The organism is Schaalia georgiae DSM 6843, assembly GCF_000429245.1.
GTDB lineage: Bacteria > Actinomycetota > Actinomycetes > Actinomycetales > Actinomycetaceae > Pauljensenia > Pauljensenia georgiae.
In genome coordinates this window covers 155,311-385,996 of record NZ_KE386870.1, presented here as the reverse complement: position 1 = coordinate 385,996, position 230,686 = coordinate 155,311, and the positions used below count along the sequence as shown (strand labels likewise).

Sequence of the window (230,686 nt, the reverse complement as noted above, 5' to 3'; positions counted from 1 at the left end):
CGCGACGGGCGGGGCCGCCCACGACGATGCGGTGACCGCGCCCCTGCGCAAGTGCGGTGTCCTCACCGCAGCCGGGCTGGCGCCGCCCGCCGACTCGATCACCGCGGGGCTGGCGGGGGCGCGGCGGCGCGTCTACATGGCGACCATGAACGCCACCGACGGCAGGCAGTGCGACGCATACATCGCCCCCGGCGCCGTGACCATGGTGGACTACGGCACCAACGAGTACACCATGTGCGGACTCGACCACTGTGAACTGCCCATCGCCCTCCTCGCGTACACGGCGCTCAAAGCCCGGCCGGTGGAGCGCGAGGACCTGGGCCCCCTGCGCGCCCCCATCGAGTTCCTCGACTACCTCGACGCGGGCAAGCCGCACATGATCGCCCGCGTCCTGCGGCGCACCGGCATGGAGTACGCGCGCGAGCGCGGCGGGGGGATCCTGGGGACCCGCCACTCCACCCTGAGCCGCGCGATGGTCGAGGGCACGTGGGCGATCACCGTGGGCTTCCTCCACGAGATGGTGGACGGGCAGTGGCGGCAGACCGACAGCGTCCTCACCCTGGCCTCGCCGCACACCCTCTACGAGATCGTGCGCGACCAGGACGGGCGCCGGCCCTTCACCCGCTTCGACCCCATCACGGGAAGACTGGTCTGGATGGGCCTGGGCCAGTGGCTCGCCCCCGTCGGATGACGCGCGGCAGGCCCGCCGGCGCTACCGGTACTGCCCCGCCGCCGCCAGGACCAGGGCGAGTGCCACCGCCCCCGCCGTCGACGAGCGCAGCACAGTGGGCCCCACGCCCACCAGCACCGCCCCGGCGCCAGCCAGGGCCTCCGACTCCCCCGGGCTGATCCCGCCCTCGGGGCCGACGACCACCGCCACCCGCCCGGGCAACCGACCGCCGGGCGAGTCCGCGCACAGGCCTTCCAGCGCCGATCCGATCCCCTCACAGGCCTCCTCGTGGCAGACCAGCACCGCCCCGCCCGCCTCGACGAGGCGGCCCACCCATCCGAGCAGGCCGCGCGTGTCCATGGGCTCGCCGACCTCGGGGACGAAGGCGCGGCGCGCCTGCTTGGCGGCCGCCCTGGCCACCCCCTGCCATTTCGCGCGCCCCTTGAGGGCCCTGGGGCCGCTCCACCGCACGACCGCCCGCTCCGACGCCCACGGCACGACTGCGCTGACGCCGATCTGCGTGCACACGTCGATGGCCTGCTCGTCGTGGCCGCCCTTGGCGAGCGCCTGGACGAGGACGGTCCGCACGGCGGGCCCCGCCTCGTCGACCGCGCGCGCGACCACCAGGTCGAGCCCCGTTTTCGAGGCGCCGACGACCTCGCAGACCAACCGCCTGCCGCGCCCGTCGACCACGTCGATCCACTCCCCCGCCCCGATGCGGCGCACCTGGGCGGCGTGGCGGCCCTCGTCGCCGTCCAGGCGGGCCCGTGCCCCCGCCTCCAGTCCAGCGGGGTCGGCGGACAGGCCGTCGGAGAGGAAAACCGGCCGGGTCACGAGGCGCCGAAGGTGTCGCGCAGCTTGTCGAAGAACGACGTGTGCTGGCGGTGGGGCTCGACCCGCACCTCGCCGCGCGCGTCGGCCAGTTCCTCCAGCAGGCGCCGCGACTTGGAGTCGAGGCGCTTGGGGATCTCGACATCGACGTGGACGTGCAGGGCGCCGCGGCCCGCGCGCTGCAGTCGCCCGACCCCCAGGTCCTGCAGGACGATGTCGTCGCCCGGCTGGGTGCCCGCCTTGATGGTGACCCCCTTCACCCCGTCGAGTGTGGCCAGTTCGAACTCGGTGCCCAGGGCGGCGGTCGTCATCGGGATGGTGATCCACGTGTGCAGGTCGTCGCCACGCCGTTCGAACACCGGGTGCTTCTTCTCGTGGATCGCCAGGTACAGGTCGCCCCGTGGGCCGCCGCCGACCCCGACCTCGGACTCGCCCGAGACGCGCACCTGCATGCCCTCGCTGGCGCCCGCCGGGATGTTCACGGTGATCGTCCTTTGCGTGGGCACGCGCCCCTGGCCCGCGCAGTTGTGGCACGGCGAGGAGATGACATCGCCGTAGCCCTGGCAGGTGGGGCACGGGCTCTGCATCTGCATGCGCCCCAGGATGGAGTTCTGGACACGGGTGACGAACCCGGATCCGTGGCAGGAGCCGCACTGGGTGGGCGACGTGCCCGGCTCGCACATGGAGCCCCCGCACACGTCGCAGACCGCGTAGGTGGAGTACTCGACCTCCTTCTTCGCCCCGAAGGCCGCCTCCTCCAGCGTGATATCGACGTGGACCTGGCGGTCCCGGCCCGCGCGCACCCGCGACTGCGGGGTCGAGGCGCCGCCGAAGGCGCTGGAGAACCCGCCGCCGAACATCGACGAGAACGCCTCGGCGAAGGCGGACCCGAAATCGGCGCCGCCGCCCCCTGCGCCGCGCAGGGCGTCGGGCCCGCCGACGTCGTACATCTTGCGCTTGTCCGGGTCGGAAAGGGTCTCGTAGGCGACGGAGAGCTCCTTGAATGCCTCCTCGGAGTCGGGCCCGGCGTAGTCGGGGTGCAGCTGGCGCGCCAGTTTCCTGTACGCCTTCTTGATCTCCTCCGGGCTCGCGTCGCGCTGAACGCCCAGGACCTCGTAGTAGTCTCTCACCGGCTCACTCATTTCCTATTGATGTGGTGGTCTTCAGTCCCCGCGCGCCTCATGTGGCCAAGAAGCGCGAGAGGTAGGCTGCGACGGCGCGCACCGACGACATGGTCCGCGCGTAGTCCATGCGGGTGGGCCCCACGATCCCGAGGTGGGCGACGCCCTCCCCGGCGGTCTCCCCCGCGCGGTAGGTGCCCGTCACCACCGAGGCCTCGCTCAGCCCCTCGTGCGGGTTCTCAGCGCCGATGGTGACGTGGACGCCGCCGTCGGACTCGGCCTGGGCGAAGAGGCGCATGAGGACCATCTGCTCCTCCAGGGCGTCCAGGATGGGCGTGATGTCGTGGAAGTCGACGGCACCGCGCGCCAGGTTCGACACGCCGGATATGACGATCCTCGCCGACTCCTCGGGGGCCAGGAGCTCGGCGACCACGTCGGCCAGCACCCCGACCAGCGCACTGATCTCCGGGGGCGCGGCGGCCACCGCCTCGTCGCGCCCCGCATCGACGTCCCGCGAGGTCGCGGCGCCCATGTGGGCGCGCAGCAGCAGCCTCGCCGAGGCCACGTCGTCCCCGCTGACGGGGGCGGCCAGGGACAGGGAGCGCTCCACGACCTCGCCCTCGCCGGTGATGACGACCACGAGCAGGCGGGAGGGCGCCAGGTCGACGACCTCGAGGTGGCGCAGGGTGCGCACCGAGGTCGCCGGGTACTGGACGAGGGCGACCTGGCGGGTGAACTGGGCGAGCAGGCGAACAGTGCGCTCGACCACGTCATCGATGTCGGCGCTGTCGGACAGGAAACTCTCCACGGCCCGCCGCTCGGGGGCGGTCATCGGCTTGAGGGTGGCCAGGCGGTCCACGAACACCCGGTAGCCCCTGTCCGTGGGAACCCGTCCGGCGCTCGTGTGCGGCTGGTAGATGAGGCCCGCGTCCTCCAGGACCGCCATGTCGTTGCGGATCGTGGCGGAGGAGACGCCGAGGTCGTGGGACTGGGCGATGGCCTTGGAGCCGACGGGCTCGCGGGTGGCCACGTACTGCGTGACGATGGCGCGCAGCACGTCGAGGCGCCGGTCGTCCGCTGAGCTCCGGCTCATGGCGCTCCCTCCCCGCACTGTATTGGCACTCCGTGTCCCTGAGTGCCAATGCTACTCCCCGCCCCACTCCTGGGCACGCCCAGAGGGGCCGCTGCGCCGACAGCGAAGCCGGGCGCCCTCCCCGGCGTCCCGGTGGCCGCCCGCGCCCGTCGCGCCCTCGGGGCGGCGCCCAACACGTCGGGGAGACCGTATCGGCCGCCGCGCCCAGTGGGGCGTCAGTGGGTCCGGGAAAGCCACTCCCGCCTCGTCGCACCAGTGGGGTCCCCGGCTGCCACGACGCCCAGGTTGCCGGGAAGGCCGCTCCCGCCTCGGCGCACCAGTGGGGCGTCAGTGCGCCCAGGGGACTGTCACGAAGTCGATGAGTTCCTCGACGCGGCCAAGCAGCGCGGGCTCGAGGTCGCGGTAGTTGCGCACGGTGGACAGGATCCTGCGCCACCCCGCTGCGATGTCGGCCCGCGTGGCGTGCGGCCACCCCAGGTACTCGAGAGTCCCGTGCTTGATGTCGGTGCCCCTGGGGATCTGGGGCCACGCCTCCAGGCCGACGCGCCCGGGTTTGACGGCCTGCCAGATGTCGACGAAGGGGTGGCCGAGGACCAGCACCGACTCCCCCCACCGCTCCTGGACGGCGCGCGCGATGCGGGTCTCCTTCGACCCGGCCACCATGTGGTCCAGGAGGATCCCCGCGCGGGCGGTGTCGGTGGGGCCGAACTCCTCCAGAACCTCCTCCAGGTTGTCGGCGCCGTCGAGCAGTTGCACGACGATCCCCGCCTCCGCCAGGTCGTCGCCCCACACGTGCTGCACCAGTTCGGCGTCGTGCTTGCCCTCCACCCAGATGCGCGAGGCCTTGGCGACCCTGGGCGCGGACTTTGGGGCGGCAATGGACCCCGAGTTCGTCACCCTCCGCCCCCCGGGGGTGGTCAGCCCAGCCCGGAACCCCGCCTCCGCGGCGGCCCCGGCCGCCCGCGACGGGCCGTGGGCGGATGGAGGCAGGGGCGCGAGCGCGATGATCGGCTCCCCCTCCAGCCAGAAGCCGCCCCCGAGCGGGAAGGAACGGCGTCTGCCCCTGCGGTCCTCCAGTTCCACCAGGTGGACGCCGCCGGACTTCTCCACGCGGGTCACCGCCCCCACCCATCCGCTGCCCACGTCCTCCAGGACCATGCCGACCTCGACGTGGACCTTCCGGGACCTGGGGTTGGGTGCGCCGGGGGCGTCGCGGTGCGGGTCGTGGGCGAGGACGTCGGCGCCGTAGGGATCGATGGGGGTGAAAGCCACGCCCCCCACCCTACATTCCTGAAACGGGCTCCGCGGGGGCGGGCCAGGCGCCCTGCGCGATGCTGGTGATGAAGACGGCTGCCGCGACGGCCAGGCCCCACGAAACGAGGGAACCGATGAGGAACTCCTCCGCCTTCTCGCCGGTGTCGTCCTTGGAGACCTCCGGGAAGCGGATCACGCCCTTGGCTGCGATGATGGCGGCGATAGCGGCCTCGGGCCCCGAGGCCGCCATGAGCACGATGAGCAGGCGCTCCAGCGGCCCGATCCACCGCCCGCCTGACAGGCCGCGGCGGGCCGCGGGCGCACTGGCTCCCCCGTCCGCTTCCAGCACGTCGGCGGGTCCCGTGCCGCACACTCCACCGGGCTGGGCGCCACGGTGGGCGCGCAGTGGCTCCCCGCCCCCGCCCCTCGCGCACTGGAGGACGGCGGCCACCAGCCGGTTCGCGGGCACCGTCAGCAGGAACACCGCCGCGAAGGACGCCTCCAGGGGGCGGGCGGCATCCTGGGCGAACAGGGTGGATTCGTCGGAGAACAGGGGCATTATGCCCGCCTCCGTGGGCGTCAGGACCGCTATGACGGCGACTGCGACGGCCCACCGCACGACGATCCCCGCGGCCCGGGCGTCCGCCTCGGCCCACACGAACCAGGCCGCGCCGAATAGGGCGGGCAGGGCGCAGGCGAGCGCGGACAAGCCCAGGACGAGCGCCGCGTGCACGACGACGGCGGTGATGAGGACGGCGAACGCGGCGGCGCGCCACAGCCTCCGGGTGGTCACTAGGGCGGCCGCCTCGGCGGCCGCTATCGACAGGATGAGGGTCTCATACATGGTTGGCCTCCTGGATGAGTGCCGTCGATTGGAGCACGCCCGCTCCGGCGCCCCGGGCGAAGTCGGAGACGGCCTGTTGGGAGATCTTCTCGGCCCGGGCGATGGCGACCTGGGACTCCCCCATGGCCAGTGCCCCGGCGATACGGCGCTGGCGGGCGCTGAGGCGCCAGACGGCGTGGTCGCGCAGGGTGAGCAGGGCGTTGACGACGGCGTCCGCCGGCGCGCCCTCGGGGTCCGAGGCGTACCAGGTGCGCTGGAAGGGGCTGGCGCCATCCTGGTGGGCGTGGGCGCGGTCGATGGCGGCCCGGGCGGCCCACCAGGCGGAACCGTCCTGCAAGTAGTGGCCGTGCTCGTCGGCGCCCAGCGCGTCGAGCACCAGGATCTGGCCCTCGCCGATGCCGAAGCGCAGCGAAAGGCCGTCGGGCACCAGCAGGAGGACGCGGGCCGTGTAGACCAGGGCGTCAGCGAGGGTGCGCGTGGCGAGCTGGAACTCGTCGCCGATGGTGGCCCCGGGCTCTTGGAGGAGGTCGAGGCCCTGCGCGGCGCGGGCGAGGGTGGCCTCGAGGGCGCGTTGGGCGCTCGGCCTGTCGCTGAGGGCGCGCGAGCCGACGATGTCGGCGATGAGGGCGCATTGCGGGGTCATGGGTCCACACTATTACTTGTATCCACCCGATTACAAGCAGAATCGCGGAGCGGGTGGGCCCAGCGCGGGCGGGCGCCTCACGGCAGGGCGCGCACCCAGGCCCTCTCCTCGGGCGTGGTCCTGCGGCTCTCGAGGATCTTCCTCAGGGCGCGCCGCCGCACCGGGTCGGGCAGGCGCCCGGGCTCCGCCACGTAGGGGACGGCGTCCTCGCGGTGCGCTTCGAAGGCCGTCGCGAAGTACCAGGCGCACGCCATCTGCACGTAGTAGTCGTCCCAGTCGATGTCCGCCACCCAGTCGAGGTGGTCGGCGGCGTAGGCGCTGGTGCGCAACGCGCCCATCAGGACGCACACGCCCACGCGCACGGTGTACGCGTGGTCGGACCCGGCCCACCGGCGCGCGGCCGCGACGACGGCACCGGGGTGGGCGCCCATGCACGCCGGCTTCACGCTGTCGGCGACCATCCAGTTGTCGACGAGGGGCAGGAACTCCTCCATCTTCCGCTGCCACTGCGCGGGGTCGGCCTCGGTGTTGAGGCAGAGCATGTGCACGATATCGAGTTCGACGTAGGCGTGGGGGGCGCTGCGGAAGAACTCGTCGCTCCTGCCGGCGCGGCGCAGCGCCTGGGCCGCGCGCCGCATCTGCGCCATGGGCACACCCAGGAAGCGCTCGGCGTCCACGGTCGGGGTCAGCCGCGCGTTGAAAGCGGCGAGCTTGTCCGTGCGGGCCCCCTCCAGGGAACGCAGGACATCATCGGTGGCGCTCATGGCCCCAGTCTAGGCCGCCCGGGGCGGATCCGACAGGGCTCGTCCCTCGCTCTTCCCTGTGTCGCACACAAGGGCGGGAATTAGACAACACCGGACCGCACACAAGGGCTTGATTCCGCCCTTGTGTGCGGTGGGTGTTGCGTAAATCAGGGTCCTTGTGTGCGTAACCGGGAGGGGAGCCGGTCCGGAGTCCGGCCCTATTGCGGGCGGCAGCGCGCCCCAGGTGCGGGCACACCCTCAGTACCCCATGAGCTCGCGGGTCACATGGTCGGCGAGCAGCCGCCCCCGCAGGGTGAGCACGGCGCGTCCGGCGCGGGCCCGAGCAGCGTTGATGAGGCCGTCGGCGACGAGCCCCGCGACGCGCTCCCGCCCGGGCGCGCCCCCGGAGCCCGCGGGGGTGTCCGCGAGCGCCACGCCCTCGCCGGTGCGCACGGCCAGCATCACCCGTTCGAGGTCCCGCGTGGGCGCGTCCAGGGCCTCGCCGGAGTGGGCGGGCGAGAGCTCCCGGGCAAGGCGCGAGGCGTAGGCCGCGGGGTGCTTGACGTTCCACCACCTGAGGGCGCCGATGTGCGAGTGCGCGCCGGGGCCCAGCCCCCACCAGTCCCAGTCCCGCCAGTACGCCAGGTTGTGGCGCGAGGCGCGGGCGAGCGCCGTGGGCGCCAGGCCTCCCCGGTCCAGGGCCCCCGCCTCGTCGGGCCCGACGAGGGCGAAGTTGGAGATCTCGTACCAGCGGTAGCCCGCCGCGGACAGGACCGCGTCGGCCTCCTCGTACTTCGTGGCCTCGTCGTCGGGGTCGGGGGCGGGTAGTTCGCCGCGCGCCACCTGGGCGCCCATCCGCGTCCCCTCCTCGACGACCAGGGCGTAGGCGCTGATGTGGTCGGGGCGCATCCGGGTGGCGGCCAGCAGGGAGGCGCGCCAGTCGTCCAGGGTCTCGCCCGGGCACCCGTAGATGAGGTCCACGGACACGTCGAGCCCCGCCTCGCGGGCCCATGCCACGGCCTCGGGGACGCGCTCGGGGGCGTGGGTGCGGTCGAGGGCCGCCAGGACGCGGGGCACGGCGGACTGCATGCCGAAGGAGACGCGCGTGAAGCCCGCGTCCGCGAGCCCGGCCAGCCCATGGGCGCTGACGGTGTCGGGGTTGGCCTCGAGTGTGACCTCGGCGCCCGGGGCGATGCCGATGCGCTCGCGCAGGCCGTCGAGGGCTCGGGCCAGTTCGTCCGGGGCCAGCATCGTGGGGGTGCCTCCCCCGAAGAACACCGTGGAGGCGGGGCGGGGGCCGATCCCCGCGTCGTCGAGGACGCGGGCGGCCAGGGCGGCCTCGGCCAGGACGGAGCCGGCGTAGGTGTCCAGGTCGGCTCCCGCGCCGAATTGGGCGGTGTAGGTGTTGAAGTCGCAGTACCCGCAGCGCACCCGGCAGAAGGGGACGTGCACGTAGAGGGAGAGGGGGCGCCCGGCGTCCTTCTCGACGAGGCGGGGGTCGAGCGCGCCGTCTGCGGGCCATGGGGCGCCGTCGGGCAGGGCGGGGCTCATGGGTGCTCCTCCGCGCGGGCCTCAGGCGCGCGGGACGCGCACGCCCACGATGTCGTGCGCCCTCCTGCCCGCGTCCAGGCCGCGCGTCTCGAAGTGGGTGATGATCCGTCCCTCGTAGCGGGGCGCGAAACCGCCGCGGTCCGGGCGGGGGTCGGCCGGGTCGGGGCGCTCGCCGGCGTGGGGGTTTTCCAGCAGAGGGCACGCCTCGACGACATCGCGCATCTGCCAGGCGTAGTCGTCCCAGTCGGTGGCCATGCGCCATGCGCCCCCGTCCTCCAGCAGACGCGCCACCTCCAGGGCGAAGGCGTCGCTCACGAGGCGGCGCTTGCGGTGGCGGGCCTTGCGCCACGGGTCCGGGAAGAAGGTCCACACTTCGCGCGCGGTGGCCTCGCCCAGCAGGTGCGGCAGGGCCTGGGCGGCGTCCGCCTCCAGGACCCGGATGTTCTCGACGCCCGCGCCCGCGGCCTTCGACAGCAGTTTCGCGATGCCGGGGACCCACACCTCCAGGGCGAGGTAGTCCCGGTCGGGGTGGGCGGCGGCCGCGGCGACCAGTTGCTCGCCTGTGCCCGATCCGATCTCGATGGTCAGGGGCGCGCGGCGCCCGAAGACCTCCACGGGGTCCAGGGCGAAGTCCTCCGCGACCGTCGTGCGGCCCACGCCGCGCCTGGGCTCGATGACGTAGCGGGGGGCCACAGCCTCCCACGTGCGCCGCAGGTTCGGGGGGAGTTCCCGCGACCGCCTCGTGAAGGACTTGGTGCGCGCCATGAAGACCCCGCCCTCCTGGCCGGGGCGGCGGCGCGGGGAGGCCCCGGGGGCAGGGGCACGCGGGACGCCGGGGACCGGCCCGACGGCCCCGGAGGCGCGGGAGTGCGGGGCCCCGGCGCTCACTTCTTCCCCGTGGGCACGTCGGAGGTGAGGGCGGCGATGAACGCTTCCTGGGGGACGTCGACGCGGCCGATGGACTTCATGCGCTTCTTGCCCTCCTTCTGCTTCTCCAGCAGCTTGCGCTTACGCGTGATGTCGCCGCCGTAGCACTTGGCCAGCATGTCCTTGCGCAGCGCCTTGATGGTCTCGCGGGCGATGACCCGGGCCCCCACGGCCGCCTGGACGGGGATCTCGAACTGCTGGCGGGGGATGAGTTCTTTGAGGCGCTTCGTCATGCGCTGCCCGTAGGCGTAAGCGCCGTCACGGTGGACGATGGCGCTGAAGGCGTCCACGCGGTCGCCGTTGAGCAGGATATCGACCTTGACCAGGTCGGCCACCTGCGATCCCGACTCCTGGTAGTCCAGGGACGCGTAGCCCCGGGTGCGGGACTTGAGCTGGTCGAAGAAGTCGAAGACGATCTCGGCCAGGGGGAGGCGGTAGTGCAGTTCGACGCGCTCCTCGCTCAGGTAGTCCATGCCCTTCATGGTGCCGCGGCGGTCCTGGCACAGTTCCATGACGGTGCCGGTGAACTCCGTGGGTGTCAGGATGGTCGCGGTGACGACCGGCTCGTGGACCTCGGAGATCTTGCCCTCGGGGAACTCCGAGGGGTTGTCGACACAGACCTCGGTGCCGTCCTCGGCGACCACCGTGTAGACGACGTTGGGGGCCGTGGCGATCAGGTCGAGGCCGAACTCGCGCTCGAGGCGCTCGCGAATGATCTCCAGGTGCAGCAAGCCCAGGAAGCCGCAGCGGAACCCGAATCCGAGGGCGGCGGAGGACTCCGGTTCGAAGGTGAGGGCGGCGTCGTTGAGCTGGAGGCGCTCCAGGGCGTCGCGCAGGTCCGGGAAGTCCGAACCGTCCACCGGGTAGATGCCGGAGAACACCATGGGGTTGGGGTCGCGGTAGCCGTCGAGCGCCTGCTGGGCGCCTTTGACGGCCGAGGTGACGGTGTCCCCCACCCGGGACTGGCGCACGTCCTTCACGCCGGTGATGAGGTAGCCGACCTCGCCCGCGCCGATGCCTTCGCAGGGCGTGGGCTCGGGCGAGATGACGCCGATCTCCAGCAGTTCGTGGGTGGCGCCCGTCGACATCATGCGCACGCGCTGGCGGGTCCCCAGGGAGCCGTCGACGACGCGCACGTAGGTGACGACGCCCCTGTACGTGTCGTACACGGAGTCGAAGATCATGGCCCGCGTCGGTGCATCGGGGTCGCCCACGGGGGCGGGGACGACCTCGACGATGCGGTCGAGCAGTGCTTCCACGCCCTCACCGGTCTTGCCCGACACCAGCAGCACCTCGTCCTGGTCGACGCCGATGAGTTGGGCGACCTCGTGGGCGTACTTCTCGGGCTGGGCGCCGGGCAGGTCGATCTTGTTGAGGACGGGGATGATGGCGAGGTCGTTCTCCAGGGCCAGGTAGAGGTTCGCCAGGGTCTGGGCCTCGATGCCCTGGGCCGCGTCGATGAGCAGGACGGCGCCCTCGCACGCCGCCAGGGAGCGAGACACCTCGTAGGTGAAGTCCACGTGGCCGGGCGTGTCGATCATGTTGAGCGCGTAGGGCTGGTCGTCCACCGCCCACGGCATGCGCACAGCCTGGGACTTGATGGTGATGCCCCGTTCGCGCTCGATGTCCATCCGGTCCAGGTACTGGTCGCGCATCTCGCGTTGGGCGACGACCCCGGTGAGCTGCAGCATGCGGTCGGCCAGGGTCGACTTCCCGTGGTCGATGTGCGCGATGATGCAGAAGTTGCGGATGCGGCTGGCATCGGTGCGGGCGGGGCGGATGAGGGCCTCGAGGGCGGGCGTGGGGATGGGCACGTGTACCTCCGTCAGAATCTCCTCCTCATGGTCGCATCTGCCCCCCGGATCCGCTAATCGGAGGACTGCCGGGTCGCGCACACGCCGCGGCGCGCCCCGCAGGGCACGAAGCGCGGCCGTCCAGCCCCCGAGCGGGCGGAGGGCGCCTGGGCACCACACCACGGGCGGCAGCCCGGAGCCTGCCCACCACGTCGGCCGCGTTCATCAGCCCAGTCCCAGCGGGGCGGCAACCCACTACCAGCGGACTCCAGTGCCCGGCGGCTGCGCCGACGGCGGCCCTATCGGCGGGCGGCGCGGCGGCAGTCATCGACGAACGCCTCGACCGAGGCGCGCTCGTCCGGGCCCCATTCGGCGGGCAGTGCCGACGCCGCCGTCTCGGCCCAACGCAGGGCCTCGTCCCACTTCTCCATCGCGTACTGCGCGCCCGCCAGGGTCAGACGGCACTCGGCGGTGAAGGCGTCGTCCTCGCCCAAGTGGGTGCGGGCGTCCTTGGCCAGGACCATCCACAATCCGATGGCGCGCTCGCGCTCGCCCGCCAGCCACCAGTTCCGGGCGATGGCGTCGCGCACCCGCAGTATCCGCCAGTCGCCGCTGGCCCACATGCCCGCCATCACGTCGATGTTCGCCTCGTAAAGGCGGGTCGACTCCTCGAAGCAGCCGTCGGCGCTCAGGGCCTCGGCCAGGTTGTCGCGGGCAGTGAGCAGCAGGACGTCATCGGGGGAGGCCGCGGCCTCCATGTCGGCGAGCACGCCGCGGTACACGCGGGCCGCGCGGTCCCACCTGCCCGCGCTCTTGTGCGGCATGGCCGAGTTGTTGCGGGCGGCGAAAGCGAGTTCGCTGTCGCGCCCGAGGACGCGCTCGATGTCGGCGATCAAAGCGGGGAACCGGTCCGACGCCGCGTCGGAGAAGCCGAGGACGCACATCCAGTACGCCTCGGAGTTGCGCAGCACCAGCACGGCGGGGTCGTCGGCCCCCAGCTCCGCGGCGCCGAGGGCGATCCCGGCGCTGGCGAGGCGTTTGCACTCCGTGTAGTCGCCGTACTCCGCGCACCAGTCGATTCGGGTCTTGTACGCGGCCAGGCGCACCCCCATGGGGAGCCCGGCGTTGTGCATGAGCGCGCCGCACGCCGCCACCGCGCGCTCGTAGCCCTCGGTCGCGTCCTGGAAACTGACGGGGGTGGTCATCGGATCCTCCTTCTGCCCGGCTTCCGCGTTCCCCGCGCCGTGCGGGCCGGGCCGGTGCTCCCAGGATCCGCGCGCACCACTCCCCCAGTCACCTCGCGCGCCCGCGCCTGTGGAAGGGGGAACGGCGTGCGGCCCGCCTGTGGACGGGAGCGGGTCGCACCCCCTGTGGACGGGGGCGACCATGACCACTTCGATCGCGGTGACCGCTTCGGCGCGCCCCTCTGTGGACTAGGGGCGGCCACTAGAGGGAAGCGCTGTACGCACCCCCCTGTGGACCGCCGCCGTCCAGCTCCGGGCGAGGGCGGCGAGGCGGGGGCACACGGCCCGCGGACCGCCGACCTCCTGCCCACCGGCACGCGGCCCGCCGCCCACCGGGCGCCGGTAGGATGGGCCCCATGGCCCCACCCCTCGAATCCGTCGTCCAAGCGGCGGTCTCATTGATCACAGGACTGTTCCGGAGCGGCCCCAGTGCTCAGGGAGCCCCCTCTGCCCCGGAGTCAGCCGAGTCGGCGCCCGGGCGCGCCCCTTCCACCCCCGCCGCATCCGGGCGTCCCTCCGGGTCGAGCCACAGGCCGCGCACTGGGGCCGGCCCGCGCCAGGAGACAGGGGCCGGCCCAGGCGGATCCCACCGCACCGGATCCGGGGCCCACGACGCCTCCGGTCAGCCCCGGCCCTCCACCTCGATCCGCGAGGCGCCCGTCGCCGACGCCCTCGCCCACGCCTCGTACACCCCCGTCATGGACGGGGACGCCGATCCCGGGGAAGTGGTGTGGACGTGGGTCCCCTACCAGGAGGACGCCAGCGTCGGCAAGGACAGGCCCGTCGTCGTCATCGGTTCGGACGGCCCCGGGGTGTATGTGGTGCAGTTGACGTCGAAGGACCACGCCCTGGATGCCGAGCAGGAGGCGCGCAATGGCAGGTTCTGGCTGGACATCGGCTCTGGGGCCTGGGATCCCAAGGGTCGCCCCTCCCAAGTCCGCCTCGACCGCGCCCTATGGGTCCTGTCTACGGACGTGCGCCGGGAGGGCGCGGTCCTGCCCCGCGCCACGTGGCAGCGCATCGTCGACGCCATCGACCGCCACCACCGCGCCCACTGACCGGGCGGCGGGGTGGGCGCCAGGCGGCTTGCCGGGAGCCAGCCGACTGTCCGGGCGCCGAGCGGCTGTGCCGGCCCGGCCCCAAGGCCCCGCCGCAGCGCGCCCTCCGGTCCCGCTGACGGCCCGGTCCGCGTCCTTCCGGGAGCCCCGGTTGGACCCCGTGCCGGATGCGCAGTCCGTCGTGGTCTCAGCAACCGCGGGGGGTGTGGGGGCATTCACTGGTCGGCAACAGCACATGATTGCGAGGCGGAACGGCGGGCTGGTAGACTTGACCGTTGGACTCCCGGCCTGGTCGGGCAGGGGGTCTGGTTGGAGCCGTTTGCGGGTGCCCCACGCCCCAGTCCCGGCTCCGGCACAGCCCTCACCGACCCTGACAGACGAAGAAACCAAGGAGTAATCCGACTGTGGCAAACATCAAGTCCCAGATCAAGCGGATCCGCACCAACGAGAAGCGCCGCCTGCGCAATCAAGCCGTGAAGTCCGAGCTCAAGACCCTGGTGCGCCGCACCCGCGAGGCCGTCGAGGCGGGCGACCAGGAGAAGGCCGTCGCCGCCCTGCGCGTCGCCTCCCGCAAACTCGATGTCGCCGTGTCCAAGGGCGTCATCCACAAGAACCAGGCCGCGAACCGCAAGTCGAAGCTGGCGCGCCGCGTCGCCTCGCTGAACAAGTGAGTCCGCGCCCCTGAAGCGCTCCTGCGGGCCGCACCCCTGATCCGGGTGCGGCCCGCTCGCGTGCGCGCTCCCTCCTGAACCCGTCGTAGGGCGACCGCGCCACCGCGGCAAGAGAACCCGCTCCGCCCTCGGACGATCGATCCGTTCGAGGGGCGCCCCATCACCGTCAACGGCCGCGCCGAGTGGCTGTCCCTGCGCGGCCAGGACCGCAGCAAACCCGTGCTGCTGTTCCTGTCCGGCGGTCCCAGGGGCTCGCAACTGGTGACCGCGCGCCACTGCTTCGCCGACCTGGAGCGCGACTACGTGGTCGTCACCTGGGAGCAGCCGGGGGCGGCGAAAGCCAACGGCGCGATCAGTCCGGACGACATCACCCTGGACACCTACCTCTCCGACGGCGCGGCCGTCACCGAAGTGCTCAGGGAAGAGTTCGGCCAGGACCGCATCTACCTCATGGGCGAGTCCTGGGGCTCGGCACTGGGGCTCATGCTGGCGCGCGAGCACCCGGAGCACTACCGGGCCTTCATCGGCACCGGGCAGATGGTCGACTTCCTGGAGACCGACCGGATCGACTACCAGACCGCCCTCGACGACGCCCGGGCGAGTGGGAACCAGAAGCTCGTCAGCCAACTCGAGGAACAGGGGCCGCCCCCCTACGAGTCGGGAACCGCGTTGAAAACAGCCGCCTTCCTCTCCCCCTTGAACGGCCTGTCGGCGCGCTCGGGCCAACTCCACAGCGCGGTCTTCTCGACAATGGAGGGAGTCTACGGCGTCGAGCACCCGGCCCACAACCCCTGGCAGACGGAGACCGGGCTCTTCAACGACGAGGTGCGCCGGGTGTTCGCCGAAGCGGACTGAGTCGGGCCCGCTCCGCGCGCCCGGGCGCGCGAAGTACGGCGGACGGCACCCGCGCGCGGGACGGGGGTGGCGCCGTCCAGGCGCACCCGAGGACAGGAGCGGGGCGGGGCGCCGCCCGGGGGGCGGACGCAGCCGCGCGGGCCGGAGCGTAGGATGTGCACGTCGTCGTGGCCCCGTCCCCGCTAAGGAGAGCAGCATGGCGGATACCGCAGACAGCGCACCGGGCACTCCCCCCGCGCCCGGGGACGCGTCCACGCCCACCGAACCCACCGCCCCCGGGGAGGCGAGCGCCGAGGCCGAACGCCGCGCGCACGACCAATCCCGCGCGCACGAGGAGGAGCCCGCCCCCACCAGCGGCCCGCTCGGCGCTGGAGCCGCAAACCCGCTGGGCGGGATCGAAATCGGCGTCGAGCACCCGGTGTCCCTCTCCTACGCCCACGCCGTCGCCGGCGCCCGGCCCGAACTGGTCGTCCACGTGGGGCGCGCGCCCGCCGAGGCGGGGGCACCGCCGCTGCGGCTGTCCCTGGACTTCTCGATCGAGTGCGACGGGGTGGTCCTGGCCGTGCCCGCCCCGCTGGTGGACGTCGAGGCGGACACCGAGCCCGTGTCATTGAGCACGCCCATCGCGCTGGAGCGCACCGAACTGCTGCGGATGGCCGAGCAGCGCTCCACCGTCCTCGTCGTGGCGATGCGCGCGGGCGACTGGTCCCGCGAGGAGCAGATGAGCGGCCCGGAGGTCCTGGCGGCGCGCCAGTGGATCGTGGGGCAGGACCAGGCGTGGGCGGCCATGACGCTGTCGACCTTCGTCCAACCGCAGCACCCCCGCCTGTCCGACCTCGAGCGCGAGGCGGCCACGCTCCTGGACCAGTGGACGGGATCCGCCTCCCTCGACGGCTACCAGGGCGGGCCCGAGAGGGTCGACACCGCGGTCGACGCGCTGTGCCACGCCTTCGCCGCGCGTTCCATCGCCTACGCGCCGCCCCAGGGCAACTGGTCGGAGAGGGGCCACCGCCTCCGCGACGCGGAGGACGTGCTCCAGGGGCGCCTCGCCTCGCACCTGGACGCCGCCCTGGTCCTGGCGTCCGCCCTCGAGCACCTGCGCGTCGAGCCCCTCGTCGTGGTGTGCGGGGCGACCGCCGTCCTGGGGTACTGGAAGTCGGAGCGCCACTCGGCGGAGAACGTGGCGATGCCGGGGTGGCAGCTGGTCAACCAGATCGACCGGGGCCTGATCGGCCTCGTCGACACCGGTTCCCTGGTGGAGTCGCCTCCGCCGCCCCTGCGGGAAGTGGCGGCGCGTGCCCGCAGGATCCTGCGGGCGGACGGCTCGGGCGCCAGGTTCGTCGTGTCCGTCCGCCAGGCGCGCCTGGAGGGCGCGCGCCCCCAGCCGGTCCGCTCGGTCGGCCAGGACGGCGCCGTCGTCGAGATCGCCGCACCCATCGTCGAGCGGTCGAACACGATCACCCTGGAGAACCTGCCGGAACAGGGCGGGGCCCGGCCCTCCCTGCCCGCCGCCCCTCCCCGCGTCGAGGGGTGGAAGGCGGCCCTGCTGGACCTGAGCGCGCGCAACCGCCTCATCCACTGCCCCGACTCCGCCATCGCCTCGCACAGGCTGGTCGAGTTGGCGGTCCCCGAAGCGGTCATGGGAGCGGTCGAGGACCTCATCGCCTCGGGGAGCGCCATCACCCTGGAGGGCGCGGGCGAGAGGGCGGCCGCGTGCCGCCGCACGGGCAGAGCGTTCCACGAGGAACTCGACCCGCCGCTCCTGGCCCCCGGGATCGCCGACCACAGGCGCGTGCAGGTCGATGTCTCCAACGACGCGTACTTCTCGGCGCTGCGGGCGCTGCGCTCCCAGGCGCGCACCCTGGTCCAGGAGACCGGCACGAACAACCTGTACCTGGCGCTGGGCTCGCTGGTGTGGACGACGCGCGGAACCACCGTGCGCTCCCCGCTGGTGTTCGTCCCGGTGGAGCTGTCGACCCGGTCGGCCCGCAGCCCCTACACGCTGCGCATCGACCCGGCGGGGGCGCCCACCCCGAACTATTCGCTCGTCGAGCGGCTCCGCCTCGACCTGGGGCTGACGGTGCCGGGGCTGCGCGAGCCCACCGCCGACGACGCGGGCATCGACGTGCCCGCCCTGTTCGACGCCGTGCGCGCCGCCCTGGCCGAGGCCAGCCTCCCCTTCCACGTGGAGGCCACCACGTACCTGGGGATCTTCAACTTCGGGAACTTCCGCCTGTGGAAGGACCTGGAGGAGTCGTGGGAGCTGCTGGCCCGCAACCCACTGGTCCACCACCTCATACACTCCCCCGATGCGGCCTTCGCCGACCCCCGGGCAGACGTGGCGCCCCCTCCCGCAGAGGAGGTCCTCCCCACTCTGCCCATCCCCGCCGACGCCTCCCAGGTGGGCGTCGTCGCCCGCGCCCTCGCGGGCCACACCCTGGTCGTCGAGGGGCCTCCGGGCACGGGCAAGTCACAGACCATCGCGAACCTCATCATGCGCCTGCTCGCCGAGGGCAGGAAAGTCATGTTCGTCGCCGAGAAGCAGGCGGCCCTCGACGTCGTCTACCGCAGGATAGCGGCCGAGGGGTTCGGCCCCCTCGTGCTCAACCTCCACGACCGCAAGCAGAAACCCGCGCTCGTGCGGCGCAGGATCCTCGACGCCTCGGAGTTGGAGCCGCACCCCGACTCCGTGCGCATCGACTCGGTGCGCCACCGGGTGGAGGCGGGCCGGGAGGCCCTCGAGGTCTACGCGCGCGCCCTCCACGGCACAACGGCCTCGGGCATGTCGGCCTACGAGGCGCGGGCCTCGCTGGTGGCGTACGGCGATGCCCGCCCCTCGCTGGCGATCACGGGGCCGCAACTGGCCGCCCTCGACGACGCGGGGGCCGCGGAACTGCGGGACGAGGCGGTCCCCCGCCTGCGCGACTGCCTCCTGGGCCTGGACGGGGACCAGGGGCGCGCCTCGGCCTTCCTCAGCGCTCCCGTGGACGACGCCTGCATCGACGCGGTCGCGGACGCGATCGGGGAACTGCACGAAGTGGCGGACGCGGACGACGACGGGCTCCTGGCGGCCCTCGCCGCGCTCGACGAGGGGGAGGCGGAGGTCGTCGCGAGCGTCCTCGGGGCCACTGCCTACCCCCTGCCCGCGCTCTCGCGCCTGGCGGATCCGGCATGGCGGGCCGCCGCGCGCTCACTGCGCGACCGCCTGGCCGCGCCCCCGGACTCCCCCGCCCTCGACTACTTCCAGCCGGCCGCCCTCGAAGCCGACCTGGCCCCCGTGCGCGACGCCGTCAGCGACGCCACGCACGCCCTGCTGCGCCGCAGGACGAAGACCGGCCGCGCTTTCGGGCCCCTCGCCCAGTACCGGATCACCAGCACTCCCCTGCCCCGGTCGCCGCGCGCCGCGCTGGGCCTCATTGACGACTTGGCGGCCTGCGCCGCCCAGGACCGTGAGCTGCGGGAGCTGTGGCGCCGGGTCCTGCCCGAGGCGGCGGGGCTCCACGTGGGCACGTGGTCGGCGATGCGAGGGGAGGACCGCAGCGCGGCACTGCGCGAAGTCGAGTTCCTCATCGGGCTCGAGGGGGCGTTCGACGGGCCGCCCGGCACCGCACTGTCCCGCGCGTGCGGGATCGCGCTGGCGGCGGCGGGCGGGGGCGACGGGGAACGGGAGCGGGTCCGCCAGCGGGTGGTCCGGGTGCGCGGCTGCCTCGGGCGCATCGCCGCCCAGCCCGTCCTCCGCTCGCTGCCCATCGACCGCCTCGTCGCCCTGTCCGGCGCGCTTGCGCGCATGGGCCGCGCCGACCGGTGCGCCGACCTGCGCGCCCACAGCGCTTTGGAGCGGGCGCTGGAGCCGCTGGTGCGCCTCGGGCTGGTGGACGCGGCCGCGCAGGTGCGCGAGCGGCAGATCGGGCCCTTCGAGTTGGCGACGGCACTCGAGGTCGGCCTGGCCCGCGCCACCATCGACCAGCGCCTGCGCCACGGTCCCCTGCGCGCCTTCACCCGGGCCGTCCACGAGCACAGCGCCGACGCCTACGCCGCCGACCTGGCTTCACTGCGGGCCCTGCTGCCCCAGGGCCTCATCGCCCGCGCCCTCGCCTCCCACCGCGAGCGCCTGGAGGGGCAGGGCACCCGCCTGGACGACCTCAAGCGCGAGTTGGCGCGGCGCGTGCGCGCCCGCGGGATCCGGGACTTGGTCGGCGAGTACGGGGACCTCATCACGGGCATCACCCCGTGCGTGCTCGTCTCCCCGGACTCCGTGGCGCGTTTCTTCCCCGCCGAGCGCCAGGACTTCGATGTCGTGGTCTTCGACGAGGCGTCGCAGATCACCGTGGCCTCCGCCGTCGGCGCGATGGGGCGGGGGCGCAGCGCGATCGTGTGCGGCGACTCGAACCAGATGCCCCCCACGTCCTTCGCGAAGCTGTCGCGCGAGGCGGAGGACGCGGGCGGTTTCCCCGACGAGGAGTCGATCCTCACCGAGTGCGTCTCCGCGCACGTCCCGCGCGCCTGGCTGTCGTGGCACTACCGCAGTCAGGACGAGGCCCTCATCGCCTTCTCGAACCGCCAGTACTACGGGGGCAGGCTCTCGTCCTTCCCCAGCCCCCGCCCGCCCGCCTCCGCGCCCGGGCGGGGAGGCGGGGTGTCGATGCGCCTGGTGGAGGGGCGTTTCATCCGTTCCGTCCCCCGCGGGGGCGACCGCAGGACCCTGCGCACCAATCCCGAGGAGGCGGCGGCCATCGTCGCCGAGGTGCGGGCGCGCTTCGCCGCCGAGGCCTCCCCGTCCATCGGGGTGGTCACCTTCAACCTCCCCCAGCGGGACCTCGTGGAGACCAGGCTCCGCGACCTCGACGACCCGCGCATCACCGCGTCCCTGGACGCCGACGACGGCCTTTTCGTGAAGAACCTGGAGAACGTGCAGGGCGATGAGCGGGACACGATCCTCTTCTCCGTCGCCTTCGCCCACGACGAGTCGGGGCGCATCCCCCTGAACTTCGGGCCCCTCAACCTGCCCGGCGGGGAGCGGCGCCTCAACGTGGCGGTCACGCGGGCCAGGCGCGAGGTCGTCGTCTTCGCGTCCTTCGAGCCCGACGAGCTCGAGGTGGAGCGCTCCCAGTCGCGCGGTTTGAGGGACCTCAAGGAGTACCTGCGCCTGGCGCGCCTGGGGCCCGACGAGTACGCGCGCCGCTCCCCGCGCCTGCCCGAGCCCGACGACCACCGCGAGCAGATCGCCGCCCGGCTGCGCGGGGCGGGCGCGGTCGTGAGCACCGACGTGGGACTGTCGGACTTCCGCATCGACCTGGTGCTCTCCCCCGGGCACGACCCGGGCGCTCCGTCATTGGCGGTCCTCCTCGACGGGAGGGGGTGGGCGGCGCGCGGCACCGTCTACGACCGCGATGTCCTGCCCCGCTCGGTCCTTTCGGGCCTGATGGGATGGCCCGGGGTGGAGCGCGTGTGGCTGCCCGACTGGGTGGCGGATCCGCAGGGCGTCGTGGACCGGCTCATGGGCCGCCTGGAGGAGGCGTGGGCGCGGGCCGAGGGTGGGCGCCGGCCCGTTTCCCCGGACGGCAGTCCGGCCGGGTAGCCGGGGGTGCGCCTCGGGTTGCGCGGGCGGTCCCAGCGCGCCGGACGGCGGCCCTGCCCGGCAGTGCGGGGCTGTGGATGGCGGTATCCCTGGGACGGATCTTTCCCTGGACGCGAGAACCGGGGCCGGGGCGATGCCCGGCCCCCGCCTCGTAGCCGCCTACTCGAGTTCGAAGGCCCCCGTGTACAGCTGGTAGTACACGCCGCGCTGCTCGAGCAGCTGGTCGTGGGTGCCGCGCTCGATGATGCGCCCGTGGTCCAGGACCATGATCGCGTCGGCGTTGCGCACCGTGGAGAGGCGGTGGGCGATGACGAACACGGTGCGCCCCTCCATGAGGTTGTCCATGCCCTCCTGGACGAGGGCCTCGGTTCGCGTGTCGATCGAGGAGGTGGCCTCGTCGAGGATCATGGCCGGAGGGTCTGCCACGGCGGCGCGCGCGATCGACAGGAGCTGGGCCTGCCCCTGCGAGAGGCTGGCGCCGTTGCCGGTGAGCATCGTGTCGTAGCCGTCGGGCAGGCGCCGGATGAAGGAGTCCGCGTTCGCCAGTTCCGCGGCGGCGACGCACTCCTCGTCGGTGGCGTCCAGGCGCCCGTAGCGGATGTTGTCCATGACGGTGCCGGTGAAGAGCCTCACGTCCTGCAGGACGACTCCCAGGGAGCGGCGCAGGTCCGGCTTGTGGATCTTCGTGATGTTGATGCCGTCGTAGCGGATCTTGCCGTCGTCGATGTCGTAGAAGCGGTTGATGAGGTTCGTGATCGTAGTCTTGCCCGCGCCTGTGGCGCCCACGAACGCGATCTTCTGGCCGGGTTTGGCCCACAGGGATATGCCGGTGAGGACTTGTTTCTCCCCGTCGTAGGAGAAGTCCACGCCCTCCATGACCAATTCGCCGCGCAGCGGCGTGTAGGTGACGGTGCCCTCCGCCTGGTGGGGGTGCTCCCACGCCCACAGCTGGGTGCGCTCGCGCGTGGGCTCGATGCTCCCGTCCTGGCCGACTCGGGCGCGCACGAGGCGCACGTAGCCGTCGTCCGCCTCGCTCTGCTGGTCGATGAGCGCGAACACGCGCGAGGCGCCCGCCACGCCCAGTGCGATCATCGGCACCTGCATGGCGGCCTGCTGGATCGTCTGGGACAGGAAGCGCACCATGCCCAGGAAGGACACGACGACGCCGACGGTGATGACGCCCATGCCCGCGAAGCCGATGTTCGGCACGGACCGCAGGACCATGACGCCGCCGACCAGGGCGACCAGGACGTAGAGCAGGTTCCCCACGTTTCCCAGGGCCGGCATGAGGACGTTGCCGTAGCGGTTCGCCTTCTCCGAGTCGGTGAAGAGTTTCTCGTTGTACTCCAGGAAGTCGCGTTTGGCGGCCTCCTCGTGGTTGAAGACCTGGACGACCTTCTGCCCGTCCATCATCTCCTCCACGAAGCCCTCCTCGGCGGCCAGGGACGCCTGCTGGCGGACCATGTACCGTGCCGAGGCCCCGCCCAGTTTCCTCGTGAGCGCCACCATGACCCCGGCGACCACGGCGACCAGGGCGGTGAGCCACACCGAGTAGCTGAGCATTGTGACGGCGACGACGGCGATGGTGAGGGCCGACTGGATGAGGGTGGGGATCGCCTGGCCGATGAGCTGGCGGATCGCGTCGGTGTCGTTCGTGTAGGTCGACATGATCGCGCCGTGCGGGTGCGTGTCGAAGAAGCGCAGCGGCAGCGTTTCCATGCGGTCGAACATGTCGTCGCGCATGTGCTTGAGCGCGCCCTGGGTGATGACCGCCATGATCCTCGTGTAGAGGAAGGACGCGAGCACACCCGTGGCGAAGATCGCCCCCATTGTGAGGATGAGGCGCACGAGGGTCTCCCACACGGCGTCTATGCCCTGGGCCGTGCCCGGCGTGATCACCGTGTCGACGATCTGCTGCAGGAAGATCGAGCCGACCGACGAGGCGACCGACGCCACGACGATGCAGACGGCCACGATGATGAGGCGGACCCGGTAGAGGCCGAAGAGGTATGAGGTGAGGCGGCGGAAGGGGCGGTCGATGCCCTCGAGCTTCTCCGCGTTCGGGTCGGTGCGCGCCATGTCACGCCACCCCGCTTTCCGTGGTCTGGTTCTGGGATTCGTAGATCTCGCGGTACTCCCCGCCCGCCGTCATGAGCTCGTCGTGGGTGCCGCGCTCCTTGATGCGCCCGTCGTCCATCACGATGATCTGGTCGGCGTCGCGCACCGAGGACAGGCGCTGGGCGATGATGATCGTCGTCGTGCCGGGAAGCTCCGTGGCGAAGGCCCGTCGGATGAGGGCGTCGGTGCGCGTGTCCACGGCCGAGGTCGAGTCGTCCAGGATGAGGATGCGGGGGCGTTTGAGCAGCGCGCGGGCGATGCACAAGCGCTGCTTCTGGCCGCCCGAGACGTTGGTGCCGCCCCTCTCGATCAGCGTGTCGTAGCCGTCGGGGAACGCGCGGACGAACTCGTCGGCCTGGGCGAGCTCGCAGGCGCGCACCAGCTCCTCGTCGGTGGCGGTGGGGTCCCCCCACCTGAGGTTCTCCTTGATGGTCCCGGAGAACAGGACGTTCTTCTGCAGGACTACGGAGACGGCGTCGCGCAGGGACTCCAGGTCGTACTCGCGCACATCTCGCCCGCCAACTCGCACGGTCCCGCCAGTGGCGTCGTACAGGCGCGGGATCAGCTGGACGAGGGTGGTCTTCGAGGCGCCCGTCCCGCCGACGACGCCCAGGGTCGAACCGGAGGGGACGACCAGGTCGATGCCGCGCAACGCGTCCTCCTCGGCGTCGTCGGAGTACTTGAAAGACACTCCCTCGAAACGCACCTCGCCGTTGGCGACCTCGCGCGCACCGCCTTCGGGGGAGGCCAGCGACGCGGAGTGGGCGAGCACCTCGGCGATGCGGTTCGCCGACTCGGCGGCCATCGTCGTCATCACGAAGATGAAGGCGAGCATGAGCATGGCCGTGAGGATCTGGATGCCGTAGGTGATGAGCGCGGACAACTGGCCGGTGGTGAGTTCCGTGCCGCCGGAGGCCACGATCATGCGAGCGCCGATGAAGTCGACCATCATGATGGCGGCGAAGATGAAGAACATCATCACGGGGTTGTTGAGGGCGAGGATCTTCTCGGCCTTGGTGAAGTCGGCGCGCAGGTCCTGGGAGGCGGTGGCGAAGCGCTCGCGCTCGTGGTCCTCGGTGACGAAGGACTTGACGACGCGGATGGCCGAGACGTTCTCCTGCACCGAGTTGTTCAGGGCGTCGTACTTCTTGAAGACGCGGCGGAATATCGGGAAGACCACCGCGATGATGAGGACCAGGATCGCCACCAGGAAGGGCAGCATCCCCAGGAAGACCAGCGACATGCGCCACGAGATGCGCAGCGTCATGATGACGGCGAAGACCACCATGAGGGGCACGCGCACGGCGACGCGGATCAACATGCCGAAGGCGTTCTGCACGTTGGTCACGTCCGTGGTCATGCGCGTGACCAGGGAGGAGGTGGAGAAGGCGTCGATGTCCTTGAAGGAGAAGCCCTGGACCCGGAAGAACAGGTCCTGGCGCAGGTTCTTGGCCAGGCCGGCCGCCGCGGTCGCGGAGAAGCGGGCCGCCAGGACGCCGCACGCCAGCGACGCCATCGCCATGACGACCAACACCAGGCCGATGCGCAGCACCGGCCCCAGATCCTCGCCGCCGAGGCGGTCCACCAGGGTCGCCATGATCAGTGGCAGCAGGCACTCGAGCGCGACCTCCCCGACTATGAACAGCGGGGTGAGCACGGAGGCGCGCCTGTACTCGCGCAGCCTCCCCGTGAGAATGCGGATGGTTTTCATCTATCGTCCCCTTCCGTGCGCGGCCCTGCGGCGCGCGGTCTTTTCCGTTGTCGTCTTCCCGGCTCCGTGCGCTCCCGGCCCCTCGGCGCGCAGTCGTTCCCGTTGTCGTCGTGTTGTGGCGCCGAACCGCCCCCGGCTGCCCCGCGGGGCTGGACCGGGGGCGCGGGCTCCGTCCGCTCCCGGCGCCCTGTGGGCGGCGCCGGGCAGGCCCGGCGCGGCGCTGCCCGTTCCCTGTCAGCGCCCGCGGAGGCGGCAGATGGTGATGACTGCCTTCTCCACCGCCCTCTGCGGGTCGCGCGAGGCGCCCTTCGTCTCCTCGTCGGCGGTGGCGATGGCCTCGAAGGCGCCCGCCAGGGAGTGGTCGGACCATCCGCGCAGGTCCCTGCGCGCCCGGTCGATCTGCCACGGCGCCATCTTCAGGGCGGCAGCGCTCCCCCCTATGGATGCCTTCGCCATCGCGCGGAACTTCATCGCGAGTGCGGCGACCAGCAGTTGCGGCGCCACCCCCGTAACGAAAGCGTGGCGCGTGAGCGTGAGCGCTTTGGCAGCCTCTCCGGCGACTGCCGCGTCGGCCACGTCGTACCCGCTCGCCTCCACGCGGCCCGCCTGGTAGCGGTGCACGTCCTCGACGGTGACGCGCCCGGGCACGTCGGACAGCAGCTGGGCGAGCGCCCCCGCCATGGCGCGCGGGTCGGATCCGAGGGCGTCGACGAGGGCGCGCATCGCCGCGGGGTCCATCTGGCGGCCTGCGGCGCGCACGTCCGCTTGGACGAGGGCCAGTTTGTCGCGGTCGTTCTTCAGCGGTTCGGCAGGGATCACGGGCCATTTGGCGCGCGCAACCGCCTCGACGACCTTCTTGCCCCGGGCGCCGCCCCCGGGGTGGACGAGGAACATCCACACGTCGGGCGCGGGCGAGGCGGCGTAGGCCACGAGGTCCGTGGCGAGCGCGTCGCTCATGGTCTCCAGGTCGCGGATGATGATCATCCTGGACTCGCCGAAGAGCGAGGGCGAGGCGATGAGGTCGAGCTGCCCGGGCCGGTAGGTGGCGGCGACCAGGTCAGTGCGCTCGACATCCGGGGCCGCTTGGTGGGCGAGTGCCCGCAGGCGGTCCAGAGCGCGGTCGATCAGAAGCCCCTCGGTGCCCTTGATGAGGACCACGGGCGCCAGGGAGATCTCGGTCGGGGCGCTCGTCCGCCTGGGGCGCTGGGCCATGCGTTCCTCCTCCGCCTGCGCGAACGGGTGTCACTGGCAGAAGCCTACGCCCAGGCGCATCGCGCCGCGTGCGGTGCGGACCCGCGTGTGACTCTTCACCCACCGGCGTGGCCGTCGCCCGAGCGCGGGTCGATGGACGCGGTGGAAGAGCTTGCGGGCAAGGAGCAGGGGGCCGCCGCGTAGGCGCGGGCCGGCGCTGATCGTGGCCGCGGGCGCCGGGCAGTCCTACGGAGCCGCCTCCCGAGCGCGGGCCGGCGGGTCAGCGCCGCGCCCCCCGTCGGAGCGCGCGGGCCCTCGCCGCCGCGTAGGCGCCCACCCCCACCAGGTACGCGCCGATGACCACGGGCACGGGGACCTCCAGACGGGCCCCGGGAAGGTCCGCGCACACCTGGGCGACCCAGGCTATCCACCCGGTCGCCCAGCTGGACGCCCAGGCGCACCACGCGGCGCCCGCCTGCCAGTAGGGGCCCAGGAGCGCCGCGGAGAGCGCGGCCACGGTGGCTGGGGCCACGGCGGGTTCGGCGAGGGTGTTGGCGAGCACCGCCCATGTGGGGACTGAGGGGTCCAGGGTGAGCAGCACCGGCATGACGAAGACCTGGCAGGCGGCGGGGACCGCCACGGCGCCCACCAGGCGGCGCAGCGCCCTTCCCAGCGCCGTGTCCCCGCGGAGTCTGCGCGCCGACCACCGCACGGCCGCGGCCGCTGGCCCGATGATCGCGAGCGCCGCCAGAACGGACAGGGCGAAACCGTAGGAGCGTGACGCCCACGGGTCGATGATGACGGTCGCGGTGACGACGGCGCACAGGGCGGCGCACGCCTGCCCGGGCCTGGCGGCGATCAGGGCGAGCGCCGAGACCGCGGCCGTGGCCACGGAGCGGACGACGGAGGGCTCGGGCCCCACCAGCAGGAGGATGAGCGCCAGAACGGCCGCGGTGCTGAGCGCGCGGGGGACCCGCCTGCCCGGAACGGCCAGCGAGACCACGGCGAGCACGATGACGATGTGGGAGCCGGACACGGCGGTGAGGTGGGTGAGGGAGGTCGCCCTCATGGCGTCCTCCAGGCCGGCCGGCAGGGCGCGGTCGTCCCCGATGGCCATGCCGGGCACGAGGGCGCGGGCCTGGGGGCTCATGGCCGAGCAGGTCCGCACCAGGTGGCGGCGCACGTTCCTCGCCCACGCCCATACTCCTCCGGGGCGGTGGACCGCACTCACGCGCTTGACGCGCAGAACCCCGGCGTTCGGGGCCTCCGAGTAGGAGGAGGGGTCGATGGTGCCGACGACGTCGAGTTCGTCGCCCCTGGCCGCGTCCGCGATGCCCGGGCCCCGTAGGAGCGCGTAGGCGCCCGAGGGCGCGCCGCCGACGGCGAGGAGCCGGGCCCGGGCGGTCGCCTCCGCGTGGGAGAACCGCGAGGGCCCGGGGTCCTGGACGAGGCGGACGCGGGCTGCGACCGCCATGCGCCCGCCCTCGGGGGCGCGGGCCGGGTCGGCGTTGTACGAGTCGGCGGCTGCCCATCCCGTGGCGAGGGCGCCCAGTGCCGCCGCGCATACGATGGCGGCGCCGAGGCGCGCGGATCCCGGTGCTGTCAGGGCGTGCTTCGGCTGGTGGGCGCTAGGCCGGGTGAGGACGCAGGCCGCAGCGGTGCCCACCAGTGCGCAGGCGATGAGGAGGCGGTGGGAGCCCGGGGGCACGGCGCTGGTAGTGGTCGCCCACCAGCTGGCCGCCCACGCGGCGATAGCGCAGGGCAGCAGGCGCAGGTCGACCATGACGGGCGCGCGCCTGGGTTCTGCGCGGGCGGGGGCGGCGCGCTCCTCGTGATGGGGCTCCCGGGCCGGCTCGTGGGCGCCGGCTCGTCCGCGACCGGGCGCGGCGCTCACGGACAGGCCCCCGACCGGATCTTCTCGAGCAGGGCCGGGCCTATGCCGGGGACGTCGTCGAGTTCGTCGACGCTGGTGATCGTTCCGTGCGCTGCGCGGTACTGGGCGATGCGCGAGGCCATGGCGGGGCCGACCCCGTCGAGTTCCTGCAGTTCCTGCTCCGAGGCGGCGTTGAGGTTGACGCATTGGGCGCCCTCGGGGGCCCGCGCCCCCGGGGGCGCGGGGGCGGCGCCTTGGGCGGGGACGACGATGTGCTCGCCGTCGGCGATGACGCGCGCGAGGTTGAGTGATTCCAGGTCGGCGTCCTCGCCGGGGCCGCCCGCTGCTTCGATGGCCTCCCCGACGCGGGATCCTGCGGGCATCGTGAGGACTCCGGGCGAGGCGACCCGGCCGGTGACGTAGACGACGACCTGGGTGGCGCCCGCCGCCTGGGAACCGCGGCTCGACCGGGCGCCTGCGCCGCGCGTGCCGCTGGGCCGGGTCCCAGCGGGTGCGGGCGCAGCGCCCTGGGCCGTGTTGGTACGGCTGTCTTCGGCAGGGGCGCCGGCGGACTGGGCGGGGCCGGATGACTGCGCTGGGGCGTCCGGGGTCGGCGTGCCGCTGGGCCCCAGTCTCCACAGGGCGCACAGGGAGACGACGATGATCGTGACGATGACGGCGCAGGTGGAGGCGCCCGATGGGGCCAGGCGCGCCTTGCGTCCGGGGTCGTCGGCGTCGGTCGGGTCCTCTTCGACGGCGCTCGTGTAGACGGCGCGTGTGAGCGCCCGCAAGCGCCTGCGGGCCAGCCATTCGTGCACGGGTGTTCTCATGCGGTCACGGTACGGCGGCCCCCGGTCCGACGGGTAATGCGCCCCCGCCTCCTGTGGATAGCGCCCGGGCGCCGCCCCGCCCTGTGGACGGGCCCCGCCTGGGGCCGTGGCTTGTGGGAGCGCGCGGTAGCGGCGCCCGCGCACACGACTGCGGGCCAGCAGCCACAACCGGGCGCCACAATCTAAGATGGAGCGGAGAACCGCCCGGCCCGACGATGGGAGAACCCGATGAGCGAGAGCATCGCCGACCTGAAAGCACAGCTCGCCGCCGCTGAGGCCGCCGCGAAGGAGGCTGAGGCCCAGGCCGCCCGCGCCAGGGCGGAGGCGCTGCGGGCGCAGCTGGAGGCGGCCGGAGCCCCACAGGGCAGCGCCCCGGGCACGCGGGCGCCCGCCCCCTCGGACGGAGGCGGTCCAGCCGCACCGCCCACCGAGGCCGGCGCTCCGACCGTCCTGGAGAGCACCTCACCCGCGCCCGTGGAGAACGCCGCCCCCGCGGCGGGTTCCTTCGCGGCCATGATCCAAGGCGCTTACTCGTGGGATGCCCCCACGATCACCATCGGCACCCTCATCGACGGCGGCGCGCGGGTCCCGGGCACCACCGCGAAGATGCCCACCGCCATGTTCAACCGCCACCTCCTGGTCGCCGGTGCGACGGGCACGGGCAAAACCCGCACCCTGCAGCTCCTGGCGGAGGGACTGTCGGCGGCGGGCTCGTCGGTGCTCCTGTGCGATGTCAAGGGCGACCTGACTGGCCTGGCCGAGGCGGGAGCCAGCTCGGACAAGCTCTTGTCCCGTACGGCGGCGAACGGGCAGGAGTGGGCGCCCGCAGCCTTCCCCGTCGAGCTGCTGAGCCTGGGCGGCGCGGACTCGCAGTTCCCGGGCGTGCCCGTGCGCGCCCAGGTCTCCGACTTCGGCCCGATCCTGCTGGCGCGGGCCCTGTCCCTCAACACGACGCAGGAGCAGGCCCTCCAGCTGATCTTCGCCTGGGCAGACTCCCAGGGCCTGGAGCTGGTGGACCTGCCCGACCTGCGTTCCGTCATCTCCTTCCTGACCAGCGAGGACGGCAAGGACGAGCTGGCAGGGATCGGCGGCGTCTCCAAGGCGACGGCCGGGGTCGTCCTGCGCGCCCTGACCGCGCTCGAGTCCCAGGGCGGCGGCCAGTTCTTCGGCGCGCCCGGCTTCGACACGGCCGACCTGATCCGTTCTGATTCGAGCGGGAGGGGCATAATTTCACTGCTGGGCGTGGGAGACATTTCCTCTCGCCCCGCCCTGGTCAGTGCAGTCATCATGTTCCTGCTGGCCAACCTGTTCTCGACCCTGCCCGAGGTGGGCGACGCCGAACGCCCCAAGCTCGTGTTCTTCTTCGACGAGGCCCACCTGCTCTTCGCCGACGCGACGAAGGAGTTCGAGCGCCAGGTCGTCCAGACAGTGCGCCTCATCCGCTCCAAGGGCGTGGGCGTGGTCTTCGTGACGCAGACGCCCAAGGACATCCCCTCCGACGTCCTGGCCCAGCTGGGGTCCCGCATCCAGCACGGGCTGCGCGCCTCCACGCCGGACGACTTCAAGAAGCTCAAGGCCACGGTTCAGACGTTCCCCAAGACGGGCCTCGAGCTCGACGAGGTGCTCACCACGCTGGGAACGGGCGAGGCCGTGGTGACGGTCCTGGATCCGAAGGGCAATCCGACGCCGGTGACGCCCGTCGGCATCTGGGCGCCCGCCTCGGTGATGGGCCCCGCCTCGGACGACACGGTGGCCCGCGTCAACCAGTCCAGCATCATCATGGGCCGCTACCGCGACGCGGTGAACCCCGATTCGGCCGAGGAGAAGCTCGAGCGTCGCGCCGAGGAGGCCGTGGCAGCCCGCGAGGAGGCCATCGCCCAGGAGGCGGCCGCCAAGGAGGCGGAGAGGGCAGCCCGGGAGGCGGAGAAGGCAGCAGCCAAGGAACAGGCCGCCCGCGAAAAGGAAATGGAGAAGCTGCGTCGCCAGGTGGAGAAGCAGCAGGAGAAGGAGGAGGCGGCCCGCCAGCGCGCGGCCGAGCGGCGCACGCGGGAGGTCGAGTCGGTCCTGGGCTCCGTTCTGCGCACCGCGGGCCGGGAGATCACGCGCTCCATCTTCGGCACGCGCAAGCGGTAGGTCCCAGGGCCCGGCGTGCCCTGGGACCGTGCCGGCTACCGCGCCGTGCAGATCGGCAGGGAGGCGCCGTCGCCCTGGGCGATGGCGTGGACGGCGTCGGCGGCCTCGCCCAGTGTGGCGACCCGCACGACGCGCAGCCCGTCGGGGATGTTCCCGACGACCTCGTTGCAGTTCGCGGCGGGGGCGAAGAACCATTGGGCGCCGTCCTCCTTCGCGCCCCACATCTTCTGCTGGATCCCCCCGATGGCGCCCACGCGCCCGTCGTAGTTCATGGTCCCTGTCCCGGCGATGACCGCTCCGCCCGTCATATCGCCGGGCGTGAGGCGGTCGATGATGCCCAGCGAGAACATCATCCCCGCCGACGGACCGCCCACGTTCTCCAAGTTGAAGGAGATGTCGAGGGGCAACTGCGCGTCGATTCTGAGGTAGACCCCCAGTTTGGAGCCCTCGGACCCCTCCTCCCCCGCGACGGTCGTCACGGGGATCTCGAGGGCGTCCCCGTCGCGCTGGACGGACAGCCGCACTGTGTCGCCCACGGGGACGCGGGACATGATGGCGAATGGCGCGGAAGCGCTGTCCACCGGGTGGACGGCCCCGTCGACGGTGGTGATCGCGGTCAAAACGTCGCCCTGGGCGACCTTGTCCGCCGCGTCCGTCCCCTCGACGCCCCCCGCGATGGTGACCGAGGCGGGGACCCGCCATCCCAGGTACTCCAGGGCGGCGACCTGCGAGGTGGACTGCGAGGACTGCATCTGGGCCTGGTTGGCGTTGTCGACTTGCTCCTGGGTGGCCGTGGGCGGGTAGACGGAGTCGTAGTCGAGGATCCGCGAGCGCGAGTCGAAAGTGGCGCCGACGAGTTGGAGGAAGTTGAGGCGCCGCCCGGGGCCGCCGCTCTCGGCGACCGTCACCATCCGCAGTTGCCCGGGCCCGCCGTCCCCGGACGGGGCCTTGGCCGCGTAGGAGGAGGACTGGGGGGCGTCGACCGCCACGTCCGCGCCGCTGGTGGGGTCCGTCCCGGAGATCGAGATCATGGGGATGCCGCTGTCGGAGCCGAGGACGTTGAAGGTCGGGCCCGGGCTCTCCACGACATAGGGAACGGGGACCCACGACAGGCCGACGACCATGAGGGCGAGCGCCGCCCCGGAGGCGGCGAGCCTCGCCCACAGGGGGACCTCCCGGCGGCGGCCGGCCAGCCGGGCCCCGTTGGCGCCGACGTGCTCCGCGTGGGAGCGCTGGGCAGGGGCTGCGGGATCGGCGTCCTGGGCGGAAGGTGCGGTGTCCTTGTTCTCGTTCACCTGGACATTGTGGCGCACCACTGGCCCCACCGCACCTGTTCGGCGCCCGCAGCGCCCGTTCCCCTTATGCTTTCAGCGCACACCCAGGCGGCTTCCAGCGCCCCGCCATATTGAGCCACTAGGCTGGCGTCATGAGTGACGAGTCCGATGGCACCCCTTTCGACGACTTCCTCCGCAACCTCCTCGGCGACGAGGCGGGCGAGGAGGCCGCCCGCGCAATGCGGGCACAGGGGTTCGACCCCTCTTCGATGCCCGCCGAGTACTCCGACCCCGCCCACCTGGAACAGGTGCTCAACCAGTTCCGCTTCATCATGAGCACGACGAGCGGCCCGGTCAACTGGGGCCTGGTCGAGGGCGCGGCGAAACAGCAGGCGTTCACCGCGGGGGATCCCCACCCCTGTGCGTCGGAGGCGGCGGCGACGAAGCAGGCGATGACGGTGGCGGATCTGTGGCTCGACACCGTCACCGACTTCTCCGCCGGCCCCGCCGAGCGCCAGGCGTGGAGCCGCGCGCAGTGGATCGACGCGACACTGCCGATGTGGAAGCGGATCTGCGAGCCCGTCGCGGCCAACGTCTCGCGGGCCCTGTCGGCGGCGCTCGCCGACCAGATGGGCGACGGGGGCGATCTGCCCGCGGGCGTCGCCGCCATGCTGGGGCAGACCCAGGAGATGATGCCCAAGCTGTCCGCCATGATGTTCGCCTCGCAGATCGGGCGCGCCCTCAGCGCCCTGGCGCAGGAGGCGATCGGCTCCTACGACGTGGGCATCCCCCTCGCCCCCGCCGGCACGACGGCGCTGCTGCCCCACAACATCGCCGCGTTCAGCGAGGGGCTCGACATCGACTTCACCGAGGTGCGCCAGTTCATGGCCGTGCGCGAGGCGGCCCACCGCCGCCTCTTCGCCTCGGTCTCGTGGCTGTCGGGCGACCTATTGCGCGCGGTCGAGGCGTACAGCGCGGAGATCGCCATCGACCCCACCGCCATCGCGCAGGCGGCCAGCAGCGTCGACCCCTCGGATCCCGAGTCGATCGAACGCGCACTCTCGGGCGGGGTGTTCGCCATCTCCGTCACCGAGGCCCAGCACAGGGCGCTGACGCGCCTGGAGACCCTGCTCGCACTCATAGAGGGGTGGGTGGAGGTCGTCACGGCCGCCGCGACGGCCCCCTACCTGCCCCACTCCGACCAGTTGCGGGAGATGATGCGCAGGCGGCGGGCCTCAGGCAGTCCCGCCGAGGAGGTGCTGGGCCGCCTCATCGGCCTGAAGATGCGCCCCAGGCGCGCCCGGGGCGCCGCGTCGATCTTCTCACTGGTCGCCGCCGACGGCACCGCCACGGCCCGCGACGCGCTGTGGTCGCACCCCGACATGGTGCCAACCATGAACGAGCTCGACTCCCCCGACACCTTCCTCACGATCCGCCAGGCCGCCCTGGAGCAGGACGCCGACATCGACGCCGCCCTCAACTCCCTGCTCGATGGGACGATGGGCTGGGCGGAGGGGCTGTCCCCCCAGGACGACCCGGAGGCGGAGACACTGCGCGAGGCGGGCTTCGCGCCGCAAAGGACGGACGCCGGCAACGACGAGGCCCCACGATCGCCCGGCTCCCCCGAGGACGGCGGCGCGGATCCGTCAGCGCCGGAGGCGTCCAGCGGCGAAGAGCAGGACGGCACAGGACCCGACTCCCTCGGACAGTAGGCCACAGGCGGACGCCCCACCTGGCGCGGCGGGACAGAATCGAAGCCGCAGCTGCTCCGCGCCGGCTCTATCCACAGATTTCCCATTTTCCAGCAGAACCCCCACCGACTGATACATAATGATTTAAATCATGTGAATCGGGAGGAACGGTTATGAAACTGAGAAAAGGAACTGCGGTCCTCTGGCACGGGCAGAACGCTGTTCAGATCGGATCCGACCACTACCACCACACTGTCATCGAGGGCGTCGACGACGCCGAGCGCGCCTGGCTGCTGCGGGCGGCCCTCCCCGAAGGCGGGGGCAGGCGGTCGGGGGCACACCCCGCGGGCCCGCCTGCCCGCCATTCGCTGATCGAATCCGCGCTGCGCCGCAACCGGTTCCTCGACGAGGGCCCCACTCCCCCACTCGTCGTCGGGGCCGTGGGCCTGACCCCCGCCACCATTGTCGCGCTGGGGGCGCTGGCCGACGGTTTCGCACTCGAGTGCTCCATAGAGGACTCCGGCCTCATCGACGAGGACTTCCAGCGGTTCTTCCCCTCGATGGCACTGGGAACCCTCCGCGCCCCCTCGGCACGCAAGCTCCTCGCCGACCGGATCCCCCTGGCCCGCCTCCACTGCCAGTCCCAGCCCCACATCGCGATCGTCAGCGGCGACCGGATGATCGACCCCACGCGCACCGAGGCGCTCACAGCCGTGGACACCCCCCACCTGCTGGTCACCAGGGGCGAGACGGGGTACGAGGTGGGCCCGCTGGTCCTGCCCGGCGCGACCCCGTGCCACCACTGCGTCGAATCTGCACGTATCGCCGACGACCCCTTCCGCCTGGCCCACCTGCGCCACGGCTGCGGCCAGCCGCTGGGGGCGCTCACCGCCTCGGCCCACCTGGCGGCGGGCCTGCTGATCGCGCGCCTCGTCCGCGCCCTGTGCACGGGCGCGTTCGATTTCGCCGACCTGCCCGCGATCCACATCGTCGATCCCGACGGCGGCACAGCCGTGCGCGAACAGGCGCGGCCCGACCCCTCGTGCGCCTGCGGCATCGGGACCATGCCGCCCCCGGGCGAGTCCCCTACGGCTCCGGGGGAGCAACCTCCTCCCCCCGCACCAGGGCCAGTACCGGGGCGGCGAAGCGCTCGACCTTGACGTCGCCGATCCCCTTGATGACCCGCAGCTGGGCGACGGTCTTGGGCCTGGTCACCGCGATGTCGCGCAGCGTCTGGTCGGTGAGCACAGCGAAGGCGGGGACCGAGGCCGCCTGCGCCACCCCCAGGCGCCACGCCTTGAGCCTGGCGAAGAGGTCGAGCGCCTCCTCGCCCGCCTCCGCCTCGAAGCGCTCCCTGCGCTCGCGGGCGCTCTCTTTGGCCGCCTGGCGCTTCGGCTTGCCCACACTCCTGTCCGTCGGCCACACGCCGTCGAGCAGCCGGGAGCGGTGGCGCTTGCCGCGCCCGCCCGTGGCGCGCATCCGCGCCCATGACACCTCCAGCACGTCGCGCGCCCGGGTGAGTGCCACGTACAGCAGGCGTCGCTCCTCCTCGCGGGCTGCGGGCGTGGAGGCGTAAGAGATCGGGAGCAGTCCCTCGGCGACGCCCGCGACGAACACCGCGTCCCATTCGAGGCCCTTCGCGGTGTGGATGGTCGCCACTTCCACGCCCGTTTTGTCGGGCTCGACCTGGTACTGGGCGCGCTCGTCGAGCTCGGAGAGGAACCCCGCCAGGTCGGAGGCGTTCGTGTCATCCGCCCACGCCACGATCGCGGCCATGTCCGCCCACCGCTCGCGGGCGCTGCCGCCGACGGGGGCCTCCTCGCTCCAGCCGACGCCGCCCAGGGCGTCCCTGACCGCCGCGCCGACGCCCCCCGCACCAGCGCCGTCCCCTTCCTGCGCCGCGGCCGCCGTGCGCAGCGCCGATAGGGCCCGGCGCACGTCCTCGCGGCGGAAGAACGGCGTCGAGTTCGTCATCGCGACCGGGATGCCGCGCGCGCCAAGCGCCTCCTCGAACACCTGGGACTGCCCGTTCGTGCGCAGCAGCACCGCTATCGAGTGCGCGGGCGTCCCGCCCGCCATGAGCTCTGTGATCCGCTGGGCGATGCCCTCGGCCTCGGCGACGTCGTCGTCGTAGGTCCGGTAGGCGACGGGCCCCCCGCCCTGACGCTGGCTCACCAGACGCACCGTGCCCTCGCGCTGGGCCGCCCTGGCGAGAACGCGGTTCGCGGCCTCGACGATCGCGGGCGTCGACCGGTAGTCGCGGGTGAGCTCGACCACTCGGGCGCCCGGGTGCTTGCGCGCGAAGCCAGTCAGGTACTCCGGGCTGGCCCCCGTGAAGGAGTAGATGGTCTGGGCCACGTCGCCCACCACGCACACGTCGTGGCGCCCGCCCAGCCACAGGTCGAGCAGGCGGGACTGCAGGAGGTTCACGTCCTGGAACTCATCGACCACGAAGTTGCGGTACTGGCCGCGAACGAGGCGCGCGATGTCGGGGCGCTCCTGCAGGATGCCGCACATGTAGACCAGCACGTCCTCGAAGTCCACCACCCCCCTCTCGGACTTCGCGTCCTCGTAGGCGTCGAGCAGGCGCGCCGCCTCCGCCCCCGTCAGGTCGGCGGGCGCCTGGCGGCCAGTGCGGCGCAGGTGCGCCTCGTAGCGGTCCGGCCCCACCATCGACACCTTCGCCCACTCGATCTCCGCGGCGAGGTCGCGCACCGTCGTCCTGTCCACCGTGATGCCCAGCCTCGCGCAAGCGCTCGACACCAGGGACGCCTTGTGCGGGACCACGTCGGGCATGGGGCCGCCGACGACCGTCGGCCAGAAGTGCCGCAGTTGGCGCAGCGCCGCCGAGTGGAAGGTCCGCGCCTGCGCCCTCGGGACGCCGAGGGCGGCCAGCCGGTGGCGCATCTCGTAGGCCGCGCGCTTCGTGAAGGTCACGGCGAGCACGTTCGACGGGTCGAAGGCCCCGACGGCGGCACCGTAAGCGATCCGGTACGTGATCGCACGGGTCTTGCCCGTGCCCGCGCCCGCCAGGACCGCCAGCGGGCCCGCGACCTGCGTGGCCACCGCGCGCTGGTCGGGGTCGAGTGCGTCGAGGAGTTCGTTCGGGCTCAGGCTCATAGTCCGAATCATCCCATCTCCGCCGCGCATGTGCGTGCTGCCCACCCCGCCAGGAGGGCGAGGAGCGGGAGCGGCGGCCGCGGCCAGGGCCGGTTCCGCCTGCGCCCCTCAGGCGCGCCGGAAACGGGGCGACGTCCACCAGCCACCGCGGCCAGGGCCGGTGCGCCCGCGCCCCTCAGGCGCGCGCCGGGAGTGGGAGCTCCCCTCCGTACCACTGGCGGAGCATCGCGTAGGCGATCGACGACCCGCGCGGCACCAGCAGGCGCCCCAACCCCATCGCGTCGGCCAGCTCCTGCCGGCTGTAGAAGCCCGCCCACTCGATCTCGGCGCCGTCGGGCGCGGGCGCGGGCGCCTCCTCGCGGGTGCGCGCGACGTAGCCCATCATCTGGGAACGGGGGAAGGGCCACGGCTGCGTGCCCACGTAACGGGGATCCTCGATGCCGATGGCGACCTCCTCGCCGACCTCGCGGGCAACCGCGCGGTCGGGGCTCTCCCCGGCCTCGACGAAACCCGCGATCACGGAGACGCGGCCCGGCTCCCACGCCGCGTTGTGGGCGAGCAGGGTCCTCCCCCGGTGGTCGTCGACGCGCACGATGACCGCCGGGTCCTGGCGCGGGTACTCCAGGCGCCCGCAAGCCTCGCAGCGCGCCGCCCACCCGCCGCACTGCGGCTCGAGCGCGCCCGCGCACCGCCCGCAGTAGCGGTAGTCGCGGTGCCACGCCGCCAGGGCGACGCCACTGAGTGCCAGCGCCGCGTCGTCGCCGCCCATCAGGTGGCCCACGGAACGCAGGTGCCGCCACCGGCCCCCCGCGCCGTCCCCTCCGCGTTCGACCTCGATCGCGACCACCACCCGGCCGCCCACGGCTCCGATGAACGAGGCCCGGGCGCCGCCGCGCACGAGCGCCGATGCGCGGCCGGGGGCCATGCGCGCCAGGCGCACCCGCCCGGAGTCCCCCTCCTGCGCCCCATCGACCATGACGTGGCCGCTCGGGGCGACCCCGATGGCAGCGACGGCGCCGACACCGTCGGGCAGTGGCGCGCCCGAGAGGATCCGGTCCGGGGCGAGGGAGTCGCGCAGGCCCACGCAGGGGTCGACGCGACCCCGAACGAGTGGGAGGTCGAGTGCCATGACCCCACCGTACCGCGCTGGGCTAGGCTGGTGCCCATGAGCACACGAGCGACGCGCGCCGATGGGCGCGCCCCCGACCAGCTGCGCCCCGTCTCCATCACCCGCGGGTGGTCGGGAACGGGCGAGGGCAGCGTCCTCATCGAGTTCGGCGCGACGAGGGTCCTGTGCGTCGCCTCCTTCACCACGGGGGTGCCCCGGTGGAAGCGCGACTCCGGCGAGGGCTGGGTCACCGCCGAGTACGCGATGCTGCCGCGCGCCACCGACCAGCGCTCGCCCCGCGAGTCCGTCAAGGGCAAGGTCGGCGGGCGGACCCAGGAGATCTCCCGCCTCATCGGGCGCAGCCTGCGCGGCGTCGTCGACACGCGCGCCCTCGGCGAGAACACGATCACCCTCGACTGCGACGTGCTGCGCGCCGACGGCGGGACCCGCACCGCCTCCGTCACCGGCGCTTACATCGCCCTGGCCGACGCGGTCGCGTGGGCGAAGCGGAACGGCGCCGTCTCCCCTGGCGCGAAGGTCCTCACGGACTCCGTGTCCGCGATCTCCGTGGGGATCGTCGACGGCGAGCCCGTCCTCGACCTGCCCTACGCCGAGGACGTGCGCGCCCACACGGACATGAACGTCGTCCAGAGTGGTGACGGGCGCTTCATCGAGGTCCAGGGGACCGCGGAGCACGCCCCCTTCTCCCGCGCCGAGCTCGGCGCCCTGCTGGACCTGGCGGCCCTGGGCAACACCCGCCTGGCCGGGGCCCAGCGCGCCGCGCTGTCCGGCGCGCCCGGCGAGCGCGTCGAGGTGGCGCCGTGAGCGCGCCGCGCCTCGTCTTCGCGACGGGCAACGCCCACAAGATCAGCGAGTTGGAGGCCATACTCGCGCCCGCGTGGGAGGGGTTCGACAGCGGGACGATCGCCCGGATGAGCGACTTCGACGCGGATGCGCCCGTGGAGGACGGCGCGTCCTTCGAGGAGAACGCGCTCATCAAGGCCAGGCACTTGGCGGCGTTCACAGGACTGGCGGCGCTCGCCGACGACTCCGGCCTCACGGTGGACGTCATGGGGGGCGCGCCCGGGATCTTCTCCGCCAGGTGGTGCGGCCGCCACGGCGACGACGCCGCGAACCTCGATCTGCTGCTCGCCCAGCTCGCCGATGTCCCCGACGCCCTGCGCTCGGCCGCCTTCGTGTCCGCCGCCGTGCTCGTGCTGCCGGACGGGCGCGAGTTCGTGGAGCGGGGACAGGTCCGCGGGCGCCTTCTGCGCGAGCGGCGGGGCGGGGGCGGATTCGGCTACGACCCGGTCTTCGTGCCCGACGGGCACGCCCTGACGACGGCGCAGATGAGCGCGGAGCAGAAGAACGCCATCAGCCACCGCGGCCAGGCGTTCCGCGCCCTGGCCCCCGCGATCATCGACTACCTGCGGTCCTGAAGCCGGAGCCACGGGAGCGGTCGTGCCCCGCTGACCGTCTGGAGGCCGGTCGCGCCCGGCGGTGTTCAGGGCACCGGGCCGCAGGGGGAGCCACGGGGGCGGTCGCCCCGCCCCGGTCCCCGGATTGTCTGATGACTGAATGCCGAAAGGAGTATGATAGGTCACGTCTTCTTGACCGCAACCGCGCGCGCCACGCGCAGATTCCGAAGGTGAACCCATGAGAATTGGTATTTTCAACGACGAGGACCAGATCGCCTCGCAGGCCGCAGACCGCATCGTCGAGGTCTACCGGGCAAAACCGGATTTCGTGCTCGGCCTGGCCACCGGGTCCTCTCCCCTCAAGCTCTACGCCGAGCTCGTCCGCCGCCACCAGGCCGGTGAGATCTCCTTCAAGCGCGTCCGCTCCTACAACCTCGACGAGTACGTGGGCCTGCCCCGCGACCACTACGAGGGCTACGCGAACTTCATCCGCCGCAACCTGGTCGGCCTCGTCGATATGCCCGAGGGCGCGGCGCACGGCCCCGACGGCTGGTGCGACGACCTCGAAGCCGGTGCGCGCGCCTACGACGAGGCGATCAAGGCAGACGGCGGCATCGACATCCAGGTCCTCGGCATCGGCTCCGACGGGCACATCGGCTTCAACGAGCCCGGGGGCTCCCTGGTGTCGAGGACGCACGTCGGCGTCCTCACCGAGCAGACGCGCCGCGACAACGCCCGTTTCTTCGACGGCGACATCGACGCGGTTCCCACCCACTGCGTCACCCAGGGCCTGGGGACCATCATGGACTCGCGCGCCCACGTCTTCATCGCCACCGGCGAAGGCAAGGCCGACGCGGTCAAGGCCATGATCGAAGGGGGCGTCACCCAGCGCTGGCCCGCCTCCATCCTGCAGCACCACCCCGACGTCACCGTCCTGCTCGACGAGGCCGCCGCCTCGAAGCTCGAGCTCGCCGACTTCTACAAGGAGGTCTGGGACAAGGAGCGCGCCGGGCGCTGACCGCGGCGGCAGTGGCGGACGGCGCGCCGACGGCCGGTCCCACGTGCGCGCCGGGCGCATGCACGGCTAGCAGGCACGAGGGGTCGCCGATCCCACTGGCGCGCCGTCCCCGCGCGACCTGACGGGGCGCGGGGACGGGTCCTACAATGGGCCCATGCGCGACGCTCTTGACGAACCCACTGGGCCGGGCGGGCCCTCCACCCAGTCCTCGACCGGCCTGCTCGAACGCACCGAGGTCGAGCAGGAGAAGTCCCCCGGCGATGGCGACCGCTTCGCCCATTTCGTCCGGCGCGACAAAGCGAACTCCTCGATGGTCACGGGCCAGCCCGTCGTCGCCCTGTGCGGCAAGGTGTGGATCCCCACTCGTGACGCCTCGAAGTACCCCGTGTGCCCCACATGCAAGGAGTTGCGCGACTCGATGGGCAAGAGCGGGCGCAACTGGCCCTTCTCCGACGGCGGGAAGCCAGGGTCCGGCGAGTGAGCCCGGCACTGACACGGCGCGCGCCGAACGGTCGGCTGCGGGCCTGGCAGTCGCGCGCCCTCGAGGCCTACACGAGCCGCTCCCCGCGCGACTTCCTGGCCGTGGCCACCCCCGGCGCCGGCAAGACCACCTTCGCCCTCACACTGGCCACCGAGCTCATCGCCCAGGGGGTCGTCGACAAACTCACCGTCGTGTGCCCCACCGAGCACCTCAAAGGCCAGTGGGCGGACAACGCGGCGCGCTTCGGCATCCACATCGACCCCGATTTCACGAACTCGCAGGGAGTGGCGGGCTCGCACTTCGACGGCGTCGCCGTCACCTACGCCCAGGTCGGCTCGAACCCGGCCGTCCACGCTGCCCGCACGCGCGCCCACCGCACGCTCGTGGTCCTCGACGAGATCCACCACGCCGGCGACGCCCTGTCGTGGGGAGACGGCGTGCGCGAGGCTTTCACGGACGCCACGCGCCGCCTCGCCCTGACCGGCACGCCCTTCCGCTCAGACACCTCCCCCATCCCCTTCGTCACCTACGCCGAGGACGCCGAGGGGATCCGCCGCTCCCGGGCCGACTACACCTACGGGTACGGGGACGCCCTGCGCGACGGGGTCGTGCGCCCGGTCCTCTTCATGTCCTACTCCGGGCAGATGGCGTGGCGCACCAACGCGGGCGACGAGGTGAGCGCCCGCCTGGGCGAGCCCCTGACCAAGGACATGATGAAGCAGGCGTGGCGCACCGCCCTGGACCCCAAGGGCGAGTGGATCCCGGCGGTCCTGCGCGCCGCCGATCAGCGCTTAGACGAGGTGCGCCGCGCCGTCCCGGACGCCGGTGGCCTCGTCATCGCCTCGAACCAGGACCAGGCGCGCGCTTACGCGCGCCACCTGAGGCTCGTCACGGGCAGGGCCCCCACCCTGGTCCTGTCCGATGACGCGGACGCCTCGGACCGCATCTCCGCCTTCTCCGACTCCACGGACAAGTGGATGGTCGCTGTGCGCATGGTCTCCGAGGGGGTCGACGTGCCCCGGCTGGCCGTCGGCGTTTACGCGACCAACGCCTCGACCCCGCTGTTCTTCGCGCAGGCCATCGGCCGTTTCGTGCGCGCCCGTAGGAGAGGTGAAACCGCCACAGTGTTCATCCCCTCCGTGGTCCCCCTCCTGGAGCTCGCCGGCGGCATGGAGGTCGAGAGGGACCATGCGCTGGACCGCCCCGAGCGCTCCGGCCCCTCAGAGGACGACATGTGGAGCCCGGAGGAGGCCCTGGTCGCCAAGGCGAACCAGGCGGAGAAGGCGTCCTCGGACCTGCTCGGCCAGTTCGAGGTCCTCGGTGCGGACGCGGAGTTCGACAGTGTCCTCTTCGACGGCTCCGCCTGGGGCGCGGGCGCGGAGGTCGGCTCCGAGGAGGAGCAGGAGTACCTGGGGATCCCCGGCCTGCTCGACGCCGACCAGGTGGCCACGCTGCTGCGCGCGCGCCAGGCCGACCAGATCGCCTCCCAGAAGAGGAGCCGCGACGCAGCGCGCCAGCGCGCCGACAACGCCGGGGTGCCCGCCCACAAGCGGCGCGCCGCCAAACGCAAAGAGCTCCAGCACCTGGTCTCCACATGGGCGCGCCGCTCCGGCGACACCCATGCCGTCATCCACTCACAGCTCCGCCAGCGCTGCGGCGGCCCCGAGGTGGCGCAGGCGAGCACCGAGCAGATCGAAGCCCGCATCGCGCTGCTGCGCGAGTGGTTCGTCGGGCGGCGGTGACCCCTGGTCCGGCACGGCCGGACCGGCCGCCCGCCCCGACGGTGCTGGAACGGGGTGGGGCACCCGCCCCACCCCGTTCCAGCCGTATCAGCGGCAGCTCACTTGGCGACGGCCTTCTTCAGGGTGGAGCCGGCGGAGAGCTTCACACCGAAGCCCGCGGGGATCTTGATCTCCTCGCCGGTGCGGGGGTTGCGGCCGGTGCGCGCGGCGCGCTCGACGCGCTCGACCGACAGCAGACCGGTGACCTTGACGGGCTCACCCTTGGACAGGGACTCGACGAGAACGTCCTGGAAAGCGCCCAGTGCGGCGTCGGCCTGGACCTTGGTCAGGTTGGCGCGTTCGGCAATCTGAGCAACGAGCTCGGTACGGTTGACGGACATGGAGGAACCTCATTCCTTTTCGTTCTTGGTTACCACTTTCGTGGTCACGAGGAAAACACTACGAAATCTGCGCGGGATTTGTCGTCTATACGGCGGTATTTCGCGGAAATCACCCCGATTCCCGGCAATTTATGAGAAAAATCGCCCGATTTTGAGGCACAGGACACTGAATCGGGCGGATTCTGTTGGTGCGGGACACACCGAAACAGGGCACCACTGGGATATTGGCCGGTAACCCAGGAGGTGCGGTCCCCGCAGCGACCGACCGGGGATGTGTCCGCCCTCGCGCGCTGCGGGCCGGGACCTGCCCACTGCCCCGCGTCCCCCTGGCCCCGCGAACAACGTCACACCCTCATGCGCCTAGCCCCGGCGGTCCGCCACACTCCCCCGCTCCACCAGACGAGTCGGCACCACGACCGCACCGGGAGCCGCCTCCCCCGCGATCGCACCACATACCGCCCGCACCGCGCAACGGCCCAGTTCCTCGAAGTCCTGGCGCACCGTGGTCAGCCCCGGCCCGTAGAAGGCCGCGGCCGGCTCGTCGTCGAAACCCACCACCGAGACGTCGTCCGGCACCCGCGCCCCCGCCTCGTCCAACGCCCGCAACAGGCCCAGTGCAATCGCGTCGTTCGCGGCGAACACAGCATCAGGCAGCCCCTGCGCGGCCAGGCGCCTGCCGGCCTCGTAACCGCCCGCGCACTCCCAGGAGGACTCCAGGGGCTCGCGCTGCGCCAGTCGGCGCGCCTCCATCTCCGCGCGCCACCCCGCTTCGCGGGCCTTCGCCTCGTACCAGTCCCCCGGCCCCGAGATGTGGACGATGTCGTGGTGCCCCCGCTCGGCCAGATACCGTACCGCTAGGCGTGCGCCGCCCACCTGGTCGGCGCGCACGAAGCGCAGCCGGGGGGAGGCGCATTGGACGGCGCTGATCGCGACAACCGGGACGGGAGCGCTCATGGCGCCCACGGCCTCCGCCAGACCGGCCATAGGGGCGACGACCACGACCGCCTCCGCCGCCAGCCCCAGGAAGTGGTCGATAGCGCCCGCCAGGGACACGGCCGAGTAGTCGGACAGAGCGGTCACGCCCGTGAAGAATCCCGCCTCCCGCGCAGCGGTCTCCAGGGACACCAGGAGCGACGCGGGACCGTAGTGCGCGGAGGCCGTCGTGATGATGCCGACAATGGAACTGCGGCAGGTGACCAGTGCGCGCGCCACTGAGTTGCGCCGGTACCCGAGTTGCTCGATAGCGGCCAGCACCCGCGACCGCGTCTCCTCGGCGACGTGGCCCGTGTCATTGACCACCCGCGAGACCGTCTGATGCGACACGCCCGCCAACCTGGCAACGTCCATCATCGCGGGCTGTCGGCCGCCGCGCGCAGTTCCCATTCCCGACCTCCCTCCATTGGTTCCCCACCCACCATAGCCCCGCGGCCCCGCTCCCGCCCCGCGCCCCGCCGGATCCGCGCCCCGAAGCGCCCTGCCCGCGCGGCATCGCCTCCATCTTCCAGTCCGCGGGGATCGGCAAGCGCATCGGCGTGCGGCTGCCCCTCGTCCAGGGCTCCGCCTCCACCGACGACGACGCGGCCCAGGCCAGTGCGCCGCGTGGAGCGAGGGCTTCGAACAGTTCGCCTGAACCCCGGATGCGCTGCGGGGGCCAACCCATCGGTCGGCCCCCGCAGCATCCCATCAACACAATGCGCTAGCTCTCAAACAACTCCTCGTGAATCACTCGCGGGGCGTGGCCCCCGCTTCCTTCGTCGTGCCTCCAGCGTAGGGGGCGGAGCTTGGCGGAGGAATGGAATCCCCTCGGAGTTCCCTGGGAATCGCGCACGGATTCAGACGATGACGGCCGTGCCCGTCGCGATGGCGGCGAGCATCCCGTTGTCCGCGCCGGCCGTGAAGTAGTCGACGTGGACGCCGACAACGGCGTTGGCGCCCATCTGCTCAGCGCGCCCGCACATCTCGCCGACCGCCGTGCGCGCCGCCTCCTGCAGCTCATTCTCATACGAGCTCGCCCGGCCGCCGAACATGTTGGACAGGCTCGCACCGATGTCCTTGAACATGTTCACGCCCGCGATCGTCTCGCCCGAGACCATTCCGAGGTACTGCTGGATCGGGTGCCCCTCCAAGGTGGGGGTCGTGATGACCAACATACGCGTTCCTTTCTTCGATTCATGTGCGGCAGATCCAAGAGTAGCGAGCGGCGCAGTGCGGGGGAAGGGAAACCGAGCGGGAACATGAACGCCACAGTCCTCGCCCTCCGCACTTCGGCCCGGACCGTCCAAGTGGACGGGGAGTATTCACGAACGCCTCAGCCCCCATTCTCCGCCCCTTCCCCACCGCCCCGCGCTTCAGCCGCCTGCTCGCCGATGCCGCTCCGCCCGGGCCGGGGCGCTGCCGCCTGTGAGCCGGAGGATCCAAACCCACCCACACGCCTAAAACGGAGGAGCACGTTCGCAGAACCCTGGTCCCCCGGTTCTCACCGGGGTCAGGTCGAGATGCGCAACCGTACGAACGCGCATGGAACTGCGTTGTTCGTGGACCAGCGCCGGAGAAGGCCGTCCCCCGGTTGCTCTTTGGGAAAGGTCTTCCGCGACGCCCATGTCCTACCCATTAGTCGAACAACGGGTCCATACGCGGACGATGGTGGATGCCATTCACTTTCAAGACCTCGTAAGCACGGCGCACACGACGCTCGCGGAAAATAGTGACCTGGACGATCGCATCGATCTCGTCCCCATCCTCGAATCGCACTGCATTGAGAGCGATTCGATCAGCGAACTCGTCATCAAGCATCGGGGCAGCGAACGTGTAGGTGGGGCCCGTGTCGGGGATGGCCTCGAACCGCCATCGCTTGCCATCGAAGGAGACGGACAGGAGGCGCAGGCGCATCTCTTCCGTCCAAGTCTGATCCGTATCCTTGTCAAGCCTAGCGAACCATTGGCGATCGCCGCAGTCGAGGGAGACCAGATCACGGCCCCCGGCAATGATGTTGACATTGTCAACCCCCCGGGTGAAGGTGGGCTGAATGAAGTCCCGGACGCCGTTGCGGAAGTTATTGTTCACAGTGAGGTTGATGACCTGGGTAGGTCGGTTGACAACCTCTCCGTCGTCGAGGGTCAAGTCCTCGTGGGTGGGCGACACCTCCTCGCGTTCGACGATACGGCGCCCGCGCAAGTATTTGCCAAGGCCCACAGCCCCGGCGACCACGATCGACACGGCCGCTAATGCCCCACCTGTGATGTTGACGGCGCGCTCCACGGCTAGTCCCACGTCTCCCGCGAGCCATGAGAAGGCAACCTGGGGGAGCGTGAGCCGCACGCCCACAGACACACCAGTGGTGAACGAACCGCGGTCCTGGTAAACGACGCGCACGTCGGGGATATCCGCATGCGGATCGAGGACTCGCACAGCCTCCCCAACCATGACGGAGTAGCCGATGATCGCTCGCCCATATTCGCCCATCGCGATGGTGCCGTCATCAACTCCCTCACCGTGGAACGTAAAGGCACCTTGTTCCCTGTAGTACCTCCGTATCATGCCTGGAGTCTCCCACAGGGGTTCCTCATCTGGAAATGGTTCACGCCGCTGTTTGGGTGTCATGCAAGCCACTGTACACAGTGACCGACCCATGTAACAGCCCTTTCCCGACTCTATTTTCAGTCCTGGGACTCCTGGCCCGTGCTTCCACCATGGATCGCGCGATCACACCGCAGGTGCCCCAGACGTGTTTACAGCGTTTCAACGATCCAGAGCGGGTGGCCGAAAGCCAGCGAGGCCAACGGGACCCTGCATCGGCCAGCAACGGCCTACAATGTCTGGGGCGACGAAGGACTTGACCGCCGGGTCGTCGTCTCCCGCGAGAAGCTGCCCGTTTGCCTTGCGGACACCATACCGCCATACCGCGAACGGGGCGCCTGGTAATAGTTCACCCGAATGCCCTGGTCCGCCTCTCGGTTCGTGGCCATCCGCCCGCGCAAGCGGAATACACCAAGTCCTCGTCGATGCCACTACCCTTCCCCGACCGCTGCTGCCCTGGCCAGCCAGGCGCTCGGATTGCTGCGGCGCACGAAGGTCTGCCCGGCGCTGTGGCGGTGCCCGTCGGCTCTGGTGTATCGCGCTTAGAATTGGTCGCCGATGACATTTCTGATCGTTCCGAAGACCCGGTATGTTGGCATTGCCCCTCCTCGTGTTTGTGACACTGCATCTAATGCCACTGGCAGCGCCGCCTCCCCCATGCCGCTACTAACACCATACAATGTGCGGTAACCTACACCATGCCGCCCACCCCGTACCACCCGGGAACCCAGTCCAGACAAGGGAAAACCCCGGGATTCCAGGGGAATCCCGGGGGTCAGCGGAACCTAGGGGCAAGTGTTGAGCTCATCACTGCACATGGCCGCCTACTACTGGTGTGGTATTAGCTGCTTAAGTGACTACGTCCAGTGGAGTGGAGTAATCGTTTTGTGTCCTTCGGGCGGGGTTATGCAGTGAGTGTGAGTGTGGTGTTCTCCTGGGGGATGGGTTGTGATGAGAGTCAGGAATTCATGAGGAAGCCCGGGCCAAGGTAGCGGCGGCCTTGGGGCCATTCGTCGGTTAATTCGGCCAGGACGGCTCGGACGAGGCGAATGACAGCTTACCGGTTGAGGACAACGCCCACGGAATCAGTGCGGCGCCGGATTTCGCGGTTGAGGTGCTCGTTGGGGTTGTTGGACCAAATCTGGGTCCACACCCCGGTGGACAATGATGTGAACACTAAGAGGTCGGCCCTGGCCTGGTCGAGGTGTTTGAACACGGTGGGAAGTTTGCCACCGACGTAGTCCAAGAACTGGTCGAACTGGGCATTCACGGAGGTGGCGTTGGGCTGGTCGTACACCAAGTGGAGCATCGCTTTGACTGCGGACCACAGGGCTTTGGGGGTCACGAACATGAGGGTTGGCGACGTAGTAGGCGTTGGCACCGCCACCAGGAGAGCCTGTCATTTTTCTGTGTGTGCGGGTTAGAGGCAGGAGGTCCAGTCGGATTAGGTGGTAGTGAGTTCGTGCTGGGGCTCGTTCTGCGGCTGGTGGTTCAGCCTTACTTAAAAAAACACAAAACGATTACACCACTCCACTGGATTTGACTCCACGCTAGGTGTCAAGTAACTATCTCTGACGGGCGGTTGAAACTCTCGCGTATCCGATTTTCATTGGAGGTCACCTCAGTATCGCTTCTAGATATGTCAGGGACTTATCGGAACTGTAAAGTAGTTGACTTACGTAGGAGGCCATATATTCCCACGCAGGAGAACCGTCGGAATCGACTGGGAGCCTAACCGTGAGCGCGTTAGCATCAGGTTGCCGAAACTGCTCTTTGTAGACATAAAGGCGACTAGTTACAACATTGATAACACATGAAATAAAAAGCTTGTGTTCATCCGAGAGTTGATCATTGACAAAAAAATACACATTGTCATCACCCGTGCAGTATCCACTCTGAAAAAAGCAGTTACCAAACATATCCACGGTGATTGCATTGTGATAGAGTGTGCGATCCGTATCGATGTATTGAGCAACTCCACGATTAACTTTTCCCGCGGTTATGAACGGAATCTCTCCATCAATTCGACAACTCTTATTAAGCCGTTCGCCATGGAAATTTTTAAATCCAAGTTCTTGAAGGCCAAACTCTCTCCAGGTTGAAGAATTGATGCGACATGGCGGAGTTGAACTAATCGCAAGAAGTGATACCAACCTGCCCCTTTCTTTGGCAATCTGCTGTTCCATTTCAGACTGCATATAGTCCCAGTCAGGATTTCCATCAGATGTGGAAGGAAGAAAAACCGTTTCTTGCGCAAATGCTTCGCCAGTACGTTTCCACTGGAAGTTATACCCGTATCGCTCAATGCTCTTGTTCAAGCACGCAACAAGGAAGAGACCGGTATACACGTTGAGACGATTGTGGTAGCCCAGTTGTAAATCACTACTTCCAACGAACGGCGTAGCCTGGTATGTATTGCGGCCAATCCCACCGTTACCATTTACAATCATTGCAATACAGTTACCGTCGCTTGTGAGGGAGCCGTCAGCGTCTTCAATGCTCCTGACATACCCATTGTTTGCAAAACTCGCTGCAATGTAGGGAACATCCCCGTCCATAAAGCTGCCTACACCACTGCCCTTACCACGCTCAATGCGCGTGAAGAGCTCACTGACCACGAACTCGCTCCAGGACGACGAATCAATGGAAGTCATTTCTTAATCTCCATCCTGAATACAGCATCATCCTCCGTAATATCAGCGATATATGCGGTAATAACTCCGAGGCGTTCGCGAGTCGCAGCAGCGTCGACACCGCGTTGGAACATTAAATATTCCATGGCCGTCCGAGCAAAATCCCCCTCCGTGATTTCAAACTGCTTGACCGGAACTTGCCAGCTCATACACTCGTCGGTACTGTGCCATTGACCCGTCCCAAAGCGACTATCATCATGCTTAGAGATAGCATCTACCCAATAGTCCTCAAGCTCGGGCCACCTGTTGTGCACATCATGTCGCCCCTTGTTTTTCACAGTGACGAGACCGTCTTCTGCAATATTGACGGCGAAAAACTCTTTGTTATCCTGGGGCACGCCAGCCCGGAAAATGAATATTGAGGTCGTGATTCCAATGCCGAAAAACAGGTTCTCAGGCATCTTCACGACTGTGATAAGCCGATGATGACGCAAGATACGAGCCATCTGACGTTTAGGGGTCTTTTCTAGCTTCTTGTCCGGCAGGACGAAGCCACACAAGACATCACTATTAACACTGTTGAGGACGTTTTCTACGATCTTCATGCACCCGAACTTGTTCTCATAGGGCGGATTCATGAGCACCTTCGTCGCCCCCGTCTCCTGCATCCATTCGCTCGCCGTTTCGGTGCGAGCGTCCATGTGAGCGAGGTTGGTCTTCCCGTCTTTGTGAATGAGCATGTTTGCACAGGCAAGCGCATAGATCTCGCGGTCAAACTCAATGCCGTAGAGCTGCTCACGCTTGATCTGCCTGGCCTTGCGTGTGCCAACGCCACCTGCCTCACGGATCATGTTACTCATGGATTTCACCAAGAACGATCCGGAGCCCGCACAGGCATCGAGAACATAATCGTTCTTGCTCACCTCTAGAAGGCGGTACATGAAGCCTGTGACGTGATCAGGGGTGAAGACTTGGCCGGACTCACTCTTCTTCTTATAGCGATTGAACTCGTTGAAGAAGATCGCCATGACATCTTCTCCATCCCACGCAGACGAGTTGATGAGGCCGGAGATCTCGGTGATCCAATCAATGAAGTCACCGATGAGGTTCGTCAGGCGCTGTACAGCACGTGGGTCATCATCATCAGTCGAGACGTTCATTTTGATCTCGGAGTACACGTCTGCAAGGAGCTGAAGCTTGGAGTTTTGCTCCTTGTCGAAGCGAATGGCCTTGTTCAGAGCGCTCAAAATTCCATTATGGAAATCAGCGTAGTCCATTCCTCGAACGAGGATAGCGTCATATCGACGAGCCACGAGGGCACACGCCGTGAAGATCATGCGATGATAGAGGTTCTTGATACCGAAGTCGCCATGCAAGGAGTTGTTGATTCGCATGGTAAGCTCGTAGATACGCTCTTTGTCGATGGGCTGATCCATGAGTCGATCAATATAGTACTGAGCGGGCTGCAGTTCATCAGACACATCGAGAGACTGACCGTTGAGATATGCCCGGACTTGCTCGCCGTCATACACGATGCCGACCACAAGGTCGTATCGAGCACGAATAACATCGCTATAGCGTTCAACCTGAGCCTTCAGTGCGGGAGAATCGATGGGCATAATGCCGCGAGCCTTGGTTTCCAGCACAATTGCAGGAAGTCCTCGGTCATGGGGCAGATACCACCCATCGGGCTTGAGGGAGGCTCCTTCGCCAGTGAAACCGAGCTGTTTCAGTGTGGTGACCTGCCCGACTCCCGCCTTCACAATAGAGGTGTCAATACTACTGAAACCAAGCACACTTCCAGCGTACTCACGCACCTCATCTTCCGTGGTGGGGTATGCGCCCATCGCAGGTTCCTTTCTCCACTCAAACAGTGTCCGTCATCAATCCATCTCGGACACTGGACGAGGTAGGGGGCGAGGTGGGCTCTGCGGAGCCTGCTCAGTGTTCCATAATCGGTGTCCGCTGTCTCAAGTGTACCAAATTGTACTGATAGACGATAGCGGACACGCACGAGCGTGTGAGGCATAGGATAAAGAAGACCCCGATCACCACATGGGTGACCGGGGTCAGGTTGAGGGGCAAGAGGTCAGCGAAGACGAAGACCGTCGGGACTAGTCGGGACCATCAACCCATCCCGCTGGGTTGGATATCTTCACAAATAGACGAAGATAAACACCTCACCGCCTGAAGCCTCGAACACCTCGTAGTCAAATCTCGCATCATGCTCGTAGGAGGTCTCATCGAAGTATCTAATTGCCTCGTCAGGCCAGCCCTGCTGAGGGGCTCGACTTCTTCAGCAAGATTATCACGGAATGAAGGCCAACAACCTCGGCACCGATCCTTGGAGGAGAAGAAGTCAGGCAATCCATCAGCACCTTCAACATGGACACCATTCCCAGCCCGCGCGAGAAGATGTTCCCAAAGCGAAAGCGATTCTCTCACCTCAGTGAAGAGCTCGATCCAGAGGGCTACGTCGGATGGAGACATCGCGACAACTCCCCTGAGGAACCCCTTAAGGTCAAAGCACCACAGCCCTTCATGAGAGGTGGGGCGATCATGCAGATCTTTTGGTGCGATATCATTCACAACATAAGCGTAGACCCGGCGGTCAACGAGATCACCTGCGTTGTAGCAAGCGAGGCACTCGATCCATACAGCAAGTTTGAACACTCATTATGAACCTCCGAGCAGGTGGAGGCTGGGGCAGGCAGCCAAGTCTCAGTAATGGCACACAGGAACACCCCAACCTCCAAGCCGTAGCTCGGGGTCGCGCTGCGCCCCATATGCTCACACCAAACACACCTGCGGAACGGACGAGAGTTCTGAGCGAGCTCCTCCGCTAGGCGAGCTCGCTGCGCAAACAACACCATCCAGCGCCCCGTCGGAGCGACGGGGGTATCCATCGGATCACTGAAGACCGCTCACTCGGCGTAGGGCTCGACAGGAAAGAGGGTGAACACGGCGCATATGCCACCAATAATGCACCACTTTTGAGACCTGGAGCACTGCGGTTGGGTCTCGTGCATACTACAAATCTCAGGTAGTGTGCACAGGTTTCCACTGGCTCACCAGGGAACACGCCACAGATGAACACCATGTACACTCTTTTGACTATTACACGCGAGGGAGTAAATATAGATTCGCCTATACACACGTTTAGAAGAGTATGCGAATTTTAGTGTGCATGGTGTGCACGGGTTCCTTTTTTGCTGGTGTGCGAGGCTAAACCCATGCACACTTAATTATCTCGTAGTGTGCACGACGTTCTAACGGAAGCCGTTTTTCTGGTAAACGGGCTCTTCGCATTTGAGGGTGTAGAGGTGGTGCGGAGGGGCGGCGTATCGTGGCCTGGTGAGGGTCGAGGCCTTTCGATGATGGAGATTCCTACGCCACTCATCTGAAAGACCTCAACAGTCTGATACTATCTTTGATCGCCCTGACCTGAGCGCGTTCACTCGCCTTGACAGCCTCGGGTTGGAAGTGTGGTGCCAGTGTGTGAGGGAGGATCGGACCGTGTTGGCGTACCGGGTCGTGGATGAGGATCCGTGGTGCCGACGGTGCGGGTGTGAGGGCGTCGCACGCGACACGGTGATCAGGCGTTTGGCCCACGAGCCCTACGGGTGGCGCCCCACCATCTTGCATGTGAGCGTGCGCCGCTACCGATGCCGGGCATGCTCGCATGTGTGGCGTCAAGACACGGGTAGACCAGCCGATCCACATGCCAAGCTCTCGCATGCGGCGGTGCGCTGGGCGCTGGCGGGCTTGGTCATCCACCATCTGACGGTGGCGCGCATCGCCGATGCACAGGCTGTGCCATGGAATACCGCCAACACCACTCTTGAGCGAAGGCCTGCGCGTGCTCATTGCCGACGCGTCGCGTTTTGAGGGGGTGCGTGTGATCGGCGTTGATAAACACGCGTGGCGGCGCACTCCCCACGACGACAAGGTGCGTCACCGTCATCTTGGACTTCACGCCCGCCCAAGACCGCAGTGGTCCCTCGCGTCTGCTGGACATGGTCCCGGACCGATTCCGAGCAGGTCTTCAAGGACCTGGCTCGCCACCCGCCCCCAAGCCTGGCGCGAAGGAATCGAGATCGTCGCGATGGACGGATTCACCGGATTCAAGAGCGCGGCCGCGTCACTGATCCCCTGTACAAGGCGCGGCGTGTCCTGCACACCAGATCGAGCCTGCTCACCCCTCGCCAGCAGCACCAGGTTCTTGATCTGTTCGCCAGTGATGAGCACGTCGCAGTCGAAGTCACTTGGAGCGTCTACCAGAACATCATCGACGCCTACAGCCAGTCCGACAGGCGCGCCGGCAAGGCTCTCATGCAAACCGAAATCACCACCCTCACCTCCAGCCGTGTCCCCACCCCCTCACCGAGATCATCAGGCTGGGAAGAACGCTCAAACGCGGAGCCCGCGACATCCTGGCCTACTTCGTCCCCCCCCCACACCTCCAACGGCCCCACCGAAGCCATCAAACGGCCGCCTCGAACACCTACGCGGCTCCGCCCTCGGATTGCGCAACCTCACCCACTACGTCACCCGAGCACTACTCGAAACCGGCGGATTCAGACCCCAACTACACCCCAAACTATGAAGAGCGATTATTCCCTCCAGCTCTCGGCCAACATCAGGCGAAGCCAGCGCTACAACGCTGAGCGAGCACTGAACAACTGACACAAGCTCTTCGGCTTCACTGTGAACAGCGAGAAGCACCACGTTCCGGACCCCGAGACGGCTGCGATCGTCACCCAGATCTTTGACGACTACACCCACGGCGTCTTGATGCAGAAAATCGCCGACCGGCGCAATGCCTCCGGGAATCCGTACGACGCGCGGCTACGGGTTCACGCCCAAGAACCTCAACAAACTCTTCAAGAACCGTGCCTGCATCGGCGAGTATGCCTTCGGTGAGCACGTCATCGAAAACGGGATGCCCCTACCAGCGGACCGATGGGCGCGGGGACGAGATTCGCAAGGCACTGGAAGCCCGACGCACAGACGTGGAAAAGAAGCTCGCAAACCTCGTCAAGGCAATTTCGCAAGGCAACTTCAATGAGACCCCCGCTGAGGCCATGCATGCGTTGGAGGAGCAAAAGCGTGAGCTTGATACCGCTATCCAGGCCGAACACGTGAAGACCACGCTGCTTGAGGACGAAGCGAGCACCGGCGCATTCTGCAAGCGCTTTGCTGAGGCAACCATCGACACGGCGGAGACTCGCGCGACCAGCTGTTCGAACACTTCATGAACAAGGTCCACCACATCGGGTGCAACCAGATCATCATCGCGTCCTACTACCATGACAGCGCTCAGCCCATCGAGTTCGAGAACCGCGAAGCAACGCTCCACAGTGGAGACAGCGCGGGGGAAGTGCGAATCTACGCTCGAAAGCGAGAGTTCGACACTTCCCCCTCAGGTGGAGATGGGGGGAATCGAACCCCCGTCCAGTGGCAGGCCCCGAGTTCTTCTCCGAGCGCAGTCTGCGGATTATTTCTCGGCCCCCGGCGTCATGCAGACCTGCTACCGGATGGGCTCAGTTGATTGAGTGTCGGAGGCGCCCCACCAACATGGGCGCCCCCCAGTGGCTCCCTGAACGACGCCAGACACTGGGCTGGGAGCACCACCCGGGCTGACGGACTAAAGGTTCACGCGGCGAAATCAGGCGGCGAGAACGTAGTCGGTGCGGTTCTGTTCGGCACCTATTGGTTCGCACGCAGCGTTAACGAGTTGAGCGCGCGTTCTCGGCTCGCTTCTCCTCGATCGACTACCACTGTCGAAACCGATCATCCCCTTTTGAGTTCTCACTCCCGGGCACCACCGTTGCCGACGATACCCAGCCCATATTGTATTCCCGCTCGGGGCCGCCCGCAACACCACTGCGATGCGCGACCCGGTCTCAGATCAGTTTCGTCGACTCCAGTTCCCCGACGAGCGCCCGGTTCTTCGACACGAGGAGGGGCCGCAGCGCCAGCCCGCCGAACGCGCAAACGGGGATGAACGCCGCGAGCACCCACATGGCGTCCGCGTACTCGGTGCCGGAGTACCCGGCGATGGCCGCACGCAGCGCGGTGATCGCGTGCGTGGCCGGCAAGAAGGGCGAAACCGCTGAGAAGAACGGCGGGAGGAGGACGAGGGGGAATGCTCCCCCGGCACCGGAGATCTGCAGGACCAGTAGGAGGACACCGATAGCCTTCCCGGCGTTCCCGAAAGTCGCGACCAACGTGTAGAGCATGAAGGAGAACACGACGGCGGTCAACCACCCGACGCACATGAAGAGCCACGGGTGCGTGTGCTGGACCTTGAGGAAGACGATGTCGCCCCCGAAGACGAGTGTGGCTTGGAGGAGGGCGATCGTGCCGAACACCAGGTACCTGCCGATGAATCCCGACGCCAGCGGCACGTGGTGGGAGGTGAAGTAGCGGCGCAGGGGGTCGTCCTCGTTCAGTCCGTCGGCCGCGTTGTCATCGGTGACGTCGGAGCGCATGGCGATGACCATGAGGACAGAGCCGACCCACAGGGCGAGCACCGAGTACAGGGGGGCCATCTGGGAGCCGAAGTTGTCCACTGGGAAGACGCGATTCGTTTCAATGCCCACGGGGGCGGCCAAGGCGACCGCGAGCGCTTTCGGATCCGATCCGATGATGGCGCGCATCCGTGCGATGTCGCCGCTGGTGAGGGCTTCGGCGAGGGAGTCGTGCATGCTGGTGAGCTTTCCCTCAGCCTCGCGCAGCGACTCCGCTGCCTCCCTGAATGCGTCGCGCAGGCGCGTCAGTCCCGAGCGCGCTCCGCCGGTCCCGTCGTTGACGCCGTTCGCCGCACTGGTCAGGGCCTCGCGCACGTTCTCGAGGGACCCGGCCCCCGCTTCGAGCGAGGACGCCAGCGAGTCGAGTTGTGGTTTGAGGGTGTTGTCGTAGTCGCTGCGCACGGTGGACACGGCGCTCTGCGCGTCGGCGATGAGCTGGGTGACGGTCGCGTGGTTGGTCTGGACCGAGGTGTTCTTGCCCTCGAGGGCAGTCGCGGCGGAGCGCAGCCCCTCGGCCAGGCCGTTGAGCCGATCGACCGCGCTCTGGAGCCGGTCCAACTGCTCGGATGGGACAGGAGAACCCGTCAGGCCCGCCAGGGCGCTCTTGATACTCGCGTACTGCGCGGCCTGGCCCTCGAACACGCCGGCCTGTGAGCGCAGCGACGCCACGGCCGAGGCGGAGGCGCCGTCGGCCTGGGAGTACACGCCCTCGATCGACTCCGACAGCGCGGACAGGGAGGATTGCGAGGAGGAGAGCGCTCCAGCAACGGAGGCGGTCGCCGTTTGGACCGCGCCGGCGAGCCCGGTGCTCCCGGACGCGAGTCCGCTCGCACCGGATTGGGCGGCTGCGCCTGCGCCCGAGGCGTTCGACACGAGCGCCGAGGTCGAGTCGAGCAGTGTGAGCGAGGCGTCCACGAGGGCCGCGTAGGCCTCGGCGCTGTTGGCCGCGGCGGCGAGGCGGGAGGCGACGGTCTGGATCCGCGTGTCGAGCGCGCCGAGGGCGCGCGTGTTCGACGGGTCCTCCATTGCGCTCGCGATGGAGGTGGCGGTGTCGAGCGCGATCTCGGCGAGCGTCTGGGCGAACACCTGGTTGACTTGGGCGGAGAGGTGCTCGGCGCCCTGGCCCGCGATCTTGGGGACGAGCCCGTTCTTCTTCTCGTTGATGTAGTAGGTCAGGGGCGCCGAGCGCGCGTCAGGCGAGGAGAAGAACGTCATCATGTCCTTCGAGAAGTCGGCGGGGATCACGACAGCCGCGTAGTACTGGCCCGATCGGGTCTTCTCCACGGCGCCCTCCTCCGACTCGATTGCCCAGTCGAAGTCTTCGTTCGTGCGCAGGGCGCCGACGACCTGGTCGCCGATGTTGACGGTCAGGGGGACCAGGTCGGACTTGTACCCCTGGTCGGTGTTCGCTATCGCTATGGTGAGGTTCTTCGTGTTCGAGAAGGGGTCCCACGAGGCCGCCACGTTGAACCATGTGAAGAGTGCGGGGATCGCGGTCAGGCCGAGGACGACGACGAGGCTGATGACGCTCCTGCGGGCCCGGCGCAGGTCCGCCCTGTAGACTGCCCAGATCGTTCTCATTCGCCACCCCGTGCCCCGGCGCCGTCGGCCCCCGCGCCCTCGTCGGCCCCCGCATCCTCGTCGGCGTGTTCTGTGTCCGTCCCGTGGGGCGGTTCTTCCTCCCCAGCCTCGGACCGGCCAGTGTCGAAGACCGACGCGAGGGAGGCGGTGACCGCGGCGGCGCCCGCCATGACGCGCGCACGCGCCCCCGCTGCCCGGCGGCGCAGCAGGGAGCGCACGTCGGACTCCCCCATCGTGGAGAGCAGCCTCTGGCGGTCCAGCGCTTCGCGCAGGTACTCGACCCCGACTAGGAAGAGGATCACGACGAGGAGCCACACGATCCAGGCCCCGAGCACGATGGGGACTTCGGCCGCATTGGTGACCGAAAGCACTGCCAGGACCGCGGGGACGACGATCCCCGCGGCCAGGCCGCCGCGTTTGATCGCGGGGTACCGGCGTTCGAAGCGCTCGATCCTGCGCGCGACGCCGCGCTGGTACCCCTCGTGATCGGCCAGCACCGAGATGATCTGCGTAAGGCGGTAGCGGCTGGAGGGGACGCGGGTCGCCTCCGCGACGAACAGGCCCGACTGGGACAGCTCGCGCGTCATCATGGCGTTGAGGTTGACCAGGTGGGGGCGCAGCGCCAGGCCGATGGCGAAGGCGATGAGCGTGTGCGCGCCCAGGACGCCGATGTCGAGGGCGTAGTGGTTGCCGTAGAAGCCCCCCACCGTCTCGCGCAGCGCGTTGATCCCGTAGGTGAAGGGCAGGGCGGGGTGGAGGGCGCGGAAGAACGACGGCATCATCTCGATGGGGTACAGCCCGGCTGCACCGGGGATCTGCACGACGACGATAATGACGCACAGCCCCTTGCCTATGTGCTGCAAGCACGTGGCGAGCATGTAGATGATCGACAGGAACGCCAGGGAGACCAAGACGGCCGTGCCCATGAAGGCCGCCCTCGACGCGGTCTGCACGCCGATGACGAGGTCGCCGGCGGACACGACGAGCGCCTGCGCCACAGCGAAGACCGCCAGCAGCATCCACCTGCCCAAGTACTTCTGCGCGGATGTCAGCGGACCGGTCCCCTCCTCGTCGACCTCGAGTTTGAAAAGGATGACCAGCGAGAACGCGCCGACCCACAGGGCCAGGTTCGTGAACAGCGGCGCCATCGCCGAACCATACGCGGCGACCGGGAAGACGGCCTCGGTCTGGATCGATGTCGGCGATGCCACGAACGCGGCGATCGCCTCCGGGCTCACGCCGAGGGAAGCGGCGAGGGCCGTCAAGGAGTTCGACGAGGCGATCGACTGGATGTCCGTGGACGCCGACGACAGGTCCGACTCGATGGCCCCGAGGTTCGCAGCGGACTGGGAGGACGCGGCGGAGGCGCCGTCGAGCAGGGAGTCCATCTGGTCGAGCAGGCCGGACACCTGGGCCCTCAGGGACCGCGCCGTGGCCAGCGCGGCGCGCAGCTGGGCCGAGGAGGCCGCCATCTGGTCCAGGGCGGACGAGATCGCTGGCACCTGGCCGTCCAGGGCAGCGCGCCCTGATGAGACAGCGTCCGAGACCGCGCAGGCCGCCGAACTCATGGAGTCCAGCGCCGTCGCCACCGCCGTCGAGGTCCCCGAGATGGAGCTGTTCAGCGCCGTCAGGTCCGTGATGGCGCTTCCAACCGCCGTGTTCTGCGCGGACAGCGATCCCAGGACGCTGGCGACGGCGGGGTCGGAGGCGATGGGGAGCCCCTGCAGGTCGGCCAGGAGCTGCCCGTTCGCCGTGTTGATGGACGAGGCTTCGCCCAGCAGGCCGCCGACCGCGCCCGCGGCGCCCTGGAGGCCGCCGTCCAGGGCCCCTCCTGCGCTGGCCGCCCCCGCTGCCGCCTGGGACGCCTGGGAGGCCAGGCCCTCGAGGCTGGAGGACAGCCCGGAGGAGAAGGACGACAGGGAGGCGCGCGCGTCGGAGAGCAGGTGGTCCGCCGTGCCCAGCGACGCTTCCGCCGACGAGGCTGCCCCGTCGATCCCACTGAGGGCTGTGCGCGCGGACGACACCGACGCCTTCGCCCCCTCGATCTGCGGGCCCAGCCCCTCCAGGGAGGCACGTGCGCCGCCGAGCCCCGACGCCGCGCGGCCCATCGCGCCGACGAGTTCGGACTGGCCCGTCTCAAGCGCGGAAGTGAGGGAGGCACCGACCCCGGAGACGCGCTCGGAGAGGGTCCTGGCGACGGTCGCGACGAAAGCGGAGTTGATCTGGTTGTCCAGGGCACTCGCCCCGGCCTGGGTGATCTTCGGGGCGACCGCGTTGTTCTTCTCGTTCACGTAGTACGCGATGCTGGGCCTGGTGAAGGTGCCGTCGACCACGCCCGTGAGGCTCTTCGAGAAGTCCGCGGGGATGACGAAGGCCGCGTAGGAGTCCCCGCGCTCGACCTCGGCGCGCGCCTGGTCGGCCGACACGAAGTGCCAGCCGAGTTGGTCGTTGTCCTCGAGGCGCTCTTGGAGCATGGCCCCCACGTTGACGAAGCCGATGGGTTCCCTGGCCCACCCCTCGTCCTCGTTCGCGACGGCGACGCGGATCCTCGACGTCTGGCTGTAGGGATCCCAGAAACCGACGATGTTGAACCACGCGTACAGGGCGGGCACGAACGCCAGCCCGATGATGACGATCCAGGCGGCCGGAACGCTCACCAGCCGGAGAAGATCACGACGAAATATCCTGACGGACCCCCGCACGCAATCGCCTTCTTTCCCTTACCTGCGGGCCTGCTTCACGTAGCTGCGCATCGCGCGCTCGGCCTCGCGCTGGTCCTGCTTCTCGCGCAGCGCCTGGCGTTTGTCCCACTCCTGCTTGCCCTTGGCCAGGGCGATCTCCACCTTGGCGCGCCCGCCCACGAAGTACAGCTCCAGCGGGACGATCGTGTAGCCCTTGGCGGCCACGCGGTCGGCCATGCGGTCGATCTCGGCGCGGTGGAGCAGGAGCTTGCGCTTGCGCGTGGGCGCGTGGTTGGTCCACGAGCCCTGGGCGTACAGGGGGATGTTCGCGCCGTACAGCCACGCCTCGCCGCCGCTGACCTCGACCCAGGAGTCGACCAGTGAGGCCCGGCCCATGCGCAGGGCCTTGACCTCGGTGCCCATGAGCGACAGTCCCGCCTCCCATGTGTCCTCGATGAGGTAGTCGTGGCGGGCGCGCTTGTTGCGCGCGACCGTTTTCTTCGCGTCCGAGGCGGCTTTGCGCCGTTCCCCCTCGGTGGCTTTCGGCTTCTTCCATTCCTTGGGCACGACTGCCTCCCTCCGACGATGGTTCTCCTTGGGCCTCAAGGGAAGGCCCCCGCAGCAAAAAACACTACGGGGGCCAATCCTAACGCGGATCAGAGGTAATCCATGGGTTCAACGTAGCTTCCGTTCTGAAGAACACCGAAATGCAGGTGGCAGCCGGTGGCGTACCCGGTCGAGCCGACCTCGCCCAGGGCGTCGCCCGCGTTCACGTACTGCCCGGGCGAGACGTACTGGGCCTGCATGTGCAGGTACTCCGTGATCACCGAGTTGCCGCCCACCATGCCGTGGTTGATGTCCACGTAGTTGCCCGCCGACACGTCCGAGGACACGGCGTTGACGTAGCCCGACGCGACCGCGCGGATGACGGTGCCGCAGTCGGCGGCCATGTCGGTTCCCGAATGCCCCTTCATAATGCCCAGCACCGGGTGGTAGCGCATCCCGAACGGACTGGTCACGACGATCGGAATATCCAGGGGGCTGCGGAAGCCGGAGGACGACGTGTAGGTGACGCCCGAGGCGCGGTTCGCCTCGTCGATCTGGGACAGTTCGGCGCTGCGCGCCTGGTAGTCGGCCTCCGCCTGGGCCAGTGACGCCTCAACCTCGCCCTTGCGCGAATCCCACTCGGCCTGCTTGGCTTGCGCGTCGGCCCTGAGGGTGTTGAGCTCGGCCAGCGTCGAATCGGCCTCCTCCTTGGCGGAGCGCGCGTCCTCCTCGGCCTGCCTGGACTGCTCCTCCAAGGAGCCGATGCGGTTCGTGATCGCGTCCTGCCTGGCCTGCTGGGTGCGCTGGGAGGACTGGACGTCCAGGGCGGCGTTCACCGTCTGCGTCTCGGCGCGCAGCGCGGCGTCCGCGGCCGAGGCGCGCTGCTCGATCGAGGCGGATCCCTCGGCGGTGAGCGCCAGCGTTACCGCCGACGCGCCCCCCTCCCGGTACTTGCGGCGCACCAGTTCTCCGATCGCGGCCGACGCCTGGGACTGGTCCCGTGTGGCCTGGCTGATCTCCGAGTCGATGGCCGCCTTCTCGGATTTCGCGGCCCGCAGCTGCCCCTCCAGGACAGCGTGTTCGCGCACGGCCGTGTCGTAGCGCGTCCCCGCCTCGTCGGCCTTGGTCTGCGCTTCGGGGATCTGCCCGTTGAGGGACTGCAAGTCGACGAAGACCTGCGCCAGGTTCGCGTCGATGCCCTCCAGCTGGGCCCGCAGCTCGTTCATACTGGCCTCGGCCGCCTCCTTCGCAGCCGCCGCGGCGTCGCGGTCGTCATCGGCGACCGTCGTGGGCGCGACCATCGCCCCCAGGGCCAGCGCCACCGCGAGGGCCCCGCACGCCCGGGCGAACCGCGCCCTGCTCTGATTCCTGCCCTTACCCATCGCTCATGCCCTCGTGTACTTGGCCAGGGAGAACGCCGAGGCGATGATCGCCAGCAGGACTGCCGCCGCTATGAGGATCGGCGACATGATCCCCACGTGGGCCATCCCGATGAAGTTCGTCCACTTGAAGGAGGGCGCCAACCACCCTTGGACGATGAAGTGCACGCCCGCGAAGAGGGTCCCGATGGCGAGTCCGGCGCCCACCAGGGCCGCCAGCGCGCCCTCGATCATGAACGGGGCCTGGATGAACAGGTTCGACGCGCCCACGTAGCGCATGATCTGTGTCTCCTGCTCACGGCTCATCGCGCTCAGGCGGATCGTCGTGGAGATCAGCAGGACTGCGGCGACCACCATGATGCCGCCCAGGCCCAGGGCGGCCGTGCGTGCGGCGCCGAGCACTTTGAACAGGGGTTCGACGATCTCGCGCTGGTCGCGCACCTCGGAGACCCCGGGCGTTCCCGAGAACTCCTCCTTGATGACCGAGTACTGCTCGGGGTTGACCAGCTTGATGCGGAAGGAGACCTGCAGCATGTCCGGGGTGGTCCACTGCCCCAGGTTCGAATCGCCGTTGAGCTTGACGAAGTTCTCGTACGCCTCCTCCTTCGACTCCTCGTAGTACTGCTGCACGTACTGGCTCATCTCCTGGGAGTCCAGGCGCGCGCGGACCGCCGCGATCTGCTCCTCGGTGGCCTCGGCGCCGTTGCAGTTCTCCGACCGGTCGTCGATGGCGCACATGTAGACCGAGACCTCGATCTTGTCGTACCAGTCCGTGCGCATCTTGGACACCTGCATCTGCGACAGCCCCGCGATCCCCACGAAGAGCAGGGACACGTAGGTCACCAGGATGACGGCGACGCTCATCGCGCGGTTGCGCGACAGGCCCTTGCCGACCTCGGAGAAAATAAAACGCAGTTTCATGCTCTACCCCTGTTCGCCTCTACCGCGCGGCCCCGTAGACGCCGCGCGACTGGTCGCGCACCACCTCGCCCTGCTTGAGCTCGATGACGCGTTTGCGCATCTGGTTGACGATGTCCGCGTCGTGCGTGGCCATCACGACCGTGGTCCCCGTGCGGTTGATCCGGTCGAGCAGGCGCATGATGCCCAGCGAGGTCTCGGGATCGAGGTTGCCCGTCGGCTCGTCCGCCAGCAGCACCTCCGGGCGGTTCACCATCGCCCGCGCGATCGCCACGCGCTGCTCCTCGCCGCCCGACAGCTCGTGCGGGAGGCGTTGCTCCTTCCCGGACAGGCCCACCAGCTCCAGCGCGTCCGGCACGGCGGACTCGATGGCGTGCTTGGGCTTGCCGATCACCTGCATGGCCAGGGCGACGTTCTCGTACACCGTCTTCGAGGGCAGCAGGCGGAAGTCCTGGAAGACCGTGCCGATCTGGCGGCGCAGCTTCGGGACGGCCCAGGTCGACAGGCGCGAGACATCCTTGCCCAGGACCCACACCTTCCCGGATGTGGCCTTCATCTCGCGCATGACCAGCTGGAGGAAGGTCGATTTGCCCGAGCCGGACTTGCCGACGAGGAACACGAACTCCTCCCGTTCCACTTCCAGGGACACGTGGTCGAGCGCGGGCTGGGCACCAGGTGTGTACACCATGGTGACATCATCAAAACGAATCATGGGGCCGTCCGATCAGAATCAACAGTCACGACCAGCCTAGGCACCGGCCCCCTATCCCCGTCCCGCGACACGCCCTAGGTGTCGAAGCCCTCAGCGATCGCCGCTCTGCTCGTTCTTCCGCCAGCGGATGCCGGCGTTGATGAACCCGTCGATGTCCCCGTCGAAGACGGCCTGCGGGTTGCCCGACTCGAACTCGGTGCGCAGGTCCTTGACCATCTGGTACGGCTGTAGGACGTAGGAGCGCATCTGGTCGCCCCACGAGGCCTTCACGTCGCCCGCCAGTTCCTTCTTCTTGGCCTGCTCCTCCTCGTGGCGCAGCACGAGCAGCCTGGACTGCAGGACGCGCAGTGCGGCCGCGCGGTTCTGGATCTGCGACTTCTCGTCCTGCATGGACACGACGATCCCCGTGGGGATGTGGGTCATGCGCACGGCGGAGTCCGTCGTGTTCACCGACTGGCCGCCCGGGCCCGAGGAGCGGAAGACGTCGACCTTGAGTTCGGACTCGGGGATCTCGATGTGGTCGGTCGATTCGATGAGCGGGATGACCTCGACGGCCGCGAACGAGGTCTGGCGCCTGCCCTGGTTGTCGAAGGGGCTGATGCGCACCAGGCGGTGGGTGCCCGCCTCCACGGAGAGGGTCCCGTAGGCGTAGGGCGCCTGGACCTCGAAGGTGGCGGACTTCAGGCCCGCCTCCTCCGCGTAGGAGGTGTCCATCACCTTGGTGGGGTAGCCGTGGCGCTCCGCCCAGCGCAGGTACATGCGCAGCAGGATCTCCGCGAAGTCCGCGGCGTCGACGCCGCCTGCGCCGCTGCGGATCGTGATGACCGCGTTGCGCTCGTCGTACTCGCCGTCAAGCAGCGTGCGGATCTCGAGGTCCGACACGTCCTTCTTGAGGGCCTCCAGGTCCGCCGCGGCCTCGGCGAGGATCTCCTCGGCCTCGTCGGGGTCCTCCCCAGCCATCTCCACCATCGCCTCGAGGTCGTCGATGCGCTCGCCCATGCGCACCACCCGGTCGAGCTCGCTCTGGCGGTGGCTGAGCGCGCTGGTCACCTCTTGGGCGCGAGCCGGGTCGTCCCACAGGTCGGGGGCGGCCGCCTTCTCGTTGAGCTCGGCGATCTGGGCGCGCAGGCGCTCGGGCCGCACCACCGCCAGGACGTTGTCCATGGTGAGGCGCAGGGACTGGATCTCTTCAGTGAATTCAATGGCCACGACGCCAGATTAGCCGATCCGCGCCCCCGCCACCCACGCGCGCCCCGCGGCGCAGCCGGGTCCCAGCCGGGCTCCCCCCGGTTACGCACACAAGGACCCCGATTTACGAAACACGGGTCGCACACAAGGGCTTGATTCCGCCCTTGTGTGCGGCGCCGTGTTGCCTAATTCCCTCCCTTGTGTGCGGCATCGGGAGGGAACGGGCGTTAAGCGGAGGACCGCCCCGGGCGTCAGGCGCTCGCGGTCTCCCCCGACTCCAGCAGCCATGCCTTCTCCGCCTCGATCCCGATGCGCACCACCTGCCCCTCCGCGAGGATCTCATCCTCGCGGGGATCCGACACGACGCAGACCAGGGAACCGGACTCCGTCTCGATCTCGTACTCGACGGTCTCCCCGTAGAAGATGCTCGTGACGATCTGCCCGAGGTCGCCCGTGAGCGCCTGGGGATCCTCGTCGAGCGGGGACAGCCTCAACGACTCGGGGCGCACCAACAGGACCACGTCGCCGCCGGAGCGCGCCGCCGCGAGCGCGTCGGCCTGGGCCCGCACCACCAACTCGCCGCCGAGAGCGCGCACCCGCACCCGGTCGTCCTCGGCGTCCAGCACCTGCGCCGGCAGGAAGTTCGCGCGCCCCACGAAGTCGGCGACGAACACGGAGGCGGGGTGGAGGTAGATCTCCGCGGGAGTGTCCACCTGCTCGATGCGCCCCGCGTTCATCACGACGATGCGGTCAGACATCGCCATCGCCTCGGACTGGTCGTGGGTGACGTAGACGGAGGAGATGCCCAGGCGCTTCTGCATCCTCCGGATCTCCACGCGCATCTTCACCCTCAGCTTCGCGTCGAGGTTCGACAGCGGCTCGTCGAAGAGGAGGACCTTGGGCCGCACCACCATCGCGCGGGCGAGCGCCACGCGCTGCTGCTGGCCGCCCGACAACTGCGAGGGCGCGCGGCCCGCCATCGCGGTGAGGTTCATCGCCGCCAGGGCGACATCGACCGCCTCGTCCACCTGCGCGTCGGGCATTTTGCGCAGTTTGAGGCCGTAGGCGACGTTCTCGAGCACCGACAGGTGGGGGAATAGCGCGTAGGACTGGAACACCATCGACATGGGCCGCTTGTTCGGGGGGACGGACACCATGTTCTCGCCGTCCAGCAGCACCTCCCCGCTGGTGGCGTCCTCGAATCCTGCGATCATGCGCAGCGTCGTCGTCTTGCCGCAGCCGGAGGGGCCCAACAGGGTGATGAACTCCCCGGGGAGTATGTCGAGATCGACGTGGTCGACGGCTGTCACCGCCGAGTCCCCCTGTCCGAAGGTCTTCGTCAGGGACACCAGGGAAAGGCTGCCCTGGGCCTCGTCGGCCGGGGCGCCGTCACCGGCGGCGCTCTCCAGGGAGGATTGGGTGGTGGACATTGTCTTCTCCTTGTTCTCCGGGCTCACAGGCCCGCGCGGCTCTGCGCGGCCACTGACTTGTCGCGCACCAGCAGGTTGGTGAGGCCGATCACGGCCATGACGATGACGATGAGGATCGTGCAGAACGCGAACGCGTTGCCGAAACGCCCCGCGTCGACCTCGGCGAGGATCTGGGAGGTCATGATCTTCGTCTTCGGCGTGGTGATGAAGACGATCGGGGACAGCGTCGTCATCGACCGGGCGAAGGCGTAGGTCAGGCCTGCGATGAAAGCGGGGCGGATCAGGGGCAGCGTGACTTTCACGAATGTCTGCAGGCCCGAGGCCCCCAGCGAGGTCGACGCCTCGTCGATGCTCTTGTCGATCTGCTGCAGGCTGGCGATGCCCGAGCGCTGGCCCGACGGCATCGAGCGGGCGACGTAGACGAGGATGATCGCCAGCGCCCCGCCGAAGACCGCGCCGCCCCCGGCCAGGGCGGGCAGGAGCATCACGTGCCCGACGATGACGGGCTTGTTGTAGGTGATGAGGTAGCCGATGCCCAGCACCGTGCCCGGGACCGACAGGCCCAGCATCCCCAGGAAGTCCATGAGGCCCGCGCTGGCGCGCAGCCTCACGACCACCAGCCACGCGACCACCATGCCCAGCAGGCCGGCGATCGGCGTGGCGATGAGCGCGAGGACAGTGGTGTCGATCATCGCGTCGTTGCCGATCCCGGAGAGCACGTACTGGAAGTTGCGCAGGGTGAAGGTGTTGTCCACCCCGAGGATGTTGACGAAGGCCCCGATGACGACCGTCGCGTAGACGACGACCACGAAGGCCGCGAGCAGGGCCGTCACGGCGCCCAGGGGGATGCGCGCGACGTTGGCCCGCACCATCCGCACACGCCCGGTGGGCTTGCCCGTCACGGTCACCGCGGACGAGCGCCCCGCCCAGTAGCGCTGGAGCAGGAAGACCAGCAGTGCCGGGACCAGCAGGACCAGCGAGTAGGCGCTGCCGGCAGCGGTGTTGAACTCGCCGTTGATCGCGATGTAGGCCCGCGAGGCGAGGACCGTGAAGTCGCCGCCGATGACGAGGGGGTTGGCCAGGTCCGCGATCGCCTCGACGAAGAGGAGCAGGAAGGACGCGGCGAAACCGGGGATCAGCATCGGCATGGTCACCGTGCGGAACACCCTCCACGGGGAGGCGCCGAGGGAGGCAGCGGCCTCCTCCATGGCCGGGTCGAGGTTGCGCAGCATCCCGAGCATGTTCATGTAGGCGACGGGGAAGAAGGACAGGGTGAGCACCAGCGTCAGGCCGGACAGGCCGTAGATGTCCCACCGCTGGCCGAAGATCTGGCTCGAGATGATCCCGTTGCGCCCGAAGAGGGTGATCGACGATGTCGCCACCGCGAAGGGCGGGGACACGATGGGGACCAGGCAGATGAGGTGGAGGAGTTTCTTGCCCGGCATGTCCACGCGCGCCTGGACGTAAGCCATGAAGAAGCCGGCGAGGGTGCCGGCCAGACCGACGACGCACCCGAGGACGATGGTGTTGACGATGATCGTGCGGTTCGTCGTCGATGACACGATCGAACTCAGGACTTCCATCCCATCCTTCGAGAAGGCGCGGGAGAGGACCGTTGCCAGGGGGGCGAGCACGAGGAGGACGAGGACCAGGGCGATGACGCCGACGATGGCGACCGTCACCGGGTCCTGTCGCACCCTGGTGCGCGCGGCGCGCGCCGGGCGCGCGGGCGCGGGGGCTTGTGGGGGCATGGTTGTTCCATTCGTGCGGGCCAGGTCCCATGCGGAGCCTGCCGCGGGTCGGGGCTGCGGTCGGGTTGGGCGGGGGCCGCCCCCGCCCTGCGCTGAGGGCGGGGGCGCGGGATCATCACTCGCGCGGCTGCGCGGCGATCTCCTCGTCGAACCTGGCGGTGAGGGCCGGCTTGGCGGCGGACGCAGCAGCGAAGTCGTAGTCGATGAGGGAGACCTCGTCGAGCTTGACCATCTTGTCGTTGGCCTCGGCCTTCGGGTTGGTGAGGACCTGGTTGGATCCGACGGTCTGGCCGATGTTCTGGGCCTCGGGGGAGATCGCCCAGTCGATGTACTTCTTGGCGGCCGCGGAGTGCTTCGAGTTGGCCACCAGGGCCACTCCGCCGATCTCGTAGCCGGTCCCCTCCTTGGGGAAGGAGACGACGAGGTCCTTCATGCCCTCGTCGCGGTACTTCACGCAGTCGTGGGAGAAGACCAGGCCGACGCCCACCTCTCCGCGGCCTGCGATCTGGCCGGGGGCAGTGCCGGACTTGGTGTACTGCAGGACGTTGTTGTGCATCTGCTTCATGTAGTCCAGGGCGCCGTCCTCGCCGCCGCGCAGGACGGTCTGGGTCCACAGCGTCGTGAACGCGGTGCCCGAGGTGGAGGGGTGCGCGGTGGAGATCTGCCCTTTGAGGGCGGGGTCGAGCAGGTCGTCCCAGGAGTCGGGCACCTCGACGCCGAGGTTGTCCAGGACTGCCTTGTTCGAGCAGAATCCGAGGACGCCGACGTAGACACCCGTCCAGTTGTGGTCGGGATCCTTGTACTTGGCGGGGATCTCGGCGGCGGACGGCGAGTCGTAGGCCTCGATGAGCCCCTTCTCGACGGCGGCCCCGTAGCCGTCGACGGGCCCGCCGTGCCAGACGTCGAACTCGGGGTTGTCCTTGGCGGAGTCGAGGCGGGCCACGGCCTCGCCCGACGACAGGCGCACGTAGGTGGCGGTGATGCCGGTGGACGCGGTGAAGGACTCGGTCCACTTCTGGCACAGGTCCTCCATCGCGCCGCACGCGATGGTGATCGACTCCGAGCCGGCGGCCGACTGGATCTGCTCATCGGTTACCACGCAGGCGCTGAGCGCGAGCATTCCGACTGCTGCGACCCCCGCGAGCGGGGCGAGGCGTCTATTCGTCATGGGGACTCTCCTTTGAATCGGACGGGGCGGTGCTGGGACGGGGCGGCCCGCTGCCTGCCCCAATGATCCCGCCGCGCGCCCCTGCCCCGTGACACGGCTCGGTAACGCACGGTAACGCCGCGGTTACCCGGGGGCGACGGCGGGCATCATGTACCCCACCCCCCGCACCGAGCGCACGTAGTGGGCGCCCTGGGGCCCCAGCGCCTGGCGGACCCTGTACGCCGTCGTCTTGATCATGTCCTTGCCGCCGCTGGTCTCGTGGGTGGACCACACGAGGTTGAGCAGCTCCTTGTAGGTGACGGCCTCCCCCACACGGGCGGCGAGGACCCCGAGGAACCGCTCCTCCGTGGCGGGCATGCCGATCCGGCGCCCCGACAGGAACACCCTGTGGGCGGCGGCATCGACCTCGAGGGCGCCGTTGCGCACCACGGCGCTCCCCCCTCCCCGCCACCGGCGCACCAGGGCGAGGGCGCGGAGCGTGAACTCCCGGGGGCTGAAGGGCTTGGTCACGTAGTCGTCGGCGCCGGTCTCCAATCCGCGCACGCGGTCGGTCTCCTCCGACAGGGCGGTGATCATCATAATGGGCACGTCGGAGACCGCCCGTATCCTCTCGGCGATCGTCAGCCCCGACACGACGGGGATCATGAGGTCCAGGACGACCAAGTCGAAACTGCCCGACTTGAAGAGCTCCCACGCCTTGGCGCCGTTGCCCGCGGTGATGACCTCGAATCCGGCGGTCTCCAGCGCGAAGCGCATGATCATGAGGATCTGCGGTTCGTCGTCGACGACGAGGGCGCGCGGCGCCTCCCCCTGCGCGCCCATCACGCGGCCCCCTGTGCGGGCGCGGGCCACTGCCTGCGCGGGAGGGTGAGGTAGAACGTCGTGCCCCTGGTCGCGATCGTGTCGACGAGCACGCGGCCGCCGTGCAGCTCGACGATCTTCTGGGTGATCATCATTCCCAGGCCCGTTCCGGGCCGAACGCTGCCCCCTGTGGCGAAGGGGACGAAGAGGCGCTCGCGCTCCTCCGCGCTCATCCCAGCCCCGTTGTCGCTGACGCTGATGGTGACATCGTCCTCGGAGTCCGCGACGGCGACCAGGATCGACGCGCCCTCCCCGGCGTGGCGGCCGGCATTGTTGACGACGTTGGCGATGGCCTGGCCCATCAGCCGCGGATCGACGCGCATGTGGATGGGCGCGCCGTGGTTGTCCAGGCGGATGTTCGCACTGTGGAAGCGGCGCATCTGGGCGACGTTGTCCCGCACGAGGCCGCGGATCTCGACGCGCCTGGGCCTGAGGGTGAACAGCTCGGACTCCATGCGGATCTCCGCCAGTAGGTCGTCCGCCATCTCGATGACCTGGTTGGAGTTCTCCGCGATGGTCTTCGCGAAGCGGTGCTGCACGGGGGTCAGGGGCCCTGCGCTCCCGTCGAGGAGGAGTTCGGCGGCCCCCCTGACGACGGTGAGCGGGGTGCGGAGCTCGTGGAATAGCACGCCCGGTCGGCGCACCCGCTCCTCGTGCACCGCGCGCACAGCGGCGAGCTCGGCGCGCGCCCGCTGGGCGCCGCGCCACTGCCGCGCCGCGAGGACCGCGCACACGGCTGCCGCGAGCACGGCGGCGGTCAGGGCCCACTCCATCGTCCACCTCCTCGCTGCCCCAACGCTACCGCATGCCCTGGGCAGTGGCGAAAGGCGAGCGGCGCGGGGGAGGGCCCCTCCCCCGCGCCCGAGTCCCGTCAGATCACCCCGAGGGAGACCATCGCGTCAGCGACCTTGCGGAAGCCCGCCAGGTTCGCGCCCGCCACGTAGTCGCCGGGGACGCCGTACTCCTCGGCGGTGGCCACGGTGTGGGTGTGGATATCGACCATGATCTGGTGGAGCTTCGCATCGGTCTCGGCGAAGGGCCACTGGGTGCGCCCGGAGTTCTGCTGCATCTCCAGGCCCGAGGTGGCCACGCCGCCCGCGTTGGAGGCCTTGCCGGGGGCGTAGGCCACGCCCGCTGCCTGCAGTGCCTCGATCGCCTCGGGGGTGGTGGGCATGTTCGCTCCCTCGGCGACCAGCTGCACCCCGTTCTTGATGAGCGACTGTGCGCCAGACAGGGGGAGCTCGTTCTGGGTGGCGCACGGCAGGGCCACGTCGCAGGGGACGTCCCAGATCGCGCCCGAGGGCACGAAAGTGGCGCCGGGCCGCTCGGCCGCGTAGTCGGACACGCGCCCGCGGCGCACCTCCTTGACATCCTTCAGCAAGGAGACGTCGATGCCCGCCTCGTCCAGGACGTAGCCCGAGGAGTCGGAGACGGCGACGACCGTGGCGCCCAGCTGCTGGGCCTTCTCAGTGGCGTAGATCGCGACGTTCCCGGAGCCGGAGACGACGACGCGCTTGCCGTCGAAACTCGCGCCCTTGGCGGACAGCATCTCGGCCGCGAAGTACACGAGGCCGTAGCCGGTGGCCTCGGTGCGCACGTAGGAGCCGCCCCAGGTCAGCCCCTTGCCGGTCAGGACTCCGGCGTCGAAGCGGTTCTTGAGGCGCTTGTACTGGCCGAACATGTAGCCGATCTCACGGCCGCCAACGCCGATGTCGCCCGCGGGAACGTCCGTGTCGGGGCCGATGTGGCGGGACAGCTCAGTCATGAAGGACTGGCAGAAGCGCATGACCTCGGCATCGGACTTGCCCTTGGGGTCGAAGTCCGATCCCCCCTTGCCCCCGCCCATGGGCAGGCCGGTGAGGGCGTTCTTGAAGATCTGCTCGAAGCCCAGGAACTTGATGATCGAGAGGTTCACGGAGGGGTGGAAGCGCAGGCCGCCCTTGTAGGGGCCCAGCGCCGAGTTGTACTCGACGCGGAAGCCGCGGTTGACGCGCACGCGCCCGGCGTCGTCGGTCCACGGGACCCGGAAGAGCAGTTGGCGCTCGGGCTCGACGACGCGGTCGATGACCGACAGGTCGGCGTACTCGGGGTGGCGCTCGGCCAGCGGGGCGATCGTCAGGAGGACCTCGTAGACGGCCTGGTGGAACTCCGCCTGGGCGGGGTCACGGTCCAGGACTGCCTGGAAGACGGTCTGCAAACTGGGGCTGAGTCGCGAAGGATCAAATGTGCTCATGCGTCATAGTTTAAGTACTCTTTACCTCCGTTTGAAGACCGGCGTTCACATTGTGACCATCGAGGGCGCCGCCGCCCGACAGCGCGCTCGCGTCCGCAGGACCGCCCCTCGGGCGGGTGCTCGGACCGCCGAACGGCCGAACGGCGATTTCGTCCGGGACCGCCCCTCATGCACGCGGGCGCTCGACGGCACGGCTGCTGCGGGGCCCGCCTCCGACGATCACCCCTCGTGCACACGGGCGCTCGACGAGCGGACCAGGACGGGGGCGGCTCCCGTGGCCAGGAAGGGCGGCAGGAACGCCACGGTCGCCCGCGCGCGCACGCTGATGCGCAGATCCCCGTCCACCAGGGACGCCGATTCGATCCGCACTCCCTCTCCGACGGCGCACGTGGTGCCGCCCATCTGCGCGAGGGCGCGCTCGGCCGCCGCTGTCGCGTCCGGAAGGCTCGCGGGAACGCCGTCCGCGTCAGCGCCCGCCCCGTCCGCCCCGGAGCCCCCGGCGTAGACGCTGGCGCCGTCGATGGCGCCGGCCGCCGAGGCCGCGACACGGTCCGCGCACGCCAGGAGCCTGCGGTCCTGCACCGCAACGCCCGTGACCGCTATGGACACCAGCAGGAACACGCACACGAAAGCACAGGCCGCACAGGTGAGCAATCCCACCCTCCCTTCCTCGGGATCGAGGACGGGGACAGCGCGCACGGGCGCCCTACCCATCGACATCCACCTCCTGAACGGGGCTCACCGCACTCGACTGGACGGGGATCCCCGAAGCGCCGAGCCACCGGGGCACCAGGGGCAGGGGGACCACAGTCGACACCGTCACGGATGCCTGGCCGCCCGGCGAGGCGCACGCGTCGCACGACGCCTCCACCACCGGCTGGCCGGCGACCCCGAAATCGGCGAAGGCCAGGCCGACCTGGGCCTGCGCCCGCTCCTCCCCGTCGTCGGGGTGGGAGGCGATGATCCGCACCGCCTCGCGCGCTCCGGCGTCGGTGGCGAAGACCGCGGCCTGCACCCACGACGCGGCCACGATGATGTAGACGACGGGGACCACCAGCACCGCGAAGAACCCGATGAACTCCACCACGGCGTCCCCGCGCTCCCCGTCGACCCGGCCCCTATCCGCCCCCATCGCCGCCCTCCTCCACCAGCGACGTGCCGCGCACGCTCATCCACCTCGGTCCCATCCCCAGCAGGAGCGGCAGGCGGGCGCGCACGGTGACGACGAGGACCCCGCGCCCGTCGACCTCCTCGTAGGAGGTGGTGACCTCGCTGTCCCGGGCACCGCCGGCGATGGTGGCGAGCACCTCGTTCGTGCGGGCCACCGCCTCGGCGGCGTCCCCGCCGAGCAGCCCGCCCCGCCTGGCCCCCTCCGAGGCCGCCGAGACCGTCAGGCTCCGCACGTGCAGGGCGAAGGCCAGTTGCACGAGCGCCAGGACGACGAGCACGACCAGGGTCTGGACGAGGACCGTCGAGGCGACCTCAGACCCCTCCTCGCCGCCGGCGGCCTCAGATGCCCGCGATCGAATCCATCGCACGGTTGAAGATCTCCACGAGCCGGTCCGAGGCCACGCCCCAGATGAGGACGACGAGGGCGGCCGTCATGAGGGTGATGAGCACCCACCCGGGCACGTCCCCCCGTTCGCGGCCGTCATCGGAGCGCCGCAGCGCGGCGCGCACGCGGTTCAGCAGGGTTCTCATAGTGTTTCCTCTCACTGGTGGTGGTGCGGTTACGGGGTGATGTCCAGGGCCATGAGTCCCGGGTAGAGGGCGAAGAGGACTGTGACGGGCAGGATGAGGAAGACCACGGGGAAGAGCATGGCGATCTCCCTCTTGCCGCCCTCCTCCATGAGGCGCTGGCGCGAGGCCTCGCGGATGTCGCGCGCCTGGTCGTGGAGCACCGCCGCCAGGGGGCTGCCGCGTTCGATGGCGGTGGACAGCGTCTGGCACAGCCGCGACAGGGCCGGGGAGTCGTTGCGGGCCGCCAAGTCCGTCAGCGCCCGTGCGGACGGGGCGCCCAAGCGGATGTCGGCCACAGCGCGGGCGAGCTCGTCACCCAGATCCGAGTGGGACAGGGAGGCGACGCGGTCGAGGGCGGCGGGCACCGACTCCCCCGCCCCCACCGCCAGAGCGAGCAGCTCCGAGGCGTCGGGGACCGCCGCTTCCACGCGCCGCTGGCGACTGCCCGCGCGCGCCGTGAGCAACCGGTCCCATGCGCTCATGCCCACGGCACACCCCAGGAGGGCGACGACGACGATCCCCGCGACGCCCCTACCGCCGCGCCCCGCCATCGCCGGTGAGGCGGCCAGGGCGCCCGCGCACAGCCCCGCGACCCCCGCTCCGGCCTGGGCCGCCCGGAAGCCCACGGCGTCCGTGGGCGATCCCGCCAGCTCCAGGCGCCGCTCCACGGACCGCGTGGTCGACCCCAGCGAGTCGAGCAGCCGCGAGCCCCACAGGCGCACCAGGCCGGCCCATGTGGGGCCCCGCGGCGCGGGGGCGGGCGACCCCTGGGCGACGCGGGCACTGAAATCGGGGAACTGGTCGCGGGCGCACACCGCCACGAGGACCAGGCCCGCTCCGAGCAGCAGGCCTGCCGCGACAGGGGCCAGATGGGACGAGAGGGCGAACAGTGCCACGGCCGCTCCTACCTCATGGTCCTGGGATCGGTGGACAGGCGCGAGAGCACCCGCATGAGGGCGTAGGCCGCGACGCAGCACGCGCCCCCGAGGGCCAGGACCGCCATGCCCTGGGGCGTGTTCCACACGCGGGCGCTGCGGGCGCCCTGGGAGATGAGCAGCAGCACCACCCACGGGGCAGCGACCCCCAGGCGGGCCGCGCCCACCGTCCACGACTGGCGCGCCTCCAACTCGCCGCGCACGCGCGCGTCCTCGCGCAGCAGCACTGCGAGGTCGGTGAGCAGGCGCGCCAGGTCCGCGCCGCCGACGCTGCGCGCCAGGCGCAGGGCCTCCACGATCCGATCGGCCACCGGGTCGGCGAGCCGGTCCTTGAGCCGGTCGAGCGCCACGTCGAAGCGCCCGTGCGCCCTGTAGTCCTGCCCGAAGGCCTCGAAGGCGCCGCGCAGGGCGGGCGGCCCGCCCGAACCCAGGTCGGCCAGCAGCGTGGGCAGGGCGGCGCCCGCGCGCACGCCCGACACCAGGGAGTCCACGACCTCGGGCCACGCCTCGCGCGCCTCGCGGGCGCGCCGGTGGGAGCGCGAGGACACCCAGGCCGCCGGCAGCGGCGCGGCGACTGCTCCCATGGCCAGGCCCACCGCCCACGTCTCGGTCACCACGAAGGAGGCGACGAGGGCCAACAGCGCGCACGCGAGGCAGACGAGGACCAGCCTCGGCCCGTTCATGCCCGGAAGACCGGCCCGGCGCACCATGTCGCCCCAGCGCCTGGCCCACGCGGGCGCCGTCAAGCGCACCGGGGGCGCCCCGACTGCGGCGGACAGGCACAGGAGTGCTCCGATCCCCCCGATGAGCCCCGGGACGACCGGGCTCATGGCCGCCCCCAGGACAGCAGGTCCGACAGGGAGTACCCGGCGGCGGCGAAGCGCTCGTGCATGTCCAGGCCGCCGCTGCCGCGCTCGAGGCGCGCGCCGTCGTACTCCCACAGCACGGCCGTCTCGATGCGGGTGCCCTCGACCCGCCCAGGCACGGCGAGCACCTCCGACAGGTAGCGAAGGCCGTCGGGGGCGCGGTGGACGTGGCACACCAGGTCGACGCTGGCGGCCAGGGTGGGGACCACGAAGCCCGAGGTCACGTTCTCCCCCGCCAGCAGCGGCAGCACCGCCAGCTTGTCCAGCGCCTCGCGGGCGGAGTTCGCGTGCACGGTCGCCATGCCCGGCACGCCCGCGTTGAGGGCGACCAGCAGGTCGAGGGCCTCGGCACCGCGCACCTCGCCGACGACGAGGCACTCGGGGCGCATGCGCAACGACTCGCGCACGAGGTCGCGCAGCGCGATCTCCCCGCGCCCCTCGACACTGGGCGGGCGCGTCTGCATGGCGACGTGGTCCCAGTTCGCCAGCGACAGCTCGAAGACCTCCTCGCAGGTGACGACCCGCCGCGAGCGCGGCAGCTCCCCCGCCAGCGCGCGCAGCAGCGTCGTCTTGCCCGCCTGCGTCCCCCCGGACACGACCACGGACAGCCCCACGGCGACCGCGGCGCGCAGGAAGGCGGCGACGGGGGCCGGCACCATGCCGGCATCGACCAGGTCCGCCAGGGTCCGCGCCCTCTGGACGTGCTTGCGGATGTTCACCGACCACGACTGCGATGTGACGGGCGGGATCACGACGTGGAGGCGCTCGCCCGTGTCCAGGGTCGCGTCGACGAAGGGGTGGGACAGGTCGAGGCGCCGCCCCGAATGGGCGAGCATGCGCTCGACGAGGTCGCGGACCTGTTCTTCGCGCAGGATCAGGGTGGTGAGCTCGGACACCCCCGCGCGCGCTGCGAAGACCCGCGAGGCGGAGTTGATCCACACCTCCTCCACCTCCGGGTCGTCGAGGAGGTCCTGGATGGGGCCGAGCCCGCAGATCTCGGCCATGAGGGCCCGGACCAACTGATCGCGCTCCTGGGGGGACAGGGGGTGGGCGAGCGCCTCAACCGCCTCGTCGATGGTCCTGGCGACGCGCCCCGCCTCGCGCGCCGGGTTGATCGCGCGCGCGGCCAGGCGCTCGCGCACCCACGCCGCGTGCTCTTCGACCAGGGCATCGTCCATCGCCACCTCCACGTGACATGTGTCTCAAACCCGTTTACAGAGAAACTAACAGAGTTTTCAAACAAGGATCAAGACCCTCCGGCCAACTGTGGATAACTTGAGCGCCATTCCCCCATACACGCGCTAGGCGCGGTACCTTGGGATAGTGACTATGACACCGCTCAAACTTGCCGCCCTGGCCACCGTCGCCGTCCCAGGGCTACAGGTGACGGGACTGCGCGCCGATTCCTACAGCGACGAGGTGCGCTCCGTCGCCAATATCGTGGACGCCTCCGGCAACAGGTGGACCGTCACATGCTCCAACGAGACGATCGCCGGTCCCGCCGCCGAGGCCGAGGCCGCGATCCTCCAGCGCCTGGCCACCACCCACGATGTGAGCCGCATCCCCTTCGACGTCCCGCGCATCAAGGGGACGACCCGCACCCGCGACGGGAACCGCGTCTACGTCCACCAAGACCTCGGAGGCAGGCCGTTGGAGGACTCGGATCTGGCTGACGACCCTCTGCTGCCCGCCTCGCTCGGGCGCGCCCTCGCCGCGCTGCACAACCTGCCCGAGCGCGTCTACACCGACGTCTCCGTGCCCTCGCACAGCGCCATCGAGTGCCGGGCCAGTCTGCTCTCCATGCTCGACGAGACGCCCGCCCGGGCCGCTGTTCCCGTGAACCTGCGGATGAGGTGGCAGGGCGCCCTCGACGACCTGTCCCTGTGGCGGTTCCCGCCCGCGCCCATCCACGGGGACCTGCAGGGCAATGCCGTCTACGTCTCAAGGGGATCCGTCGTCGGCATCGCGGGTTTCACCTCCGCGTGCGTCGGCGACCCCGCAGTCGATATCGCGTGGGTGCAGGCCGTCGCCTCGGACGCGTTCCTGGAGAAGTTCCGCGAGGCGTACTCGCGCGAGCGGGAGGCCACGGACCTCCACCTGTTCACCCGCGCGCAGCTCATGAGCGAGCTCGCCTTGGTGCGGTGGCTGCTCCACGGGGCCCACACCGACGATCCCTCGGTGGTCGAGGAGGCGCGCGCCATGCTCGCCGACCTGTCCTCGGACCTGGGGGAGCTGAGGTTGGTCGAGTCACGCCCCCACTCCAGCGCCGACGACCTGCTCTCCGACACGCCCATCGCCTCCGCGACGCCGCGGCGCGCCCCGGAGCACGAGGAACAGACAGGAGCAGGGCACCGCGGGACCGGGCACGAGGAACAGACAGGAGCAGGGCACCGCGGGACCGGGCACGAGGAACAACAGGCAGGAGCAGGGCACCGCGGAGCGCGCGGCGACCAATCCCCCGCCCGCGCCGGGGACAGGCCCGGAAGGCGGCGCGCCAACAGGGACGGGGCCGACCGCGCGCCTGAGCCCCGGCGCACGCGGATCGCGGCGCCCCCCGCGCCCGCTGAGCGCCGCCGGGCGGGCTCGCCAGCCCACGCCGCACGCCCCGGGGAGGCCGAGGAGCGCACGCCCCCAATGCCCTCGCGCCTGGCGCGAAGGCTCCAGCGCGGCGAGGCGGACCCCCACGCGGCCACCGAGCGCCTCACCCTGGGACCCGACGGGCAGCCCCGGCGCTGAGGACGGAGACCCCCCGCACCTCCAGCGTGCGGGGGGAGCCGGGAACCCGGCTCACAGGTCCTTCGCGGCCTCCAGTTCGGCGACGCGGGCATCCAGGTCCTCCACCTGCGCCCTCAGGATCGCGGCCTCCTCCGTGAGGCGCCGTTTGTCCTCGTCGGCTCGCGACAGATCCACCGAGTAGCGCAGCGCGAGGAGCAGCAGGACGACTCCCGCCAGGAAGAAACCGAGGTTGAGGGGCACCACCACGCCCAACGAGTGGGCCATCCACTTGAGCACTGGTGGGAACAGCGAGAACAGGGCCGTGAAGAACGCGATGACGAACCACCACAGGCCGTAGCGCTCCTTCATCCCGGAGTTCCGCATCTTGAGGAAGACGGTGATCAGGATGATGACGGCGAAGACGAGTCCGAGGATGTACGTGGGGCTCATGCGCCCTCCTTCACGCCCTGGGCGCCCGTCGTCGGGGCGGGCGCACCCTTCTTCTTCCTCGGAGCGGGCCTGGAGAGGGCGACCACCAGGGCCACCATCGCCCTGACGAGGAACTTCGCGGATTTCACGGGGTTGTGCGACGGCTCCCCGCCTGCGCGCGGGCGCATCTCGACGCCCACTTGCCGCACGGTGAGGTCCGAGCGCGCGGCGATGACGAGCGCCTCGATCGTGTCGCCCAGGTACTCGGCGGGGTAGTTGTGGATGAACAGGGCCAGCGCGCGGGGCCCGTAGAGCTTGAAGCCGCTGGTCGTGTCCTTCAGGGGCGTGCGGCACACGCGCGACAGCATGGCCGACAGCATCCCCATCGCCCACTTGCGGGGGCCCCGCACCGAGTAGTCGCCCTTGCCGGAGAAGCGGGCGCCGATGACGACGTCCGCCCCCTCCTCGTCGGCGCGGTCGATGAGGGCCTGGATGTCCTTCGGGTCGTGCTGCCCGTCGGCGTCGAGCTGGCAGGCGTGGGTGTACCCGGTGCGCACCGCGTACTGGAAGCCGGCGCGCATGGCGCCGCCCACCCCCAGATTGAGCGGCAGGTCGAGGACCCGCACTCCCCGGGTGCGCGCGATGGCCGCTGTGGAGTCCGTGGAGCCGTCGGAGACGACGAGGACGTCGGCGCCGGCGGGCTTGTGCTCGAGCACGTCGTCGAGGACCATGCCGAGCACTTCCTCCTCGTTCCACGCCGGGATGATGATGAGAAGACGGTCGGGCATCGCGGGCATCACTCGGCGTCGCGCGCCAGCAGGTCCAGCAGGTACTGGCCGTATCCGGACTTCACCAGGGGCTCGGCGCGCTGGCGCAGGCCCTCGTCGTCGATGAAGCCCATGCGCCAGGCCACTTCCTCGGGGGCGCCGATCTTCATGCCCTGGCGGGCCTCGACCGTGCGCACGAATGACGTGGCGTCGGCGAGGGAGTCGAAGGTCCCGGTGTCCAGCCACGCGGTGCCGCGGGGCAGCACCTCGACCTTGAGCTTCCCGGCCCGCAGGTAGGCGCGGTTGACGTCGGTGATCTCGTACTCGCCACGGGCGCTGGGCTCCAGGTCGCGGGCGATCGCGACCACGTCGTTGTCGTAGAAGTACAGGCCCGGGACCGCGTAGTTCGACTTCGGCCTGGCGGGCTTCTCCTCGATGGACAAGGCGGTGAAGTCCGCGTCGAACTCGACGACGCCGTAGGCCCTGGGGTTGGACACGTGGTAGGCGAAGACCGCTCCTCCGTCGGGATCGACGTGCCTGCGCAGCTGCGTGCCCATCCCGGGGCCGTAGAAGATGTTGTCGCCCAGGACCAGGGCGGCCGGGTCGGAGCCGATGTGGTCGGCGCCCAGGACGAACGCCTGGGCGAGGCCGTTGGGCTCGCGCTGGACCGTGTACGTGATGTTGACGCCCAGCTGCGAGCCATCGCCGAGCAGGCGGTGGAACGACGGGGCGTCATGGGGCGTGGTGATGACCAGGACGTCCTGGATGCCCGCCAGCATCAGCGTTGACAGCGGGTAGTAGATCATCGGCTTGTCGTAGACCGGGACCAGCTGTTTGGACGTTCCCAGGGTGATGGGGTTCAGCCGGGTGCCCGAACCGCCGGCAAGGATGATGCCTTTCATGGTTTCCTCCGCTTGTGCTTCACCCGCACCAGGGCGGGCATCACTCCAATTATGCCCGTAAACGCCCGGCGCGGCACGCACCCCGGCCCATCATGGCCTACCGCACGTCCCCTCCGGCGGGCCAGTGGCGCGCCCGGGCGGGCGCGTCCGATAGGATTTGAGGTGTCCGAAGCGCCGTCGAAGGAAGAGGAACACGCATGGTGCCCACCGCTAAGCCCCTGGGGATCGAGACCACTCCCATCCCGGGGTTCCTCCGCATCGACCTCACGGTCCACGGGGACAACCGCGGCTGGTTCAAGGAGAACTGGCAGAGGGAGAAGATGGTGGGGCTGGGGCTGCCCGACTTCCGACCCGTGCAGAACAACATCTCCTTCAACGACGAGGTGGGCGTCACCCGCGGCATCCACGCCGAGCCGTGGGACAAGTTCGTCTCCGTCGCCACGGGGCGCGTCTTCGGCGCATGGGTGGACCTGCGCGAGGGCCCTTCCTTCGGCACCGTGTACACGACCATCATCGACCCGGGCACCGCGGTGTTCGTCCCCAAGGGCGTGGGCAACGCCTACCAGACCCTGGAGCCCGCCACCGCGTACACGTACCTGGTCAACGCACACTGGTCCCCCGACGCGCGCTACACGTTCCTCAACCTCGCCGACGAGACGGTGGCGGTGCCCTGGCCGATCCCGCTTGAGCGGGCGGTCCTGTCGGACAAGGACCGCGCCCACCCGCGCCTGGCCGATGTCACCCCCTTCCCCGCCCCCTGCGGCCCCAGGGTGCTGGTGACCGGGGCGAACGGGCAGCTGGGCCGCGAGCTCATGCGCCAGTTGCCCGCTGCGGGCTTCGAGGCGACGGGCGTGGACCTGCCCGAGGTCTCCATCGCCGACGCCGACCAGATGGAGCGCTTCGACTGGTCCCCCTTCGACGTGGTCGTCAACGCGGCCGCGTGGACCGACGTCGACGGCGCCGAGACCCCCGACGGCAGGCGCGCCTCGTGGCTGGCCAACGCCACCGGGCCGGCGAACCTGGCGCGCGCGTGCGCCTCCCACGGCCTCACCCTGGTCCACATCTCCTCCGAGTACGTTTTCGACGGGTCGGCCGCGGTGCACCTGGAGGACGAGGCGCCCTCGCCCCTGGGTGTGTACGGCCAGTCCAAGGCCGGCGGGGACGCCGCCGTGCTCGCGGCCCCGGAGCACTACCTGGTGCGCACCGCCTGGGTGGTGGGCGACGGGAAGAACTTCATCCGCACGATGGCGTCCCTGGCGCGTTCCGGGGTGCGGCCCCAGGTGGTCGACGACCAGGTCGGGCGCCTCACCTTCACGACGGACCTGGCCGCGGGCATCATCCACCTCTTGTCCACCCGGGCCCCCCACGGCACCTACAACCTCACGGGCGAGGGCCCGGTCATGAGCTGGGCGGACGTGGCCACCCGCGTGTACGAGCTGCTGGGGCACGACGCCTCCGAGGTCACCCGAGTGTCCACCGAGCAGTACTACGCGGACAAGGGAGGGGCGCCGCGCCCCCTCAGCTCCGTCCTGGACCTGGCGAAGATCGAGGGGGTGGGCTTCACGCCCGGGGACTCCTCCGCCCGCATCGACGCCTACGTGGCGTCCCTGGCCTAGCAGCCCGCCTTTAGCGCGATGGCCCCGCCCCCCGATGGGGGCGGGGCCATCGCGCGCACGGGGCCTTTCGCGGCCTCAGCGGCGGAAGTCGGTCCTACTCGACCCGCCAGGCGCGGACGAAGAAGACGCCTGTGAGCACGGCGACCAATGCGCCGCCGGCCGCGAGCGTCACGGCCGCTCCGGAGCCAGCGGTTCTGCCCGGTGCCGCGGCGGCCATTTCGGGTTTTTTCGCTATTCTCATTCCATTCTCCATGCTCGAACGACAGTACGTCCGACGGCAATGCTACCAGCGCGCCGCCTGTGGCGGGGCCGTCGGGCGCGAGCATCCGCGCAGGGCCGCCGGCCACCGCCTGGATGGCGCGGATCCGCGGCGCCCGCAGTGGGCGATCCCATGATGCGCTCCGTTGGCCGCCGCAGCGGAGCGGGGGCGCAGCCTGGCGCGCGCCAGGCTGCGCCCCCTCCCGTAATCGGGCCGGACGGAGGGGTCAGCCGAAGTAGGACTTCATCATCGCGAGGATGTCGTACCCGTAGTTGCGCGCGGTGGCCCACCCCGTTCCATTGGGGTTCTCCTGCGCGCCGAGGTACTCGACGTAGGGGGCAGAGCCCTTCGGCACGTAGGAGAAACGGGGGTCGACGAGCGGGTTCGCCAGGGACGCGGCCGTAGCGCCCGTGTCCGCGTAGGCGCGCAGGTGCTGGACCTGGGCGCGCAGGCCCGTGCGCACGTCGGGGAACGAGGCCCCGCCCGCGCCGCCGCCGACCGCCCCGATCCCGGCGAAGTTGAACTGGTCGACGGACACATCACCGCCGAAGCCCAGCCAGCCCGTCTCCTTCATGGCCTGGGTGAAGACGAGCTCCGGGGAGACGCCCTCGGCGACCGCCTCGTCGTAGGCGATGGCCGCGAAGTCGTTGATAGTCGGGGCACCGCCCGCAGCGAGAGAGGCCGGGTAGTCGTACCCGGAGTCGTCGAATGCGGCGACCATCGAGGCGATGACTGCCGCCCGCTGGGCCGTGGGCACGGCCATGACGGGGCGCATGTCCGAGGCGGTCGTCCCGCCCGAGGCGTATCCGAGCCATTCGCCCGAGGCGGCGAAGACCGACTCCCTGCCGTCGACGACGACCGTGCCAGTGGCCATCGCGCCGGAGCCGGGGTTCAGGTAGTACCAGGAGCCGCCCTTGCTCAGCCACCCTGTGGTCATGGAGCCGGAGGACCCCAGGTGGAACCACCTGCCGCCGTCCTCGACCCACCCGGTGCGCATCGCGCCCGAGACGGGGTCCAGGTAGTACCAGGAGCCGCTGATCGCGGCCCACCCGGTGGCCATCGCGCCGGAAGCGGGGTCGAGGTAGTACCAGGAGCCGCCCTCGCTCAGCCACCCTGTGGTCATGGAGCCGGAGGACCCCAGGTGGAACCACCTGCCGCCGTCCTCGACCCACCCGGTGCGCATCGCGCCCGAGACGGGGTCCAGGTAGTACCAGGACCAGCCGTCCGGGATCCACCCCGTGTCCATGCGCCCGGAGGCGCCCAAGTGGTACCAGGCGCCGCCGTCCTCCGCCCACCCGGTCGCCATCGCGCCGCTGGAGCCCAGGTAGTACCAGGCGCCGTCGATCTGCCGCCACCCGGTCTGCATGGCGGTGGAGCCGTCGAAGTAGTACCAGCGCCAGCCGATGACCTGCCAGCCGGTGACGGTGTAGCCCTCGGAGTCGCCCCAGTACCACACGCCCCCCACGGAGAACCAGCCGGTGAGGTATTTGCCGTCGGCTCCGAAGCGCCATCTGCCGCCTTCGTTGTGCCAGGTGCCCTTGGAGAGCCCTAGCGCCTGGGCTATGCCCGCGGCGTCGGCCATGGCGAGGGACTGGACGAATCCAGGCTCGCGCAGCCGCGCGGCGTCGGAGGCGGAGGTGAGGAAGGCGTGCTCGACGATGATGCCCGTGAGGTTGGACAGGCGCGCGTGCCTGCTGATCGCGTAGTAGTCGCCGGTGGAGCCGTCCGGGTAGTCGTAGTAGGGGTTGTCGCGGGTCTTGGTGCCGCGGTCGGCCAGGCCCAGCGACGTGAGCTGGTTCTGGATCGCGGTGGCCAGGGCGGCCCCCTGGGTGTGGGTGGAGTAGTTGTAGGAGCTGGCGTTGGGGTACCAGACCTCGGCGCCGTTGGCCCCGGCCGATCCGGAGTTGAAGTGGAGGGAGACCAGGGCGCTGGCCCCCGCGGCCACGGAGGATGCGACGCGCGCACTGAGGTCCTGGCTGATGTTCTCCGAGGGCCGTGAATCGTCCTCGCGGGTCATGTGGACCCTCACGCCCTGGTAGGTCTCGAGTTCCGCTTTGAGGGCGCGGCCGACGGCGAGCGTGAGGTCCTTCTCAACGAGCCCGTTGGCGCTGGCGCCCGGGTCGGATCCGCCGTGCCCGGGGTCGAGGGCGATGACGATGCCGTCCGCGGCGCCCGCCTGGGGCGCCAATGGCGCGATCATGGCGCCGACGGCGAGCGCGAGGCCTATCGCGAGGGTTTTCCACAGGGGGCGCATATCAATCCTTCATGTTGTGTGTGGGCATTTTGTGATAATAGATTCTCGTGCGACACATGTAAACATGATGCTGGATACACTTACAGACAAGTATCAACTGGAAGGGCCGTCGATCCCCAGTGCCGCGAGCGCCGCGAGCTTGGAGCTGCGGACGGCCGAACGGTGCTGGCGGACCCACCGCCACAGGCGCAAACGGTCCCAGCCCCCTTCCGCCGCCCTTTCCGCGACGGCCACCATCGCCCCCGCCACCGCGGCCGCGTCAAGGCGCACCGCGGCCCCCAGGTCGGCCGATGCGACGTCCTGTGCCGCCTCGCCCTCCCCCGCGTAGACCACGGGGGTCCCCGCGGCCAGCGATGACAGGATCTTCGTCGGGTACGCGTAGGAGTAGCCGCCCGGACGCAGGGACGCCAACGACGCCGTCGCCGCCGCGAGCCAGGCGTGCGCCTCGTCGGCGCTGACCGGCGCGTGGAAGGACACCCCCTCGACGCCGCGCGCCCTCTCGCGCAGGGCCTCCCACCCGCTCCCCTGCCCCAGGAAGACGAGGCGGGCCCCCGGCAGGCGCGGCCCCGCCAGGCGCAGGGCGTCGACGAAGACCTCGGGCGCCAGCCACGGCGCCACCGTGCCCGCGTAGACGAACACTGGGCCCTGCCCGCCGGGGAAGCCCTCGGGGAGGGGGCCGGGGAAGGGCGGGCGCGAGCAGTCCACCCCGTTGGGGACCACGGCGACGCCTTCCGCGCCCAGGCGCCGCGCGCACTCCGCCACCCCCGCCGACACTGCGATCACGCGCTCCGCCCCGCCCAGGGCGAAGCGCTCCAGTGCCCGCGCCCCGACCACGACGGGGCGGGGCGCGCCCCCGGCCGCGGCCGCGTCGGAGACGATGTCGGCGGCGTAGTACACGTATGGGACCCCCCTGGCGGCGCAGGCCAAGCGCACGGCGGACCCGGTGGTGGGCGGCGGTTCGCACACGACCAGGGCCGGCCTCGGGCACGCGAGCAGGCGCCCCACCAGGGGGGCATCGAAGGACAGGTAGGGGACGTAGCCGCGCACCGCTCCCGTCGCGTCGCGCAGCACGGGGGCGCGGCGGACCCGGACACGCCCCCCGGGCGCCGGTGAGGGGCGGCGGGGCCGCGGCGCCCCCTCCCCGGCGCCCGGGGCGATGCGGCTGGTCAGGACGAGCACGTCGCTGCCCCCTTCGGCCAGGGCGGCGGCGAAGGCGCTCAGGCGCAGGGCGGCGGCAGTGGGCTCGGGGGCGAAGGTGCGGGTGGCGACCACCACGGGCGCACCCGGGACCCGCCAGGGCCGGAAGGCCCCCCAGCGCCAGCGGCCCCTCACCGCGCCCCCCCGCCGCCGATAGTGATCCGCGGGACGCCGCGCCACAGGGCGGGGTCGGTGATGCCCCTGCCGTCCACGAGCAGGCGCGCACCGGGCGCGTCGGCGGGCTCCAGGCGCGCGTACTCGGGGTGGTCGGCCTGGACGATGACCACGTCAGCGCCCTCCCCCAGGTGGAAGGGATCCCAACCGAATCCGGCCAGCTCCTCGTCGGTGTACAGGGGGTCGTGGACGAGGACCGCGGCGCCGGCTCCGCGCAGTGCCTCCACCGTGGGGAAGACGCCGGAGAAGGCGGTCTCCTTCACCCCGCCCCTGTAGGAGGCGCCCAGGACGGCGACGCGCATGCCCTCCAGGCCGCCCAGCACCTCCGCCGCGCGGGAGACCGCGTAGGCGGGCATCGCCGCATTGGCCTCCCTGGCTGCGCGCACGACCGTGGCGCCGGGGTCGGTGGACAGGTACAGGCGCGGGTAGACGGGGATGCAGTGCCCGCCCACCGCGATGCCGGGGCTGTGGATGTGGGAGTAGGGCTGGGAGTTGCACGCCTCGATGACCCGCCCTATGTCGAAGCCCGCCCGGTCGGCGTAGACGGCGAACTGGTTGGCCAGGCCGATATTGACATCGCGGTAGGTGGTCTCGGCGAGCTTGGCCATCTCGGCGGCCTCGGCGCTGCCCATGTCCCACACGCCGTTGGGGCGGGGCAGGTCGTCGCGCTCGTCGAAGTCGAGGACGGCCTCGTAGAAGGCGATTCCAGCCCGGGTGCCGGCCTCGTCCAGGCCGCCCACGAGCTTGGGGTAGCGGCGCAGGTCGGCGAAGACCCGGCCGGTGAGAACCCTCTCGGGACTGAAGACGAGGTGGAAGCCATCGCCCTCGCGCAGGCCGCTGATCCGCTCGATCATGGGTTTGAAGCGGCCCCGCAGGGCGCCTACCGGCAGTGTGGTCTCGTAGGAGACGAGGGTCCCGGGATCCAGGTGCTCGGCCAGGGAGCGGGTGGCGGCGTCCATGAGCGAGAAGTCAGGCTCCCAGGTGGCGTCATCGACGAAGAGGGGCACGACAACGACGACGGCGCCGGCCCCGGGCACCGCCTCCCCGTAGCAGGTCGTCGCGCGCAGCCGCCCGCCGCCCACCGCCTCGCGCAGGCGCGCGCCCAGGTGCGCCTCCCCGGGGAAGGGCTCGGCGCCGGCGTTGACGGCAGCCACGACGGCGGGGTCGGTGTCCACGCCCACAACACTGTGCCCTTTTCCCGCGTAATGGACAGCCAGGGGCAGGCCGATCTTTCCGAGTGCGACGACAGCGATGCGCATGGGGCTCCTCCGTTGACAACGCCGAACAGTCTAGTGTCAAGATCGTCCGGAATATAATCACGCGCGCGCGGAAGGGCCCCGGCCTGAGAGTATTGAGAGCAAGCGGCAGTCAGGCGCGAGGAGAGCACAGCGCGACACGAGCGCGATTTAGTTGCTTTTCCAGTAACCGCTGGTACTCTGTGGCGAGTCTCATTCACACACACTGAAAGACGGACACGTGCATACCTATATCAAACGCCCTGTGCGCGCGCTCGGAGTAGCGCTCGCACTCGCCCTCGCCTTCCCCGGGGTGGCGCTCGCCGCCTCTGCCACCAGGGCCGTCGTCCAGGACGAGGGACCCTCCGGATACCGCCTCGTGTGGCATGACGAGTTCGACGGCGACCGCCTCGACTCCTCGAACTGGGACTACCAGCTCGGCGGCTGGGGCGACAACACGCAGCAGGTGTACAGGCGCGAGAACGTGAGCGTCCACGGCGGATCCCTCCACCTGACCGGCAAGTACTCGCCGGGCACCCCCACCCGGGACGGGGGAACGCAGACCACTTCCTCCCGGGACTTCACCAGCGGGTTCGTGCAGTCCAAGAACCTCCGCGCCTTCACCTACGGGTACTTCGTCGCCCGCGTCAAGCTCCCCAAGTCCCGTTCCTCGTGGTCCGCGTTCTGGCTCTCCCCCCAGAACGGCGCCTACGGCGGATGGCCGCGCAGCGGCGAGATCGACGTCTTCGAGTCCAAGGGCAGCCTGCCCGGGTTCGTCCAGTCCAACGCCCACTGGTTCTCCGAGGCGAGCGCCAACCCCCGCCGCCAGCAGCGCCCCAACAACAGCACGCGCAACACAACCGTGAACACCCAGGACGGGTTCCACACCTACGCGTTGCAATGGGAGCCCACGAAGCTCACCTTCTTCCTCGACGGCGCCAAGACCCATGAGATCACCGGGCCGTTCACAGGAATGGAGCACCACGGGGCGGGGGCGCCCTTCGACAGCGCCTTCTTCCTGCGCCTCAACCACGCGATCGGCGGCAAGTTCCTGGGCGACACCCCCTACCAGGACGCGCACACGGCGCGCGCCGACTACGAGGGCGACGGGGCCGACATGGAAGTGGACTACGTGCGCGTGTTCCAACGCGCCACTGACACGCTGCCCCCCGGCGGCGGCTCCTCCTCCGGCGGCAAATGGGTGGGCGATGCGAGGGGCTGGTGGTGGCGCCGCGCGGACGGCACCTTCCCCTCCTCCACCTCTATGACGATCAACGGGCGCATTTACCGCTTCGATTCTTCCGGGTACATGCGCACCGGATGGGTGCTCGACAATGGCTACTGGTACTACCACGACGCCTCCGGCGCCCAGCGCACCGGATGGATCAACACCGGCGGCCACTGGTACCACCTCGGCTCCGGCGGCGCCATGGAGATCGGATGGGTCCAGGTCGGGGGCTCCTGGTACTACCTCGGCGCCTCGGGGGCCATGACCACGGGATGGCAGAAGATCGAGGGCTCCTGGTACTACATGGACTCCAATGGGGTGATGCTCACGGGAACCCACTGGATCGACGGCGCCTGGCGCACCTTCAACAGCTCGGGCGTGTGGATCGGTTGACCCGGCCCCCGGGGTCCCCCGCGTAGGATCGTGCCCATGACCGCGCGCGAAGGACTCAACCTCCTCGTCTACCCGTCCCCCCTGGAGTCCGCAGGGCGTCTGGCCAAACTGGCGCTCTCCCTCCAGGGATCCGGGATGTTCGGGATGACCGAGGTCGTGGGTATCGCCCTCCCGGGAGCCCCGCAGGAGGAGGGCCTCGCCCCCGGCGCGCTGCTGAGGCGCGTGCCGGGGGCGTCCCTGCGCTCCCCCATGGGGGCGCTGCGGATCCTCGTCGCGTGGCAGTGGCGCGTCTACCGGCGCTACAGGAGGGCGCACGTGACGGCCATCGCCGCCCAGAACCTCTTCATGCTGCCGATGTGCCACCGCCTCGCGCGGCGCACCGGCGCGGTCCTGGCCTACAACTGCCACGAGCTGGAGACCGAGACCATCGCCTCACGCGGCCTGCGCCGGCGGATCCAGCGCGCGATCGAGCGCCGCTACATCCGCCGGGCCGACGTGGTCTCAGTGGTCAACGACTCCATCGCGCGGTGGTACCGGGAGGCTTACCCGGGGCTGCGGGTCGAGGTCGTTACGAACGCCCCCCTTCCCAGCACCGGGCGCATGGACCTGCGCGATCGCCTGGGGATCCCCGACGCCGCACTCCTCTACGTCCATGCCGGGTTCTTGGCCCCCGGGCGCAATATCGAGGCGATCCTGGCGGCCTTCGAGCGCGTGCCGGGGGCGCACGTCGTCTTCCTCGGCGACGGGGCACTCGGCCCGCAGGTGCGCCTCGCTGCCGAGCGCTGCCCGAACATCCACTGGCTGCCGCCGGTGCCGCCCGACCAGGTCGTGGCGCACATGCGGGGCGCCGACGCGGCCCTGTGCCTCATCGAGTACTCCTGCCTGTCCCACCGCCTGTCGACGCCGAACAAGATGATGGAGGGCTTCGCGGCGGGAATCCCCGTGCTGTGCTCGGACCTTCCCGAGGCGCGCCGCCTCCTGGGCCCGCAGGCCGGGACGTGGATCCTCGCCGACCCGCGCGCAGGCCTCGAGCCCGCGCTGCGGCGCATAAGCAAGGCCGATGTCGAAGCCTTCGAGGCCCCCGGGATCCCCGGCTGGGACGAGGGCGCCGACCGGCTGGTCGCGGCCTACGGGCGGGCCATCGCCGGCCGGAGGAACCGAGGGGGGACGCCGTGCGCGTGATGTCCGTCGTGGGAGCCCGCCCCCAGTTCGTCAAACTCGCCCCCATCGACTGGGCGCTGCGCGAGGCGGGGATCGACCACGTCATCGTCCACACCGGGCAGCACTACGACCCGCTGCTCTCCGACGTGTTCTTCTCCGACCTGCGCATCAGCCCACCCGACGAGCACCTGGGCGTGGGCTCGGGCACCCACGGCGTCCAAACGGGCCGGATGCTGGCCGCGATGGACCCCGTCCTGGCCCGCCACCGCCCCGACTGGGCGCTCGTGTACGGGGACACGAACTCGACGCTCGCCGCCGCCCTGGCCGCTGTGAAACTCCACGTCCCCACGGCGCACCTGGAGGCCGGCCTGCGGTCCTTCAACCGGTCGATGCCCGAGGAGGTCAACCGGGTCCTCACCGACCACGCCGCCGACCTGCTGCTGGCGCCGACAGCCGCCGCCGCCGCGCACTTGGAGGCGGAGGGGCTGGGGGGCCGCTCCGTCGTGGTCGGCGATGTCATGGCCGATGTCCTGGCGCGCGTGCGCGACGAGGTCGCCGGACAGGGCCCCTCCGCTGTCGAGCGCTCACTCAGCCTCACGGCCGGCTCCTACTCCCTGGCCACCATCCACCGCCCCTCCAACACCGATGACCCCGCACGCCTCGACGCCCTCCTCACGTCACTGGGGAGGGTGGGCCACCCGGTCGTCCTCCTCGCCCACCCGCGCCTCGTCGCGGCGTGCAAGAGGGCGGGCATCGCCATCGCCCGGGGCGGCCTTGCCCCGCACCCTCCCCTGCCCTACCCGGAGCTGGTGGGCGCCATGATGGGCGCGCGCGGCGTCATCACCGACTCCGGCGGCTTGCAGAAGGAAGCCTTCTTGCTGCGCGTGCCCGCCACGACCGTGCGCGCGGAAACCGAGTGGGTCGAAACGGTGGAACTGGGGTGGAACATCCTCGTGGGCACCGGCGACGACCTGGTCCGGGCCGCATCCCGGCCCCGGCCCGCCGACACCGACGCCGCCCCTTACGGCGACGGGCGCGCAGCGCCCCGCGTCGCCCGCCTCCTGGCCGAGCGCGCCCGCTAGGCGGTGCCACGTGAGCCGTCGGACCCGCTGCCCTTCAAGGCATCCGCCGTCCCTCTATCCGCTGGGCGGTGTCGCGTGAGCCGTCGGACCCGCCGCGTTCTCGGAGGATCCGCCGAGCGGGTCCACAGTCTTCGCAGCGGGTCCACAGTCCAACCAGCCGCGACCGCCGCCTTCCCAGAGGACCGGCGGAATGGGTCCGCGTTCTTCGCAACGGGCCCGCCGCCTTCCTGGCCGTGTTCCCCGTCCCACCCCGCGCGCCCGCCGCACGCCATCAATGCCACCAGACCCCCATTGCACTGCCCCACCGTCCTCCCGTCAGGGTTCTGTATCGGAGAACATCTTGGTCAATGCCTCGCGCAGACTATTCCGCAGGCGACGCCGCGTTCTCAAAGGGAAGTCGCGCCCGCGGGGCGGGCACTCGGCCGGTATCTAGAAGGTACGCCACGTTTTCAAAGGGAAAGCTCGCCCGTGGATCGGACGCGGGTGCTGTTTTGCAAGCGAAGTGGAGTTTTCAAAGGGATACCGTCACTTTGCAAGCGTTATAACACTTGCAAAGTGTGGTATCGCTGTACAAGTGGAGGTATCTCTATGAAAGCGGCCCCCGCCGCTCCACCCCTGCGCGATGCGCCCAGGTGCGGTGGCCGAACCGCGCCCACCAGGCTGTGCCTCATGAGTCGCCGGACCCTGATGATCAATACAATGAGGTACGTCTCAAGGGTAAAAGCGCTTGCGCGCTTCCCCGGCCGCTTCACGCACGACTCCGGGGCACCGTCACGAGGCGCAATCCGAGCGCACCACGTCATGCGCGACTAGTCACATAATCGGAGAGCAGAATGGATTTCATCGAAACACTGTCTGAAAGCGGTTGGGCGCAATCGCCATCGATTCGCGACGCCCTCGTCGAGCGCGGACTCCCCATTCCGGACCGCGACTACCTCTCCACCGCATTCGACGAATCGGTGTGGCAGGACGCCCGCGCTTCCTGCGGGTGGCTCAGCGAGCACTTCGCCAAGGCGCGCTATTCCAACAGCACCGTCTACGGACCGCTTCTCGTGCCGAATCCAGAGCGGTTCGATGTCCGCACAGCGCTGCCCATCCACGTGCGCGAAAGCCAGCACGAGATCACGAAGCCGGATTTCATTGACGAGCATTTGCCCTATGGGGCGGACCACGCCTGTCCGGAATCGGACTGGACGTTGTTCGCCGCGCTTGTCTCTGAAGCGGGTATCGCCATGGGCAGCTACAACGAGGTCACGGCGGCGCCTGCCGGCGTCTATTCGGTCGGCGGTTACGACACCCGTCTCCTGATGACGCGCCAGCTATGGTGCTCTTTAGTCTTGCAGAGCCCTCTGCCGCCCGATTCAGAACTGCGCTCCCGCTGGACGTTCTGCCTGTTCGCCGGAGAAGAGACGGTCGATGAGCGCGTCGTGTCGGGGACCGTTCTCCACGGTCAGGTGCGCCAGCGGCTCGGAAAGGCGACCCGCGGCAGCGCCCCGGCGCGCGTCCGGCCAGCCCTCCGCATCGGCTGTTCCTCGCACTAGCGGGCGCTGGCGGCGGCGCGCCCGGCGGCCTGGGAGGCGGACGGACCGAGCTGGCCCCTTGTAGGGGGCGGAGTGGCCGCCCGGTTACGGGAGCGCCTGGTCGCCCCGGCCCACCCCTCGTAGCGGGCGGTGACCACGATCCTGACTGGCAGGTTCCACGGTGGCCGACTCAGCCCGCCTTCTCGTAGCGGGTGGGGATCGCAGTCTCGCCCTCGGAGAGGCGCCACGCCTGGTAGGGCAACTCGTTGCGCGAGCGGATGTGGCGCTCCTGGGCGCGCGCGAGCGCCTCGCTCCCCCACATGCGCGGGTCGATCCTGCCGTCGACGACCAGGGGGATCTGCAGCGGTCGGGCCCCCCGCGCCTGGAGCGCGTCGGCGGCCCCGTCGAGGGGGACGCCGACCAGCAGGAGCTCCTCTGCGGCGTACCCCTCCTCGCCTACGACACGCCCGGCTGCCTTCATGCCCCCGACCGTGGACTTCGACTCGGACTTCTTGGCGACGGGCCTCATGCCACCGCCCGAGTCCTCGCGCGCGACCACCTTGTACACGAGCGCGGCCGTGGGCACGCCCGAGCCCGTCACCAGCCGGGTCCCCACCCCGTAGGAGTCCACAGGGGCGGCGCCCAGTGCCGCGATCGCGTACTCGTCCAGGTCCGAGGTCACCGTGATCTTCGTAGACGTCGCCCCCATCGCGTCGAGCTGGCCGCGCACTTTGAACGCCTGCGCCACCAGGTCGCCCGAGTCCAGGCGCACCGCTCCGAGTTCGCCGCCCGCCGCGCGGGCCGCCTCGACCGCGTTGACGACGCCCTGGGCGACGTCGTAGGTGTCGACGAGCAACGTGGTGCCCGGGCCGAGGTTGGCGACCTGGGAGTCGAAGGCCGCGCGCTCGTCGTCGTGCAGCAGTGTGAAGGCGTGCGCGGCGGTCCCGATCGCTCGGATCCCGTAACGCTTGGCGGCCTCGAGGTCGGAGGTCCCCTGGAACCCCCCGATGACGGCGGCGCGGGCCGCTGAGACGGCGGCGCGCTCGTGGGCACGTCGCGCCCCCATGTCCATGCAGGGCCGCCCGTGGGCGGCGATCGTCATGCGCGAGGCCGCCGAGGCGACGGCGCAATCGTGGTTGAGTATCGACAGGAGGAGCGTCTCCAGCACGGTGCACTCCGCGAAAGTGCCCTGGACGGTGAGCAGGGGCGAGCCCGGGAAGTAGCACTCGCCCTCGGCGTAGCCCCAGATCGTTCCCGAGAAGCAGAAGTCCGCGAGATAGTCCAGCGCGCGCTCGGAGACGATCCCATTGTCGCGCATCCACTCGATCTGCTCTGAGTCGAAGGTGAAGCGCTGCAGTGCCTCGAGGATGCGGCCAGTGCCCGCCACGACGCCGAACCTCCGCGTCGCGGGGAGCCTGCGCCCGAAGACCTCGAACACGCACCGCCGCTGGGCCGTACCATCGTGGAGCGCCGCGTCGAGCATGGTGAGCTCGTACATATCTGTGAGGAAAGAGGATGACGGAGAGGCTGCCATGTGACGAGGATACCGTGTTCGGCTGGTCACGAGTGGGGCGAAAACGGTATTCAAGACGCGCCGGGGACAATAGGCTTGGGACATGGCCACCACTGCACCCCGCACAGACGCGCGCCCGCGGGCGCGCGCCGAGGCGTGGGCGCGCGCCTACGAGATCCCCCTATGGCGAGCAATCGTCTGGGACGATCCCGTCAACCTCATGGGGTACGTGACGGCGGTCCTCCAACGGCACTTCGGATACTCCCGCGCCAGGGCCCACGAGCTCATGATGCGCGTCCACACGACGGGCAGGGCCGTCGTCAACTCCGGGCCGCGCGAGCGGATCGAGGCGGATGTCGTGGCACTGCACACGTACGGCCTGCGCGCCACGATGGAGCCCGCGCCAGCGGGCGCCCAAGCGCACTGAGGGCGCCGAGATGGGCCCCTTCACACGCGACGGCGCGTACTACTCGGCGCGCATCGACCGGCGCTCGCTCCTGCTGCTGCGCCAACTCGTCTCCGAGATCCTGGTGGTCCTCGACGATCCCAGCGACGCCGAGGGGATGTCGATCATGGTGTCGGCGTCGACCGGCCCCGAGGACAAGCGCGACGCCCCCGTGGAGCGCTCGCTGGAGTTCCTGCTGCCGCCGATGAGCGCGGACGCGCAGACCGCCCAGTCGTTGCGCGCCTTGACCGAGGACATCGTGCGTTCGGACAAGTCCCGCCGGCTGCGCGCCTTCTGGCGGATCCTCGACGGGGCCGCTCCGGTGCGCGGGCACCCCCGGGCCTCCGACTCCGACGAGGCCGACCTGCGCGTCAGGGCCGCCGACGCTTGGCAGTGCCTGGGCGCCCTCAACGACATCCGCCTGGGACTTGCGGGGGAGCTGGGGATGGCGACCACCTCGGACGCGGAGGCGGTGGAGGCCCTGGCCATGAGCGAGCCCACGGGCGAGCACACGCAAAGCGTCGCCATAATCTATATGCTCGTTACCTGGTGGCAGGATTCACTCCTGACGGCCATGCAAGAGCACCACGAGGACTGAGGGTCACATACATGAACAACGCCCCGATCGGTATTTTCGACTCGGGCCTGGGGGGCCTGACCGTCGCGCGCGCGGTCATCGACAAGCTCCCGGACGAAGAGGTCGTGTACCTGGGCGACACCCGTCACACGCCCTACGGCCCCCGGCCGGTCGCGCAGGTGCGCACCTACACCCTCGCATGCCTCGACCAGTTGGCCTCCATGGGCGTCAAAGCGCTCATCATCGCCTGCAACACCGCGACGGCCGCCGCCCTGGCGGATGCCCGGGAGCGCTACTGGGTGGACGCCGGCATCCCGGTCGTCGAGGTCATCACGCCCGCCGCGCGCCAGGCCGTGACGGCGACCAGGAACGGGCGCGTCGGCGTGATCGGGACCCGGGCGACGATCCAGTCCGAGGCATACTCCCACGTCCTCGCCGCGGTCCCCGGATTGAGCCTCACCCAGCGCGAGTGCCCGCGTTTCGTGGAGTTCGTCGAGGCGGGGATCACCACCGGCGCAGAGCTCGAGGCTGTGGCCACGCAGTACCTGGCCCCCCTCAAGGAGGCGGGCGTGGACACCCTGGTCCTCGGCTGCACGCACTACCCTCTGCTCACGGGCGTGATAGGGCGCGTCATGGGAGAGGAAGTCGCCCTGGTGACCTCCTCCGAGGCGACTGCGAACGTCACTTACAACGAACTCGTCGATCGGGATCTGCTCCACGAGCCCCGCGGCGGCGTCTCGCCGTGCCACCAGTTCTACTCGACCGGCGGGAGCGGGGACTTCGGGCGCCTCGCGCGGCGTTTCCTGGGCCCCGAGGTGTCGGCGGTCCGCACGATGGCCGTCGAGGGCGCAGAGCTATGAGGCTCACGGTCGTCGGCGCGACAGGGTCGATGTCGGGCCCGGCCTCCCCTGCCTCGTGCTATCTGGTCCAGGCCGAGGGGCGGTGCCCCGTATCCGGCCTGCTCAGAACCTTCTCCGTGCTACTCGACCTGGGGCCGGGGTCTTTCGGCGCCCTATGGCGGTACATGGACCCGTGCGACATCGACGCCCTGTTCCTGTCCCACTGCCACGCGGACCACATGGGCGACATCATCTCCTTGCAGGTGCACCGCAAGTGGGGGCCGGCCAGGGACCTGGCGCCCCTGCTGCTCCTGGGGCCCGACGGCACCCTGGGCCGTGTGCGCCAGATCGAGGGCGCGGTGGGGCTGGAGGACTACTCCGGCGAGTTCGCCTTCGCGAGGGTCGATTCCGCGACCGTGGTCCGCGTGGGGCCGCTGTTGCTGCGCGCGTTCCCCGGCCGGCACTCCATCGAGGCTTACGGCGTTCGGGTGGAGGGGCCCAGCGAGGCCGACCCCGACCGGACGGTCTCCCTGTTCTACACGGGGGACACCGACGAGTGCCCCTCCATCGTCGAGGGCGCGCGGGGCGCTGACCTACTGCTGTCCGAGGTCGGTTTCACGTCCGCAGACCGGGTGCGGGGCATCCACATGGACGGCCTGCGCGCCGGGCGGGTGGCCGCCGAGGCGGGGGCGGGCATCCTGGTCGCGACACACATCCAGCCGTGGACCAGCCACGAGCTGGTGCGCGCTGAGTTGACGCGCACTTGGGACGGGCCTTTGAGTTTCGCGCGCGGGGGCGCCGTTTACGAGCTGTAGGGCGCTCCCTACTCGGTGACGGTGGAATCGTGGTGGCGCGTCCACTCCAGCAGGTGCGCCGCGACGCGGGCGGGCGCTCCCGCCTCGTCCCACCCGTGGTTCTTACGGCGCAGAAGGATCTGACGTGTGCCCAGGGTCGGCAGAGGTGTGACGCGCATCCCCTCGAAGTTCGCCCCCGACAGGGCCATCGCGGGCAGGACGGTGGAGCCCACCCTGGCTCGCACGAGAGCGCGGGCGACGTCATAGGTCGTGTACGTGTGCGGGGCCCAGTGCGTCGCGGGCAGCGACTTCGTGATGCGGCGCATGACATGGTCGCCCGTGGATCCGGGGGTGGTGCGCAGCCACGTGAGCTCGCCCAAATCCGCGATGGAGCCGATGGCGGGGGCCGAATCGGGTGTGACCAGCACCCACGGCTCGTCGATGAAGGGGGTGTCCGTGTAGCCGCGCGGCGCGATCCCGGGTTCCTCGTCGCGCTCGATCACCAGCAGGTCGAAGGCCCCCGTGCGCAGACGCGCCATCCCGGGCTGCTCGTCGGTCTCCTCGATGCGCAGATCCACGCCCGGCAGGTTCTCGTCGAGGGTGGCCAGCGCCGGGATCAACGTGGAGCGGATCACCGTGAGGAACGCCCCAATAGTGGCAGTCCCCGTGACCTGGCCCGTCAGGGGCCGCAACGCCTTGAGCGTCTCGGCGATCTCGGTGCTGATGCGCTCCCCGCTGTCGGCCACGATCCTGCCCGCGGGGGTGAGGACCGCGCCCGCAGTCGTGCGCTCGACCAGTTTGAGGCCGACCTCGTCCTCGAGCTTCTGGATCTGCTGGGACACGGCCGAGGGCGAGACCATGAGGATGTCCGCGGCGGCGACGATGCCCCCTTCACGCCCGACGGCCATGAGAAAGGGGAGCCTGCGGGGGTCGATGTCCATATCCATCCTCCTTTAAGTGATCCTTCATGATCACTATAGAACTATTCAATTGCACTTGATTGGTTAACGGGGCACCATTGTCGGCATGGCAATCCCCTCTCTCGCGATCACAGTTCTCGGCTGGCTCGGCGCCGCCGCTTCAGTAGTGGCCTACTACCTGGTGTCCTCCAAGCGCTTCGCCCCCGACTCGTTGCGCTACCACTCCCTCAACGTCACCTCGTGCATGCTGCTCGCCACCGCGTGCGCCTCGACGGGGGCATGGCCGTCGTTCCTGACGAACACGATCTTCATCGCCGTTGGCGCGCACATGATCTGGCACGTGCGCGACCGCCTCAAGAGCCGGGCCCTGCGGATCGTCCGGGCGTGCAGCCCGAGGCGGGCACTGCGGGCCCTCCGCCCCGCACGGGCACACTGACCCGTTGGGACGCGGCGGGCGAACCGACCCATTGGGACTCAGGACGCGGGGCGCGGGCATTGCCCGCGCCCCGCGGGTTCACAGTCGGCAGTCCCCGGTGGCCCGCACCCGCTACCCCGGCCGATGGACGAAGACCCCGGACACCCCGCCTCCACCGGCCGACCCCGCGCAGCGGATCGAAAGCTCCGCACACACACCGCCGATTCCCCTCCAACGGTTGTTCATTGAATCGTCAAGACTCAGTCAGTGAGCAGAGCTTGAACACGCGTGAAGGAAGTGTCGATTGATTAGCGGGGAAACCAATGCCACTATTGTTGTGTCAGACGACTGACTGATCGTGCGGAACTCGACGAGGAGTAACACCATGTTCCACCGCATCCCCGAGCTGTTCTCCACCTTCCTCCAGCGGCACCGTTGGCGCTGCCAGCAACAACGCAACGACCTGCAGTTCTGCCTGGACCGGCCGATCTTCGGCGCACTCACCGCCAGGTGAGGGGCGGCAACTCCCTGCACGCGACGAGGACCGCCCCCGGCCACCTGGGGGCGGTCCTCCGTTCCCCGCTCCGGACCCCTCCGCTCTCCCGCCCGCCGCGGGACCTTTCGCGGCACACGCCACATCTCGCTGCGCGCTCGCTGGCGCACCCCCGCCGCGGAGTCTTTCGCGGCACACACTGTTTCCCGGGCGGACACACCCGGCGCACCCCCACAATAGGAGGAGGAAGAGTGCCTATCGTCACAGCCTCTGCGGCTTTCGACGTTCCCGTGGACCGGGTGTGGGGGCTCGTCACCGGAATGGACCCGTCGTGGCGCTCCGACCTGTCCTCGATCGAAGTCATCGACGACCTCCGTTTCATTGAGGAGACCACCGAGGGCTACCGGACCTCGTTCACCACGACCGCCCGCATAGAGAACGAGCGCTGGGAGTTCGACCTGGTCAACCGCCTTATCGAGGGCCATTGGACGGGCCTGTTCAAACAGGAGGGCACCGGCACCGCCGTGGTCTTCACCGAGAACGTCCGCGGCCGCCGCCTGTTCGTGCGGCCCTTCGTGCGGAAGTACCTGTACCACCAACAGGCCACCTACATCGAGGATCTCAACCGCGCGCTGGCTGCGCAGGAGTGAACGGGGGCGCGCTGGCCGGCCGGCGCCCGCCCCAGAGCCGACCGGGGAGGTCCGGGAGACTGCCTACTGCGCGCCCTCGACGATGTCGAGGACCGTCCTGGCCTCGCGGGCCGTGTACTGCCCCGGGGCGCTCGCCCCGCCAACGGAGGCGAAGGTGGCGGCGCCCCCCAGGGCGGCCCCCGCGAACCTGGTCGGCCCGCCGAGGCGCCCCATCGCGATGGCGATGACCGGTCGGTCGTAGGCCTCGCGCGCCCACGCCCCCGCCGTCAGCACACGGGCCACGTCGCCCCCGCTGCGGGGCGCGCACGCGATCTTCAGCACGTCCGCCCCCGCGTGGTTCATGGCCGCGAGGACCCCGGCCAGTTCCTCATCGGTCGGAGTGCCCCCGAAGTCGTGGTGGGAGGCGATGACCCGCGCGCCCGCCCGTTGCGCCTCCCGGACCAGGTCCGGGGCGCCCTCGCGTCCGATCTCGACATCGACGGCGTCGGCCATCCCGGCCAACGAGGCGACGAGCGCGCAGTACTCCGAGTCGTCGAGGTGGGCGGCGCCCCCCTCCGAGGAGGTGCGGACCGTCGCGATGAGGGGCAGGGCGCTCGCTTCGAGCAGTGCCCCGGCCGTCGCGGCGAGCTCGCCTACCAGATCGGAGGCCGCCGCGAAGGAACTGCCCGCCAGGGCGCGGATCATCGAGTCGGCGCGCCACTCCACGAGGTCGACGGGCTCGTCGCCCACGGCGGCGGCCTCGTCGAGCAGACCGTCCCTGGAGCCGCTGGTGAGGGGCGCGATAACGCGGGTGCGCATACCCAGCTCGACCCGCCCGCGCGGCGGGCGTCCGATGTCCACGGTCCCACGGGCGCGCGAGCGCGCTCCACCTGTGCTCATTGCCGCCTCCTCCATCGCACTCGCCACTAGTACCCGATCTCCGCCAGGTGGAGGCGTCCGCGTTCCGAATCCGTGAGGTAGGGGTGGTCGAGCCACCCGTCGGGCAGGTGCGGGGGCTTCTCCCCTCCTGCGCGCCCCCTCGGGCCGCGCGCTGCCTCGGGGAAGGGCTGGTCGGGGTCGAGGCCTGCGAGCAGGTCGTGCAGCTCCTGCAGCGTGGAGACCATGGACAGGGCGTGGCGCTGGGCGCCGCCGACCGCGAATCCGCGCAGGTACCATCCCACGTGCTTGCGCATCTCCCGCATCGCGCGCGCCTCGTCCCCCTGATCGGCGACCACCCACGCGGCATGCCGCTCGATCACGGCGGCCACCTCGGCCAGGGCGGGGCCAGTCGGGACGGGGGCGCCGTGGTAGGCGGCCACGATGTCGTGGAACAGCCAGGGCCGCCCCTGCGCGCCGCGCCCGACGCACACCCCGTCGCAGCCGGTCTGCTCCATCATCGCCGTGGCGTCCCGCGCCTCGAAAACGTCCCCGTTGCCGAGAACGGGGATGGTGAGCGCTTCCTTGAGGCGCGCGATCTCATCCCAGTGGGCGCGGCCCGCGTAGTGCTGGGCCTGGGTGCGCGCGTGGAGTGTGAGCGCCGAGGCCCCGAGGCGCTGGGCGGCCAGTCCCGCGTCCATCGCCGTCTCGTGGGCGGAGTCGATGCCGATGCGGATCTTCACAGTGACGGGGACCCAGCGGTCCGTGGCGGCTCCCGCGTCCTCGGCCGCGCGCACGACAGCTGCGACCAGGTCCTCGAAGAGATCCCTCTTCCACGGCAGGGCCGCTCCCCCGCCCTTGCGGGTGACCTTGGGCACCGGGCACCCGAAGTTCAGGTCGATGTGGTCGGCGAGGTCCCTTTCGACGAGGAGGCGCGCCGCCGCGCCCATGACAGCGGGGTCGACGCCGTACAGCTGGATGGAGCGCACCCGCTCGACGGGGTCGGGACGCACCATCTCGAGCGTGCGCGCCCCTTCCTCGACCAGGGCGCGGCTGGTCACCATCTCCGTGACGTACAGGCCCGCGGGCGCGTCCACCCGTGGGACGGCGGGGCGCCCGGCACCCGCCCCGTCCGCAGTGCCCGCGCAGTCGTTGGTCCCAGCCGCCACAGCGGCGCCCGCCTCGTACCGGGCCACGGCGCCGTCGGCGCAGCCGCTGCCCGGCCGGGCCGGATCCACGGGGCGCAGCGCCTGTGGCAGCCCCGCCTCGCCGAAGAAGCGGCACAGGCGCCGGAAGGGCGCGTCGGTGACCCCCGCCATCGGGGCGAGGACGACCGGGGTCCACAGGCGCAGCGGCCCGATCTGGAGGGGGGCCGGGCCGTGCGCGCGGGGAGAGCCCCCCACCTCAGCAGCCGAGCCGCTCGACGAGGTAGGACTTCACCTGGTCGAGGGGGATGCGCACCTGCTCCATCGAGTCCCGCTCGCGCACGGTGACCGCGTGGTCCTCGACCGAGTCGAAGTCGTAGGTGATGCAGTAGGGCGTGCCGATCTCGTCCTGGCGGCGGTAGCGGCGTCCGACCGCCCCCGCGTCGTCGTAGTCGACGTTCCACAGGCCGCGCAGCCCGTCGGCCAGCTCGGAGGCGGGGCCGGTCAGCTCGGGCTTGCGGGACAAGGGCAGCACAGCGGCCTTGACGGGCGCCAGGCGCGGGTCCAGTTTGAGGACGACGCGCTTGTCGACCCCGCCCTTGGCGTTAGGGGCCTCGTCCTCGTGGTACGCCTCAATGAGGAAGGCCATGAGGGAGCGGGTCAGGCCTGCGCTGGGCTCGATGACGTAGGGGGTCCACCGCTCCTTCGAGGCGGGGTCGAAGTAGTCGAGCTTGGCGCCCGAGGCCTGCGAGTGAACGGTGAGGTCGTAGTCGGTGCGGTTGGCGATGCCCTCGAGCTCGCCCCACTCGCCGCCCGCGAAGCCGAAACGGTACTCGAGGTCGACGGTGCGCTTGGAGTAGTGGGAGAGCTTCTCGGCCGGGTGCTCGTACTCGCGCAGGTTCTCGGGATCGATGCCCAGGCCCACGTACCAGGCCTTGCGGTAGTCGATCCAGTACTGGTGCCACTCCTCGTCGGTGCCCGGCTCGCAGAAGAACTCCAGTTCCATCTGCTCGAACTCGCGAGTGCGGAAGATGAAGTTCCCGGGCGTGATCTCGTTGCGGAAGGACTTGCCGATCTGCCCGATGCCGAAGGGCGGCTTCTTGCGCGCCGCCGTCATGACGTTGGCGAAGTTGATGAAGATCCCCTGGGCGGTCTCGGGGCGCAGGTAGTGCAGGCCCGCCTCGTCGTCGACGGGGCCCAGGAAGGTCTTGAGCAGGCCGGAGAACGCCCTCGGCTCGGTCCACTGGCCGCGGACGCCGCAGTTGGGGCACGGCACGTCGGCCAGGGCGATCTGGGACTCCGCGACGCCCTTCTTCTCCGCCAGCTCCTCGACGAGCTGGTCCTCGCGGGCGCGCTTGTGGCAGTTGAGGCACTCGATGAGCGGGTCGGTGAAGGCCTTGACATGACCGGAGGCGACCCAGGTCTCGCGGGGCAGGATCACGGAGGAGTCCAGGCCGACCACGTCCGCGCGGCGGCGAACCATGTAGTCCCACCACTGCCGCTTGATGTTCTCCTTGAGTTCGACCCCGAGCGGGCCGTAGTCCCACGCGGAACGGGTGCCGCCGTAGATCTCGCCGCAGGGGAAGACGAATCCGCGGCGCTTGGCGAGGCTGATGACGTTGTCGAGGCGAGAGGCCACTGCTACTCCTTGGGTGCGGGCGCGCCTGGCTGGCGCACCGAAGTCGATACTATCCGACGCCGGGCGCTTCGTGCGCGCGGCTTCCCGGTCGGGGCGGCCCCGCGCCGTCCGCGTCGCCCGGAGCACGGCTCCCGGGCACGGTTCCCGGGTTGCGCGCCTTCGCACCCCATGTGCGCGCGGCCCCGCTCCCCTCCCCCGCCCCTGGCGCCCGGAGGGGCGGGGAAGGGGCAGGGGCGGGGAGCTGGGCGCGCCGATCACCGGGGGCGGCTGGGCCCGCCGGGGTCAGGCCATGCGGCGGATGTGGCCGGATGCGGTCAGCGGCCAGCCGGCGGCGCAGACCACCAGGGGGAGGAGGCCGAGCAGCCAGTAGGCGGGGTGCATCGGGCCGAGGAGGCCGACCTTGTGGACGGTGGTGAGGACGAACCACGTGATCGGCGCGAGGACTGCGCAGATGCCCAGTGGGATCGCGCCCATGAGTGCGAAGGAGCGCTTCCACAACGTCCCGACGCAGCGCCCGGTGCCCCCGATGAAGCGCCCGGCGCCATCGCAGGCGATCCACGCGACAATGATGAACAGCCACGAGTCGATGCCCATCGGGTAGGTGGCCGTACCCGTGAAATACAGGAGGGGCTGGGCCGCGAGCAGCAACCACCAGAAGATGGATCCCAGGATGATGAACAGGACGGTGGTGACGTAGGTCGATGCTGTGAGCGCGGGGCGGGCGGCGCCGCTGAGGGAGGAGGCGCGCATTCCGATGGTGGCGTTGACCACTGCGTTGATGAAGATGAAGACGCCCGTCACGAAGGCGGAGTTCGTCTGGGCCTGGTAGATCTGCTCGCTGGACTCACCGAGCGACAGGTAGAGGATGCCGGTGACCAGGCCGTTGACGAGGAATTGCCCGACGAGGACCAGCAGGTACAGCACCACAGTGGGCCGCCAGTCGATCAGGCCCAGGCGCAGGGCGGAGGGGGAGGATTTGACGAGGTCGGGGGTTTGGGTGCTCATTGGTCGTTCTCCTGGATGAGGTAGGCGAAGGCGTCCTGGAAGGAGCAGGGCGAGGGGGTGAGGGAGTGGGAGGCGAGCTCACGGTCGGTGACGCCGCGCCCGCGCAGGTCCACGACGATCTCGCGCGCGGATCCGAGCGTGCGGGACGTGATGACGGGAATGCCGGGGTGGTCGGCCAGGAAGCGCTCGACATCGGTGGCGTTGCCTGCGATGGCGCAGATGCGGGAGGTGAACTCGTCCACGCCCTCGTGGGCGATGACCCTGCCGCCCTTCAGCGCGATGACCTCTTCGGCGACGTTCTCCAGTTCGGAGACCATGTGCGAGGAGACGAGGAACACGCGCCGCGGGCGGCGCCCCTCCATGCAGTCCGCCGCCAGGGCGAGCAGTTCCTCGTAGAAGGCGTAGCGGGTGGGCACGTCCAGGGGCGCCTGGATCTCGTCGAGGACGGTGATGGGGGCGCCCGAGGCCAGCGCGATGGCGCCGGTGAGGATCGCCGCCTGCCCGGAGGAGAGTTTGCGCAGGCTCTTGCGGCGCCCCAGCTGGAACCCGAAGCGGGACGTGTAGCGGTCGAAGAGCCCCTGGTCCCAGGTGGGCCGCAAGCGCGCGTAGTCGACCAGGACTGCGCCCGAGGAATTGTCGAAGTCCCGGTTGGAGGAGGCCATGATGGAGTAGCCGAGCAGATCGTCGGGGACGAGCGCGGTTCCGTTGACGGACACGGTCCCGTTGGTGGAGGGCAGCAGGCCCGACAGGATCTGCATGAGGGTGGTCTTGCCCGAACCGTTGGGGCCGACCAGGGCGGTGACGGTCGAGTCGCCGAAGCCGAGGGAGATGTCGGACAGCGCCTGTTCGGCTTCCCCGGGGTAGGTGTGGGCGATGGAATTGAAGGTGATCATGAGTCTTCCTTGGTGTGGGAGCCTGCGTCGTAGGCGCGGACGTTGGTGGCGATGGTGTCGAGATCGAGGCCGAGGGCGAGTCCGGCCTCGACTGCGGGGTAGAGGGTTTCGTCGACGTAGGTCCTGCGCCCTTCCTCGACGAGCGAGGCGTGGGCCCCCTCGGCGACGAACATCCCGATCCCGCGCCGTTTCTCGACGAGCCCTTCGTCGACGAGGATGGCGAACGCCTTCCCGGCCGTCGCGGGGTTGATGCGGTAGGTCGTCGCGTACTCGGTAGTCGATGTGAGCTGGTCCCCGTCGCGCAGGGCGCCGCGGAGGATCTGGTCGCGGATGTTATCGGCGATCTGGACGTAGATCGGGATACCCGAGGTGAACATTGGGGGCATGGGCACCTCCTCACTTCCTGTTCAGTGGTTCATTACATGACTAATTAACCACTGAACTAGTGGAGCCGTCAAGTCGTTTGGACAACATGAGCCACGGATCACATCACAAGCGCAGCAGAGCGCGCATCGGCAGCGGGGAACCGCCAGCCGCGCGGGAACCCCCGCGTCCACCACCGGCCCCCGAACACAGAAAAGCCCCGGCCCCGTCCCACTGGAATGGAGGACGAGGCCGGGGCATCGCAGCGCGGCAACCGGGCGCGGTCCGCACGGGGCGGGGCGCCAGGAGCGGCCACAGCGGCAGAGCACCGGGCGGGACCGCCCGCGCGGTGAGCGCGCCGCCGACGCGCCCGGCGCTCTTGAGCGCCTACTCCTTGACGGCGCCCGCGGTCAGGCCGGAGACGATGTACTTCTGCAGGTACTGGAAGAGCAGGATCACCGGGATCGCCGCGATGACCGCGCCCGCGGCGAAGATGCCCCACGGAGCGGTCCGCGAGTCCGAGGCCCACATGTACATGCCGACGGCCAGGGTGAACTCGGATGGCTGCTGCAAGACGACCTTGGCGATCACGAAGTCGCCGAGCGAGGAGATGAAGCTCAGCAGGCCCACGACCGCCAGGACCGGGCGCACCAGCGGCATGATGATCGTCCAGAAGGTCTGGGCGTGGGTGGCCCCGTCGATCATCGCCGCTTCGTCCAGGGAGCGCGGGATCGAGTTGAAGAAGCCGTAGAGCAGGAAGGTGTTCGATCCCAGAGCCCCGCCCAGGTAGACGCAGATGAGGCCCAGCTTGGAGTTGAGGCCCAGGATGGGGAAAATGTCCTGGAGCCCCAGCAGCAGCAGGAATAGGGCCACGAAGGCCAGCATCTGGGGGAACATCTGCACCAGCAGCAGGAACGTCAGCGTGCCGCGCCGCCCGCGGAAGCGGAAGCGGCTGAAGGCGTAGGCGGCGGTGGCGCCCATGAGGACCGTGCCGACCGCGGTCACCGACGAGACGATGAGCGAGTTGAGGATCCACGCCCAGTACTGCGCGTACTTGCCGGTGCCCAGGGCCATGTAGTTCTCCGGGGAAACGGAGGAGAACAGGCGGTTCGACCCGGTCAGCGTCGCCCCCGGGTTGAGGGAGACGGATAGGACGTAGAGCAGCGGGATCAGGCAGTAGATGATCGTGAGGATGGCCACGATGTGCCGCCAGCCGAGCTCCTTCCACCAGCGCGCGCCCTTGAGGTGGGAGTTGTCCTTGGGCTTCGCGTTCTTCTTCGACGCGGTCACTGTTGCGGCGCTCATCACAGCTCCTCGAGGGTCTTGGTCTGACGGAAGCCCAGCCAGGCGATCACGCCGACGATGATGAAGATGACGATGGACATGGCCGAGGCGAGGCCGTAGTTGGGCACCCCGGACTCGATGGCGATCTTGTACACCATGGAGATGAGGATGTCGGTCTCGCCGACGGGTACCGACAGGCCCGGGTAGTTGGGCCCGCCCTCCGTGAGCATGTAGATCAACGAGAAGTTGTTGAAGTTGAACGCGAAGGAGGCGATCAGCAGGGGCACTGTGGACTGGAGGACCAGGGGCAGTTTGATGGACCACACGGTGCGCAGTCCGGAGGCGCCGTCGATCTTGGCGGCCTCCTCCACGTCGCCGGGCAGGGACTGCAGGGCGCCGAGGCACACGAGGAACATGTAGGGGAAGCCGAGCCACAGGTTGACGCCCAGGATGGACAGCTTGGCCAGCCACCCGTTGGTGAGCCACGGGATCTCCGCCCCGCCGAAGAACACCTGGTTGATGAACCCGAACTTCGAGTTGAGCATGCCCTGCCACACCAGGGTGGCCAGGAATGCGGGGAAGGCGTAGGGCAGGATCATCAGGGACTGGTAGATCTTGCGCCCCTTGAGGCGCTTGTCGGCGAAGACCAGGGCCAGGACGAGGCCAAGGGCGAAGGTCGTCAGGACCGACAGGGCGGCGAAGGCGAAGGACCACAGCAGCGCTTTGAAGAAGGGGCCGGCCAGGTCCGAGCTGGTCACCATGTTCGTGTAGTTGCCCGTGCCGACGAAGACCCGCCAACCGGGATCCAGGGATTCCCCGGCGGCGGACTTGAAGTTGCCCGCCTTGTTGTCCGCGGTGTAGACGGTGCCCGTGGACGTGTCGGTGATGGTGTCGGCGTCCGCGTCGTAGGAGAACGAGGACTTGGCCAGGTAGGCGCTGGTGCCGTCGTCCGTCTTGTAGAAGCCGTCGTTGGGATCGTCGGAGACGGGGACGGACAGGCCCGTGACCTCGCTCTGCCGCTTGAGCAGATCCGCGACGGTGAGGACCTTGTGGCCGTCGACCTTGATCGTGGACCCCGCGATCTGGGCGTCCACGTCGTGCAGGGGCGTGTCGGCGTTGCCGATCTGGAAGGTGCCGGTCGCGGGGTTCTGGACGACGAGGCCCAGGCCCGCCCCGTCCTCGACGACCGCGGCGGGGGTGTTGGAGGCGCCTGGGACGCGCTGTTCGGAGTTGCGCAGGATCGCGGAGACCGCGTCCTCCTTGGTGGAGTTGTGCCCTTGGCCGTAGTTGGTGAAGGACACGTAGGCGGTGTAGCCCATGACGAAGACCTGGTAGACGAGCAGGAAGACCATGCCCGGGACGAGGTACTTGGCGGGGACCATCCGCTTGGAGAAGTAGATCCAGTTGATGACGGCCAGCAGGACGGCCATGATGGCGATGATGCCCCATGATCGGACCGCGTAGGCGGTGAAGATGCCGTAGAGCCCGAGGGCGTCGATGAGCATCATGAGGACGAGTTTGACGATGAAGCCGGGCTTCATGACGTCGCGGGCGTGGGAGGGCGAGTATCCCTGTTTCGTGGTGGTGGCGTTGGGCTCAGCCATAGTTGTCTCCGGGAGCAGCTGCGGGCGGGAGGGGCGGAGCGGACGGGGTCGCCTTATTGGGACGGCCCTGTCCGGCGAGGCGGTGGTGGGCGCCCCCGGGGACTCGGCGTCCCCAGGGGCGCTCCATCTCACTTCTTGGTGATGGCGTTCTGGATGTTGGTGACCATCGCGGACCAGGCGTCGGTCGGCGCCTGCGCTCCGGAGACGATGGCGGCCTCAGTGTCGCCCCAGAACTCCCACACCGAGCGCATCTCGGGGATGGAGGGCGCCAGGGCGCCCTTCTGCGCGATGTCGGCGAACGCCTTGATGTCCTGGTCGCTCGAGGCGTCGGCGACCTCGGGCATCGCCGAGGCGCGCCCGCCGAGCTCCTGCATCTTCTTCTGGCCCGCTTCGGTGGCCAGGTAGTTGAAGAACTGCTTGGTCAGCAGGGTGTTGGCGGACTTGGCGGACTGGTAGAACATCTGGACGCCGACGAAGGGCTGGGCGTCCTGGCTGCCGGCCTTGGGGACGGGCAGGACGGACACGTCCATGCCGGCCTCGCGGAAGGCGGCCACGTTCCACGGGCCGGTGACCGTGTAGGCGGCCTTGCCGTCGAGGAAGGCCTGCTTGGCGATGTCGGCGGTGATGGTGGTGTCGAGGACCTTGGCGTCCGCCTGCTCCTTCAGCCAGTTGGCGAAGTCCGTGCCGCCCTGCTCGCCGAGGGCGAGGTCGGAGGTGTACTCGCCGTTGGCGTCCGTCTTGAAGACCGGGGCGCCGAAGGAGGTCTGGAAGCCGTAGAAGTGGTAGGGGTCGCCGTGGTCGCCCATCGGGATGATGAAGGGGTACTGGGCGCCGGCGGCCTGGCCGGAGGTGAGGGTGTCGGCGAAGGTCGCGGGGGTGTCGGTCGTGAGCTTGTTGTTGCGCACGAGGGCCACGGACTCGACGGCGTAGGGCACGCCGTAGGTCTGCCCGTTGTAGGTGACGGCCTTGACGGCGACATCGGAGAACTTGGACTTGTCGCCGAGGTCGACGGGGGCGACGACGCCGTTGGAGACAAGAGAGCCGAGCTTGTCATGGGCCATGACGATCAGGTCGGGGCCATTGCCGGTGGGGACCTGGGTGGTGAACTCGGTGTCCATGTCGGACTCGGACTTCTGGACCACGCTGACCTTCACTCCGGAAGAGGCGGTGAAGTCCTTGGCGAGCTCCTCGACCTGGGAGTAGCGGGTGTCGTCCGCCCAGATCGTGATCGTGCCGGAGGCGTCCGCGCCTCCGGCGGACTGGTTGCCTGTCGTGCCGGAGTTCCCGCCGCAGGCGGCCAGGGAGGCCGCGATTGCGAGGATTCCGAGCCCTGCGATGCCACGTCGCATGTCAACTCCTGTAGTTGTCGTGCCGACCGCCTCCGTCAGCGGTCCGCTACCTCCGTACTGTAAGAGCACGGTATCGTTTCTGCAACAATTTTTCGGTTACATTAGCGTCACATTTTCAGCAAGAACGGGATGCTGTTACATTGGTGTTGCAGGCTTCACAGGACGGCGATGGAATGGAGGGGCTTCGATGACGAAGAAACGCACGAGCATGGCCGACATCGCAACTCATGCGGGCGTCTCCACGGCCACCGTCTCACGCGTGTTCAACGGCGTGGGCCAGGTCTCGGCACCCACCCGCATCAAGGTCCTCACCGCCATCGACGAGCTGGGCTACGACCGCCCGGCCTCCTCCGCCCCGCCCTCGTCCCCCGGGATCGGCGTCGTCGTCCCGGAACTGACCAACCCCGTCTTCTCCGCCTTCGCGCACTGCCTGCAAGTCGAGATCGCCCACGCCGGGGGCATCGCCATGATCCGCTCGCAGACCCCCGGCGCCACCTCCGAGGCCGAGCACATCTCCTCGCTGCTGGCGCACGGGGTGGACGGCCTCGTCTTCGTCTCCGGCCGCCACGCGGACCACCTCGGCGACGTGTCCCCCTACCTGGACCTCGCCGGGCGCAAAGTGCCCTTCGTGACGATCAACGGCGCCCGGCCCGAGATCCCCGCCCCCGACTTCTCCACGGGTGACGCGCTGGGGATCCGGGCTGCCCTGGCCCACCTGCGCGAGCTGGGGCACACGCGGATCGCACTGCTCGGCGGACGCACGCACGTCGTGCCCGCCCGGCGCAAGGCACGGGCGTTCCGCACGGCCATGGCCGTGGACTTCGGCCAGGACGACCCCGTCGTCGTCGAGACCTTCTACACTTTCGAGGCCGCGGCGGCCGCGACCCCGGACCTCATCGCGCAGGACGTGAGCGCGATCGTGACAGGATCGGACCTACAGGCGCTCGGCGCGATCAGCGCGCTGCGCGCCCACGGCCTGCGCACCCCCGAGGACGTGTCCGTGATCGGCTTCGACGACTCCTTCCTCATCCCGCACCTGGACCCGCCGCTCACCACGGTGCGCCAGCCCGTGACCGCCATCGTGTCCTCCGCCGTGCGCGCGCTCTTCGAGGCGCTGGCCAACCGCGAACCGCAGTCCCACGCCGATTTCACATTCACACCGGACCTCGTCGTCCGCTCCTCGACCGGGCGCGCGGCCTAGGGCGTGGGCACAGGATGTGGGGCGCGCTTCGTTCCGCGCACTCACCTTGACACTGCGCCAACGGCTTGACGAAAATGATTCTCATGAACAAACGAGCTCTCCTCACACTGTGCGCGGCCGTTTCCGCGTTCACCCTCGCCGCCTGCTCCGGCGGCACCGGGACCACGGGCTCCTCCGGGCAGTCCGACTCCCAGGGGCTGCGGGTCATGGCCTCCTTCTACCCCCTCAAGTACCTCACCGAGCAGGTCGGGGGCACCCATGTCACCGTCACATCCCTGACCCCCGACGGCGCCGAGCCCCACGACCTCGATCTCTCCCCCGCCATGGTGGACTCCATCGGACGCGCCGACGCCGTCGTCTACCTCAAGGGCTTCCAGACCGCCGTCGACGAGGCGGTGGAGCAGCAATCCCCGAAGACCGCCATCGACCTCGCGGACACCGTCTCCCTCGTCGACGCCGGGGAGGGGTCGAACCACCCCGCCGACGAGGACGAGGAGGAGGGCGAGTCCGGGCACGAGGGCCACTCCCACGAGGGCCATGAGGAGGGGCACTCCCACGAGGGCCACGAGCACCACCACGACATGGCGAAGGACCCCCACTTCTGGCTCGACCCCCAGCGCATGGCCGACGCCGCGTCCTTCATCGGCGAGCAGCTGGCCGCAGCGGACCCGGCCAACGCCAGCGACTACAGGGCCAACGCCTCCACCACCGCCGACTCCATGCGCAAGCTCTCCGAGACCCTGAGCAACCGCACGGCCTCGTGCCAGTCGAAGACCTTCGTCACCGCGCACACCGCCTTCGGGTACCTGGCCGACCGGGCCGGCCTGACCCAGGTGGGCATCTCCGGCCTCGACCCCGACTCCTCGCCCTCGGCGGCGCGCCTGCAGGAGATCGCCGAGGTCGTCAAGTCCCAGGGCGTGACCACCATCTTCACCGAGTCCCTCATCGACCCGAAGATCGCCCAGACGCTGGCCGACGACCTCGGCATCGGCACCGCCGTCCTGGACCCCATCGAATCGCAGGTCGATGCGTCCAAGGACTACACCGCGGTCATGAACGAGAACATCGACGCGCTGGCGAAAGCCCTCAATTGCCAGTAGACGCCTCCCCGTCCGGGGCCCACGGCGCGGGTGCCGCCACCACGGCGGCACCCGCTGTCGTCCGCGTTTCCAACCTCCACGTCGCGTGGGACATGGACCTGGTGCTCCACGGCGTCGACTTCGCCATCCGGGCGGGCCAGGCCGTCGCCCTCACCGGCGCGAACGGCTCCGGCAAGTCCACGACCCTGCGCGCCCTGCTGGGCACCGCCCCCATCACGCGCGGCGACGTCGAGCTCTTCGGAGCCTCCGTCGCCCGACCCTCCACGGTCGATTGGAAGCGCGTCGGGTACGTGCCCCAGCGGGTCTCCAGCGGCGGAGGCGTTTCCGCCTCCGCCATCGAGGTCGTCCGCTCGGGCCTGCTGGGCCCGCGCCGCTGGTGGGCCGCGCCCGGGGACTCCCGGGCCGCCATGGGGGCCCTGGAGCGGGTCGGCCTCGCCCACCGCGCCTCCTCCCCCATGGGCATCCTCTCCGGGGGCCAGCAGCAGCGAGTCCTCATCGCCCGCGCCCTGGTGCGCCGCCCCGACCTGCTCGTCATGGACGAGCCGATGGCGGGGATCGACGCGGCGTCGCGCGCCCGCCTCGCCGAACTGGTCGCCGAGGCGAAGCAGGAGGGGACCACCGTCCTCGTCGTCCTCCACGAGCTCGGCGAGCTCGGACCCCTCTTGGACCGGGAGCTCCACGTCGCCGGCGGGCACATCTCCTACGACGGCCCGCCCCACCTCGACGGCGCCGACGAGGGGCGTCACGGCCACTGCCACGCGCCCCTCCCCCGCCCGTCCTCCCCCGGGCCCGTCGTCGACGACATCGTGGGAGGCCGCCGATGAACAGCTTCTGGGACGGCCTCGCCACACTCGTGTCCTCCCCGATGATGCAGCGCTCCCTGCTGGCGGCGCTGCTGGTCGGCCTCACCGCCCCCGTCATCGGAACCTACCTGGTCCACCGGCGCCTCGCCATGCTCGGCGACGGCATCGGGCACGTCTCGCTGACCGGAGTCGCCCTGGGGTGGCTGGTGGGCGCCGCCGCCAACGCCTCGCCCGTCGACCGCTGGGCCGTGCCCGGAGCCATCATCGTGTCCCTGCTGGGCGCCGTCACCATCGAGGCCGTGCGCCAGAGCGGACGGACCTCCGGAGACGTGGCCCTCGCGATGCTCTTCTACGGGGGGATCGCAGGGGGCGTCCTGTTCATCGGCATCGCCGGGGGCACCTCCGCCCAACTCAACTCCTACCTATTCGGCTCCATCTCCACAGTCCGCTGGTCCGACATCACCACCATCTCCGTGCTCTCCGCGGCGATCCTGGCCCTGGGCGTCGGATTGGCGCCCGCCCTGTTCTCCGTGACCAACGACGAGGAGTTCGCCCGCTCCACCGGCCTGCCGGTGCGCTCCCTGTCCATGCTGATCGCAGTCCTGTCCGCCCTGACCGTCGCCGTGGCCATGCGGGTCGTCGGGTCCTTGCTGGTGAGCGCCCTCATGGTGGTCCCCGTCGCCATCGCGCAACTGGCGGCAACCTCCTTCCGCTCCACCATGGCCCTGTCCATGGGGCTCGGCGTCGCCATATGCGTGAGCGGACTGACCCTGACGTACTTCGTCGACCTCTCCCCCGGCGCCACCATCGTGGTCATCGCGATCGGACTGTACGCGCTCGGCTTCGCGCTGCGGAGTATCGTCGACGCTGTGCGGCGGGCACGGCGGATCGCCCGTTCGCGGGCCACGGACAACCACCCCGACCGCAGCGCGTGAGGAGGCGACATGCAGCGGATGACGAAGCAGCGCCGGGCGGTCCTCGACGAACTCGTGCGCGTCCAGGACTTCCGCAGCGCCCAGCAGATCTTCGAGGACCTGCACACCCGGGGCGAGCGCGTGGGCCTCGCCACCGTCTACCGCTCCCTCCAGGGGCTCGCCGACGAGCACCGGGTCGACGTGCTGCGCTCGGCCGACGGCGAAGCGCTCTACCGCGCGTGCGACTCCGACGGGCACCACCACCACCTCGTGTGCCGCCGTTGCGGCGCCGCCGAGGAGATCGCGCAGACGCATATCGAGGCGTGGGTGTCCGCCGTCGCCGCCGAGCACGGTTTCACAGATGTCGTCCACTCCCTGGAGTTGTTCGGACTGTGCCGCTCGTGCCAGCGGGCGCGCGACTGAGGACTTTTTCTGACACCCGTGGCCGACCTGCGGCGCCCCCGTTAGGATCATCCCGGTACTGAAAGGGGGCCGCATAGTGGTCATGGCTGGTCTGGCCAGTTTCGCGCCGTCGTTCGCGCGCGAAGGAATCGGGTTGTTCCTGTTCCTCTTCGCAGTGGTGCTCCTACGCGCCCAGGCCACCTACTGGCTGGGGCGCCTGGCCGCCAGGGGCGCCTCGTCGGCCACTGGGGCCGAGGGCTGGCGGGGCCGGGTGGGCCGGTGGTTCGACGGCCCCGTGCCCCGCAAGGGCGCGACCCTGCTGGACCGCTGGGGCATGGTCATCATCCCCCTGTGCTTCCTCACCGTCGGGGTCCAGACCGCCGTCAACGCCGCCGCCGGGCTGGTGCGCATGCGCTGGGGCGTGTACACCCTCGCAATGATCCCCGGGTGCGTCCTGTGGGCGCTGCTCTACGGCTTCGGCATCTACGCGGTGTGGACGGCTCTCACCGCCTCCGTGTGGAGCGCCGCCGCCGTCGTGGTCCTGGCCTGCGCGGGCGCCTGCGTCCTCGTGGTGCGCAAGCGGCGCGCCAAGTAGGGCGGCCGGGCCGCGCGACGATAGCGCTCTGGCGGGCGCGGCGGCGGTGACAGCCGAAGGACTGCGTGTGCGCCAGTCGGCGGGCCGGCCCCCGGGGCAACCGCAGGTTCGCGGGGCCGACAGTGGTGCAGCCGCCGCCCGCCGGCTCAGCTGCCGCGCACGCGGTCCACGGCCCCGCCGAAGCGCCGCTCCCTGCCCGCGTAGGCCAGCAGGCAGTCCCACAGCTCGCCGCGGTCGAAGGCCGGCCAGGGGGTGTCCACGAACATCATCTCCGCGTAGGCCAACTGCCACAGCAGGTAGTTGGAGACCCGCTGCTCCCCCGAGGTGCGGATCATGAGGTCCACGTCGGGCACGTCCGGCAGGTAGAGGTGGCGCGCGAAGGACCTCTCGGTCACGCCCTTGGGCGAGAGCCTGCCCGAGGCGGCCTCCTGGGCGATGGCGCGCGCGGCGTCGGCGATCTCGGCGCGCCCCCCGTAGTTCACGCACATGACCAGGTCGAGGGCCGTGTTGTGCGCTGTCGCGCGGTCGGCCTTCTCCAGGGCGCGGATCACAGACTTCCACAGTCGGGGCCGGCGCCCGCTCCACCTCACGTGGACGCCCCACTCGCGCAACTGCCCGGTGCGCCGCTCCAGCACGTCGCTGGCGTAGTTCATGATGAAAGAGACCTCGGCCGGCGAGCGCTTCCAGTTCTCCGTGGAGAACGTGTAGACGCTGAGGTAGCGCACCCCCGCGTCGATGGCCCCGGCGATGGTGTCCATGAGGGCGTACTCCCCCGCCCTGTGCCCCTCGATGCGGGGCAGGCCGCGGCTGTTCGCCCACCTGCCGTTGCCGTCCATGACCAGGGCGACGTGCGCGGGCACCTCGCCCTTGGCGAAGACGGGCGCGGCCGCCTCCCACTGGCCCGGTCCCGCCAGCGGCGCCCAGGGGTCTGCGGGCGCCCGGTCCATGGGCGTGGGACGGGGCCCGGGCCTCTGGGGGGCAGTGGGCTCGCTCATGAGGGGCTCCTTTCGAGGACCTGGAGCGAACGGAGCCTGCGCTCCAGGTGCCACTGGGTGTAGGAGGAGACGAGGCCGGCGGCCTCGGGGCGCGCGTAGGCGGCGGCGCGACCGGCGCCCGCCCAGTCCCCCGACAGCAGGTCGCCCATGAGCGCCATCGCGTCGGGCGAGGGGGAGGCGGCGCCCGGGGGCCTGCACGCCGCGCACACGGCACCGCCCTCGGCGATGGAGAACGCGCTGTGGGGCCCGGCCGCACCGCAGCTCGCGCAGTCGTAGCACGAGGGCGCCCACCCGGCCAGGGCGAGGGCGCGCAGCAAGTAGCTGGTTCGGATGAGGGTGGGGTCGTGGCGGCGCTTCGCCAGCGCGTGGAGCGCGCCGAGCAGCAGCAGGTACTGGGAGTGCCCCGCCGCGTCAGAGTCCGCCGTGAGGCGCTCGGCCGCCTCGACGATCACCGTGCCCGCCACGTAGAGGTCGTAGTCCGCTGCGATGGCGTCCCCGTGCAGGACCAGGGACTCCACCTGCGTGATCGTGTCGAGGCTGCGCCCCCGGTGGGCCTGGACGTCGACGACGCTGAAGGGCTCCAGGCGCGCCCCGAACTTCGACGAGGTGCGCCGCACGCCCTTGGCGACGGCGCGCACCTGCCCGTGCTCGGCGGTCAGCAGCGTGATGATGCGGTCGGCCTCGCCGAGCTTGTGGGTACGGAGGACGATGGCCTCGTCGCGGTAGGACTTGAGCACCCCGCCATTGTGGCACCTGCGGGCGCCCGGTGCCTCGGCTGCGCCCGCCTCAGGCCCAGTCCGGCAGGACGCGCACGCCGCCCTTGTCGGCGGAGGCGGCCAGCATTCCGTAGACGCGCAGGGCGTCGGAGACCTGGCGGGGGCGCGGCTTCGACGGCTTCCACGGGGCGGGGCCCTTCTCGGCGCGGCGGCGCTCCAACTCCCCGTCGGGGACGTTGACGCGCAGCAGGCGCCGGTTCACGTCGATCTCGATCTCGTCGCCGGTGCGCACCAGCCCGATGGCGCCGCCTGCGGCCGCCTCGGGCGCGATGTGCCCGATGGAGATGCCGGAGGTGCCCCCCGAGAAGCGGCCATCGGTGATGAGCGCGCACTCCTTCCCCAGGCCCAGGCCCTTGAGGTAGGACGTGGGGTAGAGCATCTCCTGCATGCCGGGGCCGCCCTTGGGGCCCTCGTACTGGATGACGACGACGTCCCCGGGATGGACCCTCTTGGCCAGGATGGACTCGACGGCCTCCTCCTGGGACTCGACCACGAAGGCGCGCCCGACGAAGTGGAAGAGCTCCTCGTCGATGCCCGCGCTCTTGATGACGGCGCCGTCCTCGGCGATATTGCCCTTGAGGACGGCCAGGCCCCCGTCCTTCGTGTAGGCGTGCTCCACGGAGCGGATGCACCCGCCCACGGCGTCCGTTTCCAACGACTCGAAGAGGTTGGCCGTGGAGAAGGCGCGTGTCGTGCGAACACCCCCGGGGGCGGCCAGGTAACGGCGCTCCGCCTCGTGGGAGGCGGTGCCGGAGCGGACGTCCCACTGCCCCAGCCACTGGTCGAGGGAGTCGGAGTGCACCGCGTGGACATCGCGGTTGAGCAGCCCCGCGCGGTCCAGCTCGCCCAGCAGCGCGGGGATCCCCCCGGCGCGGTGGACGTGCTCGATGTGGTAGGTCGTGGAGTTGGGGGCGACCTTGCACAGGCAGGGAACGCGGCGCGAGATGGCGTCGATGTCGTCCAGGGTGAAGTCGACGCGCGCCTCGTGGGCGATGGCGAGGATGTGCAGGACGGTGTTGGTGGATCCCCCCATGGCCACGTCCAGGCTCATGGCGTTCTCGAAAGCGCTCTTCGTGGCGATCGAGCGGGGCAGCACGGAGTCGTCGTCGCCGTCGTAGTAGCGCCGGCACATGTCCACGATGCGGGCGCCGGCCTCGACGAAGAGCTTCTTGCGCTCGACCTGGGTGGCCAGGGTGGTGCCGTTGCCCGGCAGGGCCAGGCCGATGGCCTCGTTGAGGCAGTTCATGGAGTTCGCGGTGAACATGCCGGCGCAGGAGCCGCAGGTGGGGCAGGCGTTGGCCTCGACCTGGGCGAGTTCGAGGTCGCTCACGGAGTCGTCCACGGCCATGACCATCGCGTCGATGAGGTCGAGGCGGTGCTCGACGACGCCGTCGACCTGGGCGCCGGACTCCATGGGGCCGCCGGAGACGAAGATCGTGGGGATGTTCAGGCGCATGGCGGCCAGCAGCATCCCGGGGGTGATCTTGTCGCAGTTGGAGATGCACACGAGGGCGTCGGCGCGGTGGGCGCCCACCATGTACTCGACGGAGTCGGCGATGATCTCGCGGCTGGGCAGGGAGTAGAGCATCCCGTCGTGGCCCATGGCGATGCCGTCGTCCACGGCGATGGTGTTGAACTCCTTGGCGACACCGCCGGCCTCGTGGACCGCGCCCGCCACCAGGGACCCCATGTCCTTGAGGTGGACGTGCCCGGGGACGAACTGGGTGAAGGAGTTGGCGATAGCGATGATCGGTTTGCCGAAATCGTCGTCCCCCATGCCCGTGGCGCGCCAGAGGGCGCGGGCCCCGGCCATATTGCGCCCCTGGGTGGAGGTCGCGGAGCGGAGTGGGCGGCTCATCATCTGGCCTTTCTAGTCTCGATACGCGGACAAGATTAGGAGCACCAGGGCCCCGGTGCGCGGCAGCGTGCGCTCTGTGGACGGCACCAGGGGCCGCTGCGCCGCCGTTCTACGCGGTTTCCGCGCCCCCGCAGCCGGCGTGTGAGGTTGGACCACTGGGTGGACACCGCGCACCCAGCGCCGGGAAAACGCAACACCTGACGCAAGTAATACGCGTGGCCGCCCGCGGGGCGACACCCAGACGCATTCTGGACCACCCCCGCCCGGCGCAAGACGCTTCACACAGTTGTGAAAGCGACGCTCCCCCCGCCCTCTGGCCGCCGAACCCGAAGGGGGCGCTTGCCCCAGCTGTGAAAGCGGTACTCCCACACCCGTGGTTCGGTGGAGCTCCAGGCGTGCGGTTCAGCGGTACTCCAGGCACGTGGTTCGCTGGTGCTCCACACCCGCGGTTCGGTGGTGTTTTCCGCGCCCATGACCGATCCCTATTGGGGTAGGCAACAACCAGGCTCTTCACGGGCTTCGCCGGGGCACAACCACCCATTGGGGGAGGCAATTTGCCTACCAACCGGCCCTACGGCGGCACGTTCTTCGAGCACAACCACCCATTGGGGGAGGCAATTTGCCTACATCTCCACCTTCACCACCACGGAAGAGGGAAGGGAACCACCCATTGGGAGAAGCAAGTTGCCTACCCCAATGCACAGTTTCCTACCCCAATGCCCGGGCCTGGGCCGGCCGGGGAGCCCCACGGGTTATCACATTGGCTCAGTGCTCGGACCGGGCCGCCACCGCCTCCCGCGTGCCGCCTAGGGTTGGGGCACTCGATGAAAGGACTGTGGAATGACGATCCGCACCACCCACGTTGGCTCACTGCCCCGCAGCCAGCGCCTCCTCGACGCCAACCGGGAGCACCGCGCGGGGGCGCTGGCCGACGCCGACTTCTCGGCCCTGCTGCAAGAGGAGGTCGACGCCGTCGTGGCCCGCCAGGCGGGCATCGGCATCGACGTCGTCAACGACGGCGAGTACGGGCACGCCATGCTCGACACCGTGGACTACGGCGCATGGTGGACGTACTCGTTCTCACGCTTCGGGGGCCTGTCCTTCGAGGACGTGTCGCGCTTCGACGTGAGGCCGCCCGCCGGGCGCGACGGCCGTTTGTCCTTCTCGTCCTTCGCCGAGCGCCGCGACTGGGTGCGCTTCGCCGACGCCTACGCCGACCCGGACTCGGGGATCCACATCGCCAACCGCAACCCCGTGGCGTTCCCGACGATCACCGGCGCCCTCACCTACATCGGGGAGCAGGCCGTCGAACGCGACATCGCGGGCGTCTCCCACGCCCTCGAGGCGGCGGGCAAGCCCCTGTCGGACGGGTTCGTCGCCGCGATCTCCCCGGGGTCTGCCGCGCGCGTGGCCAACGCCTTCTACGAGGACGACGAGGCGGTCGTGTGGGCGTGCGCCGACGTGCTGCGCGAGGAGTACAAGCGGATCACGGACGCGGGCCTGGCCGTGCAGATCGACGCCCCCGACATCGCCGAGGGCTGGGACCAGATGAACCCCGAGCCCAGCGTCGCTGACTACCGGGCGTTCTGCCGTGTGCGCATCGACGCCCTCAACCACGCGCTGCGGGGCATCGACCCGTCCCTGGTGCGCTTCCACGTGTGCTGGGGCTCGTGGCACGGCCCCCACACCACGGACATCCCCTTCAAGGACATCGTGGACCTGGCGCTGGCCGTCGACGCCAACGGCCTCAGCTTCGAGGCGGCCAACGCCCGCCACGCCCACGAGTGGACGATCTGGCGCGACACGCCCCTGCCCGACGGCAAGTACCTGGTCCCCGGGGTCGTCTCCCACTCGACGAACGTCGTCGAGCACCCGGAGCTGGTCGCCCAGCGGATCCGCCAGTTCGCCGACATCGTCGGGGACTCCCGCGTGGTGGCCTCCACGGACTGCGGCCTGGGCGGGCGCGTCTACCCGTCGATCGCGTGGGCGAAGCTGGAGTCCCTGGCCGAGGGGGCGCGCCTGGCCTCCCGGTGAGGCCCTCGCAGGTTCACAGCAACCATCGCGAACTCCCAGGGTTTTCCCAGGGGACGCTGAAGCGGCGCACAGTTCGCGCCGTGAGAATTGAAGTGTTTCGCAGCCCCCTTCACCGGTGGCCGCGCCCCGCGGATGGGGATCGCACGTCCGCTGGGCGCACCGGTGGAGGGGGCTGCGAACGTCCGGGGCAGTGCCGCGATGAAGCCTTCCCCTCACCTGTCGCCCATTGTCATTCGAGGGGGATATCGGATAACCTCGAAGGAGGCTGGTCGCCGCCGCTGCGATCACATGAGCCTCGAAGGAGACGCCATGAGGGCCATCGTCACCACTGGATCACTGGCACCGGGCGGGCGCAGCAGTGGGCCGCCCATTGGCCGGAGCACGGGCGCGGCGCGGAGGGCGTCCGGCGCGCTCACGCTCCTCACTCTGGTGTGCGCCCTGTGCGCCTGCGGCGGCCAGGCCCGCACCACCGTGCAGTCGGGCCCGGGGTGGGACGCGGAGTTCGAGCAGGCCCGCGCGGAGTACCAGGGCAACGACTTCGTCTTGAGGATCCTGGAGGACAACACCATCACCGAGGAGGAGATGCGCGCCGTCGAGGACGCCAATATCCGGTGCCTGGAGGACCACGGGGTCGTGGGAGCGCGCTACGAGAATGGAACCCTCACCGTATCTGGGACCTCGGACGACCCCAATGAGTACGAGACAGAGGTCCACGAGTGCGCGGACACCAGCGGTGAACGCTTCGTCCAGGCGACCTACCACGCCATGAAAGTCAACCCCACGAACGCGAGGTGGGCGGACCTGGTCGCCGCCTGCCTGGTGAGGAAGGGAGTGGTGGACCCCTCCTTCTCTGGCGACGACTGGGAGCGCGCCGAGCAGAACGCCATGGAGTCGAGCAGGCCCATCGAGGAGGTGATCGAATACACGAGCACCGAAGACGCACTTGGCCTAGCGATCAGGGAGTGCTCAGAAGATCCGAACCAGTAGGTTCCGCGGCGCAGGCCCTCGTCCCCCAGCCCCGCGCCCACCTGCGTCAGCGGTTCCCCACCAAAACGGGCACGGATCCCGTACCCGAGCGGCGCCGGGGAGCCCCGGCCGGAATGGGCGCGCGGCACAGCCCGGTGTCCGGCCCACTCCCCCAACCAACCCCACCACCCACCGCCAGGAGGACAGATGAGGAAACCCCAGGGCCGCACCCTCCGCCTGCTGGGAATGGGCGTCTTCACGGCCGCCCTGGCATTCGCCCTGGGCACCACGGTGGGCGTCCTCGTGGCGCGGCCCCCCACTCCCGAGGCCCTGAAGCCCGCCCAAGCCCCCACCTCGGCGCCCGTCTCCCAGCGCGAGTTCGCCGACGAGCGCTCCGTCACCCTCACAATCAGCGCCACGGGGGAGCGCGCCCTGCGTTCCCCAGCCCAGGGCCGCCTCACCTCGCTGAGCATCAGCGCCGGGACGCCCGTGGAGTCCGGCCAGGTCGTCTGCGCCATCGACGGACAGCCCATCGCGGCCCTGGCCACGTCCACCCCCCTGTACCGTCCCGTCGAGGACGGGGCGCGCGGCGACGACATCGCCGCACTGAACGCCGAGCTCGCGCGCCTGGGGTACGCCGCCCCCGCCTCGGACGCCGTGGACTGGAGGACCCGGCGCGCCCTGTCCCTGGTCCTCGGCACCGACGACGGCGCCGGGGGCGTGCCCGCCTCCTTCGCTCCCGACAGCTTCCTGTGGATCCCCGCCCCGCAGGTCACGCCCACCGGCGTGCCCGCCCACCTGGGGGACGCGGTGGACCCCCAGACCAGCCTCGTGGAACTGGCCGACGCCGGGGCGCCGCCGCGCCTCACCATCCCCCAGGACGCCCAGCCCGGGGCGCGCGTGATACTGCTGGGCTCCCAGGCGCTCCCCGTTCCAGGGGACGGCGTCATCACCGACCCCGGCACCGTCTCGGCGATCATGGACTCCCCCGAGTACGCTGGGCACGTCGCCGCCAAGGGCGCCAACGCCGGCGATGGCGCGCAGCTGTCCGTGAAGTGGCGCCTCGCCGAGCCCCTCACCGTGTCGGTCGTGCCGCCCGCGGCTGTGGGCGGCACCGCCGGCCGCTCCTGCGTGTGGCAGGGCGGCGAGGCCGTCGAGGTCACGGTGGTCGGCTCGCAACTGGGGCAGACCTACGTGTCCTCCGACACCGCCCTGGACTCGGTGGACCTCGGCATCGAGGGGCGCGCGTGCCCGTAGAACTCGTCGGCGTGGGCCACCGCTTCGGCTCCGGGCCGTGGCTCTTCCGCTCAGTGGACGCGCGCGTTGAAGCAGGATCGGTGGCCGCCGTGGTCGGCCCCTCCGGCTCGGGCAAGTCCACCCTGCTGGCGATCTGCGCCGGGTGGATGCCGCCCGCTGAAGGAACCGCGCGCACCAGCGCGCCGGCCCGCCCGGACCGCCCCCCGCGGATCGCGTGGGTCTTCCAGAACCCCCACGGGGCGCCCCACCGCACCGCGCTCGACCACGTGGCGCTGCCCCTGCTGGCGCACGGGGTCCCCACCCGCGCCGCCGACGAGCGGGCGAGGCGCCTGTTGGAGGAGTTCGGCCTGGCCGGGGCCGCCGACCGCCCCTTCTCCACCCTGTCCGGCGGGGAGGCCCAGCGCCTCCTCATGGCGCGCGCCCTGGCTGGCTCCCCCGACGTCCTGCTGGTCGACGAGCCCACGGCGCAGCTCGACCAAACCACCGCCCACCGCGTCGCCGACGCCCTGACGGCGCTGCACGCTCAGGGAACCGCCGTCGTCATCGCCACCCACGACCCCGCGGTGCGCGACCAGTGCGACCAGGTCATCGACCTGGGCGACGAGCGCTACAGGGGCGGTGGGCGATGAGGCGGCGGGAAGCGCGGGGCTCAGGGGACGGGGCAGCACCGGGCCGCGCAGCCGGGGAAGGGACGGCACCGAGCCGCAGGGCCAGGGCGCGGTCGGCGCGCGGCGACGGGGAACGGTCGGCGCGCGGCGGCGGGGAGGAGCCACCGGCCACGCGGCGCCCGGGCGGGGAGGGCGCGCTGGAAGCGGGCTCGATGACGTGGGGCGCCCTTGTGCGCGAGGTGTGGCGGGACATCGCGACCGGCACCGCCAGAGCGGGCGTTCTGAGTGCGCTGTTCGCCCTGCTGGTGTGCGGCCCGGCGCTGGTGGACTGCGCCCAGGTGGTGGGCATCGGGGCCCAGGCCGCGCGGTTCCGCGCCTCGTTGGCGTCCGTGCGGGTCATCGAGGCGAAGGGCGCCATCGACGGTGCGGCGTGCCACGCCCTCGGGCGCATCCCCGGGGTCCGCGCGGCCGCTGTGCGCGCGGCGGAAACAGGTGTCCGCGCCGCCGCGCTCCCCGCCTCGTCGATCCCCCTTTACGAGGCGACGCCGGGCATCGGGGCCATCGTGCGCGCCCCGGGCGCTCCCACCACGGGCGTCCTCGCCTCCGAGCAGGTGGCCGCGGCCCTGGGGCTGCGGCCCGGGTCGGCGCTGGCACTCACCGGGGGAGACGCCGAGGTGGCGGGCGTGTACCCGTGGGACGAGGGCGACGGGCGGCGGCCGGGGTTCGCCTACGCGATCATCTCGCCCGTGCCCGCCCAAGGGGTCTTCGACGAGTGCTGGGTGGAGTCCTGGCCGATGAGCACGGCGATCTCCCCGCTGGCGCGGACTGCCGTCATCCCCGACGGCGAGCCGGAAGTCAAGGAGGGGGCGTTCAACGCATCGCTCGGCGCTTCCTTCGACGGCGACGCGCTACTGCGCGGCAGGCTCACCCGGTGGGCGCCGCTGGTTTCCGCCGTCCTGGGGGCGCTGGTGGGAGCCGGGGGCGTGTGGGCGCGCCGTTTGGAGATCGCCTCCGCCCTGCACGCGGGGCTCTCGCGCGCCGATGCGTTCCTCATCCAGACCTGCGAGGCGCTGGCGTGGACCGCGTCGGGCACTGTCATGGCCCTGCCCACTGCCGCCATCGTCATCGCGGGCGCGCAGTCCCCCGGGGCGCCTGGAGTCTGGGCCATCGTCTCCCTGGAAGCGGGCGCGGGGCTCCTGGCCGCCCTGCTGGGGGCGGTGGCCGCCACCTGCCTCGTGCGCGAGAAACGCCTGTTCGCCTACTTCAAGCACCGGAGGTGAGGGGAAGGGCCCCGCAGCGCCCGAGGAACTGTACACTCCCCCCATGACCGCCCTGGTGATCCAGAACGACCCCGTCGCCCCACTCGGCCTGCTCGCCCGTTTCCTCGATTCCCCGTGCGTCCTGCGGGCCTGGGAGGACCCGGGCGCCATCGACCGCCTGGTGGAGCAGGCGGGGGCGGGGAGCCCGCCCTTCTCCTCGCTGGTGGTCCTCGGGGGGACTGCCGACGCCCACGCGGACGCGGCTTGGCCGTGGCTGCCGGACCTGCGCGCCCTCATCGCCGCGTGCGCCGGAGCGGGAGTGCGGGTGCTCGGCGTCTGCCTGGGCGCGCAGTTGGCGGCGGTGGCGCTGGGCGGCCGCGTCGACGTCGGGGCGCCGCTGGGCCCCGAATGCGGGGTGACGCGCATCAGTTGGACCGGGGACGCGCTCTCGCACGAGGACCCGTTGATCCGGAGCCTCACGAGGGCGCGCGTCGTCTTCGAGGACCACGGCGACGCCATCGGCGAAGCGCCGCGGGGCTCCAAGCTGCTCGCCGTCTCGGAGAAGTACCCGCAGGCGTTCCTCGCGGGGAGCGTGCTGGGCGTGCAGTTCCACCCCGAGATCATCGAACCCATCGCACGGCGGTGGCAGGAGTCCAACGAGGACACCGACACGGAGCGCATCATCGCGGGCTACCGCGCCCACGAGGCGGGACTCGCGTCGACCTGCGAGGCGCTGGCGCAGTGGGTGGCTCGGGAATGAACGCAGCCGGGGCTTTGGGGCGCCTGGGCGAGCGCTCTCCCGCTCCGCTGATCAGGCCTACGGAGGAGCCGGGCACGTGCGCACGGGTCGCTGCCGTGAGGGGCCAACACGCACCCGTGCCGACAACGCACGCTGGTCGTGATATTGCACGCCCACATGGGGGCGCGGCGCTCGTCATCGACAGTGATCGGGCCTGTGGTGCACGTTGCGGCAGCCGCGCGGGGGAGCCGGGACGGCGCCCGGGCACCGTCCCGGGCGCCGGAGAACAGGGCTGACGGGCCGAAGCAGTCCGTCCGAGACGCCGGGGCGCGGCGCTTCAGTTCCCGTTGGCCGCCGACTGCGGCCCGCCCGCGCCTCCGGGCTGCTCCTTGGCCTTCTCCTCGCTGCGCGACCGGGCGTCGGCGACGATGCGGTCGATAGACTCAGTGTCCGCGGCCGAGCTCAGCTGCATACTGAACTCTTCCCTGTCGGACTCGGTGAGCGAGGGCAGCGAATTGATCGTCGAAGTCGCCTCGGTGCGCGCGGAGTCGAGGTCCGTGGCACTGGCGCCCCCACCGCCCCCGCATGCGGCCAGGCCCAGGGACAGGGCGGCAACGGCTGCGAGGGACACTGCGCGGGCGAGGAATGAACGGCTCATAACGGACTCCGGATGGCAGACGGTCGAACAGGCAAAGGGTACCCGAAAGCCCACCACTCCAACAGTTCCCCGCAAAATAACAGTGCGGGCCACCAGCACGGCCCACGGTACCGGCACCAGCACGTGCTACTGGCACGAGCGCGTGCTACCGACGCGCGTTGTCGACACGGACGCGCGTTGTCGACACGGACGCGCGTTATAACCCCCTCACGATGTCGACAACTCGCGTCCATGTCGACAACCCCCTCACGGCATCGACAACGCGCGCCTGGGGCACACCGACACCCGCGCCAGGGCCGGGTCCCAGGCCGCTCCCTCCCTGGGGGTGCGCACACAAGGACCCCGATTTACGAACCACCCTGCGCACACAACGGCTTGATTCCGCCCTTGTGCGCGACGCCGTATTGCCTAATTCACTCCCTTGTGTGCGACACCAGAAGGGATGAAGCGGCGCTGAACGTGGAGGGACCGAACCCCGTGGGAAACGCGGAGCACCCCGCGGCGGACCCGGTGGGAAACGCAAAGCGCCCTGCGGAAAACGCGGTGACCGGCCGCCCCATGCAACGCCGCGACACCGCCTAAGGCGCCCCCACCTGGGCGAAGGAGCCCTCGCCCCACGCCCACAGGTCCCGCTCGGCGGCACTGACGAAAGCGGCCTGGCCGCGTTCCAGTTCCAGGGATTGGCCGCCCCTCGCCTCGTCGAGGCGGACGGTGACGCGCCCCCCGGTGCCGATGAGGACGCGCGGTCCCTCCCCGGGAACCAGGACCTCGCGGTCGCGCGCGGCGTGCTCCCCCGCGCGCAAGTGGACGAGCGACAACTCGAACTCCTGGGCGGGCGCCAGGTAGCGGTCTGTCGTGGCCGAGGGGTGCTCGGGAGCCACCCGCATCGCCGGGAGGGCCGAGAACTCGGTGATCTCCACCAGTTGGGCGCTATCGATGTACTTGCGGGTCAGGCCCGCGCGCACGACATTGTCGGAGGAGGCCATGACCTCGATGCCCAGCCCCGACTGGTAGGCGTGGATCTGGCGCGGCGGGATGTACACCGCCTCTCCGGGGTGCAGGGCCACCGGGTTCATCAGGAAGGCGACGATAATGCCCGGGTCCCCCGGGTGGCGCTCCCCCAGTTCGCAGACCATCGAGTCGGTCCTGCGCGACGGGGACCCCCCGGCGGCCAAGCGCGAGCAGCAGGCGCGCACGAACTCGTCGATGCGGGGAGCCGTGGCCGGCGAGTCCTCATCGAAGAGCCACGTCGCCAAGGAGCGCAGCCCCCCGCGCAGGGTGGAGAACTTGAGGCGGTGGCGCAGCATCTCCGCCAGCTCCCCGTCAAGGCCGACCAGCAGCTCGCGGGCCTTGCGGGGCACGCGGAAACCCACCAGGGCCTGGAAGTCCGTCAGGGCCAACAGCATCTCCGGCTTGTGGTTCATGTCCCGGTACACGCGGGAGGGGTCGGTGCGGGCGATGCCGAGCACGTCCTCGCGCAGGTAGCCCTCCCGGGCGATCTCCTTGGTGGGGTGGACCTGCAGGGACAGCGTCTGGGCGGGGGCGATGATCTTCGCCAGGAAGGGCAGCGTCGGCCCGAAGGCGTAGAGCAGTCCGCTGCCCAGGGCGGCCTTCGGGTCCGCCTCGATGAGCTGGGCCAGGGTGCGCCCGTCGTCCAGGAGCGTCGGGCCGTCGGGGTGGGCGCCGAACCACAGTTCGGACACGGGCCCGGTGGAGGGGCTGGTTCCAAGGAACCGCGGGATCGCGTCCACCGATCCCCAGGCGTCGGCCTTCGTCCAGCCGGTGAGTCGTTCCATGTCTTCGATCCTATCGCGCCGCCTCAGGCGGCGGTCGTCTCCCGGGCGACCAGGGCGGCCAGGGCGCCGCCGCGGGCCATGAGTTCGCTGTATTCGCCCGTCTCGACGACGCGCCCGGAGTCCATGACGACGATCTGGTCGGCGTCGACCACGGTGGAGACGCGGTGCGCGATAACGACGACGGTGCGCCCCCGCGTCGCCTCGCGGATTCCCGCCAGCACGGACGCCTCCGTTCCGGGATCCACCTGGCTGGTCGCCTCGTCGAAGACGTAGGCGCTGGCGTCGCGCAGCAGGGCGCGCGCGAGGGCGAGGCGCTGGCGCTGCCCGCCGGACAGGCGCTCCCCCATGTCCCCCACGTTCGTGTCCAATCCGTCGGGCTCCGAGGCCACCCACGACGCCAGGTCCACGCGCCCCAGCGCCTCGTCCAGCTGGGCGGGCGAAGCACCGGGGTTGGCGAGCAGCAGGTTGGCGCGCACGGTGTCGTTGAAGATGTAGGGGCGCTGGGGGGCCGAGGCGACCGCCTCGCGCAGGGGGTGCAGACCCACGGAGCGGATGTCCACCCCGCCGATGGACACCGAGCCCGAGTCGGGGTCCCACGTGCGGGTGAGCAGCGCCGCCACGGTGGACTTGCCCGACCCCGACGCCCCGACAATGGCAGTGGTCCTGCCCGCCGGGATGCGGATCGTGACGTCGTGGAGGACCTCGGGGCGCGCGCCCGGGGCCTCGTCGGCGTCCAGACGGACCTGCGGGTAGGTGAAGGACACCCCCGTGAGGGCGATGTCGCCCGCGGCGTCGAAGTCGACGGGCTCGGCGGGGTCGGCCACCAGGGGCGCCCGGTCGGTGACGGCGAAGACGCGCTCGGCCGAGGCGAAGGCCTGGTCGAGGTCTGCGGCGAAGTCCTCGACGGCCAGGACGGGGCCGAAGGACCCCAGCGCGATGCCCACTGCGAGGCCGACCTGGTCGGGGGCGAGGGCGCCCGAGGGCACCATCGACAGGCCCACGAGGGCGACCGCGAGGACCGACAGGCCCAGGACCGCCTGGTTGATGCCCCGGCGGCGCGCGATCCACCCCGTGGAGACGGCCGTCGAGGAGGCGATGGCAGCCTCATGGGCGCCCATCTGCTCCATGCGCCGCCCCTGGGCGCCGAAGGCGAGGACCTCGCGCACGCCCTGGACGGAGTCGGTGACGTGGGCGGCCAGTTTGCCGCGCGCCATCCGCAGGTCCCGCGCCGCGGCACGCGACTCCCCGGCGCCCAGGAGCGGCACCGCCAGGCCGGAGACCAGCAGGAAGCAGAGTTCGACGAGGGCGAGCCACCACGAGGTGGCGGCGCCCATCCACCCGAGGGTGATGGCGGGCACCACGACGGCGGTGCACACGGGGGCCAGTGTGTGGGCGAAGAACACCTCGATGCGGTCGATGTCCTTCGTCACCCGGTTGAGCAGGTCCCCCGGGTCCAGGGAGTCCGATCCCGCTGGGGCCTGGGGCTCCAACCGGTCGTAGAAGTAGTTGCGCAGCATGGCCAGGCAGTGGAAGGCCACGAAATGCCCGGCGAATTGCTCGCCGTAGCGGGCGAGCCCCTTGAGCAGGCTCATGACGACCAGGGCGGCGATCACGGCTCCCGCACCCCACGGGCTCCGGCCCGTCGGCACTGCGAGCACCGCCCACCCGCCCAGGGCGAAGAGGCCGACGCCGAGCAGCAGGAAGACGACGCGCGCCACGATGGACAGGGCCAGGGGGGCAAGGACCCGCCTCGTGATGGACAGGAGGCGCTTGGACAGCTGGAAGCGGCTCATCGGATGACTCCTTCGACGAGGTCGACGCGGCGGTCCGCGCCGGCGATGGTGGCGTCGCGGTGGGAGATCACCAGGGCGGTGCGGTCCGCGGCCGCGCTGCGCAGCGCGGCGAGGATCTCCCTCTCGCTGGCGAGGTCGACATGGGCCGTGGGCTCGTCGAGGATGAGGATCGAGGCGTCCTTGAGGATGGCGCGGGCAATGGCGACGCGCTGGGCCTCGCCGCCCGACAGCGCCAGGCCGCGCGCGCCGACCATGGTGTCGAGGCCGTCGGGCAGGCGGTCCAGCAGGTCCTGGAGGTGGGCGGCGTGCAGAGCGGAGAACAGTTGGGCGTCGGTGGCGCCGGGCCTGGCGACCAGCAGGTTCTCGCGCAGAGAAGCCGAGAACAAATAGGTGGCCTGCTCGACGACCCCCGTGCGGGCGCGCACCCACTCCAGGGGGGCTCCGGCCAGGTCGACGCCGTCAATGCGGGCGGCCCCCGCGTCGGGGCGCCTGAACCCCTGGAGGATCGCCGACACCGTCGACTTGCCGGCGCCCGACGGCCCGGCCAGGGCGACGTGCTCGCCGGGCCCGACGCGCAGGTCCGCGCCGCGCAGCACCGGGGTGGTGCCGTCGTAGGAGAAGTCGACGCCGCTGAGCTCCACGGCGCCGGGCTCGGGAAGGACCGCGGGGGCCGAGGCGCCCTCCGCCTCGACCACGACGGGCTCCTGGGAGGTGAAGCGCTTGATCTCGCGGGAGGCCGCCATGCCGCCCATGCCGATGTAGAAGAACTGGCCGATGCGGTCGAGGGGGTCGAGCATGATCGAGGAGAGCAGCACCAGGGACAGGGCCCCTCCGGGGCTCATGGCCCCCGCCCCGGTGCGGATGAGGGCCAGCGCGACTGCGCCAGTGGTCACGCCCAGCGAGAACACGGAGTCGATGACCAGCAGGATGAGCTGGTTGCCCGCCAGGTAGCTCATGACCTTCGAGCGCACTTCCTCGGCCGCCTCGGCGAGGCGTTCGCCCATGGGCCGCCCGGCGTTCATGAGGACCAGGGCGCCCAGGCCCTGGATCGCGTCGAGTTCCTTGGCCGCCAGGGCCCGGGAGGCCCCCCGGTAGCGGGTGGACACGGGTTTGAATGCCTTGCGGAACCCCAGGACGCAGGCGGGCACCAGCGGGATCGCGATGGCGAGGAAGCCCGCGCTCACCGAGTCGATCGCGGCGCCCACGAAGAGGACGACGATGAGCGGCACCGTCAGGGAGGCGATCATGGGGGCGAGGAAGGTCCCCTTGTAGGCGGCGACCCGCTCGGCTCCGTCGGTCGCTGAGTTGACGATGCGCCCGGCGCGCTCGCGGGTGCGCTCGGAGGGGCCCAGGGCGAACACGTGGGCGACGAGGCGGTGGCGCGCCTTGGGCTCCAGGCGCGCCATTTCGCGCCCGCCGATCGCGCTGACCAGCCACGCGGCCCCCGCGGAGCCGGCGACCCCGGCCAGGGCGATCCACCAGGAACCCCACGCGCGCCCGCCCAGGGCGTCGTCGACTCCCCATCCGATGGCGAGGTAGCCGAGCGAGAGGGCGAGCGCTCCCGCCCACGATAACGCGATGACGATAGCTCGTTTCACCTGTTCACTCCCAGGGGTCACAAGGCAAGGGGACTATAACTGAGGGAAACCTTACCCCGTTCATGACATCTTGTCACCAAGTAGTCGGACAGCGCGCACTCGGGGGAGCCCGGGCACGGCGGGGCACTGGCACCAGCGCCCCGCCGCCGCATACAACGGTCGGATTCACACAACACGCCGTCGCGCGCACTCGGGGGAGCCCGGGTCCGCGCACCGCCTACCGGAGCACCGCAGCACGCGGGTCGAGGCCGAGCTGGCGGCGGATCAACCACCCCAGCAGCAGCGGCAGGCCGCTGCCCGCCGTCATCACTCCCGCGCCCAAGGCGATGCGCCCGGCACTGTCCCTCAACCCGCGCGCCGCTGACACCCTGTTCACCGTGTAGCCCCCGGCTTCCACGGGCCCGGTATCGGGGCCCAGGGCCACGGGGACGGGCGGGGCGCTCGGTCCGGCGCTGGCAGAGCGCCGCCCGGCGGCTGTCGAGTTTTTCTGAGCGGCCGTCCCAGAGCCCGAGGACGCCCGGCTCGCGCTCCCCCGCGCCGACGCAGTACCCCTGCCGCGGGCCCCGGCGACCCCGTCGTTCGTGGAGGAGGGGGTCGTGAACGACGCCGTGTAGGCGACCGTGAGGGGCGCGGCCTTCTTGGCCGCGTCGCGCGTGCCGCCCGAGGTGTACCAGTAGGAGGACTGGCCCGTCTTCTCCTGGTAGGTCACGAAGTCCTGCGGGAAGGATCCCCAGTACTCGGCGTTGTCCGAGGTCCGGGCGGCCTGCTTGGCCACGGAGGAGCCGACCTGCACGGAGACGCCCAGGTAGTCGGGCGTGTGAGTGAACCCCGAGGCGGAGGCCGCGGCCCTCACATCGACGCCATTGAGGGTGGCTAGTGTCACTTTCTGCGTGGGGAGCGGCAACCACACCGACGTGTCGTTGCGGTCTGCGCCGTAGCCGGAGGCGGTCGCCGTGAGCGTCCCCGAACCCGAGGCGTCCACGTCGAGGACGGGATCGGTGACGGACCAGTAGTTCATCCCTCCGTAGAAGGCGACCGTCCACGACCCCTTCCACTCGATGCGCGTCGCGCCGTCGGCAGCCACGGTGCCCTTACCGCCCGTGACGACCACCTGGGAGCCCGTGTTCGCATGCAGGTCATTCGACCTCACCTTGTTGCCGGCCGCGTCGAGGCAGTGGTTCTCCCAAGTGGCGCCCGTCCAGCCGCCCGCGCCGTCGGCCTTGACGATAGACACGTTCCCACTCGAAGCCGAGTAGAAGGAGGAGTCCCATGGGCGCGACGAGCCTGTCGAGGCGGCGACGCCGGCGGACAGGAAGTTGCAGTCCCCGTTGTAGGCGCCCGAGTTCGCCTCATCGCTCATCGACCAGCGCAGGGTCGCGTCGGAGAGGCTCCCGCCGCCCTGGCCCGACGGGGCGGGACCCGGAGTGGTGGGAGCTGGCGCGGGAGTCGTGGGCGCGGGGCCCGGAGTGGTGGGGGTCGGCGCGGGAGTCGTGGGCGTGGGCTGGGGAGCCGGGTCCGGGGCCGGCGCGTCCCCGCCGTTGCCGGGCACGGCGACAGCCAAGGGCGACGGGGGCTTTCGGGCGTCGACCGAGGAGCCGGAGGAGTACCAGTAGGAGTGCTGGCCCGTCTCGCCCTGGAAGTCGACGAAGTCCTGCGGCCACGAGCCCCAGTCCGCTCCTGTGCGCGCCTGCGGGACCGCGTTCGCGGGGCTCGTCACCTCGACGCCCCGGTACTCGGGCACGACGGTCAGCCCCTTGTCGGTGACCGTCACATCCTTCAGAGTGGCCAGTGTCACCTTCCGGGGGGTGAGTGGCGTGGGCTTGGCGTCGGGATCGCTCATGCTGGCGCCAAACCCGGAGGCCGTGGCGGTGAGCGTGCCGACGCCGTTCTCGACGGTGAGCACCGGGTCGTTGGCGCTCCAGTAGGTCATGCCCGAGTAGAAGACCACCGTCCACGAGCCCTTCCAGCTGATCGTCGCCGAACCGGTGGCCGGGTCCAGGGAGCCGGTGCCGCCCTCGATCCTCACGACGGCCTCGGAGACCGCTCCGTTGGTGTCAGTGCGCTGCCCCGTGCGCGTCGTGCATTTGTCCGCCCACGTGATGGGGGCGTAGGCGCCATTGGCGTCGGGTTTGAGGATGGACACGGAGCCCTGCTGCGCCCGCCACAGCTCCTGCCCGGTCTTGGCGCTGACGACGTACTCGCCCGCCTCGTCGCGCGCCGGGGAGTTCGGCCACTGCCCGCCGCCCGAGTCGCCCGCCGCGCCCGCGCCGAAGAAGTTGCAGGTGCCGGGGGCGAAGCCCGCGGACCCGGTCTCCGCGTTCATCCCCCATTGGAGCACGGCGCCGGAGACTTCGATCGGCGCCGCCTGCGCGGCGGGGGGCGCCAGGGCGATGGCCGAGGCGCCGACGGTGACGGCCGCGCAGACCGCGCACAGGACTTTCAAAGGAGTGCTCGCCCTCATACCACTACTGCCTTTCCGCCTGGGAGAAGAAACCATTGAGCCCTGCGCCCCCCGGCCCTGCGGCGCCCACTGTTTCCAGGACCGCGGTGTCGTCCGCCGAGGGCCCCGCCAGGGCGGCGCCGTCGGGCGAGTCGGCGCCGGGCGCGTCCGCGGCGCTGTCGGCCCGGTCCCCGGCCCCTTGCGCGGGGGCGCCCGCGCCATTCACCCGGTCCGGACCCCCGGGAGCGGACGCTCCCGGGGACTGCACGGCGCCCTGCCCGGCTGGATCGGCCGCGCAGTGGTCGTCGTCGCGCGCATCCCGCCCGTCGGGCCTATCGCGACCATCTCGTCCTTCCGCCGCCCGGGCCTCGTCGGGCCATGCCCCGAACGCCCCACCGGGCGCCGCCGACCACGCCGGGGCGTCACCGGACTCCGGGAGGCTGTGCTTGGCCAGGTAGCGCCGCCGCTTCGCCTCGTTGCGGGCCCGGGCGCGGTCGGCCTTGGCCTGGCGCCGCGCCCTCTCGCGTTCCACGGCCACGGGGCTCAGGCCCAGCACGATGGACTTCACGGCCAGGAAACCGCCGAAGCCCGCAGCCAGGACGACCAGCGCCAGCCCCAGCAGCCCCACGCCGACGAGCAGGAAGATGGTGGAGAGGCGGACCTCGGAGTCGGGGCTGGACGTCTGGATGGTGATCGGTGTTCCCGCGCTGCCCGCGGTCCCCGCTCCGCTCCCTCCGGCCCGCGGGGCCGCCGACGGGGAGGGGGCCGCCGGGGAGGCGCCCGAGGACTGCGGTTCCTCGTCCGCCCCCGCGCTGGGACCGGTCTGCTGGGCGGCCGCTCCCGCCGGGGCGCCCACGGCGGAGGAGGAGAAGGTCACGGGGGTGAAGGACTCGTTGTTCGCGTTGATCTGGCCGTGCGCGCCGATCGTGATGATGCCGCACTGGACCGTCGTGCAGTCCACCTCGGAGGCGTTGCCGCTGCGGTCGTAGGTGGTGAACTTGGCGCCTGGGATCGTGAGCTTCGACTGCCACGACCCGTCGGCGCTGATCTCGCCGCCCGTCGCGGCGTAGGAGGTGGCCGAGCCCGGGAAGACGACGAGCGACTCGTAGCCCGCGGGCTTCGTCTCGTCGTCGGCGGCGTAGGAGTAGTCCTTGCCCGTCACCCCGCCCTTGGAGGGCTGCCAGTTATCGGACGTGACGGTGCCGAAGAGCACGTAGATGCCCCCGAACCCCCCGCGGATCGATTGGAATCCCGTGCCCGACACGGTCACGGTGGTCTCCCCCTCCATGGCGATCCCCCCGGGGGCATCGACCGTGACCTGGGGGGCGGCCGAGGCGGGGGCGGCCCCCAGGGCCAGGGCGGCGCACGCCAGCGCCGCTGTGGTCAAAGACGCGCCCACGGCCCGGAGCGCGCGCGTGGCAGGGTTGTTCATCGGGAAGCCTCCGTAAGCGAAGAGTCTCGGACTGGGACGACCAGGGGCGCACCCGTGCGCGGGTGCGCGACCACCTCGATGGGGTGGCGGTACACGCGGGAGAGCAGTCCCGCGGTGAGGACTTCGGAGGGCGCGCCCAGGGCGGCGACCCTCCCCGCGTCCAGCAGGGCGACGCGGTCGGCGTAGGCGGCGGCGACGTCCAGGGCGTGGACGACGATGACGACGCCCGCGCCCGTGGCGGCGTACTCGCGCGCGCGGCGCATCACCATCTCCTGATGGCGCACGTCCATGGCGGCGGTAGGCTCGTCGAGCAGCATGATGGGGGCCGCCTGCGCGAGGACCCGGGCGAAGGCGCTGCGGGAGCGCTCGCCCCCCGACAAGGAGGTGTAGGGGCGCTCGGCGAACTCCTCCGTCTCCGTCAAGCGCAGGCTGGCCCGCACGATCCGCTCGTCGTCGGCGGAGGCCCCGGTCCCCGCCCAGGGGGCCCGGCCCATCTCCACGACCTCGCGCACCCGGAAGGGGAAGGAGACGTCCACGCTCTGGAGCAGCACGGAGCGGCGCATCGCGCGCTCCGCCTGGGACCAGTCGCGCAGGGGCGCCCCGTCGATCTGAACGGCGCCGCCGGTGGGATCCAGGTCCCCGCTGATGACGGCCAGCAGGGTCGACTTCCCCGCCCCGTTGGGTCCGATGAGGGCGAGCACCTCGCCGCACACCAGGTCCAGGCTCACACCGTGGAGGACCTCCGCCCCGCCGAACCCGGCGCGCACGTCGCGCACGCGCATCAGCGCCTCCCCGGCGCGGGGCGCGCCCGGGACCCTCCTGCTCCCGCCGAGTCTCATGCCCACCCCCCGGAGCGGCCGCGCGAGCGGCGCAGCAGCCAGAAGAAGAACGGGCCGCCCACGCAGGAGGTGAGCATGCCGATGGGCAGGTCCGCGAACTCGATGAGGGTGCGGGCGCACAGGTCGGCGGCCGTCATGAGGACCGCGCCGCCCAGGGCGCTGATCGGCAGCAGGGCGCGGTGCCCGGGCCCCATGACGAGGCGCAGCAGGTGGGGGACCACCAGGCCCACGAAGGCGATGATGCCGCAGAAGGCGACGGCCGCGGACACCAGGAGGGCCACCAGCAGCATCCCCTGGACGCGCAGCCGCTCCACATCGACGCCCACGTGGCGCGCCGCCCTCTCCCCCAGCGACAGCAGGTCGAGTTTCCGGGAGATGAACTGGGCGCACACGATCCCCGCCAGGCACAGCGGGCCCACGACCGCGACCTGCGCCCACCGCGAGCCCGCCAGGGACCCCATCTGCCAGAACACGATCTGGTCGCGCGCGGCGCTCGAGGCGGCGAAAACGATGAAGGAGATGGCCGCCCCGGTGACCGCGTTGACCGCGACGCCCGTGAGGATGAGGGTGACGACCTCGGTGCGCCCGGCGCGCCTGGCCATCACGTACACCCCGGCGGTGGTCGCCAGGCCGCACGCGAAGGCGAGGACCGGGGTCGTCCACGATCCCAGGAAGGTCCACGAGAACATGATCGACAACGAGGCGCCGACTGCGGCGCCCGACGAGACGCCGACGGTGCCGGGCTCGGCCAGGGGGTTGCCGAAGATCCCCTGCATGATCGCGCCCGCCACGGCCAGCGAGGCCCCGACGACGACGGCCATCGCCAGGCGCGGGAAGCGCACGTTCCACAGCGCCTCGTCGCCGAAGGGAGTGCTGGGGGCGGGCAGCCAGTCGATGCCGAGGCGGTGGAGGATGGAGCCGAGCACCTCCGAGGGCGGCACGAGGAGTTGCCCGAGGACGCCGCTGACAATGACGAGCACCACGAGCGCCACCGCGAGCACAGTGGCCGTGAGGGCTGCGGCACGCGCCCGTGAGGGGGCGGGGCGCCGGGAGCGGAGACGGGTCATTGGCTCTGCGCCTGACCGCCGGACTGGAGCTCGGCCAGCCGCTGCCCGATGGCGGCGGGCGGTGCGCCGGGCTGGTAGGCCCCATCCGGGTCGAAGACGGCGGTGCCAAGGGCGGCGAGGACCTCGGCCGTGCGGGGGCCGAAGCTCATGACCTCGTAGTCCGACATGTCGATGACGCGCCGGTTCTTGCCCGCTGGGGTCTCGGCGATGCCGGGCAGGGCGAGGACCTCGTCGATGCCGCCGGTGGAGGCGATGCCCAGGGTCATCGTAATGATGATGTCGGGGGCCGCCTTGATGAGGGCCTCGGCATTCGTGGGCGACATCCCCTTGAAACCGACCTCGGCGGCGACGTCCACCATGGACAGGGACTGGATGAGGGAGTCCGCGCCAGAGCCCTCCCCGAACCAGTAGTAGACGGATTTGCCCCTCACGTAGAGGAAGACGGCGCGGGGGCGGTCGGCGTACTCGCGCGGGGACATGCCGGCCACGCGGGCGACGACCTGGTTGATCTCCCTCATCGTGCGCGAGGCGAGCCGCTGCCCCAGTTCGTGCACGCCCAGCGCGTCGGCGACCGCCTGGATCTGGGCCTGCACGCCGCCGACGCCATGCTCGTAGACCAGCGGGATGAAGACGACGGGGATCCCGGAGTCGCGCAGTTGCAACTGCACGTCGTAGGGGCCGATGGAGGTGTCTGTGATGACGACCGTGGGCCGCAGGGCAAGTATCGCCTCGGCGCTGAGCTCGTGGCCGCCGCGGGTGACCAGCGGCAGGTTGGCGGTGGAGGGGTAGCCCGTCGAGATGTCGCGGCCCACCAGGTTGCACCCGAAGCCCAAGCCGATGACGGCCGCTGCCAGGCCGCCGTTCTGGTTGAGGGCGAGGATGCGGGTGGTGTCGGTGACTTTCTGCTGCGGCCCGTCGGCGGAGGGCACGGTGGCCGGCAGGGACTGATCCGCCGTGGGGTCGTCGGAGACGGGGGTGATGTCGGCGGAGCGCGTGTAGGCGGTGGTGGGGCCGACGACGGTCCTCGGGTCGGGCAGTTGGTCGGCGGTGGCGTCGGGCATCTCGATGGTCTGGGGCTCGCCCGAGGCGGGGACCGCCCGGCACTCGGAGCCCGACTGGGCGGGGCTGGTGCCGATGTTCGCGCAGCCCGCCAGGGCTGCGGCGGCCGCGGCGCACACTGCGAGCGCGCAGGCGCGGGCGGCGGTGAACCGGATCGAGCGCATGGTCCAGCTTTCGTGACGTCTTCCGGGAGCAGAAAAGCCCCCGTTATTAAAAGTAAGGCTCACCTACATTAATGAGAAGCGCCCCATGGCGCAAGTCCCACGTGCCCGGGCGCCCCCGCACGGACTGAGGGCGGGGCCTTCCTCGCAGCAGCGGTCGGCGTCCAGAGAGGAGTGCACGAACAGGGGCGGGGCCCGCCCCTGTGCCGCTTCACACCAGGCGGTAGGTCCAGCCGTAGGGGTCCTCCGCGCGCCCCATCTGGATGTCCGTGAGGCGCTCGTGGATCCGGCGCGTCACGTCACCGACGGGCAACTCGACATCGAAGTCGTCGCTGGCCAACCGGGAGATGGGGGTGACGACCGCGGCCGTCCCGCATGCGAATACCTCGGCGACGGCCCCCGAGCGGATGCCCGCCACCAGCTCGTCGAGGGCGATCCTCTCCTCGGACACGCCCACGCCGCCGTCGCGCAGCAGGCGCAGGATCGCGCTGCGCGTGCACCCCTCCAGGATGACGCCGGACAGCTCCGGGGTCTTCACGCTCCCGTCGGCCATGACGACGAACATGTTCATCCCGCCCAACTCCTCGAGGTACTTCTCCTCGTAGGTGTCCAAGAAGCACACCTGGGAGAAGCCCCGGCGCTCCGCCTCGACCTGGGGGAGCAGCGACGCCGCGTAGTTGCCGCCCGCCTTCGCGCTCCCGGTGCCCCCCGGACCCGCCCGGTGGTACCCGCGCACCACCCAGATCGGCACGCCGGCGAAACCGCCCGTGAAGTAGGGGCCCGACGGCGACCCGATGACGTAGTAGTCGACGACGCCGGCGGGGTGGACCCCCACGAACTCCTCCGAGGCGAACATGAAGGGGCGCAGGTACAGGGAGGACCCGTCCACGCCGGGCACCCACTTCTGGTCGGCGCGCACGTAGTCCACCAGGGACGCCACGAAGTCTCCCCGGTCGATCTGGGGCAGGGCCAGGCGGTGCGCCGAATGGTTGATGCGGGCGGCGTTGTAGCCCGGGCGGAAGGTCCAGACGGACCCGTCGGCGTGGCGGTAGGCCTTGATCCCCTCGAACACCGACTGGCAGTAGTGGAGCACCGAGGCCCCGGGGGGCAGGGCCAGCGGCCCGTAGGGCACGACCCCGCGGTCCTGCCACCCCCCGTCCCGGGTCCACCGCATGTGGGCCATGTGGTCGGTGAACTTGCGCCCGAAGGACAGCTCCTCCATGGTTCCGGCGTATTCCCGGTCCGGGGCGGGCGCCGGGTTGGGGGTCAGCGGGAAGCGCCCCGCCAACTCGTCGGCTGCGGGCAGCGCCTGGTCCGCCGCCGCCTCGAGCACTGTGGGGGTGTGCTGCGTCGATGCCATGGGGCCTCCTGTGGTCGTTCGGTCGTTGTGCGCGCGTACGGAGCCAGGGTATGCCGCCGTCCGCACCGCGGCCCGCGCATTTCGGCATGTGGCCGGTGTCCTGGCCAACCCTCCCCACCCTGACTATGACGTACGTTCTCACGCACGTCAGGGGTCGTGCCCCCGCCTCCCGCGCGCAGCGGATACGATCGACGCATGACGACGCTTCCCGACTCCCTGACCGCGGCCCTGCCCTCCCGTGAGCGCCGCTCCCCCGCCCTGGCGCTGGCCGACGGGCGCTGGCTCGCCGCCGCGCGGTCCGGGCTCTACGTCTTCCCCGCCCCCTCCCCCTCCGAGGCGGGGGCCGGCAGCGGGGAGGGAGCCTGCAGCGAGGAGGGGGCCCACGCGGCCGGGCCCGCGTTGTTCCCGTGGTACGACGTGGCGCGGGCGCGCTGGGAAGCGGAGGGCGAGCTCTTCGCGCTGGAGTGGGTGGATCCCTCGCGCCGCCCCCTCACCGGGCGCACCGAGGGGGATCCGGAGCAGTTCATGCGCCATGCGGGCGAGTACGTCGACCGTTCGATCGTGCTGCACGCCCAGTCCCAGGCCGACAACGGGACGACCATCACGGCGTGGGTGCGACGCGGAGGGCGCGGGCTCTTCTCGGTTCTCACGGCCGACGGCCCGCTGGACACGGCGGGCCGTCAAGCGGCGGACGCGCTCGAGGCGGGCGCGCGCGAGGCGGTCGGCCTCGACTGAGCGGCGCCCCGCCTCCCGCTTAGAGCAGTGGGAGGCGGGGCGCCGACTCGGAGTAGGCCGATCAGGCCGCCTGGAAGTAGGCGATGAGCGCCAACAGCCACAGGTGCGCGGGGTAGAACACGTAGAAGAAGTACTTCGAGAACCGCGTGTGGGGGCCGTGCTCGCCGTTGTACAGGTGCAGGACGGGGATCACCAGGACCAGCATGAAGTCCGAGTTCTGCGCGAGCATGGACACCGTGGCCTGCCACGTGTCGTAGGGCTGCCACACGAGGGCGAACATCGCCGCAGCGAGGGCCAGGTAGGCCAGGTCGCGCCACACGACGCGGGTGTAGAGCGCGTAGGTGATGACCATGAAGGGCAGGACCGGCAAGCCGCCCTCAATGGGGAGGAACATCGACATGACGACGGAGCCCGCCAGCGCGCCGACGACGGCGCCCGTGTGCCACCCGGTGCCGGCCCCCCGCTTCACCAGGGCAAGCAGCGTCGTCCCGACGGCCAGGGTGAGGAAGATGTTGTTGTCGTACATGTGCACGTCGCGGGTGGCCAGCAGCTGGCCGAGCGCCAGGTTACCGACGGCCATGATGGCCGCGGCGCCCCACAGGCGCGTCAGGTATTTGCGCATGTTCGAGGTGTAGAGCACCCCCTCGACCGCCCCGTAGGCGAACCAGACCGCCACGCACCGCGTGAGCACGTGGAAGGCGTCCGCCCACTCGGGCGAGACCAGGCCGGGGACGTGGGGCAGGTGGTCGAGGACCATGAGCGCCGCCATCGCCAGTTTGATCCAGTACTGGTTGACGCCGATGCGCGGCCGGGGGGCGGCGTGCGCGGCGGCGGGGGCGGGGACTGCGTGTGTGGCCATTGGAGTGCTTTCTCGTTGGTCTGTGTGGACACTACCAGTGTGGCGGGCGACGGGGCGCCGGGGCTATAGGGGGCCACCCTGGTTGTTCCCCCCCGTCCTCCCCGGGGGAGCACGGGGGAAGGCCCCCATTTCCGGCGCTACTGGAACAGCACAGGAGCCGCCCGCGGCTGTGACGGCCGGACCCACCCGTTTCCGGCGCTACTGGGGCAGCACCCTGCGCTCGAAGGGGTCCACGGAGACGCCCTGGTCCAGGACCGCGCGCGACCACTCGCGCGCGCTGAACAGGGAGTGGTCGCGGTAGTTGCCGCAGGAATACACGTCCGTGCCGGGCACGTCCTCCCACTCCACGTCCTCGGCGATGGCGCGCAGCGAGGACACAAGGGCGGCGGCGACCTCCTCGACGGAGGGAGTGCCCCACATGAGCAGGTGGAAACCCGTGCGGCACCCGAAGGGCGAGCAGTCGATGACCCCGTCGATCCGGTCGCGCAGCAAGGACGCCAGCAGGTGCTCGATCGTGTGGAGGCCCCCCGTGGGGATGGCGTTCCCATTGGGCTGGACCAGCCGCACATCGAAGTTGGAGATCCGGTCGCCCGCAGGACCCGTCTGGACGCCGATGAGGCGCACGTACGGGGCTTTGACCGCCGTGTGGTCCAGGGTGAAGCTCTCGACTTCCGCCATTTCAATCCCTTTCGGTGTAGTTCTGCCTGCGCTGCTCCAGCCGCATGAGCTCCCTGAACGCCTCGGCGTAGCCCGGGTCGTCCTCACCCATCCGCTGCAGCGCGGCCCGGGCCTGGCCCAGGCTCCGGGTCAGGTCCACGCGCACCATCGCCGCCACGACGCCGCGGCAGTAGGAGCGCATGCGCTCGTGGTCGGCCACCGGCAGCGGCGCGACCGCCAGCTGGGAGACAGCGGGCGCCAAGTAGTCCCCCGCCGCCTCCAGGACCTGGGAGACGAAGCGCCGGGTGGCGGCGGCAGTGGCCTCCTCGCCGGGGCCGAAGTGCTCCTCGGCGCTGCGCAGGATCCGCGTGAACTCGTCGAGCCCCCCACTGGCGCGGATCGCGTCGTGGACCGCGCGGTGGGTGGGCACGGTGAACGCGGCGCCGTCGAGCTCGTCGAAGCCCGCGCCGATGACGAGGGCCGGGTGCTGGAAAACGGCCTCCAGGGCCTGGCGCTCGACGCGGCCGACCGGGTCCTCCGCCCCCCAGTCCCTGCCCTTGGAGGGGCCGGGCCTGCCCGCGCCCGCCATCGTCGGCGCCCCGGGGCGGGCGGGCGCCTCGTCCGGCCCCCGGCGCGAGGCCGCGTGGACCGCCTGGTCCACTGTGCGCGTGTCCATGCCGAGCCACCCCGCCAGTTGGCGCGCGTACTCGCGGCGCAGCGCACGGTCCTTGATGTGGGCGACGATGCGCGCCGACGAGCGCAGCCCCGCGATCCTGCCCTCCGCGGAGCGCAGGTCCACACCTGAAAGGACCGAGCGGATCGCGAACTCGAAGAGCGGGGTGCGCGAGCGCACGAGGTCCACGACGGCCTGGTCGCCCTGGCTGAGCCGCAGCTCGCAGGGGTCCTGCCCGCCGGGGGCGACCGCCACGAAGGTCTGCGCCGCGAAGTTCTGGTCCTCCCCGTAGGCCCGCAGCGCCGCCTTCTGGCCCGCGCTGTCACCGTCGAAGGTGAAGATCACCTCGGAGCCGTGGGCGCGCCCGCTGGCCAGGACCACCCCCGCCGCGGGGTCCGCGCTGTCGCCCAGCAGGCGGCGGATGATCTTCACGTGCTCGGGGCCGAAAGCGGTCCCGCACGTGGCGACCGCGCAGTCGACCCCCGCCACGTGGGCGGCCATGACGTCGGTGTAGCCCTCGACGATGACGACCCTGTGCCCCTGGGTGATCGCCTTCTTCGCCAGGTCGAGGCCGTACAGCAGCTGGCTCTTCTTGTAGATCGGGGTCTCGGGCGTGTTGAGGTACTTCGGCGAGTCCTCGTCGTCGTCGAGGCGCCTGGCACCGAAGCCCACGGTGGCCCCCGTGATGTCGCGGATCGGCCACACGAGGCGCCCGCGGAAGCGGTCGTAGATGCCGCGCGCCCCCTGGGAGGCCAGCCCCGCGGTCTGGAGCTCCTGGTCCGTGTAGCCCCGCGAGCGCAGGTGGCGGATCAGGGCGTCCCAGCTGCGGGGGGCATAGCCCACACCGAAGTGGGCGCACATCGCCTGGGTGAACCCGCGCCCGGCCAGGAACTCGCGGCCCTTCGCGGCCTGGGGGGTGGTGAGCTGGGACTGGTAGAACTCCTCCGCGATCCGGTGGGCGTCGACGAGGCGCCCGCGCCTGCCCGGCTCCTCGGTGCGCACCCGGGCGCCCCCCTCCTCGTAGTGGAGGGTGATCCCCGTCTTCGCGGCCAGCACCTCGACGGCCTCGGCGAAGGGCAGGTGGTCGATCTTCTGGACGAAACTGATGACGTCGCCGCTCTCCCCGCATCCGAAGCAGTGGAACATCCCCACGGCGGGGCGCACGTTGAAGGAGGGCGTCCTCTCGTCGTGGAAGGGGCAAAGGCCCTTGAGCGAGCCGATACCGGCGGGCTTGAGCGTGACGTGGTCGCCGACGATCTCCTCGATCCTGGCAGCGTTGCGCACTGCTTCGATGTCGTCTTTGCGTATGAGCCCGGCCATGGGGACGATTCTACTGTCCGCGCCCGCCGGGCACGCGCATGCCCTGCCGGGCCGGGCCTCACAGCTGGCTGGAGAGCATTCCGCAGTGGCGCGCGTGCCACGCGGAGGCGGACACGTCGGTGAGGGAGGCGACCTGGTCGATGACGGCCCGCAGGCGCACGTCGTCGGAGGAGGCGGCCCGCCACTGCTGGGCGAACACGGGTTCGAGGGCGTCGGCCCCCGCCTCGTACAGCGCGTCCACCAGGTCGGCCACCAGCGTGCGCTGCTGGTAGTACACGGGCTCGCTCTCCCGCGGGCTCATGACGTAGTGGACGGCCATGCCCTTGAGGACCTGGATCTGGGCGCGGGTGGCCCGGGGGACCACCAGGTCCGCGCGGTACCGCCCCAGGGGCTCGGGCCCGAAGGCGTCGCGGGTGGCGCGCACGGTCGCCGAGCAGAAGCGCCCGATCAGCTCGCTCGTGAGGTCCTTGAGGCGGCAGCGCGCCACGTACCCGGCGTCGTAGTCCCCCAGCCAATCCTCCATGGCCAGCAGGGCGCCCAGCGCCTCCTCCAGGTCGGGGCGGGACACTGCCGGGCCGTACCAGCCCAGCGTGGAGTCGATGACGGCGCTGGCGCGGGCGTCGTCGCGCAACTGCCCTGGGGCCAGTTTGCCCGTCGCGATCGCGTCCTCCACGTCGTGGACGGAGTATGCGATGTCGTCCGACAGGTCCATGATCTGGGCCTCCAGGCACCTGCGCCCCGCCGGCGCCCCCTGGCGCATCCACGCGAAGACGGGGGCGTCGTCCCCGTAGACCGAGAACTTGCGCGTCGACTTGGCCAGGTCGGGGCCCCCGGATTTGACCCACGGGTACTTGCAGATCGCGTCCAGGGCAGCGCGCGTGAGGTTGAGGCCTGCGGGAGTGGAGTCCGGGCCGATCACCTTCGGCTCCAGGCGCGTGACGACGCGCAGGGTCTGGGCGTTCCCCTCGAAGCCGCCGATGCGGGAGGCGAGGCTGTCGAGGGCGCGCTCGCCGTTGTGCCCGAAAGGGGGGTGGCCCAGGTCGTGGGAGAGGCACGCGGCGTCGACCACATCAGGGTCGGCGCCCAGCTCCTTGCCGAGCTCGCGGCCCACCTGCGCGACCTCGAGGGAGTGGGTGAGGCGAGTGCGCACGAAGTCGTCGCTGCTGGGACCGAGCACCTGGGTCTTCTCGCCGAGGCGGCGCAGCGCGGAGGAGTGCAGGACCCGGGCCCGGTCCCGTTCGAAGTCGGTGCGCGCCGAGGATTTGGCCTCCTCGTGGACCATCCTGTCCATGTCGGAGGGCGCGTAGACGCCGGCGCCCCCGTCGACGCCGGGGATCACCAGGGAGAGCTCGTTCGTGTCCGCCACTCCCCCAGCGTAGCGCCGCGCCGGGCCCGCGCGCCCGGGCAGCGCGCCCCGGTGGCCGTGGCACTGCGAACGAACCCTCCGCGGCGCCCGGACGCGCCTTCCGGATGCGGCGCCCAGGAGGCGGACGGGCCCCGCGCGCCCCACCGCGCCGTTAGCATTGGAGTGCACAGCGCGCCCCAGCGGGGGCAGTGAGGAGGAGGGGACATGCCCACACCACCCGAGGGGCAGCAGGCGGACGGACTGCCCGGCCCGGGGGCGCCCGGCGGTGCGGACGGACGCGCCCTAGCGGGCGGCCCGCGGCCATCAGGCCGGACTGGCCCGGACGCCGGGGACGTGTGGACGACACCGCTCGCCTCGCCGGACACCTGGGTGCCCGAGGCCCCCGCGCGCCCCGCGCCCCGCAGGCGTTGGCACGTGATCGCCCCCCTGCTGGCCGCCGTCCCCTTCTTCGCTGCCGCCCTCGGGCTCTTCTGGCTGGCGCGCTCGTCGCACAGCGCACAGCAGTGGGATCCGGCCATGCAGGATTCCGACATCGTGGAAACCGAGGCCCTGCCCTGGGCGCTCGAAGGGGAAGCAGCACCTGTGAAGCACACGCCCGCCCCCTCCGGCTCCTGGTCCAAAGGAGCGCGCGAGGCGTGGAAGATCGACGCGCCCGCCCTCAACCGCGGCGGTTTCGAGCAGACCACCAGTTACGCGGCGAACGGGAACGCCCTGATCACCCTGCAGAGCGCGAACGCGTGGCAGAGCACGATCAAGGGCTGGGACATCGGCGGAACGCAGCCGCGCCAGCTGTGGGCCCACACGGTCCAGATCACGGACTCCCCCACGATCGGCGCCGAGGAGGCGGGCGTGTGGGTGGGGAGCACCCTCTTCGCCGACGGCTACGCCATCAACGGGCGCACGGGGCAGATCGTATCCCTGACGTGGATGCGCTCACAGGGCTCCGGGCGCCGGGTGAACGACCTGGTCGTCACCGGCGACGGGCTCCTGGTCGCCTGCGACCCCGGCCCGGGGCAGTGCACGGCCCGCAAGTCCGACGGCTCGGTCGTGTGGTCTTCCCCCACCGGGCTCAAGGGGCACACGATGCGCGGCACCGCACTGGGCGGCGGGGACGAGTGGATCTGGCTCGACGGGGGCGCGGGAGCCGTGTCCTTCGTCAACGCGAGGACCGGCCAGGTCAACGCGGAGCGCTACGGTTCCACCGGCCCGTGCTGGCGCGAGGGCGCCCGCGACGGATGGCTGATCGCCTGCCACGCGGACACGCGGATCACCGCTTTCCAGGCGGACGGCACGCCGGCCGGGGTCTTCGACGCGGTCCACTGGCCCATCCCGGCCAGTCCGGAGGGCGAGTGCTCCAACGCGGGCACACCGGTCTGGGCGGGGGCGCCGACTCTAGACGAGGCCATCGCCTACTACCGCGACGGAGACGACTCCTCGACCCTGGGGACCCTCACGCCCACGGACTGCGAGCACATCGAGTACGCCTCCCCCACGGGCGCCTCCGCCACCATCGACCTGTCGGACGACCCGGAGCGCAGGGCGTTCGCCCTCGGGGATTTCGGGTGGCAACTCCAAGAACAACTCGCCATCAGCGCCGACGGGCGCGTCCTGGCCATCGGCAACTCCATGCTGGTCGACCTCACCAGCGGCAGGCGCATGGACATGGCCTCCGTGGGCTCGCCGGACATGCCGCTCCTGGCAGCGCCCGGCCTCATGCTCGTCGCCGACAGGCCCGGGGTGAGAGCCATCGCGCCGCAGGAGTGAGCCCGTTGGGCGCGGCCCCCGCTTTCATGAGAATCTCCTCATGCGGGGGCAACGGGACTCTCATGGTCGCCCGCCACCCTGGTAGTGGTGAAAGGAGCACACGTGTCAGAACGCATGAGGATCGCAGGGACGATCTGCGCCATCGCCGCCGTCGGCATCGCCGCATTCATGGGCCTGCGGGCGCTGGCCAGCGGCTCGGGCCAGCCGATGCGCGAATCCGGCCTCGTGGTGCCCTCCCAGTCCGAGGGCTCCGCTGCGCAGTCCGACCCGGGGACGGCCTCGCCCCCCGCCGGTCCTGAGCCGACGGGGCACCCCACCGACGGGCCCGCGGTTCCGGGTCCGGTGCCGGCGCCGACTGCGCCCGAGGCGCCCTACCAGGTAACGCCGTCCCAGCCCCAGCGCGCCACCTCCGACGACGATGACGATCACCACGACCACGACCACGACGACAAGGACTCAGACCGCGACGACGACTGAGGACCGCCCGGGGCCGCGTCCCGCACGACGCCGCGCCCCGGCGGGCCCGCCCCTCACACGAGGCGGTACCCCATGCCGCGCACGGTCTCGAAGCGGTCCTTGCCGATCTTCTGACGCAGGTAGGACAGGTAGACGTCGACCACGTTGGACCCGCCGTCGAAGTCGATCCCCCACACCGCCGAGAGCAGCTGCTCGCGGCTGAGGACCTGCCCGGGGTTGCGCATGAAAGTCTCCAGGAGCGTGAACTCCCGGGCCGACAGGTCCACCCACCGCTCCCCCACGCGGGCACGGCGGCTCTTGAGGTCGAGGACGAGCGGACCCCTGGTGAGGGTGAGTCCCCCCGCCGCGGGCGCCTCCTCCCGCAGACGCAGGCGCACGCGGGCCAGCAGTTCCTCGAAGGAGAAGGGCTTGGGGACGTAGTCGTCGGCCCCGCCCTCCAGGCCTGCGACCCGGTCCGCCACTGAGGTGCGCGCCGTGAGCATGATGACGGGCATGCCCGAGCCCTGGCCCCGGATCCGCTCGAGCACCTCGAAGCCGTCGATGTCGGGCAGCCCCACGTCCAGCAGCATGAGGGCTCCACGGCCCTGCAGGGCGGCCTCGACCGCCTCGGCCCCCGTGGAGTACACCTCGGGGACGAATCCCGCCGCCCGCAGGCCCTTGGCGACGAAGGAAGCGATCCTGCGCTCGTCCTCGACGATGAGAATAGTGGTCATGGTTTCCCTCCCGGGTCGGCGCCGCCGGGGCGCAGGGGGACCACCAGGGTGAAGGTCGAGCCCTCCCCCGGGGTCGATTCGATGTCGAGGCGCCCGCCGTGGGCGCGGACGATGGACTCGACGATGCTGAGCCCCAGTCCGGAGCCGGACACGCGTTCGCTGCCCGCGCCGCGCACGAAGCGCCGACGGACCCGGTCGATGTCCTGGGGCGCGATCCCCGCGCCCCGGTCGCGCACCCACATGCGCGCCCATTCGGAGTCGGAACTGGAGCCGATCCCCACGACCGCCCCCTCCTTCGAGTACTGGACGGCGTTCTGGGCGAGCTGCAGCCACGCCTGGGTGATACGGGCGGCGTCGGCCCAACAGGTCGCGCGCGCGGCCCCGTCGAACGCCCAGTCCCTCCCGCCGAGGGCCCGCGCCTTCTCCAGGACCCGGTCGGTCAGGGCGGCCAGGTCCACGGGGGCGGGGTCCACCGCGTCCGAGGCGCGTGCCAGCTCCAGCAGATCCCCGACCAGGGCGCCCATCCGGTCGAGCTCGTCGATGACCAGTGCGCGAGTGTCGACCACGTCGGCGTGGTCGGCGGGGTCGAGGAGCTCCATGTGGCCGCGCACGACCGTGATGGGAGTGCGCAGTTCGTGGCTCACGTCGTCGAGGAGCTCGCGCCTGGCGACGACGGCCCTCTCAACGCGGTCGAGCATCCTGTTGACGGCCCCGGCCAGCGCCGACAGGTCGTCGCTGCCGCGCACGGGGACCCGGGTCGCCAGGTCTGCCTCGCCGATGGAGTCAGTGGCCCGGCGCAGCTCCCCGATGGGCCGCAGCAGCCGCGTGACGGCGAACCACGCCAGGGGCGCCACCAGGGCGACGGTGCCGCCGGCGGAGACGGCGTAGAGCAGCATCGTGGAGCGGAAGGACGCGGAGTAGCGGCGCATGTCGATGGCGTGGACCAGCGCCGCCGTGGAGGTGGGGCCCGTGACGGGCACGACGACGAGTCGGTAGGTGGTCGTCGCGGTCGTGTGCGTCTCGAAGACCGTGTCGGCGCCCGTCGTCAGGGGCGCCACGTGGGCCATGAGCTCCGCGTCGTCCTCGGGGCGCAGGCGCGGCTCCTGGGAGGGCAGCCAGTACAGTGCGCCGTCGACGAAGCCGACCTCCCCGGTGCTGGCCCCCCAGAAGGCGCGGGACAGGTGGAGGCGGACGATCTCGGAGGGGTCGGTCAGGGGACCGCCCGTGTCGGGGTCGGTCCCGGCGGCGATGAGGTGCTCGAGGGCGGCCTTGGAGCGCTGGAGGTTGTCCACGGCCCGCGAGTCGAGGGCGCGCTGTTGCAGGACGGACACGAGGACGCCGGAGACTGTGAGCGCCGCCCCCGCGACCAGGACCATCGCGACGATGATCCTGGTGCGGATGCTGACGGACACCCCGGGCTGTGCGGACTGGGCGCTCATGGCCTCATTGTGGGGCCTGCCGCCCCGGCGCGCACCCCGGCGGGGCTCACCTGGGGGAGGGCCCCGCCGGGCGGCCCTCACCGCCCGATCCCCACGTGCTTCCACCCCGCGGCGCTCCACGCCTCGCGGTCCAGGGCGTTGCGCCCATCGACGATGGTCCGGGTGCGCACCAGGGGCCCGATCTCGGCCGGGTCCAAGTCCACGAACTGGCGCCACTCGGTCGCCAGGACCACCAGGTCCGCGCCGGCGAGCGCGGTGTGCAGGTCCTCGACCATGGTGAGGTGGGGCTTGTCGGCGGCGGCGTTGGACAGGGCGATGGGGTCGGTGACGCGGACGCGGGCGCCGCGCTCGTGGAGGCGCAAGGCCACGTCCAGGGCGGGCGAGTCGCGCACGTCGTCGGTGTCGGGCTTGAAGGAGGCGCCCAGGACTGCGATGGTCGCGCCCTCGACGCTACCGCCCAGCGCTGCCTCGGCCGCGGCCACGGCCCGGCTGCGGCCCCGCAGGTTGATGGCGTCGACCTCCTTGAGGAAGGCGACGGCCTCGCCCTGGCCGAGTTCCTCGGCGCGGGCCACGAAAGCGCGGATGTCCTTGGGCAGGCACCCGCCGCCGAAGCCGATGCCCGCCCCCAGGGCGCGCCGCCCGATGCGCTCGTCGTGGCCGAGCGCCTGGGCGAGCATGGTGACATCGGCGCCCGTGGCTTCGCAGATCTCCGCCATCGCGTTGATGAAGCTGATCTTGGTGGCCAAGAAGGAGTTGGCAGCGGCCTTGACCAGCTCGGCGGTGGCGAAGCCCGAGGCGATGACGGGGGTGCCCGCGTCCAGCAGGGAGCGGTACGCCTCGTCGAGCGCATCGCGGCCCCGTCTGGCGGCCCCGGGGTCGTCCGAGAGGCCGTAGACGAGGCGCGAGGGGCGCAGCGTATCGGCGACCGCGAAGCCCTCGCGGAGGAACTCGGGGTTCCACGCGAGGTGGGCCCCGGCGGGCGCCAGGGCCTCCTCGACGCGCTGCGCGGTGCCCACCGGGACCGTGGACTTGCCGACGACGACGGCGCCCTCGGCGGGGTCGAGGAGCCGGACGAGCATGGAGACGGCGCGCATGAGGTGGCTGAGGTCGGCCGAGCCCTCCCCTGCCGCTTGGGGCGTGCCGACGGTGATGAAGTGGAGGCCGCGTCCGCGCAGGTCGGCGGCGGTGGGCTCGGCCGTGAAGCGGAGCCTCCCGGCGGCGGTGGTCTGGGCGAGTATCTCGTCCAGGCCCGGCTCGTGGAAGGGCGAGCGGCCCGAGGCGAGGGAGTGGACCTTGTCGTGATCGATGTCGATGCCGACGACGTCGTGCCCCAGGGCCGCCATGCAGGCGGCGTGGACGGCGCCGAGGTATCCGCATCCGATGACTGTCATTCTCATGGGAGTGCTCTTTCCTGTGCGGGGGGTTTGCTAGGGGGTGCTCGTGGGGTTGGACAGGGCGTGGTCCCTCCAGCCCTCCAGCCAGGCGCGCGAGCCGGGCCGGAAGGAGTGGACGAAGAGGAGGCGCAGGCGCGCGGCCGTCAGGTAGGCGTCCAGGCGCGGCGCCGAGGTCGGCATGCGGGCGGAGGCGTCGTCGAGCCATCCGATGACGGAGTCGAGGCTGTGGGCGCTCAGCGTGCCGCGCACACGGGCGAGTTCGGCGTGCGCCCACAGGTTCGTCAGGTCCAGGGCGGCCTCTGCCATGCGGGCGCCGTCGAGGTCGATGACCCCCAGGGAGCGCCCGTCCCACAGCAGTTGGCCGTCGTGGAGGTCGGCGTGGGAGACGACCAGCGGCGCCCCGGCGGGTTCGACGAGGCGGCGGGAGGCATCCAGGACGGCCTCGGAGAGGCGGGGGTCGTCGACGGTGGCGAAGGCCCGGGCGCGCTCCTCCCAGCGGGCCAGGTTCCTCGCCTCGTGGGCGCCCGAGTACGGCGCGAGCACGTGGTCCTCCACAGCCCGCCAGGTGTCGGCGAGGAGGCGCCACCCGGGCAGGGCGGCGTCGCCGAGGTCGGCCAGGGAGCGGCCGGCCAGGCGCGTGAAGGACACGGAAGTGGGAGCCCAAGACGTGACTGAGGCGACTTCGAGTCCCCAGGAGCAGTAGACGCGCCCGGCGACCAGGGTGTTGCGGGCGATGCGCTCGCCCCCCTTTCGCACGTGCTTGGCCACCCAGTCCGCGCCGACGACGACGGCGCGGCGCCCGTGGCGGTGGACCACCAGGGTCCCGTCGCCCACGGGAATGCGCCCCAGCACGGGGTCGCAGGCGTATGGGGACAGGACCAGGCCCGAGTCGGCGAACCGGCCCGCGCGCAGCCTGCCGTAGCGGTCCACGACCTCCACGGCGATGGCGCCGTCACAGGGCCAGGCGCGCTTGAGGCCCTCGATGGCGAAGACTCGGTCGATCAGTGCCATGGGGCCCCCTCCTCCATGAGATCCAGAGTTGCGGCGACGCGCGCGGCCCAGTCGGGACGCGCCTCGCGCAGGGGGTCGGCCAGCGACAGGGCGCGCGCGTGCACGACGGCCGCCGCCATGTGCGCGCCGCCGGGGATCCGTCCCCCCGCCTGCTCGTAGCCGCGCAGGAAGGAGGGGGCCATTGCGGGGCCCGCGCTGGCCGCGTAGGAGGCGACGTCGAGGGCAGCGGCCCCCATGCGGGCGCGGTCGAAGTCGGTCAGGAGCACGGCCCCCGCCTCGTCGATGAGCACCTGGTCGGGCGACGCGTCGGCGTGGATGGGCACGGCGGGGGCGGGCGCGGGCTCGGGGACGGCGCGGGCGAGGTCAGCGATGCGGCGCCCGAGTCCGTCGTCGAGGGCCCCGATGATCCGGGCGTGGACTTCCAGGGCCGCGCGGGTCGCGGGGGCGGGCGAGGCGAGTGCGGCGACCAGGGGGGCGGGGGGCCTGGCGGCGTGGAGGCGGGCGAAGAGGCGGCCGGCCCGCTCGGTCCACTCCCGCACCCGCTCGGTCGTTCCCCGGGGGGAGGACAGGTCGGAGCCGCCCGCGTCCGCGAGGACGCACACGTGGGGGTCGGAGCCGTCGTCGAGGCGGGCGGGGACGGGGATGGTGGCTTCGAGGAAGCGGCTGAGCGCGGCGGCCCGCCGGTCGGCCCGGGCGCGGATGCGCACGACCGTCCCCGCGCTGCGGACGACGAGGCGGCGCAGGGGGTTGTGCCGCAGGATCCGCCAGGTGGCGGGGTCAATGGCGCCCGAGGCGCGGGCGCGGTCGATGTGGGGCATCAGCGCCGGGTCGGAGGCGACGCCGCCCCATTGGATCCGCAGGTCCTGTGAGAGGGGGCGGATCCACGTGGGCAGGCCGAGGCCGGCCGCCCTGGCGGCGGCCTTGTCGGCCTTCTTCAGCGCGGCGGGCCACAGGACGCGCGCCCACCCGGCGGGGGCGCCGGAGGGATCGGCCAGGGAGGCGCTGACGGACGCCCCCGGCTTGATACGCACACGGGTGGCGCTGCGCGCCTCCCCCACGGCGCCGGAGAGGCGCTCGGGGTCCAGCAGCGTCGAGACCGCCAGGGCCAGGGACGGGCTCATGGCGCCCCCTTCCCGCCGGCGCCGACGGCGGAGCCGGCCACCCACGCCCGGAACAGGCGCGACTCGGCGAGCAGCCGCGAGGGCGGCCCGTCCAGCAGGACGCGCCCCTCCTCGATCCACACGACCCGTGTGGACCGCAGCGCCACCTGGGGGTCGTGGGTGACGGCCAGGGCGGTGCGCCCTCTGACGAGGCCGTCGATGGCGTCTAGGACGAGGCCGGCAGAGGCGGGGTCCAAGCCGGTGGTCGCCTCGTCGAGGATGATGATGGGGGTGTCGCGCAGCAGCACCCTGGCGATGGCGACTCTCTGGCGCTGGCCGCCCGACAGGGTGCCTCCCCGCTCCCCCACCTCCGTGTCGTAGCCGTCGGGCGTCTCCATGATGAAGTCGTGGGCGTTGGCGGCCCTGGCCGCTGCGACGACCTCCTCGTCGGAGGCGCCCTCGCGGCCCAGGGCGATGTTCTCGCGGATCGAGGTGGCGAAGAGCACGGCGTCCTGGTGGAGGAGTGTGACGTTGGAGCGCAGCGCCGCCAGCGACAGGGCCGTCAGCGGGTAGCCGCCCATCAGGACGCGCCCGCGCACCGGATCCTGGGCGCGCACCGCCAAGGAGACCAGGGTGGATTTGCCGGACCCGGAGGGGCCGATGATCGCGATCCTCTCCCCCTGGGCGACCGACAGCGACAGGGAGCGGAGGACCTCCACGCCGTCGTACTCGGTGACGACGCGGTCGAACTCCAAGGACCCGCCGATCCAGGCGGGGCTGAGGGCCCCCGGGGCGGTGACGATGTCCTGGGGGACCTCCATGAGGTCGGCGACGCGCTCGCCCGACGCCCCGGCCCGCGAGATGCGGCCCGTGTACTTGGCCATGTCGCGCAGCGGCTTCATGGCGGTGCGCAGGTAGGAGGCGAACAGGACCAGGTCGCCCACGCCCATCGCTCCGGCGAGGACCCTCATCCCGCCGCCGACCAGGACGATCGCCGAGGCGAGGCCCACCAGGACGTCGGTGGAGCGCTCCAGCCGGGCTGCCAGGCGCAGGGACTTGACGCCCTGGCGCACGGCCCTGCCGTTGGCGCCGCCGAAGCGCCCCGCTATGTAGTCCTCCAGGCAGTACGCCTGGACGACGGGCATCGAGGCGAGGGACTCCTGCGCGGTGTTCGCCAGTTGCCCCTCGCCCTTGCGCGTGCTCCGCGAGGCCACGGTGATGCGCTGGGAGGAGCCGCGCGAGATCAGCAGGAAGAGGGCGACGGCCACGACGACCACCATGGCCAGCAGCGCGTCCAGGACGACCATGACGACGAGCATGACCGCCAGGGTCGCCGTGTTGGCCAGCAGCGGCAGTCCCGCCGTGATGGCGACCTCCTGGAGCCGGTTGACGTCCCCGACTATGCGCTGGACGGTGTCGGCGCTGCGGTTGCGCGCGTGGAATTGCTGGGACAGGCCCTGCACGTGGCGGAACACGCGGGCGCGAAGCGACTGCGCCACCCGGGATCCGACGAGCGCGAAGCACACGGTCGCCAGGTAGTTGCTGGCGGCGCGCAGGCCCACGACGACGACGAGCAGTAGCGCGCAGGCGACGATCATGGGGGCCGCCGACCACGCGTCCCCGGTTCCGGGCAGCGCGGCCTCGAACACGGAGTCCACGACGATCTTCATGGGCCAGGGCTCCATGACGCGGAAGACGACGTCCATGAGCAGGGCGGTCACGCCGCCCGCGATCAGGCCCTTGTGGGGACGCACGTCGGGGCCGACCAGGCGCAGAGTGCGCGACAGGGCACCGATGCGCCCTCCCTTGGGTCTCTTAGGCATCGCTGCCCCCCGCCAGTTCGAGCACCCGGGCCACTGCCCCGCTCCACGAGTGGCGTTCGACGGCGGCGCGGCGGGCCCGCTCCCCCAGGTCGGCGCGCCGGGCCGGGTCCTGGGCGAGGGCGTCGACCGCCCGGGCCAGGGCGGAGGGGTCGGAGGGCGGCACCAGGACGCCGCAGCCCGCGAGCGCCGAGGGGATCTGCCCCAGCGAGCTGGCGACGACGGGCAGTCCTGCCGCCATGTACTCGTAGACCTTCAGGGGCGAGAAGTAGTGGTCGGCCTCCCGCCGGGGCATGGGGTAGGGGGCGACGGCGATGGCCGTGCCCTCCAGGTGGGCGGGCATGTCGTGGGGGGCGACTGCGCCCCGGAAGTCCACGTCGACGCCGGCGAGCCGGGCGGCCTCCTCCAGGCGGGGGCGCTGGGGGCCGTCGCCGATGACGCGCAGGGCCCAGGGCGCTTGTGCCAGGCGGCGGGCCTCGATGAGGTGCTCGACGCCGTGCCAGGGTTTGAGCGTGCCGACGAAGGTGACGACCACGCGCCCGTCTTCCTCGCCAACGGGCGTGATGCGGGTGGTGTCGACTCCGTTGGGCACCGTGTGGGCGCCCTCGGTGCCGGTGAGGGCCTCGACCCAGGCGCGCACGGGGTCGGAGACGCAGATGGTGGCGCTGGCCGCGCCCGCCTGCTCCCTCAGGTTCGCCAGGGCGCCGTCCTCGTCGTCGAGCCGGCGGTGCTCCCGCTGTTCGGCGATGAGGGGCGCGTTGACTTCGAGGACGCCCCTGACTCCCCTGGTGCGCGCCAGTCGGGCGAGCACGGTGGAGAACAGGGAGTAGCGCTCCCACACGAGGTCGGGGGCGTCGGACTCCAGGTGCTCGGCGATGGCGCCCGCCGACTGGGTTTGCGCTTTCTCACGGTCGGGGCAGTGGGCGGGGAGCGGGTGGGTCCACGTGGGCGCGCCCGCCAGGTCGGCGGGCGGGTGCTCGCCCAGGCGCACGGCGTGGATCTCGACGTCGTGGCCGCGCCGCACGAGTTCGCGCGCGACGTCCTGGATGTGGACGGAGGCCCCTTTGGCGCCGTGGACGGGGATGCCGGGGTCGGCGCACACGTATGCGATCCGCATCAGTTCTCCTCCTCGGTTTCGAGGCCCGCCAGGCGGGCGGCCTGGCGCCGTGAGTCGTAGGACTCCTCGATGAGGGCGCGGGCGCCTCTGGCGAGGTCGCGGGCGGGGGTGCGCCCGGAGGCGATGCCCCCCATGGCCTGCGCGAGGGCGCTCGCCGAGGCCGGGGGCACGAGGACGCCGGTGCGCCCGTTGACGACCGCCTCGAGGATGCCGCTGACGGAGGTGGCGATCACGGGGGTGCCCACGGCCATGGACTCGAGGATCACAGTGGGCAGCCCGTCGATGTTGCCGTCCGCTCCGGGCACGCAGGGTGCGACGAACACGTCGGCGGCCTCCAAGTGGGAGCGGACCTCGTCCTGGGTGCGCGCCCCGAGCAGGCGGCACGAGTCCGACAGCCCGTTGGCCTCGATTCTTCGGGCGAGGCCGCCCGCGAGCTCTCCTTCGCCGATGATCCCGGCCTCGAAGTCGACGCCGGCGCGGCGGGCCAGGGCGAGGGCGTCGATGAGGTGGGCGAACCCCTTCTTCTCGACGAGGCGCCCGACTGCGAGGACGCGCAGCGGCCCAGAGGGGGGCTCGGGGTCTCGGTAGGCGAAGCGCGCCAGCTCCAGGCGTTGCGCTGCAGGACGACGCGCGCCCCCGTGCCCTCGAGCACCCGGTTCAGGTAGTCCTGGTTGTAGCGGGAGATCGCGATCACCTGGGCGGCGCCCGCGCACACCTCGCGCAGCAGGTCCATGTCGACGGACTCGTGGTGGATGTCCTTGGCGTGGGTGGTGACCGTGTAGGGGATGCCCGTCAAGGACGAGGCGATCCAGGCGGCCCGCCCGGCCAGGGAGGCGAAGTGGGCGTGCAGGTGGGTGATGCCGTCCTCGCGGGCGGCCCGCGCGAGGGCGAGGCCCTGGGCGACGTCGTCGGCGGCGAGGCCTGCGATGCGGGGTATGAGGCCCGTGAAGCGCCGGCGCACGTCCTCGTCGACGAGGGACGAGGTGAGGGCGTCCCACAGGTCGGCGGCCTTGCGGGGGCGGGGCACCCAGCTGACGGGGGCTCCGACGCGGGCGATCTCGGGGTGGAAGCGCGTGTCGGTCGTGGGGCGCAGCGCGTAGATCCGCAGGTCCTGGCCGAGGTCTTCGCGGGCGAGGATCTCGGTGACGACGAAGGTCTCGGAGAAGCGGGGGTAGACCTTGAGGACGTAGCCGATGCGTGTCATGCGGGTTCTCCTTCGGGGGTGCGGGTGAGCAGGCGGGTGGCGGCCCGGGCTGCGGCGGCCAGGCCGCCGAGCTCGACGTGGGACCGGTCGGTCCGGGAGCGGACGGCACCGGCGAGCCAGCGGGAGAGCAGGCCGGGGGTGGCGGCCCCTTGGCGGACGGTGTCGATGGCGCGGGCGCGGGACAGGGCGCGGGCTCGGATGGCCTGTTCGAGCCGAGGCTTCTCGCGGGGGACGATGAGGGCAGGGGTGGAGGTGGCGAGGATCTCGCACACGGTGTTGTAGCCGCCCATGGCCACCACGGCGGCGGCCTCGCGGATCCTGTGGGCCAGGCCCGGGCAGGAGCGCACTACGGTGGTGGAGGGGCCGGCGAGGGCCTGGGCGCGTGCGAAGCGCTCCTCGGCGAGCTGGGGTCCGGCCACGACGACGTGGTCGTGCCCGCCGGGCACCCGCGCGCTGGCCGTCGCTTCGACGAGGGGCCCTCCGTCGGAGCCACCACCGGCCGTGGTGAGCACGTAGGGGCGGGCGAGCCGCCCGGGGTGGGGGTCCACGTCGGCGCGCCCCGCGGCCAGGTAGCCGGTGAAGAGGGCGCGCGGGGCCAGGGCCGGCGGGATCTCCCCGCTGCTGGTGGCGTCGTGGACTCTCGGGTCGCCGTAGACCCAGACCTGGTCGATCAGGGGCGCCAGGGCGTCGGCGCCGCCCAGCCCCTCCCACTCGCGGGCCGCGACGGCGGGGTCGTCGAGGACATCGCGCAGTCCCAGGACGATGCGCGCGCCCGGGTGGGAGCGGCGCAGCGCCCGCAGCGGGGCCTCGAGCTCGCGCCGGATCCCCAGCGGGTGGCGGTCGACGATGACCAGGTCGGGGGCGAATCCTTCGAGCGCGGCCCCCAGGATGGCCGAGCGCAGCGCGACGGTCTCGGACAGGGGCCCGGGGAGCCTGCGGGGCGCGTAGACGCCGTCCCGTTTCTCGACCCCCGGCAGAGCGAGCCAGTCGAATCCGTGTGGCAGCGTGAACAGGGGCGAGGGGGCCAGCCCGGAGACGACGAGTCCGCGCAGCCCTCCCGCGCCCGCGCTCGCGGCGATGTGGTGCGCGAGCGCCAGGTTCCTCCTCACGTGCCCCAGGCCTTGCGAGTCGTGGCTGTACAGCAGCACGGACAGTGGTGTTTCCAACGCGCCGCCTCCTCCCTGTTGTGTTCCACTTGCCTCCAATGTGGGTTGTCAAGCGAAGAGGGGGATGAGAGGCCGATGAGAAACCTCTAATGAGCCGGGCCAGGCCCTTGCGCGGGGAAGCGGGCGCGCCCCGGGACGGGGGCGGCGGAACGGATCCCCCGGGGTGGCAGGCAGGGCGGGGAGGCGCGCGGCGCCGCCCTGCGGCCGCGTCCAGTCGGGCGGCGCACTTCCCCTCACCCCGCGTCCGAATGTGATGTGGGGCGCGGGCACTTCCCCTGCGCGCCGGGCCCTGTGATACTCATGTGGTATCCCATTCAGCGTCGAGGGACGCTCTACCGGAAGGATCACAGTGGCGACAACGACCAGCACGGCCGAGGCCATCCTCGAGGCCGTCGGCGGGGCCGGGAACATCACCCATCTCACCCACTGCGCGACGCGCCTGCGCTTCGAACTCAACGACGCCTCGGTCATCGACAAGGACGCGGTCGAGGCCATCGACGGGGTCATGGGAGCCGTCCCCCAGTCCGGGGACCGCTACCAGATCATCATCGGCGGCGCCGTCCAGGGCGTGTACAACGACATCATGAACCTGCCGCAGATGGCGGGCGGGGGCTCGGCCCCGTCGGGCGGTCAGTCCAACGCGGACGTCAAGGCGGCCGTGCGCGCGAAGGCACGCGGCAAGAACGCCCTCATCGACGCGTTCTTCGAGTACCTGTCCGACTCCTTCCGCCCGCTGCTGCCCGTCCTGCTGGGCGCCTCGCTGATCCTGGCGGCCCTGGCCGTGCTGGAAGCGTTCAAGGTCGTCGACACCCACGCCGAGGTGATCCCCTCCTGGCTGGGCTTCACCAACTCCATGTGGCGCGCGGTCTTCTACTTCCTGCCGGCGATGGTGGCCTACAACGCCTCGCAGAAGCTCAACGTGGACCCGTGGGTGGGCACCACCATCATCCTGGCGCTGCTCACCCCGAACTTCACGGGGCTGATGAACACCACTTCCTTCCCCACCACGACGTGCACCGAGATCTTCGGCACTGACCGGAAGCAGTGCGTGGCCAATATCCTGGGCATCCACCTGCAGCTGAGCGACTACGGCGGCCAGGTCTTCGTGTCGCTGCTCATGGTGCCGATCCTGGCGCTGCTGTACAAGGGTTTGAAGAAAGTCATCCCCGCCAACGTCCAGATGGTCTTCGTCCCCTTCATCTGCTTCGTGGTGATGATCCCGCTGACGGCCTTCCTGATCGGCCCGCTGAGCATCTGGCTGGGCAACGGCATGGGCTCGGGCCTGGCGTGGCTCAACACCAACGCCCCCGTCGTCTTCGCGGTCTTCATCCCGCTGCTCTACCCGTTCCTGGTCCCGCTGGGCCTGCACTGGCCGCTGAACGTCCTCCAGATAGCGAACATCGCCGCCCAGGGCTCGGACTTCATCCAGGGGCCCATGGGCACGTGGAACTTCGCGTGCTTCGGCGCCACCGCCGGCGTCCTGTTCCTGTCGATCCGCGACAAGGACGCCGAGATGCGCCAGACCGCTTCGGGCGCCCTAGCCGCGGGCCTCTTCGGCGGCATCTCCGAGCCCTCCCTCTACGGCATCCACCTGCGCTTCAAGCGCGTCTACCCGCTCATGCTCACGGGCTGCGTGGTCGGCGGACTCATCGTCGGCATCGGCGGTGGTCTCAAGATCGACACCTTCGTGTTCACATCGCTACTCACGATCCCGCTCTTCCAACCCACCGCCCTGTACGCCATCGCCGTCGCCGCGGCCTTCGCCACCGCCTTCTTCATGGTCGTGACCTTCGACTACCGCACCAAGGAGCAGCGCGCCGAGACCAAGGCGCGCCGGGCCGGCGGAGACGCCCCCGCCCCCGTGGCCACAGCCACTGCTCCCGCCGCCGGGACTGCCCCCGCTGCTGCGGCTCCGGCGAGCGCCGCGCCCGCTGCCGCCGCGCCCGCAGTCGAGTTCAGCGACGAGGCCAAGGCCGATCTCACCCTCACCTCGCCCATCGAGGGCACCAAGGTGCCCCTGAGCGAAGTCAAGGACGAGGCATTCGCCGGCGGCGCGCTGGGCCCCGGCATCGCCATCGAGCCCTCCAGCGGCGTCGTCGTGGCGCCCTGCGACGGGAAGGTGACGGTCGCCTTCCCGACGGGCCACGCCTACGGCATCAAGTCGGCCTCCGGCGTCCAGGTGCTCATCCACATCGGTATGGACACCGTCAAGCTCGACGGCAAGGGCTTCACCCCCAAGGTCGCCAAGGGCGACGTGGTGCGCCGCGGCGACGTGCTGGCCGAGGTCGATTGGGATGCGATCCGCGCGGCCGGATACGACACGATCACCCCCGTGGTCGTCACCAACAAGAAGAAGTTCGCCGCGATCACGCCCGCCGAGGCGGGCCCGGTCGCTTTCGGCGACACCATCATCACGGCCACCGCGAAGGAGCAGGCGCAGTCCTGATCCTCCTTCCAAAGGCCCTGGGGGCGCCCTTCGGGGCGCCCCCAGCGCGCACCCGGGGCAGGCGCACAAGGGCCCTGGTTCACGAAACACGCACTGCGCAAGGGCGGAATCAAGCCGCCCAGTGCGGTGCCGTATTGCCTAATCCCCTCCCTTGTGCGCGACAAGAAGGGACGAAGGGCACTGAGCGGGGAGCACAGGACGGATGCGCCCGGCCCCCTCACGGTGCCGACAGCCCACGTCCTAGCGGCGGAATGCCTCGACGAAGTTCGTGAGCACCCGGTGCGAGGGGGACACGTCGACGCCGGAGACCTGCTCGGTGATCGCCTCGGCCGCCTCGGGCGGGTAGTAGCGCCCTCCGTACTGCTCGACCCGGACCAGGACCCCGGCGAGGTCGAGCTCGGGGTGGAACTGGGTGGCCCAGGCCGCCTCGCCGACGCGCACCATCTGGATGGGGGTGTCGTCCCCGGCCAGTAGCACGCTCATCCCGGGGGCGAGCTCGCGGACCGCCTCGTGGTGCCCGACGTAGGCGTGGAAGCGGTCCGGTGTGCCCTCCAGCAGGGGGTCGGCGCGCCCCGCGTCGGTCTTGGTCAGGACGATGCCGCTGATCTCCTCCCCGTGGTGGGTGTCGACCGCGCCCCCGAGGTGCAGGGTGAGGGTGCCCAATCCGTAGCACAGCCCCAGCAGGGGGAAGGACTCCCCCAGGACCCGCGTGTAGAGGCGGGACAGCCATTGCTCCGCGGCGATCTGCCGGGCGTCCTTGTCGTGGTCGTCGGCGTTGGCGTCCCAGGGGGAGCCGCAGACGATGATCCCCGAGTAGTCGGCCAGGTCGAGGTCCGGCAGGTGGCCGGCCTCCATGCGAAGGTGGACGCGCTCGTCGTCGCCGAGGCCGGCGATCCGGGGGAGTTCGGCCACTTCGGAGGCCAGGACCGGCCCGTCGTCGCGGGAGGTCAGCATGAGGAACGGCTTGGTCATGCGCCCATGCTATCGGGGCCGGCGCCCGCGGCCCGGGGCGTCCAATTCGCAAGCCGCGGTAACGCGGCCGCGCGCCGGGAGGCCTGCTCCTCCGCCCCGTCCCCGCACGCGCCGCCCTGCCGCAGCATCGGGGCCAGGGTCCGGCGCCGCCCCGCCGGCCGCGCGGACGCAGACGCGCACGGCGTCTGGGACACTGGTTCCATGCTGATCCTGCACACCTCCGACTGGCACCTGGGGCGCACCCTGCACGGGGAGGACCTGTCCGACAGCGCCGACGCCTTCCTCGACTGGTTGATCGGCCTCGTGGAGGAGCGCGGCGTGGACGCTGTCGTCGTGTCGGGCGACGTGTACGACCGCGCGGTGCCCCCCGTCGATTCGGTGCGGCGCCTGCGCCGCGCGCTCGTCGCGTTGTGCGCGCGGGCGCCCGTGGTGCTCACGTCGGGCAACCACGACGGCCCCGTGCGCCTGGGCGCCTTCGCGGGCCTGTTGGACGCCCGTCTGACGGTGGTCACCGATCCCCTGTCCGTTGGGACGGCGGTCGAGTTGGGCGGGGCGGACCGCGGTGCCCTGGTCTACGCGATCCCCTACTTGGAGCCGGATCTGGTGCGACAGCAGCTGTCGGACCTGCCGGGCGGGGAGGACCAGGGGCCTCCTCCCCTTCCGCGCAGCCACGAGGCGGTCGTGGCCGCCGCCCTGCGCAGGGTTGGCGCCGATCTGAGGCGCAGGCGCGCGGACGGCGACGACCGCCCGGCGCTGTGCATGGCGCACGCCTTCATCACGGGCGCCCTCCCCTCGGACTCGGAGAGGGACATCGAGGTGGGGGGCGTGGCCTCGGTGAGCACTTCTCTCTTCGACTCCCTGGGCTTGGACGGAGGGTTCGAGGGGCACGGCCTCGACTACGTGGCGGCGGGGCACCTCCACCGCCCGCAGGATGTGGCGGGGGCGTCAGTGCCGATCCGTTACAGCGGCTCCCCCATCGCTTACTCGTTCTCCGAGGCGGGCGCGGCCAAGTCCGTGACGCTGGTGTCCACGGGCCCCACTTCGGTGCTCTCGGTGGAGGAGGCGCCGGTCCCCGTCCTCCGGGAGGTGCGCGTCCTGGAGGGCACCATGGACGCCCTCCTGTCGGACCCCGACCCCGGGGCGCAGCGGTCGTACTGCTCGGTGACGGTGACCGATGCCGCCAGGCCCGCGCAGATGGTGCCCCGGATCCGCGAGGCGTACCCCCACGCGCTGGTGGTCCAGCACCGTTCCCCGGCAGAGGCCTCCCACCGGCCCGGGCGCGGGGCAGTGGCCTCGCGCAGCCCGCGCGAGGTCTGCGAGGAGTTCTTCGAGGCCGTGGGCGGCAGGGCGTTGGACGAGAAGGAGCGCGGCGTCGCCCGCTCGGTGTGGGAGCGGATGCGCGGGGAGGAGCGGTCATGAGGATCCGCAGACTGGAGATGGTGGGGATCGGCCCCTTCACCCGGAGGCAGGTCATCGATTTCACTGCTTTCGACGAGTCGGGGCTGTTCCTGCTGGAGGGGCCCACGGGCTCGGGGAAGTCCACGATCATCGACGCGCTCACCTTCGCCCTGTACGGGGACGTGGCCAGGCAGAAGGACGCGTCGAAGGACCGTTTGCGCTCGAACCGGTTGGAGGACGGCCAGCGCAGCGAGGTGGACCTGGTCTTCGAGGTCCGCTCCGGCCTCTACCGCGTCACGCGCACTCCCGCGTACACGCCGGCCGGGCGCAAGACGCAGCGCAACTCCAAGGCGACACTGGTGCGCGTCGTGGAGGACCCCTCCGCGGAGGCGGGGGTGCGCACCGTGGAGGACATCGCCTCGGGGCCCTCGAAAGTGGGGCCGGAGATCACGCGGATCGTGGGGCTCGACAAGGAGCAGTTCCTCCAGACGATCGTCCTGCCGCAGGGCAAGTTCGCGCGGTTCCTGACGGCGACGTCGGACGAGCGCGAGAGGATCCTGCGCGACATCTTCGACACGCGGGTCTACGTCGCCTTCCAGGAGCGCCTGGCGGAGGCGGCCGCCTCCTCGCGGTCGGCACTGGCCGAGCGCGAACGCACCGCCAGTGGGGCAATGGCGAGGGTCGCGGGGGTCGCCGTCCCCGAGGGCGCCCTGGACGCGGCGGAGGGCGGCGGGGACCGGGGCGCGGGCGCGCCCGGGGAAACCGACCGGGAGGCCAATGCCAAGAACGGAGCCGCGAAGAACACCGATTCCAGCCCCGCCGCCGCGCCCGGATCCACCAGCACGGATCCGGATCCATGCGCGGAGGACCCCTCCCCCGCGTTGGAGTGGGCCCGCGGGCGCCACCGCCTCGTGGAGGAAGCGCTGGAGCGGGCGCGGATGACCGCAGCGGAGGCCGACGCGCGGGACTCGGAGCAACAGGAGGAGCTGCGGCGCGCCCTCGACGACCTCGCCGCCGTCGAACGGCACCGCCGCCTGACCGAGCAGTTGGCTGATCTGGAGGACGCGCAACCGGGCATCGACGAGTTGCGGGCGCGGTGCCGCTCGGGCCGCGCCGCCCAGCGCGTCCTCGCCTACGCCGACGCCCACGAGCGCGCGGAGCGGGCACGCGGGGCCGCGCGCCTCCTGGTCGCCCAGCGGTGGCGGGAGGCTGGCTGCGACGGCGAGCCCCCGGCGAGCAGCGCCGAGGCGTCCGAGTCGTTCCCGCTCTGGCGCGAGAAGGCGCGGGCCGCTTCCCAGCGGGCAGCCGCCCTGGAGGGGCTCGCCGCCGTGGAGGCGGCCCTGCCCGGGCGGGTCCAGCGGGTGGCCGCCCTTGAGGCCGACGAAGCGTCGGCGGCCGAGCGCCTGCGCGCCTGCGAGGAGGCCGCCAGGGTCCTGCCCTCCCAGATCGAGAGGGCGCAGGCGGGGCTCGAGGCGATGCGCGCGGACGCGGCCTCCATCCCAGCGGCGCGCGCGGAGCTGGAACGCCTCGACAAGCGTTTGGAGGCGTCGCAGCGCGCCGACGTGCTGCGCGCCTCCCTCACCGGGTTGTCGGAGGCGCTGCGTGAGGCGGTGCGCGGGGCGAAGGTCGCGGACGCCGCCGCGCGGGACGCCCACGACCTGTGGCTGTCGGCCACGGCGGGCACGCTCGCGGCCGGGCTCGCCGACGGCAGTCCCTGCCCCGTGTGCGGCTCGGAGTCGCACCCCAGTCCGGCGCCACTGTCGGAGGACGGGATCACCAGGGAGCAGGTGCGCGGCCTCGACGAGGCGCGCCAGCGCGCCGACGGGGAGCTCGCCGACGCGAAGTCCGCGCACTCGGACGCGGTCCGCGAGATCAGCAGGCTCAACGCCATTGCCGGCGACCACACGGGGGCCATCGAGGATCTGCGCGGCGCCGCCGCCTCCAGACTGCGCGCCTTGGAGGAGGCCGCCGGGAGGATCCCCGGCGTCGAGGAGGCCATCGGTCAGGAGAGGGCGCGCCTCGGGGAGCTGCAGGGGCGCCGCGCGGACGCTGCGGCGTCACTGGCGCGCACCCGGGCGGCTCTGGGCGAGGAGCGCGCCGCCCTCGAGCGCGCCCGCGGCCAGGTGGCCGAGCAGGCGCCCCGGGGACGCACGATCGCGGAGAGCATCGAGGAGAGCGAGGCGCTGGCGTCCTCCTTCTCGTCGCTGCTGGAGGCGGCCTCCACGTGGAGCGGGGCCTGCGGGCAGGAGGAGGCGGCCCGCGCCGAGCTCATCGCGCAATTGGGCCGTTCCGGGCTACCCGCAGATGGGGGCTCGTGGAAGGGGGCGCTCGTGGACGAGGACCTGTTGGACTCCTACGAGGCGCGGATCCGCGGGCACGACCAGCAGTTGTTCGCCGTGCGCCAGGCCCTGGCCTCGCAGGAGATGGAGCGCGCCGGGGACCTGGAGGCGCCCGATGCCGAGGGGGCGCAGGAGCGCGCCCGGGCGTCGGAGCGGGTCCGGATGGCCGCCCACCAGAGGGTGGGCTCGCTCGAGCAGTGCGCTCGGGAGCTGGGCTCGGCGGTGGAGTCACTGGCCTCGTGCGTCGACGAGCTCCGCGCCGCCAGGCAGGAGGCGGGGCCCGTGCGCAGGCTCGCGGACATCGCGGCGGCCTCCTCCCCGGAGAACCTGGCGGCAACGCCGCTGAGCGCGTGGGTGCTGGTCTCGCGCCTTGAGGAGGTCCTGCGGGCCACGAACCCGCGGCTCGCGGCGATCTCCTCGGGGCGCTACGAGCTGGTGGCGGTGCCCGACGACGGCACGCAGTCGCGCAAGTCCGGCCTGGGGCTGCGGATCGTCGACCACGACACGGACACGGAGCGGTCGGCGCGGACCCTGTCGGGGGGCGAGACCTTCTACACGTCCCTCGCCCTGGCGCTGGGACTGGCGGATGTCGTGACTGCCGAGGCGGGGGGAGTCGAGTTGCGCACGGTCTTCATCGACGAGGGGTTCGGATCGCTCGACGCCCACACCCTGTCGCTGGTCATGGACCAGTTGCACCAGCTGCGCGACGACGGACGGTGCGTGGGCGTGGTCTCGCACGTGGAGGAGATGGCCTCGCAGATCCCCGACCAGGTGCGGGTCCGGCCCCTCGCGGCAGGAGGGTCGGCACTGCGGGTGCGCGCGTAGGCGGTGCGGGCCGCCGATCATCCGTCGTCGGCGAGGGGCGGCGCGGGCCTCCGATCATCCGTCGTCGGCCAGGGGCGCTGCGGGCGCGCCTACGCCGGGGCGCCCTCGTCGGCTCCAGCCCGCGCCGGGGCGGAGAGGGCGGAGGCCAGAGCGGGGCGCTCGGTGATGTCGAACCACTCCAGGGCCTCGTCCCACAGCTCGGCGAGCGCGCGGTCGGCGCCCTCCTGCGTCGTGGCCGCCAGGACGCGGCGGACAGCGGGTGCGGCCCCGGCCCCGTCGGCGAGGATCGCGGCAGCGTCGCCCCACTGGGCACGCACCCCTGGGACCAGGTGGACGCCGGGTGCCCCCTCCACTTGCCCGGCGACCGCGTGGGAGTCGGGGACGTCGAGGGCGAGGACGAGGCGCGCGGGCGCCTGGGGGGAGGCGGACTCGCGCGCCAGGACCAACGAGGCGAGGGCCGCCTCGGACTGGGCGTCGTCCTCGAGGACCTCGATGTCGTCCTCCGGGGCCCCCGCCGCTGGGAGCGCGGCGAATCCGTCCCTGACGGGCGGGGTGGGCTCCGCGAGTTCTGAGGGCAGGGCGGGCAAGTAGACGCGCATGCGACCAGTGTGTCACATGAGGGCGTCCGCGAGCGCGTCCGCCACGGCTGCCGTGGCGCAGTCGGGGGCGTACTCGGCGGGGGCCATTCCCCTCAGCGCGGCCTCGGGCACGGCGCTCTCCTCGGGGAGCAGGTGGACGCGCCTGCCCGGCAGGATCGAGGAGAGGGCGGGCATGAGGACCGCTGCGGGCCGCCCGCCGACGCTCGAGGCGGACACCCTGGAGACGACGAGGTCGAGGGGAGCCTCCAAACCGCTGTCCTCCCACCATTTCGCGAGGTGGTCGAGCCGGTTGATCCCCACGGTGTCCCCTCGGGCGACCACGAGGACCCTGTCGGCGGCGGCCAGGACCGCCAGGGCGGCGTCGTCGCGGCCGCCGCCCGGGCGCCGCAGGGAGGGGAGGGGGTCGAGGCTTGTGGCGGACACGTCCACGACGACGAAGCGGTAGGCGCCGCGCGCGGCCTCCAGGATGCGCTCGAGCGAGCTGGGCGCGGCCTCGCGCCAGCGGTGGGGGCTGGTGAGGCCGGTGAGGACGTCGAGCCCGGGGGACCTGGGGGAGGCGAGGCGGTGCAGGTCCAAGGGGCCGATCGGGGCGCGGACGGCTTGGCGGCTGAGGGCGGACAGGCCCGAGACGTCCACGGGGAGCCCCAGCAAGTGGGCGACCGACGGATTCGCCGTGTCGGCGTCGATGAGCAGTGTCGGCGCGGACTTGGCGAGCGCGTGGGCCACGGAGACTGCGACGCTGGAGCGGCCGGGCGCCCCGCTGGTCCCCCACACCGCGATGAGGGAGGAGTCGGTGGGGGGTGCGGGAGGGGTCGGCGGGTCGTCGCACGGATCGGGCGCGGGAGGCGCGTCCACGAGCGCGGCGATCAGTGCGCGCACGGCCTGTTCGGGATCGCCGGCCAGGGCGGTTCCGGCCCCGCCGAGGGAGCGGGCGCGGGCCTCGTCGTCGGGGGCTGCGATGAGGACGGCGCGCATGCCCGCTCGGGAGAGCTCGGCGAGCAGCGGGCGGTCCACGTCGGGGTCGGCGGCGTCGAGGACGGCGAGGTCGGCGACGCCGGAGCGGGCGGCCGCGCTCACCTCCGCCATGTCCGCGCACCGCCTCACGACTTCGAGGTCCTCGTCGCTGGCGCGTATCGCCTCCACGAGGGCGCCCTCGTGGCGGGGGTGGGCGCGGATGACAACGCCGTGCGGGGCGCTCACCGTTGCCCCACTGGGAGCGCCGCGAGGGAGTTCTTGCCGGCCGTCGCTTCGAGGACGGTCCCGACGGAGGCCTCGTCGACGAGGATCTCGATGCGCGTGCCCTTGGCGGCGATGGAGGTGGTCTGCTCGAGGACCCGTACCAGGGTGGCGCGCACGCCGAGGTGGGCGGCGCCCTGGCCGGACTGGCCGCCGCTGGCCTGCTGGACGCGCCACAGATCCAGTTGGTCGCCCGCCTGGACCGACGAGGGCAGCGAGTCCGAGACTGTGATGACGAGTCTGCGCGCCGTTTCCACCGATGTGTCGGCTATGGCGGAAACACGCAGGATCTCGCCCACTGCGACTTCCTCGCTCACCGTCGCCCCTGGTGCGAGCGCGTCGGCGGTGGCGTAGACGGAGGTGTCGACGTCGAGCCGCGTGGGCGCGATGTTGTGGGGGCCGAGCACGTCCCCGGGCAGGATCGCCTGCGTCGCGCGGTAGACGGTGGCGCCGCCCCGCGCGGCGGACACGATGGACGTGGTGAGGATGATCGACACGGCGATGAGGGCGAGGCCGACGATCAGGCGCGGGTCGCGCCAGGCGGGCCGCCGTGCGGGTATCTCCATTGATGCTGAGACCTGTTTCACTCCCACATGATGCACCGAAATGCCCGGGAATAAAAGATTACGGACTATCTATGGCACGACCGACACACCCCCTCTTTGTTACAACAAAACAATAGACTCATACCAAATCGCCGCGAAGCGGACGAACTGATATAGTGTGGTTATGGATACACGCTTTCTCACCCTCGCCGACGTGGCCGAAACACTAAACCTCACCATGTCCGCCACCCGCGCGCTCGTCACATCCGGGGACCTCCCGGCCATCCAAGTGGGCGGCAAGAAGGTCTGGCGGGTCGAGGAGTCCGCGCTGGAGCACTACATCCAGCAGCAGTACGCCCTCACCCGCCAGCGCCAGCACGCCAACACCCAATAGTCACCACTGCCCATCGGCGACGCGGAGCTCGCGCAGGCCCGACAGGGCGAGCGACACCCGCGCGCCGATGCCCCAGTCGCGACTGTCGCCCACCGGCCCCTCCCCCGCCTCGACATCGACATGATCGGCGTAGACCGCCACGATGCGGCCCCGGTGAGCGCCCGCGTCATGGTCGATCGCCAGAGGAATCCCGCGCGCGGCGAACTCCCGCAGGACGTGCCCGATGCCAACCCCCCGCTTCACCCCTGCTTCGCCCGCGGCGACCCGGCCCAGCGGCCACGCCCCCACGACCGCCCCCAGGGGCACGAGGCTGTCGCCGCCGCCCCCGCGCACCAGCGCCCATGTGCGCGTGCAGTCGCGGACGATCCCGTCCAGGCGCCGCCCGCCGCGCAGGACCAGGGTCACTGGGCCATCGACGGCGAGGAGGCGCGCCGCCAGTGTCACGCCCGCACGCTCGGCGTCAGTGAGGTCCTCGACGAGGAGGTCGATGCCCCTTCGGCACTGCTCGGCGAAGCGCCCTTCGAGGTCCGCGAGGAAGAGTTCGATGTCCATGCGCCCACTGTGCCACACGACGGAGCGCAGAACCAGAACATAAATTGAGACGAAAATCAACGAACTGAAAACACTTGACATGGATTACATATTGTTGTCATACTAGGCGCGTACCCCGTTCCGCACACTCGAAGAAGAGTCAGCCATGACAATGCGCACCCCTATTCCCGCCCCGCCGCTCCACGACGCGGCGCTGTGGCTGATCGGAGCCCCCGCCGCCGCCCTCCTCGCGGCCTACGCCTGGGCGACGGCGCCGGCCCTGAGCGCTGACGCTCCGGACCAGATCATCGCCGTGGTCCTCGCCTGCGCCCTCGGCGCCCTGATCGCGTGGAACCTCCTGTGGTCCGCCATTGCCCACGCAGCGGCCGCAGGCCGTGCGCCGGGCGCCCTGCGCCGGGCTCTCGCCCGGGCCGTCGCGCGCGCCGGGACCCGCCACTCGCGCGCGATCCTCGCCCGGGCCGGGGCGAGCGCCGTGATCGGGGGGATCACCCTGGCGGGCATCCCGCTCACCGGAGCCGTCGCCGCTGCGGCGGAGCCCGCAGCCCCCGCTGCGCTCCCCACGCCCGCCGCCGAAGAGGCCGCCCGGGCCGTGGCGGAGTCCGCCTCGGGACTCGACCTCACATGGGCGGGACCGGCCGGCGCCGCAGAGGCTGGACGCTCCCCCTCCACAGCCGGCGCCCCCTCCGCCACACCGCCCGCTCCGAGCGCTCCTGCGTCTGAGGGCCCGGCGACGGCACCGGGCGCATCCCCCACCGCCCCGTCGGCGGCTCCGAGGGCGGCAACCCCCACGCCCGCGTCCCAGCCTTCCCGCCCAGCTCCCGGACCTCGCAGCGCTGCGCGGCCGGACTCCCCCGCCCCGCTGGCGCCCGATCCGGGCACCGCGCCCGACGGGCGCGCGACGGTGACGGTGCGACCGGGTGATACCCTGTGGTCGATCACCGCGGCGGCCCTTCCCTCAGCGGACGACGCCCAGATCGCCGATGCCTGGCCCCGCCTGTACGAGGCGAACGCCGACACCATCGGGCCCGACCCGTCCCTGTTGCTCCCCGGACAGGTCCTCGCCATCCCCGAGGACCTGTCATGAGCGCAGGCATCTCTCCCCGCCCCGTCACCCGCGCGACCAGGAGGCCCCCGCGCGCGCCCCATCGCTCGACGCGCCCCGCCCCTTCGCGGCCCGCCTTCCGCTGGGACGTGTCCACCAGCCTCACCCGGGGGCAGGCCGAGCAGGCGATGTCGCGTTTCACGCCCGTCGTCGTGCCGGGGCTGCGCCTCGGGGACCCCCCGGAACCCGGCGAATGGGCCGCCTCCCTCGCCAGGGCCCTCATCGAGGCGCTCCTGGGGCACCGCCCCCGCGCGCAACTGCGGCGCTGGTTCCTCCCCGAGCTCTACTCGGCCATCGAGTCCCTGCGGGTCGTGGCGCCCGTCGGCCCCCTGCCGTGCCGCCCCCTGCACTGGAGGGTGTGCAGTCCCAGTTCCAGGGTGTCCGAGGTGGCCGTCACCATCGCCGCGCCCACGAGGAACTACGCCGTGGCCCTGCGGCTCGAGGAGTACAGGGGGCGGTGGATGGCGACCGCCCTCGAACTCGCCTGACCCGCATCCGACGGACGTTGCCACGCCGACGCGCGTTATCGACACCGACGCGCGTTATATCCCCCTCACGGCGTCGACAACCCCCTCACGGCGTCGACGGCTCGTGCCCGCCAGGGGCGGGCCTGGGCGTGGAGATGCACGGAGGGCCGGTGGACGACAACGCGCGCGCAAGGGGCGGGCACCGCACAGGTGCCCGCCCCTTCGTCCCGGTCTTCAGCGGCGGCGGCGCGACTTCTTGGCGGCGGCGCGGCGCGCGGCGCGGTTTCCGCCGCCGGGCGCCGCTGAGCCCTTGCCGCCCTGGCCCTGTTGCCCCTGTCCCTGGGAAGAGGAGTAGCTCACGCGCGTCGGCGCGTGCTCGCGGCCCACCGACCCCATGACGGAACGGGCACGGGCCACCGCCTCGCGCGCCTCCCGGGAGGCAGCCGCGTCCGCGGCGGCGATCTCCTCGACGCTGGGGGACGCCTCCTCGTCCTTGTCCTCGGAGGAGGCGACGCGGGCGGAGGCGATCGCCCCGCCGGCCTGCTCCTCCGCGTCCGCCAGGGCCCGCTCGAACTGCTTCGCGAAGGAGAAGACCTGCTGGACCGACTCCTCGCGGATCCGCTCAACCATCGCCTGGAACATCTGCGCGCCCTCGTCCTTGTACTCGACGAGCGGGTCGCGCTGGCCCATCGCGCGCAGGCCGATGCCTTCCTTCAGGTAGTCCATCTCGTAAAGGTGCTCGCGCCACAGGCGGTCCACGGTAGCGATGACGACGCGGCGCTCGAGGGAGCGCATCGGCTCCTCGCCCAGCTGGGCCTGCGCCAAGGGATTGGCGTTCAGGCGGTCCTCGGTGTCGGCGTACACCGCGTGGATGTCTCCGACCAACTCGTTCACCAGGTCATCGCGCACCAGCGAGGACGCCCCGCCGTGCTCCTCCTCGACCTCCTCGATCGACACCGACGGCGGGTAGTACCCGCGCAGGTTCTCCCACAGGGCAGGCAAGTCCCACTCGTCGACCGGCTTGTCGGCGATCGCCTCGTCGACCAGGCCGGTGACGAGCGACTCCATGAACAGGCGCAGCTGGGGGGCCATGTCCTCGCCCTCCAGGACCTTGCGGCGCTCGCCGTAAATCGTCTCGCGCTGGCCCGTCATGACGTCGTCGTACTTGAGGACGTTCTTGCGGATCTCCGCGTTGCGGGCCTCCACCTGGTGCTGGGCGGAGGCGATGGAACGGGACACGAGGCGGTTCTCCAGCGGCATGTCCTCGGGGTAGGCGCCCGATGCCATAATGCGCTGGGCCATGCCCGAGTTGAACAGGCGCATCAGGTCGTCCTCCATGGACAGGTAGAAGCGGGACTCACCCGGATCCCCCTGGCGTCCGCTACGACCGCGCAGCTGGTTGTCGATTCGCCTCGACTCGTGGCGCTCCGAACCCAGCACGTACAGCCCGCCGAGCTCGCGCACCTCCTCGCGCTCGGCCTCGACGGCCTCCTCCGCGGCTTCCAGCGCCTTGGGCCACGCGGTCCGGTACTCCTCGGGGTTCTCCTTCGGGTCCAGGCCCTCGGCCTCCAGATTCGCCTGCGCCAGGAACTCCGAGTTGCCGCCCAGCATGATGTCCGTTCCACGGCCGGCCATGTTCGTGGCCACCGTGACGGCGCCCTTGCGTCCCGCCATCGCGACGATCGCGGCCTCGCGGGCGTGCTGCTTGGCGTTGAGCACCTGGTGGGGGATGTGGCGCGCCCGCAGCATCTTCGACAGGAGCTCGGACTTCTCTACCGAGGCGGTGCCGACCAGGACCGGCTGCCCCTTCTTGTGGCGCTCCTCGATGTCGTCGACGATCGCCCCCAGCTTGCCCTCCTCCGTGGGGTAGACGAGGTCGGACTTGTCCTCGCGGATCATCGGCTTGTTCGTGGGGATCGGCACGACGGAGATCTTGTACGTGTTCGCGAACTCGGCCGCCTCGGTCTCGGCGGTGCCGGTCATGCCGGCCCGCGAGCCCTCCGGGTAGAGGCGGAAGTAGTTCTGCAGGGTGATGGTCGCCAGGGTCTGGTTCTCCGCCTTGATCTCCACGCCCTCCTTGGCCTCGATGGCCTGGTGCATGCCGTCGTTGTAGCGGCGCCCGGGCAGCACGCGGCCCGTGTGCTCGTCGACGATGAGGACCTCGCCGCCGTCGACGATGTAGTCCTTGTCGAGGAAGAACAGTTCCTTGGCCCGGATCGCGTTGTTGAGGAAGCCGATGAGGGGGGTGTTCGCCGCCTCGTACAGGTTCTCGACGCCCAACTGGTCCTCGACCTTGTCGATGCCGGTCTCCAGGATGCCGACGGTCTTCTTCTTCTCGTCGACCTCGTAGTCCTCGTCCCGCTTGAGCAGACGGGCGATGCGCGCGAACTCCACGTACCAGCGGTTGAGGTCACCGTCGGCGGGGCCGGAGATGATCAGGGGCGTGCGCGCCTCGTCGATGAGGATGGAGTCGACCTCGTCGACGATCACGTAGGCGTGCCCGCGCTGGACCAGGTCCTCGGGGACCTGCGCCATGTTGTCGCGCAAGTAGTCGAAGCCGAACTCGTTGTTCGTGCCGTAGGTGATGTCCATCGCGTACATCTCGCGCCGCTGGGCGGGGGTCTGGCCCACCAGGACGCACCCGCAGCTAACGCCCAGGAAGGAGTAGACGCGGCTCATCAGGTCCGACTGGTACTTCGCCAGGTAGTCGTTGACGGTGACCACGTGGACGCCCTCGCCGGTCAGGGACCGCAGGTACGCGGGCATCGTGGCCACCAGGGTCTTGCCCTCGCCGGTCTTCATCTCGGCGATCCTGCCCTGGTGGAGGGCGATGCCGCCCATGACCTGCACGTGGAAGGGGCGCAGGCGCAGGATGCGCCACGACGCCTCGCGGACGGTGGCGAACGCCTCGACCAGGATGTCGTCAAGGGTCTCCCCCTCGGCGAGGCGGTCCTTGAACTCCTGGGTCTTGGCCTGCAGCTCTTCGTCCGTGAGCTCTTCGAAGTCCTCGGCCAGGGCGTCGACCTGGGACGCGAGGCGGTCGAGCTTCTTGAGCGTTCGTCCTTCGCCAGCGCGAAGGATCTTGTCGATCAGTGACACAGGGGCTCCTGACGTTGTGGCTCCGCCCTGGGGGGCGGTCGTGGTCCAATCCACCTGCAAGTGTACGAACTCAGCGGCACAAATCTCGACTCCTGGCCGCTATTCGTGATTTTTCATGTCCGCCCGCGCGGGGCTGGCCGGCCCTGGAAGCGTCGCCCCCTGGGCGCAGCGCGGCGGCCCCGGCGCAGTGCCGGGGCCGCCGCGGGCGTGTCAGTCGATCGTCGTGTTGAGGCGGAGGACGCCGTAGGTCCATCCATGGCGGTGGTAGACCACGCACGGCTGGCGGGTCTCCTTGTCGACGAAGAGGAAGAAGGGGTGTCCGACCATCATCATCTGGTCGAGCGCCTCGTCCACGGTCATGGGCGGGGCCTCGTGCACCTTCTGACGGACGATGATCGGGGAATCGCCCCACTGCTCCTCGCGCGCCTCCCCGACTTTGAGGTCCTCGGCGCTGCGCAGGGGCTTGGGGGCCGCCTCCTCGGCGGGGGACTCCTCCTGCTTCGGCAGCACGGGCGCCTCGAGGACTTCGGTATCCGTCAGGTCGCGCGCGTATCCGCGCCGGTGGTCCTTCGCGCGGTCACGAAGGCGGCGCAGGCGCTCGTAGAGCTTCCCGGCGGCGATGTCGACGGCGGCGTAGCGGTCGGCCGATTTGGCCTCGGCGCGGATGATCGGGCCCTTGCCGTAGACGGTGAGCTCGATGCGCTCGGCTGTGTCGGCCTGCCGGGGGTTGCGCTCGTGGGTCAGTTCGACGTCGATGCGCTGGGCGCGGGGGTAGAACTGAGTGACCTTGGATACCTTTTCCTCCACGTACTGCCGGAAGTTCGGATGGATTTCGGCATTACGTGCGACGACGGTGATGTCCATGTTTTCCTCCATGGTGATGAGCGGGCAACACTGCCCGCGCGGGCTGTCCGGACGTGGTCGCCCGGACCGTGGTAGTCGTTGATCACCTCCCGCCCGTTCGCGGGAGACCCCGCGGGTGTGTGGTCCGTGGGCTTATTGTACCCGATTGAGTGACGTTCGTCATGGAACGCGCCCCGGCGCGCACATGGCCGCGGCGGCGTCACAACCGCCCAGGACGCGGATGGCCTCCCTCATCGTGGCGCCCGTGGTGACCACGTCGTCCACGACCACCACGCCCGCTCCCGGGGGCACTCCTGCGACCGTCCGCATGGACCCGGCCCGGCCCGCGCGGCGCGCCGCACCGGATTTACCCGACTGGGAGCGCGCGCCCAGCGCCAGGCGCACGCAGTCCACCGCGCTGGCGCGCCGGCACGCCCCCCGGGAGGCCAGCGCAGAAGCGACCCCCGCCGCCAGGGGCGCGGTCACGGGACGGGAGCGCAGTCTCCTCCTCCACGACGACGGCGCCGGGACCACCCAGATCTCGTCCCAGGCGGGGGGCTCCCCCTCTCTGTGGAAGCGCCCGGCCAGCGCGGCGCCCAGGCCCTCGCCGCATTCGGCCAGGAAGGGGCCCAGATCGCGCCTCGGCGAGTGCTTCGCCGCCAGGACCAAGCGGCGCAGCGCACCCTCGTAGGCGCCGAGCGCGCACAGGTCGACGCCTTCCGGCGCGCCCGGGGCCTCCAGGACGCTCCAGACGCACTCCCGCCGGGCCAGCGACCGGCACTGCGGGCACATGCCCACGTCCCACGCCCCGCAGCCCGGGCACGAAGTGGGCAGCGCGATGTCGGCACCGCCACGGGCGAGCGCGCCCAGGAGCCTGCCGAGCGCCACCACGGCTACCCCGCGTAGCGGGCCTCGCGCACACCCGCGGGGAAGGGCTGCCACAGGGCGCCGGAGCGGGTGAGCGCCTGGGGCGCCGTGCCCGACTGCCCCTGGGCGTCCTGCACGGCCAGGGCGACCGCCGCCGGGGAGCCGCCGGCGCTCATTGCGGTGGCGCGCGCGGACAGGGGGGTGCTCGTCGGCAGCCCGCCCAGCGGCAGCGTCACCAGCTGTTGTTCTCCCTCGGGGCCGTCCGCGTCGGTGACGTACATGATGGTCCCGGCCCCCGCCCACGACGCGTCCACAAGGCCCACCCCCCCGGTGGGCACCTCGTCGAAGTGGGACAGGCGGACGGGTGCGCCCGCGGCGTCGCGCTCGACGGTGGCGGTCCACAGCGACGACTGTCCGCGGACCACGAGCGCCCTGGCGCCGTCGGCGGACAGGCGCACTCCCCGCACCTCCCCGTCCGGGTCCGACTCGATGGCGACAGCGGAGGGCGCAAGCGCCTCGTTGGCGACCGCGAGCGGCCCGTTCTCGTCGGAGCCCCCAGTCCACACCCACCCGAAACGGTCGATGGACGGACCGAGCTCCAAGGAGCCGGCAGCCGTCACGACGTCGGCCCCGACGCGGGCGATGCGGGTGGTGTCCCCGTCGTTCCACGCCACCAGGGAGGCGCTGACGGGCGAGGCCGTCGGCCTGCTGGCCGTCGAGGAGGGGGCCTCGGAGATGGGCACCGCTGACACGGTCGCTCCCGACACGTACACCATCCCCATCTCGGAAAGGCCCACCAGCGTGTCCAGTGAGTAGGAGGGGCCCGTCGGGGGGGTCCCGGTGCTGAGGGGCTGGCCGGAGATCGTGACCTCCACGGAGGAGACGTCGGGGACCTGGGTGAGGGTCTCGCGGATCTCCCACACGAGAAGGCCGGCGGCCTGCTCGGAAGCGGGCTCGGGCCCGCTGAGGTCGACCTTGGCGGTGCGCTCGGTCGTCTCGACCCCCCGCGAGGGCATGGGGCCCCCCGCGGCGATCGCGTTGACGACCGCTGCGGACAGGGAGGGCCTCGGGCCCTTCGCGAGCCCGTCGAGGAGGTGCCCGGCCAGGCGCCGCGAGGGCAGCCAGCGCGGGTCGGCGACCAGGGCGTCCTGCGTTGCCGCGGGGAAATAGAGGTTGGCGAGTTGGTAGGAGGCGGTGAAGGCGGACCGCGACATCACCACGACATCCGCGGGCGATTCGATCCTCCACTGCCCCTTCTCGCGGACCAGCGCGTACTCGTGGTCGATCGTCGTATGGGGCGAGTGCGTGAGGATCCCGACGGAGTCCACGCTGGCGATCGCAGTGAAGGAGACCGTGACCGTGACCGCGGAGTCCGAGTCGTCGTCCCCGTCGCGCGGGGCGATCGTCGGCGTGTTCTCCGTGTCCGACTCGTGGACGAGGACCTCCTCCTCCGGTTTCCAGTTGGACGCGGAGGCATCCGTGAGGAACAGTCTCGCCGTCGCGTAGTCGTCGTTCGTGCCCGCCGCGCAGGCGCGCAGGAAGTCTTTGACCAGCGACACCGGGTCCGCGCCGTCGCTGGGCCCGTCGGCGGCGAACTGCACGATCCCGTTGTCCCTGTTGGACACGTCGAAGGGCTCGGGGGCGGAGGACATGGGGAACGAGGAGCACCCCGCCAGTGCGGCGGCGCAGAAGGCGGCCAGGACGGCCCGGACGGCTCTCATGCGTCCTCCCACAACTCGAGCGGCCTGGTCACGAGGGGGTCCCCCGCGGTTTTGGGCAGTGTGAGCAGGAAGGACGCCCCCTCGCCGGGGACCCCGTGCGCTTCCAGCTCCCCGCCGTGGATCTGCGTGTCCTCGGTCGCGATGGCAAGGCCCAGGCCAGTGCCCCCCGTGGTGCGGGCGCGCGCCGTGTCGGCCCGGTAGAACCTGTCGAAGACGTGGGCGGCCGTCTCCTCGTCCATGCCCACGCCCCCGTCGCGCACGCGCACGGCCACCTCGGTGCCGCTCTGGGCGATGGTGATCACCACGTCGGAGCCGTCCGCGTGCTCGATGGCGTTGACGACCAGGTTGCGCAGCACCCGCTCGATGCGCCGCTCGTCGATCTCCGCCGCGCACCTGGTGGCGGGGGCGTCCACCACGACGCGCACGCCCTGGCGCTCCGCAAGGTCCCTGTTGGCGTCGACGACTTTGTCCACCAGGGGGCGCAGGTCGCGGACTTCCGGGTCCAGCAGGGCCGACTGCGCGTCGTAGCGGGAGATCTCGAGCAGGTCCGCCAGCATCGAGTCCATGCGCTCGGTCTGCTCGTGCAGCAGCTCCGCGCTGCGCTTGGCGCCCGAGGGCAGGGCGGCCCGGTTGTTCCAGATGATGTCCTCGGCCATGCGGATCGTGGTCAACGGGGTGCGCAGCTCGTGGGAGACATCGGAGACGAAGCGCTGCTGGAGCCGGGAGAGCTCGTCGTACTCGTCGATCGTGTGCTGCAGGGAGGCCGTCATGTCGTTGAAGGCGTAGCCGAGGTCCGCCATCTCGTCGTCCCCGACGACCTCGACCCGCACGCTCAAATCCCCCAGTGCCGCGTCGGTGGCGGCCTGCGCTGTCTTCCGGACGGGCGCGAGCATGCGGTGGAGCACCCAGAAGACCCCCACCGGCATGAGGACCAGGATCGGCAGAGCAGTGACGAAGAGGGTGCGGGTCACCATGGTGATCTGCCGCTGGTCGGACTCCAGTGAGTAGAGGATGTAGAGCTCGTGGCTTCCCGCTTTGGGCACCTGGACGCTCATGCCGACCAGGATGCCCGGCGCGTCGCCGTCGGCGGAGGCGATGGCGACGGACTGCCATTGGGCGGCTCCCCCGCCCCGCACGGCATGCCGGATGGGCGCGCCTATGACGGCCTCCATCTGCTGGTCGCCGATCTGGTTGATGCGGAAGGACTCGGGGGCACTGGGCGAGCGCAGGAGGGCGACGTTGATGGCCCCCGCCCCGGCCGCCGAGGCCCGCAGGGAGGAAAGGGTCGAGCGCACCATCTCCTGGATCTGGTCGGAGGTGCTCGCCGTGGATTGGCCGAGCACCGACTGCACCGACGAGAAGCGCAGGGAGGCGTCGCCGAGGATCTGGGCGCGCCTCGAGTCGAAGACCGAGGACCGCATCTGCGCGGAGACGACGAAGCCGAAGACCAGGACCATTCCCAGCGTGGTCGCGGTGATGACCAGGGCGAGGCGCAAGGAGAGGGTCTGGCGGATCACGGCCGCGGGGTGGGTGCTGGAGATGAAGCGCCACAACCGGCTCCGCCTCCACGCCCTGGCGCACGAGCGCGCGAATCCGCCCAGGGGGGTGGCGAGTATGACCGCGCGTGCGACGGCGCCGAGGCGGGACAGGGCTGCGCTGCTTCGGCTCGGCTTCTTGCGCGCCCGGCCCGCCGATGTCAGCATCAGGCGCCTCAGGCGCGCGGAGGAGGGGCCCCGGGCGCCTGGGGCGCCCCGGACGGGCGCGCCCGCGTCACTGGCGCCGCCCGGCTCAGGCCCCTGTTCCGGCACGGTATCCCACCCCGCGGACTGTGACGACAATCTCAGGTTTTTCCGGGTCGCGCTCGATCTTGGAGCGCAGGCGCTGCACATGGACATTGACCAGGCGCGTGTCGGCGGCGTGGCGGTAGCCCCACACCTGTTCGAGCAGTTCCTCGCGGGAGAACACCTTCGAGGGCGTGCGCGCCAGCGTGGCGAGCAGGTCGAACTCGAGGGGGGTGAGCGCGATGAGGCGGTCGCCCCGGCGCACCGCGTGCCCGGGCACGTCGATCTCGAGGTCGGCCAGCGCGATCCTCTCCTCGCCCGCGTCCTCCCGCCCGCGCAGGCGGGCGCGCACCCGCGCGACCAGTTCCCTGGGCTTGAACGGCTTGGGGACGTAGTCGTCCGCGCCGGCCTCCAGGCCCGTCACGACGTCCGCGGTGTCCGAGCGCGCGGTCAGCATGACAATGGGGACGTTCGACTCGGCCCGCAAGGCGGCGCACACCTCGAACCCGTCCATGCCCGGCAGCATGACGTCGAGCAGGACGAGGTCGGGGTGGTTCTCCTGGAAGGCGGCGACGGCCTTCGCGCCGTCGGGGCAGGTGGAGACCGTGTACCCCTCCCCTTCCAGGACGATACCGATCATTTCCGCCAGGGCGACGTCGTCATCAACAACGAGGATCCGCGAGCTCATGTAACGATAGTGTCACGTCTGGCGCCCGTGCGCCTCCGACTCGCGGGGAATGCCCACGATTCGGGCGCCGGAATGCGGACTGTTCGGCGAACGCACTGCCCACCGCCGCGCAAATGTGGAACCATAGGTCCTGAACGGCATAGTCGTGCGGAAAGAAGGATCATGAGCAATCAATGGACCGCGCCCGGTGATAGAGAGCCGCAGAACCCCCAAGCGCAAGGACCGGCCGGCGCCCCCGGCCCCTGGGGCCAGGCGCCCCTGCCCCCCGGCCCCGGGACCCCTGTCCCCCAGCCCGGTGCCCCCATGGGCGGCCCCGGGGCCAACTACGGTCAGGGCCCGGCGTGGGCCCCGCCGCCCCGGCCCGGCATTATCGCCCTGCGGCCCCTGACCATATCCGACCTCTTCGACGGGTCCTTCAAGGCCGTGCGCACCAACCCGAAGGTGTTCTTCGGGTTCGCGCTCGCCGTCAACGCCGTCCTCGCGGTGGTCAACGCGCTGGTCACCTGGTTCCTGATATACAGCGTCTTCGACGCGGTCTCCAGGACCGACTACCGCTCAGCCAACGACTTCTTCGGGATGCTGGGCGGCCTCACCACCCAGTTCATCACCTCGTGGGGCCTGGCGGTGGCGGTCTCCTTCGTCGGGTCGACTCTCGTGTCGGGCATGCTGTGCGTCGCCGTGCTCGAGGCCGCGGCCGGGCGCAAGCCCACTCTGGGTCAGACGTGGCGGCGCTTCGCCCCCCCGTTTCTGGCCACTCATCGCGACGACGCTACTGACGGGCATCCTGCTCGTCCTCATCGCGTTCGTGCTGATCCTGGTGGGCGTGGTCGCGCTCGTGGCGCTCACCGTCGTTATCTCCCCCACCAGGGGCGGAGTAGGGGCCGTCGCCGCCTTGGGGCTGATCTCCTTGGTGCTCATCGCTGCGCTCGTCTTCGTGCAGTTCTGCTTCGTGGTCCGCTTCCTCTACGCCCCCGCGGCGACCGTCATCGAGGGCAAGAGCGGCTTCGGAGCGATCGGGCGCGCGTGGGAGCTCACGCGGGGCAGGTGGATGCGCTCCGTCGGGCGCTACCTGCTCATCGTCCTCCTGGCGATGGCGGCCATGTGGGTCGTCTCCCTCGGAGTGTCGTCGGTCCTGGACATGTCCGTGTTCGCGACCGCGGTCGACGGCACCGTCAGCGCAGCGGTGGTCAAGCAGGCGGTCTTGACGGCCGTCATAACCGTGCTCCAGTCGCTGGTCACGCCCCTCGTCACGTCGTACGCCCTCCTGATGTACCTCGACGAGCGGATCCGCCGTGAGAACTTCGCGGCCACGCTGGCGGCTGCGGCAGCGGGGAATCAGTGAGGCCAATCGAGCAACCCCCTTTGACACCGGACCAGGACGAGGCCCAGTCCTGGCTGAGCGAGGAGCTCTCGCGCGGCGAGTACCACCGCGACCTGGATCCGGTGTCGAAGTTCTTCGCCAGGATCTACCGGTCCCTGGCGGAGTCCTTCAACTGGGACGGCCACGGTGTCCCGCCCGTCCAGCTGATCGTCCTGGTCATGGTCATCATCCTGGTCGCCGTCGCGTTGATCGCACTGATCCTCAACCCGGTGCGCGCGCGCCGGCTCGCCTCGGCCTCCGTGTTCGACGAGGACGGCCGGAGCGCGCAGGAGGTGCGCGCGGCCCTCAAGCGCGCGCTGGCCGAGGGCGACTGGGACCAGGCGTTCGTGTGGCGCTACCGCATCCTGGTCCTGGAGGCGGGGGCCCTGGGCGTCCTGGCTGACACGCCGGGCCTGACCGCGCACGAGGCCGCCTCCCAGACCTCGCGCAGCGCGCCCGCGCTCGCGCCGGAGCTCATGGCCGAAGCCGGCCTCTTCGACACCGTCCGCTACGGCGAGGGCCACGCCAGATCCGCCGATGTCGAGCGCCTGGGGGCACTGACGGAACGGGCGCTCGACGCCCTGCGGCGCCCTGCCAGAGCGGGAGCGGGGGCACGATGAGGGCGCGCTCCACCGCAGTCGTGACGCCCACCGGGCGATCGGTCCTCGCGCGGGCGCGGGCCCTGGTCCTACTGATCGGCATCGCCGTCATTGCCACCGCCCTCCTGGTGCTCGTTCCCGACCCCTCCCATTCCACCACGCCACTGTCGACCACGAACCACGGGGAAGACGGGGCGCAGGCCCTGGTCCGGGTGCTCGGGGACCACGGGGTCACAGTCAAGGAGGCCGCGGAGGCGGACATCGCAGCCGCCGGCGCCGACACCACAGTCGTCGTCATCGATCCCGAGAAGATGCCCTCCCGCACCGCCGAAGCCGTCCGGGCCGCGCCGAGCGTCGTGTTCGTGGGCACTCTCTACAGTACTGCGGACGCCCTGCCGCCCTACTTGGAGGGCCTGCGCGTCATGCCCCCCTTCTCCGCCACCTCGGCGAAGACCGTCAACCCCGGCTGCTCCTCCCCCACGGCCGCGCGGGCGCGGACCCTCACCTCCTCCGCCTACAGGGTCGCCGAGGATCCGGACCAGGACGCGGCGCAGGAGTGGACCCTGTGCTTCACCTCCGACGGCAAGGGCTTCCAGTACGCCGAGAAGGAGTCGGACGGGCGCTTCCGCGCGGTCATCACCGATCCCGCGCGTCTGACGAACAGCGCGGTCCTCCAGGACGGCAACGCCTCCCTCGCGCTCGGCGCCATGGGCCGCACCCGCAACCTCCTGTGGTACATGCCCACAGGCGAGGAGTCGGCCACCAGCCCCTCCGACCTGGCCCCCGCCCACCTGCGCCCGCTGTTCCTGCTGCTGGTCGCGGCCGCCCTGGTCCTCGCGCTGGCGCGGGGCAGGCGCATGGGGCGCCTCGCCTCCGAGAAGCTCCCGGTCGAGGTCCCCGCCTCGGAGATCCTGATCGGAAAGGCCCGCCTCATGCGCACGAACCGCGCTTTCGGGCACGCCGCCCAGGCCCTGCGCTCGGCGAGCGCCCGCAGGATCGCCCAGCGCCTCGGCCTCCCCGCCTCCGCCCCGGCGGAGCAGTTGGTCGGCGCGCTGGAGAAGCGGGGCGTGGATCCGGCGCGCTCGCGCGCCCTCCTGTGGGGCCCCGCCCCTGCGTCCCACTCCGCCCTCACCGTCCTCGCCGAACAGCTCGACGCCCTCGAAAAGGAGATCCGCAATGACTAACCCCCTCCCCCCTTCGTCGGACGCCCCCTACGGACCTCCCCGGACGGACGCGGCCCCGGCCGGGGAGCCGCAGGGCCAGGCGTGGGGAGGGGGCACGCCCCCCGCGGCGCCCGGCGCCCCCTCCGCCCCGTCGTCGTTCAGCGCGCCCAGCGAGGAGCAGACGAACGGGCGCGCCCTGTCCCCCCAGGAGGAGCGGACCAAGGACGCGCTGATGGCCCTGCGCTCCGAGATCGGCAAGGCCGTCGTCGGGCAGGAGGGGGCGGTGACCGGGCTGATCATCGCGCTGGTCGCCGGGGGGCACGCCCTCCTCGAGGGAGTGCCCGGCGTGGCGAAGACGCTCCTGGTCCGCACGATGGCCACCGCGCTCGACGTAGACATGGCGCGCATCCAGTTCACGCCGGACCTCATGCCCGCCGACATCACGGGCTCCCTGGTGTGGGACGCGGGCTCGTCCGCCTTCGACTTCCGCCGCGGCCCCGTGTTCACGAACCTGCTGCTGGCCGACGAGATCAACCGCACGCCGCCCAAGACCCAGTCGGCGCTCCTCGAGGCGATGGAGGAGCGCCAGGTCAGCGTGGACGGGCAGACCCACGCCCTCGCCGACCCGTTCATGGTCATCGCCACCCAGAACCCCGTGGAGTACGAGGGGACGTACCCGCTCCCCGAGGCCCAGCTCGACCGCTTCCTGCTCAAACTGGAGCTCCCCCTGCCCGGCCGCGATGCGGAGTTCGGGATCGTCAAACGCCACCGGGACGGCTTCAACCCGCTGGCCCTCGCCGACGCGGGCGTCCGACCTGTGGCCTCGCCCGCGGACATCGCTGCGGCCCGCGGGGCCGCGGCCCGCGTCGACGTGTCGGACACAGTCCTCGCCTACCTCGTGGACGTGTGCCGCGCCACCAGGGAGTCGCCGTCGGTCCGCCTGGGCGCCTCGCCCCGAGGCGCCACCGCCCTCCTGCGGACCACCCGCGTGTGGGCTTTCCTGCAGGGCAGGGGCTTCGCGACCCCGGACGACGTCAAGGCGATGGCCGCGCCCACACTCGCCCACAGGATCGGGCTTCGGGCCGAGGCCGACCTGGAGGGGCTGACCGCCACCCGCGTCGTCGAGGGCGTCCTCGCGCAGGTCCCGGTTCCGCGCTGAGGGGCTCCCATGGTTGTCTCCTGGCGCGTCAGCGCCCTGGTGCTGCTCGGGGCGATCCCCCTGATCGCCGCTCCCAGCATTGGCTTCGTATGGTGCTGGGCGGGCGGCTGCCTCGCGCTCAGCGCGCTCGACGCCCTCACCGCCGTCTCCCCGCGGGAGCTCAGCGTCCGCCGGGAGGTGGACGGCCCGATCAGGGCCGACGAGACGAGCATGTCCGTCCTCACCATCACTAATCCGACGAGGCGGAGGCTGCGCCTCGTGGTCCGCGACGGATGGCCCCCCTCGCTCCGCCCCACCCCCGCCCACCACACGGTGCGCGTCGAGGCGGGCTCGTCGGTGGTCCTGCGGACGCGGCTGGCCCCCACGCGCCGGGGGACGCGGGAAGCCGACTACGCGACGCTGAGGGTCTGGGGCGCCCTGGGGCTCGGGGGGCGCCAGATCAGCATCGACGCGCCCCTCACCCTGTCCGTCCTTCCCGCGTTCCGCGCGCGCGTGCTCCTGCCGTCGCGCCTGGCGCGCCTGCACGAGCTGGAGGGGACCACTCCGACAACCCTGCGGGGGGCAGGAACCGAGTTCGACTCGCTGCGCGAGTACGTGCGCGGAGACGACCCCCGCGACATCGATTGGCGCGCCTCCGCCCGTTCGAAGGAACTCATGGTGCGCACGTGGAGGCCCGAGCGCGACCGCCACGTCGTGGTCGTCGTCGACTGCGGACGGGCATCGGCGGCACTGCTAGGAGCCCCCGACGACGCCGCGGACACCATCGAGATCGGAGTGGCCCCGCGCCTCGACTCCGGCATCGAGACGGCGCTGCTGCTGGGGGCCCTGGCCACGCGCGCCGGCGACCAGGTCCACCTGCTGGCGCTCGACCAGCGGGTGCGCGCCCGTGTCTCGGGCGTCAGGGGCGGAGCCTTCCTGGGAGCGGCCGCGACGGCGTTCCAGGAAGTGGCCCCCTCCCTGGACGTCACGGACTGGCAGCTGGCGGTCTCGCAGGTCCGGGCTACAGTCCACCACCCGGCCCTGGTCGTCCTGGTCACCAGGGTCCCCCCTGCGGGCATGGACGTGGACTTCCTCGAGGCGGTGCGCGCCCTGGCGGACCGCCACACCGTCCTCGTCGCGTCGGCGACGGACCCCGACCAGGACCGCGCCCGCGCCGACGACGGGGATGTGCTCATATCGGCCGCCGCCGCCTTGGAGGAGCGGACCGACCAGGCCGGGGTCGCCGACGCGCGCTCGGCGGGGGCGGTGGTGGTCTCGGCGCCGTCCGGCGCCCTCCCAGCGCGCACTGCGGACACCTACATCGAGCTGAAGAAGGCGGGCCGCCTGTAGGACGCGCCTCCGCCTCCGCGGGCGGCCGGGTGCTCCCCCGCCCGCCGACGGCCCGGCCCCTACCCGGCGACCGGCTGGTAGTACCCCGGGTCCTCCACGTCACCGTCGTCGACTCCCCTGTGGGCGCGGCGGCCGACGACGAAGACGTACACCCACACGGCGATGACGGTCAGCGCGCCCAGGCCGACGCGGATCGCGTCGGGCAGGTCCGAGGGGGTCACGTAGCCCTCGAGGACCCCCGAGACGGCGAGCAGGATCGTCACTCCCCCGACGACGGTGGCCGTCTGCCGCGCGCAGCGCCCCAGCGCTTCGACACGCGTGCGCGGCCCTGGTACCAGCATCACCCAGAAGATCCGTAGTCCCGCCGCGATGGCCAGGAAGACGGCCGTCAGCTCCGGCAGGCCGTGGGGCAGGATGTACCGGAAGAAGTGCCACATCCCCCCGAAGTGGATGACGATGGACGCGGTCAGCGCCATGTTCAGCGCGTTGGACCACAGCAGGTAGAGGGGGAAGGCCCCGGTGATGCCCCCCGCCACCGCCAGGGCGCTGATCCACGCGTTGTTCGCCCACACGGACGAGGCGAACTCCGATTCCGTCCCCTGCGAGTAGTACTGGACGAAGTCGGTCATCGCGATGGCCCGCAAGCGCGACGGGCTCCCCAGGGCGGCGTAGAGGTCGGGGCGGGTCTCCATATGGACGACGTAGAGGGCGACGATCGCGCTGAAGACCAGGGCGACGCCCACGGCGACCCACCGGATGCTGTAGAGGGCGCGCGGCAGCGCCACGGAGAAGTACCGTGAAATGGTGGCCAGACCCACTCCCGGGGTGCCGGTGAGGCGGCCCCTCGCCGAGGCGAGGTCCCTCGACAGCGGTCCAATGAGCTCCGAGGTGGGATCCGTGGTGCGGATGCGGGCCAGGTCGGAGGTGGTCAGCCGGTACAGGCGGTCGAGTTCGTCGATGTCCGCCCCGGAGAGCCTCCGCCGGGCGGCCAGGTCGTGGAGGCGGTTCCACGTCCGCTCGTGGGAAACCCGCAACGCGTCGATGTCCATTACGCTAGCGTGTCACATATGAGCGCTTCACGTGTAGCAACGATCGACCTCTCGGCCGAATCGGTCCGCACCGGCGAGGCGGTGGAGCTCGATATCATTCCCGCGGAACCGCCCTACCGTTTCGCGTCGGCTTTCGTGGACTTCGCGGCCTACGGGGCGACGGCCGTGACCGTCCTCTACATAGTGATGCGCTCGTGGAGGCACCCGACCGCCCAGCAGGAGAAGATCTTCTGGATCTGCCTCATCGCGTCGGCGACGCTGCTGGTGCCCTTGGCCGTCGAGGCCCTCACGCGCGGCTCCTCCCTGGGGAAGTGGGCATTCTCCTTGAGGGTCGTCCGCGACGACGGCGGTCCGGTGTCCCTGCGGCACATCTTCGTCCGCCGGCTCGTCGGCGTCATCGAACTCGCGCTCTTCGCCCTGCCCACCCTCGTGTCGATGTTCCTCACGACGCGGGGGAAGCGCTTGGGCGACCTCGCGGCCGGCACGATCGTGGTGCGCCAGCCGACGGGCGCCATCCACCCGCCCCTGCTCATGCCGCCCGCGTTGGCGGCCTGGGCGTCGACCGCCGTCGTCCTCCCTGTGGACGGGGCCCTGCGCCGCGAGGCCCTCGCCTTCTTGAGGGTCAACGCCGAGCTGGCGCCCGCTGTGCGCGCTGCCGGGGGCGCCGACCTGGCGATGCGCCTGCGCGCCTACGCGGAGACCCCGATCCCGGCGGGCGCCCACCCCGAGCAGGTGATCGCGGCCATCCTGGTCGTCGGGAGGGACAAGGACTGGCGCAGGGAGAGGACGCGGGTGGCGGCGGCCCAGGAGCGCCTCGACCGGGCGACCGCCGGGCAGTTCGGGATCCCCCCAACCGCTTAGCGCGCCGTCCCGGGCGGGCTCATTCGCCGTCGTCGGCGGCCACGACGCGGAACTGGGCGCGGCGTTTGGCGTAGGGGGACGAGGGGTCGAGGGGGCTGGAGGTGTCGGGGGCGCCCACCGAGCGCGCCGCGTAGGGCCCGGGCTTGGCGGGTCCGGCCTCGGGCGGGCCCGCCTGCGCGTCGCGCCCCGCCTCGGCGGCCCTGCGCACCGCGTCCACCAGTGCCAGAAGGTCGTCGCCCGAGGGCGGCGCGGGCTCGAAGTTGGTCGCGAGGCGCACCACCTGCCACCCGCGGGGGGCGGTGAGGTGCTCGGCGTGCTCGTCGCAAAGGTCGTAGGAGTTGGGATCTGCGGCCGTCGCCAGGGGGCCGAGCACGACCGTGGAGTCCTTGTAATCGTAGGTGAGGGTCGCCACCGCGCCGCGCGAGCACCCGGGTTTCGAACAATGTCTGGCCGCAATCACCCCACAAGGGTACGACACCTGGGCCGCGTTGGGGGCGCCCGTGGGGCACGGCCCGTAGGCTGGGTGGGTGCGCCCCTCCGTCCGCCGCAGATCCGCCCGCGACCGCCATGGCCGCGGTTCCCGCAGTCCCCTGTTCTTCCCCGGGACCCCCGCCTGGCGGACCCGCCGCGAGGACTTCGATCTGCTCGTGTCGTCCCTGGTCGCCGAACTGGCCGACCGGTGGCCGGCCGTCTCCTCGATCGAGTTCGCCACCGAGGACGTACCGCCCTCGGACCCGGCCCCGTGGGAGTCGCATTCAGTGGTCCTGGCGCGGATCTTCCCGGCCGACCGACGCAGGGGCCTGCGCGACCGGATCGTGGTGTACAGGCTTCCCCTGGCGCTGCGCTGCGCGCCGGCGGAGGTCGAGGGCGTCACGAGGCGCCTGCTCGTCGAGCGCATCTCGCACGTCCTAGCACTGCCGCCCGACGAGATCGACGACCTGCTGCGGTAGCGGCGGCCGTTCGGGCGCGCTGACGGGGGCGGCCGCGTCGGCGCGCACGATCCGCGACGACGACCGTTGCCAACGGCGACGAGCACTACTGCGTGAGCGCGAGTTATCGACACCAGCGCGCGTTATATCCCCCTCGCGGTGTCGACGACCCCCTCACGGTGTCGACAACGCGCGCCGGTGCGCTCGTGCGGGGCTCTCCCGCGGGCGCGCCCTAGTCCTCGGCGGCCACGCGGGCCGTCGTCGCGGTGATGCCCAGGGTCCCGATGCTCCACGCCGCGTGGAGGGTGCCGACGGGGGTGTCGGCCTCGACGACGAGCGCCGCCGTTATCGGCGCGGTCGCGGTGAGGGTCCCACCTGAAGCGGGCAGGTCGATCGTCTGGGGGGTTCCGGGGCTGAGCTGGACCGCCTGCCCGCCGACGCTGGCGTCGACCTGGTCCGCCCCGTTGGCCAGCAGGGTGATCCGGACGCGGACGGCATCGACACCGGAGGGCGTGTCAACCGATGTGGCGCGCAGGGGATCGGCCGCGAGTTGCGCTTTGACCAGCGCGGTCACGTCCTTCGCCCCGGGCAGGGAGGCGCGCGCCACCGGGGACGCTGGCGAGACGACGGAGCGCGACACCCATGCCTGTGCGGGATCCGTCCACGGCGCCCCGATGCGGGCGGAGGTCACCTGAGCGACGACGGGGTGGTCGGAGGCGATGGAGAGCGCGACGGGCTCCTTGGAGCGCGTCATCCCGTCGAGGGGGATGTCGATGGCGGTGCGTCCGTCGACGGTGACGTCCCCAGCGGGCAGTGGCGCCGACCCGGAGTCGTCGTGGACGGTGACGGACACCGAGGCGGCCTCGGCCGACGGCACGGCGATGCGCAGGGAGGACCCTGCGCCCGCCTCGATCCCCGGGATCACGGTGGTCGTGGAGGGGCGCACGGACGGGCCCCACGAGGCCCCCTGCGGGATCTCCCCGTCCATGACGGACGTCTGGGCCCACGCCGCGACTCCTCCCGCGTCCGCGCTCACACGCACGGCCAGGTTCGTCTCGTCCGGGAACCACCCCGCCAGCAGCACGGACACGGACTTCCCCGCTGGCACGCGCACCTGTTGGGCTCCTTCGCCGATCTTCCCGGATCCGCCGTAGCCCTCAATGGAGGCCAAGGACGCTGTGGCCGAGGGATTGGCCAGTGTGAGGACGACGTCGGAGCCGGAGGTCGTGGCCCCGGCGGCGAGCCACTGCTCGGACATCGGGGTCGAGCAGCCCGTCACCGACAGGCCTGCGAGCTCGCCCCCTCCCTGCCCGGCGACGACGAAGGCCGACGGGATCGGCGTCCCGGCACCGGTCCCCGACTCGGTGACCGTGGCGGGCGCGGGCGTCAGGGGCACGGCGCTGGTGGTGGACCAGGCGCCCCCGGGAGCGCTCTGATCGGTCTTGAAGGGGTTGGTGACGCCGGGAGGGCAGGCCAGGGTGACGGAGCTGGGCGCCACGTCCAGGGAGGCCGTGGGTGCGGACTCGGCCCGCGGGGCGGGCGCCCACGCCTGCGCCGAGGCCACCAGGCCGACGCATGCGGCACCGGCCACCAGGGCGGCGAGCGGAGCGGGTGGTCTTCTCATGACCGCCTCCTCAACGGCACGGATCCGGCTGCGGCGACCACCAGCGCGAGGCCGCTGACGGCCCACCACGGGTAGGTCCACCACGCGCGGTGCACGATGGTGAGGCGCCCCGCGCCGACCAGGGCGAAGCTCTGGCTCCAGCCGTCGGCACTGGCCACGGGATCCAGGGAGCGCCCGTCCAGGGTGGCCCGCCATCCGCTATCGGCGCGTTCGGCCAATGTCACGGTGGGGCCGCTCGCCTCGACCGCTCCGTCGGTCGTCAGGTTGGTGGAACCAACGTTCGCCCATCCACCGCCGGTGGCCAGAATCCGTACCCGCGCGCTCTGCGCGCCGTCCGGACGCAGGCGCCACACGGCCCCGGCGTCGGTGTCGCCCACTTTCTCCAGCCCCGGCGCGCGCGCGAGGCCTTGGGCGATGTCGTCGCCCCCGGGCGCGCCCAGGGGCACCAGGATCGTGTCGATCCCGTGGTCGGCCAGGGCGGTGGCGGTGGCCTCGTCGGGGTAGACGACCAGGGTGAGTGCCAGGCCGGCCAGCGAGGCGGTCGCCGGGTCGTCGATCTCCCCCCGCTGGGCGGCGGCGCGCGAGCGCGCGAGGGCGAGGGCACGGGTGAGGGGACTGCCCTCGGTCATCGCCCTGCCGTTGCCCCGCCAGATCTGGGCGGTCAGGGTGTCCGACGGGCTACCGGTGAGGACGAGGATCCGCCCGGCGCGGGACGACAGGGCGGCCTGCGCGCTCACAGCGGGCACCAGCGGCGAGCGCACGGCGTGGACGTGCTCGTCGAGGGACATCGTGTAGGTGGAGGCACCGGCGAAGGCGCTCTCCTGGGCCGAGCGCTCCCACGCGCCGCACGCGATGGCCAGCAGCGGGACCAGGCAGGCCGCCAGTGCCAGGCGCCCGGTGCGTTTGAGGGCAGCGGAGTCCCACGGCTCCTCCGAGGGGCGCGCCGAGCGCGCCAGGGCCAGGGCGAACAGGGCGCAGGCGAGGGTGAGGGCGGGGGCGGACCAGGCGTGGACGACGGCACCGCCGTCTTGGCCGACGGAGAGCAGGGAGAGGGCGTGGGCGCCTGCCACGCACATCAGCGCGAGGCCCACGAGGCCGCTGGGGGCGGTGTCGCCCCGCCTGAGCGCGCCGAGTGCGGCGCCGATGGCCCACAGGGCGAGGAGGGCGAAGGGGAGGGCCAGTGCCCACGTCTCCACCTGGGAGGCGGGCGCGGCGGCGAGCCCGAGGGCGGCCTGCCACCCCTGGGCCGGGGTGTGGTCGTGGGCGCCGCCGCTGGTGGCGGCGAGGGCGCGCCACGCGGAGGGGTGTGCGGCGATGGAGCCCAGGGTGGGCGCGAGCAGCGCCCAGGCGGGCACCAGGGTGGCCAGCAGGGGGACGCCCGGCCGGCTCCCCCCGGCGCCGCGGAGCCTGGAGACGGCGATTCCTGCGGCAGTGGTGGCGATCAGCGCCCACGGCGCCGCGGCCGCGATGACGACCGCCGCCAGCGCCGCCCTTCCGTGCGCGCCGCGCAGGCGGATCCCGGGCACAGGAGTGGGCCCGTCGGCTCCGTCGACGACCAGCTGGGGGTCGGCGCCCGCCAGGCGCGCCCACGAGCAGGCCAGCACGGGGACGGCCAGGTGGACGGCGACTGCGGCGAGTTGCCCGTGGAACTGGCTGAGGACGAGGGGCGGCAGGCAGGCCCACAGGAGGCTGAGCAGGGCGCGTCGGGACGGCGGGGCCGTCATGAGCCTGGTGGCCGGCCACGCGGCGAGGACGGCCAGGGGCGCGGCCGCGACGAGGACGAACGCGGCGAGGGAACCGGGGGTCGCGCCGATGAGGGAGAGCGGCCAGCTCAGGACGGCCAGCGGAACCAGCAGCGGGTCGGGCGCCGCCGGGTAGCCGTCCCCGCCGGGGATCCATGACGCCCAGGCGGCCTCCCACAGGTCCGGCCAGCGGCTGGGCAGGCTCGCCCAGGCGCCGCCGGCGAAGCCCTGGCCGGACCCCCACCAGGTGAGCGCCGCGCCGATGGAGGCGACGGCGAGGGCGCTCAGGAGGGCCGCCATCGCGGAGAGCCGGTAGCGGCGCTGGGAGGACTCGACCAACGGGTCGATGCGCTCCTCGGGGTCGTTGTCGGGGGCCGCGTCGGGCTCGCGGGCCAGGGCACGGGGGCGCGTTTCGAGGGCGCGCAGCGCTGAGCGCGGCACCGTCCGGGTCCGCGAGGCGCGGAACCGGCCGACGAGGAGCTGCCCCGTGGCGAGGACGACGGAGAGCCACGCGCCGACTTCCGCGAGGGCGAGGTGCCCGGCGCCCGTGACGACGCGCCCGAGGGCGCGCGCCGGGGACCATATGAGGAGCCACGCCATGAGCAGGGGGACCTGCCATGCGGGAACGGCTTTCATCCAGTTGTAGAGCTGGGCGCGCCGGCGCCTGCGGAAGGAGGCGTCCTCGTCCTGGCGGCCCGGCAGGTCATCGGGGTCCTGGAGCGGCCCGCCCCTTCCCGAGTCGGCGTCGGCGGCGGGAGCCAGGGACCGCCTCCTGTGGCGGAGCCGGGCGCCGGGGGCGACGACGACGCGGTACCCGGCCAGGTGGAGGCGGCGCCCGAGGTCGAGGCCGTCGCCGAAGGGACCGAGGGCGGGGTCGGTGCCGCCGACGGCGTCCCACGCGCGCGAGTCGATGAGCATACCCGCAGTGCCGACGCCGAGGACGTCTGTGGTCCCGTCGTACTGGCCCTGGTCGATCTCGTCGGGGCGGACGCGCTCGAGGCGGCGGGCACTGCGGGTCGCGAATACGCCGACTTCGAGCAGGTGGGAGCCGTCCCAGGAGAGTTGTTTGGGGCCGACTGCGCCGATCGTACGACCGCTCTGTGCAACACGCCACAAACGGGCGAGACAGGTGTTCTCAGGGGCAGAATCGTCATGGAGGACCCACCACCAGCGGCTCTCGACGAAGGCCCCGGACGACCCCGCAACCTCGTCCACGGCCCTGCGGACGGCGTCGCCAAGGTTCTTGGCCCGGCCGACGCGGACCAGGCGCACACCCTCGGGCAGCACAGTGGCATCCCAGGGCACTGTCCCCCTGCCCGCGACATCGATGACGGTGACCGAGGCGGGGGCCACCGTCTGCTCGACGATGGCCCGCAGAACCTCGGAGCAATCGGCACTGCGCCCGCGCGAGACCACTAGCGCGGCCACATGGCCGAGGACTTGGCTACTCACCCCGCCATGCGGCGCAGGCGCCGCCGCTCACGCTCTGACAGACCGCCCCAGATCCCGAAGCGCTCATCGTTGGCGAGGGCGTACTCCAGGCACTCCTCGCGCACGTCGCAGGACTGGCACACAGCCTTGGCCTCCCGCGTCGATCCACCCTTCTCCGGGAAGAACGCCTCGGGGTCGGTCTGGGCGCAGAGGGCGTGGGCCTGCCAAGCGAGGGGTCCATCGACGCGAGCGTAGAGCTCGTCATCAGCTGGATCAGACCAATCGATGGGCCCGTCACCGAAGATGTTCCACACTGGCGCGTCTCCTTCATAACGAATCGATATACAAGAGAATTACACGCGTGTCATTGCCCCTTCGTCAAGTTGTTAGACGATATTGAGACTTTCATCGTTCGACTTGACCTTCTGGTAAAATTGCGTATAGGGGTAACAGTTATCAAGTTACTAGATACTCAGAAAGGGTGGGACCTTGGTTATAGTTAGTTCATGCCCTTAAATAATACTATTATCGTGTCTAGTGTCACAAAACTGGCTTCATGCTTGAACGCACGGTCAGGCCCGGCCCTCACCGTCTACTCGGCCGAGCGCGTCGAGCTCGGCGGCCCCGTCACCGCCCGCTGGATCACCAAGATCGCGAACTACCTCCAGAACGAGGCGGGCGCGCCCCTCTTCGGCGACGAGGAGCCCCACCCCGCCCGCCTCCACACGAGGATCGAGCCGTGGCAGCAGATCCTGTGGGAGGTCACGGCCAGGTGCCTGGGCTGGGAGATCCTGGACACCCCCCGCCTCCTGCCCGGCGACGTCGTCGTGGGCGCGGACGTCGACGGCCTGCTCGCACGGGCCGCCGCGGCCGGCGCCCACGCCCTCGCCCAGCCCGCCGCCCACCTCGCCTTCGCCTGGGACGGACCACTCCCCCAGGGCGTACTCGACGCCCTCCAGGAGATCGGCGCACAGTCCGACGCGCCCGACCACCCCGCCCCCGACCTGGTCGAAGCGGTTCTGGACGAGGCCCTGGCAGGCTCCCACCCGCACCCTGAACCGGCCGGGGACCGCGTCGCGCTGCTATGGAGCGCCCGACACTGCCCCGGGCAGGTCCTCGACCAATGGGCCCGCGGGCGGTCCGTCGTCGTCATCAACCCCACACACCACGGGCCCATCGACGCCCAGGCCCTCCTGGCGGCGGAGGGGATGGAGGGGCCGATCACAATTTACATGCCCAGTAACCATTGATATTTGTTTGACCGACCTGTCGGGATTCGGGCGGTCAGTTTTACCCACAGGCCTGTTGACGGAGTTCTGGGCCCCCTCGGCGGGTCCGACGAAGCAGCGCATTGGTGGACAGTTTTCAATATTCAGCAACCATAGCGAGCAGGATCACTCGCCAATTGTGGGCGCATTCGGACCTCAATAGAGACGCAAAGCATAAATCCGCTGGTGAGAGTCGTAAACGTCTGACTCGGGTGGAAGATTCCGGGAGCCGTGGTTCCCCAGGGGCTACCACACGCCCAGCACGCGGGCCCCCGCCAGCTTGATCCCCTCGGTCAGTTGGCGCCTGATCCGCGCGAAGCGCAGCGCGAAGGCGAAGCGGGACCACACCGAGGTCGAGCGGAGGTTGGCCGCCAACGACTCCAGGGCGCGGCGCTCCCTGGGGTCGTAGGAGCCGACGCTCAGGCACGCCTGGGCGACCAGGATGAACTGGCGCCGGTAGAAACCCGAGCGCAGCTTCTCCATGCGGGCCCTGGTCGCTCCCGCCCCCGAGTTGGCGCCCTGGACGTTCGAGTCGTGCTGACGGTACTCCAGGGTCGGCTCCTCGCCGATCACCCACGTGGCGCCCAGAGCGCGCGCCAGGGCATAGAGGTACCAGTCGTGCACGTCGATCCCCGTCGAGTCCAAGCGCGCCAGAGCGCCGACGAGGCGGCGGTGCGCATCGGGGGAGAAAACGTAGGTCGAGCCCGGCCCAGCGGCCTCGAAGATGTAGTCCCACCGGCGCTGGGGGCCGGACTTGCGGATCAGGTGCCGGTCGCGCACGGAACCGTCCTCGTCGCACCGGAAGGCCATGACGTTGGAGGAGACCGCGTCCGCGCCCCGGCTCCTCATCAGCTCCAGTTGGCTGGACAGTTTGTCCGGGTGCCACACGTCGTCCTGGTCGGTGAAGGCGACGAAGGATCCGTCGGGGTCGTGGGTGGTGAACAGGTGCAGGAAGTTGCCCGCGACCCCCGGCTCCCCCTGCCGCCGTGGCAGGACCCGGATCCGCGGATCCGAGGCCGACCAGCGGGTGAGCAGATCCACCGTGGAATCCGTGGACCCGTCGTCGGAGACGACCAGGCGCACATCGACGCCCTGCTGGCCCAGGATGGAATCGACCTGCTCGCGCAGCCAACGGCCCTCGTGGGAGGCGCCGTTGTAGGTCGCCATGAGGACGCTCACGCGGGGGAGGCCCCCCTCGGGGCGACGGGAACCGGGGGCGGCGCCCTGCGGGCCGCCGCCTTGCACGTGGCGGGCTGCGCAGCCGTCGCCCTCGGGCCCGCGGGACCCGGGGCCGGCGTTCGCTGCCAACGCCTCAGTGCCCCTCGGCCGCGTACTTCGCCTCAACGGCCTCCTTCAGGGGCGCCCACCATGCCTCGTTGCCCGTGTACCAGGCGATCGTGTCAGCCAGGCCGTCGCGGAAGTTGGTGAAGCGGGGCGCCCAGCCGAGTTCGGTGACGAGTTTGGAGTTGTCGATCGCGTAGCGCAGGTCGTGGCCCGGGCGGTCGGTGACGTGGTCGAAGTCGTCGGCCGGGTACCCCATGAGCTCATTGAGGATCGCGACGACTTCGCGGTTGTTGGTCTCGCCGTCGGCGCCGATCAGATAGGTCTCGCCGACGCGCCCGCGCATGAGGATCTCCCACACGGCCGTGTTGTGGTCGCGCACGTGGATCCAGTCGCGCACGTTCAGGCCGTCGCCGTACAGGCGCGGGCGCACTCCGCGAAGGCGGTTGGTGATCATACGGGGGATGAACTTCTCGATGTGCTGGTACGGGCCGTAGTTGTTGGAGCAGTTCGAGATGGTCGCCTCGACGCCGAAGGAGCGCACCCACGCGCGCACGAGGAGATCCGATCCGGCCTTGGAGGAGGAGTAGGGCGAGGACGGGTTGTAGGGGGTGGTCGGGGTGAACTTCGCGGGGTCGTCCAGCTCGAGGTCGCCGTAGACCTCGTCGGTGGAGATGTGGTGGAAGCGGACCTTGTGGCGGCGCACGGCCTCCAGCAGGGTGAAGGTGCCGACCAGGTTCGTCTGGATGAACGGCGAGGGGTCCAGCAGGGAGTTGTCGTTGTGGGACTCGGCGGCGAAGTGGACGACCGCGTCCGCCCCCACGACCACGCCGTCGACCAGGTCCGCGTCGGCGACGTCCCCTTCGACGACGGTGAGGCGGGCGGCCTGGTCCGCTGGAACGTCCGCCAGGGAGGCGCGGTTGCCCGCGTAGGTGAACTTGTCCAGGACGACGACGTCGACGCCGGGGTGGTCCTCCAGCAGGGTGTGGACGAAATTGGCTCCGATGAATCCGGCCCCGCCGGTCACAACGATCTTCATGGTGTACTTCCTTCGGTCTTCAGCGCATGCGGACGCGGCCCCCGCTGGGGCGTGCTGAGCCCATTATGCCCCACCGGGGCGCCGCCAGCGCCCGCGCGGGCAAAGGCCCCGGGGCCGCGCGCGTCCCATAGGGGCCATTAGGGTAGATTTGTCGCATACCCACCCACTGACGAATCTGCGAGGTCCCCATGTCCGACCACCCCCCGGTTCCGCGGGCGCCCTCCCGCCCCGCGCGCGCCCTGCTGGTCGCCGCGCTCGCAGTGAGCGCCCTGATCGCCGGGCTCGGATGGGTCTTCGCCTCCTCACCGGGATCCGCCCCCGACGACGACTACCACCTCGTGTCCACATGGTGCCCCCGGCCCATCGCCTCCTCGGGCTGCGAGACCACCACCATCGACGGCGACGTGTACGTGATGGCGCCGGTCACGACCTCGCACGCCCAGTGCGAGGCGTTCAGCCCGGACAAGTCCCACGCGTGCATCGACGACTACTCGGACTCCATGATGTTCCCGTCGTACAGGTACAACGACGGGGCGTACCCCTACGGCTTCTACCAGTTCCACCACCTCCTCGCCGGGGACTCCGTGGAGGCGTCCGCGTGGCACATGCGGGTGGTCAACGTGCTCATCGCGCTGGCGCTGCTGGGCGGGGTGTGCGCGCTCGCCCCCGCCTCGATGCGCCAGGGGCTCTTCCTGGCGATCACTCTGGCGTGGATCCCCATGGGCGCCTACTTCATCGCCTCGAACAACCCGTCGTCATGGGCGATCACGGGCGTTTTCGCCTACGGGTCGGGGCTCTTCGGCGCGCTGCGCTCCGACGGGCGGCGGCGGTGGGCGCTACTGGGGATCGCCCTCGTCGGCGCCCTCCTGTGCTTCGGGTCGCGCGGGGACGCCGCCTTCTACGTGTTCGTCGTCTCCCTGGGGGTCCTCATCGCGGTCGGGCGCCGCGACAGGATCGTCGAGATCGCGGGAGCGTCGGTGCTCAGCGCCATCGGCGTGTGGCTGATGGCGGGCGGCGGCCAGGCCAGCACCATCGCCTCGTCCAGCGCCACCGTGTCGCTGTCGGAGCGCCTCGCGGTGGCCATCAGCAACATCCGCTACCTGCCGGAGTACTTCGCCGGGTTCGCGGGCTTGTACTCGGGGCCCGGTTGGCGCGACACCCCTCTGCCCGGGGCGTGCGTCGTCCTGGGGCTCATGCTGCTGGGCGTCGGCGTCCTCATCGGCGGGCACGCCATGACGTGGCGCAAGGCCGCGTCCGTCGTCGTGGTCCTCGGCGCCATGGCGGGCATCCCGATCCTCATCGCCACTCCGCCCACCTTCCCGAACCTGGGCGGCTACCACTCCCGCTACGCCCTGCCCCTGCTGGGGGTGTGGCTGCTGCTCTGGCTGGCCATCGGGCGCGGGCAGCAGCGCTTCTCGCGCACCCACCTGGTCCTCTTCGTCGTCGCCACCGGTGTCGTCAACGCGTCCGCGTTGCACACCACGATCGCGCGCTACACCAACGGCCTCATCCACGACGCGCTCACGGGGTGGCTGGCACCCGCGAACCTCAACCGCAAGGTGGAGTGGTGGTGGGCGGGCATGCCCCTGTCGCCGATGGCCCTGTGGGCCCTGGCCTCGGCGGCCTACGTCGCCGCCGTCGTGATCGCGTTGCGCCTGCTGGCCGCCGGGCCGGCACCGGCGCCGTCCGCCGTGTCCGCCGCCCAGCCCACCGGGTCCGGGGACGGAACCGGGGCCGAGGGAGCCGCCACCAGGGATGGGACCAGCCCCGCAGCTCCCTCCCCCGCCCCAGGCGCCCAGCCCACAGGGGCCGACTCCCCCGGCTCCGGGACCGGGGGCGTGGAAGGCACAGCCGGGACCGCCGGCCCCGGGACCAGGTGCCCCGAACCAGCAGCCGGGACGGACGCCGGGACCGCACCCCCCTCCCCCGCCTCCGACGCCCCCTCCTCAGCCCCCTCCCCGACGCAGGAGCCCACCCATGAGTGACAAAGTCACAATCGTCCTCCGCACGCGCAACCGCCCGAAGATGCTCGCCCGTGCCCTCGCCTCCATCGGCGCGCAGACCTTCACCGGCTACCGGGTCGTCGTCGTCAACGACGCGGGCGACGAGCAGCAGGTCCAGGCAGTCATCGACGCCCAGGATCCTGGGCTGCGCGAGCGCGTCGAACTGGTGACCAACGAGACCTCCGAAGGGCGCGAGGCGGCGCTCGAGTCGGGGCTCGCCGCCTCCGCGCTGGAGTACTTCGCCGTCCATGACGACGATGACGCGTGGCACCCGCGGTTCTTGGAGGAGACGGTCGCCCACCTCGACGCCCACCCCGAGATGGGGGGCGTGACGACGCGCTGCGAGATCGTGCGCGAACGCGTTCGCGCAGACGGCGAGTGCACTGAGATCGAAAGGGAGCCCCTGTCCGCCGACAGCTCCGGGCTGTCCCTGGTGGACACCCTCGTCGAGAACTACGCCCCGCCCATCTCCCAGCTCATCCGCAGGTGCGTCGCCGACCGAATCGGGCACTGGGACGGCACCTTGGCGACCCAGGCGGACTGGGAGTTCAACCTGCGACTCCTGGCGACCACCCCCGTCGGTTTCATCGACGGGCCGCCCCTGGCCGAGTGGCACCACCGCGACACCGCGGACGAGGACCTGGGCAACTCCATCGTCACCGACGCGAAGGCCCACGCGTGGGACAACCTGCGCATCCGGGACCGCTACCTCCGCTCCGCCCTCGCCTCACAGGACCCCGCCAGCCCCGACCTCGGCCAAGCGCTGCTGAGCGCTGAGCTGTACCGGCGGACCCGCGCTGAGCTGCGCCGCGCGGACGGGAGCGTCCACTCCGCGCTCGACTTGATCCACGCCGATATGGCGAAGACGCTGGCGTCCCTGCACGACGAAGTGCACGCGCTGCGCCAGGAGGTCGCCGCGCTGCGCGCCCAGGTGGAGTCCCAGAACGCATTGCGGAACGCCGTGAAGAGGACCGTAGGATTGCCCGTTCGCGCCATCCGCAGGATACGGCAGAGGTAGCGGCCGTGCGCGCGTCCGCCCGCTTCTGCGCCGCGCTGGCCGTCGGCTGCGCCGCCCTCGCCCCCGCCTGCTCCTCCCCGGACCCGGCCGTCCAGTCCGGCACCGCGGCCTCCCCCGTCCCCCAGTCGACTGGCCAGCTGCCCCAGGCCGAGCCCGCCTCCGGCGGTTGCGCCGCGATGGACGAGGTCTTCACACGGGCCGTCCAGACCACGTCCCAAGGACAGGCCTTCGCGGCGCTCACCCGGCAGGGGCCCGCCTTAGGGGCCAGCGCCGACGCGGACCCGCAGCAGGTGTGGCAGGCGTTCACCGCGCTCCTCGATTCGGACCCGTGGAAGTCGGAGTTCAAGGCGGCCGCCACGGACGACGCCTCGCGCCACGCCGTCGAGGCCCTGCACACCTACGTCCAGGTGGGCCAGCGGCTCTCCTCGGGCGCAGTCCCCGAGTACGCCGATGAGCAGCAGGCCCAGGACGACCTCAAAGCCGGGCGCGTCCCCGCACCGAACCCCGAGTACGAGCAGGCCGTGGCCGATGTCGCCGACGCGCACACGGCCCTCACCCAGTGCATGCCGCACTGGCCCGTGCTGTTCTAGCCGTCGGCCCCGCGGGCCGCAAGCGCTTGGAGCCCGGGCCGCCGAGAGCGCGCGCCCGGGCGCCATCGCCCGCGGCGGAAGGCGCCCGGTCACGGGAACGGACGAACCACGTCCCACGTCATACGGTCCCACCCGTATCCGACGGTGATGTACTGCATCCGGGCCGGGCGCCCCATCCAGTCCGTGTGCACCACCATGTCGTCGCCCAGGTAGATGGCGACATGGGTGACCGACCCGCCGGTCGTGTAGAAGACGAGGTCCCCGCGCTGGCGCTGCGACAGCGGGACGTGCTGGAAGCCCGAGTAGTCGTACAGCTCCTGGGAAGTGCGGTAGTCGGGCCACCCGTGCTTGATGACGTCGATGGGCTGGGGGTCCATGCCGCCCGCGTACAGGGACTGCAGGACCAGTCCGGAGCAGTCGTAGCCCAGGCCCGCCGGCCCGGCTCCACCCCACGTGTACGGGGTGCCGGTCTGGTTCCACGCGTACCCGATCATCGCCTCGACGCGCTCGGAACGCCGGGCCGTCAGCGGCACCGGCTGGGCCTGGTACTGGTCGACCGTCCACGGCCAGCCCGTTCCCATCGCGTTCCACGTCTCCTCATCGACGACGCCCGTCTGGGACAGGCCCGCGCGCCACTGGAAGTTCTTCACCGCCGTGACGAAGGAGGCGTCGACGCTGGCGAGCTTCATGGTGTGCCAGATGCCCAACCGCCGCTGGACGATCATCACTTTGATGCCGTTCATGCCCCAGGTGAGGGTGTTCGTGCTCCCTCCCAGACCGGTGATGTGGTCGGTCGGCTGCAGGTAGCCGGCGGGTGCCTCGTACCCCATCCAGGCGCCGGAGGGGGTGAACTCGTAGGTGCGCCCGTTGAGTACGAGGGTTTCGGTGCGCATGACCCCGGTCGCCGGATCCAGGTAGTACCAGTCGCCCGCGTCCTGCACCCAACCGGTCGCCATCGCGCCCGACGGCGCGTAGAAACGCCACCCGTCCCCACTGCTCACCCACCCGGTGCGCATCGCCCCCGAGGCGTCCATGTGGTACCGGGACCCACCCACCTGCAGGTCCCCCACAGCCATGGCCCCGGTCGCCGGATCCAGGTAGTACCAGTCGCCCGCGTCCTGCACCCAACCGGTCGCCATCGCACCCGACGGGGTCAGGAAGTACCAGGCGCCGTCCTCGCGGTACCAGCCGGTGCGCATGTAGCCGGAGGCGTCGAAGGAATAGACCGAGCCCTTGATGCGCGCCCACTGCGAGGCGGGGTAGCCCCCGTCGGAGCTGCGCCACCACCAGCGCGCCCCTTCGTTCACCCACGCCCCTCGTCCGGTGAGGTCGGGCGCTGCCGCAGGGCCGCTCGCGGGGGCAGGGTCGGCGGTAGGAGCGCCGGACTGCCCGCCGCCCTCCCCCGCCCGGGGGGAGGGTCCGGAGGATCCCGCGGTCCCCGATTGGGAGCCGGAATCATCCGCGCTGGCAGCCGAGACGGGCAGGACGCCGACGGCGAGGACGAGGCAGAGGGCGGCCAGGATGCCTCTTGGGCGCAGGGAAGTCATTGGTCGTCTCCGTTGTGGGGTGCTCTGAGACGAACTCTACGCCCCCAGCCCCCGCCGCGCACCCCGTTGCACGGCTATTCGTCCGGATTCGCCTGCGGGTCCTCCTGTTGCGCCAGCGAGTCCGCCTGCTGCACCTGCTGTCGCGCGAGGCGGTCGAAGTCCGCCTTCCCGCGCTTGGGGATGTCGAGCATCGGAGCGGAGGGCGTGAGGCCCTCGAAGGAGGCGCCCAGAATGACCAGGCCCCCCGACTCCATGCCGGGGCCGGGCAGCACGTCGAAGCGCCTCGCCTTCTGCAGGGCGTCGATGACGGCGGTCATGTCCCGGTTCTGGATCGCCGCGGACAACGTGTAGGACCCGGGGTTGAGCGCCAGGTGGGGGATCACGATGTCGAGATGCCCCTCCCCCGGCTCGATGGCGCTGGGCACGTAGGTGGCGTCCACCCCGTGCAGGCCCCACACCCACGTGCCCTCCCGGGTGTCGACGGACGCGCCGAAGACCGGGCCCTCGACGCGCTCCTGCGCCCTGTAGTGCAGGCGCAGGCGCAGGCGCTGGCCCGGGTAGACCAGGGAAACGCTCTCCCCCGCCTCGTCGAGGATGTCGATGCGGGTGATCTGGGCCTCGCCACTGCCGAAGCGCGTGCCACCGCCGGGCACTTCGACCGCGTGGTGGGCGACATCGGAGTAGGTGTCGATGACCTCTGCCGCGGTCCCCACTGCGACCATTCTCCCGTGGTCGAGCCACGCGGCCTGATCGCAGAAGGTCCGCATCTGCTCAAGGCCGTGGGAGACGACGACGACCGTGCGCCCCTGGTCCTTGAGCTGGGCGAACTTGTCCATGCACTTGTTCTGGAACTCCATGTCGCCCACGGCCAGGACCTCGTCCACCAGCAGGATGTCGGGCTCGACGTGGATGGACACGGAGAACCCCAGGCGCACGTACATGCCCGAGGAGTAGTTCTTCACTGGTTGGTCGATGAAGCGCTCGACGCCGGAGAAGTCGATGATCGCATCCAGTTTCGAGTCGATCTCCCTGCGGCTCATCCCCAGGATGGCGCCGTTGAGGTAGATGTTCTCACGGCCCGACAACTCCGGATGGAACCCGGAGCCGACCTCCAGCATGGCGGCCATGCGGCCGGTCGTGGCGATGGAGCCCTTGTCGGGGGCCAGGATACGCGCGATGCACTTGAGCAGGGTGGATTTGCCGGAGCCGTTGTGCCCCAGTAGGCCGAAGGTCTTGCCCTGCGGAATGTCGAAGGACACGTCCGACAGCGCCCAGAACTCCTCGAACTGGGCGCGGGAGCGCTGCAGGAACGCGCCCTTGAGGGACTGGTTGCGGTTCTTGTAGATGCGGAAGCGCTTGGAGACCTCCGAGATGGAAATGGCGTTCGTCATCACAGTTCCTCCACGATCCGCGCCGAGAAGCGCTTGAAGACGAGGACCCCCAGGGCGTAGACGCCCAGCGCCCAGCCGGCGCACCCCAGCCACACCTTCCACGAGGGGTTGGCGAAGCCGTAGAGGCACGAGCGGTAGGCCTCGAGGAAGAGCTCGGCGGGGTTGAGGCGGAAGAGGGTGACGATCGGCAGGGGCTCGCCGCCGATCCTCCACCCCTGCTCGTACAGCTCGTTCTGGACGTCGTTGAGCATCGACAGTGAGAAGACGACGCCCGAGGCGTACATCCAGATCTGGTTGAAGATCTTCCACAGGTGCGAAATGTCGCGGAAGTACACGGACGCGATGGCCAGGACCATGCCCATGCCGGTGACGAACAGGCAGGCGAGGACGGTGACCGCGATCACGAATGGGATCATGAGGAGGACGCCGGGACCGCCGGCGACCAGCATGACGATTCCGATGACGACCAACTCGAAGGCGAAGTCGTAGGCCAGGGCGAGCACCGTGGAGTATACGAGCACCTGGCGGGGGAAGTACACCTTGGTGAGCAGTCCCGCGTTCCCCACCAGGGAGTCCATGCCCCTCTGGATTCCGCTGGAGATGAAGTTCCAGGCGATGACGCCCACCCCGATCCACAGCGCGAAGGAGGTCAGCCCCGAGTTCACCCCCGGGTCGGCCTTGCCCCGGAACACGACGCCGAAGATGAGCGCGTACACGGCGATGGTGGCCAGGGGGTTGATGAAGGACCAGACGCGCCCCAGCGCGGTTCCCTTGAACTCCGAGGAGATGGAGCGCTGGGCCATGCGCAGCGTGAGATCTATGACCCGCTTGTAATCACTCACCTGGTTCTCGCTTCGTGGTCGGCTGGAGTGGCACGGCGTGACCGCTCGTCAAGGATAGCGCGGCGGTCACTGCGCTGTGGAGGGCGTGAGTGCGAGATAACGCTGGGTGAATTCCACGACCACCACCGACGGCCTGTACGCGGCGATGAGCGCGGCCACGTCCGTGGGGGCGGAGGCGTCGAGCGCGTGCCCGACCTGGATCGTGTACTCGAAGCTCGCCTCCAGGGCGGGCCCCAGGTTGTTGCCCTGCGAGTCGCGCACCACCAGGGCTGTGCCGCGCCCATTGGGGTTGTGGGTGAGGGCGGGCTTGTTGCGGAAGTCGACGGGGGCGGCCAGCGGCACCTCGGGCGCACCGCGCAGCGCCTCGTCCAGCTGATCCGCCCCGGGCAGTTGGTCGGCGGATTCGAACTGGGCGAGCCGGACGGCTCCGGGGTCCGTCTCGTAGACCGGCGAGGCCCAGTCGTCGGGCGCCCCGCCGCCCCAGCCGAGCTCCTCGTACTCGTTGGGGGCCGCCCCGGCGCTCGCCCCGGTGGGGCTCAGGCGCGGCAGTCCTGCCAGGGCGGGGTCGACGTCGCCCAGGCAGTCGAGGGCGGCGTCCCACGCCACGACGGCGGCGTAGGGGGACCAGTGCGGGTTGACCCGCGAGTACAGGGGCGTGGCGGGGTCCTTTTGCCGGGCAGCGGCCAGGGCGGGGCGCACATCCACCCACGAGTGGTTCCACAGGGCGGTGCGCATCAGGTCGAGGGAGGTCGTGCCGGTGAGCCGGTCGCTCCACTGGGGGAGCTTGTCGGAATAGACCTCCCACGTGGCGGGCGCGACCAGGAACAACGGCGTGGCGCCCGCGTCGGCGGCGGCCTGCTCGATGTCGCTCATGTAGCGGTCCCACGCGGCCACGCCCTCGGGCGTGGGGCGCGTGCGGCCCACCGCCTGGGAGAAGTTGTCGTTGAACACGTCCGAGAGGAACAGGTAGCCGTCACGGCCCTCGACGTAGCCCGGGGCGCCCGATCCGATGCCCGCGCTGTACGAGGCCTGGGCCGCTTCCGTGGAGGCGATCCCCCCGGTGCCCGCCACCCCCGGCGTCCACGGGCCCACGTCGGCCTTCGGCGTGGCGCCGCAGGACTCGGGCATCGTGGGGGCGGTGACCTGGTTGAAATCGACGGGGACGGATCCGGCCGCCCCCGCGGCCCCTCCCGGGGAGGGGTGGGTGTGCGCGTACCACACGCCGACGGTGGCGGCCGCCAATGAGGCGGCTGCCAGCAGTGCGAGGGGCGCGAAGCGGATGCGGTGCTTCCACGACTGCTTGGGCGCGTCCTCGTCGAAGACCACGTCGCGGAGCCCGGATTCGGATTCTTTGAACGTGGAGTTGGCTTTGGCGTTCATCGGCTTCCCTCCTCAGCGGGCGTCGGCGCGGCGCCCTTGGCGCGGGGGCCGGGGCTGCCCGCGCCGTCGTGGTCGCCGGCCCCGGGGCCCTCGCCCGTCTCCTCGGCGGCCAGGGCGGTTGCGAGGCGGGTCGAGGAGTAGGCGGGGACGACCGTGCGGCGCACGAGCGCCTCGTAGGAGGGACGGAACCTCTCGATGAGGGAGTCCAACCAGCCGGGCAGGTAGTTCTTCAGGCTCATCGCCGGCTTCTCAATGAGGTGCCACGACAGGTAGGCCAGGATGTGGCAGCCGATCACGACCGTGAGGTGGTAGGCCCACCAGCCCCGGTCCTGCAGGTGGAAGTACGCGCCGAAGGCCATGAGCGGCCATGCGTAGATGTAGATCCCGTAGGACAGGTCCCCGTTCTTCTCCCAGTTCTGCAGGGGCAGGCGCACCGCCAGGTACATGAGGAAGTAGAGGAAACCGTACTGCCCGACGATGTTCCACCCGCCAGAGGCGTAGGACAGGGCGCCGAACACCAGCGCCCCGTAGGCCAGGCGCGAGTCCATGGGGATCTTGTCGCCGTAGAGCGTGAAGAGCATGCCGAAGGCGAAGGGCGCCAGGAACATCAGCATGTACGGGTCGCGGAAGAGGATGTTGACGTTGGCCAGCTGCCCCGCGCCCATCCACTGGAGCCCGTTGAGCGCGATGAGGACGATCGCGAAGGCCCCGCCGACCTTCTTGTTGGCCAGCGCCCCGAAGAGTCCCAGGACGGCGACCAGGATGTAGGCCTTGAACTCGTAGATCAGCGTCCACGCGGAGCCGTTCCAGTCGCGGGCGCCGTGGAGGACGTAGTAGGGCAGTGTCTCGCCCATTCCCGCGATATTGCGCTGGCTCAGGTTGAGCCACATGTTGTTCGCGAAGTACGTCAGGGGCGACTCGGTCTGGGGGTGCAGGTAGCCGCTGATGGACCCGTGCATGTGCCAGTAGGCGATGGGCGCCAGGACCACCACGGTGAAGAGCATCGCCGCCCAGAACGCGGGGAAGATCCGAAGGCACCTGCGCCACATGTAGCGCCAGATCGTGGCGCGGCCCATCCGCGAGCGGGTGATGAGGAATCCCGAGAAGAAGAAGAATCCCGCCACGGCGACGCCGCCGATCGACTGCTCCCGTGAGACCTGGACGCCCAGGTCCTCGCCGCCGTAGAAGCCCGCGATGGGGCCCGCGTGGGAGAAGATCACCATGAAGGCCATCAGCCACCGGAGGAAGCCGATGGAGTTGTTGCGCGAGTCGAACGCCTCGGCGACCGACAGCGGTGTGTGGGGCCGGTACGCGGACGCCTTCCCCAGGGGACGGCTCATCGGCGGCCCCTGAGCGAGCGGAGGGCGGCGACGGCCTTGCGGCCCGCCCGGTAGGCGGGCTTGAGGGCGTTGCCGATTCCGGGGCTGCGCAGCATGATGTTCGTCTTGACCGCTCCGAGCACGTTGGGGACCTGCCCGACGCGCGCCTTGAGGTAGGGGACCTGGTCGATGGAGAAGGCGGGCAGCATGGAGGAGGTCGCCGCGAGCTTGTACTCGAGGTACCCGTAGTAGACGCCGGCCCACTTGGGGGTCATGACGGGACGGGCGAAGTAGCCCTCGGACAGGACCGCGTACGCGAGCAGGCGCTCGATGACGTGGGCCAGGGAGCCGTCCTGGTAGCCGCCCTCGGGCGGGAAGTCGTCGTGGGTGAGTCCCGCCTCGACCAGGGGGCGCAGCGCGCGGGGCCGGGCGATGAACATGGACCCGTAGGGCGCCAGGGGCTGGTGGTCGTCGAAGGGGACGGTGATGCCGATCCGCTTCGCCAGTTCGCGCGCGGGACGGCGGTTGGCGAACCAGGCGTGGCCCATCGTGGGGTAGCCCATGTGCGGCATGGGCGCCAGTGCCATACCCAGCCCGGGGTGGTCGGCGAACTCGGCGAGGATGTTGGCCACGTGGTCCTTGGAGTCCAGGAGGTTCTCGTAGAGGTGGTCCTTGAAGAGGTGGGCGGCGTTGGCCTCGTCCTGCACGGATTTCTTCGAGTGGATCTTCACGACGATGTCGTAGTCGTCGCCCGCCAGCACGTCGGCGCAGTCCACCAGGAACGCGGAGATGTCGCGCCCGCGGTTCGAGGCGACGACGCGCACCTCCCCGGCGACGCCCCTGCGCGCCATGGTCTCCTCGATGGCGGCCTTGCGCTCCTCGTCGGCCGTGGTGGCGACCAGGCGCCAGCCGTCGGGCAGCGCCGAGAGCCGGTCGATGATCTCGTCGGCCATGTCCGCGTAGAAGATGTGCGCGATGGCGGCGACACGCAGCGAGGCGGCCTTCTCGCGGGCCTGCGGCGCGGCGAAGGGGGGCACGACTGTGGTCAGGCCGGCGTTGGTGACGAGGTCGCGGGGCTTGGAGGTGCGGGCCAGGTTGGTGAGGATGAGGTCCGTGTCGTAGCCGGACCGGGCCGCCAGCTCCAGCATGTCCGCCCCGACGATGGCGTGGCGGTCCAGGTAGAGGGGGTCGTGGAAGAGGTTGCGCCTCTTGAGGATGGGGCACCCGTCGGCCAGCAGTTGCGCGGCGTTGTCGAAGACGGGGTTGCGCGAGGGGTAGTCCTCCCTGGGGTAAGCGACCTTGTGCGTGTAGCCGAGCTCCGTGAAGTGCTCGGTGAAACGCGTCTCGTGCCATTGGATCGAGTCGTTGTACGAGGAGATCTGGGGCATGGAGCTCCAGTAGTCGCGGAAGTCGGCGCTGGTGAGCAGGGGGTTGCGCACAGCGATCCAGTGGGATTGGATGTGGCGCGGCATGACGGTCTTGGCCAGGAAGGGATGGGGGCGGACCTCGTCGTGCTCGGTGATGCCCCAGAAGTCCACGTCGCCCCACTCGTCGACACGGTCGAAGAGGTTCTTCCAGGGGTTGACGGGGGCGAAGAAGGTGTAGTTGAAGAGGACGAGCTCGTCGAAGGAGCCCAGCCTGTCCCACCCGAAGGCGTCGAGCCCGTCCTGGTAGCCGCCGACGTCGAATCCGACGTTCTCGCGCTCGATCACGGTTGTGGCGACGCCCTCCAGGCGCGCCCTGGCGGTCCCGTCCAAGGGGGAGTTCGACACCACGAGGATCTCGTCGATGTGCTCTCGCAGGGTGCCCAGGCACTTGAGGATGTAGTCGTCGACCTTGCCCTGGGGGTCGAAGAACAGGAAGATTCCTCCGCGTCGCATCCCTCAGGCCCCCTGTCCGCCGGGGGCCGCGCCCACGTCGATGCGGGCGCCGGGCCCGTCGAGCGCCTCGAGGATCTCGGTGATCCGGGTCGCGTCCCCCCACACGCCGGGCGAGTCGTAGGGGCGGTCGGGGAAGGCGCCGTACTCGAGGGAGATGTCCAGGCCGTTCTCGCGGATGTACGCCTCGACGCGCTCGGCGAGGCTGATGGGCTTGCCCGTGCAGATGTTGATCGTGCCGGTGACGGCGTCCTGGCTGACGGCGGCGGCGATCTGGTGGGCCAGGCCCTGCACGGAGATGAAGTCGTAGAGGTTCTTCCCGCTGGTGAAGGGGAAGGTCTTCTTCCCCTCCTCGGCGGCGGCGAGCAGTTTGGCGAAGATCGAGGACCCGTACTTGTCGTCCCCGACGATGTAGTACCCGCGCAGCCATTGCAGGGAGGCGCCGTTGGCCGAGGCGAGCAGCTGGGCGGTCTGGCGCAGGGCGTTCTTCGCAATGCCGTACAAGGAGGCGGGGGCGCAGGGCGTGTCGGCGGTGATCGCGCCCTCCCAGTAGCCGACCTCGTGCATGGAGCCCATAACGGCGAGGCGTTCGAGGCCGCCCTTGTAGAGGGCGTCGATCAGGCGGTAGTGGGCGGGCAGGTCCTCGATATGAGCGGGCGAGTTGTGGACGAAGCCGTCGCGCCAGGCCAGGTGGAGGACGGCGTCGGGCCGTCCCATCCGGTCGTAGATGTCGGCGCTCCCGTCGAAGATGTTGATGTCGAGGCGCCGCGCCCGCTCGTCGACGCCGTCGAGGCGCGGGTCGACGACGCTGACGTCGAGGCCCCGTTCCAGCAGCGCTCGGACGACGTGACGGCCGATGTAGCCACCGGCACCGGTTACGAGGACAGTCTTCACCATGGTTGGAAGTCTACCAACGCGCGCGGTCGGCGCTGGGTCCCGTTCCGCGTGGGGCAGGCGTGTTCTGGCACACGCGCCCCCGCGCGCGAGGGCCGGGTGCGCCGACCGCGACGGCAATGGGCAGCAGGGCACACGCGCCCCCGCGCGCGAGGGCCGGGTGATGGTGCGCAGAGTTCGCATGGCTGTCCTGTCCACGCGCCCCCGCGCGCGAGGGCCGGGTGGTCGCCGGCATCCTCGGCGGCCTCCTCTACACCACGCGTCCCCGCGCGCGAGGGCCGGGCGGCGCAGGGCTACTCGGAGCCGCCCTCCACGGTTCCCGCGACCCGCCACGTGATGAACGCCGCGGCGGCGCACAGCCCGATCACAGTGAAGTCACTGGCGCCCTGGAGGACGTTCACCACGAATTGGACGACAAAGCCGAGGGGCCGCGAGGACCCCTTCTGCAGGTCCGCCCACCACAGCAGGTACGTGCCCAGCGTCTGGCAGACGAGGTTGAGGACCAGCGCCCCCAGGGTGTACACGAGCGCCCATTTGCCCGTTGCCCGGAGTTGTTGACTGCTCATAAGCGCCTCCCTGGCGGATCGTGTTCTTCAGCGGCCGCCCTCCGCTGGGCTTCCCCCGCCTTCGCCCGGCCTGGCGGCCAGGTCCTTCCACCGCTATCCTCCATCCCCGGGGGCGAGCGGCGCAAGGAATCCACGCCCGAGCCCTGGCCCCTGTTGGCGGGGCCGCGGCGCCCTTGTCGTCGTGGCCCGGCCGCCCGCGACTCGTCCACGCCGCGCCAGACCGGGAGGCGGCATCGGAGCCCCACAGCTGGGGCAGCACCGGGGAGTCCACGCCCGCCAGACGCGGTGACGGCCCTTGGGGCCTTGGAGGGCTTCGCCGAGTCCGACCCCGGGCCCGCTACCCCCAGACGGTGGCGACTTGGGAGGAAAGCCCAGGCCGGTTCGCGCCATTCCCGGAGCTTCCCGCCCGCGGGGCGCCGCATCGTGCCTCCCCCACTGGCGCAGGAGGCACCCCTTCACCAACGCTATTGAGTCCGCGAGCGACCAACTGCGCAGGGCGACCAAGAACCGCGGCCACTCCCCCTCCTCCGACGAGGCCGCGGTCGGACTCCCGTGGCCACCAGAGCCGCAACAGCTGCGAACGCGCCCAAGAGTGAGACATGGACCAGGGCAAGCCCGCCAGCAAACGCACCGCCCCCCACGCCAAAGCCACGCCCCCTCCAACCGCAGAACAGGCCCCCGCACGAGCCCGCACCTGCACCACTAAGGCACTGCCCGCACCACTTAGGCCCCCGACACGCCGGGAGAACCAGGACCCACGTCGGCCCAAGTGGCGCACCAGCGCGCTAAGTGGTGCAGCGACGCTCTAGGCGGTGCAGCAGAGCACTACGCGACGCGGCCGCGCACTAAGTGGCGCAGTGGCGCAACGGCGCGAGGATCCCGCAGCACAGCACACGAAGCCGCCCGGAGCACCGCCAACGGACCACACACAGCCCCCACAACCACGCGCACAAGCACCGGAATCAGACCGCACGGCGACCGCGCCTCGTGCGAGGAGTACGTGTTCGCCCCGGCGCGCCGGGGCGCCGACGTGCTGCCGGTAGACGATCCGTCCCGAACCCGGCCGTGATCACGGCACGGCCCGCACCGGCCTTTGAAACGGCAGCAGGCCCTCCAGAAGCTCCCACTGCCCGTCATTGATCAACCACAACCGAGACACGCCGCCCTCCTCCCTCCACACACCCCTTCATAGACACGCCCAGGCACTCGTCACCCGGGGCCGCGGCGCCCTTCCGCGCGTGGCGAGCGGTATTGGGGTAGGAAACCACCGATTGGGGTAGGCAAATCGCCTACCCCAATGACCCGTTGCCTACCCCAATGCTGGCCCGCGACCGTCCGAGGCCGTCCCGCACCCGCCCGAGGCCGGCCTGTGACCGCGCGGGCGCCACTACCCGCGGCGCCTGCGCCGGCGCGCCCGCAGCGCCCTCGGCATCCCCGCCAGCCCCTCGCGGACCCCCCGGGCGCCGGGGCCCCGGAACCCCGCCCGGGCGGCGCGGACGAGGGAGCGCGCCAGGGCCGAGACCACCACGCGCGCTGGGGCGTGCTCGGCGGCCACGACCAGGCGGTTGCGGGCGTTGACGCGGATGAACATCGGCGAGCCGGTGCCCGACGAGGCCGCGTGGTCGTGGCGCGCGACGGCTCCGCTCACGTAGGCGGCCGCGTAGCCCGCCTCGCGCAGCCTCCAGGACAGGTCCGTGTCCTCGTAGTACATGAACAGGTCGGTGCGGATCCCCCCGACTGCCTCCCACGCCCGGCGGGAGACGGCGCAGGCCCCGCCGCACACGCCGAAGACGCCGACGGGGGCGTCCAGGCCGCGCGCGGGGGAGAGCCAGTCCCGGTCGTAGCCGTTGCCGGAGGCATCGACGAGGTTTCCGGTGGAGTTGACCAGGACGGCCCCCTCCCCCGCCTCGTCGTCGTCCAGGCGCGTCCACCGGGCGCCGTCGCGGGCCACCAGGTGGGGGCGGTCCTCGCCGTCGGCCAGCGGCCTCCACGTGCCGCTGAGCAGGATGAGGGCTGTGGTGGCCCCCACCTCGGCCCCCCCGCGGGTGGTGCCCAGGGGGGCCAGCAGCGCGTCCAAGTACCCGTCGTCCACGGTGGCGTCGTTGTTGAGCAGGGCGATGGCGTCCTCGTCGGCCCCTCCGGCCCCCGCTGCGACGCCCGCGCCGAAACCGGCGTTGACGGGGTTCTCGACGAGGCTCACGCGCGCCCCGGCGGCGGCTCCGCGCAGAGCGTCCAGTCCCCCGCTGATGACGGCGGCGGAGTCGTCGCCCGACCCGTTGTCCACGAGGACCAGGTGGTCGCCGCTGCCCAGTTGGGGCGCGATGGACCGGGCGGCCCGCAGGGTGAGGGCGGGGTTGCGCCAGTTCACGATGATGACGCGGACGGTGGGGCGCGCGCTCATCGCACCAAGTCCTGGTAGACGGCGGCGTGGGCGCGGGCCGATTCCTCCCATGTGAACAGCGACGCCCGCTCGCGCCCGGCCGCGGCGAGGCGGTCGTGGTCCGCGCCCGCCGCCGCCGCGAGCGCCTCGGCGAGGGCACCGGCGTCCACCGGGTCGACGAGCAGTCCCGCGTCGCCGGCGACCTCCTCCATGCACGTGCCCGCCGAGGTGACCACGGGGGCGCCGTGCGCCATTGCCTCCAGAACGGGCAGGCCGAAGCCCTCCCAGATGGAGGGGAATGTGAATGCGCGCGCGCCCGCGTAGGCGGCGGCCAGGTCGGCGTCGCCCAAGCGCCCCAGGACGTGGAGGCGCCCGGCGGGGATCTCCTCGGCCAGGGAGGCCTCCTCGGTGGCGTCCTCGCCCCATCCGGCTGGGCCCACCAGGACCAGGTCGAGGTCCGAGGCGGGGGCCAGGCGCGCGAAGGCGCGCAGCAGGGTGGGCAGGTTCTTGCGGGGCTCGCGGGTGCCGACCCACAGGATGTAGGGGCGCGTGAGGGAGTGGGCCTCCTGGAACGCCCGGACCTGGTCCGCACTGGCCGGGGTGTGGGTGAGACCGTGGGGGATCACCGTGATCCTCGCCGCGTCGAGGCCTGCCGCGACGCAGTCGTCCGCGGTGGCCCTGCTGGGGACGATGATGGCGCCAGCGCGCCGCCGTGTCTTGTCCAGGGCGCGGCGGAAGTAGGCGTTGCCGTGGCGGGTGAAGTGCGCGGGGTCGCGCACGAAGGCGACGTCGTGGACGGTGACCGCCAGGGGCTTGGACGTGGGGGGGATCGCCCACGTGGTCGCGTGAACGGCGTCCGCCTCACCGGAGGGCCCTGCCACCATGCGGTCCACTCCCGGCGCGCCCGCGCGGTCCCACGCCGCGTAGAGCAGGCGCCTGGGCAGGCGGGAGTTGACGACGGGGATGGTGAGGCCGACCGAGGCGGGGGCCGGCCCGCCCCTCCCGTGGGCTGCCGCGATCCCGAGGGCGTGCGCGCCCGCTGCGCCCAGGCGGGAGGCGACCTCGACGATGTACCTGCCCGATCCCCCGGGCACGGGCTGCCACATTTGTTCGACCACCAGGGCGACTCTGACGCTCATGCCCCAAGGGTATCGAATGGGGCGGCCGCGCGGGCAGGGCACCCGCGACCGGCTAGGCCCCGCCCTTGCGCGCGGGCGGCCTCGTCGCGGTCATCCACGCGGAAAAGGCAAGGCGCGGGGCACGGGACCGGTGGCTCACCTAGTAGCATGGTTCCAACCGATCGCCCCACAGTTAGGTAGGACTGCCGTGGCCCCCTCCGCCGACTTCTCGGTCTCCCCCTCCCGACCCGTCCGCGTCCTCATGGACGGGACCGCGATCCCCGCGGACCTGGGCGGCGTCGGCAGGTACGTGGACGACCTGGTCCCAGAACTGGTCGCCGAGGGCGCCGACCTGACGATGGTCGTGCAGGCCCGCGACGCCGAGCACTTCTCGAAGAGGGTCCCGAGCGCCCGGGTCATCGCGGTCCCCCGGCGTTTCGAGTCGCGGCCCGCGCGCATGGCCTGGGAGCAGACGGGACTGGCGTCCCTGGTGCGCAAAGTCCGCCCCGACGTGCTGCACTCCCCCCATTACACGTGCCCGCAGTTCCCCGGCGCCCCTGTGGTCATCACATTGCACGACGCGACGTTCTTCTCGCACCCGCAGGCCCACTCGCGGCTCAAGCGCAGGTTCTTCACCCGCGCCATCAAGCGGGCGATCCGGCGTGCGGACGCGCTGGTGGTCCCCTCCGAGGCGACCCGGGACGAGACCATCAAGTACGCGGGCGGGAGCGCCGACCAGTTCTACGTCGCCTACCACGGGGTCGACCGGACGGTCTTCCACCCCGTCGATGACGCGGAGCGCGAGCGCGTCGCCGCCTCCCTGGGGCTGTCCGGGAGGCGCTACGTGGGGTTCCTGGGCACGCTCGAACCCCGGAAGAACGTGCCGAATCTGGTGCGCGGCTGGGTGGAGGCCGTGAGGGACATGGACGACGCGCCCGCCCTCGTGCTCGCCGGCGGGAAGGGCTGGGACGAGGACATCGATCCCGCTCTGGCCCAGGTCCCCAGCGCCCTCACGGTGCTGCGCCCCGGGTACCTGCCCCTGGAGGATCTGCCCGGTTTCCTCTCCGGCTGCGACGTGCTGGCCTACCCTTCGATCGCGGAGGGCTTCGGCCTGCCCGTCCTGGAGGCCATGAGCTGCGGCGCCGCCACCCTGACCACGCGCCTGACCTCCCTGCCCGAGGTGGGAGGGGACGCGGTCGCCTATTGCGGAACCGAACCCGCTTCGATCGCCCGGGAGCTGCGCCAGCTCCTCGACGACCCCGGTCGGCGCGCCGCCCTGGGCGCGGCGGCCATCGAGCGCTCGGGCGAGTTCACATGGAAGCGCGCCGCACAAGTGCACATCGAGGCCTACAAGGCGGCCATGCGATGAGCGGCGGAGCACGTGAAACACCGCGTGAAACAGGCGCCTGCCCCGCAGCCCCCGCCTCGGACGACTGCGGCGGGGGTATCGGCGCACCGGCAACAGCGGATCACGGGGCAGCGCCCGTGACGGACCGGAGCGCAGAGCCCGCCTCGTGCCCCGACGCCACACCGCCTGTGCGACGCGCGTGGATCCTGCCCGGGATCATCGCCCTTCTGGTCGCCATGACGGGGATCGCATGGGCGGTCTCCTCGCCTGTGGGCGCCTCCCCCGACGACGACTACCACTTGGGCGCGATCTGGTGCCCCCCGCCCGTCGACTCCACCGGGTGCCGCATCACGACCATCGACGGGAAGAAAGCCGTCGGCGTGCCCCAGAGCCTCGAGAAGAAGAACGTCACCTGCTACGCCTTCGACCACGACAATTCGGCGGCGTGCGCTCTGGCGTTCTCGGACGAGGCGCCCGGGGCCACCTTGCGGTGGGACGACGGGAACTACCCGTGGGGCTACTACCAGTTCCAGCACCTGCTGGTCGGCTCTGACACGGCGCGGTCCGTGCTGGCGATGCGCCTCGTAAACACGATGATCGCTTTGGCGCTCATGGGCGCGATCGTGTTGCTCGCCGACACGGCGCTGCGCCTCAGCCTGGGGGTGGCCCTGGTCACGGGCTGGGTGCCGATGGGCCTGTACTTCGTCACCTCCCTGAACCCGTCGTCGTGGGCGATGACGGGGACGCTCGCCTTCACCGCCGGACTGCTGGGGGCGTCCCGCTCCAGCGGATGGCGCCGTTGGGGGCTGGACGCCTGCGCGGCCGCGGGCGCGGTCCTGGCGTGCACGTCGCGCGGGGACAGCGCCTTCTACATGCTCGTGTGCACCGTGGCCCTCGCTTTCGCAGTCCCATGGAGCCGCTCCCTGGTCCGCGAGGCGGCGCTCGCCGTGGTGGCAAGCGGCGCGGGCACGTGGATCATGGCGCACACGAGGGTCGCGGGCCTCAACCTGGCGGGCGAGGTCGAGAACAACGGCCTGTCGACGCTGTCGATCGCGTGGATGAACATCAAGGCCCTGCCCGACTACTTGAAGGGGTTCACAGGGCACGGCATCGGCCCGGGCTGGAACGACGTGTCCTACGGGGGCACCGTCGAGCGCCTCGCGGGCCTGGTCGTCGTGGTGGTGCTGGTCGTGGGGGCGTGGCGCATGTCATGGCGGCGCTTCCTCAGCACCGGGGCCGTCATGGGCGCGATCTGCGGCGTCCCCGTGGTCATCGGCATCCGGGGGCACTTCTCCAACGTCGAGTTCTACCAGCCCCGGTACATGCTGCCGCTTTTCGCCGTCGCCGTGCTGCTGTGGATCACCCCCGCTCGCGCTGACGGCGGCCGCGTCCCCGCTGCGGGGGCGCGTGCGGAACTGCGACCCGACCACCCCCACTGCGACCCGACCGCCCCCACTGCCGGGGCGCGTGGCCAGGACCCCACCGACGCCAAGGCCGCGTCGGGATCGCCCCGGAGCACGGAGAGCGGCCGCGCGCCCTTGGGAGGAGCGCACGGCGCCGACGAGGCGGGGGCCGCCACTGCCAGCTCCCCGCCCCTCGCGGGAACCGCCGGTGGTGGGGTGTCCCGGCGCACCCGGTTCGGCGGACGCCTCGACGACTGGTTCGCCCACGTTGTCCGCTTCGGCGCCCCGGCGGCCGCGGCGGTGGTCGCGCTCATGCACTCCTACGCCCTTTACCTGGTCCTCGAGCGCTACACGATGGGTCGGACACCGCACGCCATGCCCTTCGACCTGGGAATGCAGAACTTGAACGCGGTGCACGAGTGGTGGTGGCCCTCGGCCCCCATCGGCCCGATGACGATGTGGGCTATAGGCGCCCTCGCCTTCACGGGCGCCCTGGCGTGCGCGGTGTGGGAGGCGCTGCGGCGCTCACGCGGCGCTCGTGCTTGAGATGCTTCCGCGCTTTCGAGGCGGCTGCGCGCATTCGAGCCGGTTCCGCGGAGGGCGGGTCGGCCGGCCGCCCGCCAGGGGCGCTCCCGCGCGTTCGAGGCCGTTGCGCGGATTCGAGCCGGTTCCGAGCTCAAATCGGTTCCGCGGATTCGAGGCGCGCACGACAGGACCTATCGGGCAGCTCAGCAACCGGCAGACGGTTCTGCGGGGTCGAGGCGCGTCTGAGTAGTCCGTTTTGCAAGCGTTACCGAGTTCTCAAAGGGAAACTTCGCCCGCAGCGCGGGCACGGCAAGCAGTTTTGCAAGCGAAGCGGAGTTTTCAAAGGGATATCGTCACTTTGCAAGTGTTATAACGCTTGCAAAGTGTTGTATCCCTGTGAAAGCGGAGGTATCGCTGTGAAAACGGGGCCGATACGCGGAGTGCCCGTGACAGTACCCGGGGCGCGGACCAGTACTAATGGCCCACCAGCCGCCGCCAGCGCCTCCACCACGGGCACTTCCGAGCCCGGCCGCAACATTGGGGCAGGTTAGTCCGCATTGGGGCAGGTTAACCCACATTGGGGCAGGTTATTAACCTGCCCCAATGACCCTTTACCTACCCCAATGCTGGCCCGCACCCCTCAGCGGCACACATCGGGTCCAGCACGTAACCCCGTTGCCCACCCCAATGCTCGCCCGCACCCCTCAGCGGCACACATCGGGTCCAGCACGTAACCCCGTTGCCCACCCCAATGCTGGCCCGCGCCCCTTGGGTCAGATCCTTTGGTGCGGGGAAGCGGCCGAGTGGTTCCTTCGAGCGCGGCCATGCGACGGGCGCGAGCATGGCGTCCTGCGGAGACTGGGGTCGAGACACGATTCAATGAGGACGCCCGGGCCGAGGCAGCTGCGGCCTCTGCATGGCGCCCCCGCCGGAACCCCAGCGGGCGTTCGGGCCCACGCCCGGCACCGCACCCGCACAGCCCTCCCGTCCAAGGCGGACCCGGCTCCTCCTCGCCGAGGGCCATGGGGACACCGCGTATCCCGTGCCGGTCAGATCCTCTGGTGCGGGGAAGCGGTTGTGTGCTCCCTTCGGATCGGGCCCGCACTACGAAGTGGCTCCCAACAGCCCACGACCGCATCCCCGCCCCACCGGGTCGGTCCCAGCACCGCAGAGCACCGCCCGGGACCCCGCACGAACGTATCACACACAGCCGTGTTCACTTTTTGTTCCACCCATGCTACGATCGAACATGCTGCAATCGAATCCACTACTGAACGGATTGCTTATGTCCCTGACAGGAGTCGGCGAGCTCACCGCCTCGCAATTCAATGTCCTCTACACCCTGCTCCGCGCGGGCGCGCCCCTCACCCAACGCGCGATCCGCGAGGCCACAGGCATGAGCCTCGGCCGCGTGAACACCGCGATCCGCGAGTGCGAGGCCGCGGGGCTCATCTCCGAGCGCACCCTCACCCCCGCCGGGGAGCGGGCCCTGGAGCCCTACCGCGTCAAGAGCGCCGTGATCATGGCCGCCGGACTGTCCTCGCGTTTCGCCCCCATCTCCTACGAGCGCCCCAAGGGCACCCTGAAAGTGCGCGGCGATGTCCTGGTCGAGCGCCAGATCCGCCAACTCCGCGAGGCGGGCATCACAGACATCGCAGTGGTCGTGGGCTACAAGAAGGAGTACTTCTTCTACCTCGCGGAGAAGTTCGGCGTCGACATCGTCGTCAACGAGGAGTACGCGACGCGCAACAACAACGGCTCCCTGTGGAGCGTCCGCAAGCGCCTCGACAACACCTACGTGTGCTCCTCCGACGACTACTTCACTGAGAACCCCTTCGAGTCGCACGTCTTCCAGTCCTACTACTCCGCGAACTACGCGGCGGGCCCCACCCCCGAGTGGTGCATCAAGGTGGGCACGGGCGACCGGATCACGGGGGCGACGGTCGGCGGCGCCGACGCGTGGGTGATGCTCGGCCACGTGTACTTCGACAGGGCGTTCTCCCAGCGCTTCCGCGCCATCCTGGAGGAGGTGTACTCCCAGCCGGAGACGGCGGCGAAACTGTGGGAGTCGATCTACCTGGACCACGTCAAGGAACTGGACATGGTCATCCGCCGCTACCCGGACGGGGTGATCCACGAGTTCGACTCCGTGGACGAGCTGCGCTCCTTCGACCCGCTTTTCATGGAGAACGTCGACTCCGAGGTCTTCGACCACATCACGCAGGCGCTCGGGGTGATGAAGTCCGAGATCCACGACTTCTACCCGCTCAAGCAGGGGATCACGAACCTCTCGTGCCATTTCTCGGTCAACGACGGCGAGTACGTGTACCGCCACCCGGGGATCGGCACGAACAAGATCGTGAACCGCGACGCCGAGTTCGCCGCACTCCGCCTGGCCCGCGACCTGGGGATCGACCGCACGTTCATCACGGGCGACCCCGAGGCCGGGTGGAAGATCTCGCGCTTCATCCCCGGCGTGCGCAACCTGGACGTGACGAACGACGAGGAGCTTCGCCGCGCCATGGAGATGGACCGGAACCTGCACAACTCGGGGATGGTGCTCGAACGCTCCTTCGATTTCATCTCCGAAGCACTGGCCTACGAGCGCCTCCTGGAGGACTTCGGCCCCATCGACGTGCCCGGCTACGGCGAGCTCCGTGAGAAGGTCATGCGCCTGAAGGCGTTCGCGGACGAGGACGGTTTCGACCGCGCCCCCTCGCACAACGATTTCTTCCCGCCCAACTTCCTGGTCGACTCCGACGGCCACATCGACCTCATCGACTGGGAGTACGCGGGGATGAGCGATGTCGCCGCCGACTTCGGGACGATGACGGTGTGCACGGCGGAGATGGACGAGGCGCGGGTCGGCCGCGCCCTCGAGTACTACTTCGGGCGCACGCCCACGGAGGCGGAGCACCGCCACTTCCGCGCCTATGAGGTGTTCGCCGGCTGGTGCTGGTACGTGTGGGCGCTGGTGAAGGAGGCCGAGGGCGACGACGTCGGTGAATGGCTCTTCATCTACTACTCCCACGCGGTGCGCAATACTGATTCCCTGCTCGCCCAGTACGAGGCGGCCCGTTCCCAGGAAGGACGATGATCACGATGAACTGCTCACGAGGAGGGCGCCGCTACGGCATATTCTCCGGGGCCCTGTGGGGCCTGGACACGGTTGTTCTGGCGATCGCGCTGACGATGGCCCCGTTCCTGGACTTCGGGCAGTCCGCGCTGGCCGGCGCAGTGCTCCACGACGTGGGGTGCGCCCTGGTCCTGCTGGTGTACATGGGTGTCCGAGGGCGCCTGGCGGACACGTGGCGGGCGCTGGGCACGCGCTCGGGCCGCTCTGTCGTCCTCGCCGCCCTGCTGGGCGGCCCCATCGGGATGAGCGGCTACCTGATCGCCATCGACAACATCGGCCCGGGGCTGACGGCGATCATCTCGACGTTCTACCCGGCGGTGGGCACCTTCCTGGCGTTCTTGCTGCTCAAGGAGCGGATGCGGCCCCGGCAGATCCTGGCGCTGCTGGTGGCCCTGGGCGCGATCGTCATCACCGGCTGGTCGGCCACCTCGGATCCCGTGGAGGGCGGCAACGCCGTCCTGGGCGTCGTGGCAGCCCTGGCGTGCGTGGTCGGCTGGGGCTCCGAGGCGGTGATCCTGGCGTGGGGCATGCGCGACGACCTCGTGGACAACGAGACGGCGCTGCAGATCCGCGAGACCACGTCGGGCCTGGTCTACCTGCTGGTGGTCGCCCCGATCGCCGGAGTGTTCGGTTTCACTCTCCATGCGGTCCCGACGCTGGGTACGGGCGTGGTGGCCCTGGCCGCCCTGGCGGGCACGGCCTCGTACCTGTTCTACTACAAGGCGATCTCGGCGATCGGGGCGTCGCGGGGCATGGCGCTCAACATCTCGTACTCGGCGTGGGCGATCATCTTCGCCCTGCTGCTGCAGAAGACCGTGCCCTCGCCCGTTCAGATCGTGTGCTGCGCGGTGATCCTGGTCGGCACTGTGCTGGCGGCGACCCCGGACTGGGGAGAGCTGCTGCCGCGCAAGGGCCGCAAGGCGGACCTGGCCACGGTCCCCGGAGCCGGGCAGGTGTGAGAAGATAGCGGAGCCGCCGATCGCCCGACCCAGGAGGCCCCATGGCCGATGAAACCCAGGACTTGAAGAAGGTCCAGTGGTTGCTGACCCGGATCTTGGAGGAGCTGGACCGCGTGTGCCGCGCCATCGGCGTTGAGTACGCGGTGTACGGGGGGACGGCGATCGGCGCGGTCCGCCACGGGGGGTTCATCCCGTGGGACGACGACATCGACGTGATGATGACGCGGGAGCACTACGAGCGCTTCCTCGCCGAGGCGCCCGCCGTCATGGATCCGCGCTTCCGTTTGGACAACACGCGCACCCGTGACGACTTCCCCTTCATGTTCACGAAAATGGTGGTCCCGGGCACACTGCTGGTCCCCGAGGCGGACAAGGACGCGGTGTACCGCATGCCGTTCTTCCTGGACATCCTGCCTTTGGACGCGATCCCGGACGACGGGGCGGCCTTCAAGGCCATGTCTCGGCGCTCGTGGTGGTGGGGCAGGCTGCTGTTCGTGCGCGGGACCCCCCGCCCGCACCTGGTGGGGGTGTCCGGCGCGAAGCGGGCGCTGATCTTCACGGCGACGACGCTGGCGCACTACGCCCTGCGCCTCGTGGGGGCGACTCCGAGGCGCCTGCAGGCCCGGTGGGAGCGCGCGGTGCGCTCCCACGAGGCGGACGGGGGCGGAGCGATGGCCGATTTCACCATGCGCGACCCGGAGAACTGGATCGTGCGCCACGAGGAGTTCTTCCCCACCCGGGACATCGCCTTCGAGGACATCACTGTGAAGATCCAGAACCGTTACGACGACCTGCTGCGCCGCGGCTACGGCGACTACATGCGGATCCCCCCCGAGTCCGAGCGCTACAACCACGAGGCGGCGGAGATCGACTTCGGCCCCTACGCGGACGGTTTCCCGCCCCGTTGACCGAGAGGACACCATGCACTCCTACGACCCGCCGGCCCTGGCGGCGGTCCAGACGGTGACGAAGCGCGTGCTCGCCGAGATCGACCGCGTGTGCGCGATCCTGGGCGTCCGTTACACCGCCTACGGCGGCACAGCCATCGGCGCGGTGCGCCACCAGGGCTTCATCCCCTGGGACGACGACGGCGACGTGTGCATGCCCCGCGAGGACTACGAGCGTTTCATCCGTGAGGCGCCCGCAGTGCTGCGCCCGGAGTTCTTCATCGCCTCCCCGCTCAGCGACGCCGACTACCCGATCAGTTTCGGCGTCATCGGCCTGCGGGGCAGCGAGTTCGTGTCCGAGGTCGCCAAGGGCAGGTCGTTCCGCATGCCCATCGGCGTGGACCTGTTCGTGCTGGACGAGATCGCAGAGAACAAGCGGGTCTTCGCCCGCCAGTCCCGGGGCACGTGGCTGTGGGCCAGGCTCATGTTCCTGCGGGGCGTGGGCAATCCACCCACGGGCCTGCCCACCCCGGCCCGCCAGGCGGCCTCCGCGGTCATGCTGGGCGTCCACTTCGCGCTCCGCGCCCTGCGGATCACCGAACGGGGCCTGTACCGCCGGTGGCTGCGCGCGGCCATGCTGGGTGCGAAGAAGAACGCCTCGGCCGCCTCCGGCGCAGCCCCTGCGGACCGCCCCGTCCTGCTCGGCGATTTCTCCACGCGCGACCCGATGCGGTGGAGCGCCACCACCGACGAGCTCTTCCCCGCGCGCGAGGTCCCCTTCGAGGACATCACCATCCGGGTCCCGCGCGACCACGACGCGGTCCTGACCCGCGGCTACGGGGACTACATGCGGGTTCCCGAGGAGTCCGAGCGCGTCAACCACAAGCCCTTCCACATCGTCCTGGGCCCCCACGCCGACGAGTACGGCGAGGCCCCGGACGGGAACGGGGGCAGTGATGAGTGAGGCCACCGCCCCCCGGGGCGCCGAGGGGAGCGGGGCCGCCGAACGCGCCGGGTCCGCGGACGCCGATGCGCGGGCCACCACCTCGGACGCCGCCCTCGACTCGAAGAAGCAACTGGGCCGCGACTACCTGTGGAACACTGCGGCCTCCCTCATGTCGAGCCTCGCGGTGGTCATCATGGGCATCGCGATCACGCGCTCGGGCTCCGACCAGGACTCGGCCCGCCATGCCTACGGGATCTTCACCCTGGCCCTGGCCATCGGGCAGCAGTACCAGACGCTCGGCCTTTACGAGGTCCGCACCTACCACGTGACGGACGTGCGGCGGCGCTTCACGTTCGGCACCTACTTGGCGACCCGGATCATCACGTGCGCCCTCATGGTGGCCTTCATCGTGGGGCACGCGTGGACGAGGGCGTCGGAGTCCTCCCCCCTGCTGGTGGTCGTCTGCCTGGCGCTGCTGAGGATCTTCGACGCCTTCGAGGACGTGTACTACTCGGAGTTCCAGCGCTGCGGACGCCTCGATATCGCGGGGAGGGCCTGCTTCCTGCGGATCTTCGTGACGACCTTCCTGTGGAGCGGCCTGTACTGGGCCACCCAGAGCCTGATGGTGGCGACGCTGGTCACCTTCGGGGTAACGGTCGTGGTGCTGGCGGCGGCCTACGGGCTGCCTGCCCGGGGCCTGTTCCCCCTGCGCCCGGACTGGGGGGCGCGGGCCGTCCGCGGCCTGCTGGTCCAGTGCCTGCCCCTGTTCCTGGCGGCCTTCCTCAACCAGTACCTGGCCAATGCCCCGCGCTACGCCGTCAACGACTTCCTGGGCAGCGCCCCGCTGGGCGACTTCGCGATCATCTACATGCCGGCCGTCGCGATCAACATGCTCTCCCTGTTCGTGTTCCGCCCGCTGCTGACCCGCATCGCGACGCGGTGGGCCGCTGGTGACTGGCCGGGTTTCGCGGCCATGGTGCGCCGGGGGCTCGCCTCGACGGCCTTCGCCTTCGTCGTGGTGGGGGCCGTGACATTCCTGGTGGGCGCCCCGCTGCTGCGCCTCGTCTACGGCATCGACGTGTCCGCCTACCGCATGGAGCTCATGGTCCTGGTCTTCGGCGGCGCCATGAACGCCGCTGGCGTGATCCTCTACTACGCCCTGGCGACGATGCGCCGCCAGAACCTGGTGCTGGTCGCCTACGCGTTGGCCGCGGTGTGCGCGTGGGCGCTGGCCCAGTGGCTGACCCCGCTCCTGGGGATGATGGGCGCGGCGATCAGCTACTCGGGCGCCATGAGCGTCCTGGCGGTCCTCTTCGTCCTGTTCATGGTGGGCGGGCGCCGCGCTGTCCTGTCCGGCCGGGCGACGGGCGACGGGGACGGCCCCTCCTCGTCCGCCCCCTCCTCCGACCAGGGCAGCCCCTCCTCGTCCGGGCCGTCCTCCCCGCCTGACGCACCCGCCTCCGATACCATCGTGGAGGGGCCCCCCTCCCCCACCCCCGACGGGCCCGGGACTCCCCCGTCCCGGACCGCTGAGGACCACGGGCCCTGTGACCCGCGGGGAGGGCCGCGGGCATGAGCGGCCCCCGCCTCGTACCCTGGTGCGGGCACGGCACGAGCCCTGAGAAGGAGGTGCGCTGATGGAGCGCACGAAGATCGGGATCTTCATGGAGTTCTACCTGCCCTACTTGGGCGGGATCGAGCGCTACATCGACCGGTTGAGCGCCCAGTTGCGCCACTTGGGCTACGACGTGTTCATTGTGACGTCCTTGTTCGACGAGTCCTTACCGCGTTTCGAGGAGCGCGACGGGATGCGCGTCTACCGGCTCCCCACGAAGGGCCTGTTCAAGCAGCGCTACCCGTTCTTCAAGAGGGACGCGCGCTTCAAGGAGACGATGGCGCGCGTGGAGGCCGAGGCCGCGGACTTCTACATCGTCAACACGCGCTTCCACCTGACCTCCCTGCTGGGGGCGCGCCTGGCGAAGCGCCAGGGCAGGCCCGTCGCCCTCATCGAGCACGGAACGGCGCACATGTCGGTGGGCTCGAAGGTGCTCGACTTCTTCGGGGGGATCTACGAGCACGGGCTCACCCGCTTCGTGAAGCGCAATGTCACCTCGTACTACGGCGTGTCCAAGAACTGCAACAAGTGGCTGCGGCACTTCCGCATCGAGGCGTCGGGCGTGTGGTACAATGCCGTCAACCCCGACGACGCCGCCAAGGCCGACGACCGCTTCGAGGACCGGTGGCCCCGCAGCGGGGCGCAGGGCGCGCGCGCGGAAGAACCGTCAAGCGGGACGGACCCTGTGCGCGAAGCCCCGGCGGGCGGCGCCGCCTCGCCGGACGCCGCAGCGCCAAGCCGAACAGCGTCGGGCGGTTCCGCTCCGGATGGCCCGGACGGCGGCGCCCCGGAGCGCGCGCCGATCGTCATCTCCTACGCGGGGCGCCTCATCGCGGAGAAGGGCGTGGTCGCCCTGCTGGAGGCCTTCACCCGCGTCAGGGACTCCCACCCGGACCTCGACCTGGTCCTCGCAGTCGCCGGCTCGGGCCCCATCGGGGACCAGCTGCGCGCGGAGTACGGGGACAGCGCGGGCGTGGAGTTCCTGGGAACCCTGGACTTCCCCGCCGTCATGAGCCTGTACCGCCGCACCGACGTGTTCGTCTACCCGTCGTTGTACCCCGAGGGCCTGCCCACCTCGATCCTGGAGGCCGGCCTGATGGGGTGCGCCGTGATCGCGACCCCCCGCGGCGGCACGGAGGAGGTCATCATCGACCCGGAGCACGGGTGGGTGGTGGACGGCTCTTCCAGCGCGGAGCTGGCCGACGCCCTCACGACCGCCCTCACCGAGGCGGTGGAGGATCCCGTGCGCCGCGCGGCCTGCGCCGCCGCGGTCCAGCGGCGCGTCCGCGAGGTATTCACATGGCAGTCCGTGGCGCGCGAGGTGTCGGCCGTCGTCGAGGAGGCAGTGTCCCGCTGACAGAACCCAACTCTACGGCGCCGCCCAGTAACGGCGGCTCGGAGGCGCTGCGCGCCGAGCCGATGGATGGGCCCAACTGCGGCACTCGTCCGGCGATGACCGCCTGTGGCCCTGCTCCCCTGCCGAGGGCGGCCGCAGACGCGGCATTTCCCCACGACCTCGATGGCGGCGACAGCCAGGAACCGCTGTGGATCCCACGGCCCGCCGCTGTTCCAAAATGCGTCTGAGTCTGCCCGTTTTCCACCGATTCCGGCCAAAACCACCGAACTCAGACGCTTTTTGGAACACCTAAGCCCTTCGGACCCGACAGCGCAGCGCGCACAACACCGCGATAGGCGCACCAACGCCGATCGCGCCCCTTTTCAACGAACCCGCATCGACCTCAACGGCCAGTCCAGCCTGGCGCACCGACGGCGGACCGCCCCTTCAACGAACCCGCACCCCGCCCCATCAGTCAAGCTGGAGCCGCCCGGGAGCCGTCACTCGACCCTCCTCCGCGCCCACTTGAGGCGGCTCTGAGCCCGCCGATTGCTCACCAGGATCGGCGCCGGGTCCCTCCCCACGTGGGGACCAGGTTCAGGAGTAGTCCTCCTTGAATTTGAGCTCGAGTTCCTCCAGTGAGTGGAGTTTCGTCTCGGGGACGACCTTCCAGTAGAAGAGGAAGGACAGGAAGTTGATGGCCGCGAAGATCGCGTAGGTGCCCGCGCCGCCGACGTTCGCCATGAGCGGCGGGAAGGCGATGGCCACGAGGGCGTTGGCCAGCCACAGGGTGCCGACCGCGATCCCCAGAGCGGTGCCGCGCACGGCCGCCGGGTAGATCTCGGAGACGAGGACCCAGGTGACGGTGCCCGACTGCTTGATGAAGACGAAGACGCAGATGATCGCCAGGACCAGCCACGGCGCGAAGTGGGGAGCGCCCTCGATATTGCCGTCGGCGGTCATGTAGGGACTGATGAAGAAGCCGAAGACGCATGCCAGGGCGGCCAGGGAGATCGTGATGCCGAGCTCTTGGTACATGCCGACGTGGCGCCTGGCGAACCTGGCCACCAGCCACAGGCCGCACGCGGAGCCGATGAAGGAGATCGCCCCGGACACGACGTTGAGGGAGATGGCGTCCTCTATGGGCACTCCCGCCGCGGAGAGGATCTTCGGGGTGTAGTACATGGCCGTGTTGATGCCCGTGAGCTGGTCGGCCAGGCCCAGCACGATGCCGATGTACAGCAGTTTCCTCGCCCATTTGATCTTGAGGATCTGGACCAGCGACCATTTCTCCTGCTCGGCCTCAAAGCGCTGGACCGCGAGCATCTCGTTGACCTCGTCGGCGATGTCGTCGCGCTTCTCGTCGCGCACGCGCTTGAGGGAGCCGATGGACTCGGCGATGCGCAGGTTGGCGGCGTACCAGCGGGAGGACTCGGGCATCATGCGGATGCCGACCCACAGGGCGATGGCAGGCAGGGAGCACAGGACGAGCATGTAGCGCCACGTCATGCCGTTGCCGGTGTCGGTGATCTGGGCGAGGTTGGTGGCGTGCCTGACGGTCTCCCAGGCGACGTCGGCGCCCGCGTGGGCCAGGACCGCGCCGTTCTCGTCGATGGCGTCGGCCGTGATGTGCAGCGTCGGACCGCCGTTCCAGCGGGCCAGGAGCGCGTTCATGGAGAAGGCCAGGAACTGGCCGAAGACGATCATCATCTGGTCGGTGGCCACCAGCACGCCCCGCAGGCGCTTGGGCGCGGTCTCGCCCAGGAACACGGGGACCGTGGCGGAGGCGCCGCCCACTGCGAAACCGAGGACGACGCGGGCCAGGTACAGGACCCAGATACTGGGGGCGATGGCGCAGCCGAGCGCGCCGAAGAAGAAGATGATGGCGAGCAGGGTGATGTTGTGGCGGCGGCCGTACCGGTCGGAGAGGCTTCCGCCGAAGAAGGCGCCCAGCGCGGCTCCGATGCACAGCAGGCCGCCGACCCAGCCCTCCTCCCACGTCGTCATGGCCAGGCCGCCGGCGCCGCCGGGCATGTACATGTACGGCAGCGCTCCGGCCACAACGCCAGTGTCGTAGCCGAACAGCAGGGACCCCAGGGTGGCGACCGCGGCTATGGCGCCCAGGGAGCGCTTCTTGCCCGACGGCGGAGTCGAGGCGACGAGTCCGCGCACTGTGTCGGGCGTGTAGTCGTCGATCGTCTTTCCGGTTGACATGTCATTTCCTTTCCTCCCCTCCGTCGGGGCGAGGAGTTGGCCCCGGCCACGTGGCCGGAGTCGCTGTGGGGACGGCTGACCATTGCGCCTGATCCGTGCGCCCCGGATGCCCGTTAGCCTACGGCCCCCTCCCACCAGATCAATAGCTTTGACCTGTCAAACTTTCATATACGGCAAATTATATGGAACTGAACACTGAGGCAACCTACACTATCACAGCATTTTGGGACACTGATCCCGTTATTTGTTCGGACAAAAAGGGGGTGGTGCGGAATATTCCGCACCACCCCCGCAGGAGCCGGGGTCAGCCGTTCGTCGGGAAGTCCATCCCCACGTAGCCCACCTTCTCGCCCCGCTTGGGCCACCGGCTGGTCACCACCTTCGCGCGCGTGTAGAAGCGCACGCCCTCGGGGCCGTGGATGTGGGTGTCGCCCAGCAGCGACTCCTTCCAGCCACCGAAGGAGTAGTACGCCACCGGCACGGGGATCGGCACGTTGACCCCGACCATCCCCGCCTCGACATCGACGGTGAAGTGGCGCGCGGTGTCGCCGTCCGAGGTGAAGATCGCCGACCCGTTGCCGAACTCGGAGGAGTTGACGATCTCGATGGCCTCCTCGTAGGTGCCGGCGCGCACGACCACCAGCACGGGGCCGAACACCTCCTCGCGGTACACCTGCAGGCCGCGGTCCACTTCGTCCAGGATCGTCGGGCCCAGCCAGAAGCCGTTGGCGAACTCCTCGCCCGCCGGGCGGTAGCAGCGCCCGTCGAGGACCACCCGGGCGCCCGCCGCCTCGGCGTCCGCGATCCACTTCTCGATGCGCTGGAGCGAGGAGCGCGTGATGACTGGCCCCATCTCCGCCCCGGGATCCGTCCCCGGGCCCACGACGATCTTCTCGGCGCGGGCCTTGATGGCGGGGACCAGCCTCTCCTCGACGCCGCCGACGGCGACGATCACCGGCAGCGCCATACAGCGCTGCCCCGCGGCGCCGAAGGCTCCGGCGCTGATGTGCTGGGCGGCGAATTCGATATCCGCGTCCGGCATGACGATCGCATGGTTGTTGGCGCCGCCCAGGGCCTGGACGCGCTTGCCGTGGGACGTGCCCGTGTCCTGGACGACGTGCGCCACCGGCGAGGAGCCGACGAAGCTGATCGCGTCGATGCCGTCGTGGGCGAGGATCCCGCCCACGAGCGCCCGGTCGCCTGCGATGACGTTGAAGAGGCCGTCGGGCAGGCCGGCCTCCTTGTACAGGCGGGCGATGCAGAGCGAGGCGGAGGGCACCAGGGAGGCGACTTTGAGGATGAAGGCGTTGCCCGTGGCCAGCGCGATCGGGTGCATCCACATGGGGACCATGACGGGGAAGTTGAAGGGGGCGATGCCCGCGACCACACCGACCGGCTGGCGGAGCGTGTGGACATCGACGCCCGTGGAGGCCTGGTCGGTGAACTCGCCCTTGAGCGCCGTATTGATCCCGCACGCGAAGTCGACGGTCTCACGCCCCCGGGCGATCTCGCCCAGGGCGTCCCCGTGGGTCTTGCCGCCCTCGCGCACGATGATGTCTGCCAGCTCGTCCTGGTGCTCGATGATGAGCTGGCGGAATTTGAACATGACGTCGACGCGCTTGGCCAGCGGTGTGCGCGCCCACTCGGCCTGGGCCGCGCGCGCGACGGCGACGACGTGGTCGAGGTCGGCGGAGTCCGCCAGGCGCAGTTCGTCGACCACCGCGCCCGTCGCGGGATCCTCCACGGGGAGTGTGCGGGTCGAGGACGCCTGGTACTCGCGGCCGTCCACCCAGAGTTCGATTGCCATTGCGGGACCTTTCATTGTGTTCACCCATGAACATTCGTTTGTCATGACAAAATATAGCACTTTTGCGGGGCCTTTGCCCCGCTGATGCGGGTGCCTTTCGGGCCCTGGGCACAGGGGACGGGGTCGGCAGGAGCACCGCCCGCAGCCCAGGAGCGCGTGTCCGTGGTGCGGATCCGGGTGCGCGCGGTGTTCATCTCGTTGTTGTGGGTGGTGCTCGTTGTCGGGACGGTGGTGAGGGGGGCGGGCGGGTGGTGGATGCCACAGTCCGGTGGGTGTTCTCCAGGTGGGGCGGGGCGGGGTATGGTTACCGGTGTCGGTGCGGTTTGGCATCGGCGTGTTCCATATGGTTCCCCAGTGCGGGGGAGGGAAGGTCGGGGTGTTGGCCATGGGTGTTCAGAAGGTGGTCAAGCAGGCCGGCGGGGCGGGCAAGGGCGGGGACGGTCGGGGGACGTGTTTTGAGCGTCTTCAGGCGGTGGCGGATCTGCACTACGACGACAGCGCCGACGACGCCGCCCACCAGTTGGTCCTGGACAGGATCGGCGCTTGCGAGGAACTGGTGCGCAAGTACGCCCAGACCAATGGGTTCCGCTCCGAGCAGGTGCGCGGCGCGATCGACGAGTGGGCGGGTGCGTTCCTGGCGGACTTGGGGGCGACGCGGGACCAGTTGCGCGACGGGCACGACGTGGTGGTCCAGGCGCGCGGGACGATGCGCCAAGCGCGGGACTTGTTCAACCAGAACGTGTCGCCCGAGTTGCTCACCGGCGCGGAGCGGGGGTGGCGGGCCGCCACAGACGGGGCGGGGGCCGTGGCCTTCTTCGCGGTCCCCGTGGTGGGGGCGGTGGCCATGGTGGCCAGTGAGCTGTACTGGTCGTCCCTGGAGAAGGAGCGGGACAGGGAGAGGGAGGAGTACTGCCAGAACGTGCTCGACCAGATGAACACCTC

At 70.8% G+C, this 230,686-nt stretch carries 189 protein-coding genes, 1 other RNA gene and 3 pseudogenes (1 of these 193 cut by a window edge); 71 read left to right on the top strand and 122 right to left on the bottom strand.

What is annotated here, in order from left to right:
• Positions 1-691 carry the 3' portion of a hypothetical protein gene (locus tag G447_RS0110165; protein ID WP_026430971.1) on the top strand. 80 nt of this gene lie to the left of the window's left edge, so only the last 691 of its 771 coding nucleotides appear in the window; its start codon lies beyond the left edge, outside the window; its stop codon occupies positions 689-691.
• Positions 692-712: 21 nt separating this feature from the next.
• Here the strand turns inward: G447_RS0110165 and G447_RS0110160 are convergent, their stop codons facing one another.
• The 11 genes from G447_RS0110160 to G447_RS0110110 all read right to left on the bottom strand — a co-directional run bounded on the left by G447_RS0110160 (position 713) and on the right by G447_RS0110110 (position 12,675).
• A complete protein-coding gene (locus tag G447_RS0110160; protein WP_026430970.1) occupies positions 713-1,504 on the bottom strand; it encodes a 16S rRNA (uracil(1498)-N(3))-methyltransferase in 792 nt (263 codons plus the stop codon).
• Positions 1,501-2,631: a molecular chaperone DnaJ gene (dnaJ, locus tag G447_RS0110155; RefSeq protein ID WP_026430969.1), complete on the bottom strand. Its 1,131-nt coding sequence runs from the start codon at positions 2,629-2,631 to the stop codon at positions 1,501-1,503. The genes G447_RS0110160 and dnaJ overlap by 4 nt, the downstream gene beginning before the upstream one ends.
• Positions 2,632-2,680: 49 nt before the next feature.
• A complete protein-coding gene (gene hrcA, locus G447_RS0110150; protein ID WP_026430968.1) occupies positions 2,681-3,715 on the bottom strand; it encodes a heat-inducible transcriptional repressor HrcA in 1,035 nt (344 codons plus the stop codon).
• Positions 3,716-4,042: 327 nt separating this feature from the next.
• Entirely contained in the window at positions 4,043-4,873 is an 831-nt protein-coding gene (locus tag G447_RS0110145) for a DUF3097 family protein (protein ID WP_424133807.1), read from the bottom strand.
• Between the two features lie 124 nt (positions 4,874-4,997).
• Positions 4,998-5,813, bottom strand: a complete 816-nt coding sequence (locus tag G447_RS11805) for a hypothetical protein (protein ID WP_051226320.1) — start codon at positions 5,811-5,813, stop codon at positions 4,998-5,000.
• Positions 5,806-6,456, bottom strand: coding sequence for a SatD family protein (locus G447_RS0110135; protein WP_005871004.1), 651 nt, complete (start codon positions 6,454-6,456; stop codon positions 5,806-5,808). Before G447_RS0110135 ends, G447_RS11805 begins: the two co-directional genes overlap by 8 nt.
• Before the next feature lie 77 nt (positions 6,457-6,533).
• Positions 6,534-7,220 carry a DNA alkylation repair protein gene (locus G447_RS0110130; RefSeq protein WP_026430967.1) on the bottom strand — a complete coding sequence of 229 codons (687 nt, stop codon included), beginning with the start codon at positions 7,218-7,220 and terminating at the stop codon, positions 6,534-6,536.
• 237 nt (positions 7,221-7,457) lie between these two features.
• Positions 7,458-8,750, bottom strand: a complete 1,293-nt coding sequence (locus tag G447_RS0110125; RefSeq protein ID WP_026430966.1) for a coproporphyrinogen-III oxidase family protein — start codon at positions 8,748-8,750, stop codon at positions 7,458-7,460.
• A 21-nt stretch (positions 8,751-8,771) separates the two neighbouring features.
• Positions 8,772-9,515 (bottom strand): tRNA (guanosine(46)-N7)-methyltransferase TrmB, encoded by a 744-nt coding sequence (trmB, locus tag G447_RS0110120; protein WP_051025715.1) that lies wholly within the window; start codon positions 9,513-9,515, stop codon positions 8,772-8,774.
• A gap of 119 nt (positions 9,516-9,634) precedes the next feature.
• The gene (gene lepA, locus G447_RS0110115; protein ID WP_026430964.1) at positions 9,635-11,491 is read right to left on the bottom strand and encodes a translation elongation factor 4; all 1,857 of its coding nucleotides are present in this window, start codon (positions 11,489-11,491) and stop codon (positions 9,635-9,637) included.
• Positions 11,492-11,769: 278 nt separating this feature from the next.
• Complete coding sequence (locus tag G447_RS0110110) at positions 11,770-12,675, bottom strand: hypothetical protein (protein ID WP_026430963.1); 906 nt, start codon at positions 12,673-12,675, stop codon at positions 11,770-11,772.
• A gap of 395 nt (positions 12,676-13,070) precedes the next feature.
• Here G447_RS0110110 and G447_RS0110105 point away from each other — a divergent pair, with 395 nt between their 5' ends.
• The 4 genes from G447_RS0110105 (at position 13,071) to G447_RS12795 (ending at position 20,876) form a co-directional block, all read left to right on the top strand.
• Complete coding sequence (locus G447_RS0110105) at positions 13,071-13,772, top strand: type II toxin-antitoxin system PemK/MazF family toxin (protein WP_026430962.1); 702 nt, start codon at positions 13,071-13,073, stop codon at positions 13,770-13,772.
• A gap of 404 nt (positions 13,773-14,176) precedes the next feature.
• Positions 14,177-14,443 carry a 30S ribosomal protein S20 gene (rpsT, locus tag G447_RS0110100; protein WP_009400678.1) on the top strand — a complete coding sequence of 89 codons (267 nt, stop codon included), beginning with the start codon at positions 14,177-14,179 and terminating at the stop codon, positions 14,441-14,443.
• 219 nt (positions 14,444-14,662) lie between these two features.
• Entirely contained in the window at positions 14,663-15,298 is a 636-nt protein-coding gene (locus G447_RS11575; RefSeq protein WP_243442361.1) for an alpha/beta fold hydrolase, read from the top strand.
• 196 nt (positions 15,299-15,494) lie between these two features.
• Positions 15,495-20,876, top strand: coding sequence for a DUF4011 domain-containing protein (locus G447_RS12795; protein WP_051226319.1), 5,382 nt, complete (start codon positions 15,495-15,497; stop codon positions 20,874-20,876).
• Between the two features lie 159 nt (positions 20,877-21,035).
• On the opposite strand, the gene G447_RS0110085 is transcribed toward G447_RS12795, so the two are convergent.
• From G447_RS0110085 to G447_RS0110065, 5 genes are all read right to left on the bottom strand, one after another.
• A complete protein-coding gene (locus G447_RS0110085) occupies positions 21,036-22,955 on the bottom strand; it encodes an ABC transporter ATP-binding protein (protein ID WP_026430961.1) in 1,920 nt (639 codons plus the stop codon).
• Between the two features lies 1 nt (position 22,956).
• Positions 22,957-24,705: an ABC transporter ATP-binding protein gene (locus G447_RS0110080; protein ID WP_026430960.1), complete on the bottom strand. Its 1,749-nt coding sequence runs from the start codon at positions 24,703-24,705 to the stop codon at positions 22,957-22,959.
• Positions 24,706-24,939: 234 nt separating this feature from the next.
• Positions 24,940-25,917: a DNA polymerase III subunit delta gene (gene holA / locus G447_RS0110075; protein ID WP_026430959.1), complete on the bottom strand. Its 978-nt coding sequence runs from the start codon at positions 25,915-25,917 to the stop codon at positions 24,940-24,942.
• Positions 25,918-26,176: 259 nt separating this feature from the next.
• Complete coding sequence (locus G447_RS11565; RefSeq protein ID WP_243442360.1) at positions 26,177-27,790, bottom strand: ComEC/Rec2 family competence protein; 1,614 nt, start codon at positions 27,788-27,790, stop codon at positions 26,177-26,179.
• Positions 27,787-28,599, bottom strand: coding sequence for a helix-hairpin-helix domain-containing protein (locus G447_RS0110065; RefSeq protein ID WP_081697901.1), 813 nt, complete (start codon positions 28,597-28,599; stop codon positions 27,787-27,789). Before G447_RS0110065 ends, G447_RS11565 begins: the two co-directional genes overlap by 4 nt.
• Positions 28,600-28,827: 228 nt before the next feature.
• On the opposite strand from G447_RS0110065, the gene G447_RS0110060 reads away from it, so the two are divergent.
• Positions 28,828-30,732 (top strand): helicase HerA-like domain-containing protein, encoded by a 1,905-nt coding sequence (locus G447_RS0110060; protein ID WP_026430957.1) that lies wholly within the window; start codon positions 28,828-28,830, stop codon positions 30,730-30,732.
• A gap of 35 nt (positions 30,733-30,767) precedes the next feature.
• Here G447_RS0110060 and G447_RS0110055 read toward each other — a convergent pair whose 3' ends face one another.
• Positions 30,768-32,027 carry a YlbL family protein gene (locus G447_RS0110055; protein WP_243442359.1) on the bottom strand — a complete coding sequence of 420 codons (1,260 nt, stop codon included), beginning with the start codon at positions 32,025-32,027 and terminating at the stop codon, positions 30,768-30,770.
• A gap of 131 nt (positions 32,028-32,158) precedes the next feature.
• On the opposite strand from G447_RS0110055, the gene G447_RS0110050 reads away from it, so the two are divergent.
• Positions 32,159-33,718 carry a zinc-dependent metalloprotease gene (locus G447_RS0110050; RefSeq protein ID WP_026430955.1) on the top strand — a complete coding sequence of 520 codons (1,560 nt, stop codon included), beginning with the start codon at positions 32,159-32,161 and terminating at the stop codon, positions 33,716-33,718.
• 152 nt (positions 33,719-33,870) lie between these two features.
• Positions 33,871-34,857: a hypothetical protein gene (locus G447_RS11560; protein WP_051226317.1), complete on the top strand. Its 987-nt coding sequence runs from the start codon at positions 33,871-33,873 to the stop codon at positions 34,855-34,857.
• Here the strand turns inward: G447_RS11560 and G447_RS0110040 are convergent.
• A complete protein-coding gene (locus G447_RS0110040) occupies positions 34,784-36,817 on the bottom strand; it encodes an ATP-dependent helicase (RefSeq protein ID WP_026430954.1) in 2,034 nt (677 codons plus the stop codon). The two genes, G447_RS11560 and G447_RS0110040, sit on opposite strands and share 74 nt — an antisense overlap.
• Before the next feature lie 175 nt (positions 36,818-36,992).
• Positions 36,993-37,946 (bottom strand): NAD(+) diphosphatase, encoded by a 954-nt coding sequence (nudC, locus tag G447_RS0110035; protein ID WP_026430953.1) that lies wholly within the window; start codon positions 37,944-37,946, stop codon positions 36,993-36,995.
• Between the two features lie 36 nt (positions 37,947-37,982).
• Between nudC and rph the strand changes: the two genes are divergently transcribed.
• The 5 genes from rph to G447_RS0110010 all read left to right on the top strand — a co-directional run bounded on the left by rph (position 37,983) and on the right by G447_RS0110010 (position 42,584).
• The gene (rph, locus tag G447_RS0110030) at positions 37,983-38,750 is read left to right on the top strand and encodes a ribonuclease PH (protein WP_026430952.1); all 768 of its coding nucleotides are present in this window, start codon (positions 37,983-37,985) and stop codon (positions 38,748-38,750) included.
• Positions 38,747-39,364 carry an RdgB/HAM1 family non-canonical purine NTP pyrophosphatase gene (gene rdgB, locus G447_RS0110025; protein WP_026430951.1) on the top strand — a complete coding sequence of 206 codons (618 nt, stop codon included), beginning with the start codon at positions 38,747-38,749 and terminating at the stop codon, positions 39,362-39,364. Before rph ends, rdgB begins: the two co-directional genes overlap by 4 nt.
• Before the next feature lie 217 nt (positions 39,365-39,581).
• A complete protein-coding gene (gene nagB / locus G447_RS0110020; protein WP_026430950.1) occupies positions 39,582-40,361 on the top strand; it encodes a glucosamine-6-phosphate deaminase in 780 nt (259 codons plus the stop codon).
• A 154-nt stretch (positions 40,362-40,515) separates the two neighbouring features.
• The gene (locus tag G447_RS0110015) at positions 40,516-40,842 is read left to right on the top strand and encodes a DUF3039 domain-containing protein (protein ID WP_005871022.1); all 327 of its coding nucleotides are present in this window, start codon (positions 40,516-40,518) and stop codon (positions 40,840-40,842) included.
• A complete protein-coding gene (locus G447_RS0110010; RefSeq protein ID WP_005871025.1) occupies positions 40,839-42,584 on the top strand; it encodes a DEAD/DEAH box helicase in 1,746 nt (581 codons plus the stop codon). Before G447_RS0110015 ends, G447_RS0110010 begins: the two co-directional genes overlap by 4 nt.
• 98 nt (positions 42,585-42,682) lie before the next feature.
• Here the strand turns inward: G447_RS0110010 and G447_RS0110005 are convergent, their stop codons facing one another.
• From G447_RS0110005 to G447_RS0109980, 7 genes and pseudogenes are all read right to left on the bottom strand, one after another.
• Positions 42,683-42,964, bottom strand: a complete 282-nt coding sequence (locus G447_RS0110005; protein WP_005871063.1) for an HU family DNA-binding protein — start codon at positions 42,962-42,964, stop codon at positions 42,683-42,685.
• 360 nt (positions 42,965-43,324) lie between these two features.
• On the bottom strand, positions 43,325-44,347 hold the full coding sequence (locus G447_RS0110000; protein WP_005871020.1) for a LacI family DNA-binding transcriptional regulator: 1,023 nt from the start codon (positions 44,345-44,347) through the stop codon (positions 43,325-43,327).
• A gap of 449 nt (positions 44,348-44,796) precedes the next feature.
• On the bottom strand, positions 44,797-45,114 hold the full coding sequence (locus G447_RS0109995; protein ID WP_005871027.1) for a heavy metal-binding domain-containing protein: 318 nt from the start codon (positions 45,112-45,114) through the stop codon (positions 44,797-44,799).
• 460 nt (positions 45,115-45,574) lie between these two features.
• A complete protein-coding gene (locus G447_RS0109990; RefSeq protein WP_131295750.1) occupies positions 45,575-46,564 on the bottom strand; it encodes an LAPAL motif-containing putative phage structural protein in 990 nt (329 codons plus the stop codon).
• 934 nt (positions 46,565-47,498) lie between these two features.
• Positions 47,499-47,894, bottom strand: a pseudogene (locus tag G447_RS11555) (transposase); the annotation flags it as partial.
• Positions 47,895-48,156: 262 nt separating this feature from the next.
• Entirely contained in the window at positions 48,157-49,194 is a 1,038-nt protein-coding gene (locus G447_RS12325; RefSeq protein ID WP_131295748.1) for a hypothetical protein, read from the bottom strand.
• Positions 49,191-51,020, bottom strand: a complete 1,830-nt coding sequence (locus tag G447_RS0109980) for an HsdM family class I SAM-dependent methyltransferase (protein ID WP_026430947.1) — start codon at positions 51,018-51,020, stop codon at positions 49,191-49,193. Before G447_RS0109980 ends, G447_RS12325 begins: the two co-directional genes overlap by 4 nt.
• Positions 51,021-51,558: 538 nt before the next feature.
• Here G447_RS0109980 and G447_RS12320 point away from each other — a divergent pair.
• From G447_RS12320 to G447_RS12315, 4 genes are all read left to right on the top strand, one after another.
• Entirely contained in the window at positions 51,559-51,855 is a 297-nt protein-coding gene (locus G447_RS12320; protein ID WP_131295746.1) for a hypothetical protein, read from the top strand.
• An 801-nt stretch (positions 51,856-52,656) separates the two neighbouring features.
• Complete coding sequence (locus G447_RS12920; protein WP_481133059.1) at positions 52,657-53,061, top strand: transposase family protein; 405 nt, start codon at positions 52,657-52,659, stop codon at positions 53,059-53,061.
• Between the two features lie 33 nt (positions 53,062-53,094).
• Entirely contained in the window at positions 53,095-53,859 is a 765-nt protein-coding gene (locus G447_RS12905) for a transposase (protein ID WP_424141095.1), read from the top strand.
• 233 nt (positions 53,860-54,092) lie between these two features.
• Positions 54,093-54,431: a hypothetical protein gene (locus G447_RS12315; protein WP_131295744.1), complete on the top strand. Its 339-nt coding sequence runs from the start codon at positions 54,093-54,095 to the stop codon at positions 54,429-54,431.
• A 166-nt stretch (positions 54,432-54,597) separates the two neighbouring features.
• On the opposite strand, the gene ssrA is transcribed toward G447_RS12315, so the two are convergent.
• The 21 genes from ssrA to G447_RS0109870 all read right to left on the bottom strand — a co-directional run bounded on the left by ssrA (position 54,598) and on the right by G447_RS0109870 (position 76,873).
• Positions 54,598-54,974: a transfer-messenger RNA gene (ssrA, locus tag G447_RS12145) on the bottom strand.
• A 105-nt stretch (positions 54,975-55,079) separates the two neighbouring features.
• On the bottom strand, positions 55,080-57,287 hold the full coding sequence (locus G447_RS0109965) for a YhgE/Pip domain-containing protein (RefSeq protein WP_026430945.1): 2,208 nt from the start codon (positions 57,285-57,287) through the stop codon (positions 55,080-55,082).
• Positions 57,284-59,944 carry a YhgE/Pip domain-containing protein gene (locus tag G447_RS0109960; RefSeq protein ID WP_243442358.1) on the bottom strand — a complete coding sequence of 887 codons (2,661 nt, stop codon included), beginning with the start codon at positions 59,942-59,944 and terminating at the stop codon, positions 57,284-57,286. The genes G447_RS0109965 and G447_RS0109960 overlap by 4 nt, the downstream gene beginning before the upstream one ends.
• A 63-nt stretch (positions 59,945-60,007) precedes the next feature.
• Entirely contained in the window at positions 60,008-60,535 is a 528-nt protein-coding gene (smpB, locus tag G447_RS0109955; protein ID WP_026430943.1) for an SsrA-binding protein SmpB, read from the bottom strand.
• Positions 60,536-60,624: 89 nt separating this feature from the next.
• On the bottom strand, positions 60,625-61,896 hold the full coding sequence (locus G447_RS0109950; RefSeq protein ID WP_026430942.1) for a peptidoglycan DD-metalloendopeptidase family protein: 1,272 nt from the start codon (positions 61,894-61,896) through the stop codon (positions 60,625-60,627).
• 3 nt (positions 61,897-61,899) lie between these two features.
• Positions 61,900-62,814 (bottom strand): permease-like cell division protein FtsX, encoded by a 915-nt coding sequence (gene ftsX, locus G447_RS0109945; RefSeq protein ID WP_005871046.1) that lies wholly within the window; start codon positions 62,812-62,814, stop codon positions 61,900-61,902.
• Between the two features lie 19 nt (positions 62,815-62,833).
• Positions 62,834-63,523 (bottom strand): cell division ATP-binding protein FtsE, encoded by a 690-nt coding sequence (gene ftsE, locus G447_RS0109940; RefSeq protein ID WP_005871067.1) that lies wholly within the window; start codon positions 63,521-63,523, stop codon positions 62,834-62,836.
• A gap of 90 nt (positions 63,524-63,613) precedes the next feature.
• Positions 63,614-64,732 (bottom strand): peptide chain release factor 2, encoded by a 1,119-nt coding sequence (gene prfB / locus G447_RS0109935; protein ID WP_026430941.1) that lies wholly within the window; start codon positions 64,730-64,732, stop codon positions 63,614-63,616.
• A 230-nt stretch (positions 64,733-64,962) separates the two neighbouring features.
• Entirely contained in the window at positions 64,963-66,141 is a 1,179-nt protein-coding gene (locus G447_RS0109930) for an ABC transporter ATP-binding protein (protein WP_034477022.1), read from the bottom strand.
• 23 nt (positions 66,142-66,164) lie between these two features.
• A complete protein-coding gene (locus G447_RS0109925) occupies positions 66,165-67,892 on the bottom strand; it encodes an ABC transporter permease (RefSeq protein ID WP_026430939.1) in 1,728 nt (575 codons plus the stop codon).
• A 115-nt stretch (positions 67,893-68,007) separates the two neighbouring features.
• On the bottom strand, positions 68,008-69,060 hold the full coding sequence (locus G447_RS0109920) for an ABC transporter substrate-binding protein (protein WP_026430938.1): 1,053 nt from the start codon (positions 69,058-69,060) through the stop codon (positions 68,008-68,010).
• A 123-nt stretch (positions 69,061-69,183) separates the two neighbouring features.
• A complete protein-coding gene (locus G447_RS0109915; protein WP_034477175.1) occupies positions 69,184-69,882 on the bottom strand; it encodes a response regulator transcription factor in 699 nt (232 codons plus the stop codon).
• Positions 69,882-70,694 (bottom strand): sensor histidine kinase, encoded by an 813-nt coding sequence (locus G447_RS0109910; protein ID WP_026430936.1) that lies wholly within the window; start codon positions 70,692-70,694, stop codon positions 69,882-69,884. The genes G447_RS0109915 and G447_RS0109910 overlap by 1 nt, the downstream gene beginning before the upstream one ends.
• A gap of 98 nt (positions 70,695-70,792) precedes the next feature.
• Positions 70,793-72,154: an NADP-specific glutamate dehydrogenase gene (gene gdhA, locus G447_RS0109905; protein WP_026430935.1), complete on the bottom strand. Its 1,362-nt coding sequence runs from the start codon at positions 72,152-72,154 to the stop codon at positions 70,793-70,795.
• Positions 72,155-72,373: 219 nt separating this feature from the next.
• Complete coding sequence (locus G447_RS0109900) at positions 72,374-72,874, bottom strand: hypothetical protein (protein ID WP_051226316.1); 501 nt, start codon at positions 72,872-72,874, stop codon at positions 72,374-72,376.
• Entirely contained in the window at positions 72,861-73,286 is a 426-nt protein-coding gene (locus G447_RS0109895) for a hypothetical protein (RefSeq protein WP_026430933.1), read from the bottom strand. Before G447_RS0109895 ends, G447_RS0109900 begins: the two co-directional genes overlap by 14 nt.
• Complete coding sequence (locus G447_RS0109890) at positions 73,273-73,692, bottom strand: TadE/TadG family type IV pilus assembly protein (RefSeq protein WP_026430932.1); 420 nt, start codon at positions 73,690-73,692, stop codon at positions 73,273-73,275. The genes G447_RS0109895 and G447_RS0109890 overlap by 14 nt, the downstream gene beginning before the upstream one ends.
• Entirely contained in the window at positions 73,664-73,855 is a 192-nt protein-coding gene (locus tag G447_RS0109885; protein WP_026430931.1) for a hypothetical protein, read from the bottom strand. The genes G447_RS0109890 and G447_RS0109885 overlap by 29 nt, the downstream gene beginning before the upstream one ends.
• 29 nt (positions 73,856-73,884) lie before the next feature.
• Entirely contained in the window at positions 73,885-74,790 is a 906-nt protein-coding gene (locus G447_RS12790) for a type II secretion system F family protein (RefSeq protein WP_279378616.1), read from the bottom strand.
• Between the two features lie 8 nt (positions 74,791-74,798).
• Entirely contained in the window at positions 74,799-75,659 is an 861-nt protein-coding gene (locus tag G447_RS0109875) for a type II secretion system F family protein (RefSeq protein WP_005867388.1), read from the bottom strand.
• Positions 75,656-76,873, bottom strand: coding sequence for a TadA family conjugal transfer-associated ATPase (locus G447_RS0109870; RefSeq protein WP_034477165.1), 1,218 nt, complete (start codon positions 76,871-76,873; stop codon positions 75,656-75,658). Before G447_RS0109870 ends, G447_RS0109875 begins: the two co-directional genes overlap by 4 nt.
• A 151-nt stretch (positions 76,874-77,024) precedes the next feature.
• On the opposite strand from G447_RS0109870, the gene G447_RS11550 reads away from it, so the two are divergent.
• Positions 77,025-78,431: a phosphotransferase gene (locus G447_RS11550; RefSeq protein ID WP_026430928.1), complete on the top strand. Its 1,407-nt coding sequence runs from the start codon at positions 77,025-77,027 to the stop codon at positions 78,429-78,431.
• A 51-nt stretch (positions 78,432-78,482) separates the two neighbouring features.
• On the opposite strand, the gene G447_RS0109860 is transcribed toward G447_RS11550, so the two are convergent.
• Genes G447_RS0109860 through rfbA form a run of 3 tightly spaced genes read right to left on the bottom strand, consistent with a single transcriptional unit; the run spans position 78,483 to position 80,508 of the window.
• Positions 78,483-78,860, bottom strand: coding sequence for a DUF2304 domain-containing protein (locus G447_RS0109860; RefSeq protein WP_026430927.1), 378 nt, complete (start codon positions 78,858-78,860; stop codon positions 78,483-78,485).
• Entirely contained in the window at positions 78,857-79,627 is a 771-nt protein-coding gene (locus tag G447_RS11545) for a glycosyltransferase family 2 protein (RefSeq protein ID WP_034477159.1), read from the bottom strand. Before G447_RS11545 ends, G447_RS0109860 begins: the two co-directional genes overlap by 4 nt.
• An 8-nt stretch (positions 79,628-79,635) precedes the next feature.
• Entirely contained in the window at positions 79,636-80,508 is an 873-nt protein-coding gene (rfbA, locus tag G447_RS0109850) for a glucose-1-phosphate thymidylyltransferase RfbA (protein ID WP_026430926.1), read from the bottom strand.
• A gap of 197 nt (positions 80,509-80,705) precedes the next feature.
• On the opposite strand from rfbA, the gene G447_RS0109845 reads away from it, so the two are divergent.
• Positions 80,706-82,124 carry a sugar nucleotide-binding protein gene (locus tag G447_RS0109845; RefSeq protein ID WP_005867654.1) on the top strand — a complete coding sequence of 473 codons (1,419 nt, stop codon included), beginning with the start codon at positions 80,706-80,708 and terminating at the stop codon, positions 82,122-82,124.
• A gap of 94 nt (positions 82,125-82,218) precedes the next feature.
• Here the strand turns inward: G447_RS0109845 and G447_RS12430 are convergent, their stop codons facing one another.
• The 4 genes from G447_RS12430 to G447_RS0109825 all read right to left on the bottom strand — a co-directional run bounded on the left by G447_RS12430 (position 82,219) and on the right by G447_RS0109825 (position 87,267).
• Positions 82,219-82,365 (bottom strand): hypothetical protein, encoded by a 147-nt coding sequence (locus G447_RS12430; protein WP_165577613.1) that lies wholly within the window; start codon positions 82,363-82,365, stop codon positions 82,219-82,221.
• 244 nt (positions 82,366-82,609) lie between these two features.
• The gene (locus tag G447_RS0109835; protein ID WP_026430925.1) at positions 82,610-84,637 is read right to left on the bottom strand and encodes an N-acetylmuramoyl-L-alanine amidase; all 2,028 of its coding nucleotides are present in this window, start codon (positions 84,635-84,637) and stop codon (positions 82,610-82,612) included.
• A 93-nt stretch (positions 84,638-84,730) separates the two neighbouring features.
• The gene (locus G447_RS0109830; protein WP_026430924.1) at positions 84,731-85,912 is read right to left on the bottom strand and encodes a glycosyltransferase; all 1,182 of its coding nucleotides are present in this window, start codon (positions 85,910-85,912) and stop codon (positions 84,731-84,733) included.
• Between the two features lie 53 nt (positions 85,913-85,965).
• Positions 85,966-87,267, bottom strand: coding sequence for a nucleotide sugar dehydrogenase (locus G447_RS0109825; RefSeq protein WP_005870757.1), 1,302 nt, complete (start codon positions 87,265-87,267; stop codon positions 85,966-85,968).
• 217 nt (positions 87,268-87,484) lie between these two features.
• Here G447_RS0109825 and G447_RS0109820 point away from each other — a divergent pair, with 217 nt between their 5' ends.
• The 4 genes from G447_RS0109820 to G447_RS11540 all read left to right on the top strand — a co-directional run bounded on the left by G447_RS0109820 (position 87,485) and on the right by G447_RS11540 (position 92,648).
• Complete coding sequence (locus tag G447_RS0109820; RefSeq protein ID WP_026430923.1) at positions 87,485-88,864, top strand: glycoside hydrolase family 16 protein; 1,380 nt, start codon at positions 87,485-87,487, stop codon at positions 88,862-88,864.
• Positions 88,865-88,900: 36 nt separating this feature from the next.
• The gene (locus G447_RS0109815) at positions 88,901-90,046 is read left to right on the top strand and encodes a glycosyltransferase (protein ID WP_026430922.1); all 1,146 of its coding nucleotides are present in this window, start codon (positions 88,901-88,903) and stop codon (positions 90,044-90,046) included.
• Positions 90,037-91,107 (top strand): non-hydrolyzing UDP-N-acetylglucosamine 2-epimerase, encoded by a 1,071-nt coding sequence (gene wecB / locus G447_RS0109810; RefSeq protein ID WP_026430921.1) that lies wholly within the window; start codon positions 90,037-90,039, stop codon positions 91,105-91,107. The genes G447_RS0109815 and wecB overlap by 10 nt, the downstream gene beginning before the upstream one ends.
• An 833-nt stretch (positions 91,108-91,940) precedes the next feature.
• On the top strand, positions 91,941-92,648 hold the full coding sequence (locus G447_RS11540) for a hypothetical protein (protein ID WP_034477017.1): 708 nt from the start codon (positions 91,941-91,943) through the stop codon (positions 92,646-92,648).
• Between the two features lie 169 nt (positions 92,649-92,817).
• Here G447_RS11540 and G447_RS0109800 read toward each other — a convergent pair whose 3' ends face one another.
• A complete protein-coding gene (locus G447_RS0109800; protein WP_026430920.1) occupies positions 92,818-94,161 on the bottom strand; it encodes a nicotinate phosphoribosyltransferase in 1,344 nt (447 codons plus the stop codon).
• Between the two features lie 82 nt (positions 94,162-94,243).
• Here G447_RS0109800 and clpS point away from each other — a divergent pair, with 82 nt between their 5' ends.
• From clpS to G447_RS0109780, 4 genes are read left to right on the top strand one after another with little or no spacing between them, the layout of a single operon-like run.
• Positions 94,244-94,567: an ATP-dependent Clp protease adapter ClpS gene (gene clpS / locus G447_RS0109795; protein ID WP_026430919.1), complete on the top strand. Its 324-nt coding sequence runs from the start codon at positions 94,244-94,246 to the stop codon at positions 94,565-94,567.
• 10 nt (positions 94,568-94,577) lie between these two features.
• Positions 94,578-95,183, top strand: a complete 606-nt coding sequence (locus G447_RS0109790; RefSeq protein WP_005868086.1) for a DUF2017 family protein — start codon at positions 94,578-94,580, stop codon at positions 95,181-95,183.
• An 11-nt stretch (positions 95,184-95,194) separates the two neighbouring features.
• Positions 95,195-96,022: a glutamate racemase gene (gene murI / locus G447_RS0109785; protein ID WP_026430918.1), complete on the top strand. Its 828-nt coding sequence runs from the start codon at positions 95,195-95,197 to the stop codon at positions 96,020-96,022.
• Complete coding sequence (locus G447_RS0109780; RefSeq protein ID WP_026430917.1) at positions 96,019-96,816, top strand: MBL fold metallo-hydrolase; 798 nt, start codon at positions 96,019-96,021, stop codon at positions 96,814-96,816. Before murI ends, G447_RS0109780 begins: the two co-directional genes overlap by 4 nt.
• Positions 96,817-96,824: 8 nt before the next feature.
• Here the strand turns inward: G447_RS0109780 and G447_RS0109775 are convergent, their stop codons facing one another.
• Positions 96,825-97,736 (bottom strand): LysR family transcriptional regulator, encoded by a 912-nt coding sequence (locus G447_RS0109775; RefSeq protein ID WP_005868075.1) that lies wholly within the window; start codon positions 97,734-97,736, stop codon positions 96,825-96,827.
• An 85-nt stretch (positions 97,737-97,821) separates the two neighbouring features.
• On the opposite strand from G447_RS0109775, the gene G447_RS0109770 reads away from it, so the two are divergent.
• The 3 genes from G447_RS0109770 (at position 97,822) to G447_RS0109760 (ending at position 99,273) form a co-directional block, all read left to right on the top strand.
• Positions 97,822-98,151 (top strand): CBU_0592 family membrane protein, encoded by a 330-nt coding sequence (locus G447_RS0109770; protein ID WP_026430916.1) that lies wholly within the window; start codon positions 97,822-97,824, stop codon positions 98,149-98,151.
• A gap of 364 nt (positions 98,152-98,515) precedes the next feature.
• Positions 98,516-98,644 (top strand): histidine kinase, encoded by a 129-nt coding sequence (locus tag G447_RS12495; RefSeq protein ID WP_207382546.1) that lies wholly within the window; start codon positions 98,516-98,518, stop codon positions 98,642-98,644.
• Positions 98,645-98,874: 230 nt separating this feature from the next.
• Entirely contained in the window at positions 98,875-99,273 is a 399-nt protein-coding gene (locus G447_RS0109760; RefSeq protein WP_051226314.1) for an SRPBCC family protein, read from the top strand.
• A 63-nt stretch (positions 99,274-99,336) separates the two neighbouring features.
• Here G447_RS0109760 and aroD read toward each other — a convergent pair whose 3' ends face one another.
• The 9 genes from aroD to G447_RS0109715 form a co-directional block, all read right to left on the bottom strand.
• On the bottom strand, positions 99,337-100,167 hold the full coding sequence (gene aroD, locus G447_RS0109755) for a type I 3-dehydroquinate dehydratase (protein ID WP_026430914.1): 831 nt from the start codon (positions 100,165-100,167) through the stop codon (positions 99,337-99,339).
• Between the two features lie 11 nt (positions 100,168-100,178).
• Positions 100,179-101,489, bottom strand: a complete 1,311-nt coding sequence (gene dusB / locus G447_RS0109750; RefSeq protein ID WP_026430913.1) for a tRNA dihydrouridine synthase DusB — start codon at positions 101,487-101,489, stop codon at positions 100,179-100,181.
• A 43-nt stretch (positions 101,490-101,532) separates the two neighbouring features.
• A complete protein-coding gene (locus G447_RS0109745; protein WP_026430912.1) occupies positions 101,533-102,912 on the bottom strand; it encodes a glycine--tRNA ligase in 1,380 nt (459 codons plus the stop codon).
• A 282-nt stretch (positions 102,913-103,194) separates the two neighbouring features.
• The gene (locus tag G447_RS0109740; RefSeq protein WP_026430911.1) at positions 103,195-103,917 is read right to left on the bottom strand and encodes a hypothetical protein; all 723 of its coding nucleotides are present in this window, start codon (positions 103,915-103,917) and stop codon (positions 103,195-103,197) included.
• Complete coding sequence (locus tag G447_RS0109735) at positions 103,914-104,810, bottom strand: ATP-binding cassette domain-containing protein (RefSeq protein WP_026430910.1); 897 nt, start codon at positions 104,808-104,810, stop codon at positions 103,914-103,916. The genes G447_RS0109740 and G447_RS0109735 overlap by 4 nt, the downstream gene beginning before the upstream one ends.
• Positions 104,807-105,196: a GntR family transcriptional regulator gene (locus G447_RS0109730; protein WP_026430909.1), complete on the bottom strand. Its 390-nt coding sequence runs from the start codon at positions 105,194-105,196 to the stop codon at positions 104,807-104,809. The genes G447_RS0109735 and G447_RS0109730 overlap by 4 nt, the downstream gene beginning before the upstream one ends.
• A 364-nt stretch (positions 105,197-105,560) precedes the next feature.
• Positions 105,561-106,478 (bottom strand): sugar ABC transporter permease, encoded by a 918-nt coding sequence (locus tag G447_RS0109725; RefSeq protein ID WP_026430908.1) that lies wholly within the window; start codon positions 106,476-106,478, stop codon positions 105,561-105,563.
• On the bottom strand, positions 106,478-108,061 hold the full coding sequence (locus G447_RS0109720) for an ABC transporter permease subunit (RefSeq protein WP_026430907.1): 1,584 nt from the start codon (positions 108,059-108,061) through the stop codon (positions 106,478-106,480). Before G447_RS0109720 ends, G447_RS0109725 begins: the two co-directional genes overlap by 1 nt.
• 128 nt (positions 108,062-108,189) lie before the next feature.
• The gene (locus G447_RS0109715) at positions 108,190-109,410 is read right to left on the bottom strand and encodes a sugar ABC transporter substrate-binding protein (RefSeq protein ID WP_026430906.1); all 1,221 of its coding nucleotides are present in this window, start codon (positions 109,408-109,410) and stop codon (positions 108,190-108,192) included.
• Positions 109,411-109,597: 187 nt separating this feature from the next.
• Here G447_RS0109715 and G447_RS0109710 point away from each other — a divergent pair, with 187 nt between their 5' ends.
• The 6 genes from G447_RS0109710 (at position 109,598) to G447_RS0109685 (ending at position 114,425) form a co-directional block, all read left to right on the top strand.
• Positions 109,598-110,611, top strand: a complete 1,014-nt coding sequence (locus tag G447_RS0109710; RefSeq protein WP_026430905.1) for a LacI family DNA-binding transcriptional regulator — start codon at positions 109,598-109,600, stop codon at positions 110,609-110,611.
• A 74-nt stretch (positions 110,612-110,685) separates the two neighbouring features.
• Positions 110,686-111,711 (top strand): metal ABC transporter substrate-binding protein, encoded by a 1,026-nt coding sequence (locus G447_RS0109705; protein ID WP_034477009.1) that lies wholly within the window; start codon positions 110,686-110,688, stop codon positions 111,709-111,711.
• A 92-nt stretch (positions 111,712-111,803) separates the two neighbouring features.
• Positions 111,804-112,535 (top strand): metal ABC transporter ATP-binding protein, encoded by a 732-nt coding sequence (locus G447_RS0109700; RefSeq protein WP_026430904.1) that lies wholly within the window; start codon positions 111,804-111,806, stop codon positions 112,533-112,535.
• On the top strand, positions 112,532-113,449 hold the full coding sequence (locus tag G447_RS0109695) for a metal ABC transporter permease (RefSeq protein WP_005870999.1): 918 nt from the start codon (positions 112,532-112,534) through the stop codon (positions 113,447-113,449). The genes G447_RS0109700 and G447_RS0109695 overlap by 4 nt, the downstream gene beginning before the upstream one ends.
• Before the next feature lie 9 nt (positions 113,450-113,458).
• Positions 113,459-113,851: a Fur family transcriptional regulator gene (locus tag G447_RS0109690; protein ID WP_005870997.1), complete on the top strand. Its 393-nt coding sequence runs from the start codon at positions 113,459-113,461 to the stop codon at positions 113,849-113,851.
• Positions 113,852-113,933: 82 nt separating this feature from the next.
• Positions 113,934-114,425, top strand: a complete 492-nt coding sequence (locus G447_RS0109685) for a membrane protein (protein WP_034477156.1) — start codon at positions 113,934-113,936, stop codon at positions 114,423-114,425.
• Positions 114,426-114,571: 146 nt separating this feature from the next.
• Here G447_RS0109685 and G447_RS0109680 read toward each other — a convergent pair whose 3' ends face one another.
• The 3 genes from G447_RS0109680 to ilvD are packed head-to-tail and all read right to left on the bottom strand — an operon-like array spanning position 114,572 to position 118,054.
• Complete coding sequence (locus tag G447_RS0109680; protein WP_051226313.1) at positions 114,572-115,420, bottom strand: isoprenyl transferase; 849 nt, start codon at positions 115,418-115,420, stop codon at positions 114,572-114,574.
• Positions 115,417-116,157 carry a DNA repair protein RecO gene (gene recO / locus G447_RS0109675; protein ID WP_005871620.1) on the bottom strand — a complete coding sequence of 247 codons (741 nt, stop codon included), beginning with the start codon at positions 116,155-116,157 and terminating at the stop codon, positions 115,417-115,419. The genes G447_RS0109680 and recO overlap by 4 nt, the downstream gene beginning before the upstream one ends.
• 49 nt (positions 116,158-116,206) lie before the next feature.
• Entirely contained in the window at positions 116,207-118,054 is a 1,848-nt protein-coding gene (gene ilvD, locus G447_RS0109670) for a dihydroxy-acid dehydratase (protein ID WP_026430901.1), read from the bottom strand.
• 840 nt (positions 118,055-118,894) lie between these two features.
• Here ilvD and G447_RS0109665 point away from each other — a divergent pair.
• The 6 genes from G447_RS0109665 to G447_RS0109640 all read left to right on the top strand — a co-directional run bounded on the left by G447_RS0109665 (position 118,895) and on the right by G447_RS0109640 (position 124,938).
• On the top strand, positions 118,895-120,088 hold the full coding sequence (locus tag G447_RS0109665; protein ID WP_026430900.1) for a cobalamin-independent methionine synthase II family protein: 1,194 nt from the start codon (positions 118,895-118,897) through the stop codon (positions 120,086-120,088).
• 309 nt (positions 120,089-120,397) lie between these two features.
• Positions 120,398-121,075: a hypothetical protein gene (locus tag G447_RS0109660; RefSeq protein ID WP_026430899.1), complete on the top strand. Its 678-nt coding sequence runs from the start codon at positions 120,398-120,400 to the stop codon at positions 121,073-121,075.
• Positions 121,076-121,261: 186 nt separating this feature from the next.
• Positions 121,262-122,311: an efflux RND transporter periplasmic adaptor subunit gene (locus G447_RS0109655; protein ID WP_026430898.1), complete on the top strand. Its 1,050-nt coding sequence runs from the start codon at positions 121,262-121,264 to the stop codon at positions 122,309-122,311.
• Positions 122,302-122,940 carry an ABC transporter ATP-binding protein gene (locus tag G447_RS0109650; protein ID WP_026430897.1) on the top strand — a complete coding sequence of 213 codons (639 nt, stop codon included), beginning with the start codon at positions 122,302-122,304 and terminating at the stop codon, positions 122,938-122,940. The genes G447_RS0109655 and G447_RS0109650 overlap by 10 nt, the downstream gene beginning before the upstream one ends.
• 191 nt (positions 122,941-123,131) lie before the next feature.
• A complete protein-coding gene (locus G447_RS0109645; protein ID WP_034477000.1) occupies positions 123,132-124,199 on the top strand; it encodes a hypothetical protein in 1,068 nt (355 codons plus the stop codon).
• A gap of 43 nt (positions 124,200-124,242) precedes the next feature.
• Complete coding sequence (locus G447_RS0109640; RefSeq protein WP_026430895.1) at positions 124,243-124,938, top strand: type 1 glutamine amidotransferase; 696 nt, start codon at positions 124,243-124,245, stop codon at positions 124,936-124,938.
• Between the two features lie 316 nt (positions 124,939-125,254).
• Here the strand turns inward: G447_RS0109640 and G447_RS0109635 are convergent, their stop codons facing one another.
• The 10 genes from G447_RS0109635 to G447_RS0109590 form a co-directional block, all read right to left on the bottom strand.
• The gene (locus G447_RS0109635) at positions 125,255-125,575 is read right to left on the bottom strand and encodes a GA module-containing protein (RefSeq protein WP_026430894.1); all 321 of its coding nucleotides are present in this window, start codon (positions 125,573-125,575) and stop codon (positions 125,255-125,257) included.
• A gap of 578 nt (positions 125,576-126,153) precedes the next feature.
• Positions 126,154-127,371: a mannose-6-phosphate isomerase, class I gene (gene manA / locus G447_RS0109630; RefSeq protein ID WP_026430893.1), complete on the bottom strand. Its 1,218-nt coding sequence runs from the start codon at positions 127,369-127,371 to the stop codon at positions 126,154-126,156.
• A 23-nt stretch (positions 127,372-127,394) separates the two neighbouring features.
• Positions 127,395-129,164, bottom strand: a complete 1,770-nt coding sequence (gene cydC, locus G447_RS0109625; protein WP_026430892.1) for a thiol reductant ABC exporter subunit CydC — start codon at positions 129,162-129,164, stop codon at positions 127,395-127,397.
• Entirely contained in the window at positions 129,161-130,762 is a 1,602-nt protein-coding gene (locus G447_RS0109620) for an ABC transporter ATP-binding protein/permease (RefSeq protein ID WP_026430891.1), read from the bottom strand. Before G447_RS0109620 ends, cydC begins: the two co-directional genes overlap by 4 nt.
• Before the next feature lie 217 nt (positions 130,763-130,979).
• Positions 130,980-133,223, bottom strand: coding sequence for a hypothetical protein (locus G447_RS0109615; RefSeq protein ID WP_026430890.1), 2,244 nt, complete (start codon positions 133,221-133,223; stop codon positions 130,980-130,982).
• A gap of 4 nt (positions 133,224-133,227) precedes the next feature.
• Positions 133,228-134,634 (bottom strand): hypothetical protein, encoded by a 1,407-nt coding sequence (locus G447_RS11535; RefSeq protein ID WP_051226312.1) that lies wholly within the window; start codon positions 134,632-134,634, stop codon positions 133,228-133,230.
• Positions 134,631-135,473, bottom strand: a complete 843-nt coding sequence (locus G447_RS0109605; protein ID WP_005869492.1) for a heme ABC transporter ATP-binding protein — start codon at positions 135,471-135,473, stop codon at positions 134,631-134,633. The genes G447_RS11535 and G447_RS0109605 overlap by 4 nt, the downstream gene beginning before the upstream one ends.
• Positions 135,470-136,540: a FecCD family ABC transporter permease gene (locus G447_RS0109600; protein ID WP_026430889.1), complete on the bottom strand. Its 1,071-nt coding sequence runs from the start codon at positions 136,538-136,540 to the stop codon at positions 135,470-135,472. The genes G447_RS0109605 and G447_RS0109600 overlap by 4 nt, the downstream gene beginning before the upstream one ends.
• Positions 136,537-137,763 (bottom strand): heme/hemin ABC transporter substrate-binding protein, encoded by a 1,227-nt coding sequence (locus G447_RS0109595; protein ID WP_026430888.1) that lies wholly within the window; start codon positions 137,761-137,763, stop codon positions 136,537-136,539. The genes G447_RS0109600 and G447_RS0109595 overlap by 4 nt, the downstream gene beginning before the upstream one ends.
• Positions 137,764-137,971: 208 nt before the next feature.
• Entirely contained in the window at positions 137,972-139,120 is a 1,149-nt protein-coding gene (locus G447_RS0109590; protein ID WP_026430887.1) for a branched-chain amino acid aminotransferase, read from the bottom strand.
• A gap of 195 nt (positions 139,121-139,315) precedes the next feature.
• On the opposite strand from G447_RS0109590, the gene G447_RS0109585 reads away from it, so the two are divergent.
• Positions 139,316-139,855 carry a hypothetical protein gene (locus G447_RS0109585; protein ID WP_026430886.1) on the top strand — a complete coding sequence of 180 codons (540 nt, stop codon included), beginning with the start codon at positions 139,316-139,318 and terminating at the stop codon, positions 139,853-139,855.
• Between the two features lie 61 nt (positions 139,856-139,916).
• On the opposite strand, the gene G447_RS0109580 is transcribed toward G447_RS0109585, so the two are convergent.
• From G447_RS0109580 to G447_RS0109565, 4 genes are all read right to left on the bottom strand, one after another.
• Complete coding sequence (locus G447_RS0109580; RefSeq protein WP_005872566.1) at positions 139,917-140,714, bottom strand: TraX family protein; 798 nt, start codon at positions 140,712-140,714, stop codon at positions 139,917-139,919.
• A gap of 198 nt (positions 140,715-140,912) precedes the next feature.
• The gene (locus G447_RS0109575) at positions 140,913-141,392 is read right to left on the bottom strand and encodes an S-ribosylhomocysteine lyase (protein ID WP_005872567.1); all 480 of its coding nucleotides are present in this window, start codon (positions 141,390-141,392) and stop codon (positions 140,913-140,915) included.
• A gap of 1 nt (position 141,393) precedes the next feature.
• A complete protein-coding gene (gene dnaG, locus G447_RS0109570; RefSeq protein WP_026430885.1) occupies positions 141,394-143,364 on the bottom strand; it encodes a DNA primase in 1,971 nt (656 codons plus the stop codon).
• Between the two features lie 58 nt (positions 143,365-143,422).
• The gene (locus G447_RS0109565; protein ID WP_279378606.1) at positions 143,423-144,730 is read right to left on the bottom strand and encodes a deoxyguanosinetriphosphate triphosphohydrolase; all 1,308 of its coding nucleotides are present in this window, start codon (positions 144,728-144,730) and stop codon (positions 143,423-143,425) included.
• Positions 144,731-144,934: 204 nt separating this feature from the next.
• Here G447_RS0109565 and G447_RS0109560 point away from each other — a divergent pair, with 204 nt between their 5' ends.
• Positions 144,935-146,494, top strand: a complete 1,560-nt coding sequence (locus tag G447_RS0109560; protein ID WP_243442356.1) for a hypothetical protein — start codon at positions 144,935-144,937, stop codon at positions 146,492-146,494.
• 102 nt (positions 146,495-146,596) lie between these two features.
• Positions 146,597-146,971 (top strand): hypothetical protein, encoded by a 375-nt coding sequence (locus tag G447_RS0109555; RefSeq protein WP_081697900.1) that lies wholly within the window; start codon positions 146,597-146,599, stop codon positions 146,969-146,971.
• Positions 146,972-147,024: 53 nt separating this feature from the next.
• Here the strand turns inward: G447_RS0109555 and G447_RS0109550 are convergent, their stop codons facing one another.
• The 9 genes and pseudogenes from G447_RS0109550 to G447_RS0109510 all read right to left on the bottom strand — a co-directional run bounded on the left by G447_RS0109550 (position 147,025) and on the right by G447_RS0109510 (position 157,935).
• Positions 147,025-147,684 carry a response regulator transcription factor gene (locus tag G447_RS0109550; RefSeq protein ID WP_026430881.1) on the bottom strand — a complete coding sequence of 220 codons (660 nt, stop codon included), beginning with the start codon at positions 147,682-147,684 and terminating at the stop codon, positions 147,025-147,027.
• On the bottom strand, positions 147,681-149,123 hold the full coding sequence (locus tag G447_RS0109545) for a sensor histidine kinase (protein WP_026430880.1): 1,443 nt from the start codon (positions 149,121-149,123) through the stop codon (positions 147,681-147,683). Before G447_RS0109545 ends, G447_RS0109550 begins: the two co-directional genes overlap by 4 nt.
• Positions 149,124-149,200: 77 nt before the next feature.
• Positions 149,201-150,520: a UDP-glucose dehydrogenase family protein gene (locus G447_RS0109540; RefSeq protein ID WP_026430879.1), complete on the bottom strand. Its 1,320-nt coding sequence runs from the start codon at positions 150,518-150,520 to the stop codon at positions 149,201-149,203.
• A 30-nt stretch (positions 150,521-150,550) separates the two neighbouring features.
• Positions 150,551-151,528 carry a phosphotransferase gene (locus G447_RS0109535; RefSeq protein ID WP_026430878.1) on the bottom strand — a complete coding sequence of 326 codons (978 nt, stop codon included), beginning with the start codon at positions 151,526-151,528 and terminating at the stop codon, positions 150,551-150,553.
• Positions 151,519-152,649, bottom strand: coding sequence for a phosphotransferase (locus tag G447_RS0109530; protein ID WP_026430877.1), 1,131 nt, complete (start codon positions 152,647-152,649; stop codon positions 151,519-151,521). The genes G447_RS0109535 and G447_RS0109530 overlap by 10 nt, the downstream gene beginning before the upstream one ends.
• Positions 152,646-154,451, bottom strand: a complete 1,806-nt coding sequence (locus tag G447_RS0109525) for an ABC transporter ATP-binding protein (protein WP_026430876.1) — start codon at positions 154,449-154,451, stop codon at positions 152,646-152,648. The genes G447_RS0109530 and G447_RS0109525 overlap by 4 nt, the downstream gene beginning before the upstream one ends.
• The gene (locus G447_RS0109520) at positions 154,444-155,565 is read right to left on the bottom strand and encodes a glycosyltransferase family 4 protein (protein WP_026430875.1); all 1,122 of its coding nucleotides are present in this window, start codon (positions 155,563-155,565) and stop codon (positions 154,444-154,446) included. Before G447_RS0109520 ends, G447_RS0109525 begins: the two co-directional genes overlap by 8 nt.
• Positions 155,565-156,769 (bottom strand): annotated as a pseudogene (locus G447_RS11530) (glycosyltransferase). Before G447_RS11530 ends, G447_RS0109520 begins: the two are co-directional and overlap by 1 nt.
• Entirely contained in the window at positions 156,766-157,935 is a 1,170-nt protein-coding gene (locus tag G447_RS0109510; RefSeq protein ID WP_243442355.1) for a glycosyltransferase family protein, read from the bottom strand. The pseudogene G447_RS11530 and the gene G447_RS0109510 overlap by 4 nt, the downstream one beginning before the upstream one ends.
• Before the next feature lie 349 nt (positions 157,936-158,284).
• On the opposite strand from G447_RS0109510, the gene G447_RS0109505 reads away from it, so the two are divergent.
• On the top strand, positions 158,285-160,381 hold the full coding sequence (locus tag G447_RS0109505) for a glucose PTS transporter subunit IIA (RefSeq protein WP_026430873.1): 2,097 nt from the start codon (positions 158,285-158,287) through the stop codon (positions 160,379-160,381).
• A gap of 240 nt (positions 160,382-160,621) precedes the next feature.
• Here G447_RS0109505 and G447_RS0109500 read toward each other — a convergent pair whose 3' ends face one another.
• A complete protein-coding gene (locus G447_RS0109500) occupies positions 160,622-161,353 on the bottom strand; it encodes a glutamine amidotransferase-related protein (RefSeq protein WP_026430872.1) in 732 nt (243 codons plus the stop codon).
• A gap of 201 nt (positions 161,354-161,554) precedes the next feature.
• Here G447_RS0109500 and G447_RS0109490 point away from each other — a divergent pair, with 201 nt between their 5' ends.
• The gene (locus G447_RS0109490; RefSeq protein ID WP_026430870.1) at positions 161,555-162,772 is read left to right on the top strand and encodes an exonuclease SbcCD subunit D; all 1,218 of its coding nucleotides are present in this window, start codon (positions 161,555-161,557) and stop codon (positions 162,770-162,772) included.
• Positions 162,769-165,915 (top strand): AAA family ATPase, encoded by a 3,147-nt coding sequence (locus G447_RS12785; RefSeq protein WP_026430869.1) that lies wholly within the window; start codon positions 162,769-162,771, stop codon positions 165,913-165,915. Before G447_RS0109490 ends, G447_RS12785 begins: the two co-directional genes overlap by 4 nt.
• Before the next feature lie 89 nt (positions 165,916-166,004).
• Here the strand turns inward: G447_RS12785 and G447_RS11525 are convergent, their stop codons facing one another.
• From G447_RS11525 to G447_RS0109470, 3 genes are read right to left on the bottom strand one after another with little or no spacing between them, the layout of a single operon-like run.
• The gene (locus G447_RS11525) at positions 166,005-166,514 is read right to left on the bottom strand and encodes a DUF6912 family protein (protein ID WP_051226311.1); all 510 of its coding nucleotides are present in this window, start codon (positions 166,512-166,514) and stop codon (positions 166,005-166,007) included.
• Between the two features lie 12 nt (positions 166,515-166,526).
• A complete protein-coding gene (locus G447_RS11520) occupies positions 166,527-167,714 on the bottom strand; it encodes a P-loop NTPase family protein (protein ID WP_051226310.1) in 1,188 nt (395 codons plus the stop codon).
• Positions 167,711-168,337, bottom strand: coding sequence for a hypothetical protein (locus G447_RS0109470; RefSeq protein WP_005872331.1), 627 nt, complete (start codon positions 168,335-168,337; stop codon positions 167,711-167,713). Before G447_RS0109470 ends, G447_RS11520 begins: the two co-directional genes overlap by 4 nt.
• A 142-nt stretch (positions 168,338-168,479) precedes the next feature.
• Between G447_RS0109470 and G447_RS0109465 the strand changes: the two genes are divergently transcribed.
• Positions 168,480-168,689, top strand: coding sequence for a helix-turn-helix domain-containing protein (locus G447_RS0109465; protein WP_005872327.1), 210 nt, complete (start codon positions 168,480-168,482; stop codon positions 168,687-168,689).
• On the opposite strand, the gene G447_RS0109460 is transcribed toward G447_RS0109465, so the two are convergent.
• Entirely contained in the window at positions 168,690-169,322 is a 633-nt protein-coding gene (locus tag G447_RS0109460) for a hypothetical protein (RefSeq protein WP_341532733.1), read from the bottom strand.
• A 64-nt stretch (positions 169,323-169,386) separates the two neighbouring features.
• On the opposite strand from G447_RS0109460, the gene G447_RS12680 reads away from it, so the two are divergent.
• Positions 169,387-170,325, top strand: a complete 939-nt coding sequence (locus G447_RS12680) for a LysM peptidoglycan-binding domain-containing protein (RefSeq protein WP_243442354.1) — start codon at positions 169,387-169,389, stop codon at positions 170,323-170,325.
• A complete protein-coding gene (locus G447_RS0109450) occupies positions 170,322-170,831 on the top strand; it encodes an Rv3235 family protein (protein ID WP_243442353.1) in 510 nt (169 codons plus the stop codon). The genes G447_RS12680 and G447_RS0109450 overlap by 4 nt, the downstream gene beginning before the upstream one ends.
• A 213-nt stretch (positions 170,832-171,044) precedes the next feature.
• On the opposite strand, the gene secA is transcribed toward G447_RS0109450, so the two are convergent.
• The 7 genes from secA to G447_RS12675 all read right to left on the bottom strand — a co-directional run bounded on the left by secA (position 171,045) and on the right by G447_RS12675 (position 180,312).
• The gene (gene secA, locus G447_RS0109445) at positions 171,045-173,909 is read right to left on the bottom strand and encodes a preprotein translocase subunit SecA (RefSeq protein WP_026430866.1); all 2,865 of its coding nucleotides are present in this window, start codon (positions 173,907-173,909) and stop codon (positions 171,045-171,047) included.
• 210 nt (positions 173,910-174,119) lie between these two features.
• Complete coding sequence (hpf, locus tag G447_RS0109440) at positions 174,120-174,773, bottom strand: ribosome hibernation-promoting factor, HPF/YfiA family (RefSeq protein ID WP_005867561.1); 654 nt, start codon at positions 174,771-174,773, stop codon at positions 174,120-174,122.
• Between the two features lie 159 nt (positions 174,774-174,932).
• On the bottom strand, positions 174,933-175,643 hold the full coding sequence (locus tag G447_RS0109435) for a phosphoribosyltransferase family protein (protein WP_243442352.1): 711 nt from the start codon (positions 175,641-175,643) through the stop codon (positions 174,933-174,935).
• A gap of 2 nt (positions 175,644-175,645) precedes the next feature.
• On the bottom strand, positions 175,646-177,340 hold the full coding sequence (locus G447_RS0109430; protein WP_026430864.1) for an LpqB family beta-propeller domain-containing protein: 1,695 nt from the start codon (positions 177,338-177,340) through the stop codon (positions 175,646-175,648).
• Positions 177,337-179,043 carry an MtrAB system histidine kinase MtrB gene (gene mtrB, locus G447_RS0109425; RefSeq protein WP_243442351.1) on the bottom strand — a complete coding sequence of 569 codons (1,707 nt, stop codon included), beginning with the start codon at positions 179,041-179,043 and terminating at the stop codon, positions 177,337-177,339. Before mtrB ends, G447_RS0109430 begins: the two co-directional genes overlap by 4 nt.
• A gap of 85 nt (positions 179,044-179,128) precedes the next feature.
• Positions 179,129-179,809, bottom strand: a complete 681-nt coding sequence (gene mtrA, locus G447_RS0109420; protein ID WP_005870412.1) for an MtrAB system response regulator MtrA — start codon at positions 179,807-179,809, stop codon at positions 179,129-179,131.
• 329 nt (positions 179,810-180,138) lie between these two features.
• Positions 180,139-180,312, bottom strand: a complete 174-nt coding sequence (locus G447_RS12675; protein WP_243442350.1) for a hypothetical protein — start codon at positions 180,310-180,312, stop codon at positions 180,139-180,141.
• A 302-nt stretch (positions 180,313-180,614) separates the two neighbouring features.
• Between G447_RS12675 and G447_RS12670 the strand changes: the two genes are divergently transcribed.
• From G447_RS12670 to G447_RS0109395, 5 genes are read left to right on the top strand one after another with little or no spacing between them, the layout of a single operon-like run.
• Positions 180,615-181,151, top strand: coding sequence for a hypothetical protein (locus G447_RS12670; RefSeq protein ID WP_243442349.1), 537 nt, complete (start codon positions 180,615-180,617; stop codon positions 181,149-181,151).
• A gap of 20 nt (positions 181,152-181,171) precedes the next feature.
• A complete protein-coding gene (locus G447_RS0109410) occupies positions 181,172-181,789 on the top strand; it encodes a DUF4129 domain-containing protein (RefSeq protein ID WP_243442348.1) in 618 nt (205 codons plus the stop codon).
• Positions 181,786-182,952 carry a DUF4350 domain-containing protein gene (locus tag G447_RS0109405; protein ID WP_026430861.1) on the top strand — a complete coding sequence of 389 codons (1,167 nt, stop codon included), beginning with the start codon at positions 181,786-181,788 and terminating at the stop codon, positions 182,950-182,952. The genes G447_RS0109410 and G447_RS0109405 overlap by 4 nt, the downstream gene beginning before the upstream one ends.
• The gene (locus G447_RS0109400) at positions 182,945-184,090 is read left to right on the top strand and encodes an AAA family ATPase (protein WP_026430860.1); all 1,146 of its coding nucleotides are present in this window, start codon (positions 182,945-182,947) and stop codon (positions 184,088-184,090) included. The genes G447_RS0109405 and G447_RS0109400 overlap by 8 nt, the downstream gene beginning before the upstream one ends.
• Positions 184,091-184,099: 9 nt before the next feature.
• Complete coding sequence (locus G447_RS0109395) at positions 184,100-185,419, top strand: DUF58 domain-containing protein (protein WP_026430859.1); 1,320 nt, start codon at positions 184,100-184,102, stop codon at positions 185,417-185,419.
• A gap of 59 nt (positions 185,420-185,478) precedes the next feature.
• Here the strand turns inward: G447_RS0109395 and G447_RS0109390 are convergent, their stop codons facing one another.
• Positions 185,479-186,468: a stage II sporulation protein M gene (locus G447_RS0109390; protein WP_026430858.1), complete on the bottom strand. Its 990-nt coding sequence runs from the start codon at positions 186,466-186,468 to the stop codon at positions 185,479-185,481.
• A gap of 18 nt (positions 186,469-186,486) precedes the next feature.
• On the opposite strand from G447_RS0109390, the gene G447_RS0109385 reads away from it, so the two are divergent.
• On the top strand, positions 186,487-187,329 hold the full coding sequence (locus G447_RS0109385) for an RDD family protein (RefSeq protein ID WP_034476985.1): 843 nt from the start codon (positions 186,487-186,489) through the stop codon (positions 187,327-187,329).
• 19 nt (positions 187,330-187,348) lie between these two features.
• Here G447_RS0109385 and G447_RS0109380 read toward each other — a convergent pair whose 3' ends face one another.
• Positions 187,349-187,789 (bottom strand): DUF3499 domain-containing protein, encoded by a 441-nt coding sequence (locus G447_RS0109380; RefSeq protein ID WP_026430856.1) that lies wholly within the window; start codon positions 187,787-187,789, stop codon positions 187,349-187,351.
• 67 nt (positions 187,790-187,856) lie between these two features.
• Between G447_RS0109380 and G447_RS0109375 the strand changes: the two genes are divergently transcribed.
• Positions 187,857-188,279 (top strand): metallopeptidase family protein, encoded by a 423-nt coding sequence (locus G447_RS0109375; protein WP_026430855.1) that lies wholly within the window; start codon positions 187,857-187,859, stop codon positions 188,277-188,279.
• 211 nt (positions 188,280-188,490) lie between these two features.
• Here G447_RS0109375 and G447_RS0109370 read toward each other — a convergent pair whose 3' ends face one another.
• Genes G447_RS0109370 through G447_RS0109360 form a run of 3 tightly spaced genes read right to left on the bottom strand, consistent with a single transcriptional unit; the run spans position 188,491 to position 193,342 of the window.
• Entirely contained in the window at positions 188,491-189,882 is a 1,392-nt protein-coding gene (locus G447_RS0109370; protein ID WP_131295740.1) for a DUF5719 family protein, read from the bottom strand.
• Entirely contained in the window at positions 189,879-193,076 is a 3,198-nt protein-coding gene (locus G447_RS12780; RefSeq protein WP_026430853.1) for a glycosyltransferase, read from the bottom strand. Before G447_RS12780 ends, G447_RS0109370 begins: the two co-directional genes overlap by 4 nt.
• The gene (locus G447_RS0109360) at positions 193,073-193,342 is read right to left on the bottom strand and encodes a WhiB family transcriptional regulator (protein ID WP_424133809.1); all 270 of its coding nucleotides are present in this window, start codon (positions 193,340-193,342) and stop codon (positions 193,073-193,075) included. Before G447_RS0109360 ends, G447_RS12780 begins: the two co-directional genes overlap by 4 nt.
• Positions 193,343-193,615: 273 nt before the next feature.
• Here G447_RS0109360 and G447_RS0109355 point away from each other — a divergent pair, with 273 nt between their 5' ends.
• A complete protein-coding gene (locus G447_RS0109355) occupies positions 193,616-194,305 on the top strand; it encodes a hypothetical protein (RefSeq protein WP_051226308.1) in 690 nt (229 codons plus the stop codon).
• A gap of 264 nt (positions 194,306-194,569) precedes the next feature.
• On the opposite strand, the gene G447_RS0109350 is transcribed toward G447_RS0109355, so the two are convergent.
• Together G447_RS0109350 and rfbB are read right to left on the bottom strand one after the other, a co-directional pair.
• On the bottom strand, positions 194,570-195,502 hold the full coding sequence (locus tag G447_RS0109350) for a glycosyltransferase family 2 protein (protein WP_026430851.1): 933 nt from the start codon (positions 195,500-195,502) through the stop codon (positions 194,570-194,572).
• Between the two features lie 133 nt (positions 195,503-195,635).
• Positions 195,636-196,643 carry a dTDP-glucose 4,6-dehydratase gene (gene rfbB / locus G447_RS0109345; RefSeq protein WP_026430850.1) on the bottom strand — a complete coding sequence of 336 codons (1,008 nt, stop codon included), beginning with the start codon at positions 196,641-196,643 and terminating at the stop codon, positions 195,636-195,638.
• A gap of 188 nt (positions 196,644-196,831) precedes the next feature.
• On the opposite strand from rfbB, the gene G447_RS11505 reads away from it, so the two are divergent.
• The 3 genes from G447_RS11505 to G447_RS0109330 are packed head-to-tail and all read left to right on the top strand — an operon-like array spanning position 196,832 to position 200,254.
• On the top strand, positions 196,832-198,628 hold the full coding sequence (locus tag G447_RS11505; RefSeq protein WP_026430849.1) for a DUF2142 domain-containing protein: 1,797 nt from the start codon (positions 196,832-196,834) through the stop codon (positions 198,626-198,628).
• Positions 198,621-199,664 (top strand): glycosyltransferase family 2 protein, encoded by a 1,044-nt coding sequence (locus G447_RS0109335; RefSeq protein ID WP_026430848.1) that lies wholly within the window; start codon positions 198,621-198,623, stop codon positions 199,662-199,664. The genes G447_RS11505 and G447_RS0109335 overlap by 8 nt, the downstream gene beginning before the upstream one ends.
• 5 nt (positions 199,665-199,669) lie before the next feature.
• The gene (locus G447_RS0109330; protein ID WP_026430847.1) at positions 199,670-200,254 is read left to right on the top strand and encodes a hypothetical protein; all 585 of its coding nucleotides are present in this window, start codon (positions 199,670-199,672) and stop codon (positions 200,252-200,254) included.
• Between the two features lie 89 nt (positions 200,255-200,343).
• Here the strand turns inward: G447_RS0109330 and G447_RS0109325 are convergent, their stop codons facing one another.
• From G447_RS0109325 to G447_RS0109275, 10 genes are all read right to left on the bottom strand, one after another.
• Entirely contained in the window at positions 200,344-201,801 is a 1,458-nt protein-coding gene (locus G447_RS0109325; protein ID WP_026430846.1) for an NlpC/P60 family protein, read from the bottom strand.
• Between the two features lie 74 nt (positions 201,802-201,875).
• Complete coding sequence (locus G447_RS0109320) at positions 201,876-203,192, bottom strand: ABC transporter ATP-binding protein (RefSeq protein WP_026430845.1); 1,317 nt, start codon at positions 203,190-203,192, stop codon at positions 201,876-201,878.
• Positions 203,192-204,034: an ABC transporter permease gene (locus G447_RS0109315; RefSeq protein WP_026430844.1), complete on the bottom strand. Its 843-nt coding sequence runs from the start codon at positions 204,032-204,034 to the stop codon at positions 203,192-203,194. Before G447_RS0109315 ends, G447_RS0109320 begins: the two co-directional genes overlap by 1 nt.
• A gap of 66 nt (positions 204,035-204,100) precedes the next feature.
• The gene (locus tag G447_RS0109310; RefSeq protein ID WP_026430843.1) at positions 204,101-205,414 is read right to left on the bottom strand and encodes an alginate O-acetyltransferase AlgX-related protein; all 1,314 of its coding nucleotides are present in this window, start codon (positions 205,412-205,414) and stop codon (positions 204,101-204,103) included.
• On the bottom strand, positions 205,411-206,754 hold the full coding sequence (locus G447_RS0109305) for an acyltransferase family protein (RefSeq protein WP_034476982.1): 1,344 nt from the start codon (positions 206,752-206,754) through the stop codon (positions 205,411-205,413). The genes G447_RS0109310 and G447_RS0109305 overlap by 4 nt, the downstream gene beginning before the upstream one ends.
• Positions 206,751-208,613 carry a rhamnan synthesis F family protein gene (locus G447_RS0109300; protein ID WP_026430841.1) on the bottom strand — a complete coding sequence of 621 codons (1,863 nt, stop codon included), beginning with the start codon at positions 208,611-208,613 and terminating at the stop codon, positions 206,751-206,753. The genes G447_RS0109305 and G447_RS0109300 overlap by 4 nt, the downstream gene beginning before the upstream one ends.
• A 3-nt stretch (positions 208,614-208,616) precedes the next feature.
• On the bottom strand, positions 208,617-209,507 hold the full coding sequence (locus tag G447_RS0109295) for an NAD-dependent epimerase/dehydratase family protein (RefSeq protein ID WP_026430840.1): 891 nt from the start codon (positions 209,505-209,507) through the stop codon (positions 208,617-208,619).
• 290 nt (positions 209,508-209,797) lie between these two features.
• Positions 209,798-210,070: a hypothetical protein gene (locus G447_RS0109290; RefSeq protein WP_026430839.1), complete on the bottom strand. Its 273-nt coding sequence runs from the start codon at positions 210,068-210,070 to the stop codon at positions 209,798-209,800.
• Positions 210,071-211,457: 1,387 nt separating this feature from the next.
• Positions 211,458-212,471, bottom strand: coding sequence for a glycosyltransferase family 2 protein (locus G447_RS0109280; protein ID WP_026430838.1), 1,014 nt, complete (start codon positions 212,469-212,471; stop codon positions 211,458-211,460).
• On the bottom strand, positions 212,468-213,589 hold the full coding sequence (locus tag G447_RS0109275) for a glycosyltransferase family 4 protein (RefSeq protein ID WP_026430837.1): 1,122 nt from the start codon (positions 213,587-213,589) through the stop codon (positions 212,468-212,470). Before G447_RS0109275 ends, G447_RS0109280 begins: the two co-directional genes overlap by 4 nt.
• A 241-nt stretch (positions 213,590-213,830) precedes the next feature.
• Here G447_RS0109275 and G447_RS0109270 point away from each other — a divergent pair, with 241 nt between their 5' ends.
• The 8 genes from G447_RS0109270 (at position 213,831) to G447_RS0109235 (ending at position 225,744) form a co-directional block, all read left to right on the top strand.
• Complete coding sequence (locus G447_RS0109270; protein WP_207382549.1) at positions 213,831-214,937, top strand: glycosyltransferase family 4 protein; 1,107 nt, start codon at positions 213,831-213,833, stop codon at positions 214,935-214,937.
• 116 nt (positions 214,938-215,053) lie between these two features.
• Entirely contained in the window at positions 215,054-216,865 is a 1,812-nt protein-coding gene (locus G447_RS11495; RefSeq protein ID WP_424141094.1) for a DUF2142 domain-containing protein, read from the top strand.
• 1,264 nt (positions 216,866-218,129) lie between these two features.
• A complete protein-coding gene (locus tag G447_RS0109260) occupies positions 218,130-219,941 on the top strand; it encodes a phosphotransferase (protein WP_026430835.1) in 1,812 nt (603 codons plus the stop codon).
• Positions 219,938-220,939: a DMT family transporter gene (locus G447_RS0109255; protein ID WP_005867265.1), complete on the top strand. Its 1,002-nt coding sequence runs from the start codon at positions 219,938-219,940 to the stop codon at positions 220,937-220,939. Before G447_RS0109260 ends, G447_RS0109255 begins: the two co-directional genes overlap by 4 nt.
• A 41-nt stretch (positions 220,940-220,980) precedes the next feature.
• Entirely contained in the window at positions 220,981-221,847 is an 867-nt protein-coding gene (locus G447_RS0109250) for a LicD family protein (RefSeq protein WP_005867269.1), read from the top strand.
• 13 nt (positions 221,848-221,860) lie between these two features.
• Positions 221,861-222,790 (top strand): LicD family protein, encoded by a 930-nt coding sequence (locus G447_RS0109245; RefSeq protein WP_026430834.1) that lies wholly within the window; start codon positions 221,861-221,863, stop codon positions 222,788-222,790.
• Positions 222,783-224,348 (top strand): lipopolysaccharide biosynthesis protein, encoded by a 1,566-nt coding sequence (locus tag G447_RS11490; protein WP_051226306.1) that lies wholly within the window; start codon positions 222,783-222,785, stop codon positions 224,346-224,348. The genes G447_RS0109245 and G447_RS11490 overlap by 8 nt, the downstream gene beginning before the upstream one ends.
• A gap of 61 nt (positions 224,349-224,409) precedes the next feature.
• A complete protein-coding gene (locus G447_RS0109235; RefSeq protein WP_026430832.1) occupies positions 224,410-225,744 on the top strand; it encodes a glycosyltransferase family 4 protein in 1,335 nt (444 codons plus the stop codon).
• A 576-nt stretch (positions 225,745-226,320) separates the two neighbouring features.
• Here the strand turns inward: G447_RS0109235 and G447_RS0109230 are convergent.
• Both G447_RS0109230 and G447_RS0109225 read right to left on the bottom strand, forming a co-directional pair.
• Positions 226,321-227,937: an MFS transporter gene (locus G447_RS0109230; RefSeq protein WP_026430831.1), complete on the bottom strand. Its 1,617-nt coding sequence runs from the start codon at positions 227,935-227,937 to the stop codon at positions 226,321-226,323.
• 304 nt (positions 227,938-228,241) lie between these two features.
• Positions 228,242-229,744, bottom strand: coding sequence for a CoA-acylating methylmalonate-semialdehyde dehydrogenase (locus tag G447_RS0109225; RefSeq protein ID WP_026430830.1), 1,503 nt, complete (start codon positions 229,742-229,744; stop codon positions 228,242-228,244).
• A 385-nt stretch (positions 229,745-230,129) separates the two neighbouring features.
• Here G447_RS0109225 and G447_RS12425 point away from each other — a divergent pair.
• A pseudogene (locus G447_RS12425) lies at positions 230,130-230,686 on the top strand (hypothetical protein); the annotation flags it as partial.

Excerpts from the sequence above, each read along its gene's own strand:
- G447_RS0109320 (WP_026430845.1), bottom strand. The coding sequence starts at position 203,192 with ATGACGAACGCCATTTCCATCTCGGAGGTCTCCAAGCGCTTCCGCATC.
- G447_RS0109465 (WP_005872327.1), top strand. The coding sequence starts at position 168,480 with ATGGATACACGCTTTCTCACCCTCGCCGACGTGGCCGAAACACTAAAC.
- G447_RS12320 (WP_131295746.1), top strand. The coding sequence starts at position 51,559 with ATGGACACCATTCCCAGCCCGCGCGAGAAGATGTTCCCAAAGCGAAAG.
- aroD (WP_026430914.1), bottom strand. The coding sequence starts at position 100,167 with ATGGAGGAGGCGGCAATGAGCACAGGTGGAGCGCGCTCGCGCGCCCGT.
- G447_RS0109295 (WP_026430840.1), bottom strand. The coding sequence starts at position 209,507 with ATGGTGAAGACTGTCCTCGTAACCGGTGCCGGTGGCTACATCGGCCGT.
- G447_RS0109885 (WP_026430931.1), bottom strand. The coding sequence starts at position 73,855 with ATGAGAACCCTGCTGAACCGCGTGCGCGCCGCGCTGCGGCGCTCCGAT.
- G447_RS0109595 (WP_026430888.1), bottom strand. The coding sequence starts at position 137,763 with ATGCGCTCGATCCGGTTCACCGCCGCCCGCGCCTGCGCGCTCGCAGTG.
- G447_RS0110085 (WP_026430961.1), bottom strand. The coding sequence starts at position 22,955 with ATGGCGCGCACCGACCCGAACGCGGAGAAGCTCGAGGGCATCGACCGC.
- G447_RS0109560 (WP_243442356.1), top strand. The coding sequence starts at position 144,935 with ATGCCCACACCACCCGAGGGGCAGCAGGCGGACGGACTGCCCGGCCCG.
- G447_RS0109900 (WP_051226316.1), bottom strand. The coding sequence starts at position 72,874 with ATGTCGATGGGTAGGGCGCCCGTGCGCGCTGTCCCCGTCCTCGATCCC.
- G447_RS0110125 (WP_026430966.1), bottom strand. The coding sequence starts at position 8,750 with ATGAGCCCCGCCCTGCCCGACGGCGCCCCATGGCCCGCAGACGGCGCG.
- G447_RS0109735 (WP_026430910.1), bottom strand. The coding sequence starts at position 104,810 with ATGATCACCTTCAATTCCATCGCCCACACCTACCCCGGGGAAGCCGAA.
- G447_RS0110135 (WP_005871004.1), bottom strand. The coding sequence starts at position 6,456 with ATGACCCCGCAATGCGCCCTCATCGCCGACATCGTCGGCTCGCGCGCC.
- G447_RS0110005 (WP_005871063.1), bottom strand. The coding sequence starts at position 42,964 with ATGTCCGTCAACCGTACCGAGCTCGTTGCTCAGATTGCCGAACGCGCC.
- G447_RS0109540 (WP_026430879.1), bottom strand. The coding sequence starts at position 150,520 with ATGAGAATGACAGTCATCGGATGCGGATACCTCGGCGCCGTCCACGCC.
- G447_RS0109450 (WP_243442353.1), top strand. The coding sequence starts at position 170,322 with ATGAGCGCAGGCATCTCTCCCCGCCCCGTCACCCGCGCGACCAGGAGG.
- G447_RS0109730 (WP_026430909.1), bottom strand. The coding sequence starts at position 105,196 with ATGCCCCCAATGTTCACCTCGGGTATCCCGATCTACGTCCAGATCGCC.
- G447_RS0110050 (WP_026430955.1), top strand. The coding sequence starts at position 32,159 with ATGAGTGACGAGTCCGATGGCACCCCTTTCGACGACTTCCTCCGCAAC.
- G447_RS0109325 (WP_026430846.1), bottom strand. The coding sequence starts at position 201,801 with ATGACTTCCCTGCGCCCAAGAGGCATCCTGGCCGCCCTCTGCCTCGTC.
- G447_RS0109710 (WP_026430905.1), top strand. The coding sequence starts at position 109,598 with ATGACGAAGAAACGCACGAGCATGGCCGACATCGCAACTCATGCGGGC.
- G447_RS0109995 (WP_005871027.1), bottom strand. The coding sequence starts at position 45,114 with ATGTTGGTCATCACGACCCCCACCTTGGAGGGGCACCCGATCCAGCAG.
- G447_RS0109335 (WP_026430848.1), top strand. The coding sequence starts at position 198,621 with ATGAGTGACAAAGTCACAATCGTCCTCCGCACGCGCAACCGCCCGAAG.
- G447_RS0109980 (WP_026430947.1), bottom strand. The coding sequence starts at position 51,020 with ATGGGCGCATACCCCACCACGGAAGATGAGGTGCGTGAGTACGCTGGA.
- G447_RS0109640 (WP_026430895.1), top strand. The coding sequence starts at position 124,243 with ATGACCGCCCTGGTGATCCAGAACGACCCCGTCGCCCCACTCGGCCTG.
- G447_RS0109770 (WP_026430916.1), top strand. The coding sequence starts at position 97,822 with ATGGCAATCCCCTCTCTCGCGATCACAGTTCTCGGCTGGCTCGGCGCC.
- G447_RS0109460 (WP_341532733.1), bottom strand. The coding sequence starts at position 169,322 with ATGTCAAGTGTTTTCAGTTCGTTGATTTTCGTCTCAATTTATGTTCTG.
- G447_RS0109925 (WP_026430939.1), bottom strand. The coding sequence starts at position 67,892 with ATGCCCCCACAAGCCCCCGCGCCCGCGCGCCCGGCGCGCGCCGCGCGC.
- G447_RS0109930 (WP_034477022.1), bottom strand. The coding sequence starts at position 66,141 with ATGTCCACCACCCAATCCTCCCTGGAGAGCGCCGCCGGTGACGGCGCC.
- G447_RS0110110 (WP_026430963.1), bottom strand. The coding sequence starts at position 12,675 with ATGACCACCCCCGTCAGTTTCCAGGACGCGACCGAGGGCTACGAGCGC.
- G447_RS0109845 (WP_005867654.1), top strand. The coding sequence starts at position 80,706 with ATGGTGCCCACCGCTAAGCCCCTGGGGATCGAGACCACTCCCATCCCG.
- G447_RS0109270 (WP_207382549.1), top strand. The coding sequence starts at position 213,831 with ATGGACGGGACCGCGATCCCCGCGGACCTGGGCGGCGTCGGCAGGTAC.
- G447_RS0109790 (WP_005868086.1), top strand. The coding sequence starts at position 94,578 with ATGGGCCCCTTCACACGCGACGGCGCGTACTACTCGGCGCGCATCGAC.
- G447_RS0109990 (WP_131295750.1), bottom strand. The coding sequence starts at position 46,564 with ATGACACCCAAACAGCGGCGTGAACCATTTCCAGATGAGGAACCCCTG.
- G447_RS0109815 (WP_026430922.1), top strand. The coding sequence starts at position 88,901 with ATGACCGCGCGCGAAGGACTCAACCTCCTCGTCTACCCGTCCCCCCTG.
- G447_RS0109635 (WP_026430894.1), bottom strand. The coding sequence starts at position 125,575 with ATGAGCCGTTCATTCCTCGCCCGCGCAGTGTCCCTCGCAGCCGTTGCC.
- G447_RS11490 (WP_051226306.1), top strand. The coding sequence starts at position 222,783 with ATGAGTGAGGCCACCGCCCCCCGGGGCGCCGAGGGGAGCGGGGCCGCC.
- ftsX (WP_005871046.1), bottom strand. The coding sequence starts at position 62,814 with ATGAAACTGCGTTTTATTTTCTCCGAGGTCGGCAAGGGCCTGTCGCGC.
- G447_RS0110065 (WP_081697901.1), bottom strand. The coding sequence starts at position 28,599 with ATGAGAACACCCGTGCACGAATGGCTGGCCCGCAGGCGCTTGCGGGCG.
- G447_RS0109310 (WP_026430843.1), bottom strand. The coding sequence starts at position 205,414 with ATGAACGCCAAAGCCAACTCCACGTTCAAAGAATCCGAATCCGGGCTC.
- G447_RS11545 (WP_034477159.1), bottom strand. The coding sequence starts at position 79,627 with ATGCCCGACCGTCTTCTCATCATCATCCCGGCGTGGAACGAGGAGGAA.
- G447_RS0109260 (WP_026430835.1), top strand. The coding sequence starts at position 218,130 with ATGTCCCTGACAGGAGTCGGCGAGCTCACCGCCTCGCAATTCAATGTC.
- G447_RS0109300 (WP_026430841.1), bottom strand. The coding sequence starts at position 208,613 with ATGCGACGCGGAGGAATCTTCCTGTTCTTCGACCCCCAGGGCAAGGTC.
- mtrB (WP_243442351.1), bottom strand. The coding sequence starts at position 179,043 with ATGCTGACATCGGCGGGCCGGGCGCGCAAGAAGCCGAGCCGAAGCAGC.
- G447_RS0109530 (WP_026430877.1), bottom strand. The coding sequence starts at position 152,649 with ATGAGCCCGTCCCTGGCCCTGGCGGTCTCGACGCTGCTGGACCCCGAG.
- G447_RS0109775 (WP_005868075.1), bottom strand. The coding sequence starts at position 97,736 with ATGGACATCGACCCCCGCAGGCTCCCCTTTCTCATGGCCGTCGGGCGT.
- G447_RS0109575 (WP_005872567.1), bottom strand. The coding sequence starts at position 141,392 with ATGGCGGAAGTCGAGAGCTTCACCCTGGACCACACGGCGGTCAAAGCC.
- G447_RS0109690 (WP_005870997.1), top strand. The coding sequence starts at position 113,459 with ATGCAGCGGATGACGAAGCAGCGCCGGGCGGTCCTCGACGAACTCGTG.
- G447_RS0109245 (WP_026430834.1), top strand. The coding sequence starts at position 221,861 with ATGCACTCCTACGACCCGCCGGCCCTGGCGGCGGTCCAGACGGTGACG.
- G447_RS0109585 (WP_026430886.1), top strand. The coding sequence starts at position 139,316 with ATGACGACGCTTCCCGACTCCCTGACCGCGGCCCTGCCCTCCCGTGAG.
- G447_RS0109490 (WP_026430870.1), top strand. The coding sequence starts at position 161,555 with ATGCTGATCCTGCACACCTCCGACTGGCACCTGGGGCGCACCCTGCAC.
- G447_RS0109290 (WP_026430839.1), bottom strand. The coding sequence starts at position 210,070 with ATGAGCAGTCAACAACTCCGGGCAACGGGCAAATGGGCGCTCGTGTAC.
- dnaG (WP_026430885.1), bottom strand. The coding sequence starts at position 143,364 with ATGGCCGGGCTCATACGCAAAGACGACATCGAAGCAGTGCGCAACGCT.
- G447_RS0109705 (WP_034477009.1), top strand. The coding sequence starts at position 110,686 with ATGATTCTCATGAACAAACGAGCTCTCCTCACACTGTGCGCGGCCGTT.
- G447_RS0109385 (WP_034476985.1), top strand. The coding sequence starts at position 186,487 with ATGAGCGCTTCACGTGTAGCAACGATCGACCTCTCGGCCGAATCGGTC.
- G447_RS0109590 (WP_026430887.1), bottom strand. The coding sequence starts at position 139,120 with ATGGCATCGACGCAGCACACCCCCACAGTGCTCGAGGCGGCGGCGGAC.
- G447_RS0109500 (WP_026430872.1), bottom strand. The coding sequence starts at position 161,353 with ATGACCAAGCCGTTCCTCATGCTGACCTCCCGCGACGACGGGCCGGTC.
- G447_RS0109400 (WP_026430860.1), top strand. The coding sequence starts at position 182,945 with ATGACTAACCCCCTCCCCCCTTCGTCGGACGCCCCCTACGGACCTCCC.
- G447_RS0110040 (WP_026430954.1), bottom strand. The coding sequence starts at position 36,817 with ATGAGCCTGAGCCCGAACGAACTCCTCGACGCACTCGACCCCGACCAG.
- G447_RS0109545 (WP_026430880.1), bottom strand. The coding sequence starts at position 149,123 with ATGAGCGCCCAGTCCGCACAGCCCGGGGTGTCCGTCAGCATCCGCACC.
- holA (WP_026430959.1), bottom strand. The coding sequence starts at position 25,917 with ATGGCCCAGCGCCCCAGGCGGACGAGCGCCCCGACCGAGATCTCCCTG.
- mtrA (WP_005870412.1), bottom strand. The coding sequence starts at position 179,809 with ATGAGCTCGCGGATCCTCGTTGTTGATGACGACGTCGCCCTGGCGGAA.
- G447_RS0109225 (WP_026430830.1), bottom strand. The coding sequence starts at position 229,744 with ATGGCAATCGAACTCTGGGTGGACGGCCGCGAGTACCAGGCGTCCTCG.
- G447_RS11505 (WP_026430849.1), top strand. The coding sequence starts at position 196,832 with ATGTCCGACCACCCCCCGGTTCCGCGGGCGCCCTCCCGCCCCGCGCGC.
- G447_RS0109250 (WP_005867269.1), top strand. The coding sequence starts at position 220,981 with ATGGCCGATGAAACCCAGGACTTGAAGAAGGTCCAGTGGTTGCTGACC.
- G447_RS0109535 (WP_026430878.1), bottom strand. The coding sequence starts at position 151,528 with ATGGCACTGATCGACCGAGTCTTCGCCATCGAGGGCCTCAAGCGCGCC.
- hrcA (WP_026430968.1), bottom strand. The coding sequence starts at position 3,715 with ATGAGCCGGAGCTCAGCGGACGACCGGCGCCTCGACGTGCTGCGCGCC.
- nagB (WP_026430950.1), top strand. The coding sequence starts at position 39,582 with ATGAGAATTGGTATTTTCAACGACGAGGACCAGATCGCCTCGCAGGCC.
- G447_RS0110015 (WP_005871022.1), top strand. The coding sequence starts at position 40,516 with ATGCGCGACGCTCTTGACGAACCCACTGGGCCGGGCGGGCCCTCCACC.
- G447_RS0109965 (WP_026430945.1), bottom strand. The coding sequence starts at position 57,287 with ATGAGAACGATCTGGGCAGTCTACAGGGCGGACCTGCGCCGGGCCCGC.
- G447_RS12495 (WP_207382546.1), top strand. The coding sequence starts at position 98,516 with ATGTTCCACCGCATCCCCGAGCTGTTCTCCACCTTCCTCCAGCGGCAC.
- G447_RS12680 (WP_243442354.1), top strand. The coding sequence starts at position 169,387 with ATGACAATGCGCACCCCTATTCCCGCCCCGCCGCTCCACGACGCGGCG.
- trmB (WP_051025715.1), bottom strand. The coding sequence starts at position 9,515 with ATGGCGCGCACCAAGTCCTTCACGAGGCGGTCGCGGGAACTCCCCCCG.
- G447_RS0109685 (WP_034477156.1), top strand. The coding sequence starts at position 113,934 with ATGGCTGGTCTGGCCAGTTTCGCGCCGTCGTTCGCGCGCGAAGGAATC.
- G447_RS0109275 (WP_026430837.1), bottom strand. The coding sequence starts at position 213,589 with ATGAGCGTCAGAGTCGCCCTGGTGGTCGAACAAATGTGGCAGCCCGTG.
- G447_RS11535 (WP_051226312.1), bottom strand. The coding sequence starts at position 134,634 with ATGAACAACCCTGCCACGCGCGCGCTCCGGGCCGTGGGCGCGTCTTTG.
- G447_RS0110000 (WP_005871020.1), bottom strand. The coding sequence starts at position 44,347 with ATGGGAACTGCGCGCGGCGGCCGACAGCCCGCGATGATGGACGTTGCC.
- clpS (WP_026430919.1), top strand. The coding sequence starts at position 94,244 with ATGGCCACCACTGCACCCCGCACAGACGCGCGCCCGCGGGCGCGCGCC.
- nudC (WP_026430953.1), bottom strand. The coding sequence starts at position 37,946 with ATGGCACTCGACCTCCCACTCGTTCGGGGTCGCGTCGACCCCTGCGTG.
- G447_RS0110130 (WP_026430967.1), bottom strand. The coding sequence starts at position 7,220 with ATGAGCGCCACCGATGATGTCCTGCGTTCCCTGGAGGGGGCCCGCACG.
- G447_RS0109915 (WP_034477175.1), bottom strand. The coding sequence starts at position 69,882 with ATGGGCGCGCAGGGGGAGGCGCCGCGCGCCCTCGTCGTCGACGACGAA.
- G447_RS0109800 (WP_026430920.1), bottom strand. The coding sequence starts at position 94,161 with ATGGCAGCCTCTCCGTCATCCTCTTTCCTCACAGATATGTACGAGCTC.
- G447_RS0109740 (WP_026430911.1), bottom strand. The coding sequence starts at position 103,917 with ATGAGCACCCAAACCCCCGACCTCGTCAAATCCTCCCCCTCCGCCCTG.
- G447_RS0110060 (WP_026430957.1), top strand. The coding sequence starts at position 28,828 with ATGAGCGAGAGCATCGCCGACCTGAAAGCACAGCTCGCCGCCGCTGAG.
- G447_RS0109655 (WP_026430898.1), top strand. The coding sequence starts at position 121,262 with ATGAGGAAACCCCAGGGCCGCACCCTCCGCCTGCTGGGAATGGGCGTC.
- G447_RS0109370 (WP_131295740.1), bottom strand. The coding sequence starts at position 189,882 with ATGAGAAGACCACCCGCTCCGCTCGCCGCCCTGGTGGCCGGTGCCGCA.
- G447_RS0109405 (WP_026430861.1), top strand. The coding sequence starts at position 181,786 with ATGAGGGCGCGCTCCACCGCAGTCGTGACGCCCACCGGGCGATCGGTC.
- G447_RS12785 (WP_026430869.1), top strand. The coding sequence starts at position 162,769 with ATGAGGATCCGCAGACTGGAGATGGTGGGGATCGGCCCCTTCACCCGG.
- G447_RS12430 (WP_165577613.1), bottom strand. The coding sequence starts at position 82,365 with ATGAGAATAGCGAAAAAACCCGAAATGGCCGCCGCGGCACCGGGCAGA.
- G447_RS0109680 (WP_051226313.1), bottom strand. The coding sequence starts at position 115,420 with ATGAGCGAGCCCACTGCCCCCCAGAGGCCCGGGCCCCGTCCCACGCCC.
- G447_RS11550 (WP_026430928.1), top strand. The coding sequence starts at position 77,025 with ATGACACCGCTCAAACTTGCCGCCCTGGCCACCGTCGCCGTCCCAGGG.
- G447_RS0109645 (WP_034477000.1), top strand. The coding sequence starts at position 123,132 with ATGACGTGGGGCGCCCTTGTGCGCGAGGTGTGGCGGGACATCGCGACC.
- G447_RS0109430 (WP_026430864.1), bottom strand. The coding sequence starts at position 177,340 with ATGAGAGCCGTCCGGGCCGTCCTGGCCGCCTTCTGCGCCGCCGCACTG.
- G447_RS0109305 (WP_034476982.1), bottom strand. The coding sequence starts at position 206,754 with ATGAGCCGTCCCCTGGGGAAGGCGTCCGCGTACCGGCCCCACACACCG.
- G447_RS12795 (WP_051226319.1), top strand. The coding sequence starts at position 15,495 with ATGGCGGATACCGCAGACAGCGCACCGGGCACTCCCCCCGCGCCCGGG.
- G447_RS0109580 (WP_005872566.1), bottom strand. The coding sequence starts at position 140,714 with ATGGCCACACACGCAGTCCCCGCCCCCGCCGCCGCGCACGCCGCCCCC.
- G447_RS0109715 (WP_026430906.1), bottom strand. The coding sequence starts at position 109,410 with ATGCGACGTGGCATCGCAGGGCTCGGAATCCTCGCAATCGCGGCCTCC.
- G447_RS0109390 (WP_026430858.1), bottom strand. The coding sequence starts at position 186,468 with ATGGACATCGACGCGTTGCGGGTTTCCCACGAGCGGACGTGGAACCGC.
- G447_RS0109520 (WP_026430875.1), bottom strand. The coding sequence starts at position 155,565 with ATGCGGATCGCATACGTGTGCGCCGACCCCGGCATCCCCGTCCACGGC.
- hpf (WP_005867561.1), bottom strand. The coding sequence starts at position 174,773 with ATGGACATCACCGTCGTCGCACGTAATGCCGAAATCCATCCGAACTTC.
- murI (WP_026430918.1), top strand. The coding sequence starts at position 95,195 with ATGAACAACGCCCCGATCGGTATTTTCGACTCGGGCCTGGGGGGCCTG.
- cydC (WP_026430892.1), bottom strand. The coding sequence starts at position 129,164 with ATGAGCCGCTTCCAGCTGTCCAAGCGCCTCCTGTCCATCACGAGGCGG.
- G447_RS0109665 (WP_026430900.1), top strand. The coding sequence starts at position 118,895 with ATGACGATCCGCACCACCCACGTTGGCTCACTGCCCCGCAGCCAGCGC.
- G447_RS11540 (WP_034477017.1), top strand. The coding sequence starts at position 91,941 with ATGGATTTCATCGAAACACTGTCTGAAAGCGGTTGGGCGCAATCGCCA.
- ftsE (WP_005871067.1), bottom strand. The coding sequence starts at position 63,523 with ATGATTCGTTTTGATGATGTCACCATGGTGTACACACCTGGTGCCCAG.
- G447_RS0109660 (WP_026430899.1), top strand. The coding sequence starts at position 120,398 with ATGAGGGCCATCGTCACCACTGGATCACTGGCACCGGGCGGGCGCAGC.
- G447_RS0110080 (WP_026430960.1), bottom strand. The coding sequence starts at position 24,705 with ATGAAAACCATCCGCATTCTCACGGGGAGGCTGCGCGAGTACAGGCGC.
- G447_RS11525 (WP_051226311.1), bottom strand. The coding sequence starts at position 166,514 with ATGCGCGTCTACTTGCCCGCCCTGCCCTCAGAACTCGCGGAGCCCACC.
- G447_RS0109550 (WP_026430881.1), bottom strand. The coding sequence starts at position 147,684 with ATGACCACTATTCTCATCGTCGAGGACGAGCGCAGGATCGCTTCCTTC.
- G447_RS0109870 (WP_034477165.1), bottom strand. The coding sequence starts at position 76,873 with ATGGACGATGCCCTGGTCGAAGAGCACGCGGCGTGGGTGCGCGAGCGC.
- G447_RS0109615 (WP_026430890.1), bottom strand. The coding sequence starts at position 133,223 with ATGAGGGCGAGCACTCCTTTGAAAGTCCTGTGCGCGGTCTGCGCGGCC.
- G447_RS11805 (WP_051226320.1), bottom strand. The coding sequence starts at position 5,813 with ATGTATGAGACCCTCATCCTGTCGATAGCGGCCGCCGAGGCGGCCGCC.
- rph (WP_026430952.1), top strand. The coding sequence starts at position 37,983 with ATGAGCACACGAGCGACGCGCGCCGATGGGCGCGCCCCCGACCAGCTG.
- G447_RS11560 (WP_051226317.1), top strand. The coding sequence starts at position 33,871 with ATGAAACTGAGAAAAGGAACTGCGGTCCTCTGGCACGGGCAGAACGCT.
- G447_RS0109875 (WP_005867388.1), bottom strand. The coding sequence starts at position 75,659 with ATGAGCCCGGTCGTCCCGGGGCTCATCGGGGGGATCGGAGCACTCCTG.
- G447_RS12325 (WP_131295748.1), bottom strand. The coding sequence starts at position 49,194 with ATGACTTCCATTGATTCGTCGTCCTGGAGCGAGTTCGTGGTCAGTGAG.
- ilvD (WP_026430901.1), bottom strand. The coding sequence starts at position 118,054 with ATGAGCCGCCCACTCCGCTCCGCGACCTCCACCCAGGGGCGCAATATG.
- G447_RS0109725 (WP_026430908.1), bottom strand. The coding sequence starts at position 106,478 with ATGAGCGCCGCAACAGTGACCGCGTCGAAGAAGAACGCGAAGCCCAAG.
- G447_RS0109280 (WP_026430838.1), bottom strand. The coding sequence starts at position 212,471 with ATGAGCGCGCGCCCCACCGTCCGCGTCATCATCGTGAACTGGCGCAAC.
- manA (WP_026430893.1), bottom strand. The coding sequence starts at position 127,371 with ATGGAACGACTCACCGGCTGGACGAAGGCCGACGCCTGGGGATCGGTG.
- G447_RS0109860 (WP_026430927.1), bottom strand. The coding sequence starts at position 78,860 with ATGAGCCCCACGTACATCCTCGGACTCGTCTTCGCCGTCATCATCCTG.
- G447_RS0109230 (WP_026430831.1), bottom strand. The coding sequence starts at position 227,937 with ATGTCAACCGGAAAGACGATCGACGACTACACGCCCGACACAGTGCGC.
- G447_RS0109700 (WP_026430904.1), top strand. The coding sequence starts at position 111,804 with ATGGACCTGGTGCTCCACGGCGTCGACTTCGCCATCCGGGCGGGCCAG.
- rfbA (WP_026430926.1), bottom strand. The coding sequence starts at position 80,508 with ATGAAAGGCATCATCCTTGCCGGCGGTTCGGGCACCCGGCTGAACCCC.
- G447_RS0109920 (WP_026430938.1), bottom strand. The coding sequence starts at position 69,060 with ATGACGAATAGACGCCTCGCCCCGCTCGCGGGGGTCGCAGCAGTCGGA.
- G447_RS0109605 (WP_005869492.1), bottom strand. The coding sequence starts at position 135,473 with ATGAGACTCGGCGGGAGCAGGAGGGTCCCGGGCGCGCCCCGCGCCGGG.
- G447_RS0109720 (WP_026430907.1), bottom strand. The coding sequence starts at position 108,061 with ATGGCTGAGCCCAACGCCACCACCACGAAACAGGGATACTCGCCCTCC.
- rfbB (WP_026430850.1), bottom strand. The coding sequence starts at position 196,643 with ATGAAGATCGTTGTGACCGGCGGGGCCGGATTCATCGGAGCCAATTTC.
- G447_RS0110105 (WP_026430962.1), top strand. The coding sequence starts at position 13,071 with ATGGCCCCACCCCTCGAATCCGTCGTCCAAGCGGCGGTCTCATTGATC.
- gdhA (WP_026430935.1), bottom strand. The coding sequence starts at position 72,154 with ATGAGCACATTTGATCCTTCGCGACTCAGCCCCAGTTTGCAGACCGTC.
- G447_RS0110145 (WP_424133807.1), bottom strand. The coding sequence starts at position 4,873 with ATGGTCCTGGAGGACGTGGGCAGCGGATGGGTGGGGGCGGTGACCCGC.
- G447_RS0109395 (WP_026430859.1), top strand. The coding sequence starts at position 184,100 with ATGGTTGTCTCCTGGCGCGTCAGCGCCCTGGTGCTGCTCGGGGCGATC.
- G447_RS0109780 (WP_026430917.1), top strand. The coding sequence starts at position 96,019 with ATGAGGCTCACGGTCGTCGGCGCGACAGGGTCGATGTCGGGCCCGGCC.
- G447_RS0109910 (WP_026430936.1), bottom strand. The coding sequence starts at position 70,694 with ATGGAGTGGGCCCTGACCGCCGCCGTGCTCGCGGCAGCCGTGTGCGCG.
- G447_RS0109255 (WP_005867265.1), top strand. The coding sequence starts at position 219,938 with ATGATCACGATGAACTGCTCACGAGGAGGGCGCCGCTACGGCATATTC.
- G447_RS0109895 (WP_026430933.1), bottom strand. The coding sequence starts at position 73,286 with ATGGGGGCGGATAGGGGCCGGGTCGACGGGGAGCGCGGGGACGCCGTG.
- G447_RS0109950 (WP_026430942.1), bottom strand. The coding sequence starts at position 61,896 with ATGGGTAAGGGCAGGAATCAGAGCAGGGCGCGGTTCGCCCGGGCGTGC.
- G447_RS0109525 (WP_026430876.1), bottom strand. The coding sequence starts at position 154,451 with ATGCCTAAGAGACCCAAGGGAGGGCGCATCGGTGCCCTGTCGCGCACT.
- G447_RS0109835 (WP_026430925.1), bottom strand. The coding sequence starts at position 84,637 with ATGCGCCCCCTGTGGAAAACCCTCGCGATAGGCCTCGCGCTCGCCGTC.
- G447_RS0109235 (WP_026430832.1), top strand. The coding sequence starts at position 224,410 with ATGGAGCGCACGAAGATCGGGATCTTCATGGAGTTCTACCTGCCCTAC.
- G447_RS0109825 (WP_005870757.1), bottom strand. The coding sequence starts at position 87,267 with ATGCGCATCGCTGTCGTCGCACTCGGAAAGATCGGCCTGCCCCTGGCT.
- G447_RS0109600 (WP_026430889.1), bottom strand. The coding sequence starts at position 136,540 with ATGACCCGTCTCCGCTCCCGGCGCCCCGCCCCCTCACGGGCGCGTGCC.
- G447_RS0109695 (WP_005870999.1), top strand. The coding sequence starts at position 112,532 with ATGAACAGCTTCTGGGACGGCCTCGCCACACTCGTGTCCTCCCCGATG.